The 227,301-nt window shown below is 70.9% G+C and carries 197 protein-coding genes, 2 tRNA genes and 4 pseudogenes (1 of these 203 running past the window's edge); 122 read left to right on the forward strand and 81 right to left on the reverse strand.

All coding sequences use genetic code 11. The features are described from left to right. From AC07EJ_RS13905 to AC07EJ_RS13945, 9 genes are all read left to right on the forward strand, one after another. Positions 1-968, forward strand: the 3' portion of a protein-coding gene (locus tag AC07EJ_RS13905; RefSeq protein ID WP_478884368.1) for an EamA family transporter. 10 nt of this gene lie to the left of the window's left edge; the window shows 968 of its 978 coding nt (coding positions 11-978); its start codon lies off the left edge, out of view; its stop codon occupies positions 966-968. A 193-nt stretch (positions 969-1,161) separates the two neighbouring features. Beyond that, positions 1,162-1,956, forward strand: a complete 795-nt coding sequence (locus AC07EJ_RS13910; protein ID WP_389478064.1) for a TIGR03084 family metal-binding protein — start codon at positions 1,162-1,164, stop codon at positions 1,954-1,956. Continuing rightward, complete coding sequence (locus tag AC07EJ_RS13915) at positions 1,953-3,653, forward strand: acyclic terpene utilization AtuA family protein (protein WP_389478063.1); 1,701 nt, start codon at positions 1,953-1,955, stop codon at positions 3,651-3,653. The genes AC07EJ_RS13910 and AC07EJ_RS13915 overlap by 4 nt, the downstream gene beginning before the upstream one ends. Next, complete coding sequence (locus AC07EJ_RS13920; protein WP_478884307.1) at positions 3,650-5,248, forward strand: acyl-CoA carboxylase subunit beta; 1,599 nt, start codon at positions 3,650-3,652, stop codon at positions 5,246-5,248. The genes AC07EJ_RS13915 and AC07EJ_RS13920 overlap by 4 nt, the downstream gene beginning before the upstream one ends. Before the next feature lie 17 nt (positions 5,249-5,265). Then, positions 5,266-7,122: an acetyl/propionyl/methylcrotonyl-CoA carboxylase subunit alpha gene (locus AC07EJ_RS13925; RefSeq protein ID WP_478884369.1), complete on the forward strand. Its 1,857-nt coding sequence runs from the start codon at positions 5,266-5,268 to the stop codon at positions 7,120-7,122. Next, complete coding sequence (locus AC07EJ_RS13930) at positions 7,122-8,291, forward strand: acyl-CoA dehydrogenase family protein (protein WP_389478061.1); 1,170 nt, start codon at positions 7,122-7,124, stop codon at positions 8,289-8,291. The genes AC07EJ_RS13925 and AC07EJ_RS13930 overlap by 1 nt, the downstream gene beginning before the upstream one ends. Before the next feature lie 18 nt (positions 8,292-8,309). Then, positions 8,310-9,878, forward strand: a complete 1,569-nt coding sequence (locus AC07EJ_RS13935; protein ID WP_389478060.1) for a 4-coumarate--CoA ligase family protein — start codon at positions 8,310-8,312, stop codon at positions 9,876-9,878. Next, positions 9,875-10,621 (forward strand): enoyl-CoA hydratase family protein, encoded by a 747-nt coding sequence (locus AC07EJ_RS13940; RefSeq protein ID WP_389478058.1) that lies wholly within the window; start codon positions 9,875-9,877, stop codon positions 10,619-10,621. The genes AC07EJ_RS13935 and AC07EJ_RS13940 overlap by 4 nt, the downstream gene beginning before the upstream one ends. Further along, positions 10,609-11,211, forward strand: a complete 603-nt coding sequence (locus AC07EJ_RS13945) for a TetR/AcrR family transcriptional regulator (RefSeq protein ID WP_389478056.1) — start codon at positions 10,609-10,611, stop codon at positions 11,209-11,211. Before AC07EJ_RS13940 ends, AC07EJ_RS13945 begins: the two co-directional genes overlap by 13 nt. A 104-nt stretch (positions 11,212-11,315) precedes the next feature. Here AC07EJ_RS13945 and AC07EJ_RS13950 read toward each other — a convergent pair whose 3' ends face one another. Further along, complete coding sequence (locus tag AC07EJ_RS13950) at positions 11,316-12,434, reverse strand: citrate synthase 2 (protein WP_389478054.1); 1,119 nt, start codon at positions 12,432-12,434, stop codon at positions 11,316-11,318. A gap of 326 nt (positions 12,435-12,760) precedes the next feature. Here AC07EJ_RS13950 and pdxH point away from each other — a divergent pair, with 326 nt between their 5' ends. Beyond that, positions 12,761-13,399, forward strand: coding sequence for a pyridoxamine 5'-phosphate oxidase (gene pdxH, locus AC07EJ_RS13955; protein WP_389478052.1), 639 nt, complete (start codon positions 12,761-12,763; stop codon positions 13,397-13,399). Between the two features lie 30 nt (positions 13,400-13,429). Here the strand turns inward: pdxH and AC07EJ_RS13960 are convergent, their stop codons facing one another. Together AC07EJ_RS13960 and AC07EJ_RS13965 are read right to left on the reverse strand one after the other, a co-directional pair. Beyond that, a complete protein-coding gene (locus AC07EJ_RS13960; protein WP_389478051.1) occupies positions 13,430-14,290 on the reverse strand; it encodes an alpha/beta fold hydrolase in 861 nt (286 codons plus the stop codon). Between the two features lie 603 nt (positions 14,291-14,893). After that, positions 14,894-15,586: an iron-dependent transcriptional repressor DtxR gene (locus AC07EJ_RS13965; RefSeq protein ID WP_266671667.1), complete on the reverse strand. Its 693-nt coding sequence runs from the start codon at positions 15,584-15,586 to the stop codon at positions 14,894-14,896. A gap of 203 nt (positions 15,587-15,789) precedes the next feature. Between AC07EJ_RS13965 and AC07EJ_RS13970 the strand changes: the two genes are divergently transcribed. Continuing rightward, positions 15,790-16,545, forward strand: a complete 756-nt coding sequence (locus AC07EJ_RS13970; RefSeq protein WP_389478047.1) for an SIS domain-containing protein — start codon at positions 15,790-15,792, stop codon at positions 16,543-16,545. A gap of 21 nt (positions 16,546-16,566) precedes the next feature. Here the strand turns inward: AC07EJ_RS13970 and AC07EJ_RS13975 are convergent, their stop codons facing one another. The 3 genes from AC07EJ_RS13975 to AC07EJ_RS13985 all read right to left on the reverse strand — a co-directional run bounded on the left by AC07EJ_RS13975 (position 16,567) and on the right by AC07EJ_RS13985 (position 19,889). Further along, positions 16,567-17,961 carry a PAS domain-containing protein gene (locus AC07EJ_RS13975; protein ID WP_389478045.1) on the reverse strand — a complete coding sequence of 465 codons (1,395 nt, stop codon included), beginning with the start codon at positions 17,959-17,961 and terminating at the stop codon, positions 16,567-16,569. 472 nt (positions 17,962-18,433) lie between these two features. After that, complete coding sequence (gene purU, locus AC07EJ_RS13980) at positions 18,434-19,318, reverse strand: formyltetrahydrofolate deformylase (protein WP_389478043.1); 885 nt, start codon at positions 19,316-19,318, stop codon at positions 18,434-18,436. Between the two features lie 70 nt (positions 19,319-19,388). After that, the gene (locus AC07EJ_RS13985; protein WP_389478091.1) at positions 19,389-19,889 is read right to left on the reverse strand and encodes an SCO4402 family protein; all 501 of its coding nucleotides are present in this window, start codon (positions 19,887-19,889) and stop codon (positions 19,389-19,391) included. Between the two features lie 117 nt (positions 19,890-20,006). On the opposite strand from AC07EJ_RS13985, the gene AC07EJ_RS13990 reads away from it, so the two are divergent. Beyond that, positions 20,007-21,305 (forward strand): ABC transporter substrate-binding protein, encoded by a 1,299-nt coding sequence (locus AC07EJ_RS13990; protein WP_389478042.1) that lies wholly within the window; start codon positions 20,007-20,009, stop codon positions 21,303-21,305. 51 nt (positions 21,306-21,356) lie between these two features. On the opposite strand, the gene AC07EJ_RS13995 is transcribed toward AC07EJ_RS13990, so the two are convergent. Next, the gene (locus AC07EJ_RS13995; RefSeq protein ID WP_478884308.1) at positions 21,357-22,889 is read right to left on the reverse strand and encodes a hypothetical protein; all 1,533 of its coding nucleotides are present in this window, start codon (positions 22,887-22,889) and stop codon (positions 21,357-21,359) included. A gap of 216 nt (positions 22,890-23,105) precedes the next feature. Continuing rightward, positions 23,106-24,488, reverse strand: a complete 1,383-nt coding sequence (locus AC07EJ_RS14000) for an NsdA family TPR-like regulatory protein (protein WP_389478039.1) — start codon at positions 24,486-24,488, stop codon at positions 23,106-23,108. Between the two features lie 323 nt (positions 24,489-24,811). Here AC07EJ_RS14000 and AC07EJ_RS14005 point away from each other — a divergent pair, with 323 nt between their 5' ends. Genes AC07EJ_RS14005 through AC07EJ_RS14015 form a run of 3 tightly spaced genes read left to right on the forward strand, consistent with a single transcriptional unit; the run spans position 24,812 to position 27,964 of the window. After that, positions 24,812-25,495, forward strand: a complete 684-nt coding sequence (locus AC07EJ_RS14005; RefSeq protein ID WP_389478037.1) for a bifunctional DNA primase/polymerase — start codon at positions 24,812-24,814, stop codon at positions 25,493-25,495. A 37-nt stretch (positions 25,496-25,532) separates the two neighbouring features. Further along, positions 25,533-26,384, forward strand: coding sequence for an ABC transporter ATP-binding protein (locus tag AC07EJ_RS14010; RefSeq protein ID WP_389478036.1), 852 nt, complete (start codon positions 25,533-25,535; stop codon positions 26,382-26,384). Next, on the forward strand, positions 26,381-27,964 hold the full coding sequence (locus tag AC07EJ_RS14015; RefSeq protein WP_389478035.1) for a transporter: 1,584 nt from the start codon (positions 26,381-26,383) through the stop codon (positions 27,962-27,964). Before AC07EJ_RS14010 ends, AC07EJ_RS14015 begins: the two co-directional genes overlap by 4 nt. Positions 27,965-28,006: 42 nt before the next feature. Here the strand turns inward: AC07EJ_RS14015 and AC07EJ_RS14020 are convergent, their stop codons facing one another. Together AC07EJ_RS14020 and AC07EJ_RS14025 are read right to left on the reverse strand one after the other, a co-directional pair. Then, the gene (locus tag AC07EJ_RS14020; protein WP_389478034.1) at positions 28,007-29,341 is read right to left on the reverse strand and encodes a maleylpyruvate isomerase mycothiol-dependent enzyme family protein; all 1,335 of its coding nucleotides are present in this window, start codon (positions 29,339-29,341) and stop codon (positions 28,007-28,009) included. Beyond that, positions 29,338-29,925 (reverse strand): sigma-70 family RNA polymerase sigma factor, encoded by a 588-nt coding sequence (locus AC07EJ_RS14025; RefSeq protein ID WP_389478033.1) that lies wholly within the window; start codon positions 29,923-29,925, stop codon positions 29,338-29,340. Before AC07EJ_RS14025 ends, AC07EJ_RS14020 begins: the two co-directional genes overlap by 4 nt. Positions 29,926-30,204: 279 nt before the next feature. On the opposite strand from AC07EJ_RS14025, the gene AC07EJ_RS14030 reads away from it, so the two are divergent. Together AC07EJ_RS14030 and AC07EJ_RS14035 are read left to right on the forward strand one after the other, a co-directional pair. Next, positions 30,205-30,579 (forward strand): STAS domain-containing protein, encoded by a 375-nt coding sequence (locus tag AC07EJ_RS14030; RefSeq protein WP_362897999.1) that lies wholly within the window; start codon positions 30,205-30,207, stop codon positions 30,577-30,579. Between the two features lie 171 nt (positions 30,580-30,750). Next, complete coding sequence (locus AC07EJ_RS14035) at positions 30,751-31,278, forward strand: EF-hand domain-containing protein (protein ID WP_389478032.1); 528 nt, start codon at positions 30,751-30,753, stop codon at positions 31,276-31,278. On the opposite strand, the gene AC07EJ_RS14040 is transcribed toward AC07EJ_RS14035, so the two are convergent. Then, the gene (locus tag AC07EJ_RS14040) at positions 31,262-32,842 is read right to left on the reverse strand and encodes a class I adenylate-forming enzyme family protein (RefSeq protein ID WP_389478031.1); all 1,581 of its coding nucleotides are present in this window, start codon (positions 32,840-32,842) and stop codon (positions 31,262-31,264) included. The genes AC07EJ_RS14035 and AC07EJ_RS14040 overlap by 17 nt on opposite strands. A gap of 203 nt (positions 32,843-33,045) precedes the next feature. On the opposite strand from AC07EJ_RS14040, the gene AC07EJ_RS14045 reads away from it, so the two are divergent. The 4 genes from AC07EJ_RS14045 to AC07EJ_RS14060 all read left to right on the forward strand — a co-directional run bounded on the left by AC07EJ_RS14045 (position 33,046) and on the right by AC07EJ_RS14060 (position 37,223). Beyond that, positions 33,046-34,236 (forward strand): amidohydrolase family protein, encoded by a 1,191-nt coding sequence (locus tag AC07EJ_RS14045; RefSeq protein ID WP_376539159.1) that lies wholly within the window; start codon positions 33,046-33,048, stop codon positions 34,234-34,236. 11 nt (positions 34,237-34,247) lie between these two features. Beyond that, the gene (locus tag AC07EJ_RS14050) at positions 34,248-35,456 is read left to right on the forward strand and encodes an acyl-CoA dehydrogenase (protein ID WP_478884309.1); all 1,209 of its coding nucleotides are present in this window, start codon (positions 34,248-34,250) and stop codon (positions 35,454-35,456) included. Between the two features lie 2 nt (positions 35,457-35,458). Then, on the forward strand, positions 35,459-36,322 hold the full coding sequence (locus AC07EJ_RS14055; RefSeq protein WP_389478089.1) for an acyl-CoA dehydrogenase family protein: 864 nt from the start codon (positions 35,459-35,461) through the stop codon (positions 36,320-36,322). A 427-nt stretch (positions 36,323-36,749) separates the two neighbouring features. Next, positions 36,750-37,223 carry an ATP-binding protein gene (locus AC07EJ_RS14060; protein WP_389478028.1) on the forward strand — a complete coding sequence of 158 codons (474 nt, stop codon included), beginning with the start codon at positions 36,750-36,752 and terminating at the stop codon, positions 37,221-37,223. Between the two features lie 323 nt (positions 37,224-37,546). Here the strand turns inward: AC07EJ_RS14060 and AC07EJ_RS14065 are convergent, their stop codons facing one another. Then, entirely contained in the window at positions 37,547-38,473 is a 927-nt protein-coding gene (locus AC07EJ_RS14065; protein WP_389478027.1) for a cyclase family protein, read from the reverse strand. Positions 38,474-38,557: 84 nt separating this feature from the next. On the opposite strand from AC07EJ_RS14065, the gene AC07EJ_RS14070 reads away from it, so the two are divergent. Genes AC07EJ_RS14070 through AC07EJ_RS14080 form a run of 3 tightly spaced genes read left to right on the forward strand, consistent with a single transcriptional unit; the run spans position 38,558 to position 41,731 of the window. After that, a complete protein-coding gene (locus tag AC07EJ_RS14070) occupies positions 38,558-39,469 on the forward strand; it encodes an SDR family NAD(P)-dependent oxidoreductase (RefSeq protein ID WP_389478025.1) in 912 nt (303 codons plus the stop codon). A 16-nt stretch (positions 39,470-39,485) separates the two neighbouring features. Next, positions 39,486-40,685: an acyl-CoA dehydrogenase family protein gene (locus AC07EJ_RS14075; RefSeq protein ID WP_393583560.1), complete on the forward strand. Its 1,200-nt coding sequence runs from the start codon at positions 39,486-39,488 to the stop codon at positions 40,683-40,685. Then, complete coding sequence (locus tag AC07EJ_RS14080; protein WP_389478022.1) at positions 40,682-41,731, forward strand: Zn-dependent alcohol dehydrogenase; 1,050 nt, start codon at positions 40,682-40,684, stop codon at positions 41,729-41,731. The genes AC07EJ_RS14075 and AC07EJ_RS14080 overlap by 4 nt, the downstream gene beginning before the upstream one ends. Before the next feature lie 28 nt (positions 41,732-41,759). Here AC07EJ_RS14080 and AC07EJ_RS14085 read toward each other — a convergent pair whose 3' ends face one another. Continuing rightward, the gene (locus AC07EJ_RS14085; protein WP_478884310.1) at positions 41,760-42,761 is read right to left on the reverse strand and encodes a GlxA family transcriptional regulator; all 1,002 of its coding nucleotides are present in this window, start codon (positions 42,759-42,761) and stop codon (positions 41,760-41,762) included. Positions 42,762-42,835: 74 nt separating this feature from the next. Between AC07EJ_RS14085 and AC07EJ_RS14090 the strand changes: the two genes are divergently transcribed. Continuing rightward, the gene (locus AC07EJ_RS14090; RefSeq protein WP_389478020.1) at positions 42,836-44,188 is read left to right on the forward strand and encodes an MFS transporter; all 1,353 of its coding nucleotides are present in this window, start codon (positions 42,836-42,838) and stop codon (positions 44,186-44,188) included. Here the strand turns inward: AC07EJ_RS14090 and AC07EJ_RS14095 are convergent, their stop codons facing one another. The 4 genes from AC07EJ_RS14095 to AC07EJ_RS14110 all read right to left on the reverse strand — a co-directional run bounded on the left by AC07EJ_RS14095 (position 44,189) and on the right by AC07EJ_RS14110 (position 49,340). Next, entirely contained in the window at positions 44,189-44,806 is a 618-nt protein-coding gene (locus AC07EJ_RS14095; RefSeq protein WP_393583565.1) for a flavin reductase family protein, read from the reverse strand. It abuts the gene before it with no gap. Positions 44,807-44,872: 66 nt separating this feature from the next. Then, complete coding sequence (locus AC07EJ_RS14100; RefSeq protein ID WP_389478018.1) at positions 44,873-45,661, reverse strand: enoyl-CoA hydratase/isomerase family protein; 789 nt, start codon at positions 45,659-45,661, stop codon at positions 44,873-44,875. A 64-nt stretch (positions 45,662-45,725) separates the two neighbouring features. Next, complete coding sequence (locus AC07EJ_RS14105; protein WP_389478017.1) at positions 45,726-47,942, reverse strand: acetate--CoA ligase family protein; 2,217 nt, start codon at positions 47,940-47,942, stop codon at positions 45,726-45,728. Between the two features lie 246 nt (positions 47,943-48,188). Beyond that, entirely contained in the window at positions 48,189-49,340 is a 1,152-nt protein-coding gene (locus tag AC07EJ_RS14110; RefSeq protein WP_389478016.1) for a flavin-containing monooxygenase, read from the reverse strand. A 149-nt stretch (positions 49,341-49,489) separates the two neighbouring features. Between AC07EJ_RS14110 and AC07EJ_RS14115 the strand changes: the two genes are divergently transcribed. Genes AC07EJ_RS14115 through AC07EJ_RS14130 form a run of 4 tightly spaced genes read left to right on the forward strand, consistent with a single transcriptional unit; the run spans position 49,490 to position 51,849 of the window. Then, on the forward strand, positions 49,490-49,942 hold the full coding sequence (locus tag AC07EJ_RS14115) for a DoxX family protein (protein ID WP_383881733.1): 453 nt from the start codon (positions 49,490-49,492) through the stop codon (positions 49,940-49,942). Next, positions 49,939-50,355 (forward strand): Zn-ribbon domain-containing OB-fold protein, encoded by a 417-nt coding sequence (locus AC07EJ_RS14120; protein ID WP_389478015.1) that lies wholly within the window; start codon positions 49,939-49,941, stop codon positions 50,353-50,355. Before AC07EJ_RS14115 ends, AC07EJ_RS14120 begins: the two co-directional genes overlap by 4 nt. Before the next feature lie 24 nt (positions 50,356-50,379). Continuing rightward, complete coding sequence (locus tag AC07EJ_RS14125) at positions 50,380-51,267, forward strand: GNAT family N-acetyltransferase (protein WP_478884311.1); 888 nt, start codon at positions 50,380-50,382, stop codon at positions 51,265-51,267. Positions 51,268-51,273: 6 nt separating this feature from the next. Further along, the gene (locus AC07EJ_RS14130) at positions 51,274-51,849 is read left to right on the forward strand and encodes a GNAT family N-acetyltransferase (RefSeq protein WP_389478012.1); all 576 of its coding nucleotides are present in this window, start codon (positions 51,274-51,276) and stop codon (positions 51,847-51,849) included. A 23-nt stretch (positions 51,850-51,872) separates the two neighbouring features. Here AC07EJ_RS14130 and AC07EJ_RS14135 read toward each other — a convergent pair whose 3' ends face one another. The 4 genes from AC07EJ_RS14135 to AC07EJ_RS14150 form a co-directional block, all read right to left on the reverse strand. Next, on the reverse strand, positions 51,873-52,526 hold the full coding sequence (locus AC07EJ_RS14135; protein WP_393583574.1) for a pyridoxine/pyridoxamine 5'-phosphate oxidase: 654 nt from the start codon (positions 52,524-52,526) through the stop codon (positions 51,873-51,875). Positions 52,527-52,608: 82 nt separating this feature from the next. Further along, positions 52,609-54,060 carry an amino acid permease gene (locus tag AC07EJ_RS14140; protein ID WP_389478088.1) on the reverse strand — a complete coding sequence of 484 codons (1,452 nt, stop codon included), beginning with the start codon at positions 54,058-54,060 and terminating at the stop codon, positions 52,609-52,611. 152 nt (positions 54,061-54,212) lie between these two features. After that, positions 54,213-55,169, reverse strand: coding sequence for a hypothetical protein (locus tag AC07EJ_RS14145; RefSeq protein WP_389478010.1), 957 nt, complete (start codon positions 55,167-55,169; stop codon positions 54,213-54,215). Between the two features lie 225 nt (positions 55,170-55,394). Further along, positions 55,395-56,612, reverse strand: coding sequence for a thiolase C-terminal domain-containing protein (locus AC07EJ_RS14150; protein ID WP_478884312.1), 1,218 nt, complete (start codon positions 56,610-56,612; stop codon positions 55,395-55,397). 156 nt (positions 56,613-56,768) lie between these two features. Between AC07EJ_RS14150 and AC07EJ_RS14155 the strand changes: the two genes are divergently transcribed. Further along, positions 56,769-57,974 (forward strand): acyl-CoA dehydrogenase family protein, encoded by a 1,206-nt coding sequence (locus tag AC07EJ_RS14155; RefSeq protein ID WP_478884313.1) that lies wholly within the window; start codon positions 56,769-56,771, stop codon positions 57,972-57,974. Then, entirely contained in the window at positions 57,974-58,450 is a 477-nt protein-coding gene (locus tag AC07EJ_RS14160) for a nitroreductase family deazaflavin-dependent oxidoreductase (RefSeq protein ID WP_389478005.1), read from the forward strand. The genes AC07EJ_RS14155 and AC07EJ_RS14160 overlap by 1 nt, the downstream gene beginning before the upstream one ends. Positions 58,451-58,556: 106 nt before the next feature. Here the strand turns inward: AC07EJ_RS14160 and AC07EJ_RS14165 are convergent, their stop codons facing one another. Further along, positions 58,557-59,204 (reverse strand): TetR family transcriptional regulator, encoded by a 648-nt coding sequence (locus AC07EJ_RS14165; RefSeq protein ID WP_389478004.1) that lies wholly within the window; start codon positions 59,202-59,204, stop codon positions 58,557-58,559. A gap of 299 nt (positions 59,205-59,503) precedes the next feature. Here AC07EJ_RS14165 and AC07EJ_RS14170 point away from each other — a divergent pair, with 299 nt between their 5' ends. Beyond that, positions 59,504-60,202 (forward strand): VOC family protein, encoded by a 699-nt coding sequence (locus AC07EJ_RS14170; protein ID WP_478884314.1) that lies wholly within the window; start codon positions 59,504-59,506, stop codon positions 60,200-60,202. 215 nt (positions 60,203-60,417) lie between these two features. Beyond that, positions 60,418-62,832 carry a protein serine/threonine kinase AfsK gene (afsK, locus tag AC07EJ_RS14175; RefSeq protein ID WP_389478000.1) on the forward strand — a complete coding sequence of 805 codons (2,415 nt, stop codon included), beginning with the start codon at positions 60,418-60,420 and terminating at the stop codon, positions 62,830-62,832. Between the two features lie 158 nt (positions 62,833-62,990). On the opposite strand, the gene AC07EJ_RS14180 is transcribed toward afsK, so the two are convergent. After that, a complete protein-coding gene (locus AC07EJ_RS14180) occupies positions 62,991-63,647 on the reverse strand; it encodes a hypothetical protein (RefSeq protein WP_478884315.1) in 657 nt (218 codons plus the stop codon). A 140-nt stretch (positions 63,648-63,787) separates the two neighbouring features. Between AC07EJ_RS14180 and AC07EJ_RS14185 the strand changes: the two genes are divergently transcribed. Then, on the forward strand, positions 63,788-64,381 hold the full coding sequence (locus tag AC07EJ_RS14185) for a hypothetical protein (RefSeq protein ID WP_389477998.1): 594 nt from the start codon (positions 63,788-63,790) through the stop codon (positions 64,379-64,381). Positions 64,382-64,403: 22 nt separating this feature from the next. On the opposite strand, the gene AC07EJ_RS14190 is transcribed toward AC07EJ_RS14185, so the two are convergent. From AC07EJ_RS14190 to AC07EJ_RS14200, 3 genes are read right to left on the reverse strand one after another with little or no spacing between them, the layout of a single operon-like run. After that, entirely contained in the window at positions 64,404-65,177 is a 774-nt protein-coding gene (locus tag AC07EJ_RS14190) for an enoyl-CoA hydratase/isomerase family protein (RefSeq protein ID WP_393583587.1), read from the reverse strand. Then, positions 65,174-65,626 (reverse strand): Zn-ribbon domain-containing OB-fold protein, encoded by a 453-nt coding sequence (locus tag AC07EJ_RS14195; RefSeq protein ID WP_389477993.1) that lies wholly within the window; start codon positions 65,624-65,626, stop codon positions 65,174-65,176. The genes AC07EJ_RS14190 and AC07EJ_RS14195 overlap by 4 nt, the downstream gene beginning before the upstream one ends. 58 nt (positions 65,627-65,684) lie before the next feature. Beyond that, positions 65,685-66,836: a lipid-transfer protein gene (locus AC07EJ_RS14200; RefSeq protein WP_389477991.1), complete on the reverse strand. Its 1,152-nt coding sequence runs from the start codon at positions 66,834-66,836 to the stop codon at positions 65,685-65,687. 123 nt (positions 66,837-66,959) lie between these two features. On the opposite strand from AC07EJ_RS14200, the gene AC07EJ_RS14205 reads away from it, so the two are divergent. After that, positions 66,960-68,543: a FadD3 family acyl-CoA ligase gene (locus tag AC07EJ_RS14205; RefSeq protein WP_478884316.1), complete on the forward strand. Its 1,584-nt coding sequence runs from the start codon at positions 66,960-66,962 to the stop codon at positions 68,541-68,543. Between the two features lie 361 nt (positions 68,544-68,904). Here AC07EJ_RS14205 and AC07EJ_RS14210 read toward each other — a convergent pair whose 3' ends face one another. Both AC07EJ_RS14210 and afsR read right to left on the reverse strand, forming a co-directional pair. Beyond that, a complete protein-coding gene (locus AC07EJ_RS14210) occupies positions 68,905-69,087 on the reverse strand; it encodes a hypothetical protein (protein WP_389477987.1) in 183 nt (60 codons plus the stop codon). A gap of 195 nt (positions 69,088-69,282) precedes the next feature. Continuing rightward, a complete protein-coding gene (gene afsR, locus AC07EJ_RS14215; protein ID WP_389477985.1) occupies positions 69,283-72,285 on the reverse strand; it encodes an SARP-family global regulator AfsR in 3,003 nt (1,000 codons plus the stop codon). Between the two features lie 175 nt (positions 72,286-72,460). Here afsR and AC07EJ_RS14220 point away from each other — a divergent pair, with 175 nt between their 5' ends. The 7 genes and pseudogenes from AC07EJ_RS14220 to AC07EJ_RS14250 all read left to right on the forward strand — a co-directional run bounded on the left by AC07EJ_RS14220 (position 72,461) and on the right by AC07EJ_RS14250 (position 82,077). After that, positions 72,461-73,717: an amidohydrolase family protein gene (locus AC07EJ_RS14220; RefSeq protein ID WP_389477983.1), complete on the forward strand. Its 1,257-nt coding sequence runs from the start codon at positions 72,461-72,463 to the stop codon at positions 73,715-73,717. A gap of 4 nt (positions 73,718-73,721) precedes the next feature. Next, positions 73,722-74,672, forward strand: coding sequence for a TIGR03619 family F420-dependent LLM class oxidoreductase (locus tag AC07EJ_RS14225; protein ID WP_389477980.1), 951 nt, complete (start codon positions 73,722-73,724; stop codon positions 74,670-74,672). 26 nt (positions 74,673-74,698) lie between these two features. Then, on the forward strand, positions 74,699-75,478 hold the full coding sequence (locus AC07EJ_RS14230; RefSeq protein WP_326712491.1) for an SDR family NAD(P)-dependent oxidoreductase: 780 nt from the start codon (positions 74,699-74,701) through the stop codon (positions 75,476-75,478). Positions 75,479-75,628: 150 nt separating this feature from the next. Next, the gene (locus AC07EJ_RS14235; protein ID WP_266563126.1) at positions 75,629-76,747 is read left to right on the forward strand and encodes an LLM class flavin-dependent oxidoreductase; all 1,119 of its coding nucleotides are present in this window, start codon (positions 75,629-75,631) and stop codon (positions 76,745-76,747) included. A 214-nt stretch (positions 76,748-76,961) separates the two neighbouring features. Continuing rightward, positions 76,962-78,695: pseudogene (locus AC07EJ_RS14240) on the forward strand (N-acyl-D-amino-acid deacylase family protein); the annotation flags it as partial. 89 nt (positions 78,696-78,784) lie between these two features. Next, a complete protein-coding gene (locus AC07EJ_RS14245; protein WP_389477976.1) occupies positions 78,785-80,251 on the forward strand; it encodes an aldehyde dehydrogenase family protein in 1,467 nt (488 codons plus the stop codon). 260 nt (positions 80,252-80,511) lie between these two features. Continuing rightward, complete coding sequence (locus AC07EJ_RS14250; RefSeq protein ID WP_389477974.1) at positions 80,512-82,077, forward strand: APC family permease; 1,566 nt, start codon at positions 80,512-80,514, stop codon at positions 82,075-82,077. Between the two features lie 214 nt (positions 82,078-82,291). Here the strand turns inward: AC07EJ_RS14250 and AC07EJ_RS14255 are convergent, their stop codons facing one another. Then, positions 82,292-83,830 carry a CehA/McbA family metallohydrolase gene (locus AC07EJ_RS14255; protein WP_389477971.1) on the reverse strand — a complete coding sequence of 513 codons (1,539 nt, stop codon included), beginning with the start codon at positions 83,828-83,830 and terminating at the stop codon, positions 82,292-82,294. A 169-nt stretch (positions 83,831-83,999) separates the two neighbouring features. Between AC07EJ_RS14255 and AC07EJ_RS14260 the strand changes: the two genes are divergently transcribed. Together AC07EJ_RS14260 and AC07EJ_RS14265 are read left to right on the forward strand one after the other, a co-directional pair. Then, positions 84,000-84,830, forward strand: coding sequence for an LLM class F420-dependent oxidoreductase (locus AC07EJ_RS14260; RefSeq protein ID WP_389477969.1), 831 nt, complete (start codon positions 84,000-84,002; stop codon positions 84,828-84,830). A 133-nt stretch (positions 84,831-84,963) separates the two neighbouring features. Next, positions 84,964-87,546 (forward strand): bifunctional FO biosynthesis protein CofGH, encoded by a 2,583-nt coding sequence (locus AC07EJ_RS14265; protein WP_389477967.1) that lies wholly within the window; start codon positions 84,964-84,966, stop codon positions 87,544-87,546. A gap of 60 nt (positions 87,547-87,606) precedes the next feature. Here AC07EJ_RS14265 and AC07EJ_RS14270 read toward each other — a convergent pair whose 3' ends face one another. After that, positions 87,607-89,046 (reverse strand): FG-GAP-like repeat-containing protein, encoded by a 1,440-nt coding sequence (locus tag AC07EJ_RS14270; protein WP_478884317.1) that lies wholly within the window; start codon positions 89,044-89,046, stop codon positions 87,607-87,609. Positions 89,047-89,220: 174 nt separating this feature from the next. Next, positions 89,221-90,291 (reverse strand): tyrosine-protein phosphatase, encoded by a 1,071-nt coding sequence (locus AC07EJ_RS14275; protein WP_478884318.1) that lies wholly within the window; start codon positions 90,289-90,291, stop codon positions 89,221-89,223. Positions 90,292-90,563: 272 nt separating this feature from the next. Here AC07EJ_RS14275 and AC07EJ_RS14280 point away from each other — a divergent pair, with 272 nt between their 5' ends. Next, entirely contained in the window at positions 90,564-91,703 is a 1,140-nt protein-coding gene (locus AC07EJ_RS14280) for an ADP-ribosylglycohydrolase family protein (protein WP_389477961.1), read from the forward strand. Between the two features lie 63 nt (positions 91,704-91,766). On the opposite strand, the gene AC07EJ_RS14285 is transcribed toward AC07EJ_RS14280, so the two are convergent. Both AC07EJ_RS14285 and AC07EJ_RS14290 read right to left on the reverse strand, forming a co-directional pair. Further along, on the reverse strand, positions 91,767-93,353 hold the full coding sequence (locus AC07EJ_RS14285; protein WP_389477959.1) for a sodium:solute symporter family protein: 1,587 nt from the start codon (positions 93,351-93,353) through the stop codon (positions 91,767-91,769). Positions 93,354-93,575: 222 nt separating this feature from the next. Next, on the reverse strand, positions 93,576-94,358 hold the full coding sequence (locus AC07EJ_RS14290; protein WP_389477957.1) for an SDR family oxidoreductase: 783 nt from the start codon (positions 94,356-94,358) through the stop codon (positions 93,576-93,578). Positions 94,359-94,439: 81 nt separating this feature from the next. On the opposite strand from AC07EJ_RS14290, the gene AC07EJ_RS14295 reads away from it, so the two are divergent. Then, positions 94,440-95,282, forward strand: coding sequence for a hypothetical protein (locus AC07EJ_RS14295; protein WP_389477955.1), 843 nt, complete (start codon positions 94,440-94,442; stop codon positions 95,280-95,282). 205 nt (positions 95,283-95,487) lie between these two features. Here the strand turns inward: AC07EJ_RS14295 and AC07EJ_RS14300 are convergent, their stop codons facing one another. The 3 genes from AC07EJ_RS14300 to AC07EJ_RS14310 all read right to left on the reverse strand — a co-directional run bounded on the left by AC07EJ_RS14300 (position 95,488) and on the right by AC07EJ_RS14310 (position 97,885). Next, positions 95,488-95,697: a DUF397 domain-containing protein gene (locus tag AC07EJ_RS14300; protein ID WP_100596076.1), complete on the reverse strand. Its 210-nt coding sequence runs from the start codon at positions 95,695-95,697 to the stop codon at positions 95,488-95,490. Between the two features lie 256 nt (positions 95,698-95,953). Beyond that, complete coding sequence (locus AC07EJ_RS14305) at positions 95,954-96,823, reverse strand: helix-turn-helix domain-containing protein (RefSeq protein WP_389477952.1); 870 nt, start codon at positions 96,821-96,823, stop codon at positions 95,954-95,956. 330 nt (positions 96,824-97,153) lie between these two features. Then, positions 97,154-97,885, reverse strand: coding sequence for a GOLPH3/VPS74 family protein (locus AC07EJ_RS14310; protein ID WP_389477949.1), 732 nt, complete (start codon positions 97,883-97,885; stop codon positions 97,154-97,156). A gap of 624 nt (positions 97,886-98,509) precedes the next feature. On the opposite strand from AC07EJ_RS14310, the gene AC07EJ_RS14315 reads away from it, so the two are divergent. Beyond that, positions 98,510-100,729: a D-alanyl-D-alanine carboxypeptidase family protein gene (locus AC07EJ_RS14315; RefSeq protein ID WP_478884319.1), complete on the forward strand. Its 2,220-nt coding sequence runs from the start codon at positions 98,510-98,512 to the stop codon at positions 100,727-100,729. A gap of 92 nt (positions 100,730-100,821) precedes the next feature. Here the strand turns inward: AC07EJ_RS14315 and AC07EJ_RS14320 are convergent, their stop codons facing one another. The 4 genes from AC07EJ_RS14320 to AC07EJ_RS14335 all read right to left on the reverse strand — a co-directional run bounded on the left by AC07EJ_RS14320 (position 100,822) and on the right by AC07EJ_RS14335 (position 107,661). Beyond that, positions 100,822-102,528 (reverse strand): hypothetical protein, encoded by a 1,707-nt coding sequence (locus AC07EJ_RS14320; RefSeq protein WP_393583603.1) that lies wholly within the window; start codon positions 102,526-102,528, stop codon positions 100,822-100,824. A gap of 155 nt (positions 102,529-102,683) precedes the next feature. Beyond that, a complete protein-coding gene (locus AC07EJ_RS14325; RefSeq protein WP_389477943.1) occupies positions 102,684-103,997 on the reverse strand; it encodes an extracellular solute-binding protein in 1,314 nt (437 codons plus the stop codon). Beyond that, the gene (locus AC07EJ_RS14330) at positions 103,994-105,370 is read right to left on the reverse strand and encodes a hypothetical protein (RefSeq protein ID WP_478884320.1); all 1,377 of its coding nucleotides are present in this window, start codon (positions 105,368-105,370) and stop codon (positions 103,994-103,996) included. Before AC07EJ_RS14330 ends, AC07EJ_RS14325 begins: the two co-directional genes overlap by 4 nt. Beyond that, entirely contained in the window at positions 105,367-107,661 is a 2,295-nt protein-coding gene (locus AC07EJ_RS14335) for a serine/threonine protein kinase (protein ID WP_478884321.1), read from the reverse strand. Before AC07EJ_RS14335 ends, AC07EJ_RS14330 begins: the two co-directional genes overlap by 4 nt. 126 nt (positions 107,662-107,787) lie before the next feature. Between AC07EJ_RS14335 and AC07EJ_RS14340 the strand changes: the two genes are divergently transcribed. Beyond that, on the forward strand, positions 107,788-109,044 hold the full coding sequence (locus AC07EJ_RS14340) for a globin domain-containing protein (protein WP_478884322.1): 1,257 nt from the start codon (positions 107,788-107,790) through the stop codon (positions 109,042-109,044). 2 nt (positions 109,045-109,046) lie between these two features. Here the strand turns inward: AC07EJ_RS14340 and AC07EJ_RS14345 are convergent, their stop codons facing one another. After that, complete coding sequence (locus tag AC07EJ_RS14345; protein WP_478884323.1) at positions 109,047-109,253, reverse strand: DUF397 domain-containing protein; 207 nt, start codon at positions 109,251-109,253, stop codon at positions 109,047-109,049. Further along, positions 109,250-110,077, reverse strand: coding sequence for a helix-turn-helix domain-containing protein (locus AC07EJ_RS14350; RefSeq protein WP_393583610.1), 828 nt, complete (start codon positions 110,075-110,077; stop codon positions 109,250-109,252). Before AC07EJ_RS14350 ends, AC07EJ_RS14345 begins: the two co-directional genes overlap by 4 nt. Positions 110,078-110,162: 85 nt before the next feature. Between AC07EJ_RS14350 and AC07EJ_RS14355 the strand changes: the two genes are divergently transcribed. Further along, positions 110,163-110,588 (forward strand): ATP-binding protein, encoded by a 426-nt coding sequence (locus AC07EJ_RS14355; RefSeq protein WP_389478087.1) that lies wholly within the window; start codon positions 110,163-110,165, stop codon positions 110,586-110,588. 56 nt (positions 110,589-110,644) lie between these two features. Here AC07EJ_RS14355 and AC07EJ_RS14360 read toward each other — a convergent pair whose 3' ends face one another. Then, the gene (locus AC07EJ_RS14360; RefSeq protein WP_389477931.1) at positions 110,645-111,181 is read right to left on the reverse strand and encodes a hypothetical protein; all 537 of its coding nucleotides are present in this window, start codon (positions 111,179-111,181) and stop codon (positions 110,645-110,647) included. A gap of 124 nt (positions 111,182-111,305) precedes the next feature. Further along, a complete protein-coding gene (locus tag AC07EJ_RS14365; RefSeq protein ID WP_478884324.1) occupies positions 111,306-112,460 on the reverse strand; it encodes a sulfite oxidase in 1,155 nt (384 codons plus the stop codon). A 332-nt stretch (positions 112,461-112,792) separates the two neighbouring features. Between AC07EJ_RS14365 and AC07EJ_RS14370 the strand changes: the two genes are divergently transcribed. After that, complete coding sequence (locus AC07EJ_RS14370) at positions 112,793-114,148, forward strand: FAD-binding oxidoreductase (protein ID WP_393583742.1); 1,356 nt, start codon at positions 112,793-112,795, stop codon at positions 114,146-114,148. A 46-nt stretch (positions 114,149-114,194) separates the two neighbouring features. On the opposite strand, the gene AC07EJ_RS14375 is transcribed toward AC07EJ_RS14370, so the two are convergent. Next, the gene (locus AC07EJ_RS14375) at positions 114,195-114,740 is read right to left on the reverse strand and encodes a GNAT family N-acetyltransferase (RefSeq protein ID WP_389477923.1); all 546 of its coding nucleotides are present in this window, start codon (positions 114,738-114,740) and stop codon (positions 114,195-114,197) included. A 253-nt stretch (positions 114,741-114,993) separates the two neighbouring features. Between AC07EJ_RS14375 and AC07EJ_RS14380 the strand changes: the two genes are divergently transcribed. Next, a complete protein-coding gene (locus AC07EJ_RS14380) occupies positions 114,994-116,385 on the forward strand; it encodes a YVTN family beta-propeller repeat protein (RefSeq protein WP_478884325.1) in 1,392 nt (463 codons plus the stop codon). A gap of 169 nt (positions 116,386-116,554) precedes the next feature. On the opposite strand, the gene AC07EJ_RS14385 is transcribed toward AC07EJ_RS14380, so the two are convergent. The 3 genes from AC07EJ_RS14385 to gad all read right to left on the reverse strand — a co-directional run bounded on the left by AC07EJ_RS14385 (position 116,555) and on the right by gad (position 118,782). Beyond that, entirely contained in the window at positions 116,555-117,001 is a 447-nt protein-coding gene (locus AC07EJ_RS14385; protein ID WP_478884326.1) for a hypothetical protein, read from the reverse strand. A 28-nt stretch (positions 117,002-117,029) separates the two neighbouring features. Next, entirely contained in the window at positions 117,030-117,287 is a 258-nt protein-coding gene (locus AC07EJ_RS14390) for a S1 domain-containing protein (RefSeq protein WP_389477915.1), read from the reverse strand. A 130-nt stretch (positions 117,288-117,417) separates the two neighbouring features. Next, positions 117,418-118,782 (reverse strand): glutamate decarboxylase, encoded by a 1,365-nt coding sequence (gad, locus tag AC07EJ_RS14395; protein WP_389477912.1) that lies wholly within the window; start codon positions 118,780-118,782, stop codon positions 117,418-117,420. Positions 118,783-119,005: 223 nt separating this feature from the next. Here gad and AC07EJ_RS14400 point away from each other — a divergent pair, with 223 nt between their 5' ends. Next, complete coding sequence (locus tag AC07EJ_RS14400) at positions 119,006-119,647, forward strand: class I SAM-dependent DNA methyltransferase (protein ID WP_389477909.1); 642 nt, start codon at positions 119,006-119,008, stop codon at positions 119,645-119,647. A gap of 328 nt (positions 119,648-119,975) precedes the next feature. Here the strand turns inward: AC07EJ_RS14400 and AC07EJ_RS14405 are convergent, their stop codons facing one another. After that, positions 119,976-120,491 carry a hypothetical protein gene (locus AC07EJ_RS14405; RefSeq protein WP_478884327.1) on the reverse strand — a complete coding sequence of 172 codons (516 nt, stop codon included), beginning with the start codon at positions 120,489-120,491 and terminating at the stop codon, positions 119,976-119,978. A 287-nt stretch (positions 120,492-120,778) separates the two neighbouring features. Here AC07EJ_RS14405 and AC07EJ_RS14410 point away from each other — a divergent pair. Together AC07EJ_RS14410 and AC07EJ_RS14415 are read left to right on the forward strand one after the other, a co-directional pair. Further along, positions 120,779-120,988 (forward strand): annotated as a pseudogene (locus tag AC07EJ_RS14410) (SMI1/KNR4 family protein); the annotation flags it as partial. Positions 120,989-121,167: 179 nt separating this feature from the next. Then, positions 121,168-121,365, forward strand: a pseudogene (locus AC07EJ_RS14415) (hypothetical protein); the annotation flags it as partial. A gap of 26 nt (positions 121,366-121,391) precedes the next feature. Here the strand turns inward: AC07EJ_RS14415 and AC07EJ_RS14420 are convergent. Then, entirely contained in the window at positions 121,392-122,615 is a 1,224-nt protein-coding gene (locus tag AC07EJ_RS14420) for a S41 family peptidase (RefSeq protein WP_478884328.1), read from the reverse strand. Between the two features lie 120 nt (positions 122,616-122,735). On the opposite strand from AC07EJ_RS14420, the gene AC07EJ_RS14425 reads away from it, so the two are divergent. Further along, entirely contained in the window at positions 122,736-123,758 is a 1,023-nt protein-coding gene (locus AC07EJ_RS14425) for a hypothetical protein (RefSeq protein ID WP_389477902.1), read from the forward strand. A gap of 219 nt (positions 123,759-123,977) precedes the next feature. Here the strand turns inward: AC07EJ_RS14425 and AC07EJ_RS14430 are convergent, their stop codons facing one another. Further along, positions 123,978-124,187: a hypothetical protein gene (locus AC07EJ_RS14430; protein WP_389477900.1), complete on the reverse strand. Its 210-nt coding sequence runs from the start codon at positions 124,185-124,187 to the stop codon at positions 123,978-123,980. 77 nt (positions 124,188-124,264) lie between these two features. On the opposite strand from AC07EJ_RS14430, the gene AC07EJ_RS14435 reads away from it, so the two are divergent. Together AC07EJ_RS14435 and AC07EJ_RS14440 are read left to right on the forward strand one after the other, a co-directional pair. Next, positions 124,265-124,489: a hypothetical protein gene (locus tag AC07EJ_RS14435; protein ID WP_389477898.1), complete on the forward strand. Its 225-nt coding sequence runs from the start codon at positions 124,265-124,267 to the stop codon at positions 124,487-124,489. Positions 124,490-125,249: 760 nt separating this feature from the next. Continuing rightward, a complete protein-coding gene (locus tag AC07EJ_RS14440) occupies positions 125,250-125,864 on the forward strand; it encodes a hypothetical protein (RefSeq protein WP_389477895.1) in 615 nt (204 codons plus the stop codon). On the opposite strand, the gene AC07EJ_RS14445 is transcribed toward AC07EJ_RS14440, so the two are convergent. Beyond that, positions 125,837-126,232: a hypothetical protein gene (locus AC07EJ_RS14445; RefSeq protein ID WP_389477893.1), complete on the reverse strand. Its 396-nt coding sequence runs from the start codon at positions 126,230-126,232 to the stop codon at positions 125,837-125,839. The genes AC07EJ_RS14440 and AC07EJ_RS14445 overlap by 28 nt on opposite strands. A 580-nt stretch (positions 126,233-126,812) precedes the next feature. On the opposite strand from AC07EJ_RS14445, the gene AC07EJ_RS14450 reads away from it, so the two are divergent. Genes AC07EJ_RS14450 through AC07EJ_RS14460 form a run of 3 tightly spaced genes read left to right on the forward strand, consistent with a single transcriptional unit; the run spans position 126,813 to position 128,586 of the window. Beyond that, positions 126,813-127,055 carry a hypothetical protein gene (locus tag AC07EJ_RS14450; RefSeq protein ID WP_478884329.1) on the forward strand — a complete coding sequence of 81 codons (243 nt, stop codon included), beginning with the start codon at positions 126,813-126,815 and terminating at the stop codon, positions 127,053-127,055. Further along, the gene (locus tag AC07EJ_RS14455) at positions 127,052-128,353 is read left to right on the forward strand and encodes a WXG100-like domain-containing protein (RefSeq protein WP_478884330.1); all 1,302 of its coding nucleotides are present in this window, start codon (positions 127,052-127,054) and stop codon (positions 128,351-128,353) included. Before AC07EJ_RS14450 ends, AC07EJ_RS14455 begins: the two co-directional genes overlap by 4 nt. Continuing rightward, positions 128,353-128,586, forward strand: a complete 234-nt coding sequence (locus AC07EJ_RS14460; protein ID WP_389477886.1) for a hypothetical protein — start codon at positions 128,353-128,355, stop codon at positions 128,584-128,586. The genes AC07EJ_RS14455 and AC07EJ_RS14460 overlap by 1 nt, the downstream gene beginning before the upstream one ends. Positions 128,587-128,655: 69 nt before the next feature. Here AC07EJ_RS14460 and AC07EJ_RS14465 read toward each other — a convergent pair whose 3' ends face one another. Further along, positions 128,656-128,802: a hypothetical protein gene (locus tag AC07EJ_RS14465; protein ID WP_389477884.1), complete on the reverse strand. Its 147-nt coding sequence runs from the start codon at positions 128,800-128,802 to the stop codon at positions 128,656-128,658. 687 nt (positions 128,803-129,489) lie between these two features. On the opposite strand from AC07EJ_RS14465, the gene AC07EJ_RS14470 reads away from it, so the two are divergent. Beyond that, positions 129,490-130,221 carry a site-specific integrase gene (locus AC07EJ_RS14470; protein WP_478884331.1) on the forward strand — a complete coding sequence of 244 codons (732 nt, stop codon included), beginning with the start codon at positions 129,490-129,492 and terminating at the stop codon, positions 130,219-130,221. A gap of 112 nt (positions 130,222-130,333) precedes the next feature. On the opposite strand, the gene AC07EJ_RS14475 is transcribed toward AC07EJ_RS14470, so the two are convergent. Beyond that, positions 130,334-130,406, reverse strand: a tRNA-Arg gene (locus tag AC07EJ_RS14475). A gap of 406 nt (positions 130,407-130,812) precedes the next feature. Then, positions 130,813-131,082: a transposase gene (locus AC07EJ_RS14480; RefSeq protein WP_389477868.1), complete on the reverse strand. Its 270-nt coding sequence runs from the start codon at positions 131,080-131,082 to the stop codon at positions 130,813-130,815. 352 nt (positions 131,083-131,434) lie between these two features. Between AC07EJ_RS14480 and AC07EJ_RS14485 the strand changes: the two genes are divergently transcribed. The 10 genes from AC07EJ_RS14485 (at position 131,435) to AC07EJ_RS14530 (ending at position 139,709) form a co-directional block, all read left to right on the forward strand. Next, positions 131,435-132,442, forward strand: a complete 1,008-nt coding sequence (locus AC07EJ_RS14485) for a GlxA family transcriptional regulator (protein ID WP_478884332.1) — start codon at positions 131,435-131,437, stop codon at positions 132,440-132,442. A 144-nt stretch (positions 132,443-132,586) separates the two neighbouring features. Then, entirely contained in the window at positions 132,587-132,898 is a 312-nt protein-coding gene (locus AC07EJ_RS14490) for a chorismate mutase (protein WP_478884333.1), read from the forward strand. Continuing rightward, positions 132,895-133,770, forward strand: coding sequence for a menaquinone biosynthesis protein (locus AC07EJ_RS14495; protein WP_389477861.1), 876 nt, complete (start codon positions 132,895-132,897; stop codon positions 133,768-133,770). The genes AC07EJ_RS14490 and AC07EJ_RS14495 overlap by 4 nt, the downstream gene beginning before the upstream one ends. Then, a complete protein-coding gene (locus tag AC07EJ_RS14500; protein WP_389477859.1) occupies positions 133,767-134,060 on the forward strand; it encodes a Dabb family protein in 294 nt (97 codons plus the stop codon). The genes AC07EJ_RS14495 and AC07EJ_RS14500 overlap by 4 nt, the downstream gene beginning before the upstream one ends. A 75-nt stretch (positions 134,061-134,135) precedes the next feature. After that, positions 134,136-134,552: a DUF2000 domain-containing protein gene (locus AC07EJ_RS14505; RefSeq protein ID WP_389477857.1), complete on the forward strand. Its 417-nt coding sequence runs from the start codon at positions 134,136-134,138 to the stop codon at positions 134,550-134,552. A gap of 22 nt (positions 134,553-134,574) precedes the next feature. Beyond that, positions 134,575-135,999, forward strand: coding sequence for a phenylacetate--CoA ligase family protein (locus AC07EJ_RS14510; RefSeq protein WP_478884334.1), 1,425 nt, complete (start codon positions 134,575-134,577; stop codon positions 135,997-135,999). Continuing rightward, on the forward strand, positions 135,996-136,973 hold the full coding sequence (locus AC07EJ_RS14515; RefSeq protein ID WP_389477851.1) for a branched-chain amino acid transaminase: 978 nt from the start codon (positions 135,996-135,998) through the stop codon (positions 136,971-136,973). Before AC07EJ_RS14510 ends, AC07EJ_RS14515 begins: the two co-directional genes overlap by 4 nt. A 23-nt stretch (positions 136,974-136,996) precedes the next feature. Beyond that, positions 136,997-137,590, forward strand: coding sequence for a prephenate dehydratase domain-containing protein (locus AC07EJ_RS14520; RefSeq protein WP_389477849.1), 594 nt, complete (start codon positions 136,997-136,999; stop codon positions 137,588-137,590). A gap of 17 nt (positions 137,591-137,607) precedes the next feature. Further along, complete coding sequence (locus AC07EJ_RS14525; RefSeq protein ID WP_478884335.1) at positions 137,608-138,594, forward strand: ornithine cyclodeaminase family protein; 987 nt, start codon at positions 137,608-137,610, stop codon at positions 138,592-138,594. Positions 138,595-138,632: 38 nt separating this feature from the next. Further along, entirely contained in the window at positions 138,633-139,709 is a 1,077-nt protein-coding gene (locus AC07EJ_RS14530) for a histidinol-phosphate transaminase (protein ID WP_478884336.1), read from the forward strand. Here AC07EJ_RS14530 and AC07EJ_RS14535 read toward each other — a convergent pair. Continuing rightward, positions 139,693-140,145 carry an Lrp/AsnC family transcriptional regulator gene (locus AC07EJ_RS14535; protein WP_389477842.1) on the reverse strand — a complete coding sequence of 151 codons (453 nt, stop codon included), beginning with the start codon at positions 140,143-140,145 and terminating at the stop codon, positions 139,693-139,695. The two genes, AC07EJ_RS14530 and AC07EJ_RS14535, sit on opposite strands and share 17 nt — an antisense overlap. Positions 140,146-140,332: 187 nt before the next feature. On the opposite strand from AC07EJ_RS14535, the gene AC07EJ_RS14540 reads away from it, so the two are divergent. From AC07EJ_RS14540 to AC07EJ_RS14580, 9 genes and pseudogenes are all read left to right on the forward strand, one after another. Continuing rightward, positions 140,333-141,241, forward strand: coding sequence for a DMT family transporter (locus AC07EJ_RS14540; RefSeq protein WP_389477839.1), 909 nt, complete (start codon positions 140,333-140,335; stop codon positions 141,239-141,241). A 273-nt stretch (positions 141,242-141,514) separates the two neighbouring features. Continuing rightward, a pseudogene (locus AC07EJ_RS14545) lies at positions 141,515-147,067 on the forward strand (SDR family NAD(P)-dependent oxidoreductase); the annotation flags it as partial. After that, positions 147,060-148,967, forward strand: coding sequence for a type I polyketide synthase (locus AC07EJ_RS14550; RefSeq protein ID WP_389477834.1), 1,908 nt, complete (start codon positions 147,060-147,062; stop codon positions 148,965-148,967). The pseudogene AC07EJ_RS14545 and the gene AC07EJ_RS14550, both read left to right, overlap by 8 nt. A gap of 2 nt (positions 148,968-148,969) precedes the next feature. Then, positions 148,970-150,526, forward strand: coding sequence for a long-chain-fatty-acid--CoA ligase (locus AC07EJ_RS14555; protein ID WP_389477831.1), 1,557 nt, complete (start codon positions 148,970-148,972; stop codon positions 150,524-150,526). 27 nt (positions 150,527-150,553) lie between these two features. Continuing rightward, positions 150,554-151,771 carry a cytochrome P450 gene (locus AC07EJ_RS14560; protein WP_389477829.1) on the forward strand — a complete coding sequence of 406 codons (1,218 nt, stop codon included), beginning with the start codon at positions 150,554-150,556 and terminating at the stop codon, positions 151,769-151,771. Between the two features lie 2 nt (positions 151,772-151,773). Further along, positions 151,774-151,998, forward strand: a complete 225-nt coding sequence (locus AC07EJ_RS14565) for a ferredoxin (protein WP_389477827.1) — start codon at positions 151,774-151,776, stop codon at positions 151,996-151,998. A gap of 86 nt (positions 151,999-152,084) precedes the next feature. Next, positions 152,085-152,975 (forward strand): (3R)-3-[(carboxymethyl)amino]fatty acid oxygenase/decarboxylase, encoded by an 891-nt coding sequence (scoE, locus tag AC07EJ_RS14570; RefSeq protein WP_393583649.1) that lies wholly within the window; start codon positions 152,085-152,087, stop codon positions 152,973-152,975. A 105-nt stretch (positions 152,976-153,080) separates the two neighbouring features. Next, complete coding sequence (locus AC07EJ_RS14575; RefSeq protein ID WP_389477822.1) at positions 153,081-153,644, forward strand: FcoT family thioesterase; 564 nt, start codon at positions 153,081-153,083, stop codon at positions 153,642-153,644. A gap of 158 nt (positions 153,645-153,802) precedes the next feature. Continuing rightward, on the forward strand, positions 153,803-155,527 hold the full coding sequence (locus tag AC07EJ_RS14580; RefSeq protein WP_389477820.1) for a class I adenylate-forming enzyme family protein: 1,725 nt from the start codon (positions 153,803-153,805) through the stop codon (positions 155,525-155,527). Positions 155,528-155,557: 30 nt separating this feature from the next. Here AC07EJ_RS14580 and AC07EJ_RS14585 read toward each other — a convergent pair whose 3' ends face one another. Next, positions 155,558-156,835 carry a M6 family metalloprotease domain-containing protein gene (locus tag AC07EJ_RS14585; RefSeq protein WP_393583744.1) on the reverse strand — a complete coding sequence of 426 codons (1,278 nt, stop codon included), beginning with the start codon at positions 156,833-156,835 and terminating at the stop codon, positions 155,558-155,560. Between the two features lie 264 nt (positions 156,836-157,099). On the opposite strand from AC07EJ_RS14585, the gene AC07EJ_RS14590 reads away from it, so the two are divergent. Then, positions 157,100-157,771 (forward strand): TetR/AcrR family transcriptional regulator, encoded by a 672-nt coding sequence (locus AC07EJ_RS14590; protein WP_389477818.1) that lies wholly within the window; start codon positions 157,100-157,102, stop codon positions 157,769-157,771. Between the two features lie 150 nt (positions 157,772-157,921). Beyond that, on the forward strand, positions 157,922-159,406 hold the full coding sequence (locus AC07EJ_RS14595; RefSeq protein ID WP_389477816.1) for an MFS transporter: 1,485 nt from the start codon (positions 157,922-157,924) through the stop codon (positions 159,404-159,406). A gap of 71 nt (positions 159,407-159,477) precedes the next feature. Here the strand turns inward: AC07EJ_RS14595 and AC07EJ_RS14600 are convergent, their stop codons facing one another. After that, positions 159,478-159,990 carry a MarR family winged helix-turn-helix transcriptional regulator gene (locus AC07EJ_RS14600; RefSeq protein ID WP_389477814.1) on the reverse strand — a complete coding sequence of 171 codons (513 nt, stop codon included), beginning with the start codon at positions 159,988-159,990 and terminating at the stop codon, positions 159,478-159,480. A gap of 108 nt (positions 159,991-160,098) precedes the next feature. Here AC07EJ_RS14600 and AC07EJ_RS14605 point away from each other — a divergent pair, with 108 nt between their 5' ends. Beyond that, a complete protein-coding gene (locus tag AC07EJ_RS14605) occupies positions 160,099-160,860 on the forward strand; it encodes a dioxygenase family protein (RefSeq protein ID WP_478884370.1) in 762 nt (253 codons plus the stop codon). On the opposite strand, the gene AC07EJ_RS14610 is transcribed toward AC07EJ_RS14605, so the two are convergent. Further along, a complete protein-coding gene (locus AC07EJ_RS14610) occupies positions 160,857-161,402 on the reverse strand; it encodes an N-acetyltransferase family protein (RefSeq protein WP_478884337.1) in 546 nt (181 codons plus the stop codon). The two genes, AC07EJ_RS14605 and AC07EJ_RS14610, sit on opposite strands and share 4 nt — an antisense overlap. Before the next feature lie 202 nt (positions 161,403-161,604). On the opposite strand from AC07EJ_RS14610, the gene AC07EJ_RS14615 reads away from it, so the two are divergent. Continuing rightward, on the forward strand, positions 161,605-162,609 hold the full coding sequence (locus AC07EJ_RS14615; protein WP_389477809.1) for a sigma-70 family RNA polymerase sigma factor: 1,005 nt from the start codon (positions 161,605-161,607) through the stop codon (positions 162,607-162,609). 59 nt (positions 162,610-162,668) lie between these two features. Here the strand turns inward: AC07EJ_RS14615 and AC07EJ_RS14620 are convergent, their stop codons facing one another. Further along, positions 162,669-163,658 (reverse strand): helix-turn-helix transcriptional regulator, encoded by a 990-nt coding sequence (locus tag AC07EJ_RS14620; protein WP_389477806.1) that lies wholly within the window; start codon positions 163,656-163,658, stop codon positions 162,669-162,671. A gap of 153 nt (positions 163,659-163,811) precedes the next feature. Here AC07EJ_RS14620 and AC07EJ_RS14625 point away from each other — a divergent pair, with 153 nt between their 5' ends. Further along, positions 163,812-165,314, forward strand: coding sequence for an MFS transporter (locus AC07EJ_RS14625; RefSeq protein ID WP_478884338.1), 1,503 nt, complete (start codon positions 163,812-163,814; stop codon positions 165,312-165,314). Positions 165,315-165,404: 90 nt separating this feature from the next. Here the strand turns inward: AC07EJ_RS14625 and AC07EJ_RS14630 are convergent, their stop codons facing one another. Further along, entirely contained in the window at positions 165,405-166,664 is a 1,260-nt protein-coding gene (locus AC07EJ_RS14630) for an extracellular solute-binding protein (protein ID WP_478884339.1), read from the reverse strand. Between the two features lie 71 nt (positions 166,665-166,735). Here AC07EJ_RS14630 and AC07EJ_RS14635 point away from each other — a divergent pair, with 71 nt between their 5' ends. From AC07EJ_RS14635 to AC07EJ_RS14660, 6 genes are all read left to right on the forward strand, one after another. Continuing rightward, the gene (locus AC07EJ_RS14635) at positions 166,736-167,398 is read left to right on the forward strand and encodes a TetR family transcriptional regulator (RefSeq protein WP_389477799.1); all 663 of its coding nucleotides are present in this window, start codon (positions 166,736-166,738) and stop codon (positions 167,396-167,398) included. A gap of 57 nt (positions 167,399-167,455) precedes the next feature. Beyond that, positions 167,456-168,220 (forward strand): glucose 1-dehydrogenase, encoded by a 765-nt coding sequence (locus tag AC07EJ_RS14640; RefSeq protein ID WP_478884340.1) that lies wholly within the window; start codon positions 167,456-167,458, stop codon positions 168,218-168,220. Between the two features lie 215 nt (positions 168,221-168,435). Continuing rightward, positions 168,436-169,197 (forward strand): DeoR/GlpR family DNA-binding transcription regulator, encoded by a 762-nt coding sequence (locus AC07EJ_RS14645; protein ID WP_389477794.1) that lies wholly within the window; start codon positions 168,436-168,438, stop codon positions 169,195-169,197. Positions 169,198-169,286: 89 nt separating this feature from the next. Next, complete coding sequence (gene pfkB / locus AC07EJ_RS14650; RefSeq protein ID WP_478884371.1) at positions 169,287-170,234, forward strand: 1-phosphofructokinase; 948 nt, start codon at positions 169,287-169,289, stop codon at positions 170,232-170,234. A 136-nt stretch (positions 170,235-170,370) separates the two neighbouring features. Further along, a complete protein-coding gene (locus AC07EJ_RS14655) occupies positions 170,371-172,458 on the forward strand; it encodes a PTS fructose transporter subunit IIABC (protein ID WP_478884341.1) in 2,088 nt (695 codons plus the stop codon). 92 nt (positions 172,459-172,550) lie between these two features. After that, positions 172,551-172,784: a hypothetical protein gene (locus tag AC07EJ_RS14660; RefSeq protein ID WP_389477788.1), complete on the forward strand. Its 234-nt coding sequence runs from the start codon at positions 172,551-172,553 to the stop codon at positions 172,782-172,784. Between the two features lie 90 nt (positions 172,785-172,874). Here AC07EJ_RS14660 and AC07EJ_RS14665 read toward each other — a convergent pair whose 3' ends face one another. The 3 genes from AC07EJ_RS14665 to AC07EJ_RS14675 all read right to left on the reverse strand — a co-directional run bounded on the left by AC07EJ_RS14665 (position 172,875) and on the right by AC07EJ_RS14675 (position 176,354). Further along, the gene (locus AC07EJ_RS14665) at positions 172,875-173,645 is read right to left on the reverse strand and encodes a DUF6227 family protein (RefSeq protein WP_389477786.1); all 771 of its coding nucleotides are present in this window, start codon (positions 173,643-173,645) and stop codon (positions 172,875-172,877) included. Between the two features lie 213 nt (positions 173,646-173,858). Next, a complete protein-coding gene (locus AC07EJ_RS14670; protein ID WP_478884342.1) occupies positions 173,859-175,130 on the reverse strand; it encodes a L,D-transpeptidase in 1,272 nt (423 codons plus the stop codon). A gap of 156 nt (positions 175,131-175,286) precedes the next feature. Continuing rightward, entirely contained in the window at positions 175,287-176,354 is a 1,068-nt protein-coding gene (locus AC07EJ_RS14675; protein ID WP_389477782.1) for a P1 family peptidase, read from the reverse strand. A gap of 178 nt (positions 176,355-176,532) precedes the next feature. Between AC07EJ_RS14675 and AC07EJ_RS14680 the strand changes: the two genes are divergently transcribed. Beyond that, positions 176,533-177,129: a hypothetical protein gene (locus tag AC07EJ_RS14680; protein WP_478884343.1), complete on the forward strand. Its 597-nt coding sequence runs from the start codon at positions 176,533-176,535 to the stop codon at positions 177,127-177,129. A gap of 154 nt (positions 177,130-177,283) precedes the next feature. Then, positions 177,284-177,466, forward strand: coding sequence for a hypothetical protein (locus tag AC07EJ_RS14685; RefSeq protein WP_389477776.1), 183 nt, complete (start codon positions 177,284-177,286; stop codon positions 177,464-177,466). Between the two features lie 7 nt (positions 177,467-177,473). Here the strand turns inward: AC07EJ_RS14685 and mscL are convergent, their stop codons facing one another. The 6 genes from mscL to AC07EJ_RS14715 form a co-directional block, all read right to left on the reverse strand. After that, positions 177,474-177,932 carry a large conductance mechanosensitive channel protein MscL gene (mscL, locus tag AC07EJ_RS14690; RefSeq protein ID WP_389478081.1) on the reverse strand — a complete coding sequence of 153 codons (459 nt, stop codon included), beginning with the start codon at positions 177,930-177,932 and terminating at the stop codon, positions 177,474-177,476. A gap of 150 nt (positions 177,933-178,082) precedes the next feature. Then, positions 178,083-178,415: an RcpC/CpaB family pilus assembly protein gene (locus tag AC07EJ_RS14695; protein WP_389477774.1), complete on the reverse strand. Its 333-nt coding sequence runs from the start codon at positions 178,413-178,415 to the stop codon at positions 178,083-178,085. A gap of 478 nt (positions 178,416-178,893) precedes the next feature. Next, positions 178,894-179,769: an S-methyl-5'-thioadenosine phosphorylase gene (locus AC07EJ_RS14700; protein WP_478884344.1), complete on the reverse strand. Its 876-nt coding sequence runs from the start codon at positions 179,767-179,769 to the stop codon at positions 178,894-178,896. Positions 179,770-179,862: 93 nt separating this feature from the next. After that, entirely contained in the window at positions 179,863-180,204 is a 342-nt protein-coding gene (locus AC07EJ_RS14705) for an FmdB family zinc ribbon protein (protein WP_389477770.1), read from the reverse strand. A 67-nt stretch (positions 180,205-180,271) separates the two neighbouring features. Next, entirely contained in the window at positions 180,272-181,558 is a 1,287-nt protein-coding gene (locus tag AC07EJ_RS14710; protein ID WP_393583678.1) for an MFS transporter, read from the reverse strand. A 339-nt stretch (positions 181,559-181,897) separates the two neighbouring features. Then, complete coding sequence (locus tag AC07EJ_RS14715; RefSeq protein WP_389478080.1) at positions 181,898-183,418, reverse strand: potassium/proton antiporter; 1,521 nt, start codon at positions 183,416-183,418, stop codon at positions 181,898-181,900. A gap of 268 nt (positions 183,419-183,686) precedes the next feature. On the opposite strand from AC07EJ_RS14715, the gene AC07EJ_RS14720 reads away from it, so the two are divergent. Next, the gene (locus tag AC07EJ_RS14720) at positions 183,687-186,452 is read left to right on the forward strand and encodes a penicillin acylase family protein (RefSeq protein WP_478884345.1); all 2,766 of its coding nucleotides are present in this window, start codon (positions 183,687-183,689) and stop codon (positions 186,450-186,452) included. Between the two features lie 60 nt (positions 186,453-186,512). Here the strand turns inward: AC07EJ_RS14720 and AC07EJ_RS14725 are convergent, their stop codons facing one another. Next, the gene (locus AC07EJ_RS14725; protein ID WP_478884346.1) at positions 186,513-186,647 is read right to left on the reverse strand and encodes a hypothetical protein; all 135 of its coding nucleotides are present in this window, start codon (positions 186,645-186,647) and stop codon (positions 186,513-186,515) included. Continuing rightward, positions 186,644-187,246 carry a 5-formyltetrahydrofolate cyclo-ligase gene (locus AC07EJ_RS14730; protein ID WP_389477764.1) on the reverse strand — a complete coding sequence of 201 codons (603 nt, stop codon included), beginning with the start codon at positions 187,244-187,246 and terminating at the stop codon, positions 186,644-186,646. Before AC07EJ_RS14730 ends, AC07EJ_RS14725 begins: the two co-directional genes overlap by 4 nt. Before the next feature lie 84 nt (positions 187,247-187,330). Between AC07EJ_RS14730 and galU the strand changes: the two genes are divergently transcribed. The 7 genes from galU (at position 187,331) to AC07EJ_RS14765 (ending at position 193,068) form a co-directional block, all read left to right on the forward strand. Beyond that, positions 187,331-188,233: a UTP--glucose-1-phosphate uridylyltransferase GalU gene (galU, locus tag AC07EJ_RS14735; protein WP_393583682.1), complete on the forward strand. Its 903-nt coding sequence runs from the start codon at positions 187,331-187,333 to the stop codon at positions 188,231-188,233. Positions 188,234-188,237: 4 nt separating this feature from the next. Further along, positions 188,238-189,587, forward strand: coding sequence for a molybdotransferase-like divisome protein Glp (gene glp / locus AC07EJ_RS14740; RefSeq protein ID WP_389477760.1), 1,350 nt, complete (start codon positions 188,238-188,240; stop codon positions 189,585-189,587). Between the two features lie 83 nt (positions 189,588-189,670). After that, complete coding sequence (moaC, locus tag AC07EJ_RS14745) at positions 189,671-190,165, forward strand: cyclic pyranopterin monophosphate synthase MoaC (protein ID WP_389477758.1); 495 nt, start codon at positions 189,671-189,673, stop codon at positions 190,163-190,165. Then, positions 190,162-190,662 carry a MogA/MoaB family molybdenum cofactor biosynthesis protein gene (locus AC07EJ_RS14750; RefSeq protein WP_383881428.1) on the forward strand — a complete coding sequence of 167 codons (501 nt, stop codon included), beginning with the start codon at positions 190,162-190,164 and terminating at the stop codon, positions 190,660-190,662. The genes moaC and AC07EJ_RS14750 overlap by 4 nt, the downstream gene beginning before the upstream one ends. Beyond that, a complete protein-coding gene (locus AC07EJ_RS14755; RefSeq protein WP_393583746.1) occupies positions 190,659-191,330 on the forward strand; it encodes a GNAT family N-acetyltransferase in 672 nt (223 codons plus the stop codon). The genes AC07EJ_RS14750 and AC07EJ_RS14755 overlap by 4 nt, the downstream gene beginning before the upstream one ends. Before the next feature lie 171 nt (positions 191,331-191,501). Further along, complete coding sequence (gene sepX / locus AC07EJ_RS14760; RefSeq protein WP_478884347.1) at positions 191,502-192,908, forward strand: divisome protein SepX/GlpR; 1,407 nt, start codon at positions 191,502-191,504, stop codon at positions 192,906-192,908. 86 nt (positions 192,909-192,994) lie between these two features. Beyond that, positions 192,995-193,068 (forward strand) — tRNA-Ala (locus AC07EJ_RS14765). A 93-nt stretch (positions 193,069-193,161) separates the two neighbouring features. On the opposite strand, the gene AC07EJ_RS14770 is transcribed toward AC07EJ_RS14765, so the two are convergent. Further along, positions 193,162-193,659: a GNAT family N-acetyltransferase gene (locus tag AC07EJ_RS14770; protein WP_389477754.1), complete on the reverse strand. Its 498-nt coding sequence runs from the start codon at positions 193,657-193,659 to the stop codon at positions 193,162-193,164. A gap of 90 nt (positions 193,660-193,749) precedes the next feature. On the opposite strand from AC07EJ_RS14770, the gene AC07EJ_RS14775 reads away from it, so the two are divergent. Together AC07EJ_RS14775 and AC07EJ_RS14780 are read left to right on the forward strand one after the other, a co-directional pair. Next, entirely contained in the window at positions 193,750-194,550 is an 801-nt protein-coding gene (locus AC07EJ_RS14775) for an exodeoxyribonuclease III (protein ID WP_389477751.1), read from the forward strand. Between the two features lie 146 nt (positions 194,551-194,696). Then, a complete protein-coding gene (locus AC07EJ_RS14780) occupies positions 194,697-195,707 on the forward strand; it encodes a DUF6528 family protein (protein ID WP_478884348.1) in 1,011 nt (336 codons plus the stop codon). 12 nt (positions 195,708-195,719) lie between these two features. Here AC07EJ_RS14780 and AC07EJ_RS14785 read toward each other — a convergent pair whose 3' ends face one another. Continuing rightward, entirely contained in the window at positions 195,720-196,346 is a 627-nt protein-coding gene (locus tag AC07EJ_RS14785; RefSeq protein WP_389478077.1) for a MerR family transcriptional regulator, read from the reverse strand. Between the two features lie 193 nt (positions 196,347-196,539). Here AC07EJ_RS14785 and AC07EJ_RS14790 point away from each other — a divergent pair, with 193 nt between their 5' ends. The 4 genes from AC07EJ_RS14790 (at position 196,540) to AC07EJ_RS14805 (ending at position 200,353) form a co-directional block, all read left to right on the forward strand. Then, positions 196,540-198,093 carry a flavin-containing monooxygenase gene (locus AC07EJ_RS14790; RefSeq protein ID WP_389477747.1) on the forward strand — a complete coding sequence of 518 codons (1,554 nt, stop codon included), beginning with the start codon at positions 196,540-196,542 and terminating at the stop codon, positions 198,091-198,093. Continuing rightward, complete coding sequence (locus AC07EJ_RS14795) at positions 198,090-199,103, forward strand: alpha/beta fold hydrolase (protein WP_478884349.1); 1,014 nt, start codon at positions 198,090-198,092, stop codon at positions 199,101-199,103. Before AC07EJ_RS14790 ends, AC07EJ_RS14795 begins: the two co-directional genes overlap by 4 nt. After that, positions 199,100-199,975 carry an SDR family oxidoreductase gene (locus AC07EJ_RS14800; RefSeq protein WP_389477743.1) on the forward strand — a complete coding sequence of 292 codons (876 nt, stop codon included), beginning with the start codon at positions 199,100-199,102 and terminating at the stop codon, positions 199,973-199,975. Before AC07EJ_RS14795 ends, AC07EJ_RS14800 begins: the two co-directional genes overlap by 4 nt. 135 nt (positions 199,976-200,110) lie before the next feature. Next, a complete protein-coding gene (locus tag AC07EJ_RS14805; RefSeq protein ID WP_393583692.1) occupies positions 200,111-200,353 on the forward strand; it encodes a hypothetical protein in 243 nt (80 codons plus the stop codon). A 147-nt stretch (positions 200,354-200,500) separates the two neighbouring features. On the opposite strand, the gene AC07EJ_RS14810 is transcribed toward AC07EJ_RS14805, so the two are convergent. Further along, positions 200,501-203,878, reverse strand: coding sequence for a S41 family peptidase (locus tag AC07EJ_RS14810; RefSeq protein WP_478884350.1), 3,378 nt, complete (start codon positions 203,876-203,878; stop codon positions 200,501-200,503). Positions 203,879-204,054: 176 nt separating this feature from the next. On the opposite strand from AC07EJ_RS14810, the gene AC07EJ_RS14815 reads away from it, so the two are divergent. Beyond that, a complete protein-coding gene (locus tag AC07EJ_RS14815; protein ID WP_389477736.1) occupies positions 204,055-204,645 on the forward strand; it encodes a TetR/AcrR family transcriptional regulator in 591 nt (196 codons plus the stop codon). Between the two features lie 105 nt (positions 204,646-204,750). Continuing rightward, positions 204,751-206,958 carry an MMPL family transporter gene (locus AC07EJ_RS14820; RefSeq protein ID WP_389477734.1) on the forward strand — a complete coding sequence of 736 codons (2,208 nt, stop codon included), beginning with the start codon at positions 204,751-204,753 and terminating at the stop codon, positions 206,956-206,958. 36 nt (positions 206,959-206,994) lie between these two features. Here the strand turns inward: AC07EJ_RS14820 and AC07EJ_RS14825 are convergent, their stop codons facing one another. Next, positions 206,995-207,324, reverse strand: coding sequence for an SsgA family sporulation/cell division regulator (locus AC07EJ_RS14825; protein WP_389477732.1), 330 nt, complete (start codon positions 207,322-207,324; stop codon positions 206,995-206,997). Between the two features lie 204 nt (positions 207,325-207,528). Here AC07EJ_RS14825 and AC07EJ_RS14830 point away from each other — a divergent pair, with 204 nt between their 5' ends. The 5 genes from AC07EJ_RS14830 to AC07EJ_RS14850 all read left to right on the forward strand — a co-directional run bounded on the left by AC07EJ_RS14830 (position 207,529) and on the right by AC07EJ_RS14850 (position 212,136). After that, positions 207,529-208,578 (forward strand): energy-coupling factor ABC transporter permease, encoded by a 1,050-nt coding sequence (locus AC07EJ_RS14830; protein ID WP_389477729.1) that lies wholly within the window; start codon positions 207,529-207,531, stop codon positions 208,576-208,578. Position 208,579: 1 nt separating this feature from the next. Beyond that, positions 208,580-209,341 carry a cobalt ECF transporter T component CbiQ gene (gene cbiQ, locus AC07EJ_RS14835; RefSeq protein ID WP_100596131.1) on the forward strand — a complete coding sequence of 254 codons (762 nt, stop codon included), beginning with the start codon at positions 208,580-208,582 and terminating at the stop codon, positions 209,339-209,341. Beyond that, positions 209,329-210,102 (forward strand): energy-coupling factor ABC transporter ATP-binding protein, encoded by a 774-nt coding sequence (locus tag AC07EJ_RS14840; protein ID WP_389477726.1) that lies wholly within the window; start codon positions 209,329-209,331, stop codon positions 210,100-210,102. Before cbiQ ends, AC07EJ_RS14840 begins: the two co-directional genes overlap by 13 nt. Before the next feature lie 62 nt (positions 210,103-210,164). Continuing rightward, positions 210,165-211,322 carry a serine hydrolase domain-containing protein gene (locus AC07EJ_RS14845; protein ID WP_389477724.1) on the forward strand — a complete coding sequence of 386 codons (1,158 nt, stop codon included), beginning with the start codon at positions 210,165-210,167 and terminating at the stop codon, positions 211,320-211,322. A gap of 40 nt (positions 211,323-211,362) precedes the next feature. Then, entirely contained in the window at positions 211,363-212,136 is a 774-nt protein-coding gene (locus AC07EJ_RS14850; RefSeq protein ID WP_389477721.1) for an SDR family NAD(P)-dependent oxidoreductase, read from the forward strand. A gap of 9 nt (positions 212,137-212,145) precedes the next feature. Here AC07EJ_RS14850 and AC07EJ_RS14855 read toward each other — a convergent pair whose 3' ends face one another. The 5 genes from AC07EJ_RS14855 to AC07EJ_RS14875 form a co-directional block, all read right to left on the reverse strand. After that, entirely contained in the window at positions 212,146-213,000 is an 855-nt protein-coding gene (locus AC07EJ_RS14855; protein WP_478884351.1) for an EamA family transporter, read from the reverse strand. Continuing rightward, the gene (locus tag AC07EJ_RS14860; RefSeq protein WP_389477716.1) at positions 212,997-213,521 is read right to left on the reverse strand and encodes a YbaK/EbsC family protein; all 525 of its coding nucleotides are present in this window, start codon (positions 213,519-213,521) and stop codon (positions 212,997-212,999) included. Before AC07EJ_RS14860 ends, AC07EJ_RS14855 begins: the two co-directional genes overlap by 4 nt. Positions 213,522-213,588: 67 nt before the next feature. Then, complete coding sequence (locus AC07EJ_RS14865) at positions 213,589-215,256, reverse strand: penicillin-binding transpeptidase domain-containing protein (protein WP_389478076.1); 1,668 nt, start codon at positions 215,254-215,256, stop codon at positions 213,589-213,591. 91 nt (positions 215,257-215,347) lie between these two features. Next, positions 215,348-216,985, reverse strand: coding sequence for a penicillin-binding transpeptidase domain-containing protein (locus tag AC07EJ_RS14870; protein WP_389477714.1), 1,638 nt, complete (start codon positions 216,983-216,985; stop codon positions 215,348-215,350). Positions 216,986-217,115: 130 nt separating this feature from the next. Continuing rightward, positions 217,116-218,879 carry a dolichyl-phosphate-mannose--protein mannosyltransferase gene (locus AC07EJ_RS14875; protein ID WP_389477711.1) on the reverse strand — a complete coding sequence of 588 codons (1,764 nt, stop codon included), beginning with the start codon at positions 218,877-218,879 and terminating at the stop codon, positions 217,116-217,118. Between the two features lie 99 nt (positions 218,880-218,978). On the opposite strand from AC07EJ_RS14875, the gene rsmI reads away from it, so the two are divergent. From rsmI to AC07EJ_RS14915, 8 genes are all read left to right on the forward strand, one after another. Next, complete coding sequence (rsmI, locus tag AC07EJ_RS14880) at positions 218,979-219,875, forward strand: 16S rRNA (cytidine(1402)-2'-O)-methyltransferase (RefSeq protein WP_362897736.1); 897 nt, start codon at positions 218,979-218,981, stop codon at positions 219,873-219,875. Between the two features lie 194 nt (positions 219,876-220,069). Further along, on the forward strand, positions 220,070-220,540 hold the full coding sequence (locus AC07EJ_RS14885) for a hypothetical protein (RefSeq protein WP_389477709.1): 471 nt from the start codon (positions 220,070-220,072) through the stop codon (positions 220,538-220,540). A gap of 88 nt (positions 220,541-220,628) precedes the next feature. Then, a complete protein-coding gene (locus tag AC07EJ_RS14890) occupies positions 220,629-221,510 on the forward strand; it encodes a TatD family hydrolase (RefSeq protein WP_389477707.1) in 882 nt (293 codons plus the stop codon). A 136-nt stretch (positions 221,511-221,646) separates the two neighbouring features. Next, the gene (locus tag AC07EJ_RS14895) at positions 221,647-222,993 is read left to right on the forward strand and encodes a ubiquitin-like domain-containing protein (RefSeq protein ID WP_393583709.1); all 1,347 of its coding nucleotides are present in this window, start codon (positions 221,647-221,649) and stop codon (positions 222,991-222,993) included. A gap of 61 nt (positions 222,994-223,054) precedes the next feature. Continuing rightward, positions 223,055-223,918 (forward strand): 16S rRNA (adenine(1518)-N(6)/adenine(1519)-N(6))-dimethyltransferase RsmA, encoded by an 864-nt coding sequence (gene rsmA, locus AC07EJ_RS14900; protein WP_389477703.1) that lies wholly within the window; start codon positions 223,055-223,057, stop codon positions 223,916-223,918. Then, the gene (locus tag AC07EJ_RS14905) at positions 223,915-224,820 is read left to right on the forward strand and encodes a 4-(cytidine 5'-diphospho)-2-C-methyl-D-erythritol kinase (protein WP_478884352.1); all 906 of its coding nucleotides are present in this window, start codon (positions 223,915-223,917) and stop codon (positions 224,818-224,820) included. The genes rsmA and AC07EJ_RS14905 overlap by 4 nt, the downstream gene beginning before the upstream one ends. 104 nt (positions 224,821-224,924) lie before the next feature. Next, complete coding sequence (locus AC07EJ_RS14910) at positions 224,925-225,188, forward strand: hypothetical protein (protein ID WP_389477699.1); 264 nt, start codon at positions 224,925-224,927, stop codon at positions 225,186-225,188. Between the two features lie 152 nt (positions 225,189-225,340). Continuing rightward, positions 225,341-227,152 carry an ABC-F family ATP-binding cassette domain-containing protein gene (locus AC07EJ_RS14915; RefSeq protein ID WP_478884353.1) on the forward strand — a complete coding sequence of 604 codons (1,812 nt, stop codon included), beginning with the start codon at positions 225,341-225,343 and terminating at the stop codon, positions 227,150-227,152. Positions 227,153-227,301: the final 149 nt, after the last annotated feature.

Below are 227,301 nucleotides of genomic sequence, written 5' to 3' on the forward strand. Positions count from 1 at the left end.
CGGAGGCCGCGGTGGCGCAGCCGGAGGTGGCGGGCGCTCCCGCCGCGCCCGAGGGCGCCGCGCCGAAGGGCCGGTGGGGCGCGTTCGGCCCGGTCGGACTCGTGCTCGGCGGCTGTGTCTCGGTGCAGTTCGGTGCGGCGGTCGCGGTGACCCTGATGCCGCGCGCCGGGGCGGTCGGCGTGGTCACCCTGCGGCTCGTGTGCGCCGCGATCGTGCTGCTCGTCGTGTGCCGGCCGAAGCTGCGGGGGCACTCGCGCGCGGACTGGGGCACCGTCGTCGCCTTCGGCGTCGCCATGGGCGGCATGAACATGCTCTTCTACCAGGCGGCGGCGCGGATCCCCCTGGGTCCGGCCGTCACCCTGGAGGTGCTCGGCCCGCTCGCCCTGTCGGTCCTCACCTCCCGCCGTCTGGTCAACGCCCTGTGGGCGGGCCTCGCGCTCTGCGGCGTCTTCCTCCTCGGCGGGGGCGGCTTCGGCGGACTCGACCTGGTCGGTGCGGCCTTCGCCGTCTCGGCGGGCGGCATGTGGGCCGCGTACATCGTCTTCAGTGCCCGTACGGGGCGCAGGTTCCCGCAGGCGGACGGGCTCGCCCTCGCGATGGCGGTCGCGGCCGTGCTCTGCCTGCCGCTCGGCATCGCGGAGTCCGGCTCGAAGCTCGTCGTGCCGACGACGCTGGCCCTCGGCGCCGCCGTCGCCGTCATGTCCTCGGTCCTCCCGTACACCCTCGAACTCCTCGCCCTGCGCCGCATGCCCGCGTCCACCTTCGCGGTCATGATGAGCCTGGAACCGGCCATCGCCGCGCTCGCCGGATTCCTCATCCTCGACCAGGCCCTGTCCGCCCTCGGCGCCCTGGCGATCGCCCTGGTCATCGCGGCCAGCATCGGCGCGGTGCGCACACAGGTGGGCCGCGGGCGGGCCAAGTTGCCCGCGCGGGAGTCCGAGAAGGTGCCCGCGCCGGAGGCCAAGTAGGCCGAGCGCCAGGTTGGTTGACGCGCGGGTGCGGCGGGCGTCGGTGCAGGGCTGAGCAGAGGCCTGCCGACGTCCGCCGCACCCGTTTTCCAGTCCCTCCCCCTGGCTAATTTTCATACAAGCACGCTTGATTGTTTCTCCCGGCGCTGCCATGCTCCGGGGCACGCCGTCGTGCCCCGGAGGGGAGCGCATCGTGTCCGACCCGTTGGCCGTGCTCGAGGATCTGCGCAGTGAGAGCGCCGAACTCGACCGGATCGTCAGTGAGCTGAGCGAGGACCGATGGGCCCTCGCCACCCCCGCGCCCGGCTGGAGCGTCGCCCACCAGATCGCTCATCTCGCCTGGACCGACCACTCCGCCCTGATCGCCGTCACGGACGCCGACGCGTTCGCCGCCCTCGTGCAAGAGGCCGTCGCCGCGCCCGACGCCTTCGTCGACGCGGGAGCGGAGGAGGGTGCCGCGCTGCCGCCCGCCGAACTGCTCGCCCGCTGGCGCGCCGGCCGCGAGGAGCTGCTCCGGGCCCTGGTCGCCGCCCCCACCGGAGTGCGCTTCCCCTGGTACGGGCCGCCCATGTCGGTCGCCTCCATGGCGACGGGCCGCCTCATGGAGACCTGGGCGCACGGCCAGGACGTGGCCGACGCGCTGGGCGTCGCACGCAAGCCCGCCGACCGGCTGCGGCACGTGGCCCGCATCGGGATCCGGGCCCGCGACTTCGCCTTCACCGCACGGGGCCTGACCCCGCCCGCCGAGGAGTTCCGCGTCGAACTGACCGCGCCCTCCGGCGAACTGTGGACGTACGGGCCCGAAGACGCGGCGCAGCGCGTGACCGGATCCGGGCTCGACTTCTGCCTGCTGGTGACGCAGCGGGCGCATCGCGCCGACCTCGACGTGCGGGCCGAGGGCGCCGACGCCGACCGGTGGCTGGACATCGCCCAGGCGTTCGCGGGACCGCCGGGAGCGGGGCGTGCGGCGAAGGGCACGGCGCGGTGAGCGGGGACGTACTGCGCATAGGCAACGCCTCCGGGTTCTACGGCGACCGCTTCGACGCCCTGCGCGAGATGCTCGAAGGCGGCCCCCTCGACGTCCTGACCGGGGACTACCTCGCCGAACTGACGATGCTCATCCTGGGCCGCGACCGCCTGAAGGACCCCGCGCGCGGATACGCCCGCACGTTCCTGCGCCAGCTGGAGGAGACCCTCGGCCTGGCGCTCGACCGGGGCGTGCGGATCGTCGCGAACGCGGGCGGCCTCAATCCGGCCGGACTCGCCGACGCCGTGAGGGAGTTGAACGACCGTCTCGGCCTCCACGCGCGCGTGGCGCACGTCGAAGGTGACGACCTCGCCCCGGGCGGGCGCTACCCGGGTGCCCTCACCGCCAACGCCTACCTCGGCGGCGCAGGGATAACCGCCGCTCTCGCGGCCGGCGCCGACATCGTGGTCACCGGCCGCGTCACCGACGCCGCCCTGGTCACCGGGCCCGCGGCCTGGCGCTTCGGCTGGGAGCAGGACGCGTACGACCGGCTCGCGGGGGCCGTCGTCGCCGGGCACATCCTGGAGTGCGGCACGCAGGCCACGGGCGGGAACTACTCCCGCTTCGGCGGGCGGGCCCGCGACCTGCGGCGGCCCGGCTTCCCCCTCGCGGAACTCCACGAGGACGGCTCCTGCGTCATCACCAAGCACCCCGGCACGGGCGGCTTCGTGACCGTGGGGACGGTGACGGAACAGCTCCTCTACGAGACCGGGAGCGCTCGGTACGCCGGACCCGACGTGACCGCGAGGCTGGACACCGTACGGCTCACGCAGGAGGCCCCGGACCGCGTCCGCGTCGACGGCGTACGGGGCGAGGCCCCGCCCCCCACCCTCAAGGTCGGCCTCAACCGGCTCGGCGGCTTCCGCAACGAGGTCGTGTTCGTGCTGACCGGGCTCGACATCGACGCCAAGGCGGCGCTCGTACGGGAGCAGATGGACGACGCGTTCGACCGTGCCAAGTCCCGTCCCGCACACGTGAGGTGGGAGCTGGCGCGCACGGATCGCGCGGACGCGGACACGGAGGAGACCGCGAGCGCGCTGCTGCGTCTCGTCGTCCGGGACAGCGACGCGGACGCGGTGGGCCGCACCCTCAGCAGCGCGGCGATCGAGCTGGCGCTCGGCAGCTACCCGGGCTTCCACGTCACGGCCCCACCGGGGAAGGGGACGCCGTACGGGGTGTTCGAGGCGGCGTACGTGGACCGGGCCGAGGTCGAGCAGGCCGCCGTTCTGCCGGACGGGCAGCGGAAGGTGATCACGTACGACGGCGCCACCCGACCCCTCGCGGACGTGGACGCACCGCCTCTGCCCGCCCCCCTGCCGGCCGGCCCGACCCGGCGCGCACCCCTCGGCCTCGTCGTGGGCGCCCGCAGCGGCGACAAGGGCGGGGACGCGAATGTGGGGGTGTGGGTGGACGGTGACGAGGCCTGGCGCTGGCTCACCCATGAACTGACGGCCGACAGGTTTCAGAGCCTGCTGCCTGAAAGTCGTGACCTGTCGGTCGTCCGGCACGTGCTGCCCGGCCTCCGCGCCCTCAACTTCACCGTCACCGGCCTCCTCGGCCAGGGCGTTGCCTCCCAGCACCGGTTCGACCCGCAGGCCAAGGGGCTCGGCGAGTGGCTGCGCTCCCGTCATCTGGACATACCGGAGGTCCTGCTGTGACCGTTCTCGCCTCGGCTCTGGACGTCGGCGGTGCCGACTTCGCCGCTCACCGCGAGGCCATGCTCGGCAAGCTCGACGCGCTCGACGCCGAGCACGCCAAGGCGCTCGCGGGCGGCGGCGAGAAGTACGTCCAACGGCACCGCAAGCGCGGCAAGTTGCTCGCCCGCGAACGCATCGAGCTGCTCCTCGACCCCGACACGCCCTTCCTCGAACTCTCCCCACTCGCGGCCTGGGGCAGCGACTACCCCGTCGGCGCCTCCCTCGTCACCGGCATCGGCGTCGTCGAGGGCGTCGAGTGCCTGATCACCGCGAACGACCCGACGGTGCGCGGCGGAGCCAGTAACCCCTGGTCCCTGAAGAAGGCCCTGCGCGCCCACGAGGTCGCCTTCGCCAACCGGCTGCCCTGCGTCAGCCTCGTCGAGTCCGGCGGCGCCGACCTGCCGTCCCAGAAGGAGATCTTCATCCCGGGCGGCGGCATCTTCCGCGACATCACGCGGCTGTCCGCCGCCGGGATCCCCACCGTCGCCGTCGTCTTCGGCAATTCCACCGCCGGCGGTGCGTACATCCCCGGCATGTCCGACCACGTGATCATGGTCAAGGAGCGGGCGAAGGTCTTCCTCGGCGGACCGCCCCTGGTGAAGATGGCGACCGGCGAGGAGAGCGACGACGAGTCGCTCGGCGGCGCCGAGATGCACGCCCGTACCTCCGGGCTCGCCGACTACTTCGCCCTCGACGAGCGGGACGCGATCCGGCTGGCGCGCCGCGTCGTCGCCCGCCTCAACCACCGCAAGGCGTCCGCGGATCCACAGCTCGTGGAACCGCCCAAGTACGACAGCGACGAACTCCTCGGCATCGTGCCCGGCGACCTCAAGGTCCCCTTCGATCCGCGCGAGGTCATCGCCCGGATCGTCGACGGCTCCGACTTCGACGAGTTCAAACCGCTGTACGGGTCGAGCCTCACGACCGGCTGGGCGTCCCTGCACGGCTATCCGGTCGGCATCCTCGCCAACGCGCAGGGCGTCCTGTTCAGCCAGGAGTCGCAGAAGGCCGCCCAGTTCATCCAGCTCGCCAACCAGCGCGACATCCCGCTCCTGTTCCTGCACAACACCACCGGCTACATGGTCGGCAAGGAGTACGAGCAGGGCGGCATCATCAAGCACGGCGCCATGATGATCAACGCCGTCAGCAACAGCCGCGTACCGCACCTCTCCGTCCTCATGGGCGCCTCCTACGGCGCCGGGCACTACGGGATGTGCGGGCGGGCCTTCGACCCCCGCTTCCTCTTCGCCTGGCCGAGCGCCAAGTCGGCCGTGATGGGGCCGCAGCAGCTGGCCGGTGTCCTGTCGATCGTGGCCCGCCAGTCCGCGGCTGCCAAGGGACAGCCGTACGACGACGACGCGGACGCCGCGCTGCGGGCCATGGTGGAGCAGCAGATCGAGTCCGAGTCCCTGCCGATGTTCCTGTCCGGGCGGCTGTACGACGACGGGGTCATCGACCCGCGCGACACCCGGACCGTCCTCGGCCTGTGCCTGTCCGCCATCCACACGGCGCCCGTCGAGGGCGCGCGCGGTGGCTTCGGCGTCTTCCGGATGTGAGGCCCATGACCACGCGAATGATCACCTCCGTACTCGTCGCCAACCGCGGCGAGATCGCCTGCCGCGTCTTCCGTACCTGCGCCGAGCTGGGCATCCGGACCGTCGCCGTGTACTCGGACGCCGACGAGAATGCCCTCCACGCCCGCGTGGCCGATGCCGCCGTACGGCTTCCGGGGGCGTCGCCCGCCGAGACGTATCTGCGCGGCGACCTGATCGTGCAGGCGGCCCTGGCCGCGGGCGCGGACGCCGTGCACCCCGGCTACGGGTTCCTGTCCGAGAACGCCGGCTTCGCGCGGGCCGTCGCCGACGCGGGGCTCACCTGGATCGGCCCGCCGCCCGAGGCGATCGAGGCGATGGCGTCCAAGACGCGCGCCAAGGAACTCATGGGCGTCGAGCCCCTGAAGACCGGTGACATCACGGCGGGAGACCTGCCCGTCCTCGTGAAGGCCGCCGCCGGCGGTGGCGGGCGCGGCATGCGCGTCGTTCGCGAGCTGGTGGATCTGGACGACGAGTTGGCAGCCGCCGCGGCCGAGGCGCTGAGTGCCTTCGGGGACGGCGAGGTGTTCGTCGAGCCGTACATCGAGGGCGGCCGGCACGTCGAGGTGCAGATCCTGGCCGACGCGCACGGCACCGTGTGGGCGCTCGGCACCCGCGACTGCTCGCTCCAGCGGCGCCACCAGAAGGTCATTGAGGAGGCCCCCGCGCCCGGCCTCACGCCTGAACTCGAGGCGTCCCTGCGGGAGATGGCGGTGCGCGCCGCGCGCGCCACGGACTACCGGGGTGCCGGGACCGTCGAGTTCCTCGTCGCCGACGGCAGGGCGCACTTCCTGGAGATGAACACCCGCCTCCAGGTCGAACACCCCGTCACCGAGGCTGTGTTCGGCGTCGACCTCGTGGTGTTGCAACTGCGCGTCGCCGAGGGCGAGCCCCTGGACGAGGAGCCGCCGCCCGCACGCGGCCACTCCGTGGAGGCCCGCCTGTACGCGGAGGACCCGGGCGCCGGCTGGGCCCCGCAGACCGGCACGCTGCACCGGCTGTCCGTCCCCGCGTCCGTACGCCTGGACACCGGGTTCACGGACGGCGACCCGATCGGGGTGCACTACGACGCGATGCTCGCCAAGGTCGTCGCGCACGCGCCGACGCGCGCCGAGGCCCTGCGCAAGCTGGCGGGCGCCCTGGAGAGGGCCGTCGTGCACGGCCCGGTCACCAACAGGGACCTGCTCGTACGGTCGCTGCGGCACCCGGAGTTCACCGCGGGCGGCGCGGACACCGGGTTCTACGACCGGCACCTGGCCGCGCTCACGGCGCCGGACCCGGACCCGTACGCGCCGCTCGCCGCGGCGCTAGCCGACGCGCACGGCCGCTCACGGTTCGGCGGCTGGCGCAACGTGGCGTCGCAGCCGCAGATCAAGCACTACCGCAGCGAGCCCGACGGGACCGAGCACGAGGTCCGCTACCGGCACACCCGCGCCGGCCTGGTCGCGGACGGTGTACGCGTCGTCCGCGCGACCTCGGCGCTCGTCGTTCTCGAAGTGGACGGCGTGGTACGGAAGTTCGACGTCGCGGTCCACGGGGAGCGCGTGTACGTGAACGGCGCCGCGCTCACCGCCCTGCCCCGCCTCCCCGAGCCCGTCGCACGCCAGGAGCCGGGATCCCTGCTCGCGCCCATGCCCGGCACCGTCGTCCGGCTCGCCGAAGGCCTCGCCGAGGGCGTCACGGTCGCCGCGGGGCAGCCCCTCATCTGGCTGGAGGCGATGAAGATGGAGCACCGCATCACCGCTCCCGCCTCCGGCACGCTCACCGCCCTGCACGCCGCGCCCGGCCGTCAGGTCGAGGTCGGCGCCCTGCTCGCCGTCGTACAGGAGGATCAGTGATGAACGCTCCCGTCCTCGAATCCCAGGAGCACCAGGCCCTGCGCTCCGCCGTCGCCGCTCTCGGCGGCCGCTTCGGGCGCGACTACATGACCCGTGTCGTCCGCGAGGAACGCCACCCCGAGGAGCTGTGGGCGGAGGCCGCGAAGCTCGGCTACCTGGGCGTGAACCTGCCCGAGGAGCACGGCGGCGGGGGCGGCGGAATGTATGAACTGTCGCTGGTCCTGGAGGAGTTGGGTGCCTCCGGCGCGCCCCTGCTGATGATGGTCGTGTCGCCCGCGATCTGCGGCACCGTCATCTCCCGCTTCGGCACCCCGGAGCAGAAGGCGGCCTGGCTGCCGGGTCTCGCCGACGGCAGCCGCACGATGGCGTTCGGGATCACCGAGCCCGACGCCGGCTCCAACTCGCACCGCATCACCACCACCGCCCGCCGCGACGGTGACAGCGGCGACTGGATCCTGTCCGGGCGCAAGGTGTTCGTTTCCGGCGTCGACATAGCCGACGCCACCCTCATCGTGGGCCGCACCGAGGACGCCCGTACGGGCAGCCTCAAGCCGTGCCTGTTCATCGTGCCGCGCGACGCCGAGGGCTTCGGGCGGCGGCAGATCGACATGGAACTCCAGGCGCCGGAGAAGCAGTTCGAACTCGTCCTCGACGATGTACGGCTCCCCGCCGACGCGCTCGTCGGCGACGAGGACGCCGGCCTGCTCCAGCTGTTCGCCGGCCTCAACCCCGAGCGCATCATGACGGCCGCGTTCGCGATCGGCATGGGCCGTTTCGCGCTGGCCAGGGCCGTCGGGTACGCGAAGGAGCGCACCGTCTGGAAGTCGCCCATCGGCGCCCACCAGGCCATCGCGCACCCGCTCGCGCAGGCCCACATCGAGCTGGAGACGGCCCGGCTGATGATGCAGAAGGCGGCCCATCTGTACGACGCGGGCGACGACATCGGGGCGGGGGAGGCCGCGAACATGGCCAAGTACGCGGCCGCGGAGGCCTGTGTACGGGCCGTCGACCAGGCGGTGCACACGCTGGGCGGCAACGGCCTCACCCGCGAGTTCGGCCTCGCCTCGCTCATCACGGCGTCCCGCGTGGCCCGCATCGCGCCCGTGAGCCGGGAAATGATCCTGAACTACGTGTCCCACCAGACCCTGGGCCTGCCGAAGTCGTACTGACCCGCGAGGAGTTCGGCCATGGTGTTCCACAGTGAGTACGCGGATGTCGAGCCGGTCGACGAGGCGATCCACGACGCCGTGCTCGGCGGCGCGGCGGCCCGGGGCGACACCCCCGCGCTGATCGACGGCGTGGCGGGGACCACCGTCACGTACGCCCAGCTCGACACGTTCCACCGCAGGGTCGCCGCCGGTCTCGCCGCGGCGGGCGTGCGGCAGGGGGACGTAATCGCCCTGCACAGCCCGAACACCGTGGCGTTCCCCGTCGCGTTCTACGGGGCGACGCGGGCGGGTGCCTCGGTCACGACCGTGCACCCGCTCGCCACGCCGGAAGAGTTCGCCAAGCAGCTGCGGGACTCCTCCGCGCGTTGGATCGTGACCGTGTCGCCCCTTCTGGACGCGGCCCGCTCGGCGGCCGAACTGGCAGGCGGTATACGGGAGATATTCGTCTGCGACCAGGCGCAGGGCCACCGCTCCCTGATGGACATGCTGGGCTCCACCGCCCCTGAGCCGCACCTCACCGTGGACCCCGCCGAGGACGTGGCGGCCCTGCCGTACTCGTCGGGCACGACGGGCGTCCCCAAGGGAGTGATGCTCACGCACCGCTCCATCGCCACCAACCTCGCCCAGCTCGCGCCCCTGATGCCGATGGGTCCCGGCGACCGCATCCTCGCCGTGCTGCCCTTCTTCCACATCTACGGGCTCACCGCCCTCATGAACGCACCGCTCAGACAGGGCGCCACCGTCGTCGTCCTGTCCCGCTTCGAACTCGACACGTTCCTCGCCGCGATCGAGAAGCACCGCATCACCGGCCTGTACGTCGCCCCGCCCATCGTCCTGGCCCTCGCCAAACACCCGGCCGTCGAGGGCTACGACCTGTCCTCGCTCCAGTACGTCATCAGCGCCGCCGCGCCCCTGGACGCCGGCCTCGCGCAGGCCTGTTCGCGCCGGCTCGGGCTGCCGCCGGTCGGCCAGGCGTACGGCATGACGGAGCTGTCACCCGGCACCCACGTCGTACCGCTCGCCGAGAAGAACCCGCCGCCGGGGGCCGTCGGCAAGCTGATCGCGAGTACGCAGATGCGCATCGTGTCCCTCGACGACCCGGCACGCGACGCCGGGCCCGGCGAGCACGGGGAGATCGTGATCCGCGGTCCGCAGGTGATGAAGGGCTACCTGGGACGGCCCGAGGCCACCGCCGAGATGATCGATGCGGACGGCTGGCTGCACACCGGCGACATCGGCCACACCGACGGGGACGGCTGGCTGTTCGTCGTCGACCGCGTCAAGGAACTCATCAAGTACAAGGGATTCCAGGTCGCGCCCGCCGAACTGGAGGCCCTGCTCCTCACCCACCCCGGGATCGCGGACGCCGCCGTCGTCGGCGTGTACGACGACGAGAACAACGAAGTGCCCAAGGCGTTCGTGGTGCGGGCGGCCGGCGCCCCGGACCTCACCGGGGACGAGGTGCGCGAGTTCGTCGCGGGGCGTGTGGCCCCGTACAAGAAGGTCAGGCGCGTCGAGTTCATCGGCGGGGTGCCGCGCGCCGCCTCGGGAAAGATCCTCCGCCGACAGCTCCGGGAGACGTCATGAGCACTGCCAGGCCCTTGGTCCACACCTCGCACGAGCGCGGGATCACCACCCTCACCCTCGACTCCCCGGCCAACCGCAACGCCCTGTCCGCCGCGCTCGTCGCCGAGCTGGCGGACGCGCTCACGGCGTGCGGCAAGGACGAGGCCGTACGGGCCGTCGTCCTCACCCACACCGGCAACACGTTCAGCGCGGGCGCCGACCTGAAGTCCCCGCCCCCGGCCGAGGCCCTGGTCGCGCTCCTGCGGCAGATCGTCGCGCTGGAGCGGCCCGTTGTCGCGCGGATCGCCGGGCACGTGCGCGCGGGCGGGCTCGGCCTGCTCGGGGCGTGCGACATCTCGGCCGCCTCGCACGCCGCCTCGTTCGCGTTCACCGAGGTCCGCATCGGGGTCGCGCCCGCCGTCATCTCGCTGCCCCTGCTGCCCCGCACGGACCCGCGCGCCGTCGCCCGCTACTACCTGACGGGCGAGCGCTTCGACGCGGCGGAAGCGGTCCGCATCGGGCTCCTGACGACGGCGGGCGGCGACGTCGACGCGGCCCTCGCCCCCGTCCTCGACGGTCTGCGCAGGTCGTCCCCGCAGGGCCTGGCCGAGACGAAACGGCTGCTCACGGCTAGGGTGCTGGAGGCCTTCGACCGGGACGCGGCCGACCTGAGCGCGCTCTCGGCCCGGCTGTTCTCCTCCGCGCAGGCAGGCGAAGGGATGACGGCCTTCCTCGAACGACGGGATCCCGCATGGGTGCTGTGACCTCATCCGGTACGGCGGTGGAGCGTGCCCCCAAGCAGGACCGCAGCCGCGCCACCCGCCGGCGGCTCCTCGAAGCGGCCGTGTCCTGCCTCGCCGAACGCGGCTGGTCGGGCTCCACGGTCTCCGTCGTCGCCGAACGGGCCGGGGTCTCGCGCGGCGCGGCCCAGCACCACTTCCCGACCCGCGAGGACCTGTTCACGGCCGCCGTCGAGTACGTCGCCGAAGAGCGCTCGACCGCGCTGCGCGCCCTGCGCCCGCGCGGCCGCACCGAGGTCGTCGCCGCCCTCGTCGACCTGTACACGGGCCCGCTGTTCCGGGCCGCCCTGCACCTGTGGGTGGCCGCGTCGAACGAGCCGCAGCTGGGTGGCCGCGTCACCGAACTGGAGGCCCGCGTCGGCCGCGAGACCCACCGCATCGCCGTGGAACTCCTGGGCGCCGACGAGTCGCGCCCCGGCGTCCGCGAGACCGTGCAGGGTCTCCTCGACATGGCGCGCGGCCTCGGCCTCGCGAACCTCCTCACCGACGACGGGCCGCGGCGCGAGCGGGTCGTCGCGCAGTGGGCGGCGATCCTGGACGGGGCGCTGGGGTGATGTGGGGCAGGTGACGCGGGACAGGTGACGCGGGGCAGGTGACGTACGCGAACGGCGCCGCACGGGGATCCGCGCGGCGCCGCTCGCTGTGCCGGGGGCGCTGCTCAGCCCTGCATGTCCCCGAACCCCTCGATCTCGCGCGGTTCGCGCGTGCCCGGCCCGATGTAGCGGGCCGAGGGGCGGACGAGGCGGCCCGTGCGCTTCTGTTCCAGGATGTGCGCCGACCAGCCGGCCGTGCGGGCGCACGTGAACATCGACGTGAACATGTGCGCCGGGACCTCCGCGAAGTCCAGGACGATGGCCGCCCAGAACTCCACGTTCGTCGCGAGGACCCGGTCGGGCCTGCGGGCGTGCAGCTCCGCGAGGGCCGCCTTCTCCAGGGCCTCGGCGACCTCGAAGCGCGGCGCGCCCAGCTCGCGGGCCGTGCGCCGCAGGACGCGCGCACGGGGGTCCTCGGCGCGGTACACGCGGTGTCCGAAGCCCATGAGGCGCTCGCCCTTGTCCAGCGCACGGCGGACGTACGCGTCCGCGTCGCCGGTGCGCTCGATCTCCTCGATCATGCCGAGGACGCGGGAGGGCGCGCCGCCGTGCAGGGGGCCCGACATGGCGCCGACGGCTCCCGAGAGCGCGGCGGCGACATCGGCGCCCGTGGAGGCGATGACGCGCGCGGTGAACGTGGAGGCGTTCATGCCGTGCTCGGCGGCGCTCGTCCAGTACGCGTCGACGGCGGCGACATGCTTCGGGTCGGGCTCGCCGCGCCAGCGCTTCATGAACCGCTCGACGACGGTGCCCGCCTTGTCGATCTCGCGCTGCGGCACCATCGGGTTGCCCTGTCCGCGGGCCGACTGTGCGACGTACGAGAGCGCCATGACGGCGGCGCGGGCGAGGTCCTCGCGGGCCTGCGCCTCGTCGATGTCGAGCAGCGGTTTCAGGCCCCACACGGGCGCGAGCATGGCGAGCGCGGACTGCACGTCGACGCGGATGTCGCCGGAGTGGACGGGGATGGGGAACGGCTCGGCGGGCGGCAGTCCCGGGTTGAAGGCGCCGTCGACGAGGAGGCCCCAGACGTTGCCGAACGAGACATGACCGACCAGATCCTCGATGTCGACGCCCCGGTACCGAAGGGCGCCGCCCTCCTTGTCCGGTTCGGCGATCTCCGTCTCGAACGCGACGACTCCCTCGAGGCCCGGCACGAAGCCGGAGTCAAAGCCGGGGTCGGACATCAGGCGGCTCCTTCGAATGTGTACGACTGAATGTGTACGGCGGAGAACCCGGTGGTGGCGCGGCTCCGGGGGCTCGCGGGCCGGATCGGTCACCCCGGTGATGCCCCGTTCGGCAGGCGGTCACCCAACCTGAGGGGCGGCGGGACCGACGACGATATCCGCTGGTGCCACCCTTGGGGAGAGCTCGCGGCACTCAGTGCCACTCAGTGATGAACTCCACGCGGCCGACTGCCCCACGCGTACGGCAGGATGACGGCGTGAGCGACCACGACCATCACGATCACCACGACCATCACGATCACCACGCGCCATCGAACCCTGCCGTCATGCGTGCGCAGTACCGCCCGCCGGGTGAGGGTCTCCTGGAGGAGGACGTTCCGGAGCGCCCGATGGAACTGTTCGAGCTCTGGTTCAACGAGGCCACGCGGGCGCGCGGCGTGCTGTACGAGCCGAACGCGATGGTGGTCTCCACGGCGGACGCGGCCGGCCGGCCGAGTTCGCGCACCGTGCTGCTCAAGGCCTACGACGACCGGGGCTTCGTCTTCTACACGAACTACGGCTCCCGCAAGGCCCGCGACCTGGCGGCGAACCACGAGATCGCGCTGCTCTTCCCGTGGCATCCGATGGCCCGCCAGGTCATCGTCTCCGGCACCGTCGCCCACACGAGCCGCGAGGAGACGGCCGCGTACTTCCGCTCGCGCCCGCGCGGCTCCCAGCTCGGCGCGTGGGCCAGCGCCCAGTCGCAGGTCCTCACCTCACGCGCCGAACTCGACACCGCCTACGCCGAACTCGACGAGCGCTACCCGGAGGGCGAGATCATCCCGGTGCCCGACCACTGGGGCGGCTACCGCGTCACCCCGCGCACGGTCGAGTTCTGGCAGGGCCGCGAGAACCGCCTCCACGACCGGCTGCGCTACGTCCACGAGGCGTCCGGCGCCTGGCGCGTCGAACGCCTCGGCCCCTGACCCCGGCCCCGGGCGTCCGCCGCTGCGCCGCTACGAGGTGAGGACGCCGTCCAGGAAGGGCTCGATGGCGGAACGCAACGCCTCCGGCCGGTCGTAGTGCACGAGATGCCCGGCGTCCGCGATCTCCGCGTACTCGCCCCTGGGCAGGACACGGACCATCTCCTGCGCCTCGGCGCGGCCCAGCTCGCCGTCGAGGCCGCGGACGACGAGGGTGGGGCAGCGGACCTGGGCCAGCTCCTCCCAGTGCGCGTCGTAGACCCACGTGGTCCGGGAGGCCAGCATCTGGCGGTGGTCGAACACGGGCCGCCAGCCGTCCGAGCTCTCCGCCATGACCTCGGCGTAGAACTCACCGCGCGAGGGCTGGGGCCGCTCGACCCACGGGTCGTCCTCGCCGAACCACTTCCGTACGTCGGCGAGCGTGGCGAACGGCAGCGGCCAGGCGTCGAACCAGTCCCCCCACTCCCGCTGGGACGCCGCCCCGAGCGCGGAGGCCCGCATGTCGCAGATGATCACGGCGTGTACGAGGTCGGGGCGGCGCGCGGCGAGCTGCCAGGCGGTGAGCGCGCCCATGGAGTGGCCGATGACGACGGCGGGGGCGAGGCCGAGCTGGACGAGGGCGGCCTCGGCGTCCTGGATGTACGCCTCGCGGTCGTAGGGGCCCTCGGCGGGCTTCTGGCTCTGGCCGTGGCCGCGCTGGTCGAGCGCCACGGCCCGGTGGCGCTCCGAGAGCCAGCGGGCCGTGCCCGCCCAGTGCGAGGCCCGGCCCATCAGGCCGTGCAGTAACAGCACGCCGGGGGACTGGTCGACCTCACCCGTCTTGGGAGGGTCGGCGAACTCCCACGCGGCGAGACTCACGCCGCCCGCCCCGGTCACGTCGATGCGCCGCACCATAGGCCCTGGCACCCCCTTGTGGTCGCGCCTGCAGTCGCGTACCCGCGCACGCTATCGAACTCTTTTTCGAAAACGGGGTCGTTCTCGGCAACACCCCTCGTTCGAGTGACCTCGTTCAAGGGTTGACCGCCGCCGCCGAGGGGAGATCTTCAGCGGGAGGCGGACCGCTCGGGGAAATCGGTCCGAAGGGGATGACCCTGGGAGCTCGGGGCTCCGGGTCAGCACAGGGGAGGACAGGCCCCGGCGCCGCAAGGCGCCGGGGCCCTCTGTCTGTCCACGCCCTGTCTGTCCACGCCCCGTCTGGGTGCGTCGGCACATCGTCCTGCCCCCTCCCCGCCCGCGCGGCCGGACCGGTGCGGACCCGGAACCGAGACGGTCAAGAGTCCTCAGGTCATATGCCTCTCGCGACAGCCTTGCACGCAAAACGTCCGCGCGCTGCGATTCCGCACAGTGAATCTTGGTTTCTGCGAGAGTTCTCAGGGAATGCGATGACGCCCCAACTGTGCCTGTGGGAACAGGAGTTGACGCGCCGGTAAGTTAACCGGGCGTCGGGCACCGGGTGCCAGGTGACTGGTTTCAGGCTCCTGCTGTCAGGCGCCGGGCTCAGCGCTTGGCGACGAAGACGTGCGAGGCGATGTCCGCCGCCAGCTCCGCCGCCTCGCCGCTGCTGCCCACCAGGACCCCGCCCGGCGACGCCGTCACGCTGACCACGGAGCCCGGCTGGATGCCCGCACGCCGCAGCGTGTACATCAGCTGCGCGTCCGTCTGGATCGGCTCACCGATCCGGCGCACCACGACCGTCTTGCCGTCCGCACCCGGGTCGAGATCGGCCAGGGACACCATGCCCTCGTCGAGGAACGGGTCCGCGCCGTCCTTCTCGCCCAGCTCCTCCAGCCCCGGGATCGGGTTCCCGTACGGCGACTCGGTCGGGTGCCGCAGCAGCTCGAGGACGCGGCGCTCGACCGCCTCGCTCATCACGTGCTCCCAGCGGCAGGCCTCCGCGTGCACCTGCTCCCACTCCAGGCCGATCACGTCGACGAGCAGACACTCGGCGAGGCGGTGCTTGCGCATGACGCGCGTGGCGAGCCGGCGGCCCTCGTCGGTCAGCTCCAGGTGGCGGTCCGTGGCGACGGCCACCAGGCCGTCGCGCTCCATGCGGGCCACGGTCTGGCTGACCGTCGGGCCGCTCTGGTCCAGCCGCTCGGCGATCCGGGCGCGCATGGGGACCACACCTTCCTCTTCGAGTTCGAGGATGGTGCGGAGGTACATCTCCGTGGTGTCGATCAGTCCGGACATACGTGCCCCTCGATTAGCTCTGCTAGCTCACCGCTAGCTCGTGCGCTGGCCCTGAACCCAATTCTGACGCATAGCGCTGACAACCGTGCCAGGCCGGGGGAACCGGGCTCCGTACGGCAGGAACGTATTGACAGGGCGCTGGTCCGGACCGCAACGTGATGCGCGGCACGCGGGCAGTACGGGACGACGAAGGGGCTCCGCCGATGAGCGACAGCAAGCTGGCCGGTCAGTACCTCGATGCCGCGATCGGCCTGCTGAGGCGGGTGCGCGACGAGGAGGGCCGCAACATCGCGGCGGCCGGCACGCTCATCGCCGACACGGTCGCCGAGGGCGGCCGGCTCTTCGCGTTCGGCGCGGGGCACTCCTCGCTCGCCGCGCAGGACGTCGTCTACCGCGCGGGCGGTCTCGCCCTGATGAACCTGCTCTCCGTACCGGGGGTCGTCGGCGTCGACGTCATGCCCGCCACGCTGGGCTCCGCCCTGGAACGCGTCGACGGGCTCGCGGGCGCCGTCCTCGACTCCAGCCCGGTCCGCGCGGGCGACACCCTGGTGATCATCTCGCTGTCCGGCCGCAACTCCCTGCCCGTGGAGATGGCCATGAACGCGCGCGCACTGGGCCTGCGCGTGATCGGCGTGACGTCCGTGGCGTACGCGCAGGAGACCAAGTCCCGCCATGCGTCGGGGACGTTCCTCAAGGACCACTGCGACATCGTCCTCGACTCGAAGATCGAGGTCGGCGACGCGGAACTCACGTACGACACCGTCGAGGCCCCCTTCGGGCCGGCCTCCACGATGGTGGCCAGCGCTCTCATGCAGGCCACCATGGCGACGGCCGCGGCCGAGCTCGCCGACCGCGGCATCCAGCCGCCGCTCCTGCGCTCCGGGAACGTGGACGGCGGACACGAGTGGAACGGCCGCGTCTTCACCGAGTACGGCGACCGGATCTTCTACCGCCACTGACGCCAGGCGCGCGGCGCGCGGCTACCGGTCGAGTACCCGCGCCAGGTCGAGCGTCCCGGCGATCCGGGCCGCGACACTCTCCGCGTACGTGGCGTCGGCCCGCTCGAACTGCGTACGGCTGGGCCCGCGCAGGAAGGTCACCACGCCCAGCGTGCGCGCCCGGCTGCGCAGCACCGCGCACAGGGCGTGCACCGTGCCCTCGGGCCACTGCCTCGCCTCGGCCCACTCGCGCGTCCGCGTGGCGTCGCGCCCGTTCGCGTCGGCCCGGACCGAACCCGTGCGCTCCACGCACTGCAGCGCCGGGTGGCCCTCCGGATAGCGCACGGGCAGCGTCGTCCGGGACACCAGCAGGCTCGGCCCCGGCGCCCCCGAAGGCGTCGCGGCGGCCCGCGCGAGTCGCACCGGACCCGTCAGTTCCCCGTCCCCCCGGTCGGCCTGCTCGTCGCCGACGACCAGGTCGATCAGCGCGTGGTCGGCGAACCCGGCCAGCGCGAAGTCCAGATGGACGGTCGCCGCCTCCGCCGGGTCCTCGCACTCGGCGGCGGCCCGCGCGGCCCGGTGCAGCTGGTTCGCCCGGAACCGCAGCTGCGCCGCCTCCTGCTCCGTCCGCTTGGCCTCGGTGACGTCCTGGAACAGCCACCCGACGCCCAGCGGTACGGGCTCCTCGGCCAGCGGCGAGGCGAGCCGCACGAAGCCGCTGCGCCAGCACCGGCGCGCGTCGCCCTCCGGGAGCCGCACCGTCACCCACAGCTCGGCGGGGGCCGGCGGCGCGCCCTCCGCGAGCACGTGGGCGAGCGCGCTCTCCAGCTCCTCGACGCCCTGCGAGATCAGCTCGCCGAGGGGGCGTCCGAGCAGTGTGGTGCGGCCGGAGCCGAGGGCCCGCGCGGCGTGCACGTTCACGACGGCGGGCCGCAGGTCGGCGTCGACGAGGACGACTCCCCAGGACGCGTCCTCGAAGAGGGCCTCGCTCAGGGCGATCGACCGCTCCAGGTCGATCTGTGTGTGCACCTCGCTGAACGCGCAGTACAGTCCGGCCGGCTTGCCGTCGGGCCCGCGCACGGCGGCGGACTGCGTACGGACGAGGATCCGCCCGCCGTCCTTGGTCAGCAGCGCGAACTCGTGCACCTGCCGGCCCGGCGCGCGCATCGCGGCCGTCAGACGGGCCTCGACCTCGTCGGCGTCGGCGGTGCGCACCGCCCATCCGGAGAACCCGCGCCGCCCCACGGCCTCGGCCGCGGACCAGCCGAGGATCCGCTCGGCCTCCCGGTTCCAATGGGTCACGATCCCGTCGGCGTCGAACGCGCAGAGCGCGGCGTCCATCCCGTCGAGCAACGCGGCAAGAAGATCGGCCCCGTCCCGCTCGGGCTCGTCGGGCCCCAGCTCGTCGGTGGCCCCACTACGCCGGGAAGCACTCACCTGGCACCCCCTGCAGGCTGTCTCCGCGTGTTCCGCACTTCAGATCATTCAACTCGAACGTGACGCAGCACACACGGAGTTCGGGGAAATCGTTGCGTCCCGGAGATTCGGGAGGAACGTTCCGTCCTTGATCACAGCCTACGACCTCGCGGAGGGCCCGAACGGTGGGCGCGTTAATTCGGTTGAAGGCCGCCCGGACTCTTCTTAGGGTGGGGGTACACACGAAGGGAGGTGGTTCGGCAGATGTATGAATACCGGACGCGTGAGGTGACTGCGGGCTAGCAGCCCGGCGTCGCATCTCGATTTCGGCGCCGGACCGGCACGCGAAAGCTGCGTGCAGCCGGCCCCAATCCCAAGCAGTCACCCGACCCGCGAGCCGCCGGTACGTCCGGCCGGCCTCCGACCGTCTCGTACGGGAGGAGACCAGGCTCGCGGGTCGTCTGCGTGTGCGGACGGGCCCGGCTGCCTGTGATCAGGTGAAGACGACCGTCCGGCGCCCGTTCAGCAGGATCCGGCGCTCGGCGTGCCACTTCACGGCGCGGGCGAGTGCCTGGCACTCCACGTCGCGGCCGATCGCCACGAGCTGGTCCGGCGTCACGTCGTGGCCGACGCGCTCGACCTCCTGCTCGATGATCGGGCCCTCGTCGAGGTCGGCCGTCACATAGTGCGCGGTCGCGCCGATCAGCTTCACGCCCCGCGCGTGTGCCTGGTGGTACGGCTTGGCGCCCTTGAAGCTCGGCAGGAACGAGTGGTGGATGTTGATGATCCGCCCGCTCAGCTCCTTGCACAGGTCGTCCGAGAGGACCTGCATGTAGCGGGCCAGGACGACCAGTTCGACACCCTCCGCGCGCACCAGGTCGAGGATCTGCGCCTCGGCCTCGGGCTTGTTGTCCCTCGTCACCGGGATGTGGTGGAAGGGGACGTCGTACGACTTCACGAGCTCGGCGAAGTCCGTGTGGTTCGAGACGACCGCCGCGATGTCGACGGGCAGGGCGCCGGTCCGGGCGCGGAACAGCAGGTCGTTCAGGCAGTGGCCGAACTTCGACACCATCAGGACGACGCGCATCCGCTCCGAGGCGCGGTGGATCTGCCAGTCCATCTGGAAGGAGTCGCCGACCGCGGCGAAGCTGGCCCGCAGTTTCTCCGCGGTGACGGGCGCGTCCGCCGAGAAGTGGACCCGCATGAAGAACAGGCCCGTGTCGTGGTCGCCGAACTGCTGGCTGTCCTCGATGTTGCAGCCGGTCATGAAGAGATAGCTCGACACGGCGTGCACGATGCCCCGCTTGTCGGGGCAGGAGAGAGTCAGGACGTACTGCTCGCCGCCGGCGACGCCGGACGCGGGGGACGGCTCATTCATGCAGGCAAGGGTCCCATACGCGTAACCCGCGCCGGGCGTCCGTCCCGCGGGTCGGACGCCCGCGTGGCGCTCAGGCCGCGCGCGTCATGATCCGCAGGACCTCGAGCGTGCGGGGCTCCGCGTCGGGGTCGTCGCCGTCACTCGTGGCGAGCACCACGTGCGCGGCCCGCGCGGAATGCACCGCTTCCGGCCAGGCGTGGTGGTCGAGATAGGCGGAGACGGGGGCGTCGGGGCCCACCTGGTGCATGATCCGCAGCACGCGCAGCACGGCGGTGTCGACGAGCTGCGCCTCCTGGGAGTCGCGGAAGATCGTGCCGACGTACTTCTCGGCGGACCAGTTGTCGAGCCAGGTGTCCTCGACGAGGCGGTACACGGCGTCGGTCACGTCCCCGTACCCGTCCACACCGGCGAGCCAGACGTTCCGCTGGAAGGCGGGGTCGGAGAGCATGTGCAGCGCGGAGCGCACATTGCTGCGCCAGCGCCACCACGGCAGGTCGTTGAGTGGCATGCCGCCCATGGTGGAGGAGCGGCGGCCGCGACGGGAAGACTTCTCCGAGCTTTGCACGGTTATCGATCGTACGTGCCGTCCCCTCCGGCCCGTCCGGACCCCCGTAATTCACCTCCACGTCACCCCACGTTGACCGCGGGTCACTCGAGGGTTAGGGATGCGGCGGAATCGTGCAGGTTCATGACTGGCCGGCGCCGCACCACCACCTCGCGCACCTCGCGCTCCCTGCGTTCCACCGTGCTTTCGGCGGCGGTGTGGGCGGCTTGTGCGTCGCTCGCCGCCGGGTGCGGACTCGTCTCCGACGTCACCGGGGGCTCCAAGGACCCCATCACGGTGATGACGTGGGCGCCCGAGAAGACCCAGGCGACCAACATGCCCGGCATGCCCGCCATGGCACGCGCCTACGCGCGCTGGGTCAACGCCCACGGCGGCATCGGCGGCCGCGACCTCAGGGTCATCACCTGCAACGACAACAACGACACCGTGGGCGCCGCCCGCTGCGCCAGGGACGCCGTCGAGCAGAACGCCGTCGCGGTCGTCGGCTCCTACAGCCAGCACGCCCGCTCCTTCCTCGCCCCCCTGGAGTCCGCCGGCATCCCCTACATCGGCGGCTACGGCGTCACCGACGAGGAGTTCGCCAGCCCCCTGTCGTATCCGGTCAACGGCGGCCAGCCCGCCCTGATGGCCGGAAACGGACGCCAGCTCGCCGCCGCGGGCTGCGTGCGCACCTCGCTGGTGCGCCCCGACACCGTCGCCGGTGACCAACTGCCGCTGCTCCTCGACACGGGCATGTCCGCGGGCCGCAACCAGGCGTCCGACGTGCGTGCCGCCGAGGACGCCACCGACTACACGGAGCAGGCCCGCCAGGCGCTCCTGCGGGCGGCCGGCGCCGGCCCGGCCGGAAAGGGCTGCGTGACGGCGGTCCTCGGCGACCGCACGGACACGTTCTTCGACTCGTTCCGCCGCACCCGCGACTCGTATCCGAAGGTGCGGATATCGACCGTCCTCGGCAGCGTCGACCAGACGGTCATCGACCGCTCGGGCGGCAAGTCGGGCGTCTACGAAGGGGCGTACGTCACCGGCTGGTACCCCGTGGCGACCGACAAGCGGTGGGCGGCGATGCGCAAGGTCATCAGCGAGCAGGCGTTCGGCGACAACCGGATCGACCCGGCGAACGCCGGCGTGCAGACGACGTGGATCGCGTACACGGTCCTGAAGCAGGTCGTCGAGTCGCTCGGCGGCGGTGACGTGACGGCGCACACGGTGCGCGCGGCGCTCGACGGCGGCCTGAAGGTCCGTACGGGCGGTCTCACGCCGACGCTGAGCTGGCGCTTCGAGGACATGATCGCGGCCCGCGGCTTCCCGCGGCTCGTCAACGCCGACGTCACCTTCCAGGTGGTGCGCGACGGGCGGCTCGTGTCCGCGCACCGCGGACTCGTCGACGTGTCGAGGACGCTGGAGGCGACCCCGATGGGCTGAGCCCTCCGGGCCGCCTCCGTATCAGCTGGAGATCATCTGGAGCTGGAACGGCTAGAGCTGGAACGGCTTGCGCTGCGGAAGGTTCCACTGCGTCGCGATGCTGTTCCACAGCTTCGACGCCTGGGTCTTCTGCGTGGAGGCCGTGCCGCTCGCCTGGTCGCCCGCGCGGCGCTGCGGGGTGGGCTTGGCGTGGCCCTTCTTGCAGCCGTTCTTGCCCGCGGCCTGGTCGGCCCAGGCCGCGTAGTGGCTGTCCGCGGAGGCGGAGGCCTGCCACGCCTTGGTGAGGGACTGCGTGAGCGCCGCGTTGTTCGGCAGCTTGTCCACTTCGAGCGCGGCGAGCCGGGTGACGAGGCCGGTGCGCTGGGTGGCGGCGCCGCGCAGGTCGGAGGCGGCCTTGCCGAGGTCCTTGCAGGCGCCGATGTTCGCGACGGCCCTGATGACCGTGTCGCGGCTGTTGTTCGAGTCGGCGAGGAGCTTGTCGAGCGCGACGGCCTGCGCCTTGGCGGGGTCGGCGGGCGTCGGGGACGAGCTGTCCGCCTCACCGGTCGCGGCGGCCGGCTTGGCGTCGTCGCCCTTGTTCTCGTCGCCCCCGCCACTGATGAGGGCGCCCGCGCCGATGCCGACGACGAGGATGCCGACGCCGATCGCGGCGATGAGCGGCACCTTCGAGCCGGTGCGGCTCTGGCCCTTGCGGGCGGCGGCCCGCCCGGAGGGCTCGTACGGGGCCTGCGGCTGAGCGGCCGGGCCGGGTCTCCCCGGTCCGCCTGCACCGCCCGGTCCGCCCGGTCCCGCGGGTCCGCCGGCGCGCGGGTCGAAGCGGGGCATCTGCTGCGTCGAGGCGGGGGCGTCCGGCTCCGGCTCCGTGCGGAAGAGGCTGTCGAACTCGGCCGGGGGCTGCCGGTCGCCGGGGGCGCCGGGGCGGATGCCGTAGGGCGCGCTCGGCGGCGGTGAGGGCACGGGCGCGATGTACTGCGTGGCGTCGCTGTCGGTGCCCGCGGGCGGCATGGGCATGGAGCCGTACGGCTGGTGTTGCTGCGGCTGCGGCTGTTGCTGGGGTTGCTGCTGGGGCGGCAGCTGGCCGGGGGCGCTCGCGCGGCCCAGGTACTGGGTGGCGTCGGCGGGCACCTCGGGTGGCAGGGCCCCGGGCGCGACCGGCGCGATGTACTGCGTGGCGTCCGCGTCGGAGGGCGCGGCGGGGGCCATGTACTGCGTCGCGTCCGAGGCGGAGGCGGGCGGCATGGGTGCGGAGCCGTACGGGGCGGCGCCCGTCGGCAGCGAGGCGGCAGGGGGGCCCGCGGGCGGCAGCGGCGCGGAGTACGGCTGCTGCGGCGACTGTTCACCCGGCAGCGCGGACGGCGCGCCCCACTCGTAGGTGGGCATCGGGCCGCCGGAGGCCGCCTGCGCGGACTCGGGGCCCCACGGCTGGCCCCAGGGGCTGCCGCCCGAGGGTGCGACATGGGACTGGTCGCCGAAGGTGCCCGGCAGCAAGGGCTCGCTGCCGTCGGCGGGCAGCACGACGCCTTCGTGTGCCTGCCGCACCGAGGGAAGGTGCGGATCCTCGCCCTGTCCGCTCTGTTGCGTCACCGGGACTCCTACGACTGGGGGACCTTCGGAATCGTCGGCTCACGCTACCGGGTCCCCGCACACACGTGCCACGCAGCTCAGAACCCCACAGCCTCCCCACACCTTCAAGTAACAAAACAGGCCCGCGGAACGCTGATTAGCGCCCTTCCCAAGCGGGTTGAGGCGTCCGTCACACAAGCTTCACCCGTACGTCTCCTGCACGCCGCTCACAAAACTTCACGCTGCCTGAAGATCGAGGCGCGCACCGAACTCCCGCACCACGGGTTCGTCCCGGTACGGCTCCAGGCGCTGCCGGAAGTCGTCCAGGTACTCGGCGCCGCGGTTCGAGCGCAGCGTGCCGAGGAGTTCCACCGCGCGCGTCCCCGTCTGGCAGGCCTGTTCGACCTCGCGCTGCTGCACCTGCGCCGTGGCGAGCAGCACCAGACCGATCGCCCTGCGCCGCGCCCGCGACTGAGGATGCCCGGCCAGGGACGCCTCGGCCTGCCGCCGCGCCGCCTCGGCCTGCCCCAAGTCCCGGTAACAGTGCGCCAGTTCGTCCGCGAGATACGCCGCGTCGAAATGCGCGATCCAGGCCGGGTCGTCGCCCGAGCCCGGCTCGGCCCGCTCCAGCGCGGCCAGCGCGCTGCCCGCCACCGCCTGCGTGGCCCGCGCGTCCCCGAGCAGGGCGTGGCCGCGCGCCTCCGCCGCGTAGAACATCGCCTCCGCGCGCGGGGTCACCCGCCCGCGCGCCCCTTCCTGCGCCGCGCGCGCCAACTGGGCGATCTCGCGCGGGTTTCCGAGCTGCGCCGCCAGGTGACTCATGGACGCGGCCAGTACGTATCCGCCGTACCCGCGGTCCCCCGCGGCCTGGGCGAGGCGCAGGGACTGGATGTAGTACCGCTGGGCGAGGCCCGGCTGCCCGGTGTCGACGGCCATGTACCCGGCCAGCTCCGTCAACCGGGCGACCGCCGCGAACAGTTCACGCCCGACGGCCTCCCGGTACGAGCCGGCGAGCAGCCCCGACACCACACTGTTCAGATAGTGGACGACCACCGGCCGCACATGCCCGCTGCCGTACTGGTGGTCGAGGTCCGTCAGCGCCTGGGTCATCGCCCGCACGGCCGCCACGTCCGACGTACCGACCCGCGGCCCCGCCGACCGCGCGACCTGCGAGTCGGGTACGGAGATCAGCCAGTCCCGGCTCGGCTCGACCAGCGCGGACGAGGCCACGGACGAGCCGGACAGGAAGTCCCTGCGCCCCACGTCGCTGCGCCACAGCTCGCACACCTGCTCGATCGCGCCGAGGACGGTCGGCGAGAACTGGAGGCCGACGCCCGAGGCGAGGTTCTTGCCGTTGGCCATGCCGATCTCGTCGATCGTGACCGTGCGGCCGAGTTTGCGGCCGATGGCCTCGGCGATGATGCCGGGCGCCCGGCCGCGCGGCTGCTGCCCGCGCAGCCAGCGCGCCACCGACGTCTTGTCGTAGCGCAGGTCGAGACCGTGGTCCGATCCGCACATGTTGACCCGGCGGGCCAGCCCGGCGTTCGAGCAGCCGGCTTCCTGGATGAGCGCCTGCAGCCGTTCGTTGGGCTGTCGCGCGATGAGAGGCCTTGCGGCCATGGCGTACCCCCTGTGTGCACCGTGGACCATCGGGCGGGCCTGCCGTCACATGTCCGATCGGTCCGCCTTGAGGTGATCAATGCCCTGAGATCAAACGGAAGATGCGCCACAAAGAAGGGCAAAACAAGCAAGAGCCCCAGCTGGTGGTCGATCGGTGGACAGCACCCTCGTCCGGTCCTCCGGGCTGGCTACCCCCCTGCCGGTGCCATTCCTCCCGCGCGCCCCCGCCCATGCACCCATGCGCCCCACGTGCAGGATCGGTGCCGCAGGCCCCCGCGCGCGTGCGCCCGTAACCCCGGGTGGCGGCGGGAGTTGAGAACCTCGTGGAAGAGACCATCGGAGTCACCTCGGCAGTCACCTCGTCCGTCACCTCGCGTCCCCAGATCCCCGAGCAGCGCGGGGAGGCCCTCCTCGACGCCGCCGTGCGCTACGCGGAGGAACGCCACTGGGACGTGTTCCCCGGCACCTGGCTGGAGGTCGACGAGGGCAGGCAGCACTGCTCCTGCGGCGACGCCAGGTGCGCGGCCCCCGGTGCCCACCACGCCCGCGAGGACTGGGCGAACCAGGCGACCGGAAGCGCGACCGCCGCCCGCCGGCTGTGGTCCAAGCAGCCCGCCGCCTCGATCCTGCTGCCGACGGGGCGCACGTTCGACGCGATCGACGTGCCCGAGACCGCCGGGTTCCTGGCCCTCGCCCGCATGGAGCGCATGGACCTCACCCTCGGCCCGGTCACCTGCACCCCCGACCGCCGGATGCAGTTCTTCGTCCTGCCGGGCGCCGCCGCGAAGGTCCCCGACCTCGTCCGCAAGCTCGGCTGGCCGCCCGCCTCCCTCGACCTGGACGCGCTCGGCGAGGGCGCCTACGTCGCCGCGCCGCCCACTCGCTTCGGCGGCCGGGGCGCCGTCCAGTGGGCCTGCCGCCCCACCGCCGCGAACCGCTGGCTGCCCGACGCCGAGGAGCTCATCTCCCCACTGGCGTACGCGTGCGGGCGGGAAGGCCGCCGGTAGAACCCGACGGCGCGTCCTACGGCCACGTATCGTGCGGATGGGTTATAGCGACGGACGAAGGACGGCGGGCGGCACAGTGACCGAGGCGGGGATCAAGACCGAGGCGGGGACGGAGGCCGGTGCGCCGGCCGTACGCGTGACGGACCTGTGGAAGGCGTTCGGTCAGAGCGTCGCCGTCGCGGGGATCGATCTCGCTCTTCCCGCGGGCCAGTTCATCGGCCTCGTCGGGCCGAACGGCGCGGGCAAGACGACCACCCTTTCCATGGTCACCGGCCTGCTCCGGCCGGACCGGGGCAGCGTCGAGATCGTCGGCCACGACGTGTGGCGCGACCCCGTCGAGGTGAAGGCCCGCATCGGAGTGCTCCCCGAGGGGCTGCGCCTGTTCGAGCGGCTCTCGGGGCGCGAACTCCTCGCGTACACGGGCAGGTTGCGCGGCCTGCCCGGCGCCGAGGTCGACAAGCGCGCCGCCCAGCTCCTCGACGTGCTCGACCTCACCGGGTCCCAGCACAAGCTCGTCGTCGACTACTCGACCGGCATGCGCAAGAAGATCGGGCTCGCCGCAGCGCTCCTCCACAACCCCGAAGTCCTGTTCCTGGACGAGCCGTTCGAGGGCGTCGACCCGGTCTCCGCGCAGACGATCCGCGGTGTCCTGGAGCGCTACACCGGCTCCGGGGCGACCGTCGTCTTCTCCTCCCACGTCATGGAGCTCGTCGAGTCGCTCTGCGACTGGGTCGCCGTCATGGCCGCCGGCCGCATCCGCGCGCAGGGGCCCCTCGCCGAGGTACGCGGCGACGCTCCCTCGCTCCAGCAGGCGTTCCTCGAACTCGTCGGCGCGAACAGCCGCGACACCACCTCCGACCTGGACTGGCTGGGAGGTGGCAGCCGGTGACCACGACGACCGTCACGCTCGTGCGCCTCAAACTGGCGCTCCTGCGCAACGGCCTGCGCGGCTCCACGGGCCGCCGCGCCGCCTACATCGCCTCGCTCGTCGTCGTCCTGCTCGTCGCCGCGCTCCAGCTCATCGGCCTGATCGCCCTGCGCGGCAGCACCCACGCGGCGACGCTCTGCGTCATCCTCACCGCCGTACTCGCCCTCGGCTGGGCGGTGATGCCGCTCTTCTTCCCGTCCGGCGACGAGACCCTCGACCCGACCCGCCTCGTCATGCTCCCGCTGCGGCCGCGCCCGCTCGTACGGGGACTGCTCATCGCGTCCCTCGTCGGGATCGGCCCGCTGTTCACGCTCTGTCTCGCGGTCGGTGCGGTGATCGCCCTGGCGCAGGGGGCCGCCGCGTACGCCGTCGCGGTCCTGGCCGTCGCCCTCACCCTGCTCACCTGCGTCGCCCTCGCCCGCGCCGTGGCCGCCGCCAACATCCGGCTGCTCACCAGCCGCAAGGGACGGGACCTCGCCGTCCTCAGCGGGCTCGTCATCGCCGTCGGCGCGCAGGTCGTCAACTTCGGGGCGCAGCGGCTCGGTTCGGCCGGCGGCCTCGGGGCGCTCGACCCGGCGGGCGAGGTGCTGGCCTGGATCCCGCCCGCGTCCGCGATCGGCGCCGTGGACTCCGTCAGCCACGGCTCGTACGGCGTCGCGGTGGCCCGCCTCGTCCTGTGCGCGGCCGCACTCGCCGGGCTCCTGTACGCGTGGCAGCGCGCCCTGACGCGCCTCATGACGTCCCCCGACGGCTCCACGCTCCAGGCCGCCGAACCCACCCGCCGCAGGCGCACGTCCCGCGGCACCCGCCTCCTGCCCGACGGCCGCACGGGCACGGTCATGGAGCGCGCCCTGCGCTATGTGTGGCGCGACCCGAAGACCAAGGCGGCCTGGGTGACGTCCCTCGCCATCGGTCTGATCGTGCCGGTCTTCAACGCCCTCCAGGGCACCGGCTCCGTCTACTTCGCGTGCTTCGCCGCCGGAATGCTCGGCATCCAGATGTACAACCAGTTCGGGCAGGACACCTCGGCGTTCTGGATGGTCGCCATGACCATCTCCTCGCCGCACGACGCCTACGTCGAACTGCGCGGCCGCGCCCTCGCCCTCCTGACGATCACCCTGCCGTACGCGACGCTGGTCACCGTCGTCACGACCGCGATGCTCGGCGACTGGCGGGCCCTGCCCGAGGTGCTCGGCCTGTCCTTCGCGCTCCTCGGCGCGATGCTCGCGACCGGCGCCTGGTCGTCGGCCCGCTTCCCGTACTCGATCCCGCAGGAGGGCTACAAGAACGTCGCCCCGGGGCAGGCGGGCCTCGCCTGGATATCGATCTTCGGCGGGATGGTCGCGGCGGCCCTGCTGTGCGCCCCGGTCATCGGCGCCGCGATCTGGCTGCACGTGTCGGGCGCGGAGTCCGCGACCTGGCTGCTGCTGCCGCTCGGCGCGGCGTACGGAGCGGGGATCGTCCTGGCGGGCCTGCGCCTGGCGGCCCCGCGCACGGCGGCCCGCCTGCCGGAGATCCTCGCGGCGGTCAGCAAGGGATGACGCGTGCCGCGCGGCGTATCCCGCGTATCCCCCTGGAACGCGTCACATCCGGCTGAGTGACGCCGTCGCGTACAGGACGTCGTGGATCGCCTCGCGGTCGCCGTCCTGGCCCGCGGCCGCCTCCTCCGGGGTGATGTGACCGGCGGCCAGACGGCAGAACTCGACGCCGTCCAGGGCGACATGGGCCACCTCGCGCTCCGCGGAGCCGACCGCTCCGGGCGAGTCCAGGGAGATGAGCCACTCGCCGCCGCCCGCCCCCTCGACCTCCAGGCGCAGGGTGCGGCCCGGCGCGCCCGCGGCGACGAGACCGCGGGCCGGTGCGGCGAGGCCCGCGCGGCGGCGCCCCGCGAGGGAGTCGGGAAGCAGCCGGGCCGCCAGGTCGATCATGCGGTAGAGATGGCGGGGCGACGGCGCCTCGTACGGGTAGTCCACCGCCTCGGCGATGTCCTCGGCGTGCACCCAGCACTCGAAGGCCCGGTCCAGCATCGAGTCGCGCAGCGGCAGCGTGAAGTCCCCGTACGGGACCGTCAGTTGACCCGAAGAGCGGGTGCGGCCCGAGGAGCCGCTCGGGTCGGCCGCGAACGACACCGTGCGGATCACGGCGTGCGACTGCTCGCGCCAGGGGCCGCGGACGGCGCGGGTCGGCGGGAAGTGCGAGGCCTTCCAGAACGTCTCCGTGCGGCTCTCCGGGGTGCGGCGCTCCTCGGGCGCGACGCCGAACAGCGGGTCGTCGAGGCCGAGGGCGACGGCGACCAGGCCGTCCACGCTCATCAGGTGCGTGAGCACCCCGGCGACGGTCGTCTTGCGGCTGACCCGGTCGTCCCCCTCGTACCAGCGAAGGCGTACGGGCGCGTGCCACTCGGAGTCGCCGATGTCCTGGAGCAGGGCGTCGAGGCGGGCGGTCTCCGCGTCGTACGCAGTGGCCCACTCGGGGACCGGGATGCGGGGCGGGCGGCGCGTGAGGCAGCCCTCCAGGACGCGGGCGCGCAGCATCGGGTCGAGGTCGAGGCTCTCCTCGGAGTGCAGCAGGCCCACGGCGTCCCGCAGCCGCAGCGCCTCCTCGGCGCACGGGCCGCAGTCACCGAGGTGCTCCTCCACGGCGTAGCTCTCCTCGGCCGAGCAGGCGGCCAGCGCCCACGCGCCGAGGAGGGACTTGAGGACGCGGTGCTCCAGGACCGGCGGCGCGGGGACGTGGTCCGGCAGTGGCCGCCCGGTGTCCTCCACGGACGAGCGCGGTGTCGGTATCCGGGCGCTCGCGGCGGCGTCGGAGCGGCCGGCGCCCTCGAGGCCCTCGGGCTGCCCGGAGCCGTCGCGGCGGTCGCGGTTGTCGGAGTTGTCGGGCTGGTCGGCGTTGGCGAAGGGGTTGGGCCCGCTCACAGCGCCCTCCCGTGTCCCGGAGGTCCCGGCGGGGTGCCGGACGTGCCGCTGTCGTGGGCCGTGGACAGGAGCTGGAGGCCCAGGCGCAGGCGGCGCCGCGCCTCGTCCTCGGTGACGCCGAGGTCGACCGCGGTCTGGCGGTAGTCCCTGCGCTGGAAGTAGGCCAGCTCCAGCGCGGCGCGCAGCGGGGCGGGCATCGAGGTGACGATGTAGTCGGCGCGGGCGGCGGCGGAGGCGTGCCGCACCTTGCGCTCCAGGTCCTCCGTGGTGCCCTCGCCGCTGCGCACGAGGGCGGCGGACTCGGTCTGGCGCAGGCGGTGGACCGCGCGCCGGTGGGCCAGGGTGGCGATCCAGGAGCGCAGCGGCCCCTGCTTGGGGTCGTACGCGTCGGGGTTCTCCCAGACGTGGGAGAAGACGTCGCGCGTGATGCGGTCGGCCGCGCCCTCGTCACCGAGCACGCGGTGCGCGAGCCCGTGCACGAGCGACGCGAAGCGGTCGTACAGCTCGCCGAGCGCGGCGGCCTCCCCGTGCGCGAGCCGCTGCTGCATCCTCCGGTCCCACCGGGTCGGAGTCTCCTTGGCCATGCGGCCCCCTCACCGTGTGCCTTCCCTCGAATGTAGTCGGACCCGCCGACAACGCACGTGCCTTTGCGGCAAAGGTCGACCGGTTCGGACGCGGATGGTAAGGGGCCGGTCACGTTGCGCGGACCTTTGGCGCCGGAAGGGACGCAAAATCCGATCACTTGGGTCTCAACCGGGCCATATGTGATACGCCTGCGGTGGTGTTTCAGCACCTCGCGGTCGGGCAGCCGCGAAAGAAGACAACCGTAAGCAGAGGTTCCGGATCAGCGAGAGGCGTAAGGCGTGACGCTCAGGGTGACCGAGGGACAGCAGGGTGGCTGGGCCGTCGTGCGGGTGTCGGGCGAGATGGATCTCGCCACCTCTCCCGCGCTGCGCCAGCAGGTGCACGACGCGGTCGCGGACGGCCGGCACAGTCTCGTCCTCGATCTCTCGCAGGTGCTCTTCTGTGATTCGAGCGGGGTCGGCGTGCTGATCGCGGCTCGCCGCCTGATGCGTTCCTGCCGCGGCGAGCTCCGCCTGATCCTGCCCGCCAAGGGGGCCGAGGACGGCTCGCACGTCAACCGCGTCCTGTCGGCCCTCGGCGTGCGCCGCCTCTTCGAGGTGTACCCGGACGTGCTGTCGGCCGTGAGCGACGAGGCGTCGCCCCTCTCCGCCTGACGCACACCCGAGCGTCCGGGCGGCGGGGCACGGAAGTTGTTGCGGAATTTTTCCGGTCTTGGCACAAGCGTCGCTGTGAGGGCCCCGGGCGCCCCTCCACGACGTACGCTCCCAGGCGAGGGGACGGGGCAGACCCGTACCACCACCGATGTGAGAGGCGGCCGAGGGGACATGGACCACGCCGAGAGCACCGATCACGCCGAGTACGAGCGCAGGATCGCTGCCCGCTTCGCCGGCTTCGACCAGGACGGCAACGGCTACATCGACCGCGAGGACTTCGTGACCGCGGCCAAGGGCCTGCTCACCGAGTTCACCACGACGGCGCGCTGCGACAAGGGCCAGGCGCTCTACGCCGGTGCCGAGGCCTTCTGGCAGGGCATGGCCGGCATCGCGGACGTGGACGGCGACCAGCGCGTCACCCGCGAGGAGTTCGTGACCGGCGCGGTGAAGCGGCTGCGGGACAATCCGCAGCGGTTCGCGGAGATCGCCCGTCCCTTCCTGCGGGCCGCCATAGACGTCGCGGACGGGGGCGGCCCGGGTCTCACCCCGGCGGCCACGGAGCGCGTGCTGGGTGTCCTCGGTGTCGACCCGGCCGTGGTGGGCCCGGTGGCCGCCGCGCTCGACGCGGACGGCGACGGCCGGATCTCCGAGGACGAGATCGTCACCGCGTTCGCCCACTACTTCACCGTTCCGGAATAGCGTTCACCGGTCCTGTGCCCGAATAGCGCTCGCGCAGCTTGTACTTGAGGACCTTGCGCAGGGTGTCGTTGCGCGGAAGGGCGTCCACCAGCTCCAGCTGCTCCGGCAGTTTGTGCGTGGACAGCCCTTCCGACCGCAGATGGGACGTCACCGCCTCCAGGGTCAGCGGCTCGGTGCCCTCGCGCTGGACGACGACCGCGCAGACCCGCTCGCCGCGCTCGGGGTCGGGGAGCCCGACGACCGCCGCGTCGCCCACCGCGGGGTGCGCGTGCAGCAGGTCCTCGATCTCCTTCGCGGAGATGTTCTCGCCCTTGCGGATGATGATGTCCTTGGCCCGCCCGGTGAGCACCAGATGCCCGGTGTCCCGCACGTGCCCGAGGTCGCCGGTGACGAGGAACCCGTCGCCGTCGAAGGCGGCCGCCGACTGCGCGGGGTCCAGATAGCCCTGGCAGACGGCCTCCCCGCGCAGCCTGACCTCGCCGTCCACGCCGTACGGGACCTGCTTGCCGTCCGCGTCCACGACGCGGATCTCCATGCCCTCGGGGGGTCGTCCCTCCGTCGTCGCGAGGTTCTCGGCGGTGTCGTCGGGGGCACCCATCGTGATCATGGGGACCTCGGTCATGCCGTAGCCGTGGGTGAGCTGACAGCCCATCTCGCGTACGACCGCGTGGTAGATCTCGGGCGGCTTGGGCGCGCCGCCGCCCGCGAGGAGCCGCAGCGTCGGGATGAGCCGGTCCGCGGGGGACTTGCGCTGTTCGGTCAGGAACATGGAGTAGAAGGCCGTGGAGCCGCCCGCGACGGTGACGCCGTGCCGCCGGTAGCCGTCGAGCGCGTCCGGCAGCGCGAACTGCTCGAACATCACCGCGGGGAACCCGTACAGGAGCAGCATGACCGTGTAGTCGGGGCCCGCTATGTGCGCGAAGGGGAACGCCATCGAGCCGATGTCGGACGCCGACAGGTGCAGGGCGTGCGCGAGGCAGGAGCCGCCGGCGATCAGTGAGCGGTCGGTGTGCAGGACGCCCTTGGGGTCGGAGGTCGTGCCGGAGGTCCAGTAGATCCAGCGCACGCCCGTGCCGTCGGTGGGCGGGGGCGGCAGGACGGAGGGGTCGCCGTCGGGCAGCGTGTCGTAGGCCTCGAAGATCCCACGGGCGTCGAGGCGCCGGGCCATCTCCGTGTGGTCGAAGCCGCGCCACACGCCCGGGGTGGCGAAGAACTCGGCCTTCGACTCGCGCAGCGCGAAGCCGACCTCGCGGTCCCGGTAGAAGGGGATGACGGGGGACTGGACGGCGCCGATGCGGGCGAGCGCGAAGGAGAGCAGCGCGGTCTCGATGCGGGTGGGGAGCTGCCAGGCGACGACCGTGCCGGGGCGTACGCCCATGCCGTACAGGCCTGCGGCGACCCGCTCGCCGCGCTCGCGCAGCTCGCCGAAGGTCAGGCGCCGGTCGCCTCGCGCGTCGGGGGCGGACTGGATCAGTACGGGGGTGTCCGGGGTGAGGTCGGCGCGGCGCTCGATCAGCTCCCAGAGCGTCCCGGCGGCGCCCAGGGCGTGTGCGGTGTCGTTCACTCTGCTCCCCCTCGAAACGGCGGACCGTACCTGACGGTTAGTCAGATCGTGCGCAGAGCGTAGAGCGCTGCGCCTTGTCGGTCCAGGGGTGCGGGGCTAGCCTGCTATCTGACGACCCATCAGAAACAGCACCAGAAGCAGTGTCGGAAACAGCACCAGAAACGCCATCAGAAACTGTCAGGTGAGGGGACACGATGGACCCGATGGAACTGCCCCGGATCATCAGCGTCGACGACCATGTGATCGAGCCCGCGCACCTCTTCTCGACCTGGCTGCCGGCGAAGTACCGGGACCGGGGGCCGCAGCCGCTCACGGCGGGGATCGGCGAGCTCGCCTACGTGGCGGGCAAGTACCAGATCACGATGGACCCGGACGGGCCACCGACGGACTGGTGGATCTACGAGGACCTGAAGTTCCCGTACAAGCGCAACATCGCCGCCGTCGGCTTCGACCGCGACGACATGACCCTCGAAGGCATCACGCGCGCGGAGATGCGGCGCGGCTGCTGGGACCCGAAGGCCCGCCTGGCGGACATGGACCTCAACCACGTCGAGGCCAGCCTCTGCTTCCCCACCTTCCCCCGCTTCTGCGGCCAGACGTTCGCCGAGGCCAAGGACAAGGAGGTGGCGCTCGCCTGCGTGCGCGCCTACAACGACTGGATGGTCGAGGAGTGGTGCGGCGACAGCGGGGGCCGCCTCATCCCGCTCTGCATCATCCCCCTGTGGGACATCGACCTCGCCGTCGCCGAGATCAGGCGCAACGCGGCGCGCGGCGTCAAGGCGGTCACCTTCTCCGAGATCCCGACCCACCTCGGACTGCCGTCGATCCACTCCGGCTACTGGGACCCGTTCTTCGCCGTGTGCCAGGAGACCGGCACGGTCGTCAACATGCACATCGGCTCCAGCTCGCAGATGCCCGCCGCGTCCCCCGACGCCCCGCCCGCCGTGCAGGCCTCCCTCAGCTTCAACAACGCGATGGCGTCGATGATGGACTTCCTCTTCTCCGGAGTCCTCGTGAAGTTCCCGACGCTCAAACTCGCCTACTCCGAAGGCCAGATGGGCTGGATCCCGTACGCCCTGGAGCGCGCGGACGACGTCTGGGAGGAGCACCGGGCCTGGGGCGGGGTGCGCGACCTCATCCCCGAGCCGCCGTCTACGTACTACTACCGCCAGATGTTCTGCTGCTTCTTCCGCGACAAGCACGGGGTGGCGTCCCTCGACGTCGTCGGCCGGGACAACGCGACCTTCGAGACGGACTACCCGCACGTCGACTCGACCTTCCCGCACACCAAGGAGGTCGCCCTCGACCATGTGAAGGGCCTCGACTCCGAGACGGTCTACAAGCTCATGCGGGGCAACGCGATCCGCATGCTCGACCTGGACCTCGACAGGTAGCGGGCCGCGTCATGGATCTGACTTACACGGACGAGGAAGAGGAGTTCAGGGCGCGACTGCGGGAGTGGCTCGCGTCCGTCCTGCCGGGGCTGCCCCCCAAGCCGTCTCCGAACGACTGGCCGGGCAGGCGCGCCTACGACCTCGGCTGGCAGCGCAGGCTGTACGACGCCGGGTACGCGGGCCTGCACTGGCCCGCCGACGCGGGCGGCCGCGGTGCCACGCCCACGCAGCACCTCATATTCCTGGAGGAGACCGAGAAGGCGGGCGCGCCCTACGTGGGGGCCAACTTCGTCGGCCTGCTGCACGCCGGGCCGACCATCGCCGCCGAGGGGACGCCTGAGCAGCGGGCGCGCTGGCTGCCGCCGGTCCTGCGCGGCGACGAGGTGTGGTGCCAGGGGTTCAGCGAGCCCGACGCCGGCTCCGACCTCGCGGCGCTGCGCACCCGCGCGAGGAGGGACGGCGACCACTACGTGGTCAGCGGGTCCAAGATCTGGACCTCGCACGCGGAGGTCGCCGACTGGTGCGAACTCCTCGTGCGCACCGACCCGTCCGCCCCGAAACACCGGGGCATCTCCTGGCTCGCCATGCCGATGGACGCGCCCGGGATCACCGTCAGGCCGCTGCGCACGCTCGCCGGGTCCGCCGAGTTCGCCGAGATGTTCCTCGACGACGTACGCGTCCCCGTCGCCAACCGGGTCGGCGAGGAGAACGACGGCTGGCGCGTGACGATGGTGACGCTGTCCTTCGAGCGCGGCACCGCGTTCGTCGGCGAGGTCGTCGCCTGCCGCCGCGTCCTCGGCGAACTGGCCGCGCAGGCCCGCAAGAACGGCCGCTGGGACGACGCCGTGCTGCGCCGCAGGCTCGGCCGCCTCAACGCCGAGTTCCGTGCTCTGTGGCGGCTCACCCAGTGGAACGTCAGCGAGGCCGAGCAGGCCGGCGGCGTCCCCGGCACCGGCGGCTCGGTCTTCAAGCTGCGGTACTCGCACGCCCGCCAGGAGCTGTTCGACGCCGCGGCCGAGGTGCTCGGCGTCGCGGGCGCCCTCGACACGGACCACGAGTGGACCCTCGACCGGCTGTCGTCCCTCTCGTACACGATCGCCGCCGGCACCTCCCAGATCCAGCACAACATCGTCGCCGAACGCATCCTCGGCCTGCCGAAGGACCGGCCCAAGGACCACCCGAAGGACCGGCCGAAGGATCCTCAGAAGGGAGGGCGGTGAGCATGCGCTTCCAGCTCACCGACGACCAGCGCGCCCTGCGCGACGGCGTACGCGACCTGCTCGCCGGCCGCTTCGACCGCGACGCCCTGCGCACCGCCGTGGACACGCCCGGACACCTGGACCGGGAGCTGTGGCGCGCCCTGGGCGACGCGGGCTTCTTCGCCCTGTGCCTGCCGGAGGCGGACGGCGGCGTCGGCCTGGGGCTGCCCGAGGCCGTCCTCGTCTTCGAGGAGGCGGGCCGGGTCCTCCTGCCGGGCCCGCTCGTCGCCACGCATCTCGCCGCGGGCAGCGTGCCGGGCGCCGCGACCGGCGAGAGCGTCGTGACGGCGCCCGCCGGCGAACTCCTGCCGTGGCGCGACGCGTCGGACGTCGTCCAGGGTGACGCGACCGGCGCCGTGCCCCTGGCCTCCGTCGACCCGCTCACGCCGCTGCACAAGCTGCCGGGCCCGCACGCGCCCCGCACCCCCGAGGCCGTACTCCTCACGGCCGCCGAACAACTCGGCTCCGCCGCCCGCACCTGCGATCTCGCGGTCCAACACGCCCGCGAGCGCGAGCAGTTCGGGCAGCCCATCGGCGCGTTCCAGGCCGTGAAGCACCTGTGCGCCCAGATGCTCGTACGGGCCGAACTGGCCCGAGCGGCCGTGTACGCGGCTGCCGTCACGGCGGACCCGGTGGAGATCGCCGCCGCCGAGCTGCTCGCCGACGAGGCGGCCGTGCGCAACGCGCGCGACTGCGTCCAGGTGCACGGCGGCATGGGCTTCACCTGGGAGGCCGACGTACATCTGCACCTCAAGCGGGCCTGGGTGCGTGCCGGATCGGGCCGTAGCGCGCGCGAGACGGAGGAGGAGCTGGCGGCGGCGCTGTGACGTCCCCGGGCCTGCACAGCGCGGGGCGAACCCGTGTACGGACGGTCACGGAACGTCGATATCGGGTTGTGTCCTGCACGGGACTCGTCACGGCACGGAGTCGGGGTTCCGCTCGGGTACCTTGTGTGGGATGCGAGTGGTTCCGAGTCCGAGCCATCCCGGTGTTGCCCCTGAGGCGGCTCCGGATCCGGCGATGCGCGCCGCTCGCAGCGCACGGAAGGGCCGCACGCCCGACCGTTCGACTCCCCGCAGGACGCGTCGCACAGTATGGCGCACGCGTACTCCTTCGCGCTGGAATATGCCCGAAGCGCTTGTTGGGGTGACTGTACGTCAACCATGCTGTCTCCCAAGGGGATCACGGTCCGTGAGCTCCTTGACTTGTCACAGTCCCGAGGCGATGTGTCCGCCGGTTCGGATGGTGTGAGCGGTGCAGGTGCTTCAAGTTCAGCTGGAGGTCGGGGCGGATCCCGCGGAGGTGGGCCGAGCCCGCAGGTGGGCGCGTTCGCGCCTCGCAGGGTCCGGGATAGGGGCCGATGAGCCACTGGCGGAGACACTCATCCTGATCGTCTCCGAGCTCGTCACCAACGCCGTGGTGCACACCGGCTGTCCGGCCGTCCTGCGCATGCTGCTGCCGGGCGCCGTGGCGGAGGCGAGTGCCGGGACGGTCCGCGTGGAGGTGGCCGACGCCAGCGACCGGCCGCCCGCGCCACGGCACGCCGACGGGGAAGAGACCAACGGCCGCGGCCTGGAACTCGTCGACGGCCTGGCGGACCGCTGGGGCTGGCGGCCCGAGGGTACGGGCAAGGCCATCTGGTGCGAGATCGACCGCTGCGGCGCGCAGGGCGCGGAGGCGGGGACGTATCCCGGGACGTATCCGGGGATGGCGTACGAGGCGGTGTAGTTCCGCCTCCCGGTGCGCCGGGGCGCCTCGGCGTGCGTGGCTTCGCGCCGGGCGTGCGCCGTCATAAAAGTCACATAACTGGCAAAGCTCTGTACGGGTGTTGACGCCGGGTGTCCGTTTGATCACGCTTGTGGTCAGCGATTCGTGGCGAGGGGACGTCAAGGGTTCCGGTGACGGGAGCTCTCGGCGAGTGCGGGTCGTGCCGCGGCGGTCGGCTCTCCCCGGGGCCGGGGGAGCAGGGCCCGGACGCCGGGGGCCGGGTGGCGGTGCGAGCGCATCGCCGCCCGGCTCTGAACTCCCGTACAGGGCGAGCCTATTGGGCTCTAGAAGATCGCCACCGGGGCCACCGGCGTGCCGGTGCCGCCCACGAAGGGTTCGGGCATCGCCGACAGCAGGAACGCATAGCGCGCATCTTGTGCACAGGCTGTGGACAAGTTCTCCAGATTCCAGTTCTGGCCCTGGAGCATGCCCATTTCGACCAGGTCGAGGGCGTGCACCGGCAGCCAGAGGTTCTCGATCTCCGGCGGGAAGATCTCGAAGGTGAGGGTGTCGTTCGCGACCGCGGCCACGTCGCGCGCGTGGAACCACTCGGGCGTGCGCACGGACAGGCCGGGTGACGGATAGCTGTACGCGTGCTTGTCGCCCGCGAGATACGTCTGGATCTGGCCGGTGCGGACCAGGACGATGTCGCCGGCGCGGACCGTGACGTGGCCGAACTCCTCGGCCTCGGACAGGTCTTCGGGTGTCACGGCGTGGTCGCCGGGCAGCCGGTCCACCCCCTTCGCCGCCGCCACGTCGAGCAGGACGCCGCGCGAGACGACGTACGGGGCCTTGTCGATGCCGCTGAACCGCGCGCCGCCGTGCGCCGTGATGGTGTCGGCGGGGCGCCCGTTGTAGATCCGGCCCGAGTGCGCGACGTGGGTGAGGGCGTCCCAGTGCGTGGCCGTCTGGAGCCCCATGGTCACCGCGTCGTCGCTGGTGGCGACGGTGCCGGGGCCGAACAGCTCGTGGTTGATCTGGACCATGGTGTGCAGCGGGTTGACCCGGCCGGGGATCATTCCGGTCTGCACCCCGTCCTCCTTGAGGGGTAGCGCGAGCGGAATCCGGCGGCCGGTGCGGACGGTCGCCGCGGCCTCGCGCACGACCTCGTCGGTGACCAGATTGAGCGTGCCGATCTCGTCGTCGGCGCCCCAACGGCCCCAGTTGTTGACGCGCTTGGCCATTTCGTGGAACTCGGCAGGCAACGACATGAGTGCTCCCCGGGGCTTGTTTTCCGGTATCGATCCGGTCATAGAATCTAACGGTCCGTCAGAAACCGCGGGAAGGGGCCGGACGTGGGGAACTTCTTGGCAGGCAAGGTGGTGGCCGTCACCGGGGCCGGGCGTGGCATCGGCAGGGCCGTCGCGCTCGCCTGTGCCGCCGAGGGCGCGCGGGTCGTGGTCAACGACTACGGGGTGTCCATCGAGGGCGGCGAACCGGCGAGCGAGATCGCCGAGTCCGTCGTCAAGGAGATCGAGGCGGCCGGCGGCGAGGCCGTGGCCGTCGCCGACGACATCTCGACCATGGCGGGCGGACAGCGCATCGTCGACGTGGCGCTGGCGCAGTTCGGGCGGATCGACGGCGTCGTCTGCGTCGCCGGGATCCTGCGCGAGCGGATGCTGTTCAACATGTCCGAGCAGGAGTGGGACCCGGTGGTCGCCACTCACCTGAAGGGCACGTTCACCGTGTTCCGGGCGGCGTCCGCCGTCATGCGCAAGCAGGGGTCGGGCACGCTCATCGGCTTCACCAGCGGAAACCACCAGGGGTCCGTGGCGCAGGCCAACTACAGCGCCGCCAAGGGCGGGATCATCTCGCTCGTGCGCAGCGCCGCGCTCGGGCTGCACAAGTATGGCGTGACGGCGAACGCGGTCGCGCCCGTCGCCCGTACCCGCATGTCGGCGAACGTGCCCATGGAGCTCAAGGAGATCGGGGAGCCGGAGGACGTCGCCGCGCTCGTCGTCTACCTGCTCAGCGAGCGCGCCCGCGCCGAGAAGATCACCGGGCAGGTGTACACGATCGCCGGACCCAAGATCGCGGTCTGGGCCCAGCCGAGGGAGTTGCGGGCAGGGTACGCGGACGGGGCGTGGACGCCCGAGAAGATCGCCGACTTCCTGCCGGGGACGGTGGGGGTCGACCCGATGCCGATGCTGACCCGCCTTGAGGAGATGGCGCGCGCGGCCGCCGCGAAGGAACGCCCCAACAAGTGACCGCGGAGGCGGCGTCGTGGAGTTCGGGTTCGGGGATGAGGACGAGGCGTTCCGGCGGGAGGCCCGCGCGTGGCTCGCGGAGCACCTCACCGGCGAGTACGCCGTCGCCCGGGGGCGCGGCGGGCCCGGGAGCGAGCACGAGGACGCCGGCGTACGGCGGTCCTGGGAAAGGGAGTTGGGCGCGTCCGGGTGGATCGGGCTCGGCTGGCGGCGCGGCGGGTACGGCAACCGGGTCGCCTCACTGACCCAGCAGGTCGTCTGGGCCGAGGAGTACGCGCGGGCCCGCGCGCCCGCACGCCACGGGCACATCGGCGAGAACCTGCTCGCCCCGACCCTGATCGCGTACGGCGACGAGGCGCAGCAGCGGCGCTTCCTGCCGCCGGTCGCCTCCGGCGAGGAGCTGTGGTGCCAGGGCTACAGCGAGCCCGGCGCCGGTTCCGACCTCGCGAACCTGCGCACGACCGCCGTGCGCGACGGGGACACGTACCGCGTCACCGGGCAGAAGGTGTGGACGTCGCTCGCGCACGAGGCCGACTGGTGCTTCGTGCTCGCGCGCACCGAGGGCGGGTCGCGGCGCCGGCACGGCCTGTCGTTCCTCCTCGTGCCGATGGACCAGCCGGGCCGGATCGAGGTGCGGCCCATCCGGCAGCTGACCGGCACAGCCGAGTTCAACGAGGTGTTCTTCGACGGGGCGCACGCGCGCGTGGAGCACGTCGTCGGCGGCGAGGGGCAGGGCTGGCAGGTCGCCATGGGGCTGCTCGCCCTGGAGCGCGGCGTCTCGACGCTCGCCCAGCAGATCGGCTTCGCCGCCGAACTCGCCGAGGTCGTCACGACCGCGGTGCGTACGGGCGTGGCCGAGGACCCGCTGTTCAGGGACCGCCTCGTACGGCAGTGGGCCGAGCTGCGCGTCATGCGGTTCAACGCGCTGCGCACGCTCGGCGGCGCGCAGGACCCGGGTGCCCCGAGCGTCGCGAAGCTCCTGTGGGGCCGCTGGCACCAGCGCCTCGGTGAACTCGCCCTCCAGGCGCGGGGCGCGCTCGCCGCCGCCGGGCCCGGGGACTGGACGCCCGGCAGTCCGTACGAACTCGACGCCGCGCAGCGGCTGTTCCTCTTCAGCCGGGCCGACACGATCTACGGCGGCTCGGACGAGATCCAGCGCAACATCATCGCCGAGCGCGTGCTCGGGCTGCCCAGGGAGACGAGGGAGTCGTCATGAGGGGTGTCGTGTTCGACGGGGTCCGGGCCGACGTGGTCGACGATCTGGAGATACGCGATCCGGGGCCGGGTGAGGTGCTCGTCGACGTCGCCGCCGCCGGGCTGTGCCACAGCGACCTGTCGGTGATCGACGGGACCATCCCGTTCCCGGCGCCGGTCGTGCTCGGGCACGAGGGCGCGGGGGTCGTCGAGGCCGTCGGCGCGGGTGTCACGCATGTGGCGCCCGGGGACCATGTGGCGCTGTCGACGCTCGCCAACTGCGGTGCCTGCGCGGAGTGCGACCGGGGGCGGCCGACCATGTGCCGCAAGGCGATCGGCATGCCCACGCAGCCGTTCTCGCGGGGCGGCACGCCGCTCTACCAGTTCGCCGCGAACTCCTCCTTCGCCGAGCGGACCGTCGTGAAGGCCGTACAGGCCGTGCCGATCCCCGCCGAGATCCCGCTGACGTCGGCCGCGCTCATGGGGTGCGGGGTGCTGACCGGCGTCGGGGCCGTCCTCAACCGGGCGCGCGTCGACCACGGCGACACGGTCGTCGTCATCGGGACCGGCGGGATCGGCCTCAACGTGCTCCAGGGGGCCCGGATCGCGGGCGCGTCGCGGATCGTCGCCGTGGACGCGAACCCCGACAAGGAGGCGGTGGCGCGGCAGTTCGGCGCGACGGACTTCCTGACCTCGGCCGACGGGGTCAGGGACGTCCTGCCGCACGGCGCCGACCACGTCTTCGAGTGCGTCGGCCGTGTCGAGCTGGTCCGGCAGGCCATCGACCTCCTCGACCGGCACGGCCAGGCCGTGCTCCTCGGCATGCCGGCCGCGGACGCGGAGGCGTCCTTCGTCCCCGCCTCGCTCTTCCTCGACAAGTCCATCCTCGGCTGCCGCTACGGCTCGTCGCGGCCCCAGCGCGACATCAGGCTCTACGCCGACCTGTACCGCCGGGGCCGGCTGCTGCTCGACGAGCTGGTCACGGAGACCTACCCGGTGGAGGACTTCGCGAAGGCGGCACAGGACGCGCAGCAGGGGAGGGTGGCGCGGGGGGTGCTGGTGTTCTGAGCCGCGTCCACTTCGGCTGTCCCGTGCCCTACGGGTTGGTCGCGTGGAACGTGCGGCGGTACGCCGTCGGCGTCACGCCCAGGGCCGCCTGGAGGTGCTGCCGCATCGACTGCGCCGTGCCGAAGCCGGACTCGCGCGCCACCTGGTCCATCGACAGGTCGCTCGACTCGAGGAGCTGCCTTGCCCGCTCCACCCGCTGCTGGGTGAGCCACTGGCCGGGGCTGACGCCGGCCTCCTCGCGGAAGCGGCGCGTGAAGGTGCGTACCGACATCGCCTCCTGGGCCGCCAGGTCCCGCAGCTGGAGCGGTTCGTGGAGGCGGGCGAGGGCCCAGGCGCGCGCCTTCGTCGTCGTCGCGAGCTGCGGTTCGGGGACGGGGCGGTGGATGTACTGGGCCTGCCCGCCGTCGCGGTGGGGCGGGACGACGGTGCGGCGGGCCACCTCGTTGGCCACCGCCGCGCCGTGGTCGCGGCGGACCAGGTGCAGGCAGAGGTCGATGCCCGCGGCGACCCCGGCCGACGTCAGGACGTCCCCGTCGTCGATGTACAGGACGTCCGCGTCGACCTTGATCTTGGGGAAGAGCTGCTGGAAGTGCTCCGCCGACGCCCAGTGCGTGGTCGCCGGGCGCCCGTCCAGATAGCCGGCCGCCGCGAGGACGTAGCTGCCGGTGCAGATCGACACCATCCGCGTACCGGGCCTGACTTGTGCGAAGGCCGCCGCCAGCTCGTCGGTGAGCACGCCCTCGTCGAGGACGGGGTCCTGTTCGTAGGACGCGGGCACGACCACGGTGTCCGCGGTCGCGAGTGCCTCCGGGCCGTTCCTGACCAGGACGGCGAAGTCGGCGTCCGTCTCCACGGGGCCGGGTTCCCTGACCGAGCACGTCACGACCTCGTAGAGCGCCCGGCCCTCGGTGTCCCTGGCGCGGGTGAAGATGCGCTGGGTGATGCCGAGTTCGAAGGGGAGCACGCCGTCGAGGGCCAGGACGACCACACGGTGGGGGCGCTGCGTTCGGGGCGCGGAAGTCTCGGGCATGACTCCGAGTCTATGGCCCGATCCTAGCGAAGGCTGTCTTTCGGGCCACTCGTCCGGGGTGGGCCGGTAATCCGATGCTGTCTGCTGTGACGCACACAACCGACACCGACGCCGCGGCCAAGGGCGCGCCCGGCACGGGCGGCCCCCGTCCGCCCCGCACCCGTCCCCGTATCCACCGCGCCTGGTTCGTGGCCGCCGTCACCTTCGTGACGATCATCGGCGCCGCCGCCTTCCGGTCCCTGCCGGGCCTGCTCATCGACCCGCTGAACGAGGAGTTCGGCTGGTCCCGCGGCACCATCGGGCTCGCGGTCTCGATCAACCTCGCGCTGTACGGGCTGACCGCGCCGTTCGCCGCCGCCCTCATGGACCGGTTCGGCATCCGGCGCGTCGTCGCCGTCGCCCTGGTCGTCATCGCGGCCGGCTCCGGGCTGACCGTGTGGATGGACTCGGCCTGGCAGCTCCTGCTGTGCTGGGGCCTGCTCGTCGGACTCGGCTCCGGATCGATGGCCCTCGCGTTCGCCGCGACCGTCACCAACCGGTGGTTCACCGCCCGGCGCGGGCTCGTGACCGGGATCCTCACGGCCGCGTCCGCGTCGGGACAGCTCATCTTCCTGCCGCTGCTCTCGTGGATCGTCGAGGCGCACAAGTGGCGGCCCGCGGCCGTGACGGTGGCACTCGCGGCCCTCGCCGTCGTGCCGTTCGTGTGGCTGCTGCTGCGCGACCACCCGGCCGACGTGGGCGCCACCCCGTACGGCTCCGAGGAGTTCGTCGAGAAGCCGCCGCCCGTCACCGGGGCCGCCCGCCGCACCGTGGGCGTCCTGTTCAAGGCCGCCCGTACGGGGCCCTTCTGGCTGCTCGCCGGGACCTTCGCGATCTGCGGCGCCTCCACCAACGGGCTCGTCCAGACGCACTTCGTGCCGGCCGCGCACGACCACGGGATGCCGATCACCGCGGCGGCCTCGCTGCTCGCCGTGGTGGGGATCTTCGACGTCGTGGGGACGGTGGCCTCGGGCTGGTTCACCGACCGCTTCGACGCCCGGCGGCTGCTCGCGGTGTACTACGCGCTGCGCGGGATCTCCCTGCTGTTCCTGCCGATGCTGCTCGCCCCGTCCGTCCACCCGCCGATGATCTTCTTCATCGTCTTCTACGGGCTCGACTGGGTCGCCACCGTGCCGCCCACCCTGGCGCTGTGCCACGCGCACTACGGCGAGGACAGCGCCATCGTGTTCGGTTGGGTGCTCGCCTCGCACCAGGTGGGTGCCGCGCTCGTCGCCTTCCTCGGCGGCGTCGCCCGTGACACGTTCGGCTCGTACGACGTCGTCTGGTACGCGTCCGGCGCGCTGTGCGCCGCGGCGGCCCTGATGGCGCTGGTGATCCGGCGCCGGAGTGCCGATGCCGATGGCCTCCTGGTGGCCGACCTCGCCTGATCAGTGCTCGAAGCGGCCGAACGCGCCCTTGTGGAACAGGAGCGGGGACGCGTCGCCGTCCGCCGTCCCGAGCGCCTCGACCCGGCCCACCACGATGAGGTGGTCCCCGCCCGTGTGGACCGCGTGGATCGTGCAGTCGACCCACGCGGGCGCGCCCGCGAGCCGCGGCGAGCCCGTCACCGGCGCCGCGTCGTGCTCGACACCGGCGAACTTGTCCGCGCCGCTCACCGCGAAGGAGCGGCACAGCGCGCCCTGGTCCGCGCCCAGTACGTTCACGCAGAAGACGCCGGCGCTCGCGATGCGCGGCCAGGTCGTGGACGTACGGGCCACCATGAACGCCACCAGCGGCGGGTCCAGGGAGAGCGAGGAGAAGGACTGGCAGGCGAAGCCCGCGGGGGGAGCGCCGGGGTGCGGCGGCGGCGCCGTGACGACGGTGACGCCGGTGGCGAAGTGGCCGAGGACGCGGCGGAACTCGCCGGGGTCCAGTGGCGCCCGCTCGTCCTCGCCCACGGCCCGTAGCTCCGGACGCGGCATCGCGTCCACCGGCTCGGCCGACGTGGGCGCACCGACCGACCGGAGGTACCTGACCACCGTGGCTGCCATTCCTGCGTGTCCCATCACACCCACGATTGAAGCTGACGATGCGTCAGATAGGAAGTGGCGGGCCGGAATTGGTCGAGGAACTCACCGTCCCTTGTACGTCGGGTCGCGGCGTTCCTTGAAGGAGGCGACGCCTTCCTGTGCGTCCGCCGTCGTCATGTTGATCTCCTGCGCCGTCGCCTCCGCGGCGAACGCCGTCGCGCGGTCCGACTCCAGGGAGGCGTTGACCAGCTGCTTGGTCATGGCGATGGCCCGGGTCGGGCCGCTCGCCAGGCGCGCCGCCCACTCCTGGGCCGTCTTGCGCAACTCCCCGTCCGGGACCGTGCGGTTGACCAGGCCCAGGCGTTCCGCGTCCGTCGCGGAGAGCGCGTCGCCGAAGAACATGAGCTCCTTGGCGCGCTGCGGCCCGATGAGGCGCGGCAGCAGATAGGCGCCGCCCCCGTCGGGAACCAGGCCACGGCGCGCGAAGACCTCGATGAAGCGGGCTGACTCCGCCGCGAGCACCAGATCGCAGGCGAACGCCAGATGCGCGCCGATCCCGGCCGCCGTCCCGTTGACCGCCGCGACGACCGGCTTCTCGCAGTCCATGACCGCCGCGATCAGGCGCTGCGCGCCCAGGCGGATCGTGCGCGCCACGTCGCCGGGCACCCGGGGCCCGGTGGCGGGCGCGCCGCGCAGGTCCGCCCCGGCGCAGAAGCCCCTGCCGGTCGCCGTGATGACGACGGCGCGCACGTCCGGGTCCGCGGAGGCGCTGTTCAGGAGGGAGATGATCTCCTCCCGCTGGTCCCAGGTCAGCGCGTTCATGGCCTCGGGGCGGTTGAGCGTGATCCAGGTGACGGCGTCGGCGGTGGCGCACTCGATGGTGGCGGACATGACCTCTTCTTCCCTGTATGGAGGCGGGTGTGAGCGGCGGGCGTGTGTGCGGTACCGGCCGGGCTCAGTGGCAGACGGCGAGCGCGTCGAGCGCCACCGCGCCCTGGCCGCGCGGGAGCACCATCAGCGGGTTGATGTCCAACTCCGCGAGTTCGTCGCCCAGTTCGAGGGCCATCCGCTGGACCCGCAGGACGACCTCCACCAGCGCGTCCAGGTCCACCGGGGGCGCCCCCCGCATCCCGTCCAGGAGGGGCCTGCCCCGTAGTTCGTCGAGCATCGCCCGCGCCTGGTCCTCCGCGAACGGCGGCACCCTCACCGCCGTGTCCCGCAGCACCTCCACGAGTACGCCGCCCAGCCCCACCGTCACCGTCGGGCCGAACAGGTCGTCCTGGGTGACCCCGACGACCATCTCGATGCCCCGCTCGATCATCTGGCAGACCAGGACGCCGTCCAGGTCGAGGCCCTCGTAGCGGGCGATGTCGGTGAGTTCCCGGTAGGCGTCCCTGACCTGGCTGGCCGAGGTCAGGCCGACCTTGACCAGGCCCAGGTCCGACTTGTGGGCGAGGCGCGCGCCGGACGCCTTCATGACGACGGGGTAGCCGACCTGGCCGGCCGCCCGTACCGCCGCCGCGGCGCTGGTGACGAGCTGCTCGCGCGGTACGCGGATGCCGTACGCGCGCAGGAGCTGCTTCGCGGCGTGCTCGCTGAGCTGGCGGCCCGGACGCATCAGGGCCTGCGCCTTGCGGAAGGAGGGGGAGGGCGTGCGGGGGGCCTCGGCGAACGGGGAGCGGTAGGCGGCGGTGAACCGGTGGTGGTCCAGATAGGCGCGCACGGCCGTGATGCAGTTCCCGAACGTGCGGAACGTCGCGAGGCGCGAGGACCCGAGGAGCGTCTCGCGATAGGCGTCCTCGGTACCGAGGGGCGAGCCCCAGACGACGCAGATCAGCTTGTCCGTGCGCTCGGCCGCCTCCGCGAGGTCCCGGGCCAGCTTGTCGCTCATGGGCGGGAACGGGCCGGTGATCGGGCAGATCAGGACGCCTATGGACGGGTCCTGGAGGATCGATTCGATGATCTTGGGGCCGCGCCAGTCGCCCACCGGGTGGCCGCCGTTGTCGATCGGGTTCGCGACGTTGAGGTACTCCGGGATCCACTCGTGCAGCTCCTGCTGCTTCGCCTCGGACAGCGCCGGCAGGGTCAGGCCCGCGCGGGTGGCCAGGTCGGCGAAGTGGGCGCCGGTGCCGCCCGAGATCGAGTAGACCGCCACCCCGTCCGCCCGCGGGGGCCGGGCCCGCGCCAACAGGGCCGAGGTGTCCTGGAGTTCGTCGAGTCCGTCGACCCTGATCACGCCGAACTGCCGCATCGCCGCGTCCACCACCGTGTCCGCGCCGGTCAGCTTGCCCGTGTGCGAGGCGGCCATGCGGGCGCCCGTCTCGGTGCGGCCGACCTTGACGGCCACGACGGGTACGCCGTTGCGCGCCGCACGGTCCGCCGCCAGGAGGAAGCCCCGGCCGTCTTTCAGGCCCTCCACGTAACACGCGATCGCGCCGACCTCCGGGCGCTCGGCGAAGTACGAGATGAAGTCGGCCGTCTCCAGGTCCGCCTCGTTGCCCGTGGGCGCCCAGTGCGAGAGCCGTACGCCCAGCTCCTGCATCGTGTAGAGGGGGCGGCCCTGGTGGCCGGACTGCGTGATCAGGGCGATCGCCGGTCCGTCGAGGTCCTCGCGGAACTCGGAGAACGCGTTCAGGTTGGTGTTCGGGCCCAGCAGGCGCATGCCCGAGCGGCTGACCGCCGCGGCCAGGGAGGACTGCGCGGCCGCTCCCTCCTCGCCCGTCTCGGCGAAGCCCGACGCGAAGGCCACCGCGAACTTCACCTTGGCCTGGGCCAGTTCCTCGATGACCGGCAGCGGGTCCGAGACGAGGAGCACGGCGAGGTCGACGGGTTCGGGCAGCGCGGAGACGCCCGGCGAGCACGGGATGCCGAAGACGGTCTCGCGGGTGGGGTGCACGGGGTGGAGGCGGGCGCCCACGCGCTCCGCCCACGCGATCAGCTGGCGCGTGATGCCCGTGTTCGGGCGGCCCTCGGCGTCGGACGCGCCGATGACCGCTATCGATTCGGGCCGGAAGAAACGGTCCAGGTCGGGCACCTCGCGGTGCAGTGGCCTGCCGCTCACGTCCAGGTCGTCCGCCCTGCCGTGCACGGCGGGTGCCGGCTGTTCTCCGCAGGCGATCGTGCGGGCCCGGCGGGGGTCGGTGGTCAGGGTGCCGTATGTCGATCCAAGCATCGGGTCCGCCCGCTCCTCGACTGGTGCTCACGTAACTGACGTAGTGTCAGATTACTGAACTGACGCTGTGTCAGGAACAGGGCTGCACGCAAAGGCTGGTACGGGTGTTCCCGCGAGCGGGCGTGTTGGAACGGCGGGAAGTGGCCACTGTGCATTGAGTGGCGTCCCGAGGTGGTGGGTGGTGTCCCGGGTGATGGCGCCCTGCGTGAGTGCGGGTCGGTGGCCGGCCGGTGGCGCCGGCCGAGATCAGCCCGCGATCGCCTTCGCGATCTTCCGTGCGTCCAGGGCCAGTTCGCGGAACATGCCGCTGATCGGGTTCGTGTACCCGGTGAAGTGGAGGCCGGGCGCGGCAGGGGCCGTCCGGCGGCCGTGCGTGGCCGGGCGTCCCCGGTCGTCCAGGACGCCGAGGTGGCCCACCAGGTCCTCCAGCGCGCGACGGTAACCCGTCGCCGCGATCACGGCGTCGGGGGCGATGCGGGTGCCGTCCGCCAGGACCACCTTGCCGTCCTCGAACGACTCGACGGCCGCGACCGGTTCGACCTGTCCCGTGCGCACGGCGTCGATCAGGCCGACGTCCTGCACGGGGATCGCGCCCTCGCGCACCCGCGAGTAGAGGCCGGTCGTCGGTCTGGGCAGGCCCTGTTCCGTCAGGTCGGGCACGCTGAGCTTCGCCATGGGGCGGGCCAGGCGGTCCACGATCGCCACGGGCAGCCTGCGGCACAGGATGCCGGTCCGCTGCGCGGGCCAGCCCGCGGTGGACCGGCGCACGATGTGGGGCGCCGTGCGGACCGCGAGCCGGACGCGGGACGCGCCGCCCTCGGCGAGGTCCACGGCGATCTCGGCGCCCGTGTTGCCGACGCCGACGACCAGCACGTCACGGCCCGCGTAGGGCTTGGCGTTGCGGTAGTCGCCCGCGTGGAGGAGCTCGCCGGTGTACGAGGAGCGGCCCGGCCAGTCGGGCAGGCGCGGGGTGTGGTTGTAGCCCGTGGCGACCACGACGGCACTCGCGGCCAGTTCGCGGCCGCCCGAGGCGTGGACGAGCCAGCCGTCCTCCGTGCGCTCCACGCGGGAGACCGTCACGCCGGTGACGATCTCCAGGTGATGGAACTCGGCGTACTTCTCCAGGTAGCGCACGACGTCGTCGCGGGACACCCAGCGGCCGAAGCGGCGCGGGATCGCGAGTCCGGGAAGCCCGGAGAGCTTGCGGGTGGTGTGCAGGTGGAGGCGGTCGTAGTGCAGGCGCCAGGACGCCCCTACGTGCTCCGACTTCTCCAGGATCACGGCCCGTACGCCCCGCTCGCGCAGCGCCGCGGCCGCGGCGAGGCCGCCCGGTCCGCCCCCGATGACGTACACGGGGCGGTCCTGGTTGCGTGCGGCGGGCGCGGGGGTGGTGACCATGAGTGCGAGCCTAATCACGCTTCGATTTGATGGGTCTCGGTCAAGACCGGAATCGGTTGCGAATTCATCACGGCGTACGCCCCTTGCGGTACCGCCCCTCCGTGCGCTGAACTGACGTACCGTCAGAAACGGAGAGGAGGGCCCTGGTCGTGGACTCGATCTGGCTCGACGGCGTCGAATGGCTGGCCGTGCTGCGCATAGGCCTCGGACTGTGGTGGCTGGAGAGCTGGCGGCACAAGGACAAGAAGGGCTGGTTCGAGCGGGGCACCGGCATCGCCTGGGCCGCGGACGTCGCCGCGAAGCACCGGTGGAACGCCGTGCGCAGCGGCTTCGGCGCGGTCGTCACACCCCGGCCGAAAGTGATGGCGTACGTCGTCGTCTACGCCGAACTGGCCCTGGGCCTCGGGCTCGTGGTGGGCCTGCTGACACCCGTGGCCCTCATCGGCGGGCTGCTCCTGAACCTCCTGTACCTGGTCCTGATGATCCACGACTGGGCCGAGCAGGGACAGAACGCGATGATGGCCCTCATCTCGCTCGTGGCGCTCTTCGCCATGTCCTGGCAGGCCTGGTCCCTCGACGCGGCGATCGGACTCTTCCAGTGACTGCTCCCGCGACCGTACGGTTCGACCTCCCCGAGCCCGACGCCTTCACCCGCCCCTACTGGGACGCCGCCGCCGACGGGACGCTGCTGCTGCGCCGCTGCCGCGCGTGCGAGCGGGCCCATCACTATCCGCGCGAGTTCTGCCCGCACTGCTGGAGCGAGGACGTGACGTGGGAACGCGCGTCCGGGACGGCCGTCCTCTACACGTGGTCCGTCGTCCACCGGAACGACCTGCCGCCCTTCGGCACCCGCACCCCGTACATCGCGGCCGTCGTCGACCTCGCGGAGGGCCCGCGGATGATGACGGAGATCGTGGACGCCGAGGGCGCCGAGCTGCGCGTGGGAATGCCCCTGGAGGTCACCTTCCGGCAGGTGGAGGACTTCTCCGTGCCGGTATTTCGCTCGCGGACGTGAGGGGGCGGGCGGCACCATGCGGTCATGACAGAGAGCCCCGCTCCCGTGCCCGGCTGGCACGTCACCGCTGACGTCGACGACTTCCTCGCCCGCGCGGGCGACTACCTGCGCGCCGAGCCCGCCCTGCACACCGTCGCCCTGAGCGTCACCGTGAGCCTGCGGGAACGGGGGCCGGCGGTGTACGGGGCGAGAAGTCAGCTCTTCGGCGTGCTGTACGGGCCGGACGGCCACGTGGCGGGGACGTTCCTGTGGACACTGCCATACCGGATCAGCATCAGCCCTCTGGACAGGGAGCAGGCGGACGCGCTCGCCGTCGCGCTCCAAGGGCGGTCGGTGCCCGGCGTGTTCGGGGTCGACGCAGCCTCGGCCGCCTTCGCCGACGCCTGGCAGGCTCGTACGGGAGCGCGGGCCCACTGCACGGTCGAGCAGCGCCTCTACCGGCTCGGCGACCTCACCCCACCGCTGCCCGCGCCTGCCGGGCACCCCCGTGTCGCCACCGCGGGCGACCGGGAGCTGCTGGCCCGGTGGCATGACGCGTTCGCCGCGGACACCCGCGCTCCGGGCGGCGCAGCGGCCTCGCGGGAGTGGGCCGACGAGCGGATCTCGTACGGCGGCGTCACCCTCTGGGAGACCGAGGACGGTGTGCCCGTCTCCATGGCCGGCGTGACCCGCGAGGCCGCCGGAGCGGTCCGGGTCGCGCCCGTCTACACACCGAAGGAGCTGCGCGGACGCGGGTACGCGGGAGCGGTCACCGCCGAGGTCAGCCGCGCCGCACGGGCCGCGGGCGCGCACGAGGTGGTCCTCTTCACCGACCTCGCCAACGCGACCAGCAACGGCCTCTACCTGCGCATCGGCTACCGTCCCGTCCGGGACTTCGCCGTCCACACCTTCACCGCCCCTGAGAAGGGCTGACAGCTCATGACCGACACCCCTGAGATACGCGGCCACGGACTGCTCCTGCGGGCCTGGCGGGCCGGGGACGAGGGGGACGCCGCCGCCGTGCTGCGCGGACTCGCCGACCCCGAGTTCCTGCGCTGGAACACCCCGCTCACCCCGGTCGACGACCTCGCCGGCGCCCATGCGTACCTGCGCTCACGCGAGGAGGCGCTCAAGAGCGGCGAATCCGTGTCGTGCTGCGTCACCGACGAGAGCACGGGGGAGGTGCTCGGGCACATCGGCATCAACGCGATCATTCCCGAGTTCAGCACCGCCCACGTCGGCTACTGGGTGCTGCCCGAGGCCCGCGGGCGCGGGGTCGCGACGCGGGCGCTGAGCCTCGCGTCGCGGCTGGCGTTCGGCGAACTCGGCCTCCACCGGCTCGAACTGGGGCACGCCCTCGGGCACGAGGTGTCCTGCCGGGTCGCCGAACGCGGCGGATACCGGTACGAGGGCACGCTGCGGGGCGCGATGTTCGAGGCGGGGCGGCAGGACGCCTTCCGTGACGCGCACCTGCACGCCCGCCTCGCCTCGGACCCCGAGCCGCAGGTGGCGTGAGCCGCCCGCGTCACGGCCGGACGTCACGGCCAGAGCAGTTCCCGTACCCAGCCCGCCTCCGTGCCGCGGTACCTGAGGCGGATGTGGCGGCGGCGGGCGTCGCCCTGGAAGAACTCCACCTCGCGCGGCGCCAGCGCGTACGCCGTCCACGTGGGGGCCGGGGCCTCCGGGTCGGCCTGCGCGCGCTCCCAGGCCGCGACCGAGGCCTCCTCCAACTCTCCTTGTGAGCCGAGGACTTCGCTCTGGTGGCCGACCAGTGCCGCCGCGAGCGCTCCCGTCGAGCGGACGTGGAGATCGGCCTGGCTCACCTCGGGCGACTCCGTGGTGACATCACCGCGTACGCGGATCTGGCGGCCCTGCGACGGCCAGTAGAACCCGAGCGCGGCCTGTGGGTGCGCGGCGAGCTGGCGGCCCTTGGCGCTGCCCGCGTGGGAGGCGAAGTGGAAGCCGTCCTCGTCGGCGCCGTGCAGCATCACCGTACGGACGTCGGGCAGTCCGTCCTCGTCCACCGTGGCGAGCGACATGGTGTGCGGCTCGCTCTGGCCGGCGGCGACCGCCCCGGCGAACCACTCGACGAAGAGCGGCAGCGGCGAGGACGGGGCCGCGGACGGGTCGAACGCGGGCAGTTCGGTGTCCCAGACGCGCAGGGACTTCAGGATCTCTTGCAGTTCCGGCATGCACCGATTCTGACGCCGGACGCGAGCGCCCCGCCGACCGGTCCGTCCGGAAGGCGGGGCGACGTACGCCGGACGGAGCCGGTCAGATCAGGTCCATCGCCGCGACCTCGTCCGGGCTGCCGTAGCTGACCGGGCCCTGGAAGCGGCGGCGGGCCGTCGCGAACCACCACACTGTCGCGATCACGAGTACGGCGACCAGGGCGATCGGCGCGTAGTTGAACGACGTCGCGTTGATCGGCGACGCCTGCGGCAGCATGAACAGGACGCTGCTCGCCACGATCCAGACCACCGCGATCGCGGCGACGGGCTTGCCCCAGCGGCCCAGGTTCCACGGCCCCTGCTGGAAGTCGTCGTGGCGCAGGCGCAGATAGATCGGGACGGCGTACGCGAGGTAGAGACCCACGACGTTGACGCTCACGATCGCGGTGAACGCCGTGTGCGACCACCAGCCCGGCACCACCAGGACCAGGGAGCAGGCCGCCGCGAGCCACACGGCCTTCACGGGCGTGCGCGTGCGCGAGGAGACCGAGTGCCACCAGCGCGAGCCCGGCATGGCGCCGTCACGCGAGAAGGCGAAGATCTGGCGGGTGTTGCTCGTCATGTTGGCCAGGCCGCAGAACAGCATCGAGCCGATCACGACCAGCAGCAGGAGCTTCGCCGTCGTCATGCCGAGCGCGTCGATGAGGATCTGCACGGGCGGCGCCGACGCGCTCGCCTGCGCCTTGTAGTCCCCGATCGCGAAGACGAGGGCCAGCATCAGGATCAGGCCGGTGACGGCGGAGTAGCCGATCGCCCGCATGATGCCCTTCGGCGCGTTGACCGTCGCCTGGACCGTCTCCTCCGACATGTGGAAGCTGCCGTCGAAGCCGGTGAACGTCCAGCTGGTCACGAGAAGACCGAGCAGGGCGGCGTAAATGCCGTTGGAGAAGCCGGTGTTGTTGGTGAACTGCGTGACGACCGACGCCGACTGGTGGTGGTCGGGCACGGCGATCAGCGCGACGACGATGACCACCATGCCGACGAGCAGCCACCACACGGAGATGCGGTTCACCAGTGCCACCAGCTGCACCGTGTACGTGTTGGCGAGCGCCTGGAGCAGCAGGATCACCGCCGTGATGAGGACCGTCTGCTGCGCCGTCGCGTGGTACGACGGCCACTGCATGACGAGGAACGCCTGGATGAACGTCGCCGCCGCGTAGCCCGTCGCCGCCGTGCCGCCGACCTGCCCCACGAAATTCAGCCAGCCCGTGTACCAGGACCAGGCGCCCTTGTGCCGTTTCGCCAGCTTTCCCGCCGAGAAATAGAGCGCCCCGCTCGTCGGATAGGCCGATGCGATTTCAGCCATCGACGCTCCGACGAATAGCACCATGGCCGCGACGGCTATCCAGCCGAACACGAGAATGCGCGGCCCGCCGGCGTTCATTCCGAACCCGAAGGAGGAGAAGATGCCGGAGATGATGTTGATGATCGTGAAGGAAATCGCGAAATTGTCGAACGCCTTGAAGCGCCGGGTCAGCTTCCGCGGGTAGCCCATCGCGTGCAGCGTCGCGTCGTCGTCGAGCGCGGCGGCGGGCCGCCCGGATCTGCTGGGGGACGTGGGGGGAGTGGGGGTGGTGGTCAGGGGGTCGGACACAACCTCGGCCTTCCGTTGTGGGGGAATTTCCGAAACCTGTGGGGCGGGTGGGATCAGGTGCTGTGCGGGACCGGCAGGCCGCACGCGCGGCGCGCCTTGCTGAGCTGTTCCTCGGGTTCGCCGAAGACGCTCCATGGCATCCGCGAGGCGTACGGGCCCATGGCGGTGAACACCGCCCGCGCCTCGAAGGCGCACTGCGCCATGTGCAGGGCGTGCGCCAGATACGCCAGGTCGAGGACCGGTGTGAAGCGGTATCCGGCCACCTGCGGCAGCCAGTTCCGGTACGCGCCGAGCGCCGTCGCCTTCCACTGCGGCTGGTCCCAGGTGTGTTCGGCGAGGAGGTGCGCCGGGTTGTGGCCCTCGACGAGGGTGACGAGGGGCAGCAGGCGCAGCGGGGACGAGGCCGGGGCGCGCTGGCTCAGATACGCGGCGACGTCCCAGGCCGCGTTCGCACTGCCGCCGTGCCGGGTGAAGAAGAACGCCAGGAACTGGTGGTGGGCCTCGCGGTGCCAGGGGTCGAGACGCGTGATGTGCTCGAACTGGGCCCAGGGGCCGCGGGGTTCGGTGAGCAGGCCCTGCGGCGCGCGGTCGCGGGGCCGCTGGAGCCGCGCCAGGGAGAGGCGGGCGGCCCACGGTGTGGGGTCGCGGGGGGCGAGGTCGGAGGCCCGGTCGCAGGCGGACAGCGCTATCCGGCCCAGCGCCCCGATGCGCCGGTCGTGCGACTGGGCGGCGCGCAGGGTGCGGAACACGGCGACGCGCGCCCACAGCAGGGCGGCGTCGGGGCCGGGCTCCTCCTCCAGCCAGCGTTCCGCCAGGTCCGATTCGGCGGCCACCGAGGCCAGGACGAGGGAGCGGTGGGCGCGCAGCCCGAAGTCGCCGTGCGTCTCCTTCAGGACCGAGTGTGCGCCGAAGTAGCGGCCCGCCCGTAAATCCGTGCAGGCCCTGGCCAGCTCTCGGTCGTCGGCGGCGGGATGCCAGACGTACTGTCCTTCGAACGAGCCGGCGGTCATGCTCCCCTGCCACTGTTCTGCTTTTCCGTACGGACGACGGGGAGCCTACTAAGGATCAAGCGCCACGGAAACTGTGTATCCGAAATAACAGGTTCCGGGTTGTTTACGACGCGGCTCGCGATCCGGTATCGGGGGCGATCGGTTTATTGAATTTGCAAATTTGTTGTGCCGATTCCCGGTTTCTTATGGACGCGGCCTCAGGGGCGGGGCATCGGGGACGCGGCCTCAGGACGTGCCGAGCACCACCGTCCCCGACGAGCAGAACCATCCGCCCGTACCGGACGCCACCGCGAGCCGCGGCAGCCGCCCGCCCGCCTTGCGCACCTGACGCTCCCCGGCCTCGCCCCGCAGCTGTCGTACCGCCTCCACCAGCAGGAACAGGCCCCGCATTCCCGGGTGTTGGGCCGACAGGCCGCCGCCGTCGGTGTTCGTGGGGAGTCCGCCGTCCCGCAGCAGCCGCCCCTTCTCCACGAACGGCCCGCCCTCGCCTTTCGCGCAGAATCCCAGATCCTCCAGCGTCACCAGCGTCATGTACGTGAAGGCGTCGTAGATCTCCGCGAGGTCGATCTCGTCGTGGGTGACGCCCGCCCGCTCGAAGGCGAGCTTTCCGCTGACGGCCGCCGGGGACACGGTGAAGTCGTCCCACTCGGACATCGTGGTGTGCGACACGTACTCGCCCGAACCGAGCACCCACACAGGCGACTTGGCGCAGTCAGGCAGCAGGTCCTCGGCGACGAGCAGCACGGCGGCGCCGCCGTCCGAGCGTATGCAGCAGTGCAGTTTCGTGAACGGGTCCGCGATCATCGGGCCGTCGAGCACGTCGTCCACGGTGACCGGGTCGCGGAACATGGCCTGAGGGTTCAGTGCCGCGTTTGCTCGCGCCTGCACGGCGACCTCGGCGAGCTGCTCCAGCGTGGTGCCGTACTCGTGCATGTGGCGCCGCGCCGCCATCGCGTACTTGGCGATCAGCGAGTGCCCGTACGGCACCTCGAACTGGAGCGGGCCGCGGGCGCCGAAGCTCAGGTTCGACGTGCGCCGTCCGGCCTTGATGTCGGCGCGGGCCGTCGAGCCGTACACGAGCAGGACCGCGCGCGCGTGGCCCTGGGCGATGGCGTCCGCCGCGTGCGCCGCCATCACCTCCCAGGTGGAGCCGCCGACCGAGGTCGAGTCCACCCAGCGGGGTTTGAGGCCCAGATACTCGGCGACCTCGACCGGCGCGAGGATGCCGAGGCCCGCGCTCGCGAACCCGTCGACGACGTCGGGGGTGAGCCCGGCGTCGGCGACGGCGCGGCGGGCGGCCTGGGCGTGCAGGGCGAATGGGGTCTCCCCTGCTCGAGCGGAGCCGAGAGCTTGGGGATGAGTGGCCTCGTCCACGCGGCCGCAGTCGGAGAGGGCGATGCCGGCGATGGCGACCCGGCGGGAACCGTGAAGTGCGGCAGTCATGAATCTGACGGTACATCAGATTTGGTAATCGGATCGGCCTGTCCCGTCAGATGCTCTCTCCGTGCGTATCTCTGTGCATCCCGGCTCCGCCGCCCTAACATGACGCCCCGTCAGAACAGGGGGTCCGGGGTCGCCGGCCCTCGGGGAGGAGCCCGTATGGACGCCGCCTTCACCGCGGAACAGGACGAGATCCGCCGCACCCTGCACGAACTCATGAACAAGCGCTGCGGCCCCGAAGACGTCAAGGCCGCCGTCGGCACCCCCGCCGGCTACGACCCGGCCCTGTGGTCGGCCCTCGGCGGCGAGCTGGGCCTGCCCGGCCTGGCCCTCCCGGAGGAGTACGGCGGAGTCGGCTGCGGGGCCACCGAACTCGCGCTCGCCTGCGAGGAGTCGGGCCGCGCCCTGGCCCCGTCACCGCTCCTGGCCACGGCGGCGCTCGCCGCCCCGCTCGTCCTCGCCCTCGGTACTGAGGCGCAGCGCGCCGAACTGCTGCCCCGCATCGCCTCCGGCGCCCTGACCGCCACGCTCGCCGTGCCCGGCGAAGGCCTCGCCACCGCGCTCGGCCTGACCGGCGACAACCGCGGCGACTGGTCGGGCGGCGGCCGTGCGGGCGGCGTCCAGGCAAGGCAGGCCGATCAGGGGAACTGGCGTCTGTACGGGCAGGCCGACCAGGTCCTCGACGGGCACAGCGCCGGCCTCCTGATCGTCGCCGCGCACACCGGCGGCTTCGCCCGCTCACGGACCCTGCTCTTCCTCGTGCGCGGCGACGCGCAGGGAATCGTCAGGACCCGGCAGACGTCCCTCGACGAGACGCGGCCCCGCGCGCGGGTCGAACTGCGCGATGTGGCAGCGGAGTTGCTGGGGTCCGGTGAAGGCGGCGAGGGCGGCGAAGTGGCGGGCGCCCTGGCGGCCGTGGGCGACGCGGCGGCGACGGTGCTCGCCGCGGAAGCCGTCGGCGCCGCCGAGCGCGCCCTGGAGCGGACCGTCGAGCACGTGCGTCAGCGTGAGCAGTTCGGGCGCCCCATCGGCTCCTTCCAGGCGGTCAAGCACCGCCTCGCGGACGTCTACGTCCAGGTGCAGGCGGCGCGCTCCGCGGCGTACTACGCGGCCTGGGCCGCGGGCTCGGGGAGCGGGGAACGGGCGGGCGGCCTCGCCCTCGCCCAGGCCCTGGAGGCGCTGCGCACCGCGGCGTCCGAGGCCGTGCAGCTGCACGGCGGCATCGGCTTCACCTGGGAGCACGACGCCCACCTCTACCTCAAGCGGGCGACCGGCGACGAACTGCTCTTCGGCCCCGTCCACCTCCTGCGGGCCCGTGCCGCGGAATCCGCCGAACTCTTCACCCGCCAGGAGGCGACGGTCTGATGGCACCACCCGGAACGAGACTCCTGCAGAAGGTCTCCTCGACCCGCGCCTTCGCCCGCGTCGCCCCGCACTTCATCCCCGCGATGGACCGCACCGTGCACCGGCTCACGCGGGGAAAGGTGCTGCTCAGCGCGCAGATGCTGCCCGGGGTCATCCTGACCGCGCGCGGCGCGAAGAGCGGACTGCCACGGCGTACGCCGCTCGCCTGCATGCCCGAGGAGGGGGCGGACACCTGGCTCCTGATCGGGTCCAACTTCGGGCGTCCGGGACACCCGGCCTGGACGGCGAACCTGCTGGCCCATCCGGACGCCGACATCAACTGGAGGGGCGAGGACATCCCGGTCACCGCCCGGCTGCTCGACTCCGGCGAGCGGGCGCAGGCCTGGGCGGCGGCGCTGACGTTCTGGCCGCCGTACGCGAAGTACCAGGCGAGGGTCGAGCGGGAGATCAGGCTCTTCCGGCTGGAGCGCCGATGAGGCCCACGAAACACTAGTGACGGAAACTGCACAGCGGCGGCTCACGTGACACGCGAACCGCCGCTGCTCGACAGGAACTGGGAAAGCCCGAAGGATGGCTCCAGGGCTACTTCGCCGGTCTCTTGCCGGTGACGCCCAGGTGCACCAACAGGGCAAGATTGGGCTTGAGTTCGGCCTGCTTGACGCCCCAGGTCTGGAAGCCCTTCTGGTGCGAGGCCACCGCCGCGAGCATCGCGACGAGCGAGCCGGCCATCGCGGCGGGGCTCACGTCCTTGTCGACCTTGCCCTTGGCCTGGAGCTCCTTGACCGTGTCCGTAAGGGAGTTGTTCACGGAGTTGAGGATCTTCATGCGGATCTTGTAGAAGCGCTTGTCGCCCTCGGCCGCGCCGAGGTCGACGACGCGCAGGATCGCATCGTTCTTCCGCCAGAACTCGAGGAATCCGTCGACGAGTTCCTGCGAGGTCTGCCAGCCGGCCTTGCCGACCCACGAGCGGCCCTCGAGGAGCTGGGTCAACCCGGCGCCCTCCGCGGCCATTTGCTCGGCGATCTCCAGGACGGCGCCCTCGACGTCCGGGAAATACTGGTAGAAGGTCGCCGGTGAGGTGCCTGCCTTCCGGGCCACATCAATGACTTTGACGTCCCGGTACGGCGAGGAGCTGAGCATCTCGCCGAGGCACTCCAGCAGCTTCTGACGCGTCGCTTGACCACGCCGTCCGGCCACGCGGCCGTCGACGGTACGTACTTGTCCTGTCATGCCGTCAGCTTACCGAGGGGTGATCGGAGCGCGATTCGGCCGACTGCAAATGGGGTTGAGGGCTCCGGCACATGGGTTGATGCGGGGTCGTCCGGGGCTTTTGCGCATGTGGGGGCCGGTGGGATCGCAGATGTTATCAACAGGCTGTGGAAAACCCCGTGGATAAAATTGGCCAAGTGTTCGAATCGCCTGTGTCGCCGGCCCGCGGACGAGGCACCCTGCCACCCAGGGGACACCTCTCCCCATAGTGACGTACGGCACACCCGCGTACGGCAGGTGAAGGGGAAGGACGCACGCCGATGGAGTTCGCCGAGGGCGCCCCCTGCTGGGCCGACGCCGCGCTCCCCGACGTGGAGGCGGGCAAGCGCTTCTACGGCGACCTCTTCGGCTGGACCTTCGACGAGGGCGCGGGCGCGGAGTACGGCTACTACACCCAGGCCTACACCCAGGCCTACAGCGACGGCAGAACCGTCGCGGCCCTCGCCCCGGACCGCGACGGCCGCACCCCCACCGGCTGGACCGTCCACTTCAAGGCCCGCGACGCCGAGACCGTCGCCTCCGCCGTCCAGGACTCCGGCGGACGCCTCCTCGTCGAACCCCTCTCCATCGGCGCCTTCGGCACCATGACGCTCGCCGCCGACCCCGAAGGCACCGTCTTCGGCCTCTGGCAGGCCGGCACCCACAGCGGCTTCGAGACGCGAGGGGAACCCGGGACGTTCCGCCGGGCCGAACTCCGCGCACACGACATGACGGCCGTCGCCCCCTTCTACGCGTCGGTCCTCGGCCACGGAGCCGCTGACCTCCTCATATCCGGCGCCACCTGGGATGTGCCCGCCCGCTTCCTCGTCCACTTCGCCGTCACCGACTGCGAGGCCACGGCCGAGGCCGCCACCCGCCTCGGCGGCCGCGTAAAGGAAGAACCGTTCGACACCCCGTACGGACGGGTGGCCGTCCTCACCGACAACCAGGGCGCCGCCTTCGCGGTCCACCAGGGCTGAACAGGCACCTGTCGCCCCGTCCCGCCCGGCGGAAGCCACCCTTGATGCCACCCGTAATGCGGCACCTCTCCCGTGACACCCCGATTTGCCCCCGGGTTCGCAACCGGAGCCCCGTACAGGAAGAATCAGGGTGCGTGCCGCCGTAGCGCTTCGGTGGTGAGACGCTGACCGGGGACTGTGCACAGCGACCCGGTCCCGTACGGGGAGGCAGGCAAGTGGTGGATCAGCTGACGCAGCACGATCCGAGGCGGATCGGCCCGTTCGAGGTCCTGGGACGGCTCGGCGCCGGCGGCATGGGACTCGTCTATCTCGCGCGCTCGGCATCCGGCCGGCGCGTGGCGATCAAGACCGTGCGGACCGAACTCGCCGAGGACCAGCTCTTCCGCGTCCGCTTCACCCGCGAGGTCGAGGCGGCCCGCGCCGTGTCGGGCTTCTACACGGCCGCCGTCGTCGACGCCGACCCGCGCGCCGCCGTGCCGTGGCTCGCCACCGCATACGTCCCCGCGCCCTCCCTCGAAGAAATAGTGAACGAGTGCGGGCCCCTCCCGGCCCAGGCGGTGCGCTGGCTCGCCGCCGGAATCGCCGAGGCCCTCCAGTCGATCCACGGCGCGGGCCTCGTCCACCGCGACCTGAAGCCGTCGAACGTGCTCGTCGTCGAGGACGGCCCCCGCGTCATCGACTTCGGCATCGCGTCCGGCGTCTCCAACACCCGCCTGACGATGACGAACGTCGCCGTCGGCACCCCCGCCTACATGTCGCCCGAGCAGGCCAAGGACTCCCGGAGCGTCACCGGGGCCTCCGACGTCTTCTCCCTCGGCTCCACCCTCGTCTTCGCCGCCACCGGACACGCCCCCTTCCACGGCGCCAACCCCGTCGAGACCGTCTTCATGCTGCTGCGCGAAGGCCCCGACGTCGAAGGCCTGCCCGCCGAACTGCGGCCCCTCATCGAGTCCTGCATGCAGATGGAGGCACCGCTGCGGCCCTCGCCCGCGGACCTCCAGGCCCAGCTCGCCCCGCACCTCTTCGGCTCCGGCAGCGACGACAGCGGCACCGCCTCCGCCTGGCTCCCCGAGCGCTCCGTCGCCCTCATCGAGGAGCGCAGGGGCGGGCGGCCACCGGTCAGGAGCAGCGGTCCCGGCCGCGGTGGCAGCGGCGGACGGGGCGTGCACGGCGCAGGCCCCGGCCCCATGCCGGTCATGCCCGCGCAGCCCCCCGGCCCGCCCCCGTCCCACGCCCCCGGCACCGGGGGCTGGCGCCCCACGCCCGCACCCCCACTCGCCGCCGCCACCGCGGGCCTCTCACCCGACGCCGGGCCCGTGCGCCTGGCCGGGGCGAAGGTCCCGATCGGCCCCGGCCCGCGCGTCGCCGACGCCCGCGCCGCCGCGGTGAAGGCACCGCCCGCCGACGCGGGCCTCGCCGCGTCCTGGTCCCGCCCCAAGGCCGGCGTCAACGGCGCCCCCGACCCCGTGATCCCCGCCCCGGCCCCCGAGGCGGGCGCCGCCTGGCGGCCCTGGCGCTTCCGCATGTCGAACGACGTGTGGGGCACCCCGTCCGTGGCCGGAGACCTCGTCTACGTGACCTCTTTCGAGGTACACGCACTCGACGTGTCCACGGGCCGGCGCCGCTTCAAGACCCGCGACGTCGCCTGGTCCATGGCCGTCGCCGACGGCCGTATCCACGCCTCCGACGGCCCGACCCTCTACGCGCTCGACGCCCGCGAGGGACACGACCTGTGGCGGCTGCAGACCGACGCCTGGGTGTACTCCCTCAAGGCCGACCGCGGCACCGTCGTCACCGGCACCCGCGGCGGCGGCGTACAGGCCTGGGAAGCCGCCAACGGCGACAAGCTGTGGGAGATCACCGGCGCCCAGACCGACTTCGAGTCCCCCGAGGCCGGACCCGTCATCCACGACGGCACCGTCTACGTCTGGCAGGACGCCCGGCTGCGCGCGCTGGAGGCCCGCACCGGCGAGGAGCGCTGGTCGTACCCGATCGGCGACGCGGCCTCCTGCGGCGGCGTCCCCGTCCGCCTCACCCAGGCCCCCGACGGCTACGTCTACGTGGCCGCCGGCACCCGCGTCCTGGCCGTCGACATCGCGAGCGGCCACGTCCGCTGGCACTTCGAGGCGCCCGCCGTGTTCCTCTGTCCGCCCGCGTTCGCCCCCGGCCCGGCCGTCACCGGCGGCGGCGTCTACCTCGCCGACCACCTCGGCACCGTCTACGCCCTCGACGCCACCGACGGCCGCGACCGCTGGCGCATCGCGACGGAACCCCGCCCCTCCTCCGTCGAACCGGTCCTCGTCTCGCACGGCCACGTCCACGTCGGCAGCGGCCAGGGCCTCTACACCCTCGACGCCGTCACCGGCACCCCCAAGTGGCGCTTCCAGGCGGGCGGCGAGGTCGTCGGCTCACCCGTGGTCGCCGACAACCGCATCCACTTCGGTGCCACCGACCACCTCCTGTACACCCTCAAGGCCGACGACGGCCGCCTGCGCTGGAAGCTCGCCACGGGCGGCGAGATCACCGGCGCACCGGTGGTCAAGGACGGCGTGGTGTACGCGTGCAGCAAGGACCGCTGCGTGTACGCGCTCGACGCGGAAAAGGGCACGGGGACGGCTTCGGCGCGCTAGGGCCTCTCGTTTGGATCATGCCGGGCTCGCGGGGTCTGGTGCCGCACCTCGCGGCGTTGTCGTCACTCGCCGACGCTCCGCGTCGACTCCCTCCTCCGCCTTGCGATGCACGGCACCAGACCCCGCTCCCTGACCCGGCCTTATCCAAACGAAAGACCCTAGGGCTTGTCGGTCGGCGGCCCACCCTGCTGCCCCTCCCCGTACGGCGGCTCCTCGTAAGGAGGATCCGGGTACGGGGGCTGCTCGCCGTACGGCTGCATCGGGCCCTCCAGCGTGTGCTGGGGCCCGTCGAGCGTGGGCGCCGGGGGCGGGACCGGGTCGGTGAAGTGCGTGGGCTCCGGGCCCGTGTCACCGGCGTGCCCCTGGTCCGCGTACTCGGGGGGCCGCGGCTGCCGCTTCTGACGCCCGCTCATCACGGCCGCGCCGAGCAGCAGCAGTACACCGCCGACGGCGGCGCCTGCCACCCCCAGCCCGAGTCCGGAACCGTCACCCGCCACCACCATCTGCCCCTCGGCCTGCCCCACCCGCACCATCCACAGCACGGTGAACGCGAGCACCACCACCCCCGCGAACGCGACGAGCAGCCGCGACCGCAGCACGACGCCGATCAGCGTCGCGGCGGCGGCCACCACGCACGGCAGGAAGAGGGAACCGAACAACTCCGCGCGGGCGTCCGTCACTCCGGCACCCGAGAACAGCTCACCGAGGCGGTAATAGCGCCCGTGACGGCCGTCGTACCACGCACGGAACGGGCTGGAAACGACGGCCGCCGCTCCGAGGAGAGCGAGGATCGCCCCAAGGACGTTGCGGACCATCGCGGCCTCCTGAGTGCGGCCCGGTTCTGCTCCCGGTCCCGACGCTACGCCGGGAGGACACCCCTCGCCACGCGGCGCTGCTACGGTGTCGGGTCGCCGAAGGAACGCAAGGATCACCATATTTTCGGGGGAGCAGAAGGATGCTGCGACGAGGGCTGAAGCTCACGGCACTGGCGGCCGTGGTCGTACTCGCACTGACCGGATTCTCGACGGGCCACGGCCACGGCGGGTCCGGCAAGAGCAGGAGCAGGGGGAGCAGCAGTAGCAGCAGCGGTGGCGGCTGCTCCAGCTCGAAGCAGAACCACGGCTCGAGCTACAACGGCTCGCACTACAACGACAACGACGATGACGACTACTACGACGACGACGACTCGTACGGGTCGTCGGGCGGCAGCGACACCACGCCGACGGACACCGCCACCGGTTCCGCCACGGGCGACGCCGACGTGGTGATCGTGGACTGCGCGGGCCCCGGCCGCAAGGCCGGTAAGCGCCGCCCCGCCGGCAAGGCGGACTCGACCGTGACCGTACGCGTCACGTCCCAGGCGCTCGGCACGAACGACTTCTCCGTCGGGGTCGACCTGCTGGACGGCGGCGGCAGGCTCGTCGAGAACGTCAGCAAGAACGTGAGCCTCGACGAGGGCGAGACCGAGACGGTCACGCTGAGGATGACGATGCCGCGCCAGGCGGCGAACGTGTACAGGTGCGCCAACCCTTGGGCGACCACGGTCTGACCCTTTCGACCGACCCTTTGGCTCACCGCAGGCGGAACCCGCCGGAGCGCCTCGCTCCGAACAGCTCCGCCTGCCGCTCCGGGGGCAGGTTTCCCAGGGCGATCAGCTGCGGCGCGTGCGCGAGGGCCTGCGTGCGCGCCGCCTCCTTGGCCGCCCACACCGCCCGCACCGTGCCCTGCACGGCCTCCGTCGGATACGACGCGATGGTTTCGGCGCAGGCCACCGAGGCCGCCAACGCGCCGCCGGGCGCGGTGAGTTCGGACACGAGCCCGGTCTCGTACGCGCGCCGGGCCGAGATCCGCTCGGCGGTCCCCATGAGCGCCATCCGTGCCACCTCGCCGAACGGCATGCGCTGGGCGAGGTGGATGGTCTCGTAGGCGCTGACCATGCCGTAGGTCGTATGCGGGTCGAAGAACGTGGCGCTCTCGTCGGCGACGACGAACTCGCTCTCGCCGATGAGATAGAAGGCCCCGCCGCACGCCATCCCGTTGACGGCGGCGACGACGGGCTTCCACAGGTCGTTCGCCTTCGGCCCGACCGCGACGAGCGGATCGTCGATGCTGTACGGGGACTGCGGCTGCGGCACCTCGGCGTCGCGGTCGATGCCCGTGCAGAAGGCGCGCTCGCCGGCCCCGGTGATGACGACGGCGCGCACGGAGTCGTCGAACCGGAACTCCCGCCAGGTGGCGGCGAGTTCGGCGGCGGTGGTGAGGTCGATGGCGTTGTGGCGCTCGGGCCGGTCGAGGGTGACGACGGCGACCGCGGACTGTTTGTCGGTCTCGACGCGCAGAGTCACGGCCGCTCCAGGACCCAGCGGGGCATCGTCACGCCGTCGACGTCGGTGAAGACGACCTGCACCTTGGCGCCGATGCGCAGGCGCGCGGGGTCGACGGAGTCGAGGGGCGCGTCGGCGGAGGTGACGAGATTCCCGACGAGCCGGATCCGCGGTGCGTCCGCCAGCTCGACGATGATCGCGTTGTACGGGGCGACGGCGGCGTACGCGGGAAGCAGCGGCGGATGCGGGACGACGTAGGACCAGATCCGCCCGCGCCCGCTCATGAGCCGCCAATCGCTCTCGAACGACCCGCAGTGCGGGCAGCAGGGCCGAGGCGGGAATCGCAGCTCACCGCAGGTGGAGGAGGCGCAGGCCTGGATGCGGAGCTCGGATCGGGCGGCGTAGTGCCAGAAGGGTGCACCGTCGTCATCGATGACGGGTGACAGATAACCGGTTCCAGAGTCTGCCATTGATCAGTCCAACTTCCCTTGTGTCATGGGTCGGTCCAACTCTGTCCGGCGGCGCCGCTCACGCCCCCCGCAGCAACAGAGCCGACGTGGGTACGCCCTCGCCCGCCGTCACCAGGCAGGTCCCCGCGTCCGGGACCTGCGCGGTGCTCGTCCCGCGCAGTTGCTTCACGCCTTCGTTGATCAGGTTGAATCCGTGGACGTACGCCTCGCTGAGGCCGCCGCCGCCCGTGTTCAGGGGCAGCCGCCCGCCGATCTCCAGCGCCCCGCCCTCCGTGAACGCCCCGCCCTCGCCGCGTCCGCAGAACCCGTACCCCTCCAGGGACAGCGGGATCAGCGGCGTGAACGCGTCGTAGATCTGCGCCACGTCCACGTCCTCCGGCCCGAAGTCGGCCTGCTTCCACAGGTGTCGGGCCGCGGTCCACGCAGGTCCCGTCAGCGGATCGTCGTTCCAGTAGTTGACCATCCCGTGGTGCTGGGACGGCAGCCCCTGCGCCACCGAATGCACGTACACGGGCGTCTGCCGGCAGTCACGCGCGCGCTCGGCCGAGACGATGACGCACGCCAACGCCCCATCTGTCTCAAGGCAGTTGTCGAAGAGGCAGAGCGGCTCACTGATCCAGCGGGCCGTCATATACATGTCGCGCGTCAGCGGCCGCTCGTACATCATCGCGGCCGGGTTCTGGTTGGCGCGGTTGCGGCAGGCGAGGGCGACGTTGAACAGGTGGTCCCTGGTCGCCCCGTACTCGTGCATGTAGCGGCGCGCGAGCATCGCGATCTCGTCGGCGGGGCGCAGCAGGCCGTACGGACGGGTCCACTGCGCGGGCGTGGGCAGCTGGACCGCGGTGTTCTTCCACGGGCGCGGCCCTGACCCCCGTTTCCTCGACCGCCAGGCGACCCCGACGCTCGCCTGTCCGGTCGCGACGGCCGCGGCGAGATGCGCGACGGTCGCGCACGATCCGCCGCCCCCGAACCCCACCTTGCTGAAGAAGGTCACGTCCCCCGCACCGACGGCCTTGGCGACCTCGACCTCGTCGGTCTCCTCCATCGTGTACGAGGCGAAGGCGTCGACCTCGGACGGCGCGATCCCGGCGTCCTCGAGTGCCCCGAGGATGGCCCGGCAGGCCAACGTCTTCTCACTCTCGGGCAGTTGTTTGCCGAAGGCCGTCTGCCCGATCCCCACTATGGCCGTCGCGTCCTTGAGCCCCGCCATCGCAAGCCACCTCCGCGCGTCGTGATGCCACCACGATCGTCCCGTCTGCTGACAGCGCGTCAGGCTACAGCTAATCTGACGGATAGTCAGCTACGGGTCGGCTACGGGTGTGGAGGTCGTGCGATGCGCGGGGACCTGGAGTGGGGCACCGTTCCCCAACTGGTGCGTGCGGCAGCCGAACGGTACGGGGAGCGCGAGGCCGTCGTCGAGGGCCGTACGCGCATCTTGTACGCGGAACTCGGCGACCGCGTCGAACGGGCCGCCGCCGCGTGCATCGCGAGCGGCGTCGAAACGGGTGACCGGGTGGCGATCTGGGCGCCCAACACCCTCGACTGGATCGTCTCGGCGCTGGGCGCGGTGAGCGCGGGCGCCGTCCTCGTCCCCCTCAACACCCGCTTCAAGGGTACGGAGGCGGCCTACGTCCTGGCCCGTTCCCGCGCGAAGCTGCTCTTCGTGACGGGCACGTTCCTCGGCACGTCGTACGTGGCGTCACTGCGCCGCGCGAACACGGAACTCCCCGACCTGGAGCAGGTAGTTGTCCTCGCCGACACGGCGCCGGACACGACCCCCGACGACGGCTCCTGCGTCTGGCGGACCTGGAAGGACTTCCTCGCGGGCGGCGAGGGGATCCCGGGCGAGACGGTCCGGGCCCGCGCCGCCGCGATAGATCCTTCATGGGCGTCCGACATCATCTTCACGTCGGGCACCACTGGCCGCCCCAAGGGCGCAGTGATCACCCACGCGCAGACCCTGCGCGGCTACGCGATCTGGTCCGACCTGGCCGGCCTCCGCGAAGGCGACCGCTACCTGATCGTGAACCCCTTCTTCCACACCTTCGGCTACAAGGCCGGCATCATCGCCTGCCTGATGCGCGGCGCGACGATGGTCCCGCAGCCGGTCTTCAACGTGGACACGGTCCTCGCCAACATCGCCGCCGAACGCATCTCCGTACTCCCCGGCCCGCCCACCCTCCACCAGGCACTCCTGGACCACCCGAACCGCGCCTCCCACGACCTGTCGGCGCTGCGGCTGGTGGTGACGGGCGCGGCGGTGGTCCCCCTGCAACTGGTGGAACGCCTGCGCGGCGAACTCGGCGTGGGCACCGTCCTCACGGCATACGGCCTCTCCGAGGCCAGCGGCATCGTCACGATGTGCCGCCGCGGCGACGAGGCGGAGGTGATCGCGTCGACGTCGGGCCGCGCGATACCGGACACGGAAGTACGGGTGGACTCACCCGCCCCCGGCGAACCGGGCGAGGTCCTGGTCCGCGGCTTCAACGTCATGAGCGGCTACTTCGAGGACGAGGACGCGACGCGCGAGGCGTTCACGGAGGACGGCGGCTGGCTGCGCACGGGCGACGTGGGCGTCCTGTCCGACGCCGGCAACCTCCGCATCACCGACCGCATCAAGGACATGTTCATCGTCGGCGGCTTCAACGCGTACCCGGCCGAGATAGAACAGCTCCTCGGCCTCCACTCGCACGTGGCCGACGTCGCGGTGATCGGCGTACCGGACGGCCGGCTCGGCGAGGTCGGCAAGGCGTACGTCGTACGGCGCCCGGGTTCCGTCCTCACGGCCGACGACCTGATCGCCTGGTCCCGCCGCGAGATGGCGAACTACAAGGTCCCGAGGACGGTGGAATTCGTGGCCGAACTCCCGAGGAACGCGAGCGGGAAGGTGGTGAAGGGGGAGCTGCGGGGGAGGTGAGCCACGGCCGTCACCTGAGGACGGCGCGGCCGGGCCGCAGCCGACGGGCGCCGTGGATCTCGCCGCGAGCACGGGCGCACCCCCGGAGTCCGTACGCCCGCGAGGCGGCGGCGGACCACCGGGTCGACGTGTCCGACGAGCCGCTGACCCGCCCCTGCTACGGCTACGGCTGTACGGCTACTGCCGCGCGACGGAATCCATGTGCGCCGGGTGACCGGCTTGGGCAACAGCCCGGGAGCCCGCGCGCTCTACGGGTGACCGCCGGCCTCTCAGGGTCCGGGCTGCCATGCCCGGACACGCCTCGGCCGCGACGGCTCCCCCTCCGCGCCGCCGCGGCCGATCCCCGTGCGTGGAAGCTTGGTCAGGCCTTCTCGTCGGTGGCGTGGTTGTCCAGAGGACGTACGTCGCCGCCGGTCGCGTGGTTGTCGAGGGTGGTGATGTCGCCGCCCGTGGCGTGGTTGTCGAGAGTGGTGATCTCTTCTTCGCCGGTGGCGTGGTTGTCGAGCGGCTTGACCTTGGTGGCTGCCTTCTTGGGCTCGGTCATGTTTCGTCATCTCCCGTGAAAGTGGTTGGGCGGCCCGCCCAGCAACTCCCCCGTGGGTCGCTGGACGGGCGTATCAGGGCCGTTCACCCTAGCGGCGAGGTCCCACCGCTGATCCGTCTGCCCCCCGACGCGACGGATCGACAGGCATGAGAATGCCGAGCCGCGATAAACGAACGATGAACGTGCAGACGGCGACTACGCAGCTGCGGCGGGCGTCAGAAGACCCCGCACGTCGGACGCTTCCGGAGAGCCGAGCAGCTCGTAGATCGACAGCGCCTCCTGCCAGCAGACCCTGGCCCGACCGGTCTGGTTGAGAGTGTTCAGTGCCCGGCCGAGCACGGTCAGCACGTTTCCGCGCCGCCACTCGCCCCCGATCCCGCGCAGTACCGCCAGGGCCTGCTCTGCGAGCGCTGCCGCTTCTGCCGGTTCGCTGTCGATCAGGCTGGCTTCGGCGAGCCGGAACAGCGTCATGCCTTCCCACAGCCGCTGCCTGCTGTCGCGGAAGACTTCCAGCGCCTCGGTCAATCGGGCCGTGGCCTTGGTCAGTTCACCGCGCCCCGTGAGGGCGAGTCCGAGTGCGTAGCGTCCGTTGGCGCCCCGCAGGGTATGTCCGAGCCGGTCATAGATGGCTATGCCTTGCTGCGCGAGTTCAACCGCACTTGCCGTATGGCCCAGCGCAAGGTGGATGCGGGAAAGGTTGCACAGCGCGCTGGCCTCACCCGCGAGGTTCTCATCCAGCCGGAAGCTCTCGATCGCGAGCTGGAGGTACGCCTCGCCGTCGGCGTTGCGATTCTGGTAGAGGGCGATGATTCCGCGGTCGTTGGCTGCCCAGCAGCTTGGCGCCAGATCTCCTGCGTTCTGGGCGAACTGCATCGCGTGCCGGGCTTCTTCGTCGGCCTGATCGAACCGGCCGGCAACCAGGTGCACGTTCGTGAGAGTTGTCAGCGCCCGGCCCTGGGAACGTATGTCTTCGAGGTCTGCCGCCGCGTCTCGAAGGGTGAGGGCCGCTATTTCGTACTGCTTGGAGTTCGCGCCCGACTCGGCGAGATCCTTGGCTGCCCACAACAGGTCGACAGACCGTCGAAGGGTGGAGCCGTCGGTGCACTGCTGGACGCAGGCCAACAGCGCGTTGGCCTCGGCGTACAGCCAGTCCTGTGCCTCGTGGCGGTCGTTGAAGGCCAAGCCCTTCTGCCGCGTTGGCTCCAAGTGATCCACCAGTCGATCCCCCGGCCGCTCAATCGCATAAACCCCCGACGCCGTAGCCAGATAGAAGTCCAGCAGCCGCGACATCGCCGCCCCCCGCTCCTGCGGAGGCAGCTCGTCCCGTTCCGCGCACGCACGCGCGTAGAGGCGGACCAGGTCGTGGTAGCGGTAGCGGCCCGGGGCCGCCGACTCCAGCAGCGACGTGTCGACCAGCGACTCCAGGAGGTCCTCCGTCGCCTCCGCCGGCAGGTCCAGGACCGCCGCCGCGGCGGCGAGCGAGATGTCCGGGCCGTCCGCCAGGCCCAGGAGGCGGAAGGCGCGGGCCTGGGCCGGCTCCAGCTGGCCGTAGCCCAGTTCGAACGTGGCCTTGACCGCGAGGTCGCCCGCCTGGAGTTCGTCGAGGCGCCGGCGTTCGTCCGCGAGCTTCGCGGCGAGGACCGAGACCGTCCACGTGCGGCGGGCCGCCAGGCGTGACGCCGCGATGCGGATGGCGAGGGGGAGGAAGCCGCAGGCCGCGACCACGTCCAGGGCTGCTTCCCGTTCGGAGGCGACCCGTTCCGCGCCCACGATCTTCGTGAAGAGGTGGAGCGCCTCCTCCGGCGACATCACGTCCAGGTCGACGAGATGCGCGCCGACCAGGTCGACCATCCGTACGCGGCCCGTGATGAGCGCCGCGCAGCCCTCCGTGCCGGGGAGCAGGGGGCGGACCTGGGCCGCGTCGCGGGCGTTGTCCAGGAGGACCAGGACGCGGCGGCCGTCGAGTGTGGAGCGGTAGAGCGCGGAGCGTTCTTCGAGGGAGTCCGGTATCGCGGAATCTGCGGTTCCCAGCGCGCGCAGGAACGAGCCGAGGACCGTCTCCGGTTCCGCCGCGCGCGAGCCCGCGCCCTGGAGGTCGACGTACAGCTGACCGTCGGGGAACGAGGGGCGGGCGGCGTGGGCCACGTGGACGGCGAGAGTGGTCTTTCCGACGCCGCCGATGCCCGCCACCGCGGAGACGGCCATGACCTGGCCCTCCCCGTCGGGGGATGACGCGGAGGCGAGGATGTCGCGCAGTTCGGTGACGACCGAGGCCCGGCCCGTGAAGTCCGGCACCGTGGCCGGGAGTTGAGCGGGGCGGAGGGGCGCCGCCGAAGGCTCCGTCGTCGGGGCGGACGGTTCCGCGAGGGCCGGGTCCGCCTGGAGGATGCGCTGCTGGAGTTCGGCGAGTCCGGGGCGCGGGTCGACGCCGAGTTCGTCGGCGAGGAGGCGGCGCGTGTCGGCGTAGACGGCGAGGGCCTCGGCCTGGCGGCCGGAGCGGTAGAGGGCCAGCATGAGGAGCTCGCGCAGGCGCTCGCGCAGGGGGTGCGCGGCGGTGAGGGCGGTGAGTTCGGAGACCGCCTCCGCGTGGCAGCCCTGCTCCAGGTCCATGTCGAGGCGGGATTCGAGCAGGCCGAGGCGCCATTCCTCCAGGCGGGCGCGCTGGGTCTCGGCGTAGGGCCCCGGGATGTTGGCGAGAGGCTCGCCGTCCCACAGGGCCAGCGCCCGGTTGACCAGCTCGCGCGCCTTGCACAGGTCGCCGGCGCCCCGCGCCTTCTCGGCGTCGGAGCGCAGCGCCTCGGCGGCGGCCAGGTCGAGCGCGTCGCCGCTCACGGAGCGGATCGCGTAGCCGCCGGACTCGCTGACCAGGACGCCGGGGTCGAGGATCTTGCGCAGGCGGGAGGCGTACGTACGGACCGCGGCGAGGGCCTGCGAGGGGGGTTCGTCACCCCACAGGGCGTCGATCAGCTCGGCGGCCGTCGCCGTGCGGCCCTCGCGCAGCAGGAGCGCCGCGAGCAGGGCGCGCTGCTGCGGTGAGCCCGTGGTCAGGAGCTCGTCGCCGCGCCAGGCGCGTACCGGCCCGAGCACGCTGAAGCGCAGGCCCGCCGGGGTCTCCTGGGGTTCGGGAGACTCGCAGCTCCCGGTCGCCCCGGAGGTCCCGGCGCTTCGCTGCTCCGGTACCCGCGGTACACCGTCCATCGCCGCCCCCTTCCGCATGCGTCACTTCTCGGAGACACCCGAGACACCGAGGCCAGTTTGCCTTGTTCATGGCGGATGCGTCAGCCGTGCGAGACGGCCATCACAGACACCTCACCTCATGTCCTCGCCGTCCAGAGAGCTGACGGGTCGTCAGATCAGCGCTACCGTGGTCGACATGGAGACCAGTGAGAGCAAGGAGAGCCCCCAGGGCTTCCCGCGGATCATTTCGGTGGACGACCACACTGTGGAACCGCCCGGCGTCTGGCAGGACCGGCTTCCGGCCAAATACCGGGACGTAGGCCCGCGTATCGTGCGGGCGCCCCTGAAGGAGATGACGTTCCTGGGCGGCAAGTTCGCGCCGGTCATGGGCGCACCCGGGGACGAGGGGCCGATAGGTGACTGGTGGGTCTACGAAGACCTGCACAGGCCCCTCACCCGCCTCGACACCGCCGTCGGCTACGACCGCGACGAGATCAAGCTCGAGGTCATCACGTACGAGCAGATGCGCAAGGGCTCGTACGACGTGCCCGCCCGGCTCGCCGACATGGACGTCAACCACGTTCAGTCCGCGCTCTGTTTCCCGACCTTCCCCCGCTTCTGCGGGCAGACGTTCACCGAGGCGAAGGACCGCGAGCTCGGGCTGCTCGGCGTGCGCGCGTACAACGACTGGATGGTGGAGGAGTGGTGCGGGCCGCAGGCCCAGGGGCGGCTCATACCGCTCACCCTCGTCCCCCTCTGGGACGCCGAACTCGCCGCGGCGGAGGTGCGGCGTAACGCCGCCCGTGGCGTGCGTGCCGTCGCCTTCTCCGAGATCCCGCCGCACCTGGGCCTGCCCTCCGTCCACACGGACGAGTGGGATCCCTTCCTGCGGGCCTGCGACGAGACCGGCACCGTCATCGCGATGCACATCGGCTCGTCCAGCAAGATGCCGTCGACCTCGCCCGACGCGCCGCCCGCCGTGGGTTCGACCATCACCTTCGCCAACTGCTGCTTCTCGATGGTCGACTGGCTGATGAGCGGCAAGTTCGAGCGCTTCCCGAACCTGAAGATCATGTATGCCGAGGGCCAGATCGGCTGGATCCCGTACATCCTGGAGCGCGCGGACGTCGTCTGGGAGGAGAACCGCGGCTGGGGCGGCGTCGCCGACAAGGTCCACAAGCGGCCCTCCGAATACTTCGCCGACCACGTCTACGGCTGCTTCTTCGACGACGCGTTCGGACTCAGGAACCTCGACGCGATCGGCGTCGCGAACGTTCTCTACGAGACCGACTACCCGCACTCCGACTCCACCTGGCCGAAGTCCAAGGAGGTCGGCGAGGCGCAGATGGGGCACCTGGCGCCGGATGTCGTCGACCGCATCGTGCGCGGTAACGCCATCGACCTGCTGGGGCTGACCGCCGACGGGCTCTGGGCGGGGCAGGGTGGTGAGTGACCCCATGGACCCCACGAAGCCCGGGACGTCGCACCTCGCCTACGGCATCCAGCTCCCCGTCCAGTCACAGTCCACGATGTACGCCGAGGGATGGGAGGCCGGGGCCGGCGCCGCCGACCTCGCCGAGATCGCCCGCACCGCCGACCGCACGGGCTTCGACTACATCGCCTGCTGCGACCACGTCGCCATCCCGCGCCGCCTCGCCGACGCGATGAGCACCGTCTGGTACGACCCGGTGGCCACGCTCGCCTACCTCGCGGGCATCACCGAGAACGTACGCCTCATGAGTCACGTCGCGATCGTCGGGCTGCGCCATCCCCTGGCCGCCGCCAAGCAGTACGCCACCCTCGACCATCTCTGTGGGGGCCGGCTGATCCTCGGGGTCGGGGCAGGGCACGTACAGGAGGAGTTCGAGGCGCTCGGGGTGGACTTCGCGCGGCGCGGGGCCGTGCTCGACGAGTCCTTGGACGCGCTGAAGGCGGCGCTCGGGCCGGAGGAGTATCCGTCGTTCAAGGGCGAGCGGTTCGCGTTCGAAGGGCTCGGGCAGCGGCCGCGTCCCGCGCAGAGCCGCGTCCCCGTGTGGGTGGGCGGGTCCTCGGCCCCCGCGGTGCGCCGTGCCGCCCTGAAGGGGGACGGGTGGCTGCCGCAGGGGGACAGCCGTGAGCAACTTCCCGGCCAGATCGCGAAGTTGAAGCGGCTGCGGGAAGAGGCGGGCATCGACGCCCCCGTCACCGTGGGCGCGATCGCCGAGCCCCTGTACGTGGGCGAGCCCGCGTGGCACGTCGGGCGGCGCACCCTGTCCGGCGCCCCGCAGGCCCTCGCCGAGTCACTGCGCGCGTACGGCGCGATGGGCGTGGACCAGATCCAGATCCGGTTCCGTTCCCGGAGTCTCGGTGAACTCACCGACCAGATGGCGGCGTTCGCCGCCGACGTCGCTCCGCACCTGAACGACTAGGCACCTCGAAGACTAGGAGTACCGGCATGGGCAAGCTGGACGGGCGCGTCGTCGTCATCACGGGCGCGGCGCGCGGGCAGGGCGAGCAGGAGGCGCGGCTGTTCGCCGCGGAGGGTGCCAAGGTGGTGCTCGGGGATGTCCTCGACGACCAGGGTGAGGCGCTCGCCAAGGAGATAGGCGGGCTCTACGTCCATCTGGACGTGAGCCGCGAGGACGACTGGGCGGCCGCCGTCGCCGCGGCGAAGAAGGCGTACGGGAAGATCGACGGCCTCGTGAACAACGCCGGGATCCTGCGGTTCAACGAGCTGGTCAGCACACCTCTGGACGAGTTCCAGCAGATCATCCAGGTCAACCAGGTCGGCGCGTTCCTCGGGATCAAGACCGTCGCGCCCGAGATCGAGGCGGCCGGCGGGGGCACGATCGTGAACACGGCCTCCTACACGGGGGTGACGGGCATGGCGTACGTCGGCGCGTACACCGCCACCAAGCACGCCATCGTGGGACTGACGAAGGTGGCGGCGCTGGAGCTGGCCGCGAAGAAGATCCGCGTGAACGCCGTCTGTCCCGGCGCGATCGACACGGCGATGAGCAATCCGTCGCAGCTCGATCCGGGCGCGGACACCGAGGAGGCCTCGCAGGCGCTCGACGAGCTGTACCGCAAGCTCGTGCCGCTGGGGCGGGTCGGGCAGCCCGAGGAGGTGGCGCGGCTCGCGCTGTTCCTGACCTCGCAGGAGGACTCCGCGTACATCACGGGCCAGCCGTTCGTCATCGACGGCGGGTGGCTGGCGGGCGTCAGCGTGCTCTGACCCCACGTTCCATGTTCTGACGCTGCATCAGGTATTGACGCTGTACGGGCACGGTGAAACAGTCGGCACATCGAATCTGACGGTACGTCAGAAAGAGCGCAGGAGCTTCTGACGCAGCCGCCGGTCACAGACAGGGGACGGTGAACCTCCTTGGAATTCGGGCTCTTTGTACAGGGATATGTGGGCAAGCGGGCCGAGACCGACCCGCTCGCCGAGCACAAGGCGCTGATGGAGGAGACCGAGTACGTCATCCAGGCGGACAAGTCGGGCTTCAAGTACGCCTGGGCGTCCGAACATCACTTCCTGGAGGAGTATTCGCACCTCTCCGCCAACGACGTCTTCCTCGGCTACCTCGCCCACGCCACCGAACGCATCCACCTCGGCTCCGGCATCTTCAACCCGCTCGCCCAGGTCAACCACCCGGTGAAGGTCGCCGAGAAGGTCGCGATGCTCGACCATCTCAGCGAGGGGCGGCACGAGTTCGGCAGCGGGCGCGGCGCGGGCAGCCACGAGATCCTCGGCTTCATCCCGGGCGTCACCGACATGAACTACACCAAGGAGATCTGGGAAGAGACCATCGCCGAGTTCCCGAAGATGTGGCTCCAGGAGGAGTACGTCGGGTTCAAGGGCAAGCACTGGCAGCTGCCGCCGCGCAAGATCTTCCCCAAGCCGTACGGGAAGGCGCACCCCGCCATGTGGTACGCGGCCGGCTCCCCGCCCTCGTACGCGATGGCCGCCAGGAAGGGCCTCGGCGTCCTGGGCTTCAGCGTGCAGAAGGTCTCCGACATGGAGTGGGTGCTGGAGCAGTACAAGTCGAACATCGGCAAGGCGGAGCCCGTCGGGGCGTTCGTCAACGACAACGTCATGGTGACGTCGACCGCGATCTGCGCGCCTACCCACGCGGAGGCCGTACGGATCGCCGCCACCGGCGGGCTGCACTACCTCCAGTCGCTCGTCTTCCGCTACCACGACACGTTCCCGCGCCCCGAGGGCTTCCCCGTGTGGCCCGAGACGCTGCCCGAGTTCAACGAGGAGATCATCGAACTCCTCATCGCCGAGGAGCTGCTGATCTGCGGCGACCCGGACGAGGTGCTCACCCAGTGCAAGCGGTGGGAGCAGGCGGGCGCCGACCAGTTGTCGTTCGGCATGCCGATCGGCATCTCCAAGGAGGACACGCTCCAGTCGATCAAGCTGATCGGCGAGCACGTCATTCCGAAGATCGATACGGATCCGGTGCACCGGACGACGCGCTTCCGTGAGGCCGTCTGATCCGGCCTCGCCCCTTGACCGCCCCGGCTCTCCCTTCCCGGACGAGAGCCGGGGCCCCCTGGGGCCTCGGGTGCATGGGTGACCGTCACAGGGCTGTGCCCCGGACCCCCTGTCGCCCTTCGGGCACGTCCTCGAACGCCGGACGGGCTGGGTGGGGCTACCCGTTACCTCCGCCACCCCCACTACCACTCACCCTCAGGAGGGGGACGACCTCGTGCTCGACCATCTGATCAAAGGCGCGACCGTAGTCGACGGGACGGGAGCCCCCGCCTACGTCGCCGACGTGGGGATACGTGACGGGCGCATCGCCGTCATCGCCGAGCCGGGGGCCGTGACCGAGCCCGCGGCGGCCAGTGAGGACGCGCGCGGCCGGATTCTCGCCCCCGGTTTCGTCGACCCGCACACCCACTACGACGCCCAGCTGTTCTGGGACCCGTACGCGACGCCCTCCCTGAACCACGGCGTGACGACCGTCGCGGGCGGCAACTGCGGCTTCACGCTGGCCCCGCTGCACCCCGAGCGGCCCGAGGACGCCGACTACACGCGCCGGATGATGTCCAAGGTCGAGGGGATGTCGCTCGTCGCGCTCGAAGAGGGTGCGCCCTGGACCTGGAACTCGTTCGGTGAGTATCTCGACGCTCTCGACGGGCGGATCGCCGTCAACGCCGGGTTCATGGTGGGGCACTGCGCGCTGCGCCGGTACGTGATGGGCGCGGACGCGGTCGGCGGGCAGCCGACGCCCGAGCAGCTGGAGCAGATGCTCGCCCTGTTCCACGAGGCGATGGACGCGGGCGCCTGGGGGTTCTCCACGACGCAGTCGTCCACGCACTCGGACGGCGACGGGCAGCCCGTCGCCTCGCGGCACGCGCGGCCCGAGGAGCTGCTCGCGCTGAGCCGGGCCGTCGCCGAGCACGAGGGCACCCAGATCGAGGCGATCGTCGCCGGGTGCCTGGACCAGTTCAGCGACGACGAGATCGACCTGTTCGTCGAGATGAGCGTGGCCGCCGGGCGGCCCCTGAACTGGAACGTCCTGACCATCGATGCCGCTGTTCCGGAGCGCGTGCCGCGTCAGCTGATCCCGAGCGAGCGCGCCCGCAAGGCCGGCGGCCGGATCGTCGCGCTGACCATGCCGATCCTCACCCCCATGAACATGTCGCTCGGCACGTTCTGCGCCCTGAACCTCATCCCCGGCTGGGGCGAGGTCCTCTCCCTGCCCGTCGACGAGCGGATCGCGAAGCTGCGCGACCCGGACGTGCGGTCCGGGATGCTGCGGCGCGCGGACAGCAAGGAGGCCGGCGTCTTCCGGCGGCTCGCCCACTTCGGGCGTTACGTCATCGGGGACACGTACTCGGAGGCGAACGAGGGCCTGACCGGGCGGGTGGTGAACGACATCGCGGCCGAGCGCGGCCAGGAGCCCTTCGAGTGCCTCGTCGAGATCTGCGCCAACGACCGCCTGCGGACGGTCCTCTGGCCCATGCCCAGCGACAACGACCCGGACTCGTGGGCCCTGCGCGCCGAGACCTGGAGCCACGAGGACGTGCTCCTCGGCGGGTCCGACGCGGGGGCGCACCTGGACCGGATGTGCGGGGCGCCGTACACGACGCGCTTCCTCGGGGACTGTCTGCGCGGGCGGAAGCTCGCCGGGATCGAGGAGGCGGTGAAGATGCTCACCGACGATCCGGCGCGGCTCTTCGGGCTGCGTGAGCGCGGCCGGATCGAGGAGGGCTGGCACGCGGACCTCGTCCTGTTCGACCCGCAGTGGATCGACGCGGGCAAGGCCACCCTCGTCCACGACCTGCCCGGCGACAGCCCGCGCCTCGACTCGAAGGCGATCGGCATCAACGCGGTGTGGGTCAACGGCGTCGAGGTCATCCGTGAGGACGTGGTGACGGGGGCCGTGCCCGGGACGGTGCTGCGGTCGGGGCGCGACACGAGGACGGTGTCCACGCTGCATCTGCCCGGGGGACAACCCCCGGACCCCCGGCCGGACAAGAAGGCGGTCCGGGGCACGGCGAGTGAGACCTCGGAGGGCACGAAGTGACCGACGGGCAGAGGCTGTTCATCGGCGGCGCATGGGTCGAGCCGGACGGCGGGCACTACGAGGTCGTCGACCCCGCGTCCGAGGAGGTCGTCGGGCTCGCCCCCGAGGCGTCCCGCGCGCAGGTCCACGAGGCGGCGTCGGCGGCCCGCGAGGCCTTCGACTCGTGGTCGCGTACGAGGCCGGAGGAGCGCGCCGCGATCCTGGACCGGGCCGCCGACGTGATGCAGCGCGACTTCGCGGCGAACGCGGAGCTCGCGCAGGCGGAGAGCGGCGCGACGAGCGGGACCGCGCGCGGCATGCAGGTCGCGGTGGGGGTGGCGAGGTTCCGGCGCTATGCGAAGGGGGCCCTCGAACCGGTCGAGCAGGGGCTGCCGCCGCAGGTCAGCGAGGCGGGGCCGATGGGGAAGGCGGGCGTGCTCGGCGCGCTCGCCGTACGGCAGCCCGTCGGCGTCGTCACCTGCATCACCTCGTACAACAACCCGTGGGCGAACCCGGCGGGCAAGGTCGCCCCGGCGCTCGCCATGGGGAACACGGTCGTCGTGAAGCCCGCCCCGCAGGATCCCCTGTCGGTGTACCGGATGGCGGCCGCTCTTCAGGAGGCGGGGGCGCCGCCCGGTGTGGTGAACGTGGTCAGCGGGACGGCTGTGGACGTAGGGGAGGCGGCCGTCGACTCGCCGGACGTCGACATGGTCAGTTTCACCGGCTCCACCGCGGTCGGCCGGCGCATCGGCGAGGTGTGCGGGCGCGGCATGAAGCGGCAGCTGATGGAGCTGGGCGGGAAGGGCGCGGCGCTCGTCTTCGACGACCTGGACGAGGCGGGCCTCGCCTCGGCGGTCGCGGGGATCGGGACGACGTACGCCTTCTACAGCGGCCAGATCTGCACCGCGCCGACCCGGGTGATCGCCCAGCGGGGGATCTACGACGCGCTCGTCTCGAAGCTGAGCGACTACATCGGCTACATGAAGGTCGGCGATCCGCGGGAGCGCGGGACGGTCGTCGGGCCGGTGATCTCGGCGGCGCACCGGGACCGCGTCGAGTCGTACGTCGAGCTGGGCCGCAAGGAGGGTGCGCGGGTCGTCGCGGGCGGTGAGCGGCCCGCCCTCGACCGTGGCTTCTACGTCGCCCCGACGCTCCTCGCGGACTGCACGAACGACATGCGGGTCGTGCGGGAGGAGATCTTCGGCCCGGTCGTGGCGGTGGTGCCCTTCGACGACGAGGAGGAGGGGGTGGCCCTGGCCAACGACAGTGAGTACGGGCTCATCGACTACGTGTGGTCGGGCGATGTGGCGCGGGCGTTCCGGGTGGCGCGGCGGCTGCGGGCCGGCGGGGTCGGCGTGAACACGGTCGGCCGGAACATGGAGGCCCCGTTCGGCGGGTTCAAGCAGAGCGGGGTGGGCCGGGACGTGGGCTCGTACGCCCTGCACGCGTACAGCGAGCTCCAGTCGATCGTCTGGCAGGGATGACGGAGGGGAAGCGACGGCAGGCGTGACGGCTGGGGTAACCGCCGGAAACGTCACACGGAAAATTTTGAACCCGGCAAAACGGGCGCCGCTGCGATTACCGAATATCGGACGCCGCTGGTTATTCCTTACGATGAATGGGGTTAACCTGAAGTTGCCTTGAGGGCGCGGGATGGATACGTGAATCGGCCATCGATTCAAAGGTGGCCGGTTTCAGTCCTTGTCCCCCTTATGCGGAAACCGCAGCATTTAACGTCTTGTTCATGACTGAGCTGGACGCGCGGCCGACACGAGCTGCCCACGACACGGCAGGCGGTGCCCCCGACGGGGGCGTCCGCAGCAAAGGCCTCGGCGGCAACTCCGTCGGGCTGGTCGGCAGCGCGGTCATCGGCATCTCGACCGTCGCGCCCGTCTACTGCCTGACCTCGACCCTCGGCTCCACGGCCGGCGAGGTCGGCCTCCAGATGCCCGCCGTGTTCCTGGCCGGGTTCCTGCCGATGCTGCTCGTCGCCTTCGCCTACCGCGAGCTGAACAAGGCCATGCCGGACTGCGGCACGTCGTTCACCTGGACCGTGAAGGCCTTCGGCCCGCGCGTGGGGTGGATGTGCGGCTGGGGCCTGGTCATCGCGACGATCATCGTGCTGTCCAACCTGGCGGGCGTCGCCACGTCGTACTTCTGGCTCCTCGCGGGCGAGATCACCGGCAACTCGTCCATCGGCGCCCTGGACGACAACAAGGCCGTCCACATCGTCACCTGCCTCGCCCTGATCGCCGCCGCGACCGCGATCAGCTACCGCGGCATGACCGCGACGAAGGGCGTCCAGTTCACCCTGGTCGGCCTCCAGCTCGTCGTCCTCGCCGTGTTCGTCGTGATGGCCGTCGTGAAGGCGGGATCGGCGGACTTCCCCACGTCCGTGCCGTTCTCGTGGACGTGGCTCGACCCGTTCTCGGTGAAGTCGTTCGGCGCGTTCACCGCGGGCCTGTCCCTGTCGATCTTCATGTACTGGGGCTGGGACACCTGCCTCACCGCGAACGAGGAGACCATCGGCAGCGAGAAGACGCCCGGCCGCGCCGCCCTCATCGCGATGGTCGTCCTCGTCGGTTCCTACCTCGCCACCGGCGTCGCCGCCCAGATGATCGTCGGCTCCGGCGGCAAGGGCCTCGGCCTCGCCAACCCCGCGACGTCCGACAACGTCTTCGCCGCCCTCGCGGGCCCCGTCATGGGCCCCGGCCTCGGCATCCTGCTCTTCGTCGCCGTCCTCGCCTCGGCCGCGGCCAGCCTGCAGACCACGTTCATCCCGGTCGCCCGCACGGTCCTCGCCATGGCGACGTACGAGGCGCTGCCCGCCTCCTACGCCCGCGTCCACCCGCGCTTCAAGACCCCGGGCCGCGCCACGGTCACCGCGGGCGTCGCCACCGGCGTGTTCTACACCGTCATGACGCTGGTCTCCGAGCACGTCCTCGTCGACACGATCTACGCGCTCGGCCTCATGATCTGCTTCTACTACGCGCTCACGGCGTTCGCCTGCGCCTGGTACTTCCGCTCCGAGCTGCTGCGCTCGCCCAGGGACTTCTTCTTCAAGGCCCTCTTCCCGGTGCTCGGCGGCGTCCTGCTGTCCGCCGTGTTCGTGAAGACCCTCGTGGACATGTGGAACCCGGCGTACGGCAGCGGCTCCTCCGTCCTCGGCGTCGGCTCCGTCTTCGTGATCGGCGTCGGTCTGCTGCTCGTCGGCTTCGTGATCATGCTGGTGATGGGACGGCGCAGCCCGGCGTTCTTCCGCGGCGAGGTGCTGACGCGGGAGACGCCGGTGCTGGTCGTCGAGGACTAGGGCCTCTCGTTTGGATCACGCCGGGCTCGCGGGGTCTGGCACGCCCATCTGCCGCGTTGTCGTCAATCACCGACTCCCCCAAGCTCTCGGCTTCGCTCGAGCAGGGGGGACCCCCATCGCGTCGCCTCAATCCTCCGCCTTGCAGCTGCACGCACCAGACCCCGCTCCCTGACCCGGCCTGATCCAAACGAAAGACCCTAGCCCCTACGGGGTCCTACTTGCCGAGGAACACCGGGTTCGTGAACGCCGCGAGTGCGCCCGGCAGGCCCGGGACCGTCGCCGGGTGCCGGACCTCGGCCCGTACGTAGGCCGCGTACGACGCCGTCGTGTGCCACTCGGCCGTGCCCGACCCGGACTCGGGGAGCGCCGGCGAGGTGAACAGCGTGCCCTGGTCCGTGACCACGTGGAGCGTGCAGCCCGGGGCGCCCTTGACCTCCAGGCGGACCGTGACCGGGGCGTCCGGGTCCACGCCGAGGCGCTCGCCGATACCGGCGTGCTCGCCGCGCGAGCCGGACGCCGTGAACGTCAGCTCCACGGACTTCGACTCGGCGACGTAACTGCGGCCCGCCTTGATGCCCGCCTGGATGGCCTCGCGGGTCAGGTCGTCGGCGAGGACCACCGTCTGGGGGCCGCCGATGCGGTCCGGGTCGCGGTGGGCGTCGCTGTTGCCCATCGCCGGGATCCACTGACGCGAACCCCGGACGGACGCCACCAGCGTGTTGTCCCAGTCGGCGAGGGAGATCTCGTCGTCCGCGGTGTACGCGCCGTTCCACACCTCGACGGCGTCCGCCTCGCCGAAGCCGAACTTCCAGTTGCAGCCGATGCACGTGGCGTGCGGATGCGCCGGCACGACCAGGCCGCCGGCCCGGCGGACCTCGCGCGCGTACTTGCCGAAGCGGTTGTCGCGGGCACGGTAGCGCCAGTCGACGAACGTGCCCGGGTCCGTGCCGAGCGCCACCACGTGCCCGTTACGGGTCGTGATCTCCTCGCCGAGCATGATCAGCAGGTCGTCGCCCGCCTGGTCGGCCCAGTGGGCGTGCGACGAGTACGTGTTGTGGTCGGACGAGTTGATGAAGTCCAGGCCCGCCTCGCGCGCGAGCGCCGCGATCTCGGCGGGGGTGCGCCTGCCGTCCGAGTACCAGGTGTGCAGGTGGCAGTCCCCGCGGTACCAGGCGCGGCCCCGGCCCTTGGCGCGCGCGGGCGGGTAGACGGGCTTCGGGGTCTCGCCCTGCTCGCCGTACGTGAGGGTGATGGTCAGCTCGTACGGGAGGCCCTCGGGCGCCACCGTGTACGGGCCGAGCGCGATGTGCCAGGTGCCCGCGCGGACGGGCCCCGGGATGTAGCCCGGCGTCGCGTCGTCGGCCCGTACGAAGAACTCGGTGCGCGCGCCGCCCGACCAGCCGCGGAAGCCCTGCCCGCCGAGCGCGGTGCCCCGCTCGTCGAACACCCCGATGTCCAGGGCGTTGTTCTGCGTGCCGGCCGGGACGTTCGCCTTCGTGTAGGTGTACGCGACGTGGATCTCGCGGACCCCGCGCGGCACCTCGACCGGCACGTACACGAAGTCGGGCGCGCCGGGCGGCAGCGTCCCCTTCACGGTCTTCGTGGCCGTCGTGGCCTTCGTACCGTCCGCCGGTGTGCGGCCGTCGGCCGCGCTCGCGAAGCTCACACTGCTCAACGTAAGCGCGCCGGCCGCTCCCGTCACGAACAGCGCGCGTCTTCCCATGCCGGTCGTGGTGTGGTCGTCCTCGCACATGCTGCGGCTCCCAGGGGTCTCGTGACGTTCCGTCTGTGACGTGGGTGGTGCAGGCAACTCTGGTATTGAGCCGTGAACTCTCCTGTAAGGGAAGGGGATCGGAGTCTTACGACTGTCCCTGCCGGGGAGTCCATGGACTCCTGGGGGAGGGCCGGGTAGTAATGCCCCCATGCGGATCTCGACCACGATCTTCCTGACCGACGAGACCATCACGCCTGTGCGGCTCGCACGTGAGCTGGAGCGACGCGGGTTCGCCGGGCTGTATCTGCCCGAGCACACCCACATCCCCGTGGAGCGGGCGACGCCGTGGCCGGCCGGGGGTGAACTGCCCGCCGAGTACGGCCGCACCCTCGACCCGTTCGTCGCGCTCGGGCAGGCCGCCGCCGTCACCGAGCGGCTCGGGCTCGGCACCGGCATCACGCTGATCGCCCAGCACGACCCCATCGGCCTGGCCAAGCAGATCGCCACCCTCGACCACCTCTCCGGCGGCCGCTTCACCCTCGGCATCGGCTTCGGCTGGAACGTCGAGGAGGCCGCGGACCATGGCGTCGAATGGCGCACGCGGCGCGAGCTCGGCCGCGAGCGCATGGCCCTCATGCGGGCCCTGTGGGCGGAGGAACCCACCGCGTACGACGGTGGGTTCGGGGTGTCGGTGCGGGCCAGCCACGCCTACCCGAAGCCGGCGGGCGGCGCGCCCCGCACGCTGATCGGGGGAGCGGCGGGCCCGAAGCTCTTCGCGCACATCACCGAGTACGCGGACGGCTGGATGCCCATCGGCGGGCGCGGCCTGACCGAGTCGATGCCCGTCCTGCGGGCCCGCTGGGAGGAGGCCGGCCGCGATCCGGCGGACCTGCACGTCGTCCCGTTCGCGGTCCTGCCGAGTCCGGGCAAGCTCGCGCACTACGCGGAGCTCGGCATCGACGAGGTCGTCCTCCAACTTCCCCCGGCGGACGAGACTTCGGTCCTCAAGATCCTCGACGAGTGCGAGCAGTATCTGTAGGCAGTACCTGTAGTCAGTCTCCAGGATTTCTCCAGGACGGACGGCGCGCGCAGGTGAAACGTGTACGTCGCGTGATCCCGCGCACGTCAGCGCGGCGCAGACGTGGTCGGCGGGCGCTCGTATCCTCGGGAGCATGAGTGATCCGGAGGCTGTACGACCCACTGCCAACGCGATGCGCCGCGCGTTGAAGCGGTCCCGCGACGGCGTTGCCCTCGACCTGACCGAGGCGGCGGTCCTGCTCCAGGCCCGCGGCGACGACCTGCGGGACCTGACGGCGTCCGCCGCGCGCGTGCGCGACGCGGGCCTGAAGGCCGCGGGCCGTCCGGGCGTCATCACGTATTCGAAGAAGGTCTTCATCCCGCTGACCCGGCTGTGCCGGGACAAGTGCCACTACTGCACGTTCGTGACCGTCCCCGGCAAGCTGCGCCGGGAGGGCCACGGGATGTACCTGTCGCCGGACGAGGTCCTCGACATCGCCCGCCGCGGCGCCGAGATGGGCTGCAAGGAAGCCCTGTTCACGCTCGGCGACCGGCCCGAGGACCGCTGGCCCGAGGCCCGCGAGTGGCTGGACGCGCACGGGTACGACGACACGCTGGCCTATGTGCGCGCCATGGCGATCCGCGTCCTTGAGGAGACGGGCCTGCTCCCGCACCTCAACCCCGGCGTCATGACGTGGACCGACCTCCAGCGCCTCAAGCCGGTCGCGCCGTCCATGGGCATGATGCTGGAGACGACGGCGACGCGTCTGTGGTCCGAGCCCGGCGGCCCGCACCACGGCTCGCCCGACAAGGAACCCGCCGTCCGGCTGCGGGTCCTGGAGGACGCGGGCCGGTCGAACGTCCCGTTCACCACGGGCATCCTCATCGGCATCGGCGAGTCCTACGAGGAGCGCGCCGACTCCCTGTTCCAGCTGCGCCGCATCCAGCGCAGCTACCACGGCATCCAGGAAGTCATCGTCCAGAACTTCCGCGCCAAGCCGGACACGGCGATGCGCGGCATGCCGGACGCCGAGCTGGAGGAGCTGGCCGCGTGCATCGCGGTCGCCCGCCACGTCCTCGGCCCTTCCGCCCGCATCCAGGCCCCGCCGAACCTGGTCGACGAGGAGTACGCGCTCCTGATCGGCGCCGGAATCGACGACTGGGGCGGGGTGTCCCCGCTGACCCCGGACCATGTGAACCCCGAGCGCCCCTGGCCGCACATCGACGAACTCGCCGCGAAGACCGGCGAGGCGGGCTTCGAGCTGCGCGAACGCCTCACGATCTACCCGGAGTTCATCGAGCGCGGCGAGCCGTGGCTCGACCCGCGCCTCCTGCCGCACGTAAGGGCCCTCGCCTGTGCCGACACCGGCCTCGCCGACGAGGGCGCGCGCCCCGCGGGCCTGCCCTGGCAGGAGCCCGACGAGGGCTTCACCGCCACCGGGCGCACGGACCTGCACCGCACCATCGACACGACGGGCCGCACGTCCGACCGGCGCGACGACTTCGACGACGTGTACGGCGACTGGGAAGCGCTGCGCGAGCAGGCCGCGCCCGGCATGGTCCCGCAGCGCCTCGACGGCGATGTCCGCGCCGCGCTCGCGACGGCGGCCGACGACCCGACGAAGCTCACCGACGACGAGGCGCTCGCCCTCCTGCACGCGGACGGCCCGGCGCTCGACGCCCTGTGCGGCATCGCGGACGACATCCGCAAGACGGTGAACGGCGACGACGTCACGTACATCGTCACGAGGAACATCAACTTCACGAACGTCTGCTACACCGGCTGCCGCTTCTGCGCCTTCGCGCAGCGCCGCACCGACGCGGACGCGTACACGCTCTCGCTCTCCCAGGTCGCCGACCGGGCCGAGCAGGCGTGGGACGTGGGCGCGGTCGAGGTGTGCATGCAGGGCGGCATCCACCCCGACCTGCCGGGCACGGCCTACTTCGACATCGCCAAGGCGGTGAAGGAGCGCGTCCCCGGCATGCACGTGCACGCCTTCTCCCCGATGGAGGTCGTGAACGGCGCGACGCGCACGGGCATGTCGATACGGGACTGGCTCACCGCGGCGAAGGAGGCCGGCCTCGACTCGATCCCCGGCACGGCGGCCGAGATCCTCGACGACGAGGTCCGCTGGATCCTCACCAAGGGCAAGCTCCCCACGGCGACCTGGATCGAGGTCATCAAGACGGCCCACGAGCTGGGCATCCGCTCGTCGTCGACGATGATGTACGGCCATGTGGACCAGCCCCGCCACTGGCTCGGCCACTTCCGCACGCTGGCGGGAATCCAGCAGGAGACCGCCGGCTTCACGGAGTTCGTGACGCTCCCGTTCATCCACACCAACGCGCCGGTCTACCTGGCGGGCATCGCCCGGCCGGGCCCGACGACCCGCGACAACAGGGCCGTCACCGCCATGGCCCGCGTCCTCCTGCACCCCCACATCCCCAACATTCAGACGAGCTGGGTGAAGCTGGGCACGGAGGGCGCCGCGGAGATGCTGCGCTCGGGGGCGAACGACCTGGGCGGCACGCTGATGGAGGAGACCATCTCCCGTATGGCGGGCTCCAGTTACGGCTCCTACCGCTCCATCAAGGACCTCATCACGATCGCGGAGGAAGCGGGCCGCCCGGCGAAGCCGCGCACGACGCTGTACGGGGAGGTCTCCGAGGAGCGGCAGCACGCGGCGACGGCCTCGGACGGCCACCTGCCGGAACTGCTGCCGGTGCTGGGGGACTGAGCGGGATCACGCGTGACGGGGGTGGGTGGACCCACGGGCCCACCCACCCCCGTGCGATCGTCAGCGCCCGCCGAGGTCCTGCCCCAACTGGGCGTTCTTCTCGGAGACATGGACGGCGGCGGCGCCGAACGACGTGATGCCGCTCGTGGTGAGCCCGCCGGTCGCCCCGCGCAGCACCCACGCGGCGCCGGAGTCGGTGTACGTGCCGTCCTCCAGGGGAGCGGCGGCGGTCAGGTCGGCCTTGCCGTCGCCGTTCAGGTCGTTCAGGACGACCTGCTGGCCGAAGCCGTCGCCGGTCTCCGAGGCGCCGGGTACGGCGGTCGTGGACTGGTTGAAGGCCTGGGAGCCCGTGCCGGACAGACCGCCGCGGCCGCCCTTGAGCAGGACGACGCTGCCGGCGTCCTTGATGTTGCCGATGGCCTCGCCGGGCACGCCGACGGCGATGTCCGCGAAGCCGTCGCCGTTCACGTCACCGGCGGAGATGTCGGTGCCGAACATGTCGCCGCTCTCGCCGACCCCGGGCACGCCGGACGTGTCCTGCGTGATGGTCTTCGTGCGGGTCGTGGAGGGCCCGTCGGCGGTCCCGTACATCACGAGGACGGTGCCCTTCTCGTACGGGGTGTCCTCGTAGTTGTCGCCGATGTCGTGGACGACGAGGTCGCCGTAGCCGTCACCGTCGACGTCACCGACGGCACCGCGGAACGACGAGGTCAGCGACTTCGCGGTGTGCGAGACCCCGTCCTTCCCGCCCTTCCAGAACTTGCTGGCGTACGCCATCTCCTCGAAGCCGTGGCTCGTCACGATGTCGTCGGCGCCGTCGCCGGTCATGTCGCCGACGACGATGTCGCCGGGGCCGAAGGTCTGGCTGGTGACGATGGTGTCCTGGCTCGCCGGCTTGCCGCTCGCGCGGTCGAAGGGGCCGTAGGAGATGGTCATCCCGGCGTTGTCGTCGTCCGGGTCGTCGCTGCGCGGGTAGTCGTCGGTGACGAGGTCGCGGTGACCGTCGCCGTTGAAGTCGCCGACGGCGAACATCCCGGTCGACGTGGGCAGCGCGACACTGCCCTGCCCGCTCAGCCCGGCGGCCGAACCCCAGAGCACGACGCTCGGCTCGCCGCCGAGACCGGCGACGACGAGGTCGGTGTACGAGTCCCCGTCGAGGTCGCCGCTGGTGACGCGCTCCCCGAAGTAGCCGCCCTCCTCGGCGGCCCCGGGTATCCCGGCGGTGGAGCGGGTGAAGACCTTGGCGTTCGCGGTGTCCGGCCCGTTCTTCCCGCCGTAGACCACGGAGACGGCCCCGGCGGTCTCCTGCCCGGACACGGTCGCGCCCGGCGCCCCGAGCACGAGGTCCCCGTACCCGTCGTGGTTGAAGTCGGTCGCGGGGACGCGAGGCGGAACGGGGGTGGCAGCGGCGGCCGTACCGGCGGCGGACGCGAGTCCGAGCGGCACGGCGAGCGCGGTGACGGCGAGGGCTGTGACGAGAGTGCGGCGCACTGTTCCCATCCTTCTTGGTGTCCTGTGGGGGTGTTCCTGGTTACGTGAAGAAAGACAGGCCACCCAAGGAAAACGTTGTACGCGCCCCGGAGTACGTACGTCCCAAGCCTGTAACAGCGCATGCTCAGGCCCCCGTTCGGGACGTGGATCCCGAACGAGGGCCTGAGCGCCGAAAGGAGTCCGTCAGCCGACCAGCAGGTCCTCGCGCAGGTCACGTACGTCGCGGTGGCTGAGGCCGAGGGCCTTGTCCAGGTAGCGGTCGAACGTGCCGTAGCGGCTCGTCACTTCCTGGAAGCCCGAGTTCAGGTACTCGGGGCGGACGTCCAGCATCGGCTTGTACACGGCGGCCTGCGCGGGCGGCATCGCGGCGAGCGTGGCCGCGTTCTCCTTCGCGCGGTACGTGTTGCTGGCCAGGTAGTCGTCCATCACCGTCTCGCGCGGCACGCCGAGCGCGGTCAGGAGCGTGGCGTTCGCCCAGCCCGTGCGGTCCTTGCCGGCCGTGCAGTGGAACAGCGCGTTCGCGCTGTCGGCGTCCGCGATGCCGTGCAAGACGGTCGAGTAGGCCCGCTGCGCGGTCGGGGCGGAGACCATGGTCTTCTCCGCGTCCACCATCAGCTGGGCGGAGGCCTCCGGCGACGCGGGCAGGCCGGACAGGCCCCCGAGGTCGCCGAGCACGTCCGCGACGACGTAGCGGGAACCGGCGGGGACGCGGTCGGGCCCGGAGGTGCGCTCCGCTTGCGTACGCAGGTCGTAGTCCACGGAGATCCCGAGGCGCCTCAGCTTCGCCAGGTCCCGGTCCGTGAGCTTGTCCAGGGCGGCGGTGCGGTAGATCTCGCCCATCCGCACCCAGTGGCCGTCGGTGGTGCGGTAGCCGCCCGCGTCACGGAAGTTGACCGCGCCGTCGAGGCGTATCTCGCGGTCGGCGAGGTGCAGGCCCTGGCCGCGGTCGGGGACCAGGTCGAACCACTGGCGGTCGGCGGCGGGCAGGCCGCGCACGGTGACCTTGCCGGACGTGCCGCCGGAGGCGACGGTGCGCCCGCCCGCGCGGACCGCCACGTGCCGGACACCGGGCGCGTTCCACTCGACCGTGTAGGAGGAGCCGTCCTCGGACGCCGTCACGGTCGCCGCCGTGAAGGGGATGCGGTGGTGCGACGTGTGCCCGTGGGAGGCGGGGTGCGCGGCGGCGACGGGTGCGGAGAGGCCCACGAGGAGGGCGGCGGCCAGGGCGTACGAGGAGGCCCTGACACGAGTCATCTGCGTCATGGTGCGGATGTTCCGGGTGTCCGGCGATGCGGGCACCAACGCACGGTGAACACCGCACGTCGGACGGCGGTCCAGCGGCGGCGCGGCGCGGGCCCCCGGGCCGCCGTCCGGGACATCGTCCGGTTTGCGGAAGAAAAGTGGGTGAAGTGGTCTCAAGGGCGGCTTCGCCTGCGCCGCTTCGCCTCTCAACCGGGTGCGCCCTGTCGATTACAGTGCTGCGCAGTCGTCGCACGCGTAACGAGACCCGGAGGGGAGAGCTCCCCGTGGCAGCCCCACTGACCCCCGAGCAGGGGGGACCCTCATCGGCCATATGGGGCCGCGCCGAGCAGCAGGATTTCCGCAGCCGGGTCCGCGGCACGCTCATCGGGGCCGCCCTCGGCGACGCCCTCGGGGCGCCGCTCGCCGGGCTCTCCCTGGAGGAGATCAGGGCCGCGCACGGGCCACAGGGACTGACGGACCTCGCGCCCGCGTACGGGCGCCGCGGCGCCGTCACGGCGGCGACGCAGCAGGCGCTCTTCACCGTGGACGGCCTGATAAGGGCGCAGGTGCGCCGCGACACGGGAGCCTGGCATCCGCCGACCGACGTGCACCGGGCCTACCTTCGCTGGGCCGCGACCCAGCGCGACTGGGGCCCGGACGAGCGGCGCAAGGAGGACGGCTGGCTCGCCCGCGAGGAGTGGCTGTACTCACGCCGCGGCCCGTCCCGTGACTGCCTCCTAGGGCTCGGCAACGACGTCATGGGGACCCTGGAGAAGCCCAAGAACGTGGCCGCGGCCGGGTCCGCGCCGGCCGCCCGCTCGGCCCCGTTCGGGCTGCTCGTCGGCTGGGAGCCGCAGCTCGTCTTCCAGCTGGCCGCCGAGTGCGCCGTCCAGACGCACGGTGCACCCGTGGCCTACCTCTGCGCGGGCGCGTACGCGGTCGTGGTGCACGGACTCGCGCGCGGCGAGAGCCTCGACGGCGCCGTGCAGCGCGCCCTCGTCGTACTGGCCGCGCGCCCTGGGCACCAGCCCGTCACGGACGCGCTCAAGCACGCGCTCGGCGCGGTGCGCCAGGGCATGCCGTCGGCCGCCCGCGTCGACGAGCTCGTGGGCGACGGGCTCGCGGAGGGTGTGCTCGCCGTGGCGGTGTACTGCGCCCTGGTGGGCGAGGACATACGGCACGGCCTGTGTCTCGCGGTCAACCACGGCGGCCCGTCCGAGGCGACCGGCGCGCTGTGCGGGGGCCTGCTCGGCGCCCTGCACGGGGAGACCGCGCTGCCGCCCGGCTGGGTGACCGAGCTGGAGGGCCGCCCCACCGTCCTGGAGCTCGCCGACGACTTCGCGATGGAGATGACGCAGGGGCCCGCCCTGCACAGCCCCGCGTCGTCGTCGCCGGGGTGGCTGGCCAGGTATCCGAGGGTGTGAACGCCGAAGCGCCGGACCGGCTGTGATCAGCCCGTCCGGCGCCCGGTGAGGAACGAACAGTCGTTACGAGAGCCGGCCGGGCGGCTGCGAGCCCACCGCCCCGTCCTGCGGCTCCGCCGGCGCGGGAACCGCCGCCGTTCCGGCGGACCCGTCGTCGTCCGTGTTGATGCGCTCGATGAGCGCGTCCCGCTCCGGGGTGTCCTCCGGCTTGATGTAGCCGATGACGATGTAGAGCACGAGCGAGACGGCGAGCGGGATCGACACCTGGTACTGGAGCGGTACGCCGCCCTCGACGTTCCAGCTGATCGGGTAGTTGACCAGCCAGAACGCGAGCAGACCCATGGCCCAGCTGGTGAGTGCCGCGGTCGGTCCGGACTTGCGGAAGGTGCGCAGCAGACCCAGCATCATCGGGATCGCGATCGGGCCCATCAGACCGGCGACCCACTTGATGACGACCGTGATGATGTCCTTGAACGTGGGCGAGTTGACCTGCGTGGCGACGGCCATGGACAGACCGAGGAAGATCACCGTGGTCAGGCGGGCGGCGAGCAGCCCCTTGTTCCCGATCCACTGTTCCTTCGCCCGCTTAGAGACCGCGGGCGCCACGTCACGGGTGAAGACGGCGGCGATCGCGTTCGCGTCGGAGGAGCACATGGCCATCGTGTGGGAGAAGAAGCCGACGATGACCAGGCCCAGCAGGCCGTGCGGCAGCAGCTGTTCGGTCATCAGGCCGTAACTGTCCGAACCGTCCGGCTTCTGGGCGTGTACCAGGAGCGGCGACACCCACATGGGGAAGAAGAGGACGACCGGCCAGACCAGCCACAGGATGGCCGAGAGGCGGGCCGAGCGGGTGGCCTCGCGGGCGGAGCCGGTGGCCATGTAGCGCTGGGCCTGGTTGAGCATGCCGCCGTTGTACTCGAAGAGCTTGATGAAGAGGAACGCCAGCAGGAACACCGTGCCGTACGGGCCGACGAGCGGCTTGCCGTGCCCCTGGAGCGCGGGCTCGTCCCAGACGCCGAAGATGCCGCCGAACGGGCCGAGTTTGGAGGCGACGGCGATGAACATCGCGACACCGGCGATGAGTTGGATGATGAACTGACCAAGCTCGGTCAGGGCGTCGGCCCACAGGCCGCCGATGGTGCAGTAGATCGCCGTGATGACACCGGTGATCAGGATGCCCTGGTTGATCGAGATGCCCGTGAAGACGGACAACAGGGTGGCGATGGCGGCCCACTTGGCGGCCACGTCCACGATCTTCAGGAGCATGCCGGACCAGGCGAGCGCCTGTTGGGTGCCCAGGTTGTAGCGGTTCTTGAGGTATTCGAGAGGCGACGCCACATGCAGGCGCGACCGCAGCCGGTTGATGCGCGGGGCGAACAGCTTCGAGCCGATGGCGATGCCGAGCGCGATGGGGAACGACCAGGTGACGAAGGACGTCACGCCGTAGGTGTACGCGATGCCGGCGTATCCGGTGAACATGACGGCGCTGTAGCCGGACATGTGGTGCGAGATGCCGGACAGCCACCAGGGCATCTTGCCGCCGGCGGTGAAGAAGTCGGAGACGTTGTCCACGCGTTTGTGGGACCAGACGCCGATCGCGATCATCACGCCGAAGTAGCCGATGAGCACGGCCCAGTCGAGACTGTTCATTGAGCCCCCTCCAGGGGTCTGGTCCTACTTATGAACGCCGTTCATGGTGTGGGGAGCCGAAGGGCCAGGACAACGCACCGGAGGGTCAAGGGACAGTAAAATCGTTCTACTTATTGACCTGTGTTCATGTCCATGAATCCAGATGGGGGCAAAAAGGACCGCACGGCGGTGGGTGCCGTGCGGTCGGGTCTCGGGCGGCCCCTGAGGGCCGGGCGCTCGGAACTACCGCATCAGCTCACCCGCGTTGACCAGAAGCGACTGCCCGGTGATGGCCCGCGCCCGGTCGGACGCGAGGAACACGGCGGCGTCCGCCACGTCCCCGTCCGTGGCCAGTTCGGGCAGCGCCATCCGCTCGGTGAGCCGCGCGAGGACCTCGTCCTGCGGTACGCCCTCGGTGTGCGCGGTGAACTGGACGTACGCCTCGACCGGCGGCCCCCACATCCAGCCTGGCAGCACGGTGTTGACCCGGACGCGGTGCGGGCCGAGCTCGCGGGCCATGGAGTACATGGCCGAGGTCAGCGCGCCCTTCGAGGCTGCGTACGCCGCCTGCCACACCTGGGAGGGCGCGGCCACGGCCGACTGCGTGCCGATGATGACGACGGAGCCGCCCCGCTCCTTGAGGGCGGGCAGGCAGGCCCGCGTCATGCGCAGCGTGCCGAGCAGGTTCACGTCGATGACCTGCTGCCAGGTCGCGAAGTCCGCGTCCTCCAGGCCGCCGAAGTAGCTGTCCCAGGCGGCGACGTGGACCACGGCGTCGACCGAGCCGAACCGCTCGCGCGCGAGCCCCGCGAGCGCCTCGCACTGGCTCTCGTCGGTGATGTCCGTCGCCGCGTAGGCGGTGTGGGTTCCGTCCGGGTCGATCTCGGCCGCCGACTTGGCGAGGTTCGCCTCCGTGCGTGCGCCGAGCACGGCGTTGCCGCCGTCGCGCACCACGGCCGCGGCGACCTGGTGGCCGAGCCCGGCCCCGACCCCCGACACGACCACTGTCTTTCCGTTCAGGAGCATCCGGTCGCCTCCCGGCTATGGCAGTTCTTCTGACGGGGCGTCAGAGTAGGCCCGTCCGGTGGAGGAAGGAAGGGGAGCGTCGTGAGCGAGGACACGAGGAGCGAGGTGTACGCGGAGCTGGCATCGGTCGGCCCGTACGGGGTGCGCCCCGGGCACGCCCTGATCACCATGGTCGAGCCGCACCCGGGCCATGAGTACGCGTACAACCGCTGGTACGAGGACGACCACTACTACGCCGGCGCGATGGCCATGCCCTGGATGAACTCGGGGCGCCGCTGGGTGGCCACGCGCGAACTGCAACTCCTGCGCTACCCGGAGAAGTCGGCGGTCGCGCAGCCGGTCACCGCGGGCTGCTACATCTCCACGTACTGGATCACCGACGGCCGCTACGACGACCACATGAAGTGGACCGTCGGCATCAACAAGCGACTCAACCGGGACGGGCGCGTCTATCAGGACCGCACGCACGTCTTCACCGCGTTCCAGGACCACGCGGCGACCGTGTACCGCGACGGGGCGGCCGGACCGCGCGACTACCACGCACTCGACCACCCTTACCGGGGTCTGGTCGTGGAGGTCATCGATGCCGAAGGGCCCGAGCAGCGCGACGAGTTGCTGGAGTGGCTGCGCTCGCGCCACCTGCCGAAGCGGCTCGCGGGTTCACCGGCGGCGATGGTCACGGTCTTCCGCCCGACGCCACTGCCGGGCGACCGGATGTCGTATGTGAAGCAGGTCGAGGGCGTCGACACCCGCCTCACCCTCCTGTGGTTCCTGGAGGCGGACCCGACGGACTGCTGGGAGGACCACTTCACGGGTCTGGACACGGCCGTTCACGAGTCGGGCCTCGGCCGGGTGGAGCTGGTGGCGCCGTTCATCCCGACGGTGCCGGGGACGGATCGGTACGTGGACCGGCTGCGGGGGTGAGCTGTGGGGGGGTGAGCTGCGGGGGTGAGCTGCGGGGGTGAGCGGAAAAAAAGCCGAGCCCCCTCGGCCAGGACGGCGGGCCAGTCGAGAGGGCTCTTTCAGTACCGCAGTGGTGCTCTTTTGGTGCCGAAATCTTGCTGTGGTGCTGAGTTGATGCGGTGATGCCGAGTTGGTGCTGTGTTGCGATGGGGTGCTCTCCGATGCCTCAGGCGGCGTCGAAGGCGCCCCGGCCGACCTCGGTCACGAAGGAGTTCCACGAATCGGGGGCGAAGCCGATCGAGGGCCCCTCGGGGGCCTTCGAGTCCCGCACCGCGATCGCGTGCAGGAGGGGGGACTTGACCTCGACGCACGCGCCGTTCCCCGTCGAATAGGAGGACTTGGTCCAGGAATTCGTGCCGCCCTGGTGAATTGCCATTTTTTGCTCCGGTTTAGCCAGTGGTCGAATCGCTGTCACCGCTCCTGTGAAGCGGTTTGCGCCAACGTGGTGCTTGATGGCGTGATCGACGCTACTAGCCAACATCGGTGGGCGAAGAGGCCATTCACTCGACCGGATGGCATATTCCAGTGGGGTCTTCCGCCCCGCCGCGGCGAAGGTGTACCGTGCGGCACTTTTCTCTCGCGGGGCGGATTCTGTCCCTCTGGACTCCCTCTGGACCGCCTTTTGGATCTCCCTAGACCGCTTCCTGGAGCGCGTATTCCTGGGCGATCTTCGCAATGAACTGTCGGGATTGTTCCACATTCAGCGCCTGTGCCCGCAGATGCTCGTACATCACGCTGTACTTCTGCACATCGTTGGCCTTCTCCAGATAGAGATCACTGGTGACGCCCTCGATGTAGACGACGCTCGAATCCGCGGCGTCCGGGAACTCCAGAATCGCGTACTGGCCGTTCAGGCCCGGATGCGCGCCCATGTCGAACGGAATGACCTGCACGGTCACATGCGGCAGTTGGGACTGCTCGACCAGGTGCTCCAGCTGCTCGCGCATGACGGTCCGGCTGCCGACGACGCGGCGCAGCGCCGACTCGTCGAGCACGGTCCACAGGCGCAGGGGGTTGTCCGGGGCCGCGATGCGCTCCTGGCGGCGGACACGGACCTGGACGCGCTTGTCGATGTCGGTCGGCGTGGTCTCCGGGAGCGCGCCGGTGATCAGCGTCTCCGCGTACGCCCGGGTCTGCAGCAGGCCCGGCACGACCTGCGGATCGTAGACGCGCAGACTGGCCGCGTCCGTCTCCAGACCGATGTAGACGCTGTACGGGATGTCGCCGAAGGAGTGCCACCAGCCCTGCTGGCGGGAGTCCTTGGCCATTTGCATGAGCGAGTCGACGATGCGGTGGTCCTCGACCTCGTAGACCCCGCACAGGTCGCGGACGTCGCGCTGGCTGATGCTGCGCCGCCCGTTCTCGAGCCTGCTGATCTTCGACTGTGAGACCAGGAGCCGCTCGGCCACCTCTTCGGCGGTCATTCCTTTGAGCTCGCGGAGCCGGCGCAGCTCCTGGCCCAACCGGCGCCGCCTGACGGTGGGATTGACATTGGACGCCACGGGACGTGCACCTCCGGCTGCGTGCCTCTGTGATTCTTTGCGTATCTTGCGAATCTGCTGCTCAGCAGATTGCCACCCTGGGCTTCATACCGCTGGGAAACAGCGGATATGCGCAGTGGACACGACAGTTGGGCATGCGGATGGGCGTGCGGCCGGGATGCGCGGCCGGACATGCAGCCGCGCGGGGCGCCGGTCCGTGTCGTCGTCCCGACGTCCGGATCCGGCACCCCCGCGCGGCTCAGCGGCTCCCGGACCGGTCTTTGGGGACTGCGGTGCGGCGCTGTTGCGGTGCGGGCCGTTCAGGTGGTGCTGGTGGTGCTGGTGCGGTGCTCAGTGCGCCACGGCACGGGCCATCGCCCCGTGGTGCGGCTGCATCGGAACCCTGCCGGGCTCCGGCGCTCCCCTGCCCGGCGGGGCCGGGCTGCGGCGTGGCTGAGCGGCCACACCGTTCTGGACGTCCATCACGGCGTGCGCCACGAGGCCGCCCATGGGGTCGTGCCTGATCAGGTCCCGCAGCCGGGAGCGGGACGATCGTCCCTCGTTCCCCGGATACAGGTGCTTGCCGAGTCCGACCGCGTGGGCCAGTGCGGCGAGCGCCGCGGTCCGTGGGTCCGGCGGTACGCCGGTACGGATCGCACTGTCCAGCCGGTTCTTGATCTCCCGGCTGATCGCCGTGTCCGTCGCCTGGTAGCGAGTCGTCGGCAGCACTCCGCACATCTGGCCGGCCACGGCATGGACCATGCCGCACCTCTCCAGATGCGAGAGATAAGTCTGGCGCAGCCCCAGTCGGGGCCCGCCGATCCAGTGGACCGCACGTACCGGGGTGCCGCGCCTTCGCAGCAACTCCAGTGCGCAGTCCAAAGTCGGATCTCCGGTCGGCCGTGGTGCCACCACGGCGATACGATCCCCGTCTGGGGCTATCCGTCCGGCCAACGCCAGCTCTACTAGCTGTGCTCCGGCCAGACCTAGGTCGAGCGACTGCGGCTGCGCTGTGGTACCCGTGGCCGGGTCCAGAGCGAGCAGTAGAAGCTCTTCCGGAATGGTTCTGCGGCTCCTGCCCATCCATGCCTCCCCGCGTGGATGAATGACAGGGTGACCCCTCTCACATTGGTCTGTCGAGGGTGCGTGGGTGCTTTGTACGGGAACCAGTAGGTATGTCGTTCTCGTCTACCACGAGGGTGAAGCCCCCACACAGGACACTGGTACATGGTTCGGACAGCAGCGGCGTAGCGCGTGGCGCGTAGCGAGGAGGCATCGGTGGCGGGGACCCCCGACAGGTCGAAGCAGCAGGAGTCGTCGGGAGGACCGACCTCGGAGGAACGGGACCCGAGGCTTGCGATGGCGAGGCAGTCGCCGGAGCGGGTCGATCAGGCGACGGCGGTGTTCTCCGTACGGGACGTTCCGGCGGCGGGTTCGGAGTCGGGTTCGGGTTCGGGTTCGGGTTCGGCGGAGAATTCCCCGGCGGATTTGGATTCGGACACGGATGCGGAGTCGGGTTCGGACTCGGATTCGGCCGCAGCCGCCTCCGGTGCGCAGGACGCGAACCCGACTTCCGCTTCGGCATCAGCACCGGTAACGGCGATTGCATCGGACTCCGGGGCGGACTCGGAGCCCGAGGCGGGTTCGGCGGACGGTACGGGGCCGGGTTCCGGCGACGAGCCGGGCGACGCGCGCCTTCGTGCCGCGGTGGCGGCCTGGGTGGGCGCTCCGCGGGACGGCTCCGCCGACGAGCCCGAGGCGGCCGGTACGGGCGCCTCCGGCGCGGAGGACTCGGCCGGGGCCGACAGCGCCCCTGGCGCGGACGAGCCCGCGACGGACGCGCCTGAGGCGGCAGACGCCGCCGCTGAGCGCGACGGTGTCGATTCCGGTGCGGACTCCGGTGACGACGAGGCGGGCGCCGCCGAGGACTCGGCCGACGCCGAGGCCACGGACACGCCCGAGGAGTCCGGCGACGACGCCGATTCGGCTGACGCCCCCGCGGCGGCTGACGAGGACGGGGAGCCGTCCGACGAGGCCGAGCCGTCGTCCTCCGATGACGCCAAGCTGTCCGACGAGGCCGAGTCCTCCGATGACGCGAAGGCTGACGCCGAGCCGGCTGACGAAGACGCCAAGGCACCGGCCGACGCGAAGCCGATCGACGACGATGCCAAGCCGGCTGATGACGCCAAGCCGTCGGACGACGCCAAGGCACCGGCCGACGCGAAGCCGACCGATGCCGCGAAGGCCGACACCAAGCCGACCGGCGACGACGCCAAGCCCGACGACGCCAAGCCCGACGATGCCAAGCCGTCGGACGACGCCAAGCCGGCCAAGGACGCCAAGGCCCCCACCCCTGCACCCCCCGTCGACCAGGCCACCGCCGTCTTCAAGGCCGTCAAGCCGCCCGTCGATCAGCCGACCCAGATGCTCAAGTCGCTCGGGTCCAAGCCCGCCGGTACGGGCAAGGCCGAGTCCGATGCCGAGCGCACCAGCAAGTTCGTGCCGCTCAGGCTCGACTCGGGCGTCCCGGCCAAGCCCAAGGCACAGCCCGGCGCACAGCCCAAGGCGGAGCCCACCGCGCCCCCGCAGGCGAAGCCGTACGTCGGGCCCGAGCGCACCAGCCAGCAGCCGCTCCCGCCGCTGCCCCCGCTCGACCTCCTGGCCGAGCTCACGAACACGCCGCCGCCCGCGGAGACCCGGGTCCGCACGACCGTGCGCAGGGTCAAGATCTGGACTCCGCTGGTCCTGCTGCTCGCCGTTGTGTTTGCGGTCGTACAGGCCGTACGCCCGCTGCCCGCGCCCACGCTGGCGCTGACCGCAAAGTCGACGTTCACGTTCGACGGCGACAAGGTCTCGCTGCCGTGGCCCGCCGAGGGCCAGGGCTCGATGGACGTCAGCGGCATCGGCTCCATGGATCAGTTCGGCGAGCAGAAGCCCGTACCGATCGGGTCCGTGGCCAAGGCCATGACGGCGTACGTCGTGCTCAAGGACCACCCGCTGCAGCCGGGCAAGAACGGGCCGTCCATCGACGTGGACGCGAAGGCGGAGACGGAGGGCGGCTATGACTCCGAGGGCGAGTCGACGCTGAACACCGTCAAGGAAGGCGACAAGCTCAGCCAGAAGGACGCCCTTGCGGCCATCATGATTCCGTCTGCGAACAACATCGCGCGGCTCCTTGCGCGTTGGGACGCCGGTTCCGAGGAGGCGTTCGTCAAGAAGATGAACGCCGCCGCGAAGGACCTCGGCATGACCGGCACCACGTACACGGACCCGTCCGGGCTGAAGGGGACGACCGTCTCCACCGCTCAGGACCAGGTCAAGCTCGGCAACGAGCTGGTGAAGATCCAGGCCCTGATGGACATCACCAAGCTGCCGACGTGGACGGACCCGTCGGGCAAGACGTGGCAGAACTACAACCGCCTCGTCCCGTACAACAACGCGATCGGCGTGAAGACCGGTTCGACCACGAAGGCCGGCGGCAACCTGCTCTTCGCCGCGACGAAGGACGCCGGCGGCGAGACCGTGACGGTCGTCGGCGCGATCCTCGGGCAGCACAAGGTGCCGATCATCGACACCGTGAACGCCGTCAGCAAGACGGCGATGCTCGCGGCGCAGGACGCGGTGAAGGCGTCGACGATCCTGAAGAAGGGCGACGTCGTCGGGTACGTGGACGACGGGCTCGGCGGGCACACCCCGGTCGTGGTGACGAAGAACGTCTCGGCGGTCGGCTGGGCGGGCCTGACGGTGAAGCTGGAGCTGGCGGACGGTGCCAAGGGTGCCGTCATCCCGCACTCCGCGAAGGCCGGTACGAAGGTCGGCGAGCTGAAGGTCGGCGACGGTTCGGGCGGCGCGGTCGCGGTCCCGGTCGCCCTCCAGAAGGACCTGGCCGAACCGGGCTTCAGCGCCAAGCTGACCCGCGTCGGCTGACCTCCAGGTCGGCCTCACACAGCAGCGCAGCGCCCCCACGGCACACAGCCGTGGGGGCGCTTCCGTTGCACGCCCCCCCCGAAGGGGACCGCTCACTTCGTCTTCGGTGGTACGCACTTGGGTGCCGTCTTGCCGGACGGCCCCCCGTACTGCGAGCTGATCCGGACGTCTCCCGGCTCCTTCACCGTCAGGCGCGTGAACTCGCCGTCCTCGCGCAGGCACCCGTTGTCCGCCCACAGCCACGGCGAGTACGCGATGCGCACGGTGATCGAGCCGGACTTCGGCATCCGTACGACGAGGTTGGCGCCGTCGGAGCGGACCACGGAGCCGGGCGAGTCCACCAGCGGTACCGCGTTCTTCACGCGGTAGATCCGCCAGTTGGCGTCCTTCCACACCGGTTCGAGGTAGTCCGGTTCGGTGGAGACCAGCTTGTGCTCCAGCTCCGCGGGGCCGTCGGGCTCGCCGTTGTAGACGACGACGAAACCGACCGCCCACTCGGAGAGCCAGGCGTGGTACGAGGCGGAGGAGAAGGCGCCCTCGGGTACGTCGGTGCCGCCGTGGCCCTCGTAGAAGAGGCGTCCGCGCTCGACGTCGGCCTGCCGGTTCCAGCCGCGCGCCATGTTGATGTAGGGCGCGAGGACGGCCGCCTCACGGTGGTCGCGGGCGGGGACGACCTCGACGCGGGTGCGTTCGGCGCCGAGTTTCTTCAGCGTGGACACGACGCCGTCCGTCTTGACGGCCCACTCGGGGACCTCGGTGTTGGCGACGACGTCGGCGATGGTCTTGCCGGACAGCCAGCCCAGGGAGAGGACGATGGCGACGACGCACATGACGCGCTGGCGGTGGGGCGGGAAGTACCGGCCGCGCCGGCCTTCGTAGCGCGGCCCGCGGTCGCGGTCCATCACGGCGGCGAGGATCAGCGCGGGCGCCACGATCTCCGTGAGCCGCTCCACGTTCGTGCCGATCGGGGTGGCGATCAGATAGGTGAGGACGACGCCGACCGCGTACACGGCGGTGCCGAGGCGGACCACGCGCCAGGCGCGCGGCGCGCAGACCAGGACGACCGCGCACAGGATGACGGGCGGGAAGATCCGCTCGAACGGCATGGGCTGTTCGCCCTTGAAGGGGAACAGCCAGGTCGTCACGGCGACGATGAGGACGGGCGGCAGGAGCAGCGACAGGGCCTTGCCCCACTGCTTGTTCAGGAGCCAGGCGGCGCCGGCGACGACGAGGAAGAGCCCCGCGACGGGGCTGGCCATCGTGGACAGCGCCGCGCACACCGTCGCGATGACGATGCGCCGGCCGTTCATGTGCGCGAGGACGGCGCCGAGTCCGAAGGCCACCCCCAGCATGAACGTCGAGCGCCCCGAAACGACCTGGCACCACAGCGAGAACGCCACCACGAGGGCCGGCCACAGCGGTCTTCGGATGCCGCTGCGTTCGACGATCGACGCTGCCAGCCAGGTGGACGACAGGCCGGACAGGAGGGTGACGGGGACGACGCCGAACATCGCCATCAGGTAGGGCGAGATGAGGCTGTAGTTGGCGATGTGGAGGCCGCCGTACCAGAACAGGTTGTACGCGGAGCCCGGGTACATCTTGGCGAACTCGGCCCACGCCACCTGTGCCGCGAGGTCGCCGCCGCCGGTCGCCAGGAACGCGAGCCACAGGACGTGCAGCGGAAGTATGCAGGCGGTGACGAGCAGGGCGGTCCTGTACCGGCCGTGCCAGGGCTCGGGGACGTCCGGGGGCCGGCGCGCGCGTGCGGCAGAGGGTGGAGACAGTTCGGCAGAGGCCACTGCGGCGTTCCGTTCCGGTCGGACGGGCAATTGTGTACGGGCAATTGCGTACGGGCAATTGTGTTCGGATAGACGCTAGCCGTGGCCGGAGAGTTGGTTGACGCGCCCCTGATGTTTGCGGCAAATCTACGCAGGGTCCCCCGTGTCCGGCGCGGCTAACCGCCCGGCGGCGCGCAGATGTCGTCCGGCGTGCGCGGCTGTCCCGACCGGCCCGACGGCGTTCCGGCGATCTGGCTGCGGACGGTCTCCAGCTGCCCGAGGAGCCTGTCCAGCGTCCCCGTACGCGGGTCCTGGAAGTACGTGAGGACGGCCCGGTAGAACGCGTCGCGCAGCACGGGCGGCATCACGTCCGACGCGTCGAAGCACAGGGTGTCCGCCTCGCGGGTCAGATACGAGGCGACGGCCTGGCCGGTCGGGTCGTCGGGCTGGGGGTCGCTGGCGTCGGGGAAGAAGGGCCGCAGCTGCTCGGGCGCCGCCCGCGACCAGCTCGCGCGGCCGCTCTCGCTCGTCAGCAGCGTGACGAGTTCCTGCGCCGCCGGGTTGTCGGTGAGCACGGCGGCCATGTCGCCCGACACCTCGTACGCGCCCTTGTACGCGGCCTGCCCGTCCAGGAACCGGGCGGCCGGCTCCACGCGCAGGGCGTCGCCCACGGCGCCCGGGTAGAGGTAGCGGATGAAGGAGCCCTGGTGTTCGTGGGTGCAGCCGGGCAGTGAGCCGCCGAGGAGGCCGCGCCGGGCGCCCGAAGGGTGTTCGGGCGCGGGCGTGCCCTCGAACGACATGGTCAGGGAGCGTTCGACGGACTCCGGCGACCGTGGGCCGAGGATCTCGGCCCAGGTCGTGAAGGCGCGGCGCACGGCCGGGTCCTTCTTCCAGTCGAGGCGGCCGGTGGCCCACCGCGTGTACGTGTCGGGGCCCGCCTGGTGGAGGAGGATGTCCTCGATCCAGTCGGTGCCGGGCCACCCGGAGGTGGCCTCCGCGGCCATGCCCACGCACCAGTCGGGCGCTTTGGCCGGGGTGCCGCGCCTGCTCCACACGAGGCTCTTGAGGTTGACGCGCAGCGGCACCCAGTAGGTGCGGCGCCTGCCGTCGAGGGTGAGGGTGGGGGACCAGGGCGGGTAGCCGCGTTCGGCGGCCTGTTGGGACAGCGGCCGGAGTTTGCCGTCGGCCGCGTACTCGGTGAGTTCGCCGATGCTGTTGAGGATCGCGACGTCGGGCGGGGCGCCGGCCTCCAGTTGCGCGACGAGGGTCTCGCGCAGGGAGCGGGTGCCCTTGTAGACGTAACTGTGCCCGCTGCGGTCCGACAGGCGGGCCAGGGCGGCCTCGAACGCGGCGCCTTCCGGTCCCGTCCACGGCCCGAGCACGACGACGGTCCGGTGTGCGTCGCCGCTCGCGCAGCCGCCGGTGAGCGCGGCGAGGGCGAGCAGGCAGGCGGCGAGGGCGAGCCGCAGCATCCCGTTCCGGCGCCTCATACGGCGGTCCCGGGGCGCCCCACGAGCAGATATTCGCGCCGGTAGGCGTGGAGGGCGGCACCGGTGACGGCGGCGACGAGCAGGCCCGCGGGCGCCACCCAGGGGGCGGCCCCGTCGACGGCGGCGAGCCTGCCGCGGTCCAGGACGTCGTCCATCGAAGCGGCCAGCGTGACGATGCTGGTGTCGCCGGGCGGGTCTATGCGGCGTTCCTCGATGGCGACCTCGGTGGACGGCGAGGCCACTTGGGACAGGCGGCGGGCGATCGGCACGGTGTCCTCCTGGGCGGCGTACGCGCGCAGCCCGTCCACGGCGAGCAGGGGCACGGCGAGCAGCGGCAGCGCGGCGGCGAGCAGCGGCACGCTGGCCCGGATGCGGAAGCGGACCCGCAGGAAGCGCACCGTGCGCCACAGGCCGACGGTCAGCAGCACGAACGTGACGGCCGACACGGCGGCGGCGGTGACGGCGGCGGGGCCGAGCGTGGCGCGCGCTTCGAGGCGGTGGCGCAGGGCGCTTTCGAGGGCCGAGATGCGGTCGACGACGGCCGTCGCCTCGCTGCCGGTGACGGTCTTGCACCTGGGGTAGGGCGCGTAGCGGCCGGTGGCGGGTTCGTAGAGGGCGTCGGCGTCGGCGGCGTGTCGGTCGGGCTCGGTCGAGCAGAGCATGCTCTGGGCGTACGAGAGTCCGGCCTTGCGCAGGGACTTGTCGGAGACGTTGGTCTGGGCCCAGGCGATCCAGCGCTCGTAGCCGTCGACGAGGCCGGAAACGACGTCGAGTTCCTGGCGTTCGGCCGCGGTCAGGGCGCCGCCGCGCGCGACCTGGCTGAGGTCCTGGGCGGCGCCGGTGATCCGGGAGCCGTAGCGGGGGCTGAGCCCGCTCAGTTCCACGGCGTCCCCGGCGTCGAGGCTCACCTCGGCCTCCCGCTGGGCGATCCGCAGCGAGGTCCGCGCGTCCGCCAGGTCGCGCAGCGCGGGCGCGATGTGGGTGCGGATCGCGGCGGAGTCGTCGCGCAGGGAGGTGGCGGTGAAGCCGAGTCCGGCGAAGGCGACGGCGGCGAGGAGGGGCAGGGCGACGAGCCGGTCGTGGAGGTAGGCGCGGTTACGGGGCGGGTCCGCCGCCTGCGCGCCGCCCGGCCGGTCCGTGGCTCCCGCCCGCGAGCCCGCCCGTTCCGTGGCCCGCACCGGCCGGTCCGTGGCTCCCGCCCGCGAGCCCGCCCGTTCCGTGGCCCGCACCGGTGGGGCCCACGCGTACCGCCACAGCACCCCCGCGTACCGCCACAGCACCTGTGCGTACCACCGCAGGGCCCGCCCGCCCTGGACCACCGCGCCCGCGCAACGCTTCGCGAGCCCGCCCGCCCTCCGCAGCGCAGGGCTCACCGGTCCGCCGCCGGACGCCGTCCGGTGAGCCGGGGCCGCAGGTGGGGCGGCCAGGTCCGGTCGCGGCGGTGCCACACTTCGAGCGGCCGCACCAAGTAGGCGCGATCCAGGAGGCGTTCGGCCACCACGTCGCCGTGCGGGCTGTCGGAGCGGGCGGCCTGCCGGGCGAGCGCCTGGTAGAACTGAGAGAGCTGACGCCTCAACTCGACGTCCCCGGAGGGGAATTCGAGCCGCCCGCCCGCGTCCCGCGCGTCCTGGTCGCGCCGGGCCGCCGCCTCCGAGAGCCGCCCGAGCGCGTCCGCCCCCACCTTCCCGTCCGCCACGAGGCGCTGCACGGCCTCCCACACCTCGGCCTTCATCCGTACGCGGGCCTGTTCGTCGGTGAGTCCGTGCTCGTTGAAGAGGCGGGCGAGCCGGGTGAGCGCGGTGCGCAGCCCGTCGGCCGTCGTCGCGTACTCGACGGCGATGCGCACGGTCGCGGTCCGCGCGCCGGTGCGGTGCCGCGAGTGCTGCGGCACGGCGTCCAGCGCCTCGATGGCCGCGCGCTCGGGAGCGGCGCCCCCGAGCGCGAGGCGGGCCCGCGCCGCGCCGAACGCCGCGCTGCCGAGCGACGGGTTGCGCAGCCGTACGGCCTCGTAGAAGGTCAGCGCCTCATGCCAGTGGCCGAGCCGCTCGGCACAGTGGCCGAGGGCCAGTTTGGGCGCGTACTCGCCCGGGATCGCGCCGTAGACCTGGTCGAAGTAGTCGCGCGCGGACGCCACGTCGCCCTCGGCGAGGTTCAGGAGGCCGCGGTGCCAGTCGATGCGCCAGTCGTGCCGGGACAGCTCGCGCCCGATGCCGTCGACGGCGCCGCGCAGTTCCTCGGCGGCGGACTCCAGGTCCGGCCGTTCGCCCTCGGCCCGTTCGGCCCGTACGGCGACGCGCAGCCGGAGCCTGCACCGCAGGAGCCGTACCTCGGGGGAGTCCCGCCAGTCCCCGGTGTGCTGGAGGAGCGCGGCGGGGTCCGCGTCGGTGAGGCGGCTGAGGCCGTCGTGGTGGGCGTCGTGCGGGTCGGGCCGCGGCACGGGCAGGCGGGCCGCGGCATCGGCGGCGGACGGCGGCTCGTGCAGCGGGGCGGGCGGGGCGCCCCCGGCCGGAGTCGCCCACCGGGGAAGGACCGGCGCGACGCCGAGCGCCCCGTCCAGGGCGTACGGCGACTGCAGGAACAGCGGTGACGGCTCGAAGGTCTCCTGACCAGTCCGTAGAGACCTCAACTCACGGAACACACCACGCAGTTGATCGGCCATCTCGCCCGCGTCCGCGTACCGTTCGGCGGGCTCGGGGCGGGTGGCACGGCGCAGGGCGCGGGCCAGCGAGACGAGGCCGAGGCCTTCGGGGGCCGGGGTGGTGGTCAGCGCGGCGGCCTGCGCCGTCACCGGGTCGTCGTCGAGCAGCCGGTCCAGGGCGCCGAGTTCGGCCAGTGAGTGCGTTCCGCTGCCGAGGCCGCTCAGGGTGCGCAGCGTCTCGCCCAGGCTGAACAGGTCGTCGCGCGGCGTCGAGGCGCCGTTCAGGACGGGCGGGGCGAGCGCCACGTTCGGCGCGCGGAAACCGTCGGTGGTCAGTCCGGGCGCGCCCTCCTCGCGGATGGACCCCACGTCGATGACCTTGGTGGTGGCGCCGTCGTGCATCACGTTCTGCGGCTTCAGGTCGCCGTACACCTTGCGGGGCGCGGGCCGCGCGTGCAGATGGTCGAGGGCGGACAGCACGCGCAGCCCGTACGCGAGCACGAACTCGTGGAAGCGGGCGCCGCCGAACCGGTCCGGGTCGTGCCGGGCCAGCGCGCGGATCTCGTCGAGGTTGAGCCCGTCGACGTACGGCAGGACGAGGAAGGGGCCGACGCGGGTGTGGCGGCCGTAGTTGAAGACGGGGATGATCCCGTCGTGGTGCAGGTCCGCGAACGCCTGCCGCTCGTCCTCCAACGAGCCGAGGCGCGGCGCGAGTTGTGGGGCGAGCTGCTCCGGCCGCAGGGTCTTCACGGCGACCTCGCGGTCGTCGACCTTCTTGTCGAGCGCGAGATACACGTCGCCCATGCCGCCGCGCCCGAGACGCCGTACGACCTGATACTGCCCGGCCAGCAACTCGCCCTGGAACAGGGCGGATTCACCGGGACCCTCGGCCCGGCCCCGGTCGTCGCGCGGCCTGACCTCGGGCAGCGCCGTCGGATCGGGACCCTCGTCGGGCAGCGTGACCCAGGCGTCCCGCGGCCCGTCCGGGGGCGGCATCACGAACAGCGGACCGGAGGACGCCGTCATCGGCGGCCCTTGAATTCTCCCGTTGCTCCCGCGTCCCCCTGCATGCTGCCTCAGGATAGGGGCGCGGGGTCCGGATGGCGCCCGTCCGTAGGCCTCCGGCCTGATCGTGGAATCGAGGCCCCGCCAGTGACGACGACCACTACCGGCGCGAGACCGTACGCCGCCCTGAACCCCGCCCTGATCCGCGCCAGCCTCGCCGTCGTGGAACGCCGCGCGGAGGCGCTGACGAAGTATTTCTACGCCCACCTGTTCAAGCACAACCCCGGCGTACGGGCCATGTTCCCGGAGCGGATGGAGGAGCAGCGCGACCGCCTCTTCGCCGCGCTGACCACGGCGATCCTGAACCTTGGGGACACGGACGCGCTCGTCGGCCACCTGCACACGCTCGGCTTCGACCACCGCAAGTTCGGCGCCCGCACCGAGCACTACCCGGCCGTCGGGAACAGCCTCATAGCGACCCTGAAGTTCTTCTCGGGCAGCGCCTGGACGCCGAAGACGGAGGCCGCCTGGCGCGCGGCGTACGAACTCATCTCCAAAATCATGATCGCCGGAGCGGAGTCCGTCCCGGAGTCGGAACCCGCCTGGTGGGACGCGGAGGTGCTCCGCCACGAGCGCCGCACGGACGACATCGCCGTCCTCACCGTCCGCCCGGACCGGCCGTACCCGTACCTGCCGGGCCAGTACGCGACCCTGACCGCCCCCGAGGTGCCACAGGTCTGGCGCCCGTACTCGATCGCGAACGCCCCGCGCGCCGGCGGCTCCCTCGACTTCCACATACGCCGCGTCGACGGCGGTCTCCTGAGCAGCGCCCTCGTCGACGACGTCGCCCCCGGCGGTTCCGTCCGTCTCGGCCCGCCACTCGGCACGACGACGCTCCCCGAAGCCCCGAAGGGAGAGCTGCTCTTCGTCGCCGGTGGGACGGGCTGGGCGCAGATCAAGGCGCTCATCGAGCAGTTCGCCGTCTGCCGGGGCAACGCGACCGCCACCCTGCTGATCGGCGCCCGCACGGAAGACGACGTGTACGACGCCGGCGTCCTGCAACTCCTCGCCGGCGCGCACCCCTGGTTACGACTCGTCGGCGCGCTGCCCCCGCGCGACGGACTGCCGCGCGACGCGGACACGGCACTCGTACGGGAACTGACCCGATACGCCTCCGCGCAGAGCCTGCGCCACGCACCCGTCGAGTGGCCGCACGTGTACGTCAGCGGACCTTCGGCCATGGTCGAGACGGTGGAGACCCAACTGGCCATGCTGCACCGGGTTCCGCCCGGCCGCGTCCACCATGACCCGGTGGTCCACCACGCCACGGGGGACCGTCCGGAGACGGCGGCGGAGTGGTTCCTGATGAAGCGCGAGGTCCCGTGGATCCGGCCCCGTCCGTGACGTCAGCGACTACGACGGGCGAGGGGGAGGAAGGCGGCCCAGGCGGCGGGGGTGACGGTGACGGTGCCGGTGCCGGTGCCTCCGGCGTCGGCGGAGATGTTCTTGGAGTCGCGGATGTGGATGGCGGCGGGGGTGGGGGAGACTTCGAGGCAGTTGCCGCCGTCGCTGCCGCTGTAGCTCGACTTGAACCATTCCAGTCCGGTGCTCATTGCTCTCCTAGCAAACGGTCCAACAGGCCCTTCGTATCCTCGGGATTGAGGGCCTGAGATCGCAGCATTGCACACCGCCGCGCGAGGATGGACACCTCGTCGGGGTTCGAAATCAACAGGCTTCCGCGCTGCGTCTCCGCGTAGGCGAGGTGCTGATGTTCAGGGGTCTCCAGCAGGACGAACGGTCCGTCGAGTGCCGCGTGACTGGTGCGTCCGAACGGCAGGATCTGGAGGGTGAGGCCCGGCAGGTCGGCCCATTCGCGAAGGCGGCGCAGTTGTTCTGTGTAGACCCTCCTGCCGCCGAGCCGGTCATGCAGTACCGCCTCCCAGAGCACGAAGCTCATGGTCGGCGGCACCCTGCGGTGGGCGATCTCCTGCCGCTCGATGCGTGCCGCGACGTACTGCTCGATCTCGTCCGCGTCGAGCGCCGGGATGCGGCTCCGGAAGACGGCCCGCGCGTAGGCCTCGGTCTGTAATTGCCCCGGCAGCACCTGGTTCTCGTAGGAGGAGATGGCGAGGGCCTCTCGCTCGTGATCCAGGAACTCCTCCGCCCACCGCGGGACGAGATCCACCTCCGGCAAGTTCTGCACAGCAGTCGCCAACGCCCCTTTCGTATCAAGGAGTTCATCCAGCACTGCAGCCAGATCCGCCTTCAACGGGCGCCGCCCCTGCTCGATCGACGCGATCGTCTCCTCATCCACCACAACCCGTTCCGCCAGGGCCCGTTGGGTGTATCCGGCGGCCGACCGGAACACGGCCAGCAGCGCTCCCACCATCTTCATCGCCGACGCGTTCTTCCTGCGCGGCCGCTTCCTGGGATTCATGAAGGCCAACTCCCCGCAGAGGCACGTACATTCACGGCAGTGAACCCGTACAAAGAATCTGTACGGGTTCACCCACTGCCTCATGATGGCCACGCAGCGTGACGCTCGTCCCGTGAACACCGAAACCACCACCACCGCGCGTGAACGCTTCTACCGGCGCGAGCGCCGATCCGTCCCGGCCGCCCGGGAGTTCACGCGCGAGGCGCTGACGGACTGGGGCGTGACGGGGGACGCGTACGACGACGTCCTGCTGTGCGTCAGTGAACTCGCCACGAACGCCCTGCTCCACGGCGTCCCGCCCGGCCGCGGCTTCCTGCTCCGTCTCCTGCCGTACGAGGACGAGGTGCGCGTCGAGGTGCACGACAGCGGCGACGGGACGCCCCAAGTAGCCGACGCGCGTGGAGAGTCGGGGCGCGGGCTGTTCCTCGTGGAGGCGCTGGCGGGCAAGTGGGGCGTGGAGGGGAGGGACCCGGGGAAGACGGTCTGGTGCACGTTTTCCCGGCGGGGCTAGGGGCTGTTGTGGCAGCGGGACGGAAGCGCGGCGGCCGGCTGGTCCTGCTGACGTTCTTAGAGGCCGCCGACCTTGACGGGGAACTTCTCGAGGACGGCGAGCACCTTGTCCAGGTCGTCCAGGTCGACCAACTCGACCGGCTTCTGCAGCGTGTAGAGGTCGCCCCGGGGAGGGTATTGGGTCAGCTGTCCGATGAGGACCATCGGCTCTTTGGTGGTCAGAATCAGCGGTCCGCCGCCGTTCCCAGGCTGGTCGATGGTCATCGTGAAGGTCGAGACCTCGCGAAACTCGAACTTCGGCGGGAACTGCTGGGTGACGCGCAGGGTGGTGGGCGCGTCAACATCGACGTCGTTCTGTTCGATGGTGATGGTGCCCCCGCCTGTCCCGTTCTCTCCCGGCAGCTCCGCGGACATCTTGTGTCCGACGGTCCGCATGCGGACGGAGTTCATCGGGTCATCGGGGTTGACGTCGATGCGGTGTTTGATGCCGCCCCGGAAGTCGACGGTGACGAGGGCGTCCTTGATCCGGAGCGGGGTGTTGATGGCGAGGCGGGAGCAGGGGATCTCGGCGCCGATCGGCGGAAGTAGTGGCATGTCGCAAGGTCCTTACGTGAGTGGGCACTTACGCAGGCCATTCAAGTGGGGGGTGCACTCCCCCTCGTACCATTCACTCCGTCGTGGGCGCGCTCCCCGTCAAAAAGGCGCGCCCACGAAAGGATCATGCGCAGCAGTCGGGGTCCAGGCCCTGGACGCAGTGGACGGGGATGCGCTGGACGAGGTTGTTGCCGAAGCCGCCGCGGTTCCATGGCTGGGTGAGCGGCTGGGTGCGGCCGGTGGTGTCGGTGGCGCGGGCGCCGAGGACGTGGGCGCCGGGCGTGGCGGTCCACTGGGCCTGCCAGTGCCGCCAGGCAGCTTCGTCCCCGTCCCCTTCCGGTGGGTTGCCGCCCGGAGGGTCCAGCGCGGCGTCGATCCACGTGGCGCCGTCGTCGGGGGTCACGTCGACCCTGGTCACGGGGCCGTGGCCGGACCAGGCGCGGCCTTCGAGGAGTACGGGCCCGGGGCGGACGACTCGGGCCCGGGTCATGAAGTCGGGGAATCCGGGCGGAATCATCAGGGCGCGCGGCAGGATCTTGGTGACGGGCTCGCCGGGATCGTCGGCGTTCCAGCGGAAGCGGTAGGCGACGGCCTGCTGGAACCCGTCGAAGGGGGTGTCGACCAGCGTGATCTCGCGCAGCCACTTCACGTGCGCCATGCCGTACCAGCCGGGGACGACGAGTCGCAGCGGGTAGCCGTGCTGCGGGGGCAGGGGTGCGCCGTTCATGCCGTACGCGACGAGGACGTCACCCGCGGCCACCGCGACGGGCAGGCTCCGCCGGTAGTCCTGCTCGACGCCGCGCTCGACACCGTGGTCGGCGCCCGTGAAGACGGCCTCGACGGCGTCCTCGTCCACCCCGGCCTCGTCGAGGAGGACACGCAGCGGCACACCGGTCCAGTCCGCTGTGCCGACGGCCTCGACCAGCCAGGGCTGGCTGACCGGCCGGGGTGTCAGCAGGGCGCGGCCGTTGCCCGCGCACTCCAGCGTGACGCGGCGGGTGACGGCAGGCAGGTTGCGTAGAGCCGCCATGTCGAGGGCCAGCGGCGTCCTGACCAGGCCGTCGACCGTGAGCTGCCAGTCGTCGGCGGTCGCGGCCGGGATGTCGTAGTGGACGAGGACGTAGTGCAGGCCCGGCGGGGTGACGTCGTAGCGGAGGGCTTCGAGGGGGAGGCCGTGATTACGCGCGGCGAGCGCGAGTTCATCGGGGGTGATGCCTTCGCCGGGGGCGGCGAGCCGGCCGGGACGGCTGACGCCGCCGAGGCCGCCCGGTCCGGCCATGGGTGGGCCCGATCCTTCCCTGGCCCGGCCCGATCCGTCCATGTCTTCATCGTCCTCCGCGATTGCGGGGCCTGCCGGGCGGGCGGATCCTTGAAGTGTCAGCCGGCGCTCGATTCGGTGTGTCGGTGGCTGACGGGGGCGCCCGCACGCCGGCGCACGAACCGCTCACCGACGCCGCCGAGAGGCGGGAAGACGGGACGGAGGGGGACGGGACGAGGGGGGGGACAGCGGTCCGCGGAGCGATGCGTCCGGTCGAGGAGAGCGCGATGAACGACACCGACACCGACACCGACACCCCAGCCGTCTACGACACCACGGATGTCGTCGCTCTGATGCGAACTGAGCTTCGTGGTCCGGTCATTGCGCGGGGCGATCCGGAGTACGACGAGGCCCGCAAGATCTACAACGGGATGATCGACCGGCAGCCGACCGCGATGGTGCGCTGCTCGGACGCGGCGGATGTCATGGCGGCGGTCGACTTCGTCCGCGACCACGGACTGGAGCTCGCCGTCCGCAGCGGCGGCCACAGCGGCGGCGGCCTGTGCCTCCTCGACGACGCGATCACGATCGATCTGTCGCCGATGCGCTGGGTGCGGGTGGACCCCGCGCAGAAGACGGCTTGGGTGGGCGGCGGCAGTCAGCTCGGCGACCTGGATCACGCGGCGCACACGTTCGGCCTGGCGATACCCGCCGGAATCATCTCGACGACCGGCATCGCGGGCCTGACGCTCGGCGGCGGTCACGGTTACCTCACGCGCAAGTACGGCCTGACGATCGACAGCCTCCTCAGCGTGGACATGGTCCTCGCGGACGGCAGCTTCGTCACGGCGAGCGAGACCGAACACTCCGATCTGTTCTGGGCGTTGAGGGGCGGCGGCGGAAACTTCGGCATCGCCACCGCGTTCAAGTTCCAGCTGCATCCGGTGCACACGGTGGGCGTCGCGCTGACGCTGTGGCCGGTCGAGAAGACGCGTGAAGTCCTGGAGTGGTACCGCGAGTTCCTGCCGCAGGCGCCCGAGGACCTGAACGGTTTCTTCGCCGCGCTGACCGTGCCGCCGGGACCGCCCTTCCCCGAGGAGATCCACGGCAAGAAGATGTGCGGGGTGGTGTGGTGCTGGACGGGAGACCTGGCCCGGACGGGCGAGGCGATCGCGGCGGCGATGGAAGTAGGGCCGCCCGCCTTCCAGTTCACGGCACCGATGCCGTACCCGGCGCTGCAGACCATGTTCGACGAGCTGCTCCCCACGGGCCTGCAGTGGTACTGGCGCGGTGACTTCTTCGACCGCGTCACGGACGAAGCGATCGACGTCCACACCAAGTTCGCCGAGAACCTCCCGACGCCGCTGTCGACGATGCACCTCTACCCGGTGGACGCGGCCGCGTCCCGGGTCTCCGAGGACGCGACGGCCTGGGGATACCGGGAAGCGGTCTGGTCGGGCATCATCGCGGGCATCGACCCGGACCCGGCGAACGCGGAGGCCGTAAAGCAGTGGACGACCGCGTACTGGCACGATCTGCACCCGTACTCGATGGGCGGCGCCTACGTGAACTTCATCGGCGAGGACGAGCACGAGGACCGCGTCCAGGCGACGTACCGCCACAACTACGGCCGCCTGGCGGAGGTCAAGCGCCGGTACGACCCGAAGAACCTGTTCCACGCGAACCAGAACATCGAGCCGGCGGCGTAAGCAGGGGAGGTGCTCCGTTGCTGGTGCAGGTGGGGGAGGTGGCCCGTCACCGGTGACGGTGGGCGAACTCCCGGTCGATCATGCCCAGTAGCACGAGATCGTGGTGGCGGCCGCTGTGGAACATGTGATCACGCAGCCGCCCCTCCTCGACGAATCCGAGCCGCCGCTGCAGGGCGAGCGAGGGCTCGTTGTGCGCGAAGACGCGGGCCTCGGCCTTGTGGAAGCGCCGCTCGTCGAACATGTAGCGCAACAGCATCACGACGGCCTCTGCCGCGTATCCCTTGCGCCGGTGCCCGTCACCGATGGTGACGCCGTACTCGAACGACCCGGACCGCGAATCGGCGCGATGCACCCCGACGGACCCGACGGCATCTCCCGTCACCGCATCCTCGACGACAAGCCGAAAGCAGTCCCCGTCCTCGGACACCCCGGCCTTCTCACCGACCCAGGCCCGGAACCGCTCGGCGGACCGAGGCACCTGCACGAGATCCCCCGACAACTCCTCTTCCTCGGCAAGCCGCATGAACACCCCCCAGTCCTCGGGCTCAACCCCACGCAACCGAACCCGCTCCCCGACCCAGAAGGCACCCATAGGGCTATTCGATCAAGCGGGGGGACTGCCGTCCAGGGGCTTCCAAGGGTTCCAGGGGGTCCAGGGGACATCTGCGTACGCGACCTGTGTAAAGGGGCAGCCGGTCGGGTGGCCGGTCGCGGGCCTGGGGCGGGTCGAGCACCGACTGCGGGTGGGGGGTGGTGGTCTGGCACGGACCGTCTGTCCAAGGAGCGTTGGCGTGTGTCGCGGTGCGAGCCGGCGTCCTCGTGTCCGAGTGAAGGGATCGTTCGATATGGGCCGAGAGCAGGGTCGTGCGCGGGGGGACGGGACGGGGGGAAGTGCTGGCAGGCGGTCCGGCCGGTACGTGCTGGGGCTGCTGTTGTCCGTGGCGATGGCGGCATTGACTGTGGTCGCGCTCCCGGCCGGCGAGGCGGCGGCGGTGCCCCCGGGGACGTACGCCTACGTCGTCAACAACGCTGACGACAACGTGTCGGTGATCAACACCGCCACCAACACCGTGGCCGTCACCATCCCGGTCGGCAACCACCCCGATGGGGTGGCGGTGACTCCGGACGGCACCCGCGCCTACGTCACCAACCAGTTCAGCGACGACGTATCCGTGATCGACACCGCCACCGACGTGGTGACCGCCACGATCCCCGTCGGCGACAACCCCATCGGGGTGGCGGTGAGTCCGGACGGCACCCGCGTCTACGCCCCCAACGCAACCAGCGACAACGTCTCGGTGATCGACACCGCCAGCAACACGGTGACGGCCACCGTCCCCGTCGGCGACAATCCCTTCGGGGTGGCGGTGAGTCCGGACGGCACGCGCGCCTACGTCACCAACCAAATCAGCGACAACGTGTCGGTGATCGACACCGCCAGCAACACGATGACGGCCACCGTCCCCGTCGGCGACGCCCCCTACGGTGTGGCGGTGACTCCCGATGGCACCCGCGCCTACGTCACCAACGTCGGCGGCACTGTCGTGTCGGTGATCAGCACCGCCACCAACATGGTGACCGCCACCGTCACCGTAGGCAGCAGCCCGCGCGGGGTGACGGTGACTCCGGACGGCACGCGCGTCTACGTCACGAACTACTCCTCGGACACCGTGTCGGTGATCGACACCGCCACCGACACGGTGACCTCCACCATCGCCGCCGGCGACAGTCCCGTCGGGGTGGCGGTGACTCCGGACGGCACCCGCGCCTACGTCCCCAACGCCAACAGCGACAACGTGTCGGTGATCGACACCGCCACCAACACGGTGACCGCCACCGTCCCCGTCGGCGAGAGCCCGCAGGGGGTGGCGATCGCGACCGTCGGCGTTGACTCGGTGCCGACCGCGCTGACGCTCAAGGCCGAGAAGAAGAAGGGCCCCCGGAGTAGCGAGACCCTCAAGCTGACCGCCCGCCTGACCGCCGCGGGCCGGCCTCTGCAGGGCGAGACCATCGCCTTCACCGCCGACAGCGCGACGCTGTGCACCGCCACCACCGACGCCCAGGGCGAAGCGACCTGCACGGCCGCCCCCGGCAGGCAGCACGAGCGCACCTGCTACACCGCGGCCTTCGCCGGCGAGGACGCCTACCTGGCTTCCACCGCCACGGTCTGCCCCCGCTTCCACCACGCCAACAACCGGCCGTCCGGAGCGCGCTCAGCCGGCGCCGCCACCTCGTAGCGGACTCTGTGGCACGTGCGTGATCGTGGCCGTGGCCGTGGCCGTGGCCGTGGCTATGGCTATGGCGCCGGCCACGCGAAAGGGCCAGTTCGAGAGGATCAAGCGATCAAGCCTCCGAACTGGCCCTTATTGCGCTGTCCCCCTGGCCACGTCCTCTGACGGCCGCCACCTAGCGCAGTGACCAGTCGCCGCTCGGCCCGTAGACGGCCTGCATCGAGAACGTGCCGTCGAAGGGAATTTCGATTGTGTTCGTGATCTCCTCGACGTCCAGCACCTCGCCGACTGAGTAGTTGCCGGCTGTGATCCAGCAACAATCCAGGAGCTGCGACGAGTTGTTGGTGGCCGTAACGGTGTAGTTCGTCGCCGCTGCGGCGGGTTGTGCGCTGACGACAGACGGCACAACGAGGGCGCCTGCGCACGCGGCGCCGGCGACGAGGAACCGCCGCCGGGAAGGTGCGGAATCCTGGTCGTGAGGTGGCACGCTTGCCTCCTTCGGTGGACAGGCGGCGCCGTGATCGGCGCGAAGCATGCTGAAGGTGACCACAGACTTGCTGTCGGAACCGCGCGACGACGGGTGATCGACGTGTCGGACGTCCGGACGGTCTCGCTTCTTCACCCGCAAGTGGATCGGCCTGCGACGTGGCTCAGCTGCGTCGGGATTTCGATCGACCGGACGCCGCTGCAGGCCGAGGCACGATGCTCACCGCGCGGTAGTCGTAGCCGTCCTGTTTGAAGCCGGGGGCTTCCCACGTGAGGTCGACCTGCTGTCCGACTGACAGTGTGCGGAAGCCGGTCATCTGGATGTCGGCGAAGTGGCCGAAGCAGCCACCGGGAGTCTCGGGCGAGTCGAACACGCCCCACCCTTCCTCGTCGCGCCACTCGCGGACAGTCGCAGTAACCATGGACGGAACCCTAGGGGCTCCGTCTGCGCCGGCACAGATCTGGAGCATCGGTCGACGCCCGCGTAGGCCGGGCAGGGCGGGCAGGTGTGTGCAGGCCGGGCAGGTGTGCAACCGGGGCGACGGAGGTGCGTCAGTAGCCGGTGCCGCGCTTGACCTGGGCCCGCTCGATCCGGTGGACCGCACCCTTGCTGTCCAGAGTGCGACACGCGTCGTCGATGTCCTGGCTCAGGCGATCGATCTGCTCGCGGCTCAGGGTCTCCTTGACCAGGGCCCGCATGATCTTCACCCGCTCCGCGTTGGGCGGGAGCGTGTACGCCGGCACCATCCAGCCGCGCTCGGCGGAGAGCTGCCAGGCGACGTCGGACTCGTCGTAGGCGTGCTCGCCGGCGAGACGGAAAGCGACCAGCGGCAGCTGCTCGAGACCGCTCCCGATCACTTCGAAGCGGCCGCTCCTCCGCAGGTTGTCTTCGAGCGCGTGGGCGTTCTGCTGCATCATCTTCATGACGTAGGTGTAGCCCTGGCGGCCGAGCCGGACGAAGTTGTAATACTGCGCGAGCACCATCGCCGCGCCGGTGGAGAAGTTCAGCGTGAACGTCGCGTCGGTCTTGCCCAGGTAGTTCTCGTGGAACACGAGATCCACGGGCAGGTCGGATTCGTCGCGGAAGATCAGCCAGCCGATGCCGGGGTACACCAGGCCGTACTTGTGTCCCGAGACGTTGATCGAACGGACCTGCTCGAGCTGGAAGTCCCATTTCGAGTCGGGGTAGAGGAAGGGCCATACGAAGGCGCCGCTGGCTCCGTCGACGTGGATCGGGATGTCGAGGTCGCGTTTCTTGCGGACGTCCCGCAGCAGCTTGTCGATCCCGGCGACGTCGTCCGTGTGGCCGGTGAACGTGGTGCCGAGGACGGCGACGACGCCGATCGTGTTCTCGTCGAGGAGGGGCTCCACGTCCTCCGGGCCGATCGTGTACTTGCCCTCGGCGAGCGGCACGATCCGGGGCTCGACGTCGAAGTAGCGGCAGAACTTCTCCCACACGACGTGGACGTCCCCGCCGAAGATCAAGTTGGGTCGGTCGACCGGCAGATTGGCCGCCTGGCGGCGCTGCCGCCACTTCCACTTCAGCGACAGCGCCCCGAGCATGATCGCCTCGGACGAGCCCTGGGTCCGGCATCCGGTTGTCTTGCCCGGCGCGTGGAACAGGTCGGCGAGCATGCGCACGCAACGCTGCTCGATCTCGGCGGAGATGGGGTACTCCGCGTGGTCGATGAAGTTGCGGTGGAGGTTCTCGGCGATGATCCGCTGCGCCTCCGGCTCCATCCAAGTGGTGACGAACGTGGCGAGGTTGCGCTGTGGGTCACCCTCCATGACGAGGTCCACGTCCAGCAGCCTCATCGCGTCCCTCGCGGCCATGCCTTCCTCAGGAAAGGTCTCCGAGGGAGCGGGCACGGTCAGAAACCGATTACCGAACAGGTCCGCGTCGTCACGCTTGGTCATTCGGCGATTCAAACAGCGCCGGATCCCGCCTGGTCCAGGGACACGCCGAGGCGGAACCGATAGAGATGAACGGGGGCAAAGTTCCGCATTCAGGTGTCGGCGTTCCCCCGCCAGGTGCCGGCCGTGCTCGATGGAGGATCGCTGAAGAGCTCCACCCTGAGGTGCAGTTGCGTTCCACCCCGGGGCCGATCCATGCAGGACCCGTATCTGCTGACATGGGCTCGTGACTTCCTTCTTGCCTCGCATCTGGCCCAGTCCGGATGGCAAGCCGGTTCCTTCGAAGGGACCGGCTGAGGTGTTCCGCGTTTTTGCCCGCGAGTTGGCCGCTGGTCGTCGCTCCTGGGATGGCGAGACGTCGCACTTCATCGCCGCCCAGTTCGATCAGATGGCCGCAGAGTGGGACACCACCCTGGCCACGGGCCGGGACGAACCGCTGCGTGACGCCCTGGACCGTGGCGGGCCCTTCCCTGATGGCGTGTGCGTGGAACTCGGCTCAGGAACTGGGCTGTTCACCGGGCTGCTCCGCAGCGTCTTCCCCCAAGTGATCAGTGTCGACATCTCCGAGCAAATGCTGCGCCAGGCCCTCGGCCGCTCACCGGCTCGTGTGCGTGCCGATGCCGCGGCGCTCCCCGTGGCGAATGCCAGAGCCTCGGTCGTTGCCGCGATCGACATGCTGCTGTTTCCTGCCGAGATCGTCCGTGTGCTGGCTCCGGGCGGCGTGCTGCTCTGGATCAACCAACTTGGTGAGGACGGCCCCCTGCACCTCCCTGCAACGGATGTCGCGGACGCCTTGCCAGGAGCCTGGCAGGCTGTCGAGGCCCCAGCTGGATGGGGTAGTTGGGCAGTAGTACGCCAGCCTCGCTGACTCTGACGCTGACGCTGCCTCCGGAATTGGACCAGTGGCTCTTCCGTCCGGACCGGGGCGGTCGCCGTTGAGGGGCCTCGGGGCCTCGGGGCCTCGGGGCCTCGGGGCCTCGGGGGGGCTCGGGGGGTTCGGAGGGTTCAGGACGTTCGGCCCGTCAACTAAGGCCTTCCGCATGGCTGTTGTGAAGCCTCGACCCCGCCCCTTGGCGCCGGCTTCGCGTGCTTGCGCATGCGCAACGCCTCACTGGAGACGAGGACGGCCCCTCGCGCCCCCGGTCAAGACCGTCCCGGTCAAGACCGTCCCGGTCAAGACCGTCCCGGACGGTACGTCACAGCCTTCGCGCCCCTCGCCAGGTCCATCCTGCGGCGAGAACGGCTTTCTGCAGGGGATCCCGCATGTCGTTCGAGTCGAAGCGAAAATCGTCGACCCGCTGACGACGGCCGTCGGGCCCCTTCTCGTAGTGCCCCTTCCAGGACCTCACACGGGTTCGAGGCCCACTGCCGTGTCCCCGTTCGACGGCGCGGCCCGGGGGATCACCGGTTCGCGTCACCTCGCGATTCTCGGCGCAGACCCGCACCTCATGTGTCACCGGGTCCAGACGCATCCGGAACTTGAAGGTTCGCTCCGTCTGCCGACGCCCCGTCCCAGTACCCCAGGCCGGCTCCATGACGTGCCACTCCGCCACCACGTCAGCCTTCTCCTCGCGGAGCGCGTTGCGCACCCGGTACGGCTTGTCCGGGCTGTTGATCGCGAACAAGGCTGCTCGCACTTCCGAAGCAGCCAACGGCTCGAGGCCGCTCTCCGGGTACTGCGTCCCGGTCAGCCTGTCGCGCAGTCGTCCCACGGTTGACTCCCCTTCTGAATGCTCGGACGCGCCACAGGCCGCAGCCGGGCAGACGAGGTGAGCAGCATGATCGAACGCGGACGAAGCACGACGGCGGGTCTCCCCGCCAGAGTCTGCCCTTCGTCGAACGGATTCGCTGCCGCCGGTGTCCGAGTCGATGACCGCGACGTCGATGACCGCGACAGCGATGTCCTTACCGGTGCGAGCCCATGAAGGCCATGAATGCCACGAAGGCATTGAAGGGCGTCAGGCCACCGCGTGATGCGGGCGAGGCGAAGGAGAACCCGATGAGCACGAACGAACAGGCCCAAGCCGAAGCCGAAGCGGCATGGGGGCGGATCGAAGCGTGGCTTGAGGAGAATGCCCCGGCATCGGCTGCACTGCTGCGCCCGCCGGCGAGTGACGCGGACATCGATGCCGTGGAGGAGACGATCGGGGTGGTGTTCCCGCCCGCGTTACGGGCGTGGTACCGGCTGCACGACGGCACAGGCGACCCTGAAGACGGGAAGAGCTACCAGGTGGAGGCGGCTGCATCACTCCAGACGTCAGCTGGTAGGTCGCTCTACCTCCTCACCCGGAATCACCATGGCGACTCGTGCCCGGCCTGGAATGATCGTTCGGCGTCGAACCCGGGACAGGCAGGGTCTACTACGTCCTTCCTCAAGGCGAGGCATGGTTCGCCAACTCCTCCGTCGACCTGTGGCTGCGGACCCTGCACCACCATGGCCTGCACATCAGCGAGTCCGAGATCCTCAGCGATCCGGATGACCGCAAGATCGAAGCCCTGCCACATGCTCGGACGGCAGGGCTTCTGACCTGCTATTTCGGGGCGTCACAACTGCCGACAAGAGAGTCCCGCCTTCTGCTGGCATAGCACCCCAGGGATCCCAGTCAGGCGCCCTATCGGTGCAGCAGCTCCCGCGCCTTGGCCAGTGCGCTGTCGCGGCCCTGGTCGAGTTCCTTCTCGGTGAAGACGGGCGTGCGGTGCTGTGGCGGGATGCCGGGGCCATCGAAGGTAGTGCCGTCGGCCCTGCGGTACTCCTCGTTGGGCAGGATGAACCTCCAGCCGTTCGGCAGTGCGCGATCCATGGTGTCGGAGAAGACCCCCTGGGTGTTCTGACCGATCCGGATCGGCGCCGGGGCGCGTTCCATCAGAGCCTGGGTGAAGCTCTCACCCGCGCTGATCGTCAGCGGTCCCGTGAGGACCGCGAGCGGTCCCGTGAAGCGCGGTCCCGTATACGGACGCACTGTGATCGGCTGTCCCGGTGTGAACAGGGCCGGGTCGCGCGGATCGTTGCGCGCGAACTTGGTGTAGGCGGTGTACGGCTGGCCGGTCAGCCGGGAGAGGACGCGCAGCCCGAGCGGGTCGGCACCTCCACTGTTCGCGCGCACGTCCACGATGAGCCCGCGCAGCCGCTCCCACGGGATCGCCTTCAGGGCGGCGTCCAGTTCCGCCTCCCACTTCACGTATGACGGCTCGTCAGTGAGGCTGATGAAGCGGGTGATACGTAGATAGCCGGTGCCCTCCGGGAGGCGGCCGAATGACAGCGCCCCATTGGCGTAGCTTCGCAGCGGCATCCCGACCGCCGTGGCGACGGCCCGGTCGATGCGGGCCAGGTCCTGTTCGCTGTGCGGAGGCGTGCCGGGGCGTTCGCCGCTGTACGCCCGGTCCTTGCCGTCCGACAGTTCGGTGTGCGCGTCGTGCAGCGGCTCGATCATCTTCCGCAGCACGGCGAAGAGCTCGCCGTCGCTGGTGTCCTTGTTGATACGGGGCCGATAGCGGTCGCGCACAGCCTGCCAATCCACGTGCTTGGCGGCGAAGAACGGGTAGTTCTCGGCATAGGTCTGCCAGAAGACGTCGAACACCTTGCGCGGGTCGGCGGACGGCTTCTTCGAGCAGGCGTCGGGCAGCGCCGGAATACGGCGCAGGGTACGGGGCCCCGCATTGGAGGCGATCCGCAGCCGCGCGCTGTAACTACTCTGCGGCGTGACGGTAATCAGGCGGTGTGCCGAGGCGAGGTAGCGGAGGCTGCCGTTCTGACCTGTGCCTCCCTGTTGGTCTCCTCCACGACCCGCTGGCGGTTCGCCTGTGCCTGTGCATGTGAGACGCGACCCATAGGGCACCTCCTCTTTGGATGTCGGACGACATCTATCGTACGCTGATGTTTAGATCATCCACATCATCTATTTGAGGCGCTCCCTTCCCCTCATCCAAGGGCGCGCCCCCTTCACGGGAGACAATTCATGGCCACTCGCGTCGGCCCGGCGGCCGAAGCCGACCTGACCACCGCCTCCTCCTCGACCACGCCACCGGTCCGGCTCTGGCTCCAGCCGGCCGTGATCGCCCTGGTCGTCGTGGCGGCCTTCGTCGGCTGCTACGTCGGTCTGCAGCGCAACCCCCAGCCGCACCGGGTGCCGGTGGCTGTCGCCGGGCAGGAGCTTTCGGGCGGGATACGCCAGGTCCTCGGTGACAGCGTCGATGTCCATCCTGTCGCCGACGCCGCCACGGGGCGGGCCGAGCTGGAGCGTCGCGATGTCGTGGCGGCGGTCAGCGGCCGCGCGGACTCCGACCGGTTGCGCCTGGAGGTCGGCGGGGCCAACGGGCAGTCGACGACGACGGCCGTCAAGAGCCTGATCGGCGCCTATGCCCACGGGTCGGGCCAGCGACTGACCACGGTGGACGTCGTCCCGTTCGCCCGTTTCGACTCCCGTGGACTGGCCGGGTTCTACATGGCGTTCGGCGTCACGCTGGCCGGCTTCGTCCTCGCCCAGAACGCCCTCGGGCTCGCGAACCGTCTGCACCTGCGCCACCGGTTCTGGCTGTTGTCCGGCGCCTCTGTGGCCATCGGCATCGTCGCCACCGTCATCGCCGGACCCATCCTCGGGGCAGTTCCCGCGCCGGTGGTGCCGCTGGCCTTCGGCTTGACCCTGCTTGCCGCGGCAGCCTCGTTCACCACCAAGCTGCTGGGCACCTACCTCGGCCCGGTCGGCGTGCCGGTCGCCACCCTTTTGCTGCTCACGGTCGGCAATTCCACCAGCGGAGCCACCATCGGCCCGGACCTCCTGCCCTCCGCCGCTCGCGCCGTCTCCGCCCTGCTGCCGCCGGGCGCGGCCGTCCGCGCGGTGACGGACCTGAGCTATTTCCACGGCGCGCAGGCGGTGCAGCCGTTGGCCACCCTCGCGCTGTGGGCGGTGATCGCCGCGGTCCTGGTGAGCCTGCGCCCCCACCTGAGGCTGAGGCGGCGGCGCACTCAGGCGACCACCTGACCCACGGTCACCCACGGTCAGGGCGAGGGTCGTGTCACAGACGTGCACCACGGGCCCGCAGGGTCCTTCTCGTACACCGAAGGGCCTGCCCGGGAGAAACCCCTCCTGGGCCGGCCCTCCTCGCTGTTCCCCGGCCGGCCCTCGTCACGCTCTGCGCAGGGAGCCCGGCAGATCTGTGATGTCAGGGCCGCCATGCCCCGCCCATCCGGTCCGGCGCGCTCAGGTAATGGCTTCCGAGTGCCCGTCGGGGAAGGTGCACGTGGGGCCGCGGTAGGGGCCGCCCTGGTTGACCGATCCGCCCTGGGCCGTGCACTGGTCGGCCGAGATGGCCGGATACGTCGCTGCCTGAGCGGTGGCGGCGCCGACGGCGCTCGCGCCGGCGAGGGTTGCTGTGGCGAGGGCGAGGCCTAGCAGTCGTCGTATACGCATGGCTTTCTCCTCTCGAGTGTCCCTGGTTCGGTGCTTCGGGATGACCGGCTCATGTCAGGGACTCCCTATTACTCAGAATGGGTGACGGTGAGCAGACCTGCGAGTCGTGGCAGGCCGTCAGGGAGGAGCTGGAGCCCCTGGCAGGCGGCCGCACCAGGGATGCCCTGGTGTTCACAGCTCCCGAGGGCGGGCCGATACGGTACCCGAACTCCCGGCGTCGCGACTGGGGCAAGGCGATGAAGACGGCCGTCCAGGCGGCAGGTGTGGCCCGAGTCGAGCACGTCGGCGCCTGGCAAAGCTGAGAGCGCCCATCGCGCCTGCCGAACAGCCGAACTGAGGGGTACGAAATATGTACTGCCCCCGGGATGACCCCGGGGGCAGTCCCGCAATCTGACTCGTGACCTGCACGAACCTGTCTGTGCCCCCGGCAGGATTCGAACCTGCGACACCCGCTTTAGGAGCAAGATCGTTGGGGGAACGGGGGGGCGGGGTGACCTGCGGGGATGGAGGCGTGGGGGTGTGGGACTGGTTCTGAGCTGGCCTTTTGTTGTTCTGCGGTGTCCCCTACGGTCCCTTCTGGCCCCGGGCCGTCTCGGGCACTACGTCCCCGCTGTGTCCCCCGCCGAGGGGGCGTGTCCCCGCTCTGCCCCCGCGGTGGCCCCGTCGGAGGGGGTAGGAGGGGGAGGTGGTCGGAGATGCCCAGGCGGTGGGCGGGGTCGGTTCTTGTGAGGCCCGCTTAGCGATCGCGGAGCGCGGTGGGGGTAGGCGGGCCTGTCGGGGGCTCCGGGTGGATGTCGCCGAGCCAGAGGCTTCGGTACGCGGTGTGGAGTCGGTGGAGCGCGGGGCCGGTGGCGCGGCCGGGGGTGTCGGCGATGAGGGCGCGGAGGTCCGTGTCGTCGAGTTGGGCCGCCGCCCAGCTGGCGTCTTCGCCCGGCCTGGAGGGTCAGGCCCGAGTGTGCGGAGTCTGACCAGGGCAGGCCGGTGAGCGGAGGCCGTGCAAGCCGATCACGGTTGGGCGAAGTACGCCACATGGACACGTCAGATGGATCAGGATGGCGTGCCATGACTCCAGAACTACTGACCGGAATCGTCGGGGCCGTGGGTGCGGTCTTCGGTGCGGGAGGCGTGGTCGTCGGCCAGGTGGTCACCGCCCGCTCCCAGCGCCAACTGGTCAAGGACCAGGCCGATGCCAACCGTCTACAGCGGCAGACGGACGCACAGCGAGAGGCATGCGTCGGCTTCCTGTCCGCCCTCGCCGAGTTCGAGGGAAGAACGTGGCTGGTCGTTGACGAACTGCTGCGAGACTCACCCGACCTCGCGCAGTGCACGGCCGCCTACGAGCCCTACTTGGTCAGCTGGCGCGGCGTCCTCAACGCCCAGGCGGCCGCGGAGACCGTGGGCAGCGAGGCCATCGCGACGAAGGCGCAGGCCGCCAGCGAGGCGGTGCACGCCGTCTCCAACATCGTCGACGACGTATACGCGCGGCTCCGGACCCGCGACTCTACGTACGGCCGGGGATCCCGGGCGCAGGAGTACCGCGACAAGCTTCGCCTGATGCGGACGGCCCGGGACGAGTTCGCCACCACCGTGCGTCATGTTCTCAATGGCTCCGCGACCGCGACGTCTCCCGCCCCCGTCGCATTGCCTGCTCAGCACCCGTCGCCTGCCTCGGCGTAGCAGGATGCACCGTCCAGGCTGGCCCACTCGGCGCTGGCGGTTTTTCCGGCCGGCAGGTGGACCGTGACCTCGCCTGCCTCGGTGACCTCGAGCCACAAGGGTTTGCGGCAGTCCGAGGCGACCGTGAGCGTCCGGGTGACGGCCGGACGGTAGTCCCTCGGCAACAGTGCGAGCAACGCCCCGTCGCGCAGGTAGGCGTGTGGATCGCCGCCGCGCGCCGGTTCCCAGTCGTCGAGGCGGGTGCGGCAGTCAGGGCAGACGCTGTGCCGCCAGGTGCGCCAAGCCAGGGCCTTCGCCCGGTCGTGGTCGGTCCAGGTGCCGTCGCCGCCCAGGAAGCGGGAGTGCGGAATGCCCCAGCGCTCGCACAACTCCAGTTCGGCCCGGAGCTGAGGATCCGCGCTCAGCCTTTTCCCACGTCCACGACGTCGACGAGGCCGACCTGCTGCACCTGCCGGGCCGCCTCCCACAACGCGTTCGCCTCGGCGGCGGGCCATGCCCCGTACAACTCCGCCCCGAAGCGTGCCGTTGGATCCGGGCGCCCATCAGCATCGCGTGGTGCCGGGTGATCGCCGGCGTACGCGAACGCACTGCGGGCCCCATCCGCGCCAGCGATGCCGCCAGCGCGATCGGGTCGCGGAAGGCCGCAGCATCCGGATGGGCCTGCGGATGTGGGTTCACCGGGGTTGTCACCGGCGGAGCCTAAACGGATCACCGGCATCCACAACCTTGAACGGATCTTTCCCTTCCCTTGGGGACGCTCACAGCCGCACATGACCTTGCTCAACTAGCGTCTTCGGGCTGGCGAGCCGACGGAGGGGACACGGACGACGCCATGAGCGACAAGAACGACGGCGAGATACTCCACATCAAGATCGCCGATCTGAGGGCGACTGCGCCTCACTTCCATATGCACAGCACGGCCTCGGCAAGGCCCTGACGAAGCTCCAGATGGCGCTGTTCGCCGCCGGTGCGCCCTGGGGTGACGACGAACAGGGAACCGCCTTCCGCAAGGCGTACGCCCCGCACGTCAAGCGGATCGAGCAGTCCGCGGATATCCTCGCCCAGGGCTTGGCCAGCATCCACGAGGCGATGGTGGACATGGCGGACGGCCACATCGACAACGAAGACCTCGTCCGCTCGATGTTCAGCAAGATCACGGTCAAGGGCCAGGGCGGGGACGCGGGCAAGTGAGCGCCGCCGACAAGGCCAAGGAGATCATCCAGGACGTCACCGGCATGTGGTGGCCGGACGCCGACGAGGACGGTCTGCGCAAGGCGGCGAAGGCGTGGCGTGACTTCGCCGACGACGTCGAAGAGGTCACCGCCGCCGCGAACAGGTCGGCGCGCGGCATCATCGAGCACAACAAGGGTGAGGCGATCGCGGCCTTCGACGACCCGTTCTGGCGCCGCTACTACTACGACGGCCACGGCTGGCTCCAGGACATGATCGACGGCGCCCGCGACATGGCGAAGGCGCTCGACAAGTACGCCGACGCCGTCCACAAGGCCGTCAAACACCTCGAACACGAGCTGGAGATCGTCGGCGCCACGATCATCGCGGGAACCGCACTCGCCATCTTCACCGCGGGCATCTCCGAAGGCGCCGCGGCCGCGGCCACCGCGAGCATCGTGGAAATGGCCGGCACCATGGGCGTCACCGTCTCCACCGAGATCGCCACCATCGCCGGCACCACCCTGGCCACCGCAGCACTCGGCGGCATCGAATCCGTCACCGTGGACCTGGCCGTCACCCAGCCGGTCTCGATGGCCACCGGTGAGAGCAAGGGCCTCAGCCTCGACGAAGCCGGTCACGCGATTACGGATGGAATGCTCTACGGCGGCATGTTCGGTGCGGCGGCCGGCGGAGCGCGCGTCGCATCCGAAGCAGGCGGGTGGCGCGGTCTCCTCGGCGGGGACATGCCCGCTCTCGCTGACCCCCGCCTGCTTCTGGCCAACGTGCCGGAAGCCACGGCTCCCTCCGCATCCGCTGTGCGGGGCGGCGACGAATGGCTCACCGGTGCTCGTCGACGTCCTCGCGACATCCTGGACGACCCTGCGCAGACGCGGTGGGCGGACGCTGCGTACGACGACTTCCGCCAGGATTCCCGCGATATCGCCGCCATCAGTCGCAACACGCAGGACGTGGCGCGGGTCGGCGGGGCAAAGGGATTCACCGAGGAAGAGATTTCCTCGATCAAGAAGCACGTCTTCGACTCCGAGCATCCGATCGAGGACTACGAGACCGGTGAGGTCGTCACCCGGAAATTCGATGCGGACGCCGAGATCGCCGACGCCTGGATCCGTCTGCGGTCCGGCAACGCCCTGCCCGAGGATCACGTCCTGCTCGAACACGAGCTCACGGAGCTTGACTACCTGCGCACGCACCCGGGCGCGACCTACCAGGAGGCACGCCGGGTGGCCAACGAAAACTACAATTGGCAGAGCAAGGTCCCGCTGAACAAGCGGGAGGACTTCGAGAGCGAGTGGTAATGGCGTCCCTGGTCTACTTCAAGAAGCTGTCCGAGCAGCCGGGCTCCATTCGCTACTCCTTCGGCGACGACCCGACGGAGATGTCTCGCACGCTCACCATGGCCACGAGCAGCCGCACTTCGGCGCCGGACGACGGCGACATCGACTACACGTTCCTCAAGGCGTCACGGAAGATCAACTCCCTGTTCGAAGAGCGGAACGACTGGCCGGAGCGCGGTATGAGCGCCAGCTGACCGAGAGGTTCCACCCTCTACGGCGTACAGCCTCCTGCTCACCGATGCCCTGCCCGCCAGTCCATCGCCTCAGCCCTCGCCGTCTGTCTGGGGTTGTCCGTCGCGGATGTCGATGTCGGCGACGGCGGCAAGGACCAGGATCTCCGCAACTGGGATGTGCTCGTGCTGGTGCGACAAGGCCGACCGCCACGGCGACGTGGCAACGTCCCTGTACATCTACCTGCAGGTCCACTTTCAACCACAGCCGCCTGAGGCCGATATCGCCGCCGCCTTCGCGCAGGCCGCGAACACCGTGGTCCTCTACCCTGCCGAACCGTTCCCGCCGAGTGCCTACTGGCTGGCGGCACCGGACGGCACTGTGACCCGTACGCGGCTCGAAGGCTCCGACGACGAGGTGCCGGTCTACACGATCGCGGCAGTCGGGCCCCTGTTGCCCGGCTGCCGCACACTCCCGTCGCAGACTTGGGGGAATCCGCGATTGATCAGCAGGAGGACGGCAGGGCGACCGACCTGGACCTCTTGGCGGCCTTCCCCACGACCGGCACTGCGGGCCCCGTGGTCAACGACTGAGTACGTGCAGAGTGTGAGTTGAAGACCGAGTTCCTGCCCCGCCTTCAAGCGATTCCTGGACGCGTTCGGTGGTGCCAAGTTCGACGACTTCCTGCACGTCTACCGCGCAGGGGCCACCAACGAACACCTTGACCTGGTGCCCGCTGACTGTCGGTGTCGGCCGCGCCGAGGTTGTCGAGGAGCTGGGCGGCAGGCAACAGGCTGGACTGGCCGAAGTGTTCGCCGCCGCTGATCGTGTTGGGGACGTGGACAACCGGGAGGAAGTCGATCCGGAGGTCGAGGCGGTTCCTCGACGCTGCCGTCGCGCATCCGCTGTACATCACGTGGCACTTCATGGTGTTCCGGGCCCCGCGCCGAGGCGAGGCGACCGGCCTGCCCTGGACCGAGGTCGACATGACCAAGGGCGCCACGAACCTGGTAACCCAGCTCGTCTCCGACTCCAAGTACGAGGTCTGGAGCGACACCCTCAAGAGCCGCGCCAGCAACCGCAGCGTCACCCTCGACACCGCTACCTTCGCCCTGTTCACCGCATGGCGGGACGTACAGAAGGAACAGAGAGCGGAGTGGGAGCGCAAGCACGCGACGGACCCCAAGAAGTACGGCCCGTACATCGACAGCGGCTGTGTCTTCACCATGCCCGACGGCCGCCCCTGGCACCCGGACAACGTCAGCCAAGCCTTCGAGCGCTTCATCAAGCGGCTCGGCATGCCGCCCATCCGACTGCACGACCTTCGGCACTGCGCGGTCTCGCTGAGCCTGGCCGCCGGCCTGTCCATGAAGGCGATCCAGGCCCTCCTCGGGCACGCCTCCTACGGCCTCACCGCGGACACGTACACCTCGCTCATGCCGCAGTTCGCGAAGGAGGCGGCCGACACCCCGGTCGCGATCGTGCCGCGCAGGGAACCAGTGAGCAGCCCAGAGCCTCCTCCGACCCAGGGCGACGCCCGTACAGGCGGAACCGAAACCGAGCCCGACGCCGCTAACGCCCCCCGCCCCGGCCCGTCTCGTCCTCGTCAAGAGCCCGCCCCCGCAGCCGCCAGAAGTCGAGCCCCCACCAATCGGTGACCGAGGCATCGCATAACGTTACGACCCCGCTGTGTCCCCACAGGCACGAAAACGGCCCCTCGGAAGATCATTCCGAGGGGCCGTTCTCTGCTCTGACGCAGGTCAGAAGGTGTGCCCCCGGCAGGATTCGAACCTGCGACACCCGCTTTAGGAGAGCGGTGCTCTATCCCCTGAGCTACGAAGGCCGGGATCTGTCGGAAAACGTGTCTGGAACCCTCCCTGACGTGGGCGGATCCAGGCGCCTGCTTCCCGGCAGTTTTGTGGTGGGCAGGCGCGAAGGCCTGCGTCACCGCAGACAGTGTAGCGGGTGGCGGTTCTGAGGAGCGGTGGCCCTTGGCAGGGGCCCAGAGTGTGTGGGGCGTGCTGGAGGTGGGGCTGCTGGGTGGATGGGGCATTTTCTCGGTCTGCTCTCTGGCGCCATGACGGCGGACGTGGTCAAGGGGAGTTCGGACTTGGCTGATGCCCGCGGATGCCCGCCACGTGCGGCCTGCAGAGATCCGGCCGCTGCACTCTCGTCTCGTCTCGCCTTGGTCCACGTGGCTGTCGGCGCCTGCGCCGCGAAAGTTCTGCGACGCGAAGACCAGAGCGCCGTCATCCTGGCGAACGCACGGCGCGGGTGTTGTCGAAGAGATTAATGTCGACGCGAATGGCGTCAACTAGGCCGGTGCCGTCGAGCCGGTGCGGGGCGGCTTTTCGGAGGCGGAGCCAGACGTCGGCTCTGGAGCAGTTCATGAACTGTCGGTGAGCAGTCGATTGCTTCAATATGCCTGAGCCGTGCGGGAGTTGACGCCAGGCATAGCTGCTAACTAGCACATAAAAGATCGCAGCAGACAGTTTCTCGTCAGGCGTGTCCTGGGTCACTCCGCACTGTCTCTCCATGTGGACACGGTGTGGTGACCCTCAATCAAGTGTGCCAGGCTGATCTTTAGTTCATGCCAGGCGAGGGTTGAGCAACGGGGTGCAGAGTGCTTTCGTCGTACGCTGGAAAGCTGCGATTACATGCTGCTTATATCGGACCACTTGTGCAGGGCAACTGCACGGGTTGGTTAGCAACAGGTTCTGCGAACCGGGTTGTTGTATGTATCTCCAGGCTGCGAGACCCGATTCAGGGTAAAAGCACAGCCGGCGATCGGGTTCGGACCCGAGAGCCCCGAGAGTTCCGAGAGTTGCCCTTCCGTTCACTCGCGCAGCGACGGGCGGTCCACTGATGTATGTGGACGTGACGGTCGTGGCCTATGACGGTATGCATGAACTGCAGTTGGCGGGCCCGCTCGAGGTCCTGAGTGCCGCGACGGGAATGGCCTCTGCCGCAGTGGCGTACCGGACTCGTATTGCATCGGTCGACGGTCGCCCTGCTCGTACAGCCGGCGGCCTGACGGTGGCGCCCGATGGCGCACTCGGTGACGGTCCCGCGCCGGACCTGCTGATCGTCCCCGGCGCGGGCGAAGTAGCCCCGCACGGCAGTGAATTGGCGGGAGCCATCGCGGAGTTAGTTCACCGTGCAGCGCGCGTCATGGCCCTGTGTACCGGCGTGTTCCTGCTGGCGGAGTCCGGTGTGCTGTCCGGGCGTCGGGTGACCACGCACTGGAAGTGGTGCGATCGCCTTGCCACTGCTTACCCGGATGTCCATGTGGACACCTCGGCGTTCTTCGCCAAGGACGGGCCGGTGTTCACCTGCGGGGGCGGTACAGCGGGAATCGACCTGGCGCTCTCGCTGTTGGAGGACGACGCGGGGCGCGACGTGGCCCGCGACGTGTCGCACAGGCTGCTCACGCACCTGCGCCGGCCGGGTGGCCAGGCGCAGTTGGCGCCTCGACCTGCGCCTTCGGTGGGCCATCCCGCGGTCCGTGATGCCATCGAACTGATCACGAACGAGCCGGCGAGCGATCTGTCCCGCAGTCGGCTGGCTGCCCAAGTGGGCATGTCCGTACGCAACTTCGGCAGGCTCTTCGCGGTACAGACCGGCATGACGCCGGGCCGGTACGTCGAACGGGTCAGAGTGGAAACCGCACGCCGGATCCTGGAGAGATCCGAGCCGCCCGCCAGCCTCGACGAGGCCTCGGCGAGTGCGGGGTTCGGGACGGTGCAGTCGATGCGACTTTCATTCGGCCGAGTGCTTCATGTCACACCGGCCGAGTATCAAAAGCTTATTAAAAGCGTATCAACGGGCTTCGACGAGCCTGCCCTACGGCCTATTGTGCGGCAGTACTCGCAACGATGATTGAGGGAATACCTCCACGTCTCAGAATTTGAGATTCTCTTCGAAAGTGATTGATCGCCGAGGGTAAGTTGCGGATACGCTTGCCAATGTCGCGGGATCATTCCTCCTGCCTGCAATTATCCGCACCGGAAAGAAGAGGTTGACGTGGAGTCACGCGAGCATGCCGCGGTGGGTTTTACGATCGATGAGGCGCGCAAAGAGATCGACGCGTTAGATGTTCAGATGTTGGACATCGTGCGACGCCGAAAGGCCATTTCTCATCAAATTCAGCAGCAGCGCACGAGTGACGGCGGGACGCGAACCGTACTCTCTCGTGAGAAGACCATCATCGATCGTTACGTGGCGGAGCTGGGACCGGAAGGGGCCACTCTCGCCCTCAATATTCTGAGTCTCTGCCGGGGGCGACTCCCCAAGCCTGCGACCGAGGCGGGTGGCGCGCCAGTGGGTAACTCGTGAAGACTTCCGAGACCCTTGTACTGCGCGTCGGCGATATCTCCTTCCTTAACTGTGCACCGATCCGTTGGGGCCTGACCGACAGCGGGGCAGCGTGCGATGTCGATCTGCTCTCCGCACCACCTGAACGGCTTGCTTCGGAGCTCCTGTCGGGCAACTTGGATATCAGCCCGATCAGCCTTGCCAGGTATTTGCAGCACGCGGACGACCTGTGCCTGCTGCCTGGAATTGCGATCGGCAGCGACGGTCCTGTGCGCTCGTGCCACATCGTCTCTCGCGGCCCGCTCGAAGGCCTGGACGGACGCGTGGTCGCGCTCTCCGAGGCCAGTCGCAGTACCGCGCTGCTGGCCAGAATGCTGCTGGAGGACGCAGTCGGCGTGCGCCCGACCTATCGCGCCGTGGGCCAGGACCTGGACGACATGCTGAGCGTGGCTGACGCCGCCGTCGTCATAGGAGACGACGCGCTGCGCCTGCAGGCGGACGTGCCACGCGGCCTCACCGTTCACGACACGGGCGCGATGTGGCGGAGCTGGACGGGCCTGCCCATGGTCTTCGCGGTCTGGGCGGTGCGCCGCGAGTTCGCGCAGGCCTACCCGGATGCGGTGGACGCGGTGCAGGCGTCGCTCGTGGACGCGGTCCGGCGAGCTCGGTCGCACCCCATGGAGGTGGCGGTCGCGGCGGCTCGTGAGTCGCGCGAAAGCCGGGCCGGCGCCGTGGACGTACCCGTACTGCTCGACTACTACCGGGCTCTCGACTACTCGCTCGGCGAACGCCAGATGGCCGCCATCAATGAGTTCGGTGAACGCGCTTTTGCTCGCGGCGAGGCGCTCGTCCCGGCGGCCACCCGAATACCGATCCCCGAAGGACAGACATGATCCGTCACATAGTGCTCTTCAAGTTCAAGGACGGGATTTCCTGGGACGACCCCAGGGCGCAGGAAGCGGAGCGCGTCGCGGCCAAGGTGGGGGGCGAGGTACCGGAACTCCATGAGTGGACTGCCGGCCGCAACATATCCACGCGACCGATTGCGCACGACTTCGCAGTGATTGGTCTCATGGATGACGAAGAGGCGCTGGAGCGCTATCTGGTGCACCCGTTCCATCAGGAAGCGATCCGGCTCTGGCGAGAGATCAGTGACTGGGTCATCGCGGACCTTGAAGAATAACATTGAGGAAATCGACAGCGAATGTCGTCGAGACTATTCGTTGTCGCGAATGAAGAAGCGGTATAAGGGGCAGTAGTGAGTGCAAAATACGAGAAGTGCGCCTTTGTTGTCGACAAGGACCTCGCCGCCGGTCTTGCCATGAATGCGGTCGCGGCGCTTTCCATGTCTGTCGGACGGTTCGTGGACGGAATCATCGGCGACTCGGTCAAGGATGCCGACGGGCGGGCGCACACCGGAATCACTGCGATTCCGTTGCCCATCCTGAAAGGCGAAACCTCAGACCTGCAGGACATCGTCCTGAAGGCCGCCGACATGCCTGATGTCTTCGTGGTCGACTTCACCTCGGTGGCCCAGTCGTCGCGAAGCTACGACGAGTACATCCGCCGGACCGCCGAGCAGGGCACCTCCGAACTGCCCTATATCGGAGTCGCTGTCTGCGGCGGAAAGAGCGCAGTGAACAAGCTCACCGGCAGCCTGCCGTTGTACCGCTGACGCGACTGACAGGAGAGACCACATGTTCACCGTTTTCAACGAAGAACTTGCCAAGACCGCGCGCGAGATACGTGACAGGCACCAGGAATTCGCGGCAGGGACCTGGGACTACGCCACCCTGACGGGGCACCAACTCCAGGAATTCCGCCGCACGCTGGCGTATGTGAAGGACAAGTCGCCTTTCTACGCGAAGCACTTGGCATCGGTGGATCCCGAGGCCATCACCTCCCTGGATCCCGAACAGCTGGCTTCCGTACCGTTCACGACCAAGGACGATCTGCGTCGTGAGTTCGAGAACGTACTGTCACTCCCGCTGTCCAAGGCCTGGATCTTCTACGAGACCACCGGTACCACCGGCCGGAGTACACCCTGCCCGCGGGACAACATTGACTCGCTGCACAACAACACGGCGCTGACCGTCTATTACGACACGATTTTCCGGCAGTTCGGTGACGAGCAGGTGATCGGCGTCTCGGGGCCGACCGAACTGCACGCCTTCAGTGACACCTTCGGTGACGTCTGCCGAAATCTGGGGCACGCCGTCGCCAAGATGTGGCCGCATTCGCCGATGGTCGGCTACGACCGTGCGCTGGAGACTCTGCGGGTCCTTCCGGCCACCGGTCTCTTCAGCACGCCGGGCATGGCGCTGTCCCTGGCGAAGAAGGTGTACGCGGCCGGTCTTCATCCGCAGCGTGACTTCAAGCTCGACGTACTGATGTGCACGGGAGAACTCGCTTCCCCGAGCCTCCTCGAAAACATCGGACAGGTGTGGGGCGCCAAGGTTTACAACGCCCTCTACGCCTCGCAGGAAGCCTCGGTGATGGGCGCGGCCGGCGCCGACGGCGCCCTGTACACGGCTCCCCTGCTCAACGTGTACGAGGTGATCGACCCGGAAACCGCGGCAGCGGTCGAGCCGGGGCCCGACGGCGTGCGCACCGGCGAACTCGTCGTCACCGCGCTGTACCAGGGCAGCAAGCCCCTGGTGCGCTACCGCACGGGAGACCTGGTCCGCCTCGGTCCCCAGAGTGCGGACCACACCCTGCCCGCGGCCACCCTGGAGGTGCTCGGCAGGACCCGCGACATCCTGGTCATCGGCGGTCACCGGATCAGTGGCTATGACCTTGAGGAACTCCTGCTGACCCACCCGCGGGGCTACCTCGACTACCAGATCGTGATCGACGCCGTGGAGGGCCGGGACGAGCTGACGCTTCGCCTCGAACTGCCCCCCGAGAGCGAGGGCGTGCGCATCGACGAGACAGTCATCGCGGAATTCGTCCGCGAGCGGCTCGAGGTCCCGGTCCGCTTCGAGTACGGCGCACTCGGCAGCGTCACGACGACCGGGGCGATGGTCAGCTGGAAGGCCGCCCGGGTGGAGGACCGGCGCCAGTCCGCGTCGGACGACGAGCGTGCCGCCGCCCTTGCGGTGGCCAACGGGAGGGCTCAGTGACCAGCGCCGTAACGACTTCCACCGACCAGGCAACACCCGCCATCGCCGCTCTGGCCTATCACGACGGGGAGTTCGTCACCCTGGCCGAGGCAACGGTGCCCGTCACCACCCAGGCACTCCAGTACGGCACAGGTGTCTTCGAGGGCATCCGCGCGTACGTCCAGGAGGACGGGGGCCTGGCGGTCTTCCGTGGCCACGATCACTACCGGCGCCTCCTCAGGAGTTCCCGGACCCTGCGCATCGAAGTGGGCCGGGACGTGGAGGAGTTGTCCGAGCTGACGGCGGAACTGCTGCGGCGGATCGGCCCGACCTCGGACATGTACATCCGTCCGCTGGCGTTCAAGAAGTCGCTGCTGCCCGGTACCCCGCCCGGTGTCCAACTCACGGGCGTGTCCGACGCGTTGACGATCAACGCGTTCCGGATGGGCTCGTACACCGACCGCGGCGGGATCCGCGTCGCCATCAGCTCCTGGCGCAGGCCGGAGTCCGGCGTGCTGCCGGTCCGCGCCAAGGTCACCGGCGGCTACGTCAACAACGCGCTCGCCGTGGACGAGGCGCGGGCCGCCGGATACGACGACGCCATCCTGCTCAACAGCCGTGGCCAGGTGGCAGAGGCCAGCACGTCCAACGTGTTCGCCGTCATCCGTGGCCGACTGGTCACACCCCCGGTCACGGCCGATCTGCTCGAAGGCATCACGCGGGACACCGTGGTCACGCTGGCGACCGAACTGCTGGACGTCGGGACCGACTTCCACGATCTCGGCCGTGAGGATCTGTGCAATGCCGACGAGGTCTTCCTCACCGGCACGGGGGCAGAGATCGTTCCGGTGACCGAGATCGGCGGCCGTCCCGTCGGAGACGGCGCTCCGGGGCCGCTCACCACGGCGTTGATGACCGCGTACCACGACGTAGTCCGTGGCAAGGACCAGCGCTACCGCCACTGGCTCCAGACCGTCGGCTCCGCCACGCCCTGACCGTCAATTCCTAGGGGGAAAAAATGAACCAGGCAACAGGATGGATAGACACCGCCCTGTCAGCGGGCCCGTCGGTCAAGACCATCGGCACTCTCGGCCCAGCTGGTACCAGCAGTGAGCAGGCGGCACTGTATCTCTGGGCGGACCACGGTCACGGTGGGCCGCCGGACATCCAGCTCTACGAGACGTTCGAGAAGGCCGGCGAGGCGCTGCGTGAGGGCGTCGTCAGCCATGTCGTGATCGCGAACGCGTACGCCTCGGTGCACTCCTTCTACATGGATCCGGCGCTGCGGTTCGCCGGCGCCTTCCTCTTCGACACCCCGCACTACGGCATTGCTGTCTCGCGGGGGCGCCGCATTCCCAAGGCGGCCCGGATCGCCACCCACCCGGCACCGGTCCCTCTGGTCGAGGAACTGCTCCCGAAGGAGTACGAGGTGGCGGAGATCCGCCTCGCCACCTCCACCAGTGCGGCAGCCGGCCTGGCCCGCCGCGGGGAGACCGACCTGGCGCTCACCACGCTGCCGGCGGCCAAGGCCAACGAGCTGGAATTCATCTCCCGTACCCGGCCGATCCGGATGCTGTGGTCGGTCTTCACCCTCGCCGGTACGGACTCCTGAAAGAAACAGGTCTACCCATGATTCTCCTCGACCGCGCCACGGTGCGTGAGATCTATCCGGTCAGGACCGCGCTGCCGGTGATGGCGGAAGCCATGCGCCGGTACAGCAGTGGCCAGGTGGAACTGCCGTTGCGGACCATCCTGCGGCCCGAGAAGGACACCGGTCTGCTGGGCACCATGCCGGGGTTCGTCGCCGGGGACGACCTGGCGGGGTACGGGCTGAAGGCCATGGTGCTCAAGCCCGAGAATCCCTCCCGTGGTCTCGAACTGCATATCGGTGTCGTCATGGTCTTCGACCCGGAGACCGGCGCTCCACTGGCGCTGATGGACGCGGGCGCGGTGACCGCCGTTCGAACGGCCGCCGTGTCCGCCGTCGCCACCGAAGCGCTGGCACGGCCGGACGCCGGGGACCTCGCCGTGCTCGGCTCGGGTGTCCAGGCGCGCAGCCATCTGGAGGCCATGCACCTGGTCAGGCCGTTGCGCCGGGTCAGGGTGTGGAGCCGTACCAGCGAGAACGCGGAGGCCTACCGAGCCTGGGCGGCCAAGGAGCTGGGCATCGAGGTGGAGACCGTCACCACGCCGGCGCAGGCACTGGCCGGGGCCGACCTGGTCTGCACCACGACCGCGACCAAGGAGCCCGTCGTCCAGGCCGCGGACCTCGCACCCGGAGTGCATGTCAACGCCGTCGGAGCTTCCTTCGTCGACCACCGCGAACTGTCCTCCGCGGCCGTGGCGAACGCGTCCGTCTTCGTCGACAGCCGGGAGTCGGCTCGCGCCGAGTCCGGTGACCTGCTGGCGCCGCTGAACGAGGGGCTGGTCGGCCCTGACCACATCCAGGCCGAGCTGGGCGAGGTGCTGCTCGGGGCGCATCCCGGACGCCGCGAGGGTGCGGAGATCACCGTCTTCAAGTCGCTCGGCCTCGGCGTGCAGGACGTCATGTCCGGCTTCGCCGTGGCCAAGGAGGCTGCAGCCCGCGGGCTGGGCCAGACCTTCGAACTCGACTGACCAACCCGCCAGGGAAACTGCAGAGGAGAACGATAGAAGTGAGTCCTCACTCACCGTCGCCGCGCGCGATTCTCGACGGCATACCGGCCTATGTGCCCAAGCCGCCGCAACCGCCTGCCGCAGGTGTGTCGCACCGGCTCTTCCTCAACGAGAACCCTTACCCGCCGTTGCCCTCGGCCCTCGAGAGGATTTCCTCGGCTGCGGCGCAGACCAACTTCTACCCGGGCATCTTCCCGGAAGAGCTGACGGCCGCCCTGGCCCGCAAGCTGGACGTCCCGCTCTCGCATGTGGTCACGGGTCCGGGGTCGGTCGGCATCTATCAGCAGATCGGCCAGGCGATGCTCTCGCCCGGCGACGAAGTGGTCTACGCCTGGCCCTCGTTCGAGGCTTTTCCGATCGTGGTGCGGATGGCCGGTGCCGTTCCGGTCGAGGTGCCGCTCACCGACGAGACCCATGACCTGGAGGCGATGGCCGCGGCCATCACGCCGCGGACCTCCATGGTGCTGCTGTGCGAACCCAACAACCCCACGGGTACCGCTGTCGGCGCCGCCGAGCTCAAGCAATTCCTCGACCGAGTGCCGGATCACGTCCTGGTGGTGCTCGACGAGGCCTACTTCGAGTTCTACCAGGCTCCGGACGCGCCGAATGGAGTGGAACTCCATCGTGACCGGCCCAACCTGGTGGTGCTCCGGACCTTTTCGAAGGCCTATGGGCTCGCCGGCCTGCGGGTGGGCTACGGCGTAGCCCACCCGAAGATCGCCGAGGCCCTCCGCAAGTGCGCTGTGCCGTGCGGAGTGGGCCGGATCGCGGAGCAGGCGGCTCTGGCCGCACTGGACGCGGAGGACGAACTCTTCGCGCAGGTGGACAGAATCACCGCCGAGCGGGAGAGGCTGCGGGAGGCTCTCGGCGCGCAGGGCTGGAAGACCCCGGCGAGTGAGACGAACTTCCTCTGGGTACCGCTCGGCGAGGAGTCCGACAGGGTCGCCGTGGCACTCGAGCAGCGTGGACTGCTGGTCCGCAACTTCTCCGGTACGGGGCTGCGGATCACGGTCGGCAGTCCGGAGGCGAACGATCTGCTGATCGCGTCACTGGAGGCTCTTACACCTGCTCGATGACGTTCTTGCGCAGATGCCCGTAGACCACTGAGGTGCGTACGTCCGCGAGCTCCTGTCGCTCTGTCAGTTTGTCCAGGACGACCGAGTGCAGATGGTCGGCGTCGCGAACAGCCACATGGAGGAGGAAGTCGTCGGTGCCCGTCAGTACGAAAACTGAGAGCACCTCAGGCATCCTCGCCACGAAGGCCTGGAATTGCTCGATCACCGCACGCGTGGGCGGTCGCACTCGCACGGCGATCATCGCTTGGAGTCCGCGGCCCAGTGCGGCGAGGTCCACCTCGGCGTGGAATCCGAGCAGTACCCCGCGCTCGCGCAAGGACCGCACCCGCTCCAGACAGGTGGAGGGTGCGATTCCCAGCTCTGTGGCCAGGTCCCGGTTGGACCGCCGACCGTCTTGCTGCAGGAGCCGTAGCAACGCCGAATCAAGTTCGTCCATGTTCCGTCACATCCGTATGTTCCCGAATTATGTTCGGCCAGCGTGCCATCTTCCCGGTGTAATTGCTAGTCTCCTCCCGGTAGTTCCGTCCATGGCTCGATTCTCTACCGAGTGGTCGATGCGGAGTCGGGACGCTGAACGGAAGGGAAAATCACGGGTGGACGGGCGGCAGGCGAGGCTCGGGGCGATGGGCGCAGTCGTGGCGGCGGCGCTGTTCTGGAGCAGTTCGTACGCGGTGACCAAGAAGGTGCTGGACGACGTGGGGCCGCTGAGCATCGGGGCCATCCGGTTCACGCTGGCCGCAGGCATACTCGCGATCATGGTGCGCGCGCGTCGAAAGCCGGCCGCGCGGCCGGACGCCCGACAGCGGCGAATGATGTACCTGAGTGGTCTGCTCGGTATCACGGCCTATTTCGTGCTGGAGAATATCGGTGTCGAGCTGTCGACCGCCTCGGATGCCTCTCTCATCGTGGCCACCTATCCCCTGATGACCATGCTCTTGGAATTGGTGGCCTTTCGGACCAGGATGCCGCTGCTCCGAGTCGCGGGCGTGCTGCTCGCCACGGTGGGGGCCTTCCTGGTCGTGCGTAACGGCGCGGAAGTGGGAGGCGACGACCGCTGGTTCGGCGATGTCCTGCTGCTGCTCGGCGGGCTGGTGTGGGCCGGATACAACGTGCTGGGCAAGTACGCGGGCCGAGGCCAGGACGCGGTGAACCTGACCTACTACCAGACGGTGGCGGGCGCCGCCGGCTTCCTGCTCGCCTCGCTCCTGGAGGTCGGGGACTGGCGGGTGCCGGACGCATCGGCCTCGGCGCTGCTCGCCTACCTGGCCGTGGCGTGTTCCGTCGGCGGCTTCCTTCTCTACAACTACGGCCTGCGGCGCATGACTTCGAGCGTCGCGGTCAACATCCTGAACCTGGTGCCGGTGTTCGGCGTGCTCGGCGCCGTAGTGATCAACGGGGAGACGATCCGTCTTGCGCAGGTGTTCGGCGGCGTGATCATCATCGCCGGTGTGGCACTCGGACTGGTCGAGCGCCGAACAGCCCTGGAGGGGGCCGGAGTTGTCGAGCCGACTCCGGTTGGCGAGCGGGCCTGAAAGGGCCGCCCTGAGGGCGGCCTTCGCCCGGAGTTCCTGACAGGCGACATCGCCCGAATTTCATTCCCTGCGCGCGGATTCACTTGAAGGCCGGGCGCAGGGGAAATTCGGGCTGACTTCATCCAGACGACTCCTGAGTCATTCTTTGGTCAATAGGGCAATACGAGGGAAGATCGGCCCTAGGGGGGAATTGTCCAAGTGGACGACGTGCTCGATTTGGTGTGCAGACACACGGCTGAGGTGCTGGAGGAGGAGGCCGCTGACATTGATCCGGATCTCACCTTCCAGGATCTGGGCCTCGATTCACTGACAGCGGTCGAGTTGCGCGACCGGCTCGACGTGGCGACCGGCCTCAGGCTTCCCTCCTCCCTGATCTTCGACTACCCCACGCCGGTGGCTCTGGCGGACTATCTGCGGAGCCGCCGGGAGTCCACGGAGGCGGGGGAGACGGACCCTGCGGATCCTTCCGGGGAGTCCCCCGCCCTGGACGACGACCCCATCGTGATCGTGGGTATGGGCTGCCGGTTCCCCGGAGGGGTTCGGTCGCCCGAAGGCCTGTGGGATCTGGTGTCTTCCGGTGGCGAGGCGATATCGGAGATACCGAAGGACCGCGGCTGGGATCTTGAAGGGCTGTTCGATCCCGATCCGGACCGGCCGGGCACCATGTACGTGCAGGGCGGCGGATTTCTGGATTCGGTCGATGAGTTCGACGCGGAGTTCTTCGGCATCTCGCCGCGTGAGGCGCTCGCGATGGATCCGCAGCAGCGGTTGCTGCTCGAGGTTTCCTGGGAGGCGATCGAGCGGGCCGGGATCGATCCGTCGTCGTTGAAGGGTTCCGACACCGGCGTCTACACCGGCCTTGCCTCCTTCGACTACCCGTCAATTGTCCGCGATGTACCGGACGTTGATCACTTCTACACCACCGGCACCCAGGCCAGTGTCGCCTCGGGCCGGGTGGCCTATGCGCTGGGCCTCGAGGGGCCGGCGATGACAGTGGACACGGCGTGCTCCGCGTCTCTGGTGGCCGTTCATCTGGCGGTCCGGGCGCTGCAGGCCGGCGAGTGCACCATGGCTCTGGCCGGCGGGGCCACGGTGCTGGCGGGGCCCAGCGTGTACCTGGGGTTCTGCCGGCAGCGCGCCCTTTCGGCCGACGGCCGCAGCCGGGCGTTCGCCGAGGGCGCGGACGGGTTCGGGCCCGCCGAGGGCGTGGGCGTGCTGGTGCTCGAGCGGCTGTCGGACGCCCGGCGGCGGGGCCACGAGGTGTGGGCCGTGGTGAGGGGGTCGGCGGTCAATCAGGACGGGGCATCGAACGGACTGACCGCTCCGAACGGGCCGTCGCAGCAGCGGGTGATTTCCCGTGCGTTGCGAGCGGCGGGGCTGGACGTCGCGGATGTGGACGTGGTGGAGGCGCATGGCACCGGCACGCCCCTGGGAGACCCGATCGAGGCGCAGGCGCTGCTGGCCACGTACGGGCGGCGCGGCGCCGAGGCCCCTCCGGTGCTGCTGGGCTCGGTGAAGTCGAACATCGGCCATGCGCAGGCGGCCGCGGGTGTGGCGGGTGTGATCAAGAGCGTGCTGGCGCTCCGGCACGCAGTGGTGCCGGCAACGCTGCACGTGGACCGGCCCACGTCCCATGTGGACTGGGCGTCGGGCGCGGTACAGCTCGTGACCGAGGCGGTGCCGTGGCCGCAGAGCGTGCGGCCGCGTCGGGTCGGGGTGTCGGCCTTCGGCATGAGTGGAACCAACGCGCACGTGATTCTGGAGCAGGCGCCCTCCGGTGAGAACGCCGGTGGAGGGCGCGGAGGACCGCCGCGTGCGACGCCGGCGGCGCGGGAACCGGGCGCGGACCTCGCGGGAGTTGTGCCGCTGACGGTGTCGGGGCGCAGCGCGGAGACGTTGCGTGCGCAGGCGAATGCGCTGGCCGGATATCTGGCGACGCGTCCCGGCGGCGATGTGCGGGCGGTCGCCAAAGGCCTGATACGAGGGCGTGCGGCCTTCGAGCACCGGGCCGTCGTGCTGGCGCGCGGCCACGGTGGCGGACTGGCAGGCCTGCGAGCTGTGACAGTCGGCGAAGAGGTGGCCGACGCTGTGACCGGCACGGCCATGCGTAATCCCAGGCCGGTCTTCGTCTTCCCCGGCCAGGGTTCGCAGTGGGTGGGGATGGGACGGGCGCTGCTGGCTCAGTCACCGGTGTTCGCGCAGTGGATCGACCGCTGCGAGGAGGCCTTCGCCCCGTTCGTGGACTGGTCGCTCCGGCAGGTGCTGCAAGGGGAGGCGAGCCTGGAGCGGGTGGATGTGGTGCAGCCGGCCCTGTTCGCCGTACTGACCGGCATCGCACGGCTGTGGGAGCACCACGGGGTGGCACCGGCAGCCGTGGTGGGGCATTCGCAGGGGGAGATCGCTGCCGCGTGCGTGGCCGGGGCGCTGAGCCTTGAGGACGCCGCGCGGGTCGTGGTGCTGCGCAGCCAGGCGTTGGCCGCACTCGCCGGGACCGGGGGGATGGCGACGGTGATGTCGTCGCGCGCCGCGGTCGAGGAAATGATCGGCCGGTGGGCCGGGCGGTTGTGGGTGGCTGCCGTCAACGGTCCCTCGGCCATGGTGGTGTCCGGAGACCCCGCCGCGATCGAGGAATTCCTTCGGCATGCGGACGCGACGGGGGTGTGGGCCCGTCGGATTCCGGTGGACTACGCCTCCCACTCGCCGCACATCGAGCAGGTTCGCGCGCAGTTACTGGACGCACTGCGGCCCATCGCGCCGCGGGCCGCCCAGGTCCCCTTCTACTCCACGCTGACCGGCGGGCCGTTCGACACCACCGGCCTGGATGCCGATTACTGGTACCGGAACCTGCGGCATCCCGTCGAATTCGACGCCGCGGTACGGGCGTTGCTCGAGGACGGGCACCGCATGCTCATCGAAATGAGTCCGCATCCGGTCCTGACCACCGCACTCGAGCAGACGGTCGACGACAGCGGGCACCCCGCCGCTGTCCTGGAGTCGCTGCGGCGCGATCAGGCAGGACCCGACGACTTCGCCGCCTCCCTCGCACGGGCCTATGTCCGGGGAGCCGCAGTCGATTTGGAGAGCCTGCTGCCCGACGACACCCCGTCCGGCGCGCAGCACGACCTCCCCACCTACGTCTTCCAGCGCCGTAGTTACTGGCCCCCCGCAGCGGTGGACCGGGATCGGGGCCGGGACTCGGTGGTGGAGCACGCGGAGTCCGGAGGGGTGCTGCTGACGAGCCGGCTCGGGCTCGACACGCAACCCTGGCTTGCCGATCACGCGGTGGACGGCAAGCCGCTCCTTCCGGGCACGGCGCTGCTGGACCTGGCCCTGCGGGCGGGCGCGGCCGCGGGATGCCCGCGGGTGTCCGAACTCACCCTGGAGAGCCCGCTGGTGGTCCCGGACGGCGGTGCCGTGCAGGTGCAGACATGGGTGGGCGCAGCGGACGCGGACGGCCGTCGGCCGGTCACGATCCACTCCCGGCCCGACGACGCGCCGCCGGGCACGTCCTGGACCCGGCACGCCCAGGGGGACGTCACGGGGGGCGCTGCCACGCCGGCCGCCCGTATGCCCGTCACCTCCTGGCCGCCGGCCGGTGCCGGGCAAGTGGGCCTCGAGGACTTCTACGCCGAGGCCGCCCGCCGCGGCTACGACTACGGTCCGGCCTTCCGCGGACTGCGTGCGCTGTGGCGCCGAGGCGACGAGTTCTTCGCGGAGGCGGTCCTGCCGCGAGAGGCCGGAGGGGACGTACGGCGGTACGCGCTGCACCCGGCACTGCTGGACGCGGCGCTGCATCCGCTGGCGCTGGACGCCGACGGCATGCGGCTGCCGTTCTCCTGGCAGGGCGTGCACTGCCGGGCCGTCGACGCGACGGTGCTGCGGGTCCGGGTCACGCCGGCCGGGCCCCACGCGGTGTCGGTCCAGGCCATGGACGAGGACGGCAGGGCGGTGGCATCGGTGGAGTCCCTGGCGCTGCGCCCCGTCACGTCCGAGCAGCTCGCCGCGGCTCACGGGGCCCACCAGGACGCGCTGTTGCGCGTGGACTGGCAGCCCGTGCCGGTGGCCCTCCCCGCCCCGGGCCGGCGAACCCTGGCGGTCCTGGGCTCCGACCGGCACCACCCAGGTGTCGAGCGATACGAGAACCTGGCCGCACTGCGGCAGGCCCTGGATGCCGGAGCGGCTGTACCGGACCTCGTGTACGCGCCGTTCGACCTGGTGCCGGCGGCCACGACCGCACGGGGCGTGGTGACGGAGCCGACGTGCCGGGGACTGGCACTGATCCAGGCGTGGCTCGAGGACGAGCGGCTGACGTCGTCGCGGCTGGTGATCGTCACCCGGGGGGCGGTGGCCACACGCCCCGACGAGGACGTCTCCGATCTGTCCCACGCGCCGCTGTGGGGCCTGGTCCGTTCGGCTCAGGCCGAGCACCCCGACCGTTTCGTCCTGCTGGACCTTGACGAACCGCAGTTGTCCGCGGGGCTCCTGGCGATACCGGGGAACCACGCCGAGCCGCAGCTCGCAGTGCGCGCGGGCCAGGTGCTCGTGCCCCGGCTGGCCCGGGTGACCACGGCTCGTACGCGCGGACTGGGGCACCTGGACCCGGAAGGCACCGTGCTCATCACGGGCGGGTTCGGGATGCTGGGCGGGCTGATGGCCAGGCGGCTGGTCCAGCGTCACGGCGCCCGTCATCTGCTGCTGGTGGGCCAGCAGGGTGCCGATGCCCCCGGGGCTGCGGACCTGGTGCGGGAGCTGACCTCCCTGGGAGCGCGGGTCACCGCGGCTGCCTGTGACGTCGGCGACCGGGAGGCGCTGCGCGGGGTGCTGGCGGCGGTCGACCCGGACCGTCCGCTGATCGCCGTGGTGCACGCTGCGGGGCTGCTGGACGACGGCGTCATCGGCTCGCTGGACCCGGACGGCGTCGACCGGGTCCTGCGGCCCAAGGCCGACGCCGCGCTGCACCTGCATGAGCTGACCATGGGCCAGGACCTGGCGATGTTCGTGCTGTTCTCGTCCGCCGCGGGGATCCTGGGCGCCGCCGGGCAGGCCAACTACGCCGCGGCGAACACCTTCCTGGACGCGCTGGCTCACCACCGTCGCGCCCAGGGGCTGCCGGCCACCGCGCTTGCGTGGGGTCACTGGGAACAGGCCAGCCGCATGACCGCCCACCTCGACCGGGGGGACCTGGCCCGGTTGTCCGCCATGGGCATGGCACCCATGCCGACCGAGGTGGGGCTCGCCCTGTTCGACGCTGCCGTCGGCTCGGCCGAGCCGGTGCTGGTGGCGGCGCGCGTGCAGACCTCCGGGCTGCGGACCCCTGTACCGCCGTTGTTCCAGGAGCTTGCCGGGGCCGGCGCCGACCGGTCCGAGCGCACGGGCGACCCCGGCGCGCTCCGCGAGCGGCTCGCCGCCCTGCCCCGTGCGGAGCGGGAGGGTGAGCTTCTGGAGCTGGTGCGCACCCAGATCGCCGCCGTACTGGGCCACCCGTCCTCCGCGGCCGTGCCGGCCGACCGCACCCTGCACGACTTGGGCGTCGACTCACTGGCCGCGCTGCAGCTCCGCAACGGCATCGGCCGGGCCGTCGCGGAGCGGCTTCCGGCCACGGTGGTCTTCGACCATCCCACGGCGTACGCGCTCACCCGCTTCCTTGCCGCGCGGCTCTCCGGCGACGAGTCCGTTCCCGAGGACTGCGCACCGGCTGCCGCCGGATCCGACGCTGCTGAGGAGGACCTGACCGAGGACACGGTGGCGTCGGCGTCGGACGAGGAACTGTTCGCCCTGCTCGATGCCGAGTTGGGGCTTGGCGAGGAGGAGTCCCGCAATGGCTGATGAGAAGAAGCTCCGGGAGTACCTCAACCGGGCAACGGTCGAGCTGCACCGCACCCGGCAGCGGCTGCGCGAGCTGGAGGGGCGCGATGAGCCGGTGGCACTGGTGGGCATGGCCTGCCGCTACCCGGGCGGGGTGCGCTCACCGCAGGACCTGTGGCAGCTGCTCGTCGACGAGCGGGACGCCATTTCCGGCTTCCCGACCGACCGGGGCTGGGACCTCGACGCGCTGTACGACCCGGTGCACGACACCCCGGGAACGGCGTCGGTGCGCGAGGGCGGGTTTCTCCACGACGCCGCGGACTTCGACGCGGAGCTCTTCGGGGTGTCCCCGCGCGACGCACTGGCGATGGACCCGCAGCAGCGCCTGTTGCTGGAAACGTCCTGGGAGGCACTGGAGCGCGCGGGCATCGCCCCCGACTCCCTGAGAGGCAGCCGTACCGGGGTGTTCGCCGGGGTCATGTACAACGACTACGCGTCCCGGCTGTCCGCCGTCCCCGCGGATCTGGAGGGAACGCTGCCCATGGGCAGCGCACCGAGCGTGGCCTCCGGCCGTATCTCCTATGTGTTCGGTCTTGAGGGCCCCGCGGTGACGGTGGACACCGCATGCTCGTCCTCGCTGGTCGCGCTCCATCTCGCGGCCCAGTCGCTGCGCGCCGGGGAGTGCGGTCTCGCGCTGGTCGGCGCGGCGGCCGTGATGTCCGCACCGACGGTCTTCGTCTCGTTCAGTCGGCTGCGTGGGCTCTCGCCCGACGGGCGGTGCAAGTCCTTCGCAGCCGGGGCGGACGGCTGGGGCCTGGCCGAGGGCGTGGGCATGCTGGTGCTGGAGCGGCTGTCGGACGCCCGGCGCAACGGTCACCCGGTGCTGGCCCTGATCGGCGGCTCCGCCGTCAACCAGGCCGGCGCGACCAACGGCATGACAGCGCCGAGTGGTCCCAGCCAGCGGAAGATGATCCAACAGGTGCTGGCGGCCGCCGGATTGGCCGCCTCGCAGGTCGACGCGGTGGAGGCGCACGGTACCGGCACCGCCCTGGGCGATCCGATCGAAGCGCAGGCGCTGCTGGACACCTACGGCCGGGGGCGGCCGCCCAGCCGGCCCCTGTGGGTGGGCTCGGCCAAGTCCAATCTGGGCCACACCCAGTCCGCCGGCGGGATCGCCGGAGTGATCAAGATGGTGTCGGCGATGCAGCACGGCCTGTTGCCGCGATCACTGCACTCCGACGAGCCGTCACCGCACGTGGACTGGTCTCAGGGGACGGTGCGGTTGCTGACCAAGGCGACGCCCTGGCCGGACACCGGTGACGAGCCCCGACGGGCGGGCGTGTCCTCGTTCGGCGTCAGCGGAACCAACGCGCACGTCATCCTGGAACAGGCACCGCGGCAGGACGACCCACCCACCCGCAGCGAGCCGGTGCCGACGGTGCCGTGGGTGCTGTCGGCGGCCGGCGACCGCGCACTGCGAGCCCAGGCCGAGCAACTCGTCGGCCTGCTCGACGCGGCCCCGGACCAGGACCTGCTGGACGTGGCGTGGTCGCTGGCTTCCTCCCGGGCGGTCCTTGCGCACCGTGCGGTCGTCGTGGCGGGTGCCCGCACCGAGTTCCGAGATGCGCTGCAGGCCCTGGCCCATGGGCGGTCCGCGCCCGGCCTGTTCCAAGGAGTGGCGGAACCGGTCCCCGGCACCGCATCGGTGCCGGTGCCGCTGTCCGGGGCCGATGACCCGGACGGGCTCCTGGCCGACGCGGCCGGGAAGTTCTGCCGCGGCGCGACCGTGGACTGGACCGCTCTCTTCCGCGGGCTCGGCACCCGCCTCACCGACCTGCCCACCTACGCCTTCCAACGCCGCCGGTACTGGCTGGACGAGCATGCCGGCCCTGCCGCCGCACCACCCCGGAAAGGGCTATGAGGATGAACACCCTTGATGCCGTACTCGCGACGCACGCGGCCGAGCGGCCCGAGAAGGTGGCCCTCGTCTGCGACGGGCGCCGCGTCACGTACGGCGCCATCGCCGTGGAGAGCGACCGGTGGGCGCGAGCTCTGCGCGCGTCCGGTCTCGCACCGGGCGCACGCGTCGGCTATCTCGGCAAGGAGTCCGAGCACTACTACGAACTCCTCTACGCCTGCGCGAAGAGCGGCGTCGTCCTGGTCCCGGTCAACTGGAGGCTCACCCCGCACGAGGTGGACCACATCCTGCGCGACTCGGAGTCCGAACTCGTCTTCGTCGAGGAGGAGTTCCTCGACGTGGCCGGGAAGGTCCAGGCGGACCTGCCGAAGCTGAAGACGATCGTGCTGCTCGACTGCGCCGACCCCGCCGGCATCGCCCTGCCGGAGTGGAAGGCTGCCGGAACCGAGGGGGCGGAGCCGTGGCCGTCCACGCCCGACACCCCGATCGTGCAGCTCTACACCAGCGGGACCACCGGTTTCCCCAAGGGCGTGGTGCTGGCCCACCGCAGCTTCTTCGCCGTACGGGATTCGCTGGCCGAGAGCGGCGAGGACTGGATCGACTGGCGGCCGGACGACGTGAGCCTGATCGGTGTCCCGGGCTCCCACATCGGCGGCCTGTGGTGGGCCACCCAGGGGTTCAACGCCGGGATCACCAACGTCACCATGCGCGTCTTCGCCAGCAAGGACGCCATCACGCTGGTCCGGGAGCTCGGCGTCACCGTCACCTGCGTGGTGCCCGCGATGCTGTTGATGCTCCTGGCGGAGCCTGAGGTGGACCGCTCCGATTTCGCGACCCTGCGCAAGGTGGTCTACGGCGGTTCGCCGATCTCGGAGTCGCTCCTGCGCCGCTGCATGGACGTCATGGAATGCGAGTTCGCGCAGATCTACGGCCTGACGGAAACCGGGAACACCGCGATCTGCCTGCCGCCTGCCGCCCATCTGCGGGGCGGTGATCTGCTGAAGGCCGCCGGCCGGCCCTACCCCGGCTTCGCGGTGAAGATCGTGGACGAGCAGGGCGGGCAACTGCCGGCCGGCGAGGTCGGCGAGGTGTGCATCAGGACCCCGGGGCGGATGGTCGAGTACTGGCGGCTGCCCGAGGCGACCGAACGGACGCTGGTGGACGGCTGGATCCACACCGGGGACGCGGGCTACACCTCCGAGGAGGGTTACCTCTTCATCCACGACCGCATCAAGGACATGATCATCCGCGCCGGGGAGAACATCTATCCGGCCGAGATCGAAAATGCGCTGAGCGCACATCCTGACGTCGTGGACGTGGCGGTGATCGGGGTCCCGGACCCCCGCTGGGGCGAGACGGTGCACGCCTTCGTCCAACTCCGCCCCGGGCAGCGAATCCCACCCCGCGAGCTCAAGAGCTTTCTGCGGGACCGCATAGCCGACTACAAGATCCCGTCGAAATACGAGTTCATCGACCGGGTGCCGCGCAACGCCAGCGGCAAGATTCTCCGGCGCACACTCCGGGACGGGCGTTGGAGTTCGCAGGACCGTCAGGTCAACTAGCCATTTCTTACGAGGAGTTCATGCATCATGGAGCCACAGTTCCGGCCCTACACGCATAAGCTGGATTCCCCTTGGGAGGAACTGCGTGCGGATCGCGAGGGCTGCCCGGTGGCGCACTCCCAGCATCTGAACGCGGTGCAGGTGAGTTCGTACGCCGCCATCCGGGAAGTGATGGAGAAGCTGCCGCATTCCTTCACCGGAAAATACAGCACCCTTTATCCACGGGAGCAGCCGCTGCCGGACGAGGAGCAGGTGTTCGCGGCCGCCGACCCGCCCCGCCACACCCGCCAGCGACGGCTGTTCGTCAAGGCGATGTCGGCATCGCGTATTCAGCACATGCGGCCGTTCAGTGAGGGACTGGCCGACAAGCTGATCGACGCCATCGTGGCGAAGGGCGACACCTTCGATCTGGTCACCGCCTACGCCCGGAAGGTGAGCGAAGGGCATATAGCCGAGCTCCTTGGCATACCGGAGCAGGACCGTGAGCGCTTCCTCCACCTGTCGTCCCTGTTCGAGCTGAGCACGGCGGATCCGCAGAGCCAGGCACACGCTGCCGTGATGGCCGACTGGCATGCGGAGTTGGCCGAGACGGTGCGGGAGCGGCGCGCGGCCGGCCCGGAAAGCGATGACCTGATCACGAGGCTGTGCTTTGCCGAGGATGACGGCGACCGGCTGGACGAGCTCGAGGTCGCGGCGATGATCAGGTCCATGATCCGGGCCGGGAACTCCACGACGTCGGCCGCAATCGTCAATACCGTGGCCGCGTTGGAGCAGCACCCGGAGCAGAAGGCCACATACCTGGCCGACATCGAAGGGCTGACTCCCACTCTGCTGGAAGAGGGTCTTCGCTATGACGGCCCGGCCCTGGGGCTGTGGCGCCGTTGCTCCCGCGCGACATCGATCCAGGGTTACGAACTGGACCCGGGCGACCGGATCTTCACGGTCTACACCGCGGGAAACCATGACCCGGAGGTGTTCGACCGTCCGGAAGAGTTCATCATCGACCGGGACTGGAAGCAGATGCCGCCGCATCTGGCCTTCGGCTTCGGCATTCATCACTGCATCGGCATGAACCTCGCCAGGCTCGAGTGCGAGACGTCCATCTCCGCGCTTTACCGCCGGCTGCCCGGACTGCGGTTGAAGCCGGGTGCGCCGATGCCTCAGGTGCCGGGACCGGTCTTCCGTAACTGGCTCAGTCTGGAACTGGAGTTCACGCCGCCCGCCCTGCCCGCGGGGAGTCGATGACCGTGGCCGAGCTGCGTGCGGGCGGCCGCCGCCTCACCGTCGACCATGACCTGTGCAGTGGCAGCGGACGCTGCCGTGACATCGCGCCGGGCATCTTCGTGATCAGGGACGACAGGTCCTGGCCGGTCGAGAGCGCGCAGCTGACCGAGGCCGACGAGGACCTGGTGCGGGAGGCGGAGGCCGCCTGCCCGTGGTTCGCGCTCTCCTATGCCGAGGAGCCGGCCTGACCCGTGCCGGTCAGATCATTCGGTGTCCAAGAATCAGCATTCTTTTCCGACGGAACACTTCAACAACCAACAGCACGGAGGGTGATATGCGCATCGAGGTGGAGACTTCGCTGGCGATGGGTGCCCGCGTCCACGACTTCGACCTGCACACAGCTGGGGACGAAGACTTCGCGGAGATAAAGAAGCACATCTACGCGAACAAGATAGTTGCGATCAAGGGGCAGCAGCTCTCTTCGCCCGAGTTCATCGAGCTCGGCCGCCGGCTGGGGGAGATCGATGTGTACTACGAGCCGATGTACCACCACCCCGAGTACCGCGAGATCTTCGTCTCCTCCAATGTCCCGAAGGAGGGGAAGCAGGTCGGAGTTCCCAAGACGGGGAAGTTCTGGCACGCCGACTACCAGTTCATGCCGCGCCCGTTCGGCTTGACTCTGATCTACCCCCAGGTGATTCCGGCAGAGAACCGGGGCACCTACTTCATCGACATGGGGCAGGCGTACCAGAACCTTCCTGAGGAGCTCAAGAAGGCGATCGCCGGTACCCGCGCCGAGCAGAGCCCGCGCCGGTATTTCAAGATCCGTCCGTCCGACGTGTATCGCCCGGTCTCGGAACTGCTGGACGAGATCGAGCAGAAGACCCCCGCCGTGAAGCACCCGACGACATTCGTGCACCCGGTCACCGGCGAGACCGTGCTTTACGTCAGTGAGGGCTTCACCTGCGCCCTGGAGGACGACCAGGGAAACACGCTCGACGAGCAGCTGGTGCCGCAGCTCCTCGAAGCGTCGGGCCAGCTCGACATGAGCTTCGAGCACCCGAACATCCACCTGCAGACGTATGAGGAGGGAGATCTCCTCATCTGGGACAACCGCAGCCTGATCCATCGCGCGCTGCACACCACCACCCCGGAGCCCGCGGTGTCGCACCGGGTCACGGTCCACGACGAATTCCCTTTCCATGAGGGATTCGACGCCGCCTAGCCTGCTGTCGCCGGCCGGCCTCCGAGTCGTTCCGGAGGCCGGCCGGACCGGCGCGGTACGTCCGACACCTGTCAGCTCCTGCCCTGTTGAAAGGCGTGAAACGAAATGACGACAAGCGCTCCACCGGTCGAGTTGGTCGCAAATGATGCCCCGCTGCTGGACCGGGTGCTCGCTCCCTACCGTGAGAACTGCCGCTACCTGAAGTCTGCCGAGATATCTGTCTCCGGAGAGCCCATGAGCGGCGGTGTGGCCACCGCGAGATGTGAGTTCAGAATCGATGAGTCGTGCTACATCGATGACACTGGCCACTTCAATGCCGTCGAGTTCAACATCTGCTACAACCAGATGTTTTACTACATCATCGCCAAGGGTGTGCAGGACCGGCTCTTCGCTCCGTTCGACGGGTGGAGCATGCCGGACTACTGGGACCGGCAATTGCCGGACATCTTGATCGCCAAACTGAGCAGCAGCTTCCGCCGTCCCATCAACGCCCGTGAGTTCTCCGGCGAAATCCAGTTGGAGAAGGTGGTGGAGCGCGCGCGTGGCGGTGGCGGCGGACTGGTCGTTGCCGACACGACCTGCAATTTCTGGGATGACAATGGCGGGGACAGCCGCGGTGACGTGAAGATTGCCATCACGAACGCTCCGGTGACAAATGCCGTCAATTGAGCTACGTCAGAACCTCCGGCTGCAGGAAAGGCTGTAGGGAAGGCTGTAGAGAAGGTCTCGGGAGAATCCAGGGGATCCCCCTGTGGCACGGGTCGCCGGCGACGTAACGTCCGTCATGCCGGTAGATCGTGTCCGTCCAGTTGGAAGGGGCCTTGTCCATGGAGCCGCAACCCGCCGACCCCACCCTCGACCTGCTCACCTCACCCGGCGCCCCCTTCGCCGTCGTGCGGGGCGAGAGTGGCGGCCCCGAGTACGCCGACGGGCCGCGGACCCTGCGTGAGTTCGTCGAGACGACGTGGGCCTTCAGGGACACGCCCTTTCTGATCGCCGAGAGCGGGCGGCTCACCTACGGGGAGTTCTTCGCCGAGGCCTGCGCGCTCGCGCGGCGGTTCGTGGACGTGTACGGGCTGCGGCCCGGCGACCGTGCCGTGGTCGCCATGCGCAATCACCCCGAGTGGCAAGTCGCTTTCTGGGCCGCCCAGTTGGCGGGCCTCGTCGCCGTTCCGCTGAACGCCTGGTGGACCGCCGGAGAGTTCACGTACGCCCTCGACGACTGCGAGCCGGGCGTGCTCCTCGTCGACGGCGAGCGGCTGGAGCGCGTCGGGTCGTGGCTGGCCCGGCAGCAGGGTGGGCAGCGGCCCTGGACGCTTGTCTTCCACCACGACGGTGACCTCGCCGATGACCTCCCCGGCGACCGCGTCGAGCGGTACGAGGACCTGCCCGCCGCCGATCCCTCGCTCGGGCCGCCCGATGTCGACGTCCAGCCCGACGACGACGCCACCATCATCTACACCTCCGGGACCACCGGGCGGCCCAAGGGCGCCGTCGCCACGCACCGTGCGCATGTCGGCGCGATCGCCAACCCCCGCTATTTCGCGGCCCTTTCGGCTCTGCGGCGCGGGCAGATTCCCGGGCAGGGGCCCACGCCCGTCGCGCTGCTCACCTTCCCCTTCTTCCACGTCGCCGCGTTCACCGGCTTCTACGCGGCGATGGCGGCGGGCGGCACCCTCGTCCTGCTGCGCAAGTGGGACCCGGCCAAGGCGCTGGACGCGATCCGGGAACACGGGATCACCAATTACGGCGGTGTGCCCGCGACCGCGCTGCAGCTGCTCGACGCCGCCGAGGCCGCGGGTGACGAGATGCCGACGCTCGCCATGTTCAACACCGGGGGCGCCGCGGCGCCGCCCGACCTGGTGGCCCGGCTCACCGCCCGGTTCGGGGAGCGCGTGGAGCCGCGTAACGGGTACGGGCTGACCGAGACGCTCGGCGGCGTCACCGCCAACTTCGGCGCGGAGTACCGGGCCCACCCGGAGAGTGTGGGCCGGCCCGCGCCCGCCGTGGAGGTGCGGGTCGCCGGTCCCGGCGGCGAGGACGTCGCCGACGGTGAGGTCGGGGAGCTGTGGCTGCGCGGGCAGTCGGTCATCCGCGGTTACTGGCGAGACGAGGCGGCGACGGCCGCGGCGTTCGCGCCCGGCGGCTGGTTCAGGACCGGGGATCTGGCGACGCTGCGGGACGGGCGGGTCAGTGTGGTCGACCGGATCAAGGACATGGTGATCCGGGGCGGCGAGAACGTGTACTGCGTGGAGGTGGAGGCCGTCCTGCACGACCATCCGGACATCGTCGACGCGGCGGTGCTCGGGGTGCCGCACCCGGTGCTCGGTGAGGAGGTCGCGGCCGTCGTGCAGGTGCGGCCCGGCTCGGAGCTGGACGCCGACGCGGTCAGGGCGCACGTCGCCAAGTCGCTCGCGGCGTTCAAGGTGCCCGCCCACGTACTCCTGCGGGACACCCCGCTGCCGCGCAACGCGACCGGCAAGCTCCTGAAGCGGGAGCTGCGCGGGCCGGTGGGGGAGGCGGTTCACGGGCCGCCCGCCGCTTCCGCGTGACCAGCGCCTGGCAGTCCCCGTTGCCGTCCGCTACTTCCGCGTGACCAGCACCCGGTAGTCCCCGTTCGCTTCCGTCCCCGCGACCTTGATCTTCACCCCTTTCTTGGCGTCCTTGAAGGTCTGGCCGGGGGTGAAGGGGGCGTCGGAGAGTTCCGCGTGGACGTTCGGGCTGCGCGTGCAGCCGCCGCTGTCCCGGGTGGCGTCCTCGACGGTGATCGGGCCGCTGCCGGTGTCGACGTCGGCGTCGACCCGGTATATGAGGACGCCGGGCCGGCACACCGCCTCGTCGTTGCCCTCGCGGGTGCGGACCTCGATCGCGTACCCGGTCTTCGCGGTGATCGGTACGAACATGAGCTTCGGGCCGCCGCGGCGGCCGAGCGGTGACAGGACGTGCTCGCTCGTGCCGTGTGCGGAGGCGCAGCCGACCTGGTTGTCCCCGAGCCAGCCGAGCTTCCACTTGTGCCAGCCGAGGAGGTCGTTGTCGGCCCCCCAGTCCTCGCTCATGATGTCCCAGTGGCCGACGGCACCGCCGCCGTCCTGGGTGTAGAGGTCGGGCAGGCCGAAGGTGTGGCCGTTCTCGTGGGGCAGTACGCGGTAGCCGGTCTCGGAGTACGAACCCGAGCCGTCGTCCTGGCGGCTGTAGACGAACGAGGCGTTGGCTATGGGGACGCCGTCGGCGACCGGCGCCTCTCGGTTGCCGGCGAACGTCACGGACAGCACGGTGTCCAGGGCCGAGGGGCCGGCGTTCGGGGTGACGAGGATGTTGACCAGGTCGTAGTCGCGGAAGTTCACGTCCGGGTCGGCCTTGGCCACTATGTCGTCGATCAGGTCGCGGTAGCCGGGGTCGAAGGGGGCGCCGCGCTCTATCCCGTACGCGGCGAACTTCTTCGGCATGCGCAGCCAGTGCCGGATCGGCGCCTCCGGGCGGTAGTCGAGCTTCCCGTACGACGCGGTGCGGAACCAGTCCTGGGTCTGCGGGAAGAACTCGCCGAGGCGGTCGAGGGCGCGGCCCGCACCGTGGGCGTCGGGGAAGTCGACCATGAGGTTCAGGGCGTGGACGGTGCCCGTGGAGTGGGCGTAACCCACCTGTGTGGGCACGCCTTCCGACATCTGTACGGCCAGTGCGCCCTGGATCATGCAGGGGGTCAGCGCGGCCGGTCGGGACAGGGACGCGGAGCCCGCGCCGGACGGGGACGGGGACTGGTCCAGGAGGTGGCCCGTACTCGCAGACGTGGTGACGGCGAGGGCCACGGCGGTGAGCCCCGCGAGCCCCGCGCTGCGCCGGGCCCTGCGTATGCGCTGCGGCAATGCGATCGCCTCACCCTCGGTCCCCGGCAGCCCCGAGAGCGGGCTGCGTTCTTCGATCACCCTGTGACGGGGTGTGTCGGGCCGCTCGCTGGGTGCGCCGATCGTGGGTTTTTCGTGAACGTGAGTCAGGTCACACGAATGGCGGGAAATAACCGGGGACGCCTTCCCCGTTTAGACCCGTGTCCGCACGAAACGGGGACTCGCTCCCCGGAACGAGCAGGCAACGGAGAATGACCGCAACGTCCGCCGGAAGGAGCCAGAACCGTGAGCGCCGCAGCCACCACCACCGCACCCGGGACAGGGAAGCGCGTGCCCAAGCCGCGTGCCGACGCCCTGCGCAACCGGGAGCGGATCGTCGCCGCGGCCCGGGAGATGGTCGTCGAGTTCGGGGCCGAGGTGCCGATCGACGAGATCGCCCGCCGCGCGGGCGTCGGGAACGCCACGGTCTACCGGCACTTCGCGGACCGCGCCGACCTGCTCAGGCACGTCGTCCTCTCCGTCATGGACACCGTCACCGAACACGCCGAACAGGCGCTCGCCGTGGCGGACGCCGACCCGGACGCCTCCTTCGGGGCCCTGCGCACGTTCGTGCACGCGGCCGCGGACGAGCGGATCGGCGCCCTGTGCCCGATGCTCACGTCCGGTTTCGACAAGGACCATCCCGATCTGCTGGCCGCCCGCGACCGGCTCGAGGCCGGCACCGAGGGCCTCATGGAGCGGGCCCGCGCGGCCGGGCAGCTGCGCACCGACATCGCCGTCGGGGATCTGATGGTCGCCCTCTCCCAGCTCACCAGGCCGCTGCCCGGAATCGCCTGCCTGGACATCGACCGCTTCGTCCACCGCCATCTGCAGCTGTTCCTCGACGGCCTGATGGCACCGGCCCGCTCGGAGCTTCCGGGTGCGCCCGCGACTCTGGAGGACCTCCGGCAGGCCTGATCCACCCGCGCCCCGCCGTCGCCGCCGCCGGCGGAGCCCCCCACAGCTTCCGCAGCTTCAGTAACACCCGATATTTCACGCTTATTTGAGACTTGGAGTGCCGTCGTGGCTACCCCCTTGCCAAAAATAGATCTGCCCAAGGCAGACCCCATGCGCTGGAAAGCGCTCGTCTTCATCGCGCTCGCTCAGCTGATGGTCGTGCTCGACGCGACCATCGTGAACATCGCGCTGCCGTGGGCCCAGCAGGACCTCGGCATCTCCGACGGAAACAAGCAGTGGGTCATCACGGCCTACGCGCTCGCCTTCGGCGGACTGCTCCTGTTCGGCGGCCGCATCGCCGACATGTGGGGCCGTAAGCGGACCTTCGTCACCGGTCTGCTCGGCTTCGCCTTCGCGTCCGCGCTCGGTGGCGCGGCCCAGGGCGAGGCGATGATGCTCGGCGCCCGCGCCCTCCAGGGCGTGTTCGGCGCGCTGCTCGCGCCCGCCGCGCTCTCCCTGCTCGCGGTGATGTTCACCGACGCCAAGGAGCGCGCCAAGGCGTTCGGCATCTACGGTGCGATCGCCGGTGGCGGTGGCGCCGTCGGCCTGATCCTCGGCGGCTTCCTCACCGAGTACCTGGACTGGCGCTGGACGTTCTTCGTGAACATCCCGTTCGCGATCATCGCCGCCGCGGGAGCCTACTTCGTCATCCGTGAGCCGGCCGGTTCCCGCAACCGCTCGTCGCTCGACATCCCGGGCGTCGTCCTGTCGACCCTCGGCCTGGTCTCCCTGGTGTACGGCTTCACGCGCGCCGAGTCCAACGGCTGGTCCGACGCCATGACGGTCGGCCTGTTCGTGGCCTCCGCCGTGCTGCTGCTCGGGTTCGTCTTCACCGAGTCCAAGGTCCGCTCGCCGCTGCTGCCGCTGCGCGTCCTGCTCGACCGCAACCGCGGCGGCGTCTACATGTCGCTCGGTCTCGCCGTCATCTCGATGTTCGGCCTGTTCCTCTTCCTGACGTACTACCTCCAGGTCGTCCGCGGCTACTCGCCGGTGACCACCGGCTTCGCGTTCCTGCCGATGATCGTCGGCATGATCACGGGCTCCACGCAGATCGGCGCCCGGCTGATGACGCGGGTTCCCCCGCGGCTGCTCATGGGTCCCGGCTTCCTGGTCGCCGCGCTCGGCATGCTGCTCCTGACGCAGCTGGAGATCGACTCCTCGTACCCGTTCCTGATCCTGCCGGCGCAACTGCTGCTGGGCCTCGGCATGGGTACGGCGTTCATGCCCGCCATGTCCCTGGCCACGCACGGTGTCGAGCCGCGTGACGCCGGTGTCGCCTCCGCGATGGTCAACACCTCGCAGCAGGTCGGCGGCGCGATCGGCACGGCCCTGCTGAACACGATCGCCGCGTCGGCGACCACCGCCTACGTCGCCTCGCACGCGGCCGGCGCCACCAACCCCAAGCTCCTCCAGGCGCAGGCCATGGTGAACGGCTACACCCACGCCATCTGGTGGGCCGTCGGCATCCTGGCCGTGGCGGCCACGATCGCCGTCACCCTCATCAACACGGGTGTCCCGGGCAGCGCCGGCCCGAAGGCCTCCGGTTCCACGGAGGACGCGCAGGACGAGGTGCAGATCCCGGTGATCGCGCACTGACCCGTACCGATCCGCACTGACCCGCGCCAACCCGTACTGACTGGTACTGGCCCCGAAGCGGATTCAGGGCACTACCGGAGCCAGGGGAGATCCGCCCCCGCCTCCTTCGGCTGAAGTCCCTCGGCGACGATCCTCATGATCTCGCCGAGGGACTTCTGCTGTTCCGGGGAGAGCCGGTCGAAGAGCGCCTGCCGGACGGCGGTGACATGGCCGGGCGCCGTCCGCTCCAGGACCTCGTACCCCTCGTCGGTGAGGCACGCCAGCTGGCCGCGCTTGTCGGAGGGGCAGTCCTCGCGGCGCACCCAGCCGTTCTTCTCCAGGCGCGCGATGGCGTGGGAGAGACGGGAGCGGGTGATCTTCGCGTTCATGGCCAGCTCGGTCATGCGCAGGCGCCGGCGCGGCGCCTCGGAGAGCTGGACGAGGAGCCCGTAGTAGATGTGCGGCATGCCCGCGTCCCGCTGGAGCTGGCGGTCGAGGTGGTCCTCCAGCAGCGTGCTCGCATGGAGATACGCCTGCCAGGTGCGCTGTTCCTCGTCCGTGAGCCAGCGAGGGGCTTGAGTGGGTGCCGTCGTCATGGGTTCCACTGTACGTACCCCCTTCTTGAAGATTAAACAACCGGGCACTACTCTGTACTACAGCTTGAGACTTCAAGTAATCCAGGGTCGCCGTCATCCAGGAGTGCCGCCATGCGTATGCCCGCCCTCTACCTCAGCCACGGTGCGCCGCCGCTCGCCGACGACGACCTGTGGACCGGCCAGCTCGCCGCGTGGTCGGCCGAACTGCCGCGCCCCAGGGCGATCCTGATGGTCTCCGCGCACTGGGAGGAGGCACCGCTCGCCCTCGGCGCGACCGAGGCCGTGCCGCTCGTCTACGACTTCTGGGGTTTCCCCGAGCACTACTACCAGGTGCGGTACGAGGCCCCCGGCGCACCCGAACTGGCCGACTCCGTAAGGAAGCTGCTGCGCGGGCCCGGCACCCCCGTCCAGGACATCCCGGACCGCGGCCTCGACCACGGTGCGTACGTCCCGCTAGTCGAGATGTACCCCGGAGCCGACATCCCGGTCCTGCAGATCTCCATGCCGACGCTCGACCCGCAGAAGCTGATGGACATCGGGCGCAAGCTCGCGCCGCTGCGTGACGAGGGGGTCCTGATCGTCGGCTCGGGCTTCTTCACGCACAACCTGGCCGCGCTGCGGCAGGGCGGGATCCCCCACTGGTCGGCCGAGTTCGACGACTGGGGACACCGCGCCCTGGAGAGCGGCGACGTGGACGCCCTGCTCGACTTCACCCGCAAGTCCCCGGCCGGGCAGCTCGCCCACCCGCGCACCGAGCACTTCGCGCCGCTGTTCGTCACGATGGGCGCGGCGGACGCGGGCGGTGAGCTGGACGCGCAGCGCAGCGTGATCGACGGGTTCTGGATGGGGCTCGCCAAGCGGTCGGTGCAGTTCGGCTAGGTGCCGGCGCTGGTGTTGGTGTCGGTGCCGAGGGGGCGCTCGTACCAGGCCACATCCCAGTACCGGCCGAACTTCCGGCCGACCTCGCGGTACGTGCCCACGTAGGTGAAGCCGAAGCGGGCGTGCAGGCGGGCCGACGCCTCGTTCGGCTGTGTGATGCCCGCGTACGCGCGGTGGACGTCCTCGCCCGCGAGAGCCTCGAAGAGCGCCTCGTAGAGCAGGGTGCCGATGCCGCGGCCGCCCGCATCGGGCGCGCAGTAGACGCTGACCTCCACCGAGGTGTCGTATGCCGCTTTCGCGCGGAACGGGCCCGAGGTCGCATAGCCGAGGATGCGGCCGGAATCGAGCTCCTGGGCAACCAGCAGCCGGTGCCGGCCGTCTTCAAGGTGGGAGAGCAGCCATGGACGGCGCTCCTGCGGGGTGAAGGCGGCCGTGTCGAAGGTGATCGGCGTCTCGCGCACAAAGTGGTTGTAGAGGTCGGTGAGCGCGTCGAGGTCTGCTTCGACGCCGTGCCTGACCTGCACTTCTGTGGACTCCGTCACGCTGCGGACCTCCCCGTATCCAGCCAATGGCGGCACAGGGTACTGCATGATCACGAAAATCGATGGTCAGCTTGGGAATTCTGTCCGGATTCCAGTCGTTGTTTCCATCGGATGCAGGGCACCCGGGAGGGTGTGCCGGGCACCACAGGACCACAGGACCTGTCCACCGCAGGCCCCCGCCCACCATCGCAAGGGAGCACGCATGGCAACCCGTGCCGTCGCCCGTCGTAAGTCCGCCGTCTCCGGCGAGACCGACGGCGCACGCAGTGTTCGCGCCGTAGGCGGCGAGATCGCCGACCGCGACCTGGTCGGCATGTATCTCGACGAGATAGCGCGTACACCACTGCTCGACGCCGCCAAGGAAGTCGAACTTTCCCAGACCATCGAGGCGGGCGTGTACGCCCGGCAGATCCTCGACGGCGAAGCGGAGAGCGAAGCCGCGGGCAAGGCGTCCCGCGAGGAGCTCGAAGCGCTCGTCGCCGCGGGTGAGCGGGCCAAGGACGTCTTCATCAAGTCCAATCTGCGCCTGGTCGTGGCCGTCGCGCGCCGCTACCCGAGGAGCGGTCTCCCGCTGCTCGACCTCATCCAGGAGGGGAACGCGGGCCTGGTGCGGGCCGTCGAGAAGTTCGACTACCGCAAGGGCTTCAAGTTCTCCACGTACGCGACGTGGTGGATCCGGCAGGCCATCACGCGGTCGATAGCCGACCAGTCACGCACGATCCGGCTCCCCGTCCACCTGGTGGAGGAGCTGGGCCGCATCCGGCGCGTACAGCGCGAGTTCAACCGGAAGAACGGTCGGGACCCCGAGCCCGAGGAGATCGCCGCCGAGCTCGACTCCAAGCCCGCGCGCGTCGTCGACGTCCTGGACTGGGCCCGCGACCCGGTCTCGCTGAACATGCCGGTGGACGACGAGGGCGACACCCAGTTCGGCGACCTCCTGGAGGACACCTCCGCCGTGTCGCCCGAGCAGTCCGTCCTCACGCTGCTGCGCAGCGAGGAGCTGGACGACCTCATCGGGCGCCTCGACCAGCGCACGGCGTCCATCATCAAGATGCGGTACGGGATCGACGACGGCCGTGAGCGCACGCTCACGGAGGTCGGCAAGGAGCACGGACTGACCCGCGAGCGGATCCGGCAGATCGAGAAGCACGCGCTTCTCGAGCTGAAGAAGCTGGCTCGGGACACCGGGTTCGATGCCGCCGCGTGACGCTTCGGGGGCACTGACCTTCTGGGGGCGCTGCCCCCAGGCCCCCGCGTCCCTTGTCCTCAAGTGCCGGACGGGGCTGAGCCGGGGTGCGTGGCTCTGTTGAGGCGCGCACCCAATTCCCGTACGTAGTCAACCAGTTCATCCGGCCCGTGCACCGTGAACTCGCAGTCCACCAGAGCGAGCCGCAGCGCCAGCCACTCCACCGAGTCGGTGGCTGTTGCGCGCAGCCGGCATGTCCCGTCGGGCTGCGCCTCGGGCGCGCCGAGTGTCGAGGGCAGCCGTGCCACCACGAAGTCCGCCGGCGCTTCGAACGTCACGTCGATCTCGTACGAGGGCCGGCCGCGCCCCGACATGGAGCGCCGCAGATACTCCGCCGCGTCGCCGGTCGGCAGCTCCCGCGGAGCGAACCGCGCACCCGTGGCGAACGGCTCCTCGACCCGGTCCACGCGGAAGGTGCGCCAGTCGTCCCGGTCTATGTCGTACGCCACCAGATACCAGCGCCGCCCCGTCGACACCATCCGGTACGGCTCCGTCAGACGGCGTGACTCCGTGCCGTCGCCCGAGCGGTAGCGGAACCGCAGCCGCTCCTGCCCCGCCGTCGCCGACGCGAGGACCGTGAGCGTCTCCGTCGCGATGGACGCCCCGTCCCCTCCGGTCAGCGGCATCGTCGCGGCCTGGAGCGTGGAGACCCGGTGCCGCAGGCGCGAGGGCAGCACCTGTTCCAGCTTGGCCAGCGCCCGTACGGACGCCTCCTCGACACCCTCGACGGCGTGCCCCGCCCCGGCCCGCAGGCCGACCGCGATCGCCACCGCCTCCTCGTCGTCCAGGACCAGCGGGGGCAGCGCCTTGCCCGCGACCAGGCGGTAGCCGCCCTCCGCTCCCATCGACGCCTGGACGGGATAGCCGAGGTCGCGCAGCCGGTCCACGTCCCGGCGCACCGTGCGCCGCGAGACGCTCAGGCGCGTGGCGAGCTCACCGCCGGGCCACTCGCGCGGGGTCTGGAGCAGGGAGAGCAGCTGGAGAAGCCGGGCCGGGGTGTCGGTGGTCATGGTGCGTCCCCTCTCGTTCGCGTCTCGTTCTCGTGTCCGTCCCGCTCGCGGCGTCCGCGCTGGTGGCTTTCGCGTCGCATTCGTTATCGGGAGATTCCAGGGTGGGCGCCATGTAGGACATGGTGTGTCCTACATGGCTCCTAGTCTCCTCGTATGACTTCACCCGTGACCACCCCCGACAGGCGACGCTGGTTCGCCCTGGCCATCGTGATGACCGCCGCCTTCATGGACCTGGTCGACGTCACGATCGTCAACATCGCGATCCCGTCCATCCAGCGCGACGCGGGCGCCACCGTGAGCCAGATCCAGTGGATCACCGCCGGATACGCGCTGGCGTTCGCCGCGGGCCTGATCACCGGCGGGCGGCTCGGCGACATCTACGGCCGCAAGCGGCTCTTCCTGATAGGCATCGCCGGCTTCACGCTCGCCTCGGCGCTCTGCGGCTTCGCGGCGAACCCCGAGATGCTGGTCGCCTCGCGCATCCTCCAGGGCGGCATGGCCGCGATGATGGTGCCGCAGGTCCTGTCGATCGTGCACGCCACGTTCCCCGCGCAGGAGCGCGGCAAGGTCTTCGGGCTCTTCGGCATGATCGTCGGCCTGGGCGCGGTCTCCGGTCCGCTGCTCGGCGCGCTGCTCACCGAGTGGAACCTGTTCGGTCTCGAATGGCGCCCGATCTTCCTGATCAACCTGCCGGTCGGCATCGCCGGACTGCTCCTCGGCCGCAAGTTCATCAGCGAGTCCAAGGCGCCGCGCGCCCTCAAGCTCGACCTCGTCGGCGTCGTCCTGGTCACGCTCGGCCTGCTCATGCTGATCTACCCGCTGACGCGCGGCCGCGAGCTTGGCTGGCCCGTGTGGGGCCACGTCGTGATGGGCTCCAGCGTCCTCGTCTTCGGCGCGCTCGTCGCGTACGAGAAGTACAAGACGCGGCGCGACGGTTCGCCGCTGATCGAGCTGTCGCTGTTCAAGGTGAAGAGCTTCGCGGCCGGTATCGCCGTGCAGGTCGTCTTCGGTGTTGCGCTCGGCGTGTTCTTCCTGGTGTGGACGATGTACATGCAGGTCGGCCTCGGGTGGACGGCGCTGCACGCGGGCCTGACCGGCGTGCCGTTCTCCATCGCCGTGTCGGCGGCAGCCGGAATCTCCGTACAGAAGCTCGTGCCGAAGTTCGGGCGCAAGGTGCTCCAGACCGGCGCGCTGGCGATGATGACCGGGGTGCTGATCTACATCTGGGAGGCCGGGCGTTACGGCGCCGGGATCACGTCCTGGCAGATGGCGCTGCCGCTCGTCGTGATGGGCGTCGGCATGGGCCTCATCGTCGCCCCGCTGACCGACGCGGTGCTCTCCGACGTGCCGCGCGAGCACGCCGGTTCGGCGTCCGGGCTGATCAACACCACGCAGCAGATGGGTACGGCACTCGGGCTCGGCCTCGTCTCCGTGGTGTTCTTCGGGACGATCGGCGACCACCTCGCCCCGACCGAGGTCGGGCAGGCGTTCACCGACGCGTTCAGCAACTCGCTGTGGTACGTCGTCGGCGTGCTCGCCGTGATCTTCCTGCTGATGTTCGCGCTGCCGGGGCGGCCCGCGCAGCACGTCGAAGGGGGCGCGCAGGAGGCGGACCCGACGGCCGGACCGGTGGAGAAGGCGCCGGAACTGGTGTAGTCGACCGGTGTAGTCAACCGGTCCAGTTCCTGCGGGACTTCGAGTGGGCGGGTCCTCGCGCTGCGGCGCGGGGGCCCGCCCATCTGTCGTTCAGCTCGTCGAGCGCATCTCCGCGCGGCTCGCCGTCGTGTCCAGGGTCTGGAGCACCTCGCGCGGGTTGCCGCCCCGGACGACCGCCGAGCCGATGTCCTCGCGGATCGCGGCCCGCACGTCGGGCCAGGACGTCTGATTCACCGGCTGGAACTCCGCCCGCGGCATCTGGTCGATGAACTTCCACAGCGGGCGCTGCGCGGGGTCGGAGCGCAGGGCGTCCGACGCGGACGCCGTCACGGGCAGCGCCGCCTGGCCGCCCCCGTACGTCCTGGCCGACTTACGGCTGTAGAGGTAGGTGAGGAACTCGCCGCACTCGGCCTTGTGGCCGTTCTGGTTGAACGCGAGCAGCCAGTCGCTCAGGCCGACCGGCGCCGCCGCGCCCCCCTCCCGCTGCGGGAACGCCGCGTGCGCGTACGGGACCTTCGCCTGGTCGGCCGCGTTCATCAGGACCGGGTGGGCGATCAGCATGCCGATCTGCCCGCGCATGAACTGCCCGTAGGCGGCCGTCCTGTCGAGGAGCTGGGGCGCGGAGCCGGCCAGACCCTCGCCGACGAGGCGGTCGCGCAGCCAGGTCAGCGTCGCGATGTTGCTGGTGGTCGCGAAGTCGTAGCCCGTGACGCCCGCGTAGGTGCCGCCGCCGGCCAGCAGCCAGGCGAGCGCCTCGTCCTCGGCGGCCTCGGGGCCGAGCTGGAGGCCGTACGGCGTCTTCACACCGATCGTCTTCAACGCCTTCGCCACGGCATGCAGTTCGTCCCACGAGGTGGGCGCGGAGACGCCCGCCTGCTCGAAGAGCTTCGTGTTGTAGAAGAGGCGCGGCGTGCTCGCCATGAACGGGATGCCGTACTGGACGTAGTGGGCCGTGCCCGCCTGGGTGAACGCCTGCGTGAAGTCGGCCTGGGTGGGGATGTCGAAGAGCTCGGACACCGGGTAGAGCTTGCGCTGGTCGGCGAAGGTCGCGAAGACGTTGGACTGCGCGATGTCGGGCGCCTTGCCGTCCTTCACCCGCTGGGCGAGGGTCCGGTCCAGCTTGGCGAACGGGATCCGCTCGACATGGACCGTGACGTCCGGCTTCACCTTCTTGTACGCCTTGACGACCTGGTCCCACTGGTCGCCGATCGAGGAGCCGACGCTCTGGTCGTAGCTGGCCACCATCAGGTTGAGGGAGCCCTTCGACGAGCCGGAACCGCAGCCGCTGAGCCCGTAGGCCGCGGCGCCGGCGAGCCCGGCCGTCTGAAGAAGGAAACGTCGCCGCCGCACTGCTTTCGCCCACCCCTTGGTTGCACGCCAGGTCGGTGGCAGATTCTGCCATAGAGGCATAACATGACTTCATGCCCGGTAGCTCTACGACTGAGACGCTGACGGAACGACGCAAGGCCGCCACCCGCCTGGACATCGCCCGCACGGCGGCGGCGCTCTTCGTGGAGGACGGCCTGCGCGCCACCCGCGCCGAGGACATCGCCCGCGCCGCGGGGGTCGCTCCGCGCACCTTCTACCGCTACTTCGCGACCAAGGAAGAAGCGGTAGCCCCGCTCTTCGCCGCGGGAGCCCAGCAGTGGGCGGGGGCCGTGCGCGACGCCCCGGCGGCGCTGTCCGTGCCCGACGCGCTGCGGCACGCGGTCGCGCAGTCGCTGGCCGTGGACGACGCGGCGAACGGGGAATCGCTGGAGTGGGTCAGGTCCCTGCTGCGCATGGCGGCGGAGAGCCCGGCGCTGCAAGCGGTGTGGGGCACCGCCTGCCACGCGTCGGAGGCGACGCTGCTCGCGGTGCTTGCGGAGCGGGCGGGGGGTGGCCCGGAAGCCGGATCAGGCGCTCCTCAGGCCCCCGCGTCACTCGCCCTGCGCCTGACCGCGGGGATCGCCTGCACGGCCGTTCGCGTAGGCGTGGAGACCTGGGCCGCGAGCGACGCCCCGGCGGACGGCGAGCTCGGACCCGCGGCGCTCGCCGCGCGGTGCCTCGCCTCGCTGGACGGCTTCCCGTGGGCCCCGGCCTAGGCCTGCCCCCACCCCTCGAACTCCCTTGTTCCACCCTCGACTTCCTCTGGAGCAACCATGAACAACCTCACCGGCAAGACCGTCCTCGTCACCGGCGGAGCCCGCGGCATCGGCGCCGGGATCGCGCGCCGCGCCGTCGAGGCCGGTGCCAACGTCGTCGTCACCGACGTCCTGGAGGACGAGGGCAAGGCCCTCGCCGCCGAGCTCGGCGACCGCGCCCGCTTCGTGCGGCACGACGTGACGTCGGAAGAGGACTGGACGGCCGTCGCCGCATTCGCCACCGCCGAGTTCGGCGGGATCGACGGCCTGGTCAACAACGCGGGCATCTCCACCGGCCAGCCCCTGGAGACGGAGACCGTCGAGCACTTCCGCAAGGTCCTCGACATCAACCTCACCGGCGTCTTCATCGGCATGAAGACGGCCATCAACGCGATGAAGGGCAACGGCGGCGGCTCCATCGTCAACATCTCCTCCGCCGCCGGCCTCATGGGCCTCGCCCTCACCGGCTCCTACGGCGCCTCCAAGTGGGGCGTGCGCGGCCTGACCAAGCTCGCCGCGGTCGAGCAGGGCACGGCGAAGATCCGCGTGAACTCCGTGCACCCCGGCATGATCTACACCCCGATGACGGCCCAGCTCGGCATCCAGCAGGGTGACGGCGGCTACCCGAACAACCCGATGGGCCGCGTCGGCGAGGCGGACGAGATCGCCAAGGCGGCCGTGTTCCTGCTCTCGGACGACTCCTCGTACGTCACCGGCGCCGAGCTGGCCGTGGACGGCGGCTGGACCACGGGCCCGACGGTCAAGTACGTGATGGGCCAGTAGGCGCGCAGGCATCCCCGAAGGGCCCGGTTCTCCGCGAGGAGGCCGGGCCCTTCTGTGTGCACGTCTACTGCGTCTGCTACGCCTAAGGGGGGACCAAAGTCCGTTTGTGTCTGCGACATGCCCGAACCTGTTTACTTTCTGGAAATCCAGCCGTAGCCTCAGATTGAAACCACAGACTCGGGCACGACCGGGTGAGACGGCGGAGGCAAACGGACATGTACGCACCGGAGCGGCAGCAGGAGATCCTCCGCCTCGCGCGGGACGGCGGACGCGTGGACGTGCTGTCACTCGCCGAGGAGTTCCAGGTCACCGCGGAGACCATCCGCCGCGACCTGAAGACCCTGGACAGGGCTGGTCTCGTACGGCGCGTGCACGGCGGTGCCATACCGGCCGGGCGGCTCGACTTCGAGCCCGACGTCGCCGAACGCGAGGGCACCGCGGCCGACGAGAAGGACCGCATCGCCCGGCTCGCGCTCGCCGAGCTCCCCGAGGACGGCACCGTGATCCTCGACGCGGGTACCACCGTCGCCCGCCTCGCCGCGGCCCTGCCTCTGGATTCGACGCTCACCGTCGTCACCCACGGCCTGCCCGTCGCGGCCCGCCTCGCCGACCACCCCGGCATCCAGCTGCACCTCGTCGGAGGCCGCGTCCGCCACCGCACCCGCGCCGCCGTCGACGCCTGGGCCCTGCGGGCGTACGCGGAGATCCGCGCCGACGTCCTCTTCCTCGCGGCCAACGGGTTCTCCGCCGAACACGGCCTGACCACCCCCGACCTCGCCGAGGCCGCCGTGAAGCGCGCGGCCGTCTCCGCCGCCCGCCGGGTCGTGCTGCTCGCCGACTCCGCCAAGTACGGGCAGGAGCACTTCGCCCGCTTCGGTGACCTGGGGGACGTGGACGTGCTGATCACCGACAGCGGCCTCAGCGACGGGGACGCGGCCGCCATCGAGAAGAGCGGCACGGAAGTGGTCCGCGCATGAGCCTCACGACACCGGCCCCGGAACCGTTCCCGACACCGGTCCCGGAACCGGCACCCCCCACGCAAGCCACCACGGAAGACGTACGCGGCATGATCCTCACCGTCACCCCCAACCCGTCCCTGGACCGCACCTACGAGGTCCCGGCACTCGACCGGGGCGCGGTCCTGCGCGCCGCAGGCGAGCGCATGGACCCGGGCGGCAAGGGCGTCAACGTCTCGCGGGCCGTCGCCGCCGCCGGCGCCCGCACGCTCGCCGTGCTCCCGCTGGGCGGCGCGCCTGGCGCCCTGGTCGCCGAACTCCTCGACGCCCAGGGGATCAGCGTCGCCCCCGTTCCCGTAGCCGGACAGACCCGGTCCAACATCGCGCTCGCCGAGCCGGACGGAACGCTGACGAAAATCAACGCGCCGGGTCCCGAACTCACCCCGGAAGAAGCCGAGTCGCTGCTCTCCGTCGTCGGCGAGCGCTCCGCCGGCGCCGCCTGGACCGCCTGCTGCGGCAGCCTCCCGCGCGGCCTCGCCCCGTCCTGGTACGCCGAGCTGGGCGCCCGCGCCCACGCGGCCGGCGCCCGTATCGCCCTCGACACCTCGGGCCCGGCCCTCCTCGCGGCCCTGCGCGAACGGCCCGACGTCGTCAAGCCGAACGCGGAGGAGCTCGCCGAAGCGGTCGGCCGTCCGCTCGCCACCGTCGGCGACGCGGTCAAGGCCGCCGAGGAGCTGCGGGAACTCGGCGCGCGCGCCGTCCTCGCCTCCCTCGGCGCGGACGGGCAGCTGCTCGTCGACGGCTCGGGCGCCTGGTTCGCCACCGCCCCGGTCGACACCGTCCGCAGCAACGTCGGCGCGGGTGACTCGTCCCTGGCCGGTTTCCTCATCGCGGGCGGCACGGGTCCGCGGGCGCTCGCCTCGGCCGTCGCCCACGGCGCCGCGGCGGTCCAGCTCCCGGGCAGCGCGATGCCGACCCCGGCCGACCTGAACCCGGACGCCGTGACCCTCACGGCGGACGTCCCGCTGGACCGCGTACTGAAGGAGCCCGCGCCGTGACGGCCTGCGCCCCGCCCCTGACCACTCCCCACGCTCCTTTCCGAAGCCGCCGTCCCCGCGGCGAAACCCCCGTCCCCACCCCCACCCCCGTCCCCGCCCCCGCCGCCAAGGCGATACGCGTGCGAAGGAGCCCGCGATGAGCGAGATGATCACCGCCGACCTGGTCGATCTCGACCTGTCCGCCGACACCAAAGAGGCGGCGGCCCGTGCCCTCGCCGAGCGGATGGTCGCCCGGGGCCGGGTGACCGACCTGGACGGCTTCCTGGCCGACGTGGCGGCCCGCGAGGCGCAGATGCCGACCGGCCTCGACGGCGGCATCGGCATCCCGCACTGCCGCAGCGAGCACGTCACCGAGCCGACCCTCGCCTTCGGCCGCAGCGCCGACGGGATCGACTTCGGGGCGCCGGACGGCCCGGCCGACCTGATCTTCCTCATCGCCGCGCCCGCCGGAGCGGACGACGCCCACCTCACCATCCTGTCGTCGCTGGCACGGCAGTTGATGGACGAGGACTTCAAGGCGGCACTGCGTACGGCGACCGACGCGGGGGACACGGCGGCGCTGATCCGTGGGGATGAGCCGGAGGCCGAGTCCACTCCCGGGCCCGAGGCGGAGGCGGAAGCAGGGGAACCTGAGCCGTCGGTCACGGAGCCCGTGGCCGCCGAACCCGCCGAACCCGCCGAACCCGCCGAACCTGCCGAGCAGGCCGAACCCGCCGCACCCGCCGCGAAGTTCAAGATCGTCGCTGTCACCTCCTGCCCCACCGGCATCGCCCACACCTACATGGCGGCCGAGTCCCTGGAGAAGGCGGGCCGGGACGCGGACGACGTGGAGGTGGTGGTCGAGACGCAGGGCTCGGCCGGGTTCACCCGCCTCGCCCCCGAGGTGATCGCCGCCGCGGACGGCGTGATCTTCGCCCACGACGTACCCGTACGGGAGAAGGACCGGTTCGCCGGGAAGCCCACCGTCGACGTCGGCGTGAAGGCGGGCATCAACCGGCCCGCCGAACTCATCGGCGAGGTCCGCGAGAAGGCCGCGCGCGGCGAGACGACATCGGGCGCCGCGCCCGGCACCCCCGTGGACAGGGCCGGTGACACCGGCGACGGCTACGGCACCAAGCTGCGCAAGTGGCTGATGAGCGGCGTCAGTTACATGGTCCCGTTCGTCGCGGCCGGCGGTCTCCTCATCGCCCTCGGCTTCGCGATCGGCGGCTACACCATCAACAAGGCGCCGTCCGTCGCCGAGCACTTCGTGTGGACCCAGACCGACAGCTGGGCCGCGCTGCTCTTCCAGGTCGGCTCCGTCGCCTTCGCGTTCCTCGTCCCGGTCCTCGCGGGCTTCATCGCGTACGGGATGGCCGACCGGCCGGGGCTCGTGCCCGGGTTCGTCGGCGGTTCGATCGCGCTCACCATCAACGCCGGCTTCCTCGGCGGCCTCGCCGCCGGTCTCATCGCGGGCGGCGTCGTGATGGCGATCCAGAAGGTGCAGGTGCCGCCCGTGCTGCGCGGGATCATGCCGGTGGTCGTCATCCCGCTGATCTCCTCCGCCGTGGTCGGCTTCCTGATGTTCCTCGTCATCGGCAAGCCCATCGCCTCCCTCCAGCGCGCCCTGACGGACTGGCTGAACTCCCTTTCCGGCGCCAACGCGATCATCCTCGGCGTCGTCCTCGGCCTGATGATGTGCTTCGACCTGGGTGGCCCGCTGAACAAGGTCGCGTACGCCTTCGCGGTCGGCGGCCTCGCGAACCCCACCGAGGGCTCGCTCAAGGTCATGGCCGCGGTGATGGCCGCCGGTATGGTCCCGCCGCTGGCCATGGCCCTCGCGACGACCGTGCGGGGCCGGCTCTTCACCAGGACCGAACGCGAGAACGGCAAGGCGGCCTGGGTGCTCGGTGCCTCGTTCATCACGGAGGGCGCGATCCCGTTCGCCGCGGCGGACCCGCTGCGCGTCATCCCCGCCTCGATGGCGGGCGGCGCGGTCACCGGCGCCCTGTCGATGGCCTTCGGCTGCACCCTGCGCGCCCCGCACGGCGGCATCTTCGTGGTCCCGCTGATCGGCAACCCGTTCCTGTACCTCATCGCGATCGCCGCCGGTGTCTGCGTGTCCACGGCCCTGGTCGTGGTCCTGAAGGGGATGCGGAAGGCCACCCCCGAGGGCATGGCCGACGGGGCGGGCGACGCGGTCGCGGAGAAGGACGAGGAGCCGAAGATACCGGTGGCCGCCTGACGGTGGCCGCCTGACAGTTCGGAACTGTCCGCTCATGCGAGATACGTCACGGTCCGGGACCATAGTCCCGGACCGTGGTGTTGACTGGGCCCATGCCTGAGCACGTGTCGATCTTTCAGCAGGTAGGCGTGGCGTTCCTCGCGGTCGCCACCGTGGTGTGGGTGGTCGGTCTCGTCCGGCTGGTCCGCCATGTGGCCTGGGGCACCGCGCAGCCCCTCGCCTCGCTGCCGGGTCAGGGCGGGCCGCCCGCCCTGGAGTCCGTGCCGCTGACACCGGACGAGCGCGACGCGTTCGCGGGCCTGGTACGCCAGTTCAGCCGCCGCTAGCGCGGCCGATAGCCGCCGCTGGTCACGGGCAGGGTGTTTGCGCGGCTCTGCTTCTGCTTCTTGTTCCGCGGCTCGGCTTCCTGCGGCTGGCTAGCCGCAGCTGGGGCGGGAGCGGTCGGTGGCGCGGCGCTGCATCGCCGCGCGGGCCTCGTCCTGCGTGGCGTACACCTCGCACATGTGGCGGCCGTCCGGCGTCACCGTGTGCTCGATCTCCCAGAGGCTGATCTCGCTGCCGTCCTGCAGTAGGAACGCGTGCTCGTACAGCGTGAATCCGAGGCGCGGGCGACCGAAGGCCTGCGTGATCTGGTGCGCGTATGCGGTGTGCAGGAGACGGGCGGTGCCGGGGCCCGGACGGTCCTCGTTCTCCGCGCGGCGCAGCAGGCGGCGGGCGTGGTCCGCCGAGTCGTCGGCCGCGTAGCTGCGGCGCGGCTCGGGGACCGACGGGAGCTGGAGCGGGAGCGGCAACTCGAAGTCGGGGGCGGCCTCGCGGGGCAGCGGGAGGCGGTCCGTCGCCAGGTGGAGATCGTCCTCCGACGTGTACACCTCGTGCTGGGTCCCTCGGCCGGGCATCGTGTTGTGGACGAGCTCCCACAGCGTGAGCGCGCTGCCGTCCGCGAGCAGCCACGTGTGCCGGTACGTCTCGCGGTGCAGGCCCGCGCTGTGGTGCGCCGAGTGCAGCGAAGTGTCGTACGCGAGCGCGCAGTCGAGGCGGGCGAGGGCCTCGTCGGGCAGCTCGAAGGAGTTCAGGGCCCGGCCCAGAAGCCGCCCGAGGTGCTCATCCGGCTGGTGCGTGCCGTCCGGCTGATGCGACTCGTGCGATTCGGGTGGCTCGTACGCTGCGGTGTCGTACGGAACGCTCAAGGCATCTCCCGGCGTTGCTACATGTCACCTTGTGGGTGCATACCGTAGCCCCTAGTTCGGACATCATGTCCTCGAAATCAGAAACGAGCGGGCCGCACGGGGAAGTTCCCGCGCGGCCCGCTCTTGCGCCCGCTTTTTCGGCCGGCTCCGGGCTGCTCTTCGCTGGGGCTCAGGCCCCTGTCCGGTGGGGCTCAGGCCGCTGTCCGGTGGGGCTCAGGCCGCACTGCCGGCCGTCCACTGGCCCCACGACATGTTCCATCCGTTGAGGCCGTTGTCGGGTGCGATCGTGGTGTCGGGGGAGTGCTTGACGGTCACCACGTCGCCGACGAGCGAGTTGTCGTAGAACCACTTGGCGATCGTCGCGCCGCCCGCCCCCTGGACGTCCGCGAGGCCGATGCAGCCGTGGCTGGTGCCGGAACGGCCGAAGGGCGGGTTGCCCCTCGGGTACCAGTAGTTGCCGTGGATGAACGTCCCGGAAGAGGACAGGCGCATCGCGTGCGGCACGTCAGGGATGTCGTACTCGCCGCCGAAGCCGACCGTCGACCCGTTCATCCGGGTCTGGACGAACTTCTCGGAGATCACCATCTGCCCGTTGTACGTGGTGTGCTGGGCGCTGCCGGCCGAGATCGGGATCGTCTTGACGGTCTTGCCGTCCCGCACGACCGTCATCGTCTGGGTGTTGACGTCGACGGTGGAGACCTGGGAACGGCCGACGGTGAAGCTGACCGTCTTGTTCTGGACGCCCGTCACGCCGTTCGCGCCCTGCACGCCGTCCAGGGCGATCCTCATCGTGACCTTGGAGCCGGCCTTCCAGTACTCCTCGGGGCGGAAGTCGAGCCGCTGCGCGCCGAACCAGTGGCCGACGACCTGCTGGCCGCTGCTGGAGGAGACCGTGATGTGCGACTGCACGGCCTTCTTGTCGGTGATGGCCTTGTCGAAGGTGAACGAGACCGGCATGCCGACGCCGACGGTGGTGCCGCCGTCCGGCGTGTACGTGCCGATGAAGCTGCCTGACGTGGTGACCGTCGTGAAGATCGAGTTGGCGGCGGCGGTACGGCCCTCGGAGTCCTTGGCGGTGGCCGATACGCGGTACTTCGTCCCGCGTTCGAGCTGCTCCTTGGGCTTCCACGCCGAACCGTTGGCGGTGAAGGAGCCGGGCACGGTCCTGCCGCTGTCGGGCTCCGTCATCGTCACGTCGGTGAGTTTGCCGGACCTGACCTTCACGCCTGTCGCGTTGATGGACGCGCCCGTCGAACCGTCCTTGGCCGAGATCGTGATCTGCGCGGCGGAGGAGCCCTTGCTGTCGCCGCCCTTGCCGATCGAGTCGTCGTCGTTCCCCGCGCTGGCGCTGCCGCCGCAGGCGGTGAGGGTGAGCGCGCAGGCGGCGAGCGCGGCCGTCGCCACCAGGACCCGCCGCGCGGTGCGCCCGCGGCCCTGCTCGGGCTGACGGGGATGCTGGTGCGCGGCTGTGTCCGGGGTTGTCACGAGTTGCTCCAGGATTAGGTAGTTACTCCAGTGTGGGTAGAGAGTGCGACCTCACCGGAAAGGTTCCTTCGAAATATGTGAACGGAGACACAGGACACGCCAGGAACCGGGCGGGCGGGCCACTGCGTAAATCCTGGGCTGCGTGAGCCCGGGGCCTCAACTCCCGTACAGATCCCGGTACGAGAGGAACGTCCCGCCCGCCCCCCGCACCGACTCCGCCGCGAGCACCGCCCGCACGATCGCCCGCGTCACCATGTCCGCGCCCGCCGCGAGGATGTCGTTCAACGCGAGGGGGTCGTCCTCGTCGATCGGGCGCGTGCCGGTCGAGACGGCGAAGACGGTGTCCCCGTCGTTGAGGAGGTGCACCGGACGAACGGCGCGCGCGATGCCGTCGTGCGAAGTGCCCGCCAGCTTCTGTGCCTGGGAGCGGGTGAGCAGCGCGTCCGAGGCGACGACGGCCAGCGTGGTGTTCAGCGGGGGTGATGCCTGCCCGGCGGCCTCCTCCTTGGCCCGCGCGATCCGCGCCCGCGCCTGCGCGTGCGTCTGTGGCGACGGATACGGGCCGCCGCCTTGCTCGGGGGCGGAGCCCGGGTCGAAGAACCGTCCGTAGAGTGCGCCCGTCGCCGGATCGACGGCGGAGCCGGCCGCGTTGGCCACGACCAGCGCCGCGACCGTGACGCCCGAGTCGAGCACCGTGCTCGCCGTGCCCACGCCGCCCTTGAGCCCGCCGATCACCGCACCCGTGCCCGCGCCCACCGAGCCCTCCGCGACGGGGGAGCCCGGCGCCGAAGCGGCCGCCGCCTCCACCGCCGCGCGGCCGGTCGCCGCGTCGGGCCTGGCACCGAACTCGCCGCCGCGGCCCAGATCGAAGACGCACGCGGCGGGGACGACCGGCACCACCTCGCGCGGCCCGGCCCCCACCCGCACGCCCCGGCCCTGCTCCTCCAGCCACGCCATGACACCCGACGTGGAGTCCAGGCCGTAGGCGCTGCCGCCCGTCAGCGTCACGGCATCGATGCGACGGACCACATTGCGCGGGTCGAGGGCGTCCGTCTCCTTCGTACCCGGGCCGCCCCCGCGCACGTCCACGGCGGCGGTCATCCCGCCCTCGGGCGCGAGCACCACTGTGGTGCCGGTCAACCAGCCACCCTCGCCGACGCGGGTGGCATGACCGACCCGCAGGCCGGCGACATCGGTCAGGGCATTGCGCGTGGGCGTCGTCATACGGCATGCGTATCACGTGAGTTGGGCCCCGGCCCCGCCTCCGCGCGCGCCGAACGGCAGGTGCCTTACGGGACTTTGGTTCGCCCAGGTCACGACCTACGCCTCTCCTTTCCCCTGTGTCCGGGACGCACCGTGGACGAGTAAGGAACTCCCTCCTCGCCCCCATCAGGAAGCCGCCATGAGTCCTGCCCTCAAGGACGCCCCGTCCGTCGAAGGGACGGCCGGGTCGTACCATCCCCAGCAGTACCGCCCTGGCCACACGATCACGGACTGGGAACCGGAGAACGACCTCTTCCGGGAGTCCGTCGACAAGCGGGTCGGCGGCGCCAGCGTCACGATCATCTCCTTCGCCGGCATGGCCGTCTCGGTCGTCGGCGTGATCAACTTCCTGCCGTCCGGCGGCGGCCAGGGCAACTTCTGGGGCTTCCTCGGCTGTTTCCTCGCCGCGTTCTTCTTCAGCGGCATCGGTAACGGCTCGACGTTCCGCCAGATCCCCGTGATCTTCCGCAGCCAGCACCTGAAGGGCCTCGAAGAGGGCACCCCCGCCCACGCCAAGGTGGTCAAGCAGGCCGAGACGGAGCCCGCCGCGGTCACCGGCTTCACGTCCGCCATCGCCGCCTACGGCTTCTTCTTCATCCCGGCGATGTTCATCCCGGCGATGTTCGCGAACTTCGCCGTCACCAGCTCCCTGCGGTGCTTCGTGGGCTTCTACGTCACATGCATCGGCCTCTGCTGGTGGTTCTACGCCCGCAAGGGCGCCGAATCCCCCAGCTGACCGTCGACCCACGGACGCTGACCGGCAGCCGAGGGAAGCTGACCGGTAGCCCACGGAGCCGAAGGTCCCGGAAACCATGGCGTCGTGCCCGGAACCGACCCCCTGGCACCCCGCGCCCCGGCACCCAGCTCCCCGACGGACGTAGGCTTGAGCCATGAGCACCGCCCCCGCCCCCGAACCGCGCGATCCGAAGAGCGCGCTGGTCTTCGACGATCCGTTGAGCACGCAGTCCTCGGACGATACGGACCGAGGGTGGGGCGAGCGGCCCACCGCCGGCGGCGACAGCGCCGCTGACCTGGCTCGCTTCCTCGACGAGAAGCCGCCCCACCACCTCTGAGCCGCGGCTACTGCTCGCTGTGCCCGGAGCCGCGCTGCGCCACCAGGGCGTCGCGGATCTCCTTCAGGACCTCCAGCTCGGACAGCTCGACGACCTCCGCGGCGCCTTCCTTCGCGGCATCCCGGGCCGCCTTCTTGGCCAGGTACTTGGCCATCGGCAGCACCATCAGGAAGTACACGACCGCGGCCGTGATCAGGAATGTGAGGGTGGCGCTGAGCACCGAGCCCCACAGGATCTCGATGCCGTCCTTGCCCGGGCACGTGCCCTTCAGGCACGACTTGTAGCCGTTCAGGTCCTGCGTGCCGAAGGCGCCGACCAGCGGGTTGATGACGCCCTTCACGACGGAGTTCACGATGTTGGTGAACGCGGCCCCGATGACCACCGCGACCGCAAGGTCGATCACATTGCCGCGCATCAGGAAGGCCTTGAAGCCCTCCCAGACGCTCGGCTTCTTCTTCTCGCTCACCAGAAGGCCTCTCTTCACTTGTGCAGGCTGTGGAACAAACAGTTCCGCAACCTACGGCAGCGCCTGACGGGCCTGTCCAATTCGCTGACTCGAACGAGGGACTTGACTTCGAAACCGTGCGGACCGGCCCGTCCGGACACCCGAAAATGATCACCACAGAGTCACCGCCAGCCGCGAGGTGGCACCGGCCCCGGCCAGCCGCGCCGCCGTCGCCCGGGGCACGGACAGGACGACCAGCGCACCGCCCTCCGCGGCCGCATCGTCGGCTGACCCCGGCGACCCCGGCGACCCCGATGACTCCGGCACGGAGCTGACCCGCGCCCCCGCCGCCACGACCCTGCCCCCCTGACCTCCGGAGCCCTGCGCCTCACCGGCGCCGGCGTCGGCTCCCGCCCCCGCCGCCACGACGTCGACCCGGTCGCCGGGCCGCAGCAGCCGCACCGCCGCCGCGTCCGCGATCCGCACCGGCGCGGACACCGTCACGACCGGTCGCCGCTCCCGCTCACGCGCGGAACCTGACGACTCGGAGCCTGAGGACGCAGAGCCTGAGGAGCCCGCGCCGGACGGCCCCGCGGCCACCAGCACCGCCGCCGTCATGACGAGACCGCCTGCGACCGCTCGCCGCCGGTGCCGGCCCGCACGGTGTGGCCGCCACCGCCCGCCGCGGACCCGCAGCGGCGCGAAATGAGGGACCTCGCTCGTCGGGGGAGTGCTGAACGGGGACATGGGCGACCACCACCTGGATCGTGAGGCATCGAAGAGCCTCGGAACACGCAAGCTCGAAAGCTCGCCTCGCGCTCCACGATCCAGGCCCGCGCCGATTTCCGCTGAGGCCCGTGTACTACTCGCCGGTTGTGGACAACTCCCTCACCCGAAGGCGTAGTTCAGCCGCACGCCGCACGCCGCACGCCGCAGCCGGACGCGGGACGCCGCACGCCGCAGCCGGACGCCGTACGCGGGGCTACGGCAGCACGATCCCCGGATCCATCCCGCCGAGCGCCCCCACGCACAGGCAGTCCCGCTCGCCCTCCGCCGGCAGCCCCGCCACCGCGTCGAAGAGCACCGTCCGCAGCCGGTCCACATTGGCGGCGAAGACCTGGAGGACCTCGTCGTGCGAGACGCCCTCGCCCGGATCGGCGCCCGCGTCGAGGTCGGTGACCAGGGTCAACGACGTGTAGCAGAGCTCGAGTTCACGGGCGAGCATCGCCTCGGGGTGCCCGGTCATGCCGACCACCGACCAGCCCTGGGAGGCGTGCCAGCGCGACTCGGCGCGGGTCGAGAACCGCGGTCCCTCGACCACGACGAGCGTCCCGCCGTCCACCGGTTCCCAGTCGCGGCCGCGCGCTGCCTTCACGGCGACCCGGCGCCCGGCCGGGCAGTACGGGTCGGCGGGCGACACGTGCACCACGTTCGGCACGGTCCCGTCCGCGAGCGGCTCCCCGTCGAAGTACGTCTGTGCGCGGGCCTTCGTCCGGTCCACGAACTGGTCCGGCACCAGGAGTGTCCCCGGTCCGAACTCGGGCCGAAGCCCGCCCACGGCGCAGGGACCGAGGACCTGCCGGACGCCCACGGAGCGCAGAGCCCAGAGGTTGGCGCGGTAATTGATGCGGTGCGGCGGCAGATGGTGGCCGCGGCCGTGGCGGGGCAGAAAGGCGACCTCGCGGCCCGCGATCTCGCCGAGGAAGAGCGAGTCGCTCGGCGCCCCGTACGGGGTGTCGACCCGGACCTCGGTCACCTCGTCCAGGAACGAGTAGAAGCCGGAGCCGCCGATGACACCGATCTCGGCCGTGACCCGTGTGTTCGCCTTGCTCGCCGTGCCCGGAACTGTATTCGCCATGTCCGGCACAGTATCCGCCGGGGAACGCCGAAAACCCTGTCGTCGGAAGGACGACAGGGTTCCGTAAGAACTTGGCCGTGGCGGCCGAGCGCCTTACGCGGCGGAAGAGCTCGAGGACGAGCCCGAAGAGGAAGACGAAGACGAAGCGGAAGCCGAGGACGTCGACGCGGAGGACGACTTGGAGTCCGAGGACGAAGACTTCGAGTCCGAGGTGGTCGACTTCGCGGACGACGGCGCCGGCGAGCTGCTCGACGAGGAGCCGCGGCTGTCGTTGCGGTAGAAGCCCGATCCCTTGAAGACGATGCCGACCGCCGAGAACACCTTCTTGAGGCGTCCGTCGCAGCTCGGGCACACGGTCAGTGCGTCATCGGTGAACTTCTGCACCGCCTCGAGGCCCTCGCCACATTCGGTGCACTGGTACTGGTACGTCGGCACTTGCTTCCTCCTGGCACTCTCACTCGATGAGTGCTAACGACAATCCATAGTGACGTATTCCGCGAGATCAGTCCACCGACACCGGCACTCGGTGACCGACGCCACGCGCCACGGTCCGGCCGGTCGACGGCGGGACGAGGCGGGAACGCAGGGTCGCCAGGAGCAGTACGGCGAGCACCGTGCCGCCCATGGGGACGAGGAATCCGGCGCCGTCCCAGAGGCGGTCCTCCAGCTGGCCGGCGACCGTGACGGCCGCTGCCTGGCCGAGTGCGACCGCGCCCGTGAGCCATGTGAAGGCCTCGGTGCGGGCGGTCGGGGGAACCAGCTTCTCGACGAGCGTGTAGCCGGTGATCAGGGCCGGGGCGATGCACGTGCCCACCAGCAGGCCGATCCCGGCCAGCAGGAGTACGGACTGCGCGGCCCAGAGGCCGGAGGCGGTCACGGCGAGCGCGGTGTAGGCGAGCAGGAGGCGGCGCTGCGGCGCGATCTTCCATGCGACGGCTCCGCAGACGATGCCGGAGAGCATGTTGCCCGCGGCGAACGTCCCGTACAGGACACCGTTCAGGCCGGGCTCGCCGATCGACTCGGTGAACGCGGCCAGGGCGACCTGCATGCCGCCGAAGACGGAGCCGATGCCCAGGAACGCCACGATCAGGACGCGCACTCCGGGGATCCGCAGCGCGGAAACGTGCTCCACGCGTGCGTGGGCCGCGCCCGCGGACCGGGACGGCAGCGGCTGCGTGCCGCGCTGCGCGGCGAACAGGAGGCCGCCCAGCAGCGTCAGGGACGCCTCCGTGACGAGACCGGCGGCGGGGTGCACGCTGGTGCACAGGGCGGTCGCGAACAGCGGGCCGAGGACGAAGGTGAACTCGTCCGTGACGGACTCGAAGGCGGCGGCCGTCGTCATGAGGGGCGAGCCCTGCAGCTTGACGCCCCAGCGGGCCCGGACCATGGGTCCGACCTGCGGGGTGGACGCGCCGGTCGGGACCGCCGCGACGAACAGGGTCCACAGGGGGGCGTCGGTGAGCGCGAGCACGGTCAGCAGGAGCACGGACGCCGTGTGCAGCAGGACGCCGGGCACGAGGACGGCGCGCTGCCCGAAGCGGTCGGCGAGTTTGCCCGTGAAGGGGGCGAACAGCGCCATGGAGACGCCGGTGGTGGCGGAGACGGCGCCGGCGGTGCCGTACGAGCCGGTGGTGTGCTGCACGAGCAGGACCGTCGAGAGGGTGAGCATCGCGAACGGCTGCCGGGCGGCGAAGCCGGGGAGCAGGAACGTCCAGGCGCCGCGGGTGCGCAGCAGCTGACCGTATCCGGGGCGCTTGTCGGTGACCGTGGCCGTGTAATTCTCTGGCACGGCCCTTGCCTTTCTGCCGCCTGGTAGCGCTGCCCCGGTAGGGGTGTGCGCCGAGAGCCGTCCTCATGCGCCGGGAACCGAGTGATACCGGGGTCCGCGCCAGGAGGGCCTGGGCCATGCAGGGTATGCAAGGGAACCGCGGCCGCTTTGCGGTCGCGCCGGCTCTACATCAGGCAGAGTCGGTGGAACTTCAAGTGTGTACCGACCATGCTAACGGCCGGGCGGGCCACTTTCTTCCGCGTGGCGGAACTTCATCCACCGGTCATCGGCCCGCCATCCATCTGCCGACGCCCTCCCTGAGCCCTCGGCGCCCTCGCTCTCCGCGTATGCGCCAAGGCGCTACTGCGCCCGCCGTGCGCGTCCCGGGCCGCCGTTCCCCGCCAGCCATCCGGCGAGCTTGCCGCCCTGTGCCACGGCCCGCAGCCGGGCCTCGGCCGCGTCCCGTACCTGGTCCGTCGCGACCACGAGGAGTTCGTCGCCGTGCCGCAGGACGGTCGTCGGCAACGGCACGAAGGACTGCTTCTCGCGCACGACGAGCGTGACAGCGGCACCCGGGGGCATCCGCAGCTCGCTGACCTCGACGCCGTGCATCCGGGACTCCTTGGGGATCGTCACGGACAGCAGATGTCCGCGCAGTCTCTCCAGGGGCGCCGATTCGATGCCGAGGTCGGCGGCGGAAGCGGAGTCGCTGCCGAGCCGCAGTTTCCGGGCGAGCCAGGGCAGCGTCGGTCCCTGGATGAGCGTGTAGACGACGACGAGGACGAAGACGATGTTGAAGATCCGAGTGCTGTCGTCGACGCCGTTCACCATCGGGATGGTCGCCAGGATGATGGGCACCGCGCCGCGCAGCCCGGCCCAGGACATGAGGGCCTTCTCCTGCCAGGGCATCCGGAACGGCAGAAGACTCAAGACGACACTGAGGGGGCGCGCCACCATCGTCAGGACGAGACCGATGACGATCGCGGGCCAGAAGTCGTCCACGAGGTCGTGCGGGGTGACGAGCAGGCCGAGCAGGACGAACATCCCGATCTGCGCGATCCAGCCGAGCCCTTCGGCGAAGCCGCGGGTGGCGGGCCAGTGCGGCAGTTTCGCGTTGCCGAGGACCATCGAGGCGAGGTAGACGGCGAGGAATCCGCTGCCGTGGGCCATGGCTCCGGCGGCATACGCGGTGACGGCGATGGCCATGACGGCGATCGGATAGAGGCCGGAGGCGGGCAGGGCGACGTGCCGCAGGCCGAAGGAGCCGAGCCAGCCCACCGCGATCCCGATCGCGGCGCCGATCGCCAGTTCAAGGGCGATCTCCCCGACGAGGGCGTACCAGTGCTCGATGGGTCCAGCCGTGGAGAAGGCCACCACCAGGATCACCACAGGAGCGTCGTTGAAGCCGGACTCGGCCTCCAGGACGCCCGTCACGCGGGACGGCAGCGGCACCTTGCGCAGCACGGAGAAGACGGCCGCGGCGTCCGTCGAGGACACCACCGCGCCGATGATGAGCGCGTGCCGCCACTCGAGGCCCACGACGTAGTGCGCCCCGGCGGCCGTCACACCCACGCTGACGGCGACGCCGACCAGCGACAGCATGACGGCGGCCGGCAGCGCCGGTTTGATCTCTTTCCACTTCGTGCCGAGGCCGCCCTCGGCCAGGATCACGACGAGGGCTGCGTAGCCGATGACCTGCGTCAGCTCGGCGTTGCTGAACGACACGTTGCCGATGCCGTCCTGCCCCATGGCCACCCCGATGCCGAGGTAGAGGAGCAGGCTCGGCAGTCCGCTGCGCGAGGAGATGCGCACGGCGGCGACGGCGATCAGCAGGACGAGCGAACAGACGAGCAGGAGCTGGTTGAGGTGGTGGACAGTCAGGGGCTGTTTCCTTCCTCCGAAGGTCGTACGGGTTGGCCCGTACGGGTGCGTGGGACACTGCGGAACGACCAGGTACTTCGTTACCTTACCTAATCGTTAACGCTTTCTTGATGCCGTTCGGGGTGACCTCGGGCGGGTTGAGGGCCCGGGTTCTTGACACCGCGTCCGAGGCCGCCGTGCCCTGCGCCTATGGTTGCTCCAGCGCTCCGTGACCCCACAGCCCGCCTGCAGCCCGCTCTGCCGCTCGCGAAGGACAGCAAGGACAGCGATGCCCTCGAACACCAACGCCTCTTCCGGCCATTCGTCCGGCAAGAAGAAGAAGGGGCGCAGAGCCCGACTGATCGTGATCGTGCTGGTCCTGGCCATTGTCGCGGGCATCGGCTACGGCACGTACTGGAGCGTCAGTACCGTGCGTGCCTCCTTCCCGCAGACAAAGGGCTCGATCAAGCTCGACGGGCTCTCCGGTCCCGTGGACGTCAAGCGGGACTCCTACGGGATCCCTCAGGTCTATGCCTCGTCCGACGAGGACCTGTTCATGGCCCAGGGCTATGTGCAGGCACAGGACCGCTTCTGGGAGATGGACGTCCGCCGCCATATGACCTCCGGCCGGCTCTCCGAGATGTTCGGCAAGAGCCAGGTCAAGACCGATGAGTTCCTGCGGACGCTCGGCTGGCACCGGGTGGCGCAGAAGGAGTACGACTCCAAGCTCTCGCCCGAGACGAAGAAGTACCTCCAGGCGTACGCCAAGGGAGTCAACGCCTACCTCGCCGGCAAGGACGGCGGAGACATCTCCGTCGAGTACGCGGCGCTCGGGTTCACCAACGACTACATGCCGCAGAAGTGGACGCCGGCCGACTCCGTGGCCTGGCTCAAGGCGATGGCATGGGACCTGCGCGGCAACATGCAGGAAGAGATCGACCGCTCCCTGATGACGAGCCGTCTCGGCCCGCAGCAGATCGCGGACCTGTATCCGGACTACCCGTACGACCGGAACAAGGCGATCGTCCAGTCCGGCTCCTACAGCAGCGTGACCGGCTCCTACGGGGAGGGCTCCGGTGGGTCCGGAAATCAAACCGGTCCCGGCACTGAAAGCGCCGCCGGCACCGGCCTCGCGGGCAACACCGAGGCCCCCAACGGCCTCCAGAGCCAGCTGACCGGGCTCTCCGACGCCCTGGACCAGGTCCCCGCCGCGGTCGGCCCGAACGGCAACGGCATCGGCTCCAACTCGTGGGTGGTCTCCGGCGCGCACACCATCACCGGGAAGCCGCTGCTCGCCAACGACCCGCACCTGTCGCCGCAACTCCCGTCGGTCTGGTATCAGATGGGCCTGCACTGCCGGAGCCTGTCGCCCTCGTGCCAGTACGACGTCACGGGCTACACGTTCTCCGGGATGCCCGGCGTGATCATCGGCCACAACCAGGACATCTCCTGGGGCATGACCAACCTGGGCGCCGACGTCACCGACCTGTACCTGGAGAAGCTGAACGGCGTCGGCGGGTACCAGTACGACGGCAAGACGGTCCCGTTCAAGACCCGCAAGGAGACCATCAAGGTCGCCGGCGGCGACGACAAGACCATCACCGTCCGCGAGACCAACAACGGTCCGCTGATCTCCGACCGGGACGACGAGCTGGTCAAGGTCGGCAAGAAGGCGAAGGTCGACGCGGCCGCCCCCGACCGGGGCGACGGCTACGGGGTCTCGCTGCGCTGGACCGCGCTGACTCCCGGCAAGTCCATGGACGCCGTCTTCGAGCTGAACAAGGCGAAGGACTGGACCCAGTTCCGCAAGGCCGCCGCCGACTTCGAGGTGCCCTCGCAGAACCTGATCTACGCCGACACCAAGGGCAACATCGGCTACCAGGCACCCGGCAGGATCCCGGTCCGCGGCAAGGGCGACGGTTCGCTGCCCGCACCCGGCTGGGACTCCGCGTACCGCTGGAAGAGCTACATCCCGCAGTCCGCGCTGCCGTACGAGTACAACCCCAAGCGCGGCTACATCGTGACCGCCAACCAGGCCGTCATCGACAAGGACAAGTACCCGTACCACCTCACCTCCGACTGGGGTTACGGCACCCGCAGCCAGCGCATCACCGATCTGATCGAGTCGAAGATCGCCGGCGGCGGCAAGATCTCCACCGACGACATGCGCACCATGCAGATGGACAACAGCAGCGAGATCGCCAAGCTGCTCGTGCCCAAGCTGCTCAAGATCGACGTCTCGGACAAGTACGTCCGTGAGGCGCAGAAGCTCCTGGAGAACTGGGACTACACCCAGAACCCGGACTCGGCGGCCGCCGCGTACTTCAACTCGGTCTGGCGCAACATCCTCAAGCTGTCCTTCGGCAACAAGCTCCCCAAGGAGCTGCGGGTCAAGGGCCAGTGCCTGAGCGTCGAGCCGGCCGGTGACACCGGACCGGCGGACGAGGACCGGAGGGTGCGCGAGTGCGGCGAGCGCGACGCGGACTCGGCGCAGCCGGACGGCGGCGACCGCTGGTTCGAGGTCGTCCGCAAGATCATCAACGATGAGAACAACGACTGGTGGAAGGCTCCGGCCACCCGCACCGACGCCGAGACCAAGACCCGTGACCAGCTGTTCGCGCGGGCCATGGAGGACGCGCGCTGGGACGTCACGGCCAAGCTCGGCAAGGACATCGACACGTGGAGCTGGGGCCGCCTGCACCAGCTGAGCCTGAAGAACCAGACCCTCGGCACGGACGGGCCCGGCTGGCTCCAGTACACGCTCAACCGCGGCCCGTGGAAGCTCGGCGGCGGCGAGGCGGCCGTGGACGCCACCGGCTGGAACGCGGCCGGCGGCTACGGGGTCATCTGGGTCCCGTCGATGCGCATGGTGGTCAACCTCGCGGACCTCGACAAGTCCAAGTGGATCAACCTCACCGGCGCCTCGGGGCACGCGTTCAGCGCGCACTACACCGACCAGACCGAGAAGTGGTCCAAGGGCGAACTCCTCCCGTGGGTCTCTTCGGAGAAGGCGGTCGGCAAGAACACGAAGGACACCCTGGTGCTGCGGCCCTGACGTCGGGCGACACCTTGTGAAAGGGCCCCCCACGCGTGCGTGGGGGGCCCTTTCACGTCCCTAGGGATAGGTCGGACAGATCAGATAGATCAGATAGATCAGATAGATCAGATAGATCAGATAGATCAGATAGATCAGATAGGTCAGATAGGTCAGATAGGCCGGACGGATCGGGCAGGCCGGAGGGCCGTTCACCGGAAGCGGCGCACTCCCGAAGGCGTCACCACGGCGTGCACGGGACGGTCGTGCGGCTCCTCGGGGACGCGCTCGACGACTTCGCCGTCGTACAGGAGCACCACGAGCGCCGGATCCGCGTCCGCGCGCTCCAGTCGCGCCAGGACCCGGTCGTACGAGCCGCCGCCGCGGCCGAGCCGCATGCCGCGCCCGTCGACCGCGAGGCCCGGCAGCAGCACCGCGTCGGCCTCCACGACGGCCTCCGTGCCGAGGCGCTCCCCGGCGGGCTCCAACAGGGCCATCTTTCCGGCATGTTGCACGCGCGCGAGGGACCCCGGTCCGTCGTAGGCGCCCCAGTCGAGGTCGTTGTCGTCGAGGAGTACCGGAAGCAGGACGCGCACCCCGCGCGCGTGGAGGGCGTCGAGCAGCTCGCGCGTGCCCGGCTCCCGGCCGACGGAGACGTACGCGGCGACGGTCCGCGCACCGGCCAGCTCGGAAAGTTCCAGCGCCTGGCGGGCGAGCACCCCGGCCGCCTTCGCGACGTCATCCGCGGGCAACCCGGATCTCACCTGGAGGAGTCCTGCCCGCAACGCGCTCTTGTCAGCCTTTGGCAAACACATAGCCAGCTCACAAACCCCTCATATAGGCACCAAGTTAACTGGAAGCAAATCTTCCGCCCAGACGCTACGGATATGGTTCACCGCATGACTGAGTCGCACCCCAGGATCAGCAAGGCTGTCATCCCCGCCGCGGGCCTCGGCACCCGGTTCCTGCCGGCCACCAAGGCAACGCCCAAGGAGATGCTGCCGGTCGTCGACAAGCCGGCGATCCAGTACGTCGTCGAGGAGGCCGCGGCTGCCGGTCTCGACGACGTACTCATGATCACGGGCCGCAACAAGCGGCCTCTGGAGGACCACTTCGACCGCAATTACGAGCTCGAGTCGGCTCTCCAGAAGAAGGGCGACGCCGGCCGTCTCGCCAAGGTCCAGGAGTCCAGCGACCTCGCGACCATGCACTACGTCCGCCAGGGCGACCCCAAGGGCCTCGGCCACGCCGTCCTGTGCGCGGCCCCGCACGTCGGCCAGGAGCCCTTCGCGGTCCTCCTCGGCGACGACCTGATCGACCCGCGCGACCCCCTGCTCGCCCGCATGATCGAGGTCCAGGAGCAGCGCGGCGGCAGTGTCATCGCGCTCATGGAGGTCGAGCCCTCGCAGATCCACCTCTACGGCTGCGCGGCAGTCGAGGCGACCGAGGACGGCGACGTCGTCAAGGTCACCGGCCTGGTCGAGAAGCCCGACCCCGCCGACGCCCCGTCGAACTACGCGATCATCGGCCGCTACGTCCTCGACCCCGCGATCTTCGAGATACTCCGCCGGACCGAGCCGGGCCGCGGCGGCGAGATCCAGCTGACCGACGCGCTCCAGCAGCTCGCCGACGACGAGAAGGCCGGCGGCCCCGTCCACGGCGTCGTCTTCAAGGGCCGCCGCTATGACACCGGGGACCGCGGCGACTATCTGCGTGCCATTGTCAGACTCGCATGCGAACGTGAGGACCTGGGCCCGGACTTCCGGACCTGGCTTCGCAGTTACGTCACCGAGGAGATGTAGCACCTTGAGCAGCACGACCACGCACGTCACCGGTCAGGAGCACGTCTGGTCGGTGGCGGAGCACCTGGAGGACATCCTCGCCACGGTCCGCCCCCTGGAGCCCATCGAGCTCCAGCTCCTCGACGCACAGGGCTGCGTCCTCGTCGAGGACATCTCGGTACCCCTCTCGCTGCCCCCCTTCGACAACAGCTCGATGGACGGGTACGCGGTCAGGGCCGCCGACGTGGCAGGCGCGAGCGAGGACTTCCCCGCGGTGCTCACGGTCGTGGGGGACGTAGCCGCCGGCCAGGCCGGGCTGGTCCGCGTGGGGCCCGGCCAGGCCGCCCGCATCATGACCGGCGCCCCGCTCCCGCCCGGCGCCGAGGCCGTCGTCCCCGTGGAGTGGACCGACGGCGGCCTGGGCGAGGGCCCGGTCTCCGGGATGCGCGCCCACAGCGCTGCCCCCGAGGGCGCCTCCGGCGAAGTCCGTGTGCACCGCCCTGCCGAGGCACGCGCGCATGTGCGCGCCAAGGGCAGCGACGTCAAGGCGGGCGATCGCGCGCTGGAGGCCGGCACCGTCCTCGGCCCGCCGCAGATCGCCCTGCTCGCCGCGATCGGCCGCGGCACCGTACGCGTACGCCCGCGCCCGCGCGTGGTCGTCATGTCCACCGGCAGCGAACTGGTCCAGCCCGGCGAGGAGTTGGCCGAGGGGCAGATCTACGACTCCAACAGCTTCGCCCTCACCGCCGCCGCCCGCGACGCCGGAGCGATCGCCTACCGCGTCGGCGCGGTCGCCGACGACGCGGAGACACTGCGCTCCGCCATCGAGGACCAGCTGATCCGCGCCGACCTCATCGTCACCACGGGCGGCGTCAGCGTCGGCGCGTACGACGTCGTGAAGGAGGCGCTGACCTCCGTCGGCGACTCCGAGGACGAGACCGGCATCGGGGCCGGCAGCGGCGTCGAGTTCCGCAAGCTCGCCATGCAGCCCGGCAAGCCCCAGGGCTTCGGCACCATCGGCCCCGAGCACACCCCGCTCCTCGCCCTGCCGGGCAACCCCGTCTCCTCGTACGTCTCCTTCGAGCTGTTCGTACGCCCCGCGGTGCGCACCCTCATGGGCCTGCCCGCCCCGGACGTCCACCGGCCGTCGGCCCGCGCCGTCCTGAAGTCGGCCAAGGCGCTCAGCTCGCCCGCCGGACGACGCCAGTTCCTGCGCGGGACGTACGACGCCGAGGCCGGGACCGTCACCCCTGTGGGGGGCTCCGGATCCCACCTCGTCGCCGCGCTCGCCCACGCGGACGCGCTGATCGTCCTGCCCGAGAAGACCACGTCGGCCGAGCCCGGCGCGGAAGTGGACGTGGTCCTCCTCGGCTGAGCCCGCCGTCCGCGCGATACCGTGTCGCGCACAACGGGCCGCGCGCAGCACCGCGGCCCTCGGACCGGGAGCGTCACAGCACCATGAGCAGTTCGCAGGACCGACTGACGCACATCGACGAGGCGGGCGCGGCCCGCATGGTCGACGTGTCCGCCAAGGACGTGACCGCGCGCACCGCTCGTGCCAGCGGCCGCGTCCTCGTATCGCCCCGCGTGGTGGAGCTGCTGCGCGGCGAGGGAGTGCCCAAGGGGGACGCTCTCGCCACGGCGCGCATCGCCGGAATCATGGGGGCCAAGCGCACCCCCGACCTGATCCCGCTCTGCCACCCGCTGTCGGTGTCCGGAGTGAAACTGGACCTGTCGGTCGCCGACGACGCCGTCGAGATCCTCGCCACGGTGAAGACCACGGACCGCACCGGCGTCGAGATGGAGGCCCTGACGGCCGTCTCGGTGGCCGCTCTCACGGTGATCGACATGGTGAAGGCCGTGGACAAGGGCGCCGTCATCACGGACGTACGCGTCGAGGAGAAGACGGGCGGCAAGTCGGGCCACTGGTCCCGTCCGGAGGCCGGGGAATGAGCCCCTACCGCGCACTCGTCGTCACCGCCTCCAACCGCGCCGCCGCCGGGGTCTACGCCGACACCGGCGGCCCCCGGATCGTGCAGGGCCTCGAAGCCCTCGGCTTCCAGGCCGACGGGCCGCGGGTCGTCCCCGACGGAGACCCGGTGGCCGAGGCGCTGCGGGCCGGTGTCGACGCCGGATACGACGTCATCCTCACCACCGGCGGCACCGGCATCTCGCCCACCGACCGGACCCCCGAGGCGACCCGAAGCGTGCTCGACCACGAGGTGCCGGGCATCCCCGAGGCCATCCGCGCGTTCGGACGGGAGAAGGTGCCCACGGCAGCGCTCTCCCGGGGCCTCGCCGGTGTCGCGGGACGGACCCTGATCGTGAACCTGCCGGGGTCGTCCGGCGGCGTCAAGGACGGCCTCGCCGTACTCGGCCCCCTGCTGACCCACGCCGTCGACCAGCTGCGCGGCGGCGACCACCCCAGACCCGATGGGGGTGCGAGCTGAACAGCCCATCCTGGCCGGTCGAGCTGACGGACGGTGACGTCTGTCTGCGCCCGATAAAGCTGCGCGACCAGCGGGTCTGGCGCGAGGTCAACCGCCGCAACCGCGACTGGCTGCGCCCCTGGGAAGCGACCATCCCGCCGCCCACGCCCAGTGGCCCCATCGCCCACCGTCCGACGTACCGTCAGATGGTGCGCCATCTGCGCGCCGAGGCGAGCGCGGGCCGCATGCTGCCCTTCGTCATCGAGTACCAGGGGCGCCTGGTCGGGCAGTTGACGGTGGCGGGGATCACCTGGGGCTCGATGTGTTCGGGTCATGTCGGCTACTGGGTCGACGAGTCGGTGGCCGGGCGCGGAGTGATGCCGACGGCCGTGGCGCTCGCGGTCGACCACTGCTTCCGCACCGTGGGCCTGCACCGCATCGAGGTCTGCATTCGCCCGGAGAACGTGCCGAGCCGCCGGGTCGTCGAAAAACTCGGATTCCGTGACGAAGGGCTGCGGCCCCGCTATCTCCACATCGACGGCGGCTGGCGCGACCATCTCGTCTTCGCGCTCACCGCGGAGGAGGTCCCAGAAGGCCTCCTGAACCGCTGGCGTCGCAAGCGGGGTGGCAACACCGCTGGTCCGGGTGGTCCGAACACCGCGGATCGGCCCGGGACATCGCCTAAATAAAATAAGTGTTCGAAATCGATCGGAGATCGTCCACTGCGGGCATTAAATTCGCTCGGCGGGCGGCGCGTTGATGCCTCAGTCGGAAAAAAAGCTCGAAATATCAGCCAGATCGTGCGACACACCGGCTCAATTGGCGGATGGCCTCACGCAAACCCCTCTACCGTGTGAGGCGTGAGCAGCAGCGGCCTCATCTACGCAGTCATCGTCGGGGCCTGGGCCGCCTACTTGGTGCCGATGTGGCTCCGTAGGCAGGACGAGCTGAACGAGGCCCGTCCGACGGAACGCTTCAGCACCGCCATCCGGCTGCTGTCCGGACGGGCGGGCATGGAGCGCCGATACGCCAAGGACCTGCAGGCGCGCTCGCCCGAAGGGGAGGAGCAGCGCAGCGACCCGTCCGTCCCGGACGCGTCCACCGACTCGGTGGACGTCCGGGCCTTCGCCGCGCCTCCGGTCAGCGGGGAGCGCAGGAACGAGAACCGGGACGCCCGTCACGAGCGGCGCCCCGGAATCGAACCCCACCCCGAGTCCCGGCCCAGGACCTCGCCCGCCCGGCAGACCTCCGACCGTCAGGTCTCCGCCCGGACCCCCCACGGACAGCCGGCGCACGACCGGCCGAACCGCGACCGGCCCGCCGGCGACCCGCACACGAACGGCAGGTCGGCAACCGGACGCCCGGTCCCCGACCGCCAGCCGTCGGACCGTCAGGCGCCCGACCGTCAGCCGTCCGACCGGTCCACGTCCGACCGGTCCACCCCCGAGCGCTCCGCGTCCGAGCGGCAGGCCGCCTCGGCGGACGCCGCCGCCCGCGCCCGCCGCACCAAGGTGCTCGCCCGCAGGCGCCGTACGACCGTCATGCTCTTCCTCGCCTTCACGGCCGGCGCGGTCGTCGCCGCCGTCGGCGGGCTCGCGTTCCTGTGGGCGCCCGCGGTGCCCGCCGTGCTGCTCAGCTCGTACATCTTCTATCTGCGGGCCCAGGAGCGGCATCGCTTCGCGTACACGATGGACCGGCGTCAGGCCGAGGTCGCGGCGCAGCGCCTGCGCGAGCGGCAGCCCCGCAGGCGTCAGCCCGCCGCGGGCCGGACCGCCGCGGAGGAGGCCGAAGAGGGGCCTGCGCCAGAGGTGGAGACCGACCCCGGTCTCGAAGCGCTCGCGGCCGACCGGCGCGCGCTCGTCGAGCAGACCGACCACGCCGAGTGGGTCGACCAGCAGCGCGAGCGGCAGCGCGGCCCCGGCCGCGGCGACAGCTGGGACCCGGTCCCGGTGCCGCTGCCGACGTACGTGACCGCTCCGGTCGCCCCGCGCGCCACGGGCAACGTCGACCTCGGCGCCCCCGACGCGTGGAGCTCGGCCCGCTCCAGCACGGCCGGTACGGCAGGTGCGGCCCAGCAGGAGCCGGACGGGCATGCCGGCGAGGAGCCGGGAGCGGCGTCCGGGGAGTGCGACGGCGCGGACGACATCGGGGGCGAGCGCAGTGACGCCCGCCGGGCCGCCTCCGCGCGCCGCTCGCGCGAGCGCGGCCGCACCCCGCTCTTCGACCAGTACGACGACGGCGGCCGCCCCCGCGCGGCCAACGAGTGAGGCCCGTCCGGGACCACCCTGGCTGACCAGCCAGGACCGGATTTCCGAGCACCCGGATCGGGATGCTAGAGTTTCACTCGTTGCAAGGGCCTGTGGCGCAGTCTGGTAGCGCACCTCGTTCGCATCGAGGGGGTCTGGGGTTCAAATCCCCACAGGTCCACCGCAATTAAGAGCCCCACCGGATTCGTCCGGTGGGGCTCTTGCCTTTCCTGTTCACTCGCTTCCCCTGGCGCCTCCCGCGATGTTGCGCGCGTCACAGGGCCTTGGCGAAGCAGCGGCTCAGCTCCTCGAAGCGGTAGTAGCCGAACTTGGTGCAGGGCGTGTAGCCGCTCGACGCGTAGAGAGCGATGGCCTCCGGCTGCTTGAGGCCCGTCTCCAGGACCATGCGGGAACGACCGGCGGCGCGGGCGTCGTCCTCCAGGGCCGCGAGTATGCGCCGGGCCAGACCGAGCCCCCGCGCCTCGGGTGTGACGTACATCCTCTTCAGCTCGGCGTCGCCGTCCGAATATCCCTCGTCGTTCCGCTCCTGGGCGCGCCAGCCGCCGGTGGCGAGCGGGGTGTCCCCGTCGTCGTACGCGATCAGGTAGAGGCCGCTCGGGGCGTCGAACATCGTCGGGTCGAGCGGGGTGGCGTCGCCGTCGTCGCCGTAGCGCTCGACGTATTCGAGCTGGACGCGGTCGTTCAGCTTGATCGCGTCGGGGTGTCCGAAGGAGACACGTCGGAGGGTGGGCGTCGTGGGCTGAATAGTCATGCTGAGTATCGTATCTCTATGCTTAGGGGTGAGGTTGCTCGTTCTGGCGGATGCGGCAGTTCCTTTCAAGTGTGCCGGTATCGTGCCGGGGTGCTGACTGTGACGAGTGTCAACGTGAACGGACTGCGGGCCGCCGCCAAGAAGGGTTTCGTGGAGTGGCTGGCCGGGACCTCCGCGGATGTCCTGTGCCTCCAGGAGGTGCGGGCCGAGCCGGAGCAGCTGCCCGGCGAAGTGCGCGAACCCGAGGGATGGCATGTCGTGCACGCCCCCGCCGCCGCGAAGGGGCGGGCCGGTGTGTCGCTCTACACACGCCGCGAGCCGGAGCGCGTGCAGGTCGGCTTCGGGTCCGCGGAGTTCGACGGGAGCGGGCGGTACGTGGAGGTGGACCTCCCCGGTGTCGTCGTCGCCAGCCTCTATCTGCCCTCCGGCGAGGTCGGGACCGAGCGGCAGGACGAGAAGATCCGCTTCATGGACGAGTTCCTGGTCTATCTCAAGGGCCTGCGGGAGCGGGCCGCCGCAGAGGGCCGCGAGGTGCTCGTGTGTGGCGACTGGAACATCGCCCACCGCGAGGCCGACCTCAAGAACTGGAAGTCCAACAAGAAGAACTCCGGCTTCCTCCCCGAGGAGCGCGACTGGCTCGGACGGGTCCTCGACGAGGCCGACGGCGGCTACGTCGACGTGATCCGCTCCCTGCACCCCGACGAGGAGGGCCCGTACTCGTGGTGGTCGTACCGGGGGCGGGCTTTCGACAATGATTCAGGGTGGAGGATCGACTACCACCTCTCGACGCCGGGGCTCGCCGCGCGGGCGGTCAAGGGGTTCGTCGAGCGGGCCGCCACGCATGACGAGCGGTGGTCGGACCATGCGCCGGTGACCGTCGTCTACGAGTAGGCCCCTGAGGCGCGAGCGGGCCTGCTGCGTCACAAAGTCCGGTACGGGGCTGTCCCCGTGTCCGCGTGGCGTGGCAGATTCTGGCGCGTACATGGCGAGCGATCGATCGATCAAGTGGTCAACCGGCAGTCGTACGGGGGGACTTCATGGCCGCTCTTCCTTCCAGGCGAGGTGTGCTGCTCGGGGCTGCCGGGGCCGGGATCGCGGCGGTGGTGTCGCCGGGGGTGGCGTATGCGGCGCCCTCGGGGACTCCCGCGGTCATGGTCACCGAGCAGGCGAGCAAGCGGATTCTGGTTCTTGATCCGCAGCGGGCGGTCTGGGATCCGGTCGCCGATCCGGGCTCCGTGCGGTGGGAGTTCTCGCCCGTGGGCGACCCGCGGTACCGGGATCTCGTGCCGGGCGACAGCTGGGTGTATCCCGCCGAGGCGAAGGTCCGGGTGCATCGCGGGCGGACGTATCTGCTGACCACGGCGTCCTTCGGGTTCGCGGCCGTCGTCGCGTATCCGTCGGGCCGGCGGTACTGGGGCGCCGCGCTCGGGCCCGGCGACGATCTCTTCAACCCGCACAGCATCGAGATCCTGCCGGACGGCAATGTGGCCGTCGCGTGCAGTACGGGCGCGCTGGTGCGGCTCTACGCGGCGTCGCTCGGGCCGCACTCGGAGCGGTTCGCCGAAGTGACGCTGAAGGGCGCGCACGGGCTGCACTGGGACGGCCGGCGTGAGGTCCTGTGGGCGCTCGGCGATGACGAGCTGGTCGCGTACCGGGTGGGCGGCAGCCGGGTGCGGCCCGCGCTGACGAGGCTCTCGTCGGTGGGGCTGCCGGTCGCCAAGCCGGGGAAGTCGCCCGGCGGACACGACCTCTTTCCGGTGGCGGGGCGTCCGGGGCGGCTGTGGGTGACCACGAGCGCCTCCGTGTTCCAGTACGACATCGGGGGCGGGGTCTTCGTGCAGGACTTCGCCGGTGCGGCCGAGATCGCGAGGCCCGGGGTGAAGGCGATCGGGAACGATCCGCGGACCGGGCAGGCGCTCAGCACCGTGCCGGAGAGCGGCCTCGGTGAGACGTGGTGGACGACGAAGGTGAGCGTGCACCGGCCGCCGGCCTCGCACACGCTCGTCAACGGCGGTATTTACAAGGCGCGTTGGTGGCTGCCGAGGTAGGTGGAGGGCTGCCTACTCTTCCGGCTTCTTCGCCAGGGTGCGGTCCAGGGCCAGGGACAGCTCCGCCTCGACCACGCTCTTGGCGAGCGGGCGCAGGCGCTGGAGGTCCTGTTCCGTGGCGTGCGAGAGGACCAGGTCGGTGAAGAGTTCGGCCAGGTCCTCCGCGTGGGCGCGGACGCGTTTGGCGGCCTTGAGGACGTCGGCGAGAGGGACGCCCTCGCGGACCAGGGCGGCCGACACGTCGAGCAGGCGCCGGCTGACGTGCACGATCTCCTCGCCGTCGACGCCGACGTAGCCGAGGTCCATCGCGGCTTCGAGGTTGTCCGGGGTGACCTGTCCCGCGAAGTAGTCGGCCAGTTCCTCGGGGGTGAGGCGGACCGGGGTCTCCTCGGACGGTTCGCCGAGGCCGAGGAGTTCGCCGACGTCGCGGCCGCGGTCGAAGGCCTCGGAGAGTTCGGCGATGCCGCTGAGGGTGTGGCCGCGTTCCAGGAGGGCGGCGATGGTGCGCAGGCGGGCCAGGTGGCTCTCGTCGTACCAAGCGATGCGGCCCTCGCGGCGCGGGGGCGGGATCAGCTTGCGTTCGCGGTAGAAGCGCAGGGTGCGCACGGTGATGCCGGCCTCCCGTGCGAGCTCCTCCATGCGGAACTCCCGGGTGCCGGGGCCTTTCGCCTTCGCCGCTTCCTGCGCCACTTCCTTCGCCACGTGAGAACCCTATGTTGTACCGCCGGTAACTTTGGTGGTCCCGACCCCTACCCATCAGTACGCACCTGCTCTACTGTCCCCATTGCGCCAGTGTTCACTGGCAGGGTCGTGCGGTTAGGGAGGCGCCGGGATGACCGAGCACGAGCATGAGCACGTACGGGTGGCGGTGATCGGGTCCGGGTTCGGCGGGCTCGGGGCCGCGGTCCGGCTGCGGCGCGAAGGCATCACCGACTTCGTGATTCTGGAGCGGGCGGGCGCCGTGGGCGGCACCTGGCGCGACAACAGCTACCCGGGGTGCGCGTGCGACGTGCCCTCTCACCTGTACTCCTTCTCGTTCGCGCCCAACCCCGACTGGCCGCGCACCTTCTCCGGCCAGGAGCGCATCCGGGACTACCTGGAGGGCGTCGCCGACACCTTCCGGCTGCGCCCGCACATCCGCTTCGACCACGAGGTGAAGCAGGCGCGCTGGGACACCGAGAAGCTGTGGTGGGTGGTCGAGACGTCACAGGGGACGCTCACCGCCGACGTCGTCGTCTCGGCGACCGGACCGCTGTCCGACCCGAAGATGCCGGACATCAAGGGCCTCGACGCCTTTCCCGGCAAGGTCTTCCACTCGGCGCGCTGGGACCACGACTACGACCTGCGCGGCAAGCGCGTCGCCGTGATCGGCACCGGCGCCTCGGCCATCCAGATCGTGCCGGCCATCCAGCGGGACGTCGCGAAGCTGACGCTCTTCCAGCGCACCCCGCCGTGGGTCATGCCGCGCGTCGACCGCGCCATCACGGGCGCCGAGCGCTGGCTGCACCGCCAGCTGCCGTTCACCACGCAGGCCCGCCGCGGTCTGCTGTGGGGCATCCGGGAGCTCCAGGTGCAGGCGTTCACGAAGCGGCCGGGCGAGCTGGGCCTGGTCGAGCAGCTCGCCAAGCGCAACATCCACCGGTCGATCAAGGACCCGGCCCTGCGCGCCAAGCTCACCCCGAACTACCGCATCGGCTGCAAGCGCATCCTGCTGTCCAACGCCTACTACCCGGCGCTCGCGCAGCCGAATGTCGACGTCGTGGCCTCCGGGCTCAGCGAGATCCGGGGCTCGACGCTGGTCGCGACCGACGGGAGCGAGGTGGAGGTCGACGCGATCGTCTTCAGCACCGGCTTCCACGTCACGGACATGCCGATCGCCGACCGGGTCGTGGGCGCCGAGGGGCACTCGCTCATGGAGTCCTGGAAGGACGGCATGAAGGCGCTGCGCGGCGCGACGGCGGCCGGGTTCCCGAACTTCATGACGGTCATCGGGCCCAACACCGGCCTCGGCAACTCCTCGATGATCCTGATGATCGAGTCCCAGCTGAACTATCTGGCCGACTACGTACGTCAGTTGGACGTGCTCGGCGGCCGCGTCGCCCTCGACCCGCGCGCGTCGGCGGTGAACGCCTGGAACCGCCGCGTGCAGGACCGGATGGAGCGCACCGTGTGGAGCTCCGGCGGCTGCAGCAGCTGGTACCTCGACGAGAGCGGCGTGAACACCACGCTGTGGCCGGGCACGACGACCGAGTTCCGGTCCGCCACGCGCCGGGTCGATCTCGGCGAGTACGAGGTGGTCAGGGCGCCGGCGGCGAAGCCGGCCGCGGTACCCGCGGCACGTACGAAGAAGGGCCGGGGCGGCAAGGTGGAGGCGGGAGCGGCATGAGCCGGTTGATGCATGTGACGAGCGGGCCCTACGCGCCGCCCGTCGCCGCGAAGGAACTGACCGCGGTCTCGGCCGACGGCGCCACACTGCACGTCGAGGTGCACGGAACCGTCGACAATGCCGCGGCACCCACCGTGGTGCTCGCCCACGGGTGGACGTGCTCGACCGCGTTCTGGGCCGCGCAGATACGTTCCCTTGCCGCCGACCACCGGGTCGTCGCGTACGACCAGCGCGGCCATGGGCGCAGTCCGGCGGCGCAGGCCCCGTACTCGACACAGATGCTCGCCGACGACCTGGAGGCCGTGCTCGGCGCGACGCTCGCGCCGGGTGAGAAGGCCGTGCTCGTCGGGCACTCCATGGGCGGCATGACGATGATGGCCGCGTCGCAGCGGGCGAAGTTCCGTGAGCACGCGGCCGCGGTACTGCTGTGCAGCACGGGCAGTTCGCACCTCGTCGCCGAGTCGACCGTGCTGCCGCTGAGGCCCGGCCGGCTGCGGACCCGGATCACGACGGCCGTGCTCGGCGCGCGGGCGCCGCTCGGGCCCGTCACGCCGCTCGGCAAGAAGGTCCTGCGCTACGCGACCATGGGCCCGGGGTCGTCGCCGGACAAGGTCGAGGCCTGCGCCCGCATCGTGCACGCCTGCCCCACCAAGGTGCGCCACCACTGGTCGCACGTCCTCGCCGAGCTCGAACTCGACGAGGGAGTGGCCGAGTTGCGGGTGCCCACGGCGGTCATCGCGGGCACGGCCGACCGGCTCACGCCCGTCGTGCACGCGCGGCGCCTGGCGGCGACGCTGCCGGAGTGCGTGGGGCTCACCGAACTCACCGGGCTCGGGCACATGACGCCCGTCGAAGCGCCCGACGTGGTCACCGAGCGCATCCGCGAACTGGCCGAGTACGTCACGAAGGGCGAGGCGAACGGCGAGACGAGCGACGTCACGAGCGACGTCACGAACGGTGAGACGAACGGCGAGACGAACGACGAGTTGAAGGGAGCGGCATCCGCATGAGCAGGGTCAGTCTCGAAGGTCAGGTAGCGGTCGTCACGGGTGCCGCGCGCGGCGTGGGCGAGCTGCTCGCGCGCAAGCTGGCGGCGCGCGGCGCCAAGATCGCGCTGGTCGGTCTGGAGCCGGACGAGCTGAAGGCCGTCTCCGAACGCCTCGACACCGACAGCGACTTCTGGCACGCCGACGTCACCGACCATGTGGCGATGGCGCAGGTCGCCGAGGAGGTCAAGCAGCGCTTCGGCAAGGTCGACATCGTCGTCGCGAACGCGGGCGTCGCCAACGGCGGCCCGTTCCTCGACTCCGACCCGGTCGCCTGGCGCCGCGTCATCGAGGTCAACCTGATCGGCTCCGCGGTCACGGCGCGGGCGTTCCTGCCGGTGCTCATGGAGAGCCGCGGGTACCTGCTCCAGATAGCGTCGCTCGCCGCGATCACGCCGGCGCCCATGATGACCGCGTACTGCGCGTCGAAGTCGGGCGTGGAGGCGTACGCGCACAGCCTGCGCGCCGAGGTCGGCTACAAGGGCGTACGGGTCGGCGTCGGGTACCTGTCGTGGACCGACACCGACATGGTGCGCGGCGCCGACCAGGACGACGTGATGCGCGAGCTGCGGCAGCGGCTGCCGTGGCCGTCGAACAAGACGTATCCGCTGGGCCCGGCCGTGGACCGGATCGTCGCGGGCATCGAGCGGCGCTCCAGCCATGTGTACGCGCAGTGGTGGCTGCGGGGCATGCAGGGCGTCCGCGGCTATCTGCCCGCGGTCATCGGGGCGGTCGGGCAGCGCGAGATGCGGCGGTTCGAGCCGCGCCTGAAGAGCGTCTCGACGGGGCTCGTCGGGGCGGGGGGCGCCGCCGACGAGTCCGTACGGGGGCGCTGACGCTTCCTGTACGGCGCTGACCTGCGGTTTCGGGAGACAGGCACGGTCCGTTATTGATCGAAATGCGCGCCCTGTCCTGGCGTGTAAGTCTGGTCGAGCCCGACCCCAACTCACCCAATACGGGAGTGAAATCGCATGGGCATGAAGGACCAGTTCCAGGACAAGGCCGACAAGCTCGCCGACCAGGCCAAGAAGAAGATCGGCGAAGGCAAGGGCCAGGCGAGCGAGCGCTCCTCGCAGACCCAGGACGACCTGCGACGTGAGCGTGGCTCGCAGACCCAGGACGACCTGCGACGTGAGCGTGGCTCGCAGTCCTCGGAGACCGAGCGGCGGCGGCAGGAAGCGCAGGACAAGTTCGACCAGGACTACGACGCGTGACGCTGCGCTGAGCTGAGCTAGCGGACGAGGGTCACCCGGGACGCCGGGTGGCCCTCGTTTTTGTGCGTGGGATTGGCCCTTGTCTGTCGTGGCCCGGCACCTGGGGGAGGGCGGGCTGTGCCCACCCTCCCCCAGGTGCCGGGCCCGTCAGCGTGGCGGGAGTTCGGGGCGGGCGTGGTTCGGGGTGTTGGTGTAGTCCGGGGGGGTTTTGGCCGGGGAGGCGACCAGGAGGTCCAGGGCGAGGTAGACCGCGTCGTCGAGTTGGCGGTGGCGGCCCTCCGCCCAGTCCAGGGGGGTGCGCAGGACCTCGATGTCCGGTTCCACGCCCTTGTTCTCGACGGACCAGCCGTACTCGGGGAACCAGGCCGCGTTCATCGGGACCGTGATGACCGTGCCGTCGCCGAGCGTGTGGCGGCCCGTCATGCCGACGACGCCGCCCCAGGTGCGCTGGCCCACGACGGGGCCGAGCCCGAGGAGCTTGAACGCCGCGGTGATCATGTCACCGTCGGACGAGGTCGCCTCGTCGGCCAGGGCGACGACCGGACCGCGCGGGGCGTTCGACGCGTACGAGACGGGCTGCGCGTCGCGGGTCAGGTCCCAGCCGAGGATCTTGCGGGTGAGTTTCTCGATGACCAGCTCGCTGATGTGGCCGCCCGCGTTGCCGCGTACGTCGACGATCAGGGCGGGCCGGGAGACCTCCATGCGCACGTCACGGTTGAACTGTGCCCAGCCGGAGCCGCCCATGTCGGGGATGTGCAGATAGCCGCAATGGCCGCCGCTCAGCTCCCGTACGACCGCGCGGCGCTTGGCCACCCAGTCCTGGTAGCGCAGCGGACGCTCGTCGACGAGAGGGACGACCGCGACGCGGCGGGGGCGGCCTCCGCCCTCGGCGGGCCGGAACGTCAGCTCCACCGTCGTGCCGCCCGCGCCGGCGAGCAGCGGGAACGGGCCGGCGACCGGGTCGACCGGGCGCCCGTCGACATGCGTGAGCACCGCGCCCTCGCGGATGCCGCTGCCGGCCAGCGGGGAGCGCGCCTTGGAGTCGGAGGAGTCGCCGGGCAGGATACGCACGAGCTGCCAGCCCTCCTCGCGGTGCACGAAGTTGGCGCCGAGGAGACCCTGGGCGCGCTGGTAGTGGGGCGGGCCCTCGTTGCGGCGGGCGGCGGAGACGTAGGCGTGCGAGGTGCAGAGTTCGCCGAGCACCTCGCGCAGCAGGTCGGCGAACTCGTCGGGGGACGCGACCCGTTCGACGAGCGGCCGGTACTGGGCGAGGACCGCGTCCCAGTCGACGTGGCACATCTTCGGGTCCCAGTAGTAGGCGCGGATGATCCGGCCGGCCTCTTCGTACGCCTGGCGCCACTCGGCCGCCGGCTCCACCTCGTGCAGGATGCGGCGCAGGTCGATCCAGACGGTGGTGTCGCTGTCGCCGACCTCGGTGGAGGGGACGGCCCGCAGGTCGCCCTCGTCGACGACGACCAGGCGGGTGCCGTCGCCGCTGACCGCGAACCAGTCGAGGTGGGTGACGAGTTCGGTCTTCTTGCCCTTGCTGAGGTTGAAGTGTTCCAGGGTGGGGCGGCCCGAGGTGTCGGCCGGGTTCACGAACGTCTCGCCGAGCGCGCCGGAGATCGGCCAGCGCAGCCAGACGAGGCCGCCGCCCGAGACGGGATGGAGCGCCGAGTATTTGGAGGCCGAGACGGGGAACGGGACGACGCGGTTCGCCAGGCCCTCGATCTCCACGGACGGTGCCCCGTCGGCCCCCGAGTCCTCGGTCGGGTCGAGCCCGCCGGCAGCCGTGCGCCCGTGGGGTGACAGGGCGAACGGGGAGGGTGTCGCGGACGACAGCGGTACGAGGTAGGGGCGGCAGCCGAGCGGGAAGGACAGGTCGCCGGTGTGCACGTCGTAGACGGGGTCGAAGCCGCGCCAGGAGAGGAAGGCGAGATAGCGGCCGTCGCGCGTGAAGACCGGATTCTCGTCCTCGAAGCGGCCGTTGGTGACGTCGACGATCGTGCGGTCCTTGATCCGGGCCATCTTGATCTGCCGCAGGGAGCGGCCGATGCCGGGGTGGGACCAGGTGAGCCAGGCGCCGTCCGGCGAGAAGGCCAGGTCGCGCACGGGCCCGTTGATCGACCGGATCAGCTCGGTGACCTCGCCGCCGGTCCGTTCCGCTTTCCCTTCCGCTCCCCCTTCTCCCCCTTCTCTCCCTTCTGCTCCTTCTCCCTCCTCCCTTTCGTCCTCCCCTTCCTCCTCCCCTTCCTCCTCCCTTTCGTCCTCTCCTTCGTTCGCCCCGTCCTCCTCGATCGTGTCGATGAGGAGGAGGCGGCCGTCGTGCGACGCGATGGCGAGGCGCTCGCCGTCCGGGTCGCTGACCATTTCGAGGACCCGCCCGAGCTCCCCCGACGCGAGGCGGCGCGGCTCGCGGTCACCGCTCGCGCGTGGCAGGTACGAGATCTCGACCGCGTCCTCGCCCTCCGCGTCGGTGACGTACGCGACCTGCCCCCCGGAGCCGAGCATCTCCGGCTGCCTGACCCGCACGCCGGGGGTGTCCGCGATGGTCCGGGCGGGGCCGTCGCGGTGGGTGAGCCAGTACAGGCTGCCGCGGACGACGACGGCGCTGGCCCGGCCCGTCTCGTCGACGGAGAGCCCGTCGACGTGATGGGCGGCCGGCACCTGGTAGGGCCGCCGCCCGACGCGCGGGCCGCCGAGGCGCACGTCCAGCTTGCGCGGCACGGAGTCGGCGGAGAGGTCGTCGATGATCCAGAGGTCGCCGGCGCACTGGTAGACGATCCGGGTCCCGTCGCTGGAGGCGTTGCGGGCGTAGAACGCGTCGTGGTCTGAGTGGCGGCGCAGGTCGGAGCCGTCGGGCAGACAGGAGTACACATTGCCGATGCCCTGGTGGTCGGAGAGGAACGCGATGCGTCCCGCCACGAACATCGGTGCCTCCAGATGCCCGTCCAGGTCGGCGACGAGCTGCTCGCCGTGCAGCCACAGGCGGCCCTGGGCGCCGCCCCGGTACCGCTTCCAGGCGGCCGGCTCGTGCGGGGGAGTGCCGGTCAGGAGCAGCGTCTTGCGCTCGCCGTCGAACTCGGCGACCGCGATGTCGGAGACCGGACCCCAGGGCAGCCTGCCGCCGGGGGAGCCGTCGGTGTGGACGTCGTAGGCCCAGGTGAAGTACGAGAAGGGCTGGCCGTGCGAGGCGACCGCGAGGATGTCGGTCCGCCCGTCCTTGTCGGGCGGTGTCCAGCCGCGGACCTGGGTGTCCGTACTGCCCCAGTAGGTCAGCCGGCGCGCGGGGCCGCCGTCCACCGGCGCGAGATGGATCTCCGGGTCCAGGCTGCGCCAGGTCGTGTACGCGATGTGGCGGCCGTCCGGGGAGAACCGTGGGCTGCTCACCTTGGTCCGGTCGACCGTGACGCGCCAGGCCCGGCCCGGCCGGTCGAGCGGGGCGACCCAGAGGTCGTCCTCGGTCTCGAAGCAGAGCCGGTCCTCGTGCAGATGGGGAAACCGCAGGTACGCGTTGTCGCTCACCTACCCATGCTTTTCCGCTCCACGGGCCCCGGCAACTTGTGGGTTGCCTTGTTTCCGCTCGTGGCTTGTGGCGCAGGACACGTACGAAACGGTTTCGTTTCGTTAAGGGCGGTCGTACAGTAATGCTGTACGAAACGGTTTCGTACAGACCGCCTGACCCGGGACAGGAGTGACCCATGGCTGAAGCCGCGACGACGCGTCGCAGCCGGATCACGCCCGAGCGCGAGGCCGAGCTGTACGGCGCCGTGCTCGAACTGCTTCGCGAGGTCGGTTACGACGCCCTGACCATGGACGCCGTGGCCGCCCGCACCCGGTCGAGCAAGGCCACGCTCTACCGCCAGTGGGGCAGCAAGGCCGAGCTGGTCGTCAGGGCGCTGCGGCACCAGAAGCCGTCGCGTCTGAGCGAGATCGACACCGGGTCGCTGCGTGGCGACTTCCACGAACTGGTCCTCCGCGAGGACGACTGCGAGATGGCCCAGGGATCCGCGCTGATGCGGGGCCTGGCCATGGCGGTCCACGAGAACCCGGACCTCCTGCGCGCCTTTCGCGAGCTGCTGATCGAACCCGAGATGGCGGAGCTGCGGCAGATGCTGGCGCGCGCCGTCGACCGGGGGGAGATCCGCCCGGACAACCCGGCGCTCGACTACGTCCTCCACATGATCGTCGGCGCCTTCACGGCCCGGACCCTGATCGACGAACAGCCACCCACCCAGGCCTTCGTCGCCTCCTACATCGACGCCGTGGTCCTCCCCGCTCTCGGCGCCTGATCCCTCTCCACCCAACACCTGTCACGCCCAAGCTCCTGACGCGACCGCTCACGTCGTCGGGCTGATCCCTCCTGCCCCCATACGACTGACCGGGAGTACGCCCTCGTGGCCACGTTCCTCTACAAACTCGGCAAGCTCGCCTTCCGCCGAAGGCACTTCGTCGCCCTGATCTGGGTGGCGCTGCTCACCCTCGCGGGGGTGGGCGCCGCCTCCGCGCCCACGGCGGCGTCCAGTTCCTTCTCCATCCCGGGCACGGAGGCCCAGAAGGCCTTCGACCTGCTCGACCAGCGCTTCCCGGGCTCCAGTGCCGACGGCGCCACCGCGCGCGTCGTCTTCCAGGCGCCCGACGGCGAGAAGATCACGTCCGCGGCCAACAAGGCCGAGGTCAGCAAGACCGTCGCGGACCTCGGGTCCGGCTCCAAGGAGGTCGCCGCGGCGGCCGACCCGTTCGCCGCGAAGACCGTCAGCAAGGACGGCACGATCGCGTACTCCTCGGTCTCCTACAAGGTCTCCTCGATGGAGCTGAAGGACGCCGACCGGGACGCGCTGCAGAAGACCGTCGACGAGGCGCGGGACTCCGGGCTGACCGTCGAGGTCGGCGGTGACGCGCTGCAGGCCATGCCGGAGACCGGGGCCACCGAGATCATCGGTGTGGCGATCGCCGCCGTCGTCCTCGTGATCACCTTCGGCTCGCTCGTCGCGGCCGGACTTCCGCTGCTCACCGCGCTGATCGGCGTCGGCATCGGCGTCTCGTCGATCACCGCGCTGGCCAACGCGCTCGACCTCGGCACCACCACGTCGACGCTGGCCATGATGATCGGCCTCGCGGTCGGCATCGACTACGCGCTGTTCATCGTCTCCCGCTTCCGCGCCGAGCTGGCCGAGGGCCGCGACCGCGAGGAGGCGGCCGGACGGGCCGTCGGCACCGCGGGATCCGCCGTGGTCTTCGCCGGTCTGACCGTCGTCATCGCGCTCGTCGGGCTCGCCGTCGTCAACATCCCGATGCTCACGAAGATGGGCATCGCCGCCGCCGGCACGGTCGCCATCGCCGTCCTCATCGCGCTCACCCTCATCCCGGCGCTGCTCGGTTACGCGGGCAAGCGCGTGCACGGCCGCAAGGCCCGTAAGGTCCTGGCCGCGGAGAAGAAGCCCGAGCCGAAGACGAACATGGGCACGCGCTGGGCGCGCTTCGTGCTGCGCCGGCCGGTGGCCGTGCTGCTCACCGCGGTGGTCGGGCTCGGCGTGATGGCCGTGCCGGTGTCCTCGCTGGAGCTGGGCCTGCCCGACGACGGGGTCCAGCCCACGGACACCACGCAGCGCAAGGCGTACGACCTGCTCTCCGAGGGCTTCGGGCCCGGTTTCAACGGTCCGCTGGTGGCGGTCGTCGACGTGAAGCACTCGCAGGACCCGAAGGACGCGGTAGCCCGCGTCTCCAAGGACATCGCGGCGACCGACGGCGTCAAGACGGTCACCCCGCCCGCCTTCAACCAGGCCGGTGACACGGCGACGATCACCGTCGTGCCGTCGTTCAAGCCCAGCTCCACGCAGACCGAGGACGTCGTCCACACGATCCGCGACAAGGGCGCGGACATCAAGGCGGACACCCGCGCCGAGGTCCTGGTCACCGGCACCACGGCCATGAACATCGACGTGTCGCAGAAGCTGAACGACGCGCTCGTGCCGTACCTGGCGCTCGTCGTCGGCCTCGCGTTCCTGCTCCTGATGGTGGTCTTCCGGTCGGTCCTGGTCCCGCTGAAGGCGGCGCTCGGCTTCCTGCTCTCGGTGGTCGCCGCGCTCGGCGCCGTCGTCGCGGTCTACCAGTGGGGCTGGCTCGGCTCGCTGTTCGGCGTGGAGCAGACCGGACCGATCATGTCGATGATGCCGATCTTCATGGTGGGTGTGGTCTTCGGCCTCGCGATGGACTACGAGGTCTTCCTCGTGACCCGCATGCGGGAGGCGTACGTCCATGGGGAGCGGCCCGCGCAGGCCATCGTCACCGGCTTCCGGCACGGGGCCCGGGTGGTCACGGCCGCGGCCGTCATCATGATCGCCGTCTTCGCGGGCTTCATCGGCTCCAGCGAGCAGATGGTCAAGATGATCGGCTTCGGGCTCGCCATCGCCGTCTTCTTCGACGCGTTCCTGGTGCGCATGACGATCGTGCCGGCCGTCCTCGCGCTGCTCGGCAAGCGGGCGTGGTGGCTGCCGAAGTGGCTCGACCGGATCCTGCCGAACGTGGACGTCGAGGGCGAGGGCCTCAAGACGGCCTCCGGCGACGACTCCGCGGAGGAGGACCGGGAACTGGCCCGCGTGTGACGGGGGCCAGGCCTTGACCGATAGCTCGACCGGCTCTCAGTGAGCCACCGGGGTGGCGGCCGTGTACGTCCGGCGAAGGAAGCGCACCAGCGCCTTCTTCTCGAACTGCACGACCGCCACCCCTTTCGGTGAGTGGAACTCCATGACGGCCTGGACGCGGCCGCACGGCCACATGTGGACGTCGCCCACAGTGGTCGGGGCGCGCAGCCCCTGTTCCAGGAGTTCGCGGGTGAAGTACCAGTCACCCGATTCGGGGACGGTGAGGTGGACACGTCCGTCGTAGCTCAGGACCGCGGGGACGGCCGGCGTCTCGTCGGGGGAGTCCGTGACGATGTGGGCGGGTGCGTACTGCTCGACGTCAGACATCGCGAACTCCTCATCGTCTTTTTGTCCGTACTGTCATCCAATGTCCCATATAAGTCATATGTCTGCCTATGCGTCCGGGCTTGGATCCGGTCTTAATCGTGCTCTCCGCGCTCTTGCAACCGGTTCGCAACAAGGCACTATCATCGAACGGTCAACCACGCCTGTCGCGAACCTGTCGCGTGCCCCGAAGCGGAGCTTTCACCCATGCATGTCCCCGACGGATTCATCAACGCCCCCGTCTCGGCGGCCGCGGGTGTCGTCGCCGCGGGCGCCGTGGCCGTCAGCCTCCGGGGCGCGCGGCGCGAACTCGACGAGCGGACGGCCCCCCTCGCGGGCCTCGTCGCCGCCTTCATCTTCGCCGTGCAGATGCTGAATTTCCCCGTCGCGGCGGGCACCAGCGGCCACCTCCTCGGCGGCGCGCTGGCCGCGATACTCGTCGGCCCCTATACCGGCGTCCTCTGTGTGTCCGTGGTGCTCCTGATGCAGGGCGTGCTCTTCGCCGACGGCGGCCTGACCGCGCTCGGCGTGAACGTCACCGACATGGCGATCACCACGACCGTCGTCGCCTACCTCGTCTTCCGCGGCCTGGTGAAGGTGCTGCCCCGGGGGCGCCGCTCCATCACCGTCGCCTCCTTCGTCGCGGCGCTGCTGTCCGTACCGGCCGCGGCCGTCGTCTTCACCCTGATCTACGCGATCGGCGGCACCACCGACGTCTCGATCGGCAAGGTCGCGACCGCCATGGTCGGCGTGCACGTCCTCATCGGCATCGGCGAGGCCGTCATCACCGCCCTGACCGTCGGCGCCGTCGTCGCCGTCCGCCCCGACCTCGTGTACGGCGCCCGCGGCCTGCACCGGCCGCTCAAGCTCCGGGTCGGCGGCGAACTCGTCGACGCCCCGGACACCGTGCCCGCACCCGTCGCCGCCCGCTCCCACCGCAAGATCTGGATCACCGGCCTCGTCACCGCTCTCGTCCTCGCCGGCTTCGTCTCCTTCTACGCCTCCGCCAGCCCGGACGGCCTGGAGAAGGTCGCCCACGACAAGGGCATCGACAAGAAGACCGAGAAGCACGCCTCCGACGGCTCGCCTCTGGCCGGTTACGGCGTCAAGGACGTGGGCGACGCCCGGCTCTCCGGCGGCCTCGCCGGCGTGATCGGCGTCGGCGTCACCGTCGTCGCCGGCAGCGGCATCTTCTGGGTGCTGCGCAGGCGCCGTACCGCGGACACCTCCCCGAGCCAGATCACGGAGACCGTCTGACATGGGTGCGGGGCACGCGCACAAGCTCTACCGGCACGGGCACTCGCCCGTGCACGGCCTGCCGCCGCACACCAAGCTCGCCGCCGTCTTCTGCTTCGTCATCGTGGTCGTCTCCACGCCCCGCGAGGCGATGTGGGCCTTCGCCCTGTACGCGGTGCTGCTCGCGGCCGTCGCGTACGCGGCCAGGGTCCCGGCCGCCTTCCTCCTCAAGCGGCTCCTCATCGAGATCCCCTTCGTCGCCTTCGCCGTCCTCATGCCGTTCGTCGCGCAGGGCGAGCGCGTCGACGTCCTCGGGATGTCCCTCAGCGTCAACGGACTGTGGGGCGCCTGGAACGTCCTCGCCAAGGGCACCCTCGGCGTCGCCGCGTCCGTCCTGCTCGCCTCCACGACCGAGCTGCGCGAACTGCTGCTCGGCCTGCAACGGCTCAAGCTGCCGCCGCTCCTCGTCCAGATCGCGTCGTTCATGATCCGCTACGGCGATGTGATCACCGACGAGATGCGCCGCATGAAGATCGCCCGGGAGTCGCGCGGCTTCGAGGCGAGCGGCGTGAAGCACTGGGGCGTCCTCGCCAAGTCCGCGGGCGCCCTCTTCATCCGCTCCTACGAGCGCGGCGAGCGCGTGCATCTGGCCATGGTCAGCCGCGGGTACGCCGGATCGATGCCGGTCATCGACGACGTGAGCGCGTCCCGCACGCAGTGGTCGTACGCCCTCACCCTCCCCTGTGCCGCTCTTGTCGTCTGTCTGCTGGGATGGCTGCTGTGACTGTTTCCCCTGCCCCCACGCCTGCCTCGCTCGAGGTCAGCGGCCTCGCCTACGCCTACCCCGACGGGCACCAGGCCCTCTTCGGCGTCGACCTGACCATCGGCCGCGGTGAGCGCGTCGCCCTGCTCGGGCCCAACGGCGCGGGCAAGACGACCCTCGTGCTGCATCTCAACGGCATCCTCACCGGCGGCGCCGGCACCGTGACCGTCGCTGGGCTGCCCGTCGGCAAGCGGCACATGGCCGAGATCCGGCGCAAGGTCGGCATCGTCTTCCAGGACCCCGACGACCAGCTCTTCATGCCGACCGTCCGCGAGGACGTGGCCTTCGGGCCCGCCGCGGCCGGGGTCAAGGGGCCCGAACTGGAGGCCCGCGTGCACAGGGCCCTGGCCCAGGTCGGCATGGCCGGCTTCGCCGACCGGCCGCCGCACCACCTCTCCTTCGGGCAGCGCCGCCGCGTCGCGGTCGCCACCGTCCTCGTCATGGAGCCCGAGATCCTCGTCCTGGACGAGCCGTCGTCGAACCTCGACCCGGCCTCGCGCCGCGAACTCGCCGACATCCTGCGGACGTTGGACGTGACCGTCCTGATGGTCACGCACGACCTGCCGTACGCGCTCGAACTCTGCCCGCGCTCGGTGATCCTCAGCGAGGGCGTGATCGCGGCCGACGGGACGACCGGCGACCTCCTGGCCGACGAGGACCTCATGCGCGCACACCGCCTGGAGCTCCCCTTCGGCTTCGACCCGAAGTCCGTACGGGTCTGACCGTCCGCTGCGGCCGCAGGAATCACCGGCGGTCGATGGCTGTTACACCCGATGTGAGTGACATGAACGGCACAGTGGCCACCGGGTTCGAACCGGTCAGGGACGCGTTCGCCCACAACTTCGAAGCGCTCGGCGAGCGCGGCGCGGGCGTCGTCGTCTACCGCGACGGACACAAGGTCGTCGACCTGTGGGCCGGCACCCGCGACGTGAGCGGCGGCGCCCCCTGGGAACGCGGCACCGCCCAGATCATGCGCTCCGCCACGAAGGGCGTGGCCGCCGCCGCGCTGCTCCTCCTGCACCAGCGGGGAGAGCTCGACCTGGACGCGCCGGTCAGCGCCTACTGGCCCGAGTTCAAGGAGCACGGCAAGGAGCACGTCCTCGTCCGCGACGTCCTCGCGCACCGCACCGGCGTCCCGGCCCTCGACCGCCCGCTGACCCCCGCCGAGGCCGCCGACCCCGACACCGGCGCCGCGGCCGTCGCCGCCCAGGCCCCCGCCTGGGAACCCGGCACCGGCCACGGCTACCACGCGCAGACCTACAGCTGGCTCACCGGCGAGCTCGTGCGCCGTGTCACCGGCCGTACCGTCGGCGCCTGGATCGCCGAGCACATAGCCGCCCCCGTCGGCGCCGATCTCTGGGTCGGCCTGCCCGCGGCCGAGGCGCACCGCGCCGGTCTCATCGGCCCCGTCGAACCCCCGGCCGCTCCCGGCGGCCTGCGCAGCCGCCCCAAGAAGAACGTCGCCGACGCGTACGCCGACCCGGACTCCCTCACCCGCCGCGCCTTCGGCGCCATCCACCCCGCGCCGGACGAGAACGACCCGGCCTACCGCGCGGCCGAGCTGCCCGCCTCGAACGGCGTCGGCACGGCGGAGGGACTCGCCCGCTTCTACGCGTCCCTGATCGGTGAAGTCGACGGCGGTACCCGCCTGTTCACGCCCGGCACCGTGGAGGCGGCCCGCACCGAGGCGTCCTCGGGCGCCGACCGCGTGCTCGTCGTCCCGACCCGCTTCGGACCCGGCTACATGCTCCACGGCGTCGCCTCCCCCCTCCTCGGCCCCGGCTCCTTCGGCCACCCCGGCCGGGGCGGCCCGCTCGGCTTCGCGGACCCCGAGTCCAAGATCGCCTTCGGTTACGTCACGAACGGCATGCAGAAGGGCGTCACCGCGGACCCGCGCGCGCAGGCGCTGGTGCGGGCTGTGCGCGCCTCGCTCGCCGGATAACCGCCGTGTGCCCCGGACGCGCGCCGGGTAGCGTCGGCCCATGAGGCGCTTCGAGGGGTACGGGGTCATGATCACCGGCGCGGCGCGCGGCATCGGCGCCGCCACCGCGCACAGGTTCGCCGCCGAGGGGGCGCAGGTCGCCGTCACCGATGTGGATCCGCAGGCGGCACAGAAGACGGCCGCCGGAATCCGCGAACAGGGCGGCGCGGCACAGGCGTTCACCTGCGACGTCGGATCGCGCGAATCGGTGGAGGCGGCGGTCGCGTCCGCCGTCGGGGAGTTCGGCCGCCTCGACGTGCTCGTCAACAACGCCTACGCGTGCGCCCCGGACGCCGCCCTCTTCGAGGACGAGCCGGACGACGTGTGGGCCCGCGACCTCGACATCACGCTCACCGGCGCGTACCGCTGCTGCCGTGCCGCGCTGCCCCACCTGGTGGCGTCGGGCCGCGGCGCGATCGTGAGCGTCGGGTCCGTCAACGGCCTCCAGGACTACGGCAATCACGCGTACAGCGCCGCGAAGGCGGGGCTCGGCTCGCTCACCCGCACCCTTGCCGGGCACGCGGGCCCGCGCGGCGTCCGCGTCAATCTCGTCGCGCCGGGCACGGTGCGCACCCCCGCCTGGTCGGACCGGGGCGCCGCCCTGGACGCCGTCAGCGGCCTCTACCCGCTGGGGCGGGTCGGTGAGCCGGAGGACATCGCGGCGGCCGTCACGTTCCTCGCCTCGCCGGACGCGGCATGGATCACCGGGGTCACCCTCCCGGTCGACGGCGGCCTGACCTCGGCGAACCTGGGATTCCGCGCGCAGCTCCAGTAACGGCCCCGCTCAGCCCGCGGTGTGCAGCATCAGCCCGATCCCCGCCACCATCAGCCCCGCCGCCACCATCCGCGGCGTCCCGAACCGTTCCTTGAAGAACACCGTCCCGATCGCCGCGCCCACGATGATCGACGACTCGCGCAGGGCCGAGATCGGGGCGAGGTCGGCCCGTGTCTGCGCCCACAGGACGAGCCCGTACGCGGACACGGACAGGGCCGCGCCGAGCAGGCCGACCGCGGCGAACGGCCGCAGGCGGGCGGCCAGTTCGCCGCGCCACGTCCAGGCCGCGTACACGGGGACGCCGAGGGCGCCGAGGAGCATCAGCCAGGCGATGTAACCGAGCGAGTTCCCGGAGGCGCGCACGCCGAGGCCGTCCACCACCGTGTACGCCGCGATGGACACGCCCGTCGCGACGGCCGCACCCACGGCCGCCCAGTCGGGCCTGCGCCCCGATCCCCGTATGCCCCACAGGGCGAGCCCCGTCAGGCCCGCGCACGAGACCGCGACGCCCGCCGCCTGCCAGCCGTCGGGGATCTCGCCCGCGAACACCGCCGCGAGCACCGTCACCACGAGCGGCGCCGTGCCGCGCGCGATCGGGTACGCCTGGCCGAAGTCGCCGAGCTTGAACGACCGCATCAGCAGGGCGTAGTAGGCGATGTGGAGGAGCGCGGAGAGGATCAGATACGGCCAGGCCGCGGCGTGCGGGAACGGCACGAACGGCGCGCACACGAGCCCGATGAGCGCGCCGCCGCCCGAGATCAGAGTGAAGCCGACCAGCTTGTCCGTGATGTGGTGGGCGATCGCGTTCCAGCTCGCGTGCGTGACGGCCGCGAGGAGCACGGCCACCGCGACCACAGGGGTCACTGAGCGCTCTCGCGCACGTCCACGAGGGCCGCTCCGGCGTGTGCGATCAGCGACTTGGGGTCCATGGGGAACACGGCGTACGGGGTGCCGGCGGCGGCCCACACGGTGTCGTGGTCCAGGAGCGAACGGTCGGCGAGGACCCGCGTCCTGGTGACGTGCCCGAAGGGCGGGATGCCGCCGATCGCGTACCCGGTCGCCGCGCGCACGACGTCCGCCTTGGCGCGGGTGACCTTCTCGGCGCCCAGCTCACGCCGGACCAGTTCCACGTCCACCCGCGACGAGCCGTCCATCAGGACGAGCACCGGCACGTTGTCCGCCGCGAAGATCAACGACTTGCAGATCTGGCTGAGTTCGCAGCCGATCGCGGCCGCGGCCTCCTGCGCGGTCCTGGTCGCCTCGGGGAAGCGGCGGACGAGCGGGAGTACGTCGGCCAGGCCCAGCTCGGTGAGGGCTTCGGCGAAACGGGGGTGCGCGTGGGTGACGGCGGATGCGGCCGGTGCTGCGTATTCCGGGGTGCTCATGGCGGCACCGTAGCGTTCCGTGTACCTGCCACGCGACCAGGTATCGACCCCGCCGTCAGCCCCGCCGTCAGTCCCCCGCGAGCAGCATCTGCCGCACCACGGGACCCGCCGAGTCACCGCCGTGGCCGCCCTGCTGGACGACCGCCGCCGAGGCCAGATCGCCTCGCCAGGCCGTGAACCAGCCGTTGGGCTCCTTCTGCCCGTCGACCTCCGCCGAGCCGGTCTTCGCGCCCATGTCGGTGCCGAGCCCCGACATCGGCTCGACCGCCGTACCGGCGACCGCCGTGTAGTGCAGCAGGTCGCGCAGGGCGCTCACGGTCGACGGGGACAGCTTGCGGGAGGCGGTGGCGAGCGTGCGGTGGTCGACCTCCGGAGAGACCAGGTAGGGCTGCTTGAACTCGCCCGTCTCGGCGGTGGCGACGACCGACGCCATGTTGAGCGGGTTCATCCGCACCCCGCCCTGCCCGATCAGTGAGGCCGCCATCTGCGCCTGCGACTGCACCGGGACCGCGCCGTCGAAGCTGGGCACGCCGATCGACCAGTTGTCGCGGCCGAGCCCGAAGACCTCCTGCGCCTGCTTCGTCAGGTCGCCGTCCTCCAGCTCCTTGGCCTGGCTGATGAAGGCGGTGTTGCAGGAGCGCGCGAAGCTGGCCCGGAAGGTGCCGTCCTTGATCTCGAACTTGTCGTCGTTCTGGAACTTCCAGCCGCCGTACGTCACGTACTTGGGGCACGGGTGCTTCTTGTCGACGCCCGCGAGGTTCTTCTCCAGGAGCATGGACGACGTCACGATCTTCATCGTGGAGCCGGGCGCGAGGGAGCCCTGGAAGGCCGTGTTGAAGCCTTCGGGGCGGGAGTTGGCGACCGCGAGGATCTCCCCGGTCGACGGCTTGATGGTGACGACCGCCGCCTTCTCCCGCTTGGCGACCTCGCGTTCGGCGACGGCCTGCGACGTCGGGCTGATCGTCGTGCGCAGGGTGCCGGGCGTGCCCTTGGAGAGCGTGACGAGCGTCTTGTCGGGCGTGTGCTCGCTCTCCTTGTCGCTGTCCTTGTGGACGACGCGCAGCTCGATGCCCGCCGTGCCGCCGGCCTTCTTGCCGTACTTCTCGCGCAGCCCGTCGATGACGGTGGCCAGGGAGGGGTACTTGGCCGTCGACAGCTCGTTCCCGGAGCGGTCCGTCGCCTTGATCGGGGGGTCGCCGGCCGCGCCCGTGACGAGCCGGTCACCGTCCTTCAGATCCGGGTGCACGACGGACGCCTGCCACCCGACGAGCGGCTTGCCGTCCTTCACCCGCCGCACGACGGTCAGTTCGGAGCCGTACGCGAAGGGCTTCGACTTTCCCCCGTATGAGACCGTCGCCGCCACCGCGAACGGCATCTTGGCCCCGGCACGCTTCCCGGGCGTCAGCTTCACCCCGGACAGATGGGCGTCCTTGCCGTACGAGGTGAGGGCGGCGGTCGCCGCGGTGGCGTCGTCCGTGGCGGCCGCCGCCTTCGCGGTGTCGCCCGCGGCCCACGCGGTCAGGAAGCGGTCGGCCGTGGTGCGGACCTCCGCCGCGGTGACGGGACCCGTCTTGACGTGGGGCTTGTCGTCGGCGGTGGCGGCCGTCCGGTCCGAGTCCCCGGAGAAGAGGGCGTAAGCGCTGACTCCGGCGCCGAGCACCACGACGGCGGCCACGCCGCCGATCACGGCCGCGTTCGCCTTCTTGCGCTCGGGTTGCCTGCCTCTGCTGCCCACCGGTCCTCCGTCGTTGCCTGTCTGCCTGTCCACCGGGTTCCTCGCGGACGGCTCAGACTAAGGCGTCGGGGGAGTCGTCCCCGACGCCGCCTCAGCTACCCGCTCGTAGCACCGCCGCCACGATCGGGCCCGCCGCGTCGCCGCCGTGGCCGCCCTCCTCGGTGACCGCGGCCGCCGCGACGTCCCCGCGGTAGCCGGTGAACCAGCTGTTCGACTTGGTCTGGCCGGTGACCTCGGCCGAGCCGGTCTTGGCGCCGATCTCCGGGCCGAGACCCGCCATGACCTGCGCGGCGGTGCCGATCGTCGCCGTGCGGTACATCAACTGCTGTAGCTGCTTCGTGGTGCTCGGCGCGAGGCCGCGGGCGGTGGCGAGCTCCCGGTCGTCGACGGAGCGCGGCACGATCACGGGCTGCCGGAAGACGCCCGTCTTCGCGGTCGCCGTGACGGACGCCATGTTCAGCGGGTTCATCTGGACCTGGCCCTGCCCGATGGCGTTGGCTGCGCGGTCGGGGCCGCCGGACGCGGGGATCTTGCCGTCCGCGGACGCGATGCCGGTCTTCCAGTTGTCCTGGCCGAGACCGAAGCGCTCCTGCGCCTCACGGGTCAACGACTCGTCCGTCAGCGGCTTTTCGTCGATGAGCTTCACGAACGCCGTGTTGCAGGACCGCGCGAAGCTGTCCGCGAGGCTGGCGCCCTCGTTGGCCTTCAGGCCCGGAAGATTGTGGAAGGTCTGGCTCTGCCAGGTCGCCGTGTCCGTGCAGGGAGCGGGGCTGTTGACCGAGGCGACACCGTTGTCGATGAGCATCGCCGTCGTGATGATCTTCATCGTGGAGCCGGGGGCCTGCTCGCCCTGGAAAGCGGCGTTGAAGCCGTCCTGACGGTGGTTGGCGACGGCGAGGACCTGGCCCGTGCTCGGCTGCACGGCCACCACGGACGACTCGGCGAAGCTCTTCACGGCCCTCTCCGCCGCCGCCTGCGCGGTGGCGCTGAGCGTCGTGTGCAGCTCGCCCGGCTTGCCCTTCACCAGCGTGAGCAGCGTCTTGGTCCCGGCGTCCTCGCTCTCGCGCCGGATGTACGTCTCCACGCCCGCGCGGCCGCCGGCCTTGTCGCCGTACTTCTCGCGAAGCTGGTCCAGGATCGGCCCGAGCGAGGGGTACTTCTCCTTCGTCAGGACGACGCCCGAGCGGTCCACGGCCTCGATGGGCGGCGCCGATGCCTCGCCCGTGACGAGGGTGTCGCCCCGGCGCATGTCCGGGTGCACGACGGCCGCCTGCCAGTCGACCAGCGCCCGGCCGGTGTTGAGCCCCCGCACGACCTTCAGCGAGGAGTCGTAGGCGAGGGTCTTCTTCTTCGCCCCGTACGACACCGTGGCCTTCACCGTGAACGGCACCTCGGCCCCGGAAGGCGCCCCCGCCGTCAGCGTGGTCTGCGTGATGTGCGCGTCGTCGTGCCAGCCGGTCAGCGCCGACTTCGCCGCCTCCGCGTTGTTCGTGTACGTCGACGCGGAGCCCGGGTCGGACTTCGCCCACGCCGAAAGGAACTTCTGCGACACGTCCTTGATCTCGTCCGCCGTCGGCGGCCCGGTCCTGCGCGGCGACGGTGCCCCCGCCGTACTCGATCCGCCCGAACCGGTCACGGCTGTCACCACGTTGTACGCGCCGTATCCCGCGCCCCCGACCATGATGGCGAACACCCCGCCGATCACAGCCGCCTTGGCCCCCTTGCGCATGCTGCGTCCCCTCCCCAGGTTCCGGTGGGGAACTTTATGCGGAGGCCGTGCCCGGTGTGACGAGAGTGCGCAGATGTTGTCCGAACTTGTCCGAACGGAGACCGCTCGCGCGGGGTCGGGACATCCGAGGTCAGACCCAGGAGTCGAGCCACATCCGGGACTGCCAGGAGCTGAACGGGATCGCCTGGCCGGTATAGATCGGCCAGAAGTAGACGAAGTTCCACACGATCAGCAGGACGAGCACGCCCGCACCGGCCGCGCCCATGACTCTGCGCCGCTCCTCGGAGCCCGGTGGCCCGAGGATCGCGCCCACCAGCATCGCGATGCCGAGACACAGGAAGGGCGCGAAGACGACCGCGTAGAAGAAGAAGATCGTGCGTTCCTGGTAGTTGAACCAGGGCAGGTAGCCCGCGGCGATGGCGCACGCGATGGCGCCCGCCCGCCAGTCGCGGCGGAAGAACCAGCGCCACAGCAGGTAGAGCACGGCGAACGCCGCGGCCCACCACAGCAGCGGGGTGCCGAGCGCCAGGACCTCGCGGGCGCACTTGTCGCCCGCACCGGCCGGGCAGCCGTCCTTGCCGGGCAGCGGGGACTCGTAGAAGTACGAGACCGGCCTGCCGTCGACGAGCCAGCTCCACGGGTTCGACTGGTAGATGTGCGGGGAGCTGAGCCCCACGTTGAACTTGTAGACCTCGTGCTCGTAGTGCCACAGGCTGCGCACCCAGTCGGGGAACAGCCAGGTCCAGGAGCCGCCCCGGCCGTCGGTCGCCGCCCAGTTGCGGAAGTAGCCGCCCGTCCCGTCGGCAGGAGAAAGGATCCAGCCGAGCCAGGACAGGACGTAGGTGCCGACCGCGACCGGCACCGTCGACAGGAACGCCCACCCGAGGTCCCGCTTGAGCACGGTGACGTACGGCCGGCCGGCCCCGGCGATACGGCGCGCGCCGACGTCCCACAGGACCGTGAGGACACCGAACGCGGCCAGATAGATGAAGCCGTTCCACTTCGTGCCCGCGGCGAGGCCCAGGCACAGGCCGGCGAGCAGCCGCCACGGGCGCCAGCCCAGGCGCAGCGTCTCGGCGATGTGCACGTCGGGGCGCGGCACGCCGTCCTCGCCCCGCGGGAGCGCGGCCGCGAGCTTCCCGCGCGCCTTGTCGCGGTCCACGACCAGGCAGCCGAACGCGGCGACGACGAAGAACACGAGGACCGAGTCGAGCAGCGCCGTGCGGCTCATCACGAACGCGAGGCCGTCCACGGCGAGCAGCAGACCGGCCAGGCAGCCCAGGAACGTCGAGCGGAACAGCCGCCGCCCGATGCGGCACACGAGCAGCACGCACAGCGTGCCGAGCACCGCGGTCATGAACCGCCAGCCGAACGGATTGAACCCGAACAGCCACTCACCGATCCCGATGACGTACTTGCCGACCGGCGGATGCACGACGTACGAGGCGTCGTGCGAGATCGGCACATGGCCGCCGGTCTTGAGGATCAGGTCGTTGGCGTTCTTGTCCCAGTTGACCTCGAAGCCGCGGTGGATCAGCGCCCACGCGTCCTTCGCGTAGTACGTCTCGTCGAATATCACGGCCTTCGGGCTGCCGAGATGCCAGAACCGCATCAGGCCCGCGATCAGCGTCACGAGCAGCGGACCGAGCCAGCCCGACCAGCGCGTCACGCTCCGCGCGACGCCGTCGGAAAGACCGAGCGTCGCCCACAGCCGCGACGACGGCGGCGCGTACGGCGGCACGAGCCGCGTGCCCACGTCGTCCCGGGGCCGCGCCACGTGACCGAACCGCCGCAGCCGGCGCTCCCACGTCGACGGCTGCCGTCCCTCGCCGGGGTCGTGGCCCGGCGGGGCGCTGGTCGAGGGCGAGTGCGGCGAGGACGCAAGTCTGGTCACCGCGCCATCGTAGGGAACGTCACTGTGCGAGTCCCGCGTGCGGCCCGGCCGACACGTCCCGCACGACACACCCTGCTCCGCCCCTGCGAGGATGGATCCGTGACATCAAGCCCAGATTCCCCCGGAACGCTCGTGCTCGCGGGCACGCCCATCGGAGACGTGTCGGACGCGCCGCCCCGGCTCAGCAAGGAGCTGGCCGACGCCGACGTCATCGCCGCCGAGGACACCCGCAGGCTGCGGCGCCTGACGCAGGCGCTCGGGGTGAGTCCGGGCGGGCGCGTCGTGTCGTACTTCGAGGGGAACGAGTCCGCCCGTACGCCCGAGCTGGTCGAGGCGCTCGCGGGCGGGGCCCGGGTGCTGCTCGTGACCGACGCGGGGATGCCGTCCGTGTCCGACCCCGGGTACCGGCTCGTCGCGGCCGCCGTCGAGCGGGACATCAAGGTCACCGCCGTGCCGGGGCCGTCCGCCGTGCTCACCGCGCTCGCGCTCTCCGGGCTCCCCGTCGACCGGTTCTGCTTCGAGGGCTTCCTGCCCCGCAAGGCCGGCGAGCGCATGGGCCGGCTGAAGGAAGTGGCCGAGGAACGCCGCACCCTCGTCTATTTCGAGGCCCCGCACCGCCTCGACGACACCCTCGCCGCGATGGCGGAGGCATTCGGCGCCGAGCGCAGGGCGGCCGTGTGCCGCGAACTCACCAAGACGTACGAGGAAGTGAAGCGGGGCCCGCTCGGGGAACTCGCGAAATGGGCAGCGGAAGGCGTACGCGGGGAAATCACCGTCGTCGTCGAGGGCGCCCCGGAGAAGGGCGCGGAGTCACTCGACGCCTCCGAGCTGGTACGCAGGGTGCTGGTGCGCGAGGAGGCGGGGGAGCGGCGCAAGGAAGCAATCGCCGCCGTGGCCGCCGATGCCGGGCTACCCAAACGCGAGGTCTTCGATGCCGTGGTGGCGGCAAAGAACGCCGCTCGGGGCGCCCCATCGGAGGGCAAAGGACTATCGTGAAAAGCAAAGCGCAGGCCGCGCATCAGGCCCCTTCCGATAAGGAAAGGCCAAATCGGATCCAATAGTCGACAGGCCTGATGCGATCGCGCCGGGAGAAGCGTCCACTGGTTGAAGGGACGCACCCGTCCCACGCTTCAGGGCGGATGTAATGCCCCGCCCGGAAGTGCCTTGTCCAGAGGGCAAGAGGAGCAGGCATGAGTGAGATCGCAGGCGCCGTACCGACCCCGGCCGGTGCTGCCGCACGCCAGATACCCAACCGGAGCGCGGCCACAGCCATCGCCCACGAGTCGTACGCCTTCGCCTGCATGCGGTGCGGTCACGGCTGGGAGCAGAGTTTCGAGATCGAGCACCACATCGACGGCGACGGCGCCGAGTTCGTGATGTACGTGGTGGGCGGCGAGCGGGTCCCGTCGCCGCTGACCCGGCCCACGTGTCTCAACTGCGGCGGCCATGTCGTACGGATCATGAGGGCGGGGCGGGTCTCGTCGATCCGCGGCGTGATGGAGCGCGAGGGAATCATGCCGGGGGAGCAGCGCGAGGGTGAGGACCACCCCGCGAAGGGCCACCCCGAGAAGGACCACCCCGCGAAGGACCACCCCGCGAAGGACCACCACTGGCACCTCTCCGACCTGCTGCACCCCTTCCAGCACCGCAAGACCGACTGAGCGCCGCCCCGCGTACCGCCTGACCAGCCGCGACCGGACCCCGACGACCCCGACGACCTCACCGACCCCGGCTTCGTAGGATCGGGGCATGAGCTCTGACCGTTCGAAGGACGTCACCCCGCCGCCGCTGCCCGCGCCCCTCTCGGTGCCGGTCGCCGACTCGCACACCCACCTCGACATGCAGTCGGGCACGGTGGAGGAGGGCCTCGCCAAGGCCGCGTCGGTGGGTGTGACGACCGTCGTCCAGGTCGGCTGCGACGTGAACGGGTCCCGATGGGCCGCCGACACCGCGGCCGCGCACCCCAGCGTGCACGCCACCGTCGCGCTGCACCCGAACGAAGCGCCCCGTATCGTCCTCGGCGACCCTGACGGCTGGTCGCGGCAGGGCGAGCGGCCGGCCGGCGGCGACGCCGCCCTCGACGAGGCGCTCGCGGAGATCGACCGGCTCGCCGCCCTCCCGCACGTCAAGGGCGTCGGAGAGACCGGACTCGACCACTTCCGTACGGGACCTGAAGGCATCGCCGCGCAGGAGCGCTCCTTCCGCGCCCACATCGAGATCGCCAAGCGGCACGGCAAGGCGCTCGTGATTCACGACCGCGACGCCCACGCCGACGTGCTGCGCGTCCTCAAGGAGGAGGGCGCCCCCGAGCGCACGGTCTTCCACTGCTACTCCGGAGACGCGGAGATGGCCCGGATCTGCGCCGAGAACGGCTACTTCATGTCGTTCGCCGGGAACGTGACCTTCAAGAACGCGCAGCCCCTGCGCGACGCGCTCGCCGTCGCCCCTCGCGAGCTCGTCCTCGTCGAGACCGACGCGCCCTTCCTGACCCCCGCGCCCTACCGCGGACGGCCTAACGCCCCTTATCTCATTCCGGTCACGCTGCGCGCCATGGCCACGGTGAAGGGCCTCGACGAGGACACCCTCGCGACGGCCGTCCAGGCCAACACGGCGCGCGCTTTCGACTACTGACCGGCCACGCCCTCACGACGGCGCCGGGCGGGCGGGGCCGGGAACGAGCCGCGACACAGCGTAGTCGCGCCGCTTTGGAGAGTGACGATCGCTCCGCTAGGTTCTCCTCTCCCGAGCCGGACCCAGGAGCGTCGTCGTGAGCAATTCGCCGTACGGGACGTATGAGCCGCAGGAAACGCTCGACGCGCTCGAAAAGACATACGGACCACCGACCGGCCCGCCCCCTTACGGGGACACCTACCGCCCCGGCTACGAGTCGATGGAGACCCAGCCGGCCTGGCAGGTGCCCGAAGCGTTGGTCCCGCGCGGGACCGCCCCCGTCCCCGCCCCGCAGACCGCGGGGCGCGCCGAGGCCCGCAGGGCGGCCCGGCGCAGGAAACGGCCCGAGCGGCCCGAGGCCCTCAGGCGTCTGCTGCCGCAGGCCCTCGTCGTCGCGTTCCTGGCGGGCGGCACCACCGCGTTCGTCGCCGCCGACAAGGCCGTCCAGCTCAGCGTCGACGGCAGGCCGCGCGCCCTGCACACCTTCGCGGACGACGTCAGCGAGCTGCTCGCCGACGAGGGGGTCGACGTCGGCCCGCACGACGTCGTCGCCCCCGCCCCCGGAACCGCCCTGACCAGCGGCGACGAAGTCACCGTGCGCTACGGCAGGCCCGTCCACCTCACCATCGACGGGGAGCGCCGCAAGCTGTGGACCACCGCGGGCACCGTCGACGGTGCCCTGCAGCAGCTCGGAGTCCGCGCCGAGGGCGCCTACGTCTCCACGTCCCGCTCGAGCCGCATCGCCCGCGACGGCCTCGCGTTCGACGTCCGCACCGAACGCAGCGTCACCGTCATGTCCGACGGCCGCGAGCGCACCCTGCGCACCAACGCCGCCACCGTCCGGGACGCCGTCGACGAGGCGGGCGTCTCGCTGCACGGCCAGGACACCACGTCCGTGCCGCAGGACAGCTTCCCGCGCGACGGACAGACGATCACCGTCATGCGCATCAAGGGCAGCAAGGAGGTGCGCGAGGAACCCATCGAGTACGCCGTGGAGCGCACCAAGGACCCGACCCTGTTCCGCGGCACCGAGGTCGTCGAACGGGCGGGCCGCCAGGGCACCCGCCGCGTCACCTACGCCCTGCGCACCGTCAACGGCGTCAAGCAGAAGCCGCGCCGCATGGACGCCGAGGTCGTGCGCGAGCCCCGCAGCCAGGTCGTCAAGGTCGGCACCAAGCCGCCGCCCTCCTCCGTCGCCGGCGCGGACAGCCTGAACTGGAGCGGGCTCGCCCACTGCGAGTCGGGCGGCCGCCCCGCCGCGACCGACGCCACCGGCACCTACGGCGGCCTCTACCAGTTCGACGTACAGACCTGGCGCAGCCTGGGCGGCGGCGGCCGGCCCCAGGACGCGTCCGCCTCCGAGCAGACGTACCGGGCGAAGAAGCTGTACGTGCGGCGCGGCTCCAGCCCGTGGCCGCACTGCGGGGGCCGCCTGCACAGGTAGACCCTTTGCCGGGCCCGCGGTCCGGTCGGGACCCGGCCGCGGCGCCCCGTACCCTGAGACCGTGAGCACCACTGACCCCCAGGGCCCTCTGCTTGGCCCCGCCGACATCCGCGAACTGGCGGCAGCCCTGGGCGTGCGGCCCACGAAACAGCGCGGCCAGAACTTCGTCATCGACGCCAACACGGTCCGCCGCATCGTCCGCACCGCGCAGGTCACCCCCGAGGACAACGTCGTCGAGGTCGGCCCCGGCCTCGGCTCGCTGACCCTGGCGCTCCTGGAGGCCGCGGCCCACGTCACCGCCGTCGAGATCGACGACGTGCTCGCCGCCGCGCTGCCCGCGACGATCGAGGCCCGCCTCCCGCAGAAGAAGGACGCCTTCGCGCTCGTCCACTCCGACGCGATGCTCGTACGCGAACTGCCGGGCCCCGCGCCCACGGCGCTCGTCGCGAACCTGCCCTACAACGTCGCGGTGCCGGTCCTGCTTCACATGCTCGCCACCTTCCCGACCATCGAGCGCACGCTCGTCATGGTGCAGGCCGAGGTCGCCGACCGCCTCGCGGCCGCCCCCGGCTCGAAGGTCTACGGCGTCCCGTCGGTCAAGGCCAACTGGTACGCGGACGTGAAGCGCGCCGGCTCCATCGGCCGGAACGTCTTCTGGCCCGCGCCGAACGTCGACAGCGGCCTCGTCGCCCTGGTCCGGCGCGCCGAGCCGGTGGCGACCACCGCCTCCAAGCGCGAGGTCTTCGCCGTGGTCGACGCGGCCTTCGCCCAGCGCCGCAAGACCCTGCGCGCCGCCCTGGCCGGCTGGGCCGGATCGGCCGCCGCCGCCGAGGCCGCCCTGGTCGCGGCCGGTGTCTCCCCGCAGGCGCGCGGCGAGGCCATCACGGTCGAGGAGTTCGCGAAGATCGCGGAGAACAAGCAGTGAGCGTGACGGTACGGGTCCCCGCCAAGGTCAACGTCCAGCTCGCGGTGGGCGCCGCCCGCCCCGACGGCTTCCACGACCTCGCCAACGTCTTCCTCGCAGTCGGCCTCCACGACGACGTCACGGCGACCCCGGCCGGCGAACTGACCCTCACCTGCGAGGGCCCCGGCGCCGACCAGGTCCCGCTCGACCGCACGAACCTCGCGGCCCGCGCCGCGATCGCGCTGGGCGAGCGGTACGGGATCGAGCCCCGCGTCCACCTTCACATCGACAAGGACATCCCCGTCGCCGGCGGCATGGCGGGCGGCTCCGCGGACGCGGCCGGCGCGCTCGTCGCCTGCGACGCACTGTGGGGCACCGGCGCCACCCGGGACGAACTCCTCGACATCTGCGCCGAGTTGGGCAGCGACGTGCCGTTCAGCCTGGTCGGCGGGGCGGCGCTCGGCACCGGACGCGGCGAGAAGCTTCAACTCCTGGAGGTGGGCGGGGAGTTCTGGTGGGTGTTCGCCGCCGCCGACGGGGGGCTCTCGACGCCCGCCGTGTACGGCGAGTTCGACCGGATCGCCGAGACCGCGGGCCGCGCCGTCCCCGAGCCGGAGGCCTCGCCCGTCCTGCTCGACGCGCTGCGCTCCGGCGACACGGCCGCGCTGGCCGCGACGCTCACGAACGACCTCCAGCCCGCCGCGCTCTCCCTGTTCCCCGCGCTGAAGGACACCCTCGCTGCGGGCACGGCGGCGGGTGCACTCGCGGGCCTGGTCTCCGGCTCGGGCCCGACCACGGCGTTCCTCTGCGCGGACGAGAGGTCGGCGCAGGCGGTCGCCGCCGCCCTCACGGCGTCCGGCACCTGCCGCTCTGTACGGGTCACGACATCACCGGCACCTGGCGCGACGGTCGTCCAGAGCTGACGCGGCGGGCCGGCACAACGGGCTGACGCAGCGGGACGTACTCACGGGTAACTGAGTACGTCCGCGCTGTCGGCCACCACGGGCGCCGCGGCACCGTGGTCCCCATGACCACCGACACCACGAGCGCCCGGCCCCGGCGCCGCAGACGCCGCATCGGCCGCGGACAGGTCCTCGTACCGCTCGGCGCGCTCGCCCTCGTCGGGCTGCACTCCGCTCTCGCCACCCGCGGCCACCTCCTGCCCCCGCCCGCCGGCGGCGGCTGGCAGGGCAGGGTGGCGCGGCCGCGCGAGGTCGCCGCGATGCTCGGCCGGGCAGGCGCAGGTCCCCGCAGCAGGGTCGCTCGACGGCGCGCCGCACGAAGGCCCTGAACGCGGCCGTCGCGAACTTCTCGTCGTGGGACCTGGCCGTGGTGCGCGGAGGTCCCCGCCCGTGTCCGGGCCGTCACAACGAAGGTGCAGGCGGGCGGACCCCTCGCGGCGACTACGCTGGAAGACTGATCCATCCCCTTGTCAGGAGCGAAATGGCAGTCAACCTGGTCAATGTCGAGGCAGTCAGCAAGGTGTACGGCACCCGTGCCCTGCTCGACGGCGTATCGCTCGGCGTGTCCGAAGGGGACAGGATCGGTGTCGTCGGACGGAACGGCGACGGCAAGACCACCCTCATCAGGATGCTCGCCAAGCTGGAGGAGGCCGACACCGGCCGCGTCACCCACAGCGGCGGCCTGCGCCTCGGCGTCCTCACGCAGCACGACTCCCTCGACCCCGAGGCGACCGTCCGGCACGAGGTCATCGGCGACCTCGCCGACCACGAGTGGGCGGGCAACGCCAAGATCCGCGACGTGCTCACCGGCCTCTTCGGCGGACTCGACCTGCCCGGCTTCCCGCAGGGCCTCGACACGGTCATCGCCCCGCTGTCCGGCGGCGAGCGGCGCCGCATCGCGCTCGCGAAGCTCCTCATCGGCGAGCCCGACCTGATCGTCCTCGACGAGCCCACCAACCACCTCGACGTCGAGGGCATCTCCTGGCTGGCGAGCCACCTCCGGACCCGCCGCTCCGCCCTCGTCTGCGTGACCCACGACCGCTGGTTCCTCGACCAGGTCTGCACCCGCATGTGGGACGTGCAGAAGGGCGACGTCTTCGAGTACGAGGGCGGCTACAGCGACTACGTCTTCGCGCGCGCCGAGCGCGAGCGCATCGCGGCGACCGAGGAGACCAAGCGGCAGAACCTCATGCGCAAGGAGCTGGCCTGGCTGCGCCGCGGCGCCCCGGCCCGCACCTCCAAGCCCCGCTACCGCATCGAGGCGGCCAACGAGCTCATCGCCGACGTGCCGGAGCCGCGCGACAAGAGCGAGCTGATGAAGTTCGCCAGCTCCCGGCTCGGCAAGACGGTCTTCGACCTCGAGGACGTCACCGTGCAGGCCGGGCCCAAGGTGCTCCTCAAGCACCTGACCTGGCAGCTCGGCCCCGGCGACCGCATCGGCCTCGTCGGTGTGAACGGCGCGGGCAAGACCTCCCTGCTGCGCGCCATGGCGCAGGCCGCCCGCACCGGCGGCGAGGAGCAGCCCGAGGCCGGCCGCGTCGCCGTCGGCAAGACCGTGAAGCTCGCCTACCTCTCCCAGGAGGTCGCCGAGCTCAACCCCGAACTGCGCGTCATCCAGGCCGTGCAGCAGGTCCGCGACCGCGTCGACCTCGGCAAGGGCCGCGAGATGACCGCGGGCCAGCTCTGCGAGACGTTCGGCTTCAACAAGGAGAAGCAGTGGACGCCCGTCGGTGACCTGTCCGGTGGTGAGCGCCGCCGCCTCCAGATCCTGCGCCTCCTCATGGACGAGCCGAACGTCCTCTTCCTCGACGAGCCGACGAACGACCTCGACATCGAGACCCTGACGCAGCTGGAGGACCTCCTCGACAGCTGGCCCGGCTCCATGGTCGTGATCTCCCACGACCGGTTCTTCATCGAGCGCACCACGGACCGGGTGTTCGCGCTGCTCGGCGACGCCAGCTTGCGGATGCTGCCGCGCGGCATCGACGAGTACCTGGAGCGGCGCAAGCGGATGGAGGAGGCCGTGGCCGCCAACTCCCCGGTTCTCGCCGCGGCGCAGGCCCCCGAGAAGACGGTGTCCGCCGCGGATGCGCGCGCCGCGAAGAAGGAACTCCAGAAGATCGAGCGGCAGATGGACAAGATGTCCGAAAGGGAGACCAAGCTGCACGCACAGATCGCCGATAACGCCACGGACTTCGCGAAGGTGGCCAAGCTGGACGGCGAGCTGCGTGAACTGATCGGGGAGCGCGAGGAGTTGGAGATGCGCTGGCTCGAGCTCGCGGAGGACGCGTGAAGCTCCCGTAACAGACCCATCACGGGCCGGTGCTCCCTTGGGAACAGGGGAGCGACCGGCCCGATGTGCTACTGCGCCAGGTGATAGAAAGGGCGCTCTGGTAATTGCCTGAGAACGACCAGAGAACGTCCTGAAATCGATCAGGCGAG

It is taken from the genome of Streptomyces sp. NPDC045026 (assembly GCF_056432625.1).

What these genes read in the sequence shown, in the direction of transcription:
- AC07EJ_RS13925 (WP_478884369.1), top strand. Translation starts at nt 5,266, where the DNA reads ATGATCACCTCCGTACTCGTCGCCAACCGCGGCGAGATCGCCTGCCGC.
- AC07EJ_RS13930 (WP_389478061.1), top strand. Translation starts at nt 7,122, where the DNA reads ATGAACGCTCCCGTCCTCGAATCCCAGGAGCACCAGGCCCTGCGCTCC.
- AC07EJ_RS13935 (WP_389478060.1), top strand. Translation starts at nt 8,310, where the DNA reads ATGGTGTTCCACAGTGAGTACGCGGATGTCGAGCCGGTCGACGAGGCG.
- AC07EJ_RS13940 (WP_389478058.1), top strand. Translation starts at nt 9,875, where the DNA reads ATGAGCACTGCCAGGCCCTTGGTCCACACCTCGCACGAGCGCGGGATC.
- AC07EJ_RS13945 (WP_389478056.1), top strand. Translation starts at nt 10,609, where the DNA reads ATGGGTGCTGTGACCTCATCCGGTACGGCGGTGGAGCGTGCCCCCAAG.
- AC07EJ_RS13950 (WP_389478054.1), bottom strand. Translation starts at nt 12,434, where the DNA reads ATGTCCGACCCCGGCTTTGACTCCGGCTTCGTGCCGGGCCTCGAGGGA.
- pdxH (WP_389478052.1), top strand. Translation starts at nt 12,761, where the DNA reads ATGCGTGCGCAGTACCGCCCGCCGGGTGAGGGTCTCCTGGAGGAGGAC.
- AC07EJ_RS13960 (WP_389478051.1), bottom strand. Translation starts at nt 14,290, where the DNA reads ATGGTGCGGCGCATCGACGTGACCGGGGCGGGCGGCGTGAGTCTCGCC.
- AC07EJ_RS13965 (WP_266671667.1), bottom strand. Translation starts at nt 15,586, where the DNA reads ATGTCCGGACTGATCGACACCACGGAGATGTACCTCCGCACCATCCTC.
- AC07EJ_RS13970 (WP_389478047.1), top strand. Translation starts at nt 15,790, where the DNA reads ATGAGCGACAGCAAGCTGGCCGGTCAGTACCTCGATGCCGCGATCGGC.
- purU (WP_389478043.1), bottom strand. Translation starts at nt 19,318, where the DNA reads ATGAATGAGCCGTCCCCCGCGTCCGGCGTCGCCGGCGGCGAGCAGTAC.
- AC07EJ_RS13990 (WP_389478042.1), top strand. Translation starts at nt 20,007, where the DNA reads ATGACTGGCCGGCGCCGCACCACCACCTCGCGCACCTCGCGCTCCCTG.
- AC07EJ_RS14000 (WP_389478039.1), bottom strand. Translation starts at nt 24,488, where the DNA reads ATGGCCGCAAGGCCTCTCATCGCGCGACAGCCCAACGAACGGCTGCAG.
- AC07EJ_RS14010 (WP_389478036.1), top strand. Translation starts at nt 25,533, where the DNA reads ATGGGTTATAGCGACGGACGAAGGACGGCGGGCGGCACAGTGACCGAG.
- AC07EJ_RS14025 (WP_389478033.1), bottom strand. Translation starts at nt 29,925, where the DNA reads ATGGCCAAGGAGACTCCGACCCGGTGGGACCGGAGGATGCAGCAGCGG.
- AC07EJ_RS14035 (WP_389478032.1), top strand. Translation starts at nt 30,751, where the DNA reads ATGGACCACGCCGAGAGCACCGATCACGCCGAGTACGAGCGCAGGATC.
- AC07EJ_RS14045 (WP_376539159.1), top strand. Translation starts at nt 33,046, where the DNA reads ATGGAACTGCCCCGGATCATCAGCGTCGACGACCATGTGATCGAGCCC.
- AC07EJ_RS14050 (WP_478884309.1), top strand. Translation starts at nt 34,248, where the DNA reads ATGGATCTGACTTACACGGACGAGGAAGAGGAGTTCAGGGCGCGACTG.
- AC07EJ_RS14055 (WP_389478089.1), top strand. Translation starts at nt 35,459, where the DNA reads ATGCGCTTCCAGCTCACCGACGACCAGCGCGCCCTGCGCGACGGCGTA.
- AC07EJ_RS14065 (WP_389478027.1), bottom strand. Translation starts at nt 38,473, where the DNA reads ATGTCGTTGCCTGCCGAGTTCCACGAAATGGCCAAGCGCGTCAACAAC.
- AC07EJ_RS14080 (WP_389478022.1), top strand. Translation starts at nt 40,682, where the DNA reads ATGAGGGGTGTCGTGTTCGACGGGGTCCGGGCCGACGTGGTCGACGAT.
- AC07EJ_RS14085 (WP_478884310.1), bottom strand. Translation starts at nt 42,761, where the DNA reads ATGCCCGAGACTTCCGCGCCCCGAACGCAGCGCCCCCACCGTGTGGTC.
- AC07EJ_RS14090 (WP_389478020.1), top strand. Translation starts at nt 42,836, where the DNA reads ATGCTGTCTGCTGTGACGCACACAACCGACACCGACGCCGCGGCCAAG.
- AC07EJ_RS14095 (WP_393583565.1), bottom strand. Translation starts at nt 44,806, where the DNA reads ATGGGACACGCAGGAATGGCAGCCACGGTGGTCAGGTACCTCCGGTCG.
- AC07EJ_RS14100 (WP_389478018.1), bottom strand. Translation starts at nt 45,661, where the DNA reads ATGTCCGCCACCATCGAGTGCGCCACCGCCGACGCCGTCACCTGGATC.
- AC07EJ_RS14105 (WP_389478017.1), bottom strand. Translation starts at nt 47,942, where the DNA reads ATGCTTGGATCGACATACGGCACCCTGACCACCGACCCCCGCCGGGCC.
- AC07EJ_RS14110 (WP_389478016.1), bottom strand. Translation starts at nt 49,340, where the DNA reads ATGGTCACCACCCCCGCGCCCGCCGCACGCAACCAGGACCGCCCCGTG.
- AC07EJ_RS14125 (WP_478884311.1), top strand. Translation starts at nt 50,380, where the DNA reads ATGACAGAGAGCCCCGCTCCCGTGCCCGGCTGGCACGTCACCGCTGAC.
- AC07EJ_RS14130 (WP_389478012.1), top strand. Translation starts at nt 51,274, where the DNA reads ATGACCGACACCCCTGAGATACGCGGCCACGGACTGCTCCTGCGGGCC.
- AC07EJ_RS14135 (WP_393583574.1), bottom strand. Translation starts at nt 52,526, where the DNA reads ATGCCGGAACTGCAAGAGATCCTGAAGTCCCTGCGCGTCTGGGACACC.
- AC07EJ_RS14140 (WP_389478088.1), bottom strand. Translation starts at nt 54,060, where the DNA reads ATGGGCTACCCGCGGAAGCTGACCCGGCGCTTCAAGGCGTTCGACAAT.
- AC07EJ_RS14145 (WP_389478010.1), bottom strand. Translation starts at nt 55,169, where the DNA reads ATGACCGCCGGCTCGTTCGAAGGACAGTACGTCTGGCATCCCGCCGCC.
- AC07EJ_RS14150 (WP_478884312.1), bottom strand. Translation starts at nt 56,612, where the DNA reads ATGACTGCCGCACTTCACGGTTCCCGCCGGGTCGCCATCGCCGGCATC.
- AC07EJ_RS14155 (WP_478884313.1), top strand. Translation starts at nt 56,769, where the DNA reads ATGGACGCCGCCTTCACCGCGGAACAGGACGAGATCCGCCGCACCCTG.
- AC07EJ_RS14160 (WP_389478005.1), top strand. Translation starts at nt 57,974, where the DNA reads ATGGCACCACCCGGAACGAGACTCCTGCAGAAGGTCTCCTCGACCCGC.
- AC07EJ_RS14165 (WP_389478004.1), bottom strand. Translation starts at nt 59,204, where the DNA reads ATGACAGGACAAGTACGTACCGTCGACGGCCGCGTGGCCGGACGGCGT.
- AC07EJ_RS14170 (WP_478884314.1), top strand. Translation starts at nt 59,504, where the DNA reads ATGGAGTTCGCCGAGGGCGCCCCCTGCTGGGCCGACGCCGCGCTCCCC.
- AC07EJ_RS14180 (WP_478884315.1), bottom strand. Translation starts at nt 63,647, where the DNA reads ATGGTCCGCAACGTCCTTGGGGCGATCCTCGCTCTCCTCGGAGCGGCG.
- AC07EJ_RS14185 (WP_389477998.1), top strand. Translation starts at nt 63,788, where the DNA reads ATGCTGCGACGAGGGCTGAAGCTCACGGCACTGGCGGCCGTGGTCGTA.
- AC07EJ_RS14195 (WP_389477993.1), bottom strand. Translation starts at nt 65,626, where the DNA reads ATGGCAGACTCTGGAACCGGTTATCTGTCACCCGTCATCGATGACGAC.
- AC07EJ_RS14200 (WP_389477991.1), bottom strand. Translation starts at nt 66,836, where the DNA reads ATGGCGGGGCTCAAGGACGCGACGGCCATAGTGGGGATCGGGCAGACG.
- AC07EJ_RS14205 (WP_478884316.1), top strand. Translation starts at nt 66,960, where the DNA reads ATGCGCGGGGACCTGGAGTGGGGCACCGTTCCCCAACTGGTGCGTGCG.
- AC07EJ_RS14210 (WP_389477987.1), bottom strand. Translation starts at nt 69,087, where the DNA reads ATGACCGAGCCCAAGAAGGCAGCCACCAAGGTCAAGCCGCTCGACAAC.
- afsR (WP_389477985.1), bottom strand. Translation starts at nt 72,285, where the DNA reads ATGGACGGTGTACCGCGGGTACCGGAGCAGCGAAGCGCCGGGACCTCC.
- AC07EJ_RS14220 (WP_389477983.1), top strand. Translation starts at nt 72,461, where the DNA reads ATGGAGACCAGTGAGAGCAAGGAGAGCCCCCAGGGCTTCCCGCGGATC.
- AC07EJ_RS14225 (WP_389477980.1), top strand. Translation starts at nt 73,722, where the DNA reads ATGGACCCCACGAAGCCCGGGACGTCGCACCTCGCCTACGGCATCCAG.
- AC07EJ_RS14230 (WP_326712491.1), top strand. Translation starts at nt 74,699, where the DNA reads ATGGGCAAGCTGGACGGGCGCGTCGTCGTCATCACGGGCGCGGCGCGC.
- AC07EJ_RS14250 (WP_389477974.1), top strand. Translation starts at nt 80,512, where the DNA reads ATGACTGAGCTGGACGCGCGGCCGACACGAGCTGCCCACGACACGGCA.
- AC07EJ_RS14255 (WP_389477971.1), bottom strand. Translation starts at nt 83,830, where the DNA reads ATGTGCGAGGACGACCACACCACGACCGGCATGGGAAGACGCGCGCTG.
- AC07EJ_RS14260 (WP_389477969.1), top strand. Translation starts at nt 84,000, where the DNA reads ATGCGGATCTCGACCACGATCTTCCTGACCGACGAGACCATCACGCCT.
- AC07EJ_RS14265 (WP_389477967.1), top strand. Translation starts at nt 84,964, where the DNA reads ATGAGTGATCCGGAGGCTGTACGACCCACTGCCAACGCGATGCGCCGC.
- AC07EJ_RS14270 (WP_478884317.1), bottom strand. Translation starts at nt 89,046, where the DNA reads ATGGGAACAGTGCGCCGCACTCTCGTCACAGCCCTCGCCGTCACCGCG.
- AC07EJ_RS14275 (WP_478884318.1), bottom strand. Translation starts at nt 90,291, where the DNA reads ATGACTCGTGTCAGGGCCTCCTCGTACGCCCTGGCCGCCGCCCTCCTC.
- AC07EJ_RS14285 (WP_389477959.1), bottom strand. Translation starts at nt 93,353, where the DNA reads ATGAACAGTCTCGACTGGGCCGTGCTCATCGGCTACTTCGGCGTGATG.
- AC07EJ_RS14290 (WP_389477957.1), bottom strand. Translation starts at nt 94,358, where the DNA reads ATGCTCCTGAACGGAAAGACAGTGGTCGTGTCGGGGGTCGGGGCCGGG.
- AC07EJ_RS14300 (WP_100596076.1), bottom strand. Translation starts at nt 95,697, where the DNA reads ATGGCAATTCACCAGGGCGGCACGAATTCCTGGACCAAGTCCTCCTAT.
- AC07EJ_RS14310 (WP_389477949.1), bottom strand. Translation starts at nt 97,885, where the DNA reads ATGGGCAGGAGCCGCAGAACCATTCCGGAAGAGCTTCTACTGCTCGCT.
- AC07EJ_RS14325 (WP_389477943.1), bottom strand. Translation starts at nt 103,997, where the DNA reads ATGAGGCGCCGGAACGGGATGCTGCGGCTCGCCCTCGCCGCCTGCCTG.
- AC07EJ_RS14335 (WP_478884321.1), bottom strand. Translation starts at nt 107,661, where the DNA reads ATGACGGCGTCCTCCGGTCCGCTGTTCGTGATGCCGCCCCCGGACGGG.
- AC07EJ_RS14345 (WP_478884323.1), bottom strand. Translation starts at nt 109,253, where the DNA reads ATGAGCACCGGACTGGAATGGTTCAAGTCGAGCTACAGCGGCAGCGAC.
- AC07EJ_RS14350 (WP_393583610.1), bottom strand. Translation starts at nt 110,077, where the DNA reads ATGAATCCCAGGAAGCGGCCGCGCAGGAAGAACGCGTCGGCGATGAAG.
- AC07EJ_RS14355 (WP_389478087.1), top strand. Translation starts at nt 110,163, where the DNA reads ATGGCCACGCAGCGTGACGCTCGTCCCGTGAACACCGAAACCACCACC.
- AC07EJ_RS14360 (WP_389477931.1), bottom strand. Translation starts at nt 111,181, where the DNA reads ATGCCACTACTTCCGCCGATCGGCGCCGAGATCCCCTGCTCCCGCCTC.
- AC07EJ_RS14365 (WP_478884324.1), bottom strand. Translation starts at nt 112,460, where the DNA reads ATGGCCGGACCGGGCGGCCTCGGCGGCGTCAGCCGTCCCGGCCGGCTC.
- AC07EJ_RS14370 (WP_393583742.1), top strand. Translation starts at nt 112,793, where the DNA reads ATGCGAACTGAGCTTCGTGGTCCGGTCATTGCGCGGGGCGATCCGGAG.
- AC07EJ_RS14375 (WP_389477923.1), bottom strand. Translation starts at nt 114,740, where the DNA reads ATGGGTGCCTTCTGGGTCGGGGAGCGGGTTCGGTTGCGTGGGGTTGAG.
- AC07EJ_RS14380 (WP_478884325.1), top strand. Translation starts at nt 114,994, where the DNA reads ATGGGCCGAGAGCAGGGTCGTGCGCGGGGGGACGGGACGGGGGGAAGT.
- AC07EJ_RS14390 (WP_389477915.1), bottom strand. Translation starts at nt 117,287, where the DNA reads ATGGTTACTGCGACTGTCCGCGAGTGGCGCGACGAGGAAGGGTGGGGC.
- gad (WP_389477912.1), bottom strand. Translation starts at nt 118,782, where the DNA reads ATGACCAAGCGTGACGACGCGGACCTGTTCGGTAATCGGTTTCTGACC.
- AC07EJ_RS14425 (WP_389477902.1), top strand. Translation starts at nt 122,736, where the DNA reads ATGGCCACTCGCGTCGGCCCGGCGGCCGAAGCCGACCTGACCACCGCC.
- AC07EJ_RS14430 (WP_389477900.1), bottom strand. Translation starts at nt 124,187, where the DNA reads ATGCGTATACGACGACTGCTAGGCCTCGCCCTCGCCACAGCAACCCTC.
- AC07EJ_RS14435 (WP_389477898.1), top strand. Translation starts at nt 124,265, where the DNA reads ATGGGTGACGGTGAGCAGACCTGCGAGTCGTGGCAGGCCGTCAGGGAG.
- AC07EJ_RS14440 (WP_389477895.1), top strand. Translation starts at nt 125,250, where the DNA reads ATGACTCCAGAACTACTGACCGGAATCGTCGGGGCCGTGGGTGCGGTC.
- AC07EJ_RS14450 (WP_478884329.1), top strand. Translation starts at nt 126,813, where the DNA reads ATGGCGCTGTTCGCCGCCGGTGCGCCCTGGGGTGACGACGAACAGGGA.
- AC07EJ_RS14460 (WP_389477886.1), top strand. Translation starts at nt 128,353, where the DNA reads ATGGCGTCCCTGGTCTACTTCAAGAAGCTGTCCGAGCAGCCGGGCTCC.
- AC07EJ_RS14465 (WP_389477884.1), bottom strand. Translation starts at nt 128,802, where the DNA reads ATGTACAGGGACGTTGCCACGTCGCCGTGGCGGTCGGCCTTGTCGCAC.
- AC07EJ_RS14470 (WP_478884331.1), top strand. Translation starts at nt 129,490, where the DNA reads ATGGTGTTCCGGGCCCCGCGCCGAGGCGAGGCGACCGGCCTGCCCTGG.
- AC07EJ_RS14500 (WP_389477859.1), top strand. Translation starts at nt 133,767, where the DNA reads ATGATCCGTCACATAGTGCTCTTCAAGTTCAAGGACGGGATTTCCTGG.
- AC07EJ_RS14510 (WP_478884334.1), top strand. Translation starts at nt 134,575, where the DNA reads ATGTTCACCGTTTTCAACGAAGAACTTGCCAAGACCGCGCGCGAGATA.
- AC07EJ_RS14520 (WP_389477849.1), top strand. Translation starts at nt 136,997, where the DNA reads ATGAACCAGGCAACAGGATGGATAGACACCGCCCTGTCAGCGGGCCCG.
- AC07EJ_RS14525 (WP_478884335.1), top strand. Translation starts at nt 137,608, where the DNA reads ATGATTCTCCTCGACCGCGCCACGGTGCGTGAGATCTATCCGGTCAGG.
- AC07EJ_RS14535 (WP_389477842.1), bottom strand. Translation starts at nt 140,145, where the DNA reads ATGGACGAACTTGATTCGGCGTTGCTACGGCTCCTGCAGCAAGACGGT.
- AC07EJ_RS14540 (WP_389477839.1), top strand. Translation starts at nt 140,333, where the DNA reads ATGGGCGCAGTCGTGGCGGCGGCGCTGTTCTGGAGCAGTTCGTACGCG.
- AC07EJ_RS14550 (WP_389477834.1), top strand. Translation starts at nt 147,060, where the DNA reads ATGGCTGATGAGAAGAAGCTCCGGGAGTACCTCAACCGGGCAACGGTC.
- AC07EJ_RS14555 (WP_389477831.1), top strand. Translation starts at nt 148,970, where the DNA reads ATGAACACCCTTGATGCCGTACTCGCGACGCACGCGGCCGAGCGGCCC.
- AC07EJ_RS14560 (WP_389477829.1), top strand. Translation starts at nt 150,554, where the DNA reads ATGGAGCCACAGTTCCGGCCCTACACGCATAAGCTGGATTCCCCTTGG.
- scoE (WP_393583649.1), top strand. Translation starts at nt 152,085, where the DNA reads ATGCGCATCGAGGTGGAGACTTCGCTGGCGATGGGTGCCCGCGTCCAC.
- AC07EJ_RS14575 (WP_389477822.1), top strand. Translation starts at nt 153,081, where the DNA reads ATGACGACAAGCGCTCCACCGGTCGAGTTGGTCGCAAATGATGCCCCG.
- AC07EJ_RS14580 (WP_389477820.1), top strand. Translation starts at nt 153,803, where the DNA reads ATGGAGCCGCAACCCGCCGACCCCACCCTCGACCTGCTCACCTCACCC.
- AC07EJ_RS14595 (WP_389477816.1), top strand. Translation starts at nt 157,922, where the DNA reads ATGCGCTGGAAAGCGCTCGTCTTCATCGCGCTCGCTCAGCTGATGGTC.
- AC07EJ_RS14605 (WP_478884370.1), top strand. Translation starts at nt 160,099, where the DNA reads ATGCCCGCCCTCTACCTCAGCCACGGTGCGCCGCCGCTCGCCGACGAC.
- AC07EJ_RS14615 (WP_389477809.1), top strand. Translation starts at nt 161,605, where the DNA reads ATGGCAACCCGTGCCGTCGCCCGTCGTAAGTCCGCCGTCTCCGGCGAG.
- AC07EJ_RS14620 (WP_389477806.1), bottom strand. Translation starts at nt 163,658, where the DNA reads ATGACCACCGACACCCCGGCCCGGCTTCTCCAGCTGCTCTCCCTGCTC.
- AC07EJ_RS14625 (WP_478884338.1), top strand. Translation starts at nt 163,812, where the DNA reads ATGACTTCACCCGTGACCACCCCCGACAGGCGACGCTGGTTCGCCCTG.
- AC07EJ_RS14635 (WP_389477799.1), top strand. Translation starts at nt 166,736, where the DNA reads ATGCCCGGTAGCTCTACGACTGAGACGCTGACGGAACGACGCAAGGCC.
- AC07EJ_RS14640 (WP_478884340.1), top strand. Translation starts at nt 167,456, where the DNA reads ATGAACAACCTCACCGGCAAGACCGTCCTCGTCACCGGCGGAGCCCGC.
- AC07EJ_RS14645 (WP_389477794.1), top strand. Translation starts at nt 168,436, where the DNA reads ATGTACGCACCGGAGCGGCAGCAGGAGATCCTCCGCCTCGCGCGGGAC.
- pfkB (WP_478884371.1), top strand. Translation starts at nt 169,287, where the DNA reads ATGATCCTCACCGTCACCCCCAACCCGTCCCTGGACCGCACCTACGAG.
- AC07EJ_RS14655 (WP_478884341.1), top strand. Translation starts at nt 170,371, where the DNA reads ATGAGCGAGATGATCACCGCCGACCTGGTCGATCTCGACCTGTCCGCC.
- AC07EJ_RS14660 (WP_389477788.1), top strand. Translation starts at nt 172,551, where the DNA reads ATGCCTGAGCACGTGTCGATCTTTCAGCAGGTAGGCGTGGCGTTCCTC.
- AC07EJ_RS14675 (WP_389477782.1), bottom strand. Translation starts at nt 176,354, where the DNA reads ATGACGACGCCCACGCGCAATGCCCTGACCGATGTCGCCGGCCTGCGG.
- AC07EJ_RS14680 (WP_478884343.1), top strand. Translation starts at nt 176,533, where the DNA reads ATGAGTCCTGCCCTCAAGGACGCCCCGTCCGTCGAAGGGACGGCCGGG.
- AC07EJ_RS14685 (WP_389477776.1), top strand. Translation starts at nt 177,284, where the DNA reads ATGAGCACCGCCCCCGCCCCCGAACCGCGCGATCCGAAGAGCGCGCTG.
- AC07EJ_RS14700 (WP_478884344.1), bottom strand. Translation starts at nt 179,769, where the DNA reads ATGGCGAATACAGTTCCGGGCACGGCGAGCAAGGCGAACACACGGGTC.
- AC07EJ_RS14720 (WP_478884345.1), top strand. Translation starts at nt 183,687, where the DNA reads ATGCCCTCGAACACCAACGCCTCTTCCGGCCATTCGTCCGGCAAGAAG.
- AC07EJ_RS14730 (WP_389477764.1), bottom strand. Translation starts at nt 187,246, where the DNA reads ATGTGTTTGCCAAAGGCTGACAAGAGCGCGTTGCGGGCAGGACTCCTC.
- galU (WP_393583682.1), top strand. Translation starts at nt 187,331, where the DNA reads ATGACTGAGTCGCACCCCAGGATCAGCAAGGCTGTCATCCCCGCCGCG.
- moaC (WP_389477758.1), top strand. Translation starts at nt 189,671, where the DNA reads ATGAGCAGTTCGCAGGACCGACTGACGCACATCGACGAGGCGGGCGCG.
- AC07EJ_RS14750 (WP_383881428.1), top strand. Translation starts at nt 190,162, where the DNA reads ATGAGCCCCTACCGCGCACTCGTCGTCACCGCCTCCAACCGCGCCGCC.
- AC07EJ_RS14770 (WP_389477754.1), bottom strand. Translation starts at nt 193,659, where the DNA reads ATGACTATTCAGCCCACGACGCCCACCCTCCGACGTGTCTCCTTCGGA.
- AC07EJ_RS14780 (WP_478884348.1), top strand. Translation starts at nt 194,697, where the DNA reads ATGGCCGCTCTTCCTTCCAGGCGAGGTGTGCTGCTCGGGGCTGCCGGG.
- AC07EJ_RS14785 (WP_389478077.1), bottom strand. Translation starts at nt 196,346, where the DNA reads ATGGAGGAGCTCGCACGGGAGGCCGGCATCACCGTGCGCACCCTGCGC.
- AC07EJ_RS14790 (WP_389477747.1), top strand. Translation starts at nt 196,540, where the DNA reads ATGACCGAGCACGAGCATGAGCACGTACGGGTGGCGGTGATCGGGTCC.
- AC07EJ_RS14795 (WP_478884349.1), top strand. Translation starts at nt 198,090, where the DNA reads ATGAGCCGGTTGATGCATGTGACGAGCGGGCCCTACGCGCCGCCCGTC.
- AC07EJ_RS14800 (WP_389477743.1), top strand. Translation starts at nt 199,100, where the DNA reads ATGAGCAGGGTCAGTCTCGAAGGTCAGGTAGCGGTCGTCACGGGTGCC.
- AC07EJ_RS14805 (WP_393583692.1), top strand. Translation starts at nt 200,111, where the DNA reads ATGGGCATGAAGGACCAGTTCCAGGACAAGGCCGACAAGCTCGCCGAC.
- AC07EJ_RS14815 (WP_389477736.1), top strand. Translation starts at nt 204,055, where the DNA reads ATGGCTGAAGCCGCGACGACGCGTCGCAGCCGGATCACGCCCGAGCGC.
- AC07EJ_RS14825 (WP_389477732.1), bottom strand. Translation starts at nt 207,324, where the DNA reads ATGTCTGACGTCGAGCAGTACGCACCCGCCCACATCGTCACGGACTCC.
- AC07EJ_RS14830 (WP_389477729.1), top strand. Translation starts at nt 207,529, where the DNA reads ATGCATGTCCCCGACGGATTCATCAACGCCCCCGTCTCGGCGGCCGCG.
- cbiQ (WP_100596131.1), top strand. Translation starts at nt 208,580, where the DNA reads ATGGGTGCGGGGCACGCGCACAAGCTCTACCGGCACGGGCACTCGCCC.
- AC07EJ_RS14840 (WP_389477726.1), top strand. Translation starts at nt 209,329, where the DNA reads ATGGCTGCTGTGACTGTTTCCCCTGCCCCCACGCCTGCCTCGCTCGAG.
- AC07EJ_RS14845 (WP_389477724.1), top strand. Translation starts at nt 210,165, where the DNA reads ATGAACGGCACAGTGGCCACCGGGTTCGAACCGGTCAGGGACGCGTTC.
- AC07EJ_RS14850 (WP_389477721.1), top strand. Translation starts at nt 211,363, where the DNA reads ATGAGGCGCTTCGAGGGGTACGGGGTCATGATCACCGGCGCGGCGCGC.
- AC07EJ_RS14860 (WP_389477716.1), bottom strand. Translation starts at nt 213,521, where the DNA reads ATGAGCACCCCGGAATACGCAGCACCGGCCGCATCCGCCGTCACCCAC.
- AC07EJ_RS14870 (WP_389477714.1), bottom strand. Translation starts at nt 216,985, where the DNA reads ATGCGCAAGGGGGCCAAGGCGGCTGTGATCGGCGGGGTGTTCGCCATC.
- AC07EJ_RS14885 (WP_389477709.1), top strand. Translation starts at nt 220,070, where the DNA reads ATGAGTGAGATCGCAGGCGCCGTACCGACCCCGGCCGGTGCTGCCGCA.
- AC07EJ_RS14890 (WP_389477707.1), top strand. Translation starts at nt 220,629, where the DNA reads ATGAGCTCTGACCGTTCGAAGGACGTCACCCCGCCGCCGCTGCCCGCG.
- AC07EJ_RS14910 (WP_389477699.1), top strand. Translation starts at nt 224,925, where the DNA reads ATGACCACCGACACCACGAGCGCCCGGCCCCGGCGCCGCAGACGCCGC.
- AC07EJ_RS14915 (WP_478884353.1), top strand. Translation starts at nt 225,341, where the DNA reads ATGGCAGTCAACCTGGTCAATGTCGAGGCAGTCAGCAAGGTGTACGGC.